The organism is Faecalicatena contorta (genome assembly GCF_003149105.1).
In the GTDB taxonomy this organism is placed as follows: Bacteria; Bacillota; Clostridia; order Lachnospirales; family Lachnospiraceae; genus Muricomes; species Muricomes contortus_C.
The window spans coordinates 534,377-715,941 of sequence record NZ_QGDS01000001.1 but is presented as its reverse complement, the minus strand read 5'-3'; the positions used below and the strand labels follow the sequence as shown (position 1 = coordinate 715,941).

The following is a 181,565-nucleotide window of genomic DNA, read 5'->3' as shown; positions in this document are numbered from 1 at the left end:
AAAAAGGTTTAACAAGAATCTCGCCATCTGAATTCATGATAGATGCGAAATGTGTTTGCTTGGCGATATCGATGCCAACATAGAACATAAAATCAACTCCTTTGTAATAAAATCACTGTGTTTATCCACCTAGTTTTATCATCATAAACTTGCGTGAAATGAAAGTTCAAAGACTTATCCAACTATAAATGATTTAGATAAAACTGTGGCAATACACTCCTTAAAATAGTCAAAGCTATAAGATAAAATAAAAAGTCCACAGTGTTACTATTGATTATAACAAAGTTAAAGCGAAAGGAGAGTATTGATGTATTTAGTTACAAATATATCATACAAGAAAAAATGAAAGCAATTGTTTATAAAGGAATTAACAACGTACAAGTTGCACAAATGAGCGATCCTAAATTGGAAAAGCACGATGATATTATTATAAAGGTTACTTCTACAGCCATCTGTGGATCTGATCTGCATCTGGTTCATGGATTTGTGCCTAATTTGGTTAAGGGGACGCCTCTTGGTCATGAAACTATGGGAATAGTATTAGAGGCTGGAAGCGACGTCACAAAGGTAAAGTCCGGCGACAGGGTCATTATTCCGTTTCCTGTTGCATGTGGGCATTGTGCCTTCTGTGAAAGCGGATTGTTCAGTCAATGTGATAATTCTAATGAACATGGCGAAGTTGGTGGTTTGTTTGGATATGGCGAAGATTTTGGAGGATATGCCGGTGGGCAGGCCGAATACCTTCGTGTTCCATACGCTAATGTGGGACCTGTTCAAGTTCCAGAGGAGCTTTCGGATGAACAGGCACTCTTTCTCACTGATATACTGCCTACTTCTTATTGGGGGGCTTCCATCAGCCAAATTAAGCCGGGAGATTCCGTTATTGTTTTGGGTTGTGGGCCTGTAGGCCTGCTTACACAAAAATGGGCAGCCTATATGGGGGCCGGCAGAATTTATGCTGTAGACTGTGTGGATTACCGATTACATCATGCTCAAAAGCATAATGGGGTGGAAACAATTCATCTTGAGGAGTGCGAGGATACCGGTGCTTATCTCAAGGAATTGACACATGGAGGTGCAGATTGTGTTATTGATTGTGTAGGCCTTGACGGTAAAATGTCCATCCTGGAAAAAATAGAATCAGCATTCAAGCTGCAAGGCGGCTCCAAGTCTGCTATTGAAATCGCATCCAAGTCGGTAAAAAAGGGTGGAAATGTAACACTGGTCGGCGTCTATGGCGGACCATACAATCATTTCCCTCTTGGTGAATTCCTCAGTAGAAATATCACGTTGAGAATGGGCCAGTGTCCTGCACAGCGATATGTAAATCCAATAATGGAATTAATTAAAGCTGGAAAATTTGATGCAACTGATATTATATCCCATACACTTCCATTGAGTGAAGGGAAGCACGCATATTCCATCTTTGACAAAAAGATTGATAATTGTATTAAGGTGATATTAAAGCCTTAGAAGAAAATAGAAGAACTAGGAACCCCATAATGAATATAAAAATGAAGGGAACCAGTAAATGAACGATATTGTAAACAGTCTATTTCATACACTGGAGTGGCATTTGCTGAATGATAAAGCTCCATCTGAATATTGCACCTCTATTGTGGATTCACCGGACATGGAGATATATCCATTCAATTTGATGAAGCGTATGCAGGCTACAGAACAGTCCCCACAGCATCATCTAGAAGGAAACGTGTGGAATCACACTTTGCTTGTAATAGACCAGGCAGCAAAAAGAAAGCAGGAAAGCACAAATCCCCGTGTTTTTATGTGGGCGGCTATGCTTCACGATCTGGGCAAGCCTGCTGTTACCAAAGTCCGGAAGGGCAAAATCACCGCATATAATCATGACAAAACAGGGGCGGTTTTGGCAGAAGAATTTCTTAGCGCACTGCATCAGGAACCGGCATTTGTAACAGCAGTGTGTAACTTGGTTCGTTACCATATGCATATCCTTTATGTGATAAAAGATTTGCCTTTTGCGGATATAAATGCAATGCTTGAATCTGTGGACATTTATGATATTGCCCTATTGGGATTGTGCGACCGTTTAGGGCGTACAGGCGCGGACAGAAAAGTAGAAGAAGACAATATCCGGTATTTCCTGCAACTATGTAAAAGACGAGGGGAAAGAAGAAAGGGAAAACAGTAATTTTACCGAAAACAGTTCGAATTTTAAATCTACATCATAACTCCTCTAAGAAGCCCTTGTAAACGGAGGAAAATATTGTTATAATACAGAAGTAATTTCATAATTGCAGGGGAACTAATTTAGTTGAGAAGGAAGTGCACAAAAGTGCCAGTTCTGACCCTTTGAACCTGTCGGTTAACACCGTGGTAGGGAGCAAATGGACAAAGTAGAATGAAGATGCTTGGGTTTTGCGGCCCGGGCATTTTTTTGTTCATGTACGGAAGATTCTCCAAATCCCTGTATCATCGTAATTGTAAAGGAGAAAAAACATGAGTGTAAAACAAGAAGCAGCAAAACTGAATACCAAAATGAGGAATACCGTTCCTCTCGTTCACAACATTACCAATTATGTGACGGTGAATGACTGTGCCAATGCGCTTCTGGCAATCGGAGCTTCACCGATTATGGCAGACGATATTCTTGAAGCAGCAGATATTACAGCCATTTCCTCGGCACTGGTTATTAATATCGGTACCTTAAACCAGAGAACTGTGGAGTCCATGGTTTCTGCTGGGAAGAAAGCAAATGAACTGGGAATTCCGGTGGTCTTTGATCCGGTAGGCGCAGGGGCATCAAAGCTCCGTAACGAGACAACTCAGAGAATTCTGGAACAGATAAGAATTACGATTCTAAGAGGGAATCTCTCGGAAGTATCCTATGTGGCAGGACTTTCGGCGTCTACAAAAGGAGTGGATACGTCGAAAGAGGACGAAGACAAGGATGCCCAGGCAGTTGCTATAGCAGCGGCGAAGAAGTTTTCTTGTACAGTGGCAATTACGGGGGCTGTGGATGTGATTACAGATGGAAAACGCGTGGTGAGGATTTCTAACGGGCATCCGATGCTCTCTAAGGTAACGGGAACCGGGTGCATGGCAAGTGCAATCACAGGTGGATATGCCGGACTTAGAGAAGATGCATTTACGGCGGCAGCAGCAGGCGTTATGTCTATGGGAATTGCAGGTGAAATTGCATTTGAGAAGGCGGGAGAGCTGGGAACTGGAAGCTTCCATATGGCACTTATTGATGCACTTTCTATGCTGAATGAACAAATAATAGAGGAGATGGGAAACGTTGAAGAAGAATGAGATTGATTATACACTGTACCTTTGCACGGACAGGGAACTGATGAGTACGGAAACGCTGGAAGAGGCAGTGGAGCGGGCGATTAAGGGCGGGTGCACCGTAATCCAGTTGAGGGAAAAGAATTGCACCTCACAGGAATTCTATGAGACTGCGAAAAGAATTCACGAAATCACAAAGAGATTCAATGTGCCCCTTATCATTAATGACCGCGTTGACATCGCTCTGGCTGTTGATGCAGACGGTGTACATGTGGGGCAGAGTGATTTGCCTGCGGCGGTTGTACGCAGCATCATCGGTGGAGATAAAATTGTCGGGGTATCCGCAACAAACCTTTCAGAAGCGAAACAGGCAGTGTTGGACGGAGCGGACTATCTGGGGGTAGGAGCGATGTATCAAACAGACACAAAGACAGATGCACAGACGGTTACGATGGAGGAGTTAAAAGGAATCCGCAGTGCGGTGGATGTGCCGATTGTAGTAATCGGAGGCATCAATCAGAAGACTTTGGACAACTTTAAGGGTATGGGCATTGATGGGCTGGCGGTTGTGTCAGCAGTTATTGCAGCAGATAACATTGAGCAGGCGGCGCAAGATATGGCGGCAGCGTTCAGGGAGTAAATATGAAAGCGTTTAAAGGAGCAATATTTGATCTGGATGGTACACTTTTGGATTCCATGGGAGTTTGGGAAACAATTGATATTGAGTTTTTGGGAAAAAGAGGCATTCCTCTTCCTAATGACTATCTGGAAATGATTACGCCTATGGGTTTTGAGGCAGCAGCAAGATACACAATTGAGCGTTTTGGTCTGAGAGAAGAGCCCCGGGAGCTTGTGCAGGAGTGGTACTCCATGGCAAAGGATGCATATGCAAATACGGTCACATTGAAGCCAAATGTCAGGGAGTATCTGAAGATGCTGAAAGAGAATGGTATACGAATTGCGGCGGCTACTTCGTCGGATCCTCAACTGTTTGGTCCGGCACTTTTAAATAATGGAATTCTTTCGTACTTTGAGCATATTATAACAGTTCATGATGTCACACGTGGAAAAGGATATCCGGATATCTATGAAGCAGCGGCAGAACGGATAAATACAAAGCCGGCGGATACAGTAGTGTTTGAGGATATTCTAAAAGGCATTGAAGGGGCAAAGGCCGGAGGTTTTCTTGCGGTGGGAGTATATGACAGGTACTCGGAGTATGAAAAGGATGCAATGGTTGAGCTGGCTGATTATTATATTCATGATTTTGGAGAACTGATGGAAGGAGAACATAGAATAAGATGAAAACTGTATTGACAATTGCAGGAAGTGATTCCAGCGGAGGTGCCGGCATTCAGGCAGATATTAAAACAATTACGGCACACGGGTTGTATGCAACGAGTGCAATAACGGCCCTGACGGCACAGAATACAACAGGAGTTTATGGCATCATGGAAGTGACACCGGAATTTCTGGAAAATCAGCTGGATTGTATTTTTAAGGATATCTATCCCGATGCTGTGAAGATTGGGATGGTGTCTTCGGCGGCATTGATTGAAGTAATTGCTGACAAATTGAAAGTATATAAGGCCAGGCATATTGTGGTGGATCCTGTAATGGTATCCACAAGCGGAAGCCGTCTTTTGGCGGAAGACGCTTCAGAGACATTAATCAGGAACCTTATCCCCCTTGCTCAGGTTATTACACCGAATATTCCGGAGGCGGAAGCGCTCTGCGGGGCGGATATAAAAAGTGTCGGTGATATGGAGCGTGCGGCTGTGAAAATTGCCGGATTTACGAAAGGTGCGGTTCTAATTAAGGGCGGACATAACTTGAATGACGCAAATGACCTGCTGTATGAAGCCGGGACCCTTGAATGGCTGAATGGAGACCGCATTGACAATCCAAACACACATGGGACAGGCTGCACTCTTTCGTCTGCCATTGCATGCGGCCTTGCGAAAGGCAGCACCCTTCCGGAAAGCGTGAAGGCTGCAAAATCATATATATCAGGAGCGCTGCGTGCAAATTTGAATCTGGGCCACGGGAGCGGGCCTCTTAATCACATGTTTGATATCTAAATTATAAAGAGGAAATGTAAAGTGAAAGAAAAAGGAACATCAACAATAGGGAATGGATTGATTTGGTTTGGGGCTGCGGTATCAATCGCCGAAATATTGACAGGCACATATATAGCCCCTCTTGGTATGAGAAAAGGAATTACGGCGATTTTACTGGGGCACCTTATAGGGTGTGTGGTATTTTGCCTTGCCGGCCTCATTGGCGGGCAGACTAGAAAAAGTGCAATGGAAACTGTAAAAATGTCATTTGGTGCAAAAGGCGCGCAGCTGTTTGTAGTGTTGAATATTCTTCAGCTGGTAGGCTGGACTGCCATCATGATTATGAATGGGGCCAAGGCAACTGCTGTGATTACAGGGAAGTTGTGGGGGATTGATCAGATTTGGATATGGTGCCTGGCAATTGGAGCACTTATTATTGCATGGATTGTCATAGGGATTAAAAACATTAATGGATTGAACTATGTCGTCATGGGGGCCTTGTTTATTTTGACAATCGTTCTGAGTATGGTTGTATTTAAAGGTACACCAACGGCTATTATGGAAGAAAGCATAAGTTTTGGTGCAGCTGTTGAGCTGAGTGCGGCAATGCCGCTGTCCTGGCTTCCGCTCATCTCAGATTATACAAGAGAGGCAGAAAAACCAGGGCAGGCTACGGTAGTCAGTGCTATTGTCTATTTTCTGGGAAGCTGCTGGATGTATATCATTGGAATGGGGGCTGCCATTTTTACGGGAGAAACAGACATTTCTAAAATCATGCTGCAGGCAGGGCTGGGAATTGCAGGAGTTGTGATTTTGATTGGTTCAACAGTGACAACCACATTTTTAGATGCATTTTCCGCAGGCGTAAGTGCCGGAAGCATCTCCCGGAAGCTGAAAGAGAAGCCAGTTGCTATAGTTGTATCTGTGGCAGGTATTTTATTAGCTATTTTTACCCCGGTTCAGAGGTTTGAAAGCTTCCTTTATCTGATTGGATCGGTTTTTGCTCCAATGATTGCCATTCAGATTGCAGACTATTTTATTTTGAAACGGAAAAACAACACTGGAAGTGCTGACTGGGTAAATTTGATTTTGTGGGGAGTTGGATTTTTAGGTTACAGAATGTCCATGAAAATTGATACTCCGGCAGGACATACATTGCCCATTATGCTGTTGATTATTATATTATGTATGATTGTACGGAAGACTGGTTTAGTGCGGGAAAGAGAATAAAAATAGAATATCCCCAAAATTCGTATTTTAAACTTTCATAGATGTCGCTATTTCTTGAATTATGTCGCATACTGTGTTAAGATAATCACAATTAAAGATATAATTATATCTTATTTAATGAACGAAAGAATGAAAAAAATACGAGGGGGATTTTTTTTATGAAAAACATGCGGATTACCCTGAAACTATTGTTGATAAGTATTCCCGCGTTAATTGCTCTTATAGCAGTTTCCGTGGTGTTTACTTTCAACATTAATTCCGTCAATAGTAATACAAGGAATACACTATACGATGAGCTCTTCGTTCCTACGGCAGAGCTCATCAATGCGGACAGGGATTTTTATCAGGCTTATGTGGCGGAGGATGAGTTTATTCTTCTTCGGACACAAGGTAATGCAATACCAGCAGATAAGAAAGAAAGCCTTACTGCTGATTTTACCGAGAATGCGGAGCAGGTGCGGACACGTTTTGAAGATGCGTATGTCCATATCCAGGATAACCGGGATTTATATGAAAATTTTCGGCATCCGTCAGAAGGCGTTACACTCAAAGAGCTTTATGAGCAGTTTAAAGCCAGTTATGACGAATGGAAGGGGAGCTATGACCCAGCCGCCGGAACCGGGGATTACGGGGCTCACCTGGCTGCTTTTAGCTCAGCCAGGGAAAACATTAATCTTATGACCGAGATTCTTGAGGCATATGCAGAACACAGTACCTCTGAGATTCAAGGGCAGATTAAAAGTACTACTGTTACATCACTTATCGTTGTGGGAATTATTGTTGTAGTGCTGGCGGCACTGTCAATCCGTGTTCTTTTTTATTTAAAAAAGAACATACAGTACATAACTGGCATCAGCAGACGTATTGCACAAGGGGAACTGGCGCTTACAATTAATGAAAATACTTTTACCAGAGATGAAGTCGGACAATTGTCTCAGGCAATGGGGCAGATTTTAACCAGGCTCGGTGAGTATTACAACTATATCAGTGAAATAACCTCAGTGCTGGAAACTATGAAGCAGGGAGATATGAGGGTACACTTGTCCCAGACATATGAGGGTGAGTTTGCTTCTATAAAAACGGCACTGCTTGGAATTTCCTCGTCTCTCAACCAGACATTAAGTTTAATTAATACTTCCGCTGAACAGGTCAGCACCGGTGCTTCTCAGGTTGCCAGTGGAGCCCAGGCACTTGCGGCAGGATCTACAGAGCAGGCCGCCTCGATTGAGGATTTGAATGCTTTTGTTGTAAGAATCTCAGAACAGTCTGCGGAAAATTCCGAGCATGTAAAAGAGGCATTTCACTATGTGGACGAGGCTGCCTCAGGCTTACATACCGGAAATGAGCATATGAGTGACCTTACTCAGGCAATGACAGACATTAGCTCTGCTTCGGGCCAGATCGCCAATATCACGAAGGTCATTGAAGATATTGCATTCCAGACCAATATTCTGGCACTCAATGCTGCGATCGAAGCAGCCCGGGCCGGAAATTCAGGAAAAGGTTTTGCAGTCGTGGCAGATGAGGTGCGCAGCCTTGCTGCAAAGTCTGCGGAAGCCGCCAAACAAACTGGAGAGTTGATTCAAAATTCTATTGCTGCTGTATCCAAAGGTACGCAAATTTCTGAGCAAACAGCGCAGATTTTACAAGATGTAGGGAAAAGTGCCTTCAAAGTAACAGAAAGTTTCACGAAAATTGAGGAGTCATCTGCCCAGCAGGCAGATGCAATTGAGCAGGTAATGTTTGGGCTTACACAAGTGTCCTCTGTAGTGCAGACAAATGCTGCGACTGCAGAAGAAAACTCTGCCACAAGTGAAGAAATGTCTGCACAAGCCGACGTGCTTCGTCAGGAAGTTGGAAAATTTAGGCTTTATGCTGAACATGAAGAAGATACTTTAACAGATTCTCTGTTTGATGAAACTGTTGAAGGGGACGACATTATACAAGAAACAGTATCTGACTTTGGAAAATATTAAGGGAGACTTGAAAATGAAAACAAAAGAGAAAAAGGTCATTTCTATAAAACTAAAGCTTATGATATTCACAATTGCACTGATTATTTCACTAATGATAACGAATCTGGCTGCCGGACTTCTAACAAGTTATCAGGGGATTTTGAAAAATATTCGAGATGACATTACCTCTATAGGTGAAGTTGCAGACATGGCCTTGTCTGCAAAGTTGGAGTCCCTGACGGGAGAAATACAGAGGGCGGTGGATACGGCGGATACGGTTGCTGCCACAGCTTCGGACTCTGAGCTTGGTGTTTTAGCGGAGACGAATGGATGGCGATATCTTGCTTTGGCAGATTCAGATGGAAAGATAATAAAAGGTCCCTCTGTTTTAAAAGGTAATATGGTTCCTTCTGAAGATCTTTTTCAGCGGGCTCTGCATGGAAAGACGGTGATGTCTTCCCCCTTCACAGATGAAACAGGAGAATTTGTAATAAATGTTTACATACCACGAGGCAGGGAAGTTTTGATTGCCGGTGTTGACGGCATGTACTTAAGCAATATGGTTGCGGATCTCCGTGTTGGAAAAACAGGAAATATTTTTATTGTAGACAAAACAGGAACGATGATTGCCAACATGCGCCCCAAACTTGTGGAGGAAGGGCATAACTTCATTAAAATGGCAAAAACGGATAAAAGTTATGCTTCTGCCGCAAAGGTTTTTTCAAAAATGATAGCCGGTAAGACGGGTGTTGGGTCTTACACCTATGGAGGTGTAGAACGGTTTTGCTATTACGCCCCTATTGAAGGAAGTGCAGACTGGTATTTCGGAGTGGTAGCGCCAATTAAAGAAATGACCACTTCGATTTATACGGTTGCCTTAGGCATGGTAATCGTTTCAATTATTATAGCCGTCATTGGCATTTTGATTTCCATCCGGTTTGCCAAAAAGATTGCAAATCCAATTATGCGGATTACAAAACGCATGAAATTGCTTTCAGAAGGAGACCTGACGGAGGAAGTTCCCCAAATCAAAAGCAGGGATGAGATTGGTGAACTTGCTTTGAGCATTGATAGTTCCATTTCCACCTTGTCCATCTACGTGGAGGATATTACCAGAAATATGGAGGAGATTGCTGCAGGAAATCTCCAAACAGGACCGGGTCAGGACTACATTGGAGATTTTAAGCGGATTGAAACTGCCATTTATGACTCTGTTGAAAATCTTTCCGAAACACTGGCTCTTATAAATACTGCTGCTGAGCAGGTCAGCGCTGGTTCTGAACAGGTTTCCAGCGGCGCACAGGCCTTGGCATCAGGCTCTACGGAGCAGGCAGCATCAGTGGAAGAGCTAAGTTCCTCTATTGCCCTCATTGCAGACCAGGCAGAAGAAAATTCTGCAAATGTCAAACAGGCCACAGAATATGTGGGCCAGGCGGGTGTTGGTTTGAATGACGGAAACGAGCATATGAAAAAGCTTACTGATGCTATGGCGGAGATTGACTCCTCGTCCAAGCAGATTACAGGCATAATCAAGGTTATTGAAGATATTGCTTTCCAAACCAATATTCTAGCTCTGAATGCTGCTGTTGAGGCAGCACGTGCAGGAGATGCCGGAAAGGGCTTTGCAGTAGTTGCCGATGAGGTACGGAATCTGGCTGCAAAATCGGCGGAAGCAGCAAAGCAGACCACAGCCCTGATTCAACACACGGTTTCTGCTGTAGCTGAAGGGGCACAGATAACAACCCAAACAGCTCAAATTCTACATGATGTAGGGGAGAAGGCGGTTCAGGCGACAGAAAGTATTGTAAAAATTGAACAGGCATCCATTGAGCAAACCAGTGCCATTGAGCAGATTAAGCAAGGTCTTAACCAGGTATCTGCAGTTGTACAGACAAATGCGGCTACCGCCGAAGAAAACTCTGCTACAAGTGAAGAAATGTCAGCACAAGCCGCTGTATTGCGCCAAGAAGTGGGAAAATTCAAGTTACATAATGGGTAAAATTGCGGGCTGTGATAATTCACAGCCCCCGTTTTCGTATATTTTAGAAAAAATCAGAACCCAACTGCGAAGCAATTTGCATAATTGTCATTTGCCTTATCCCAGTTCACTACGTGGAACCAATCATCAATATAATCGTTTCTCATATTATAATGTTTTAAATAATATGCATGTTCCCATACATCTATATTAAGTACAGGGCACATCCCCATGGGCAAAGGAGTATCTTGATTCGGTGTTGTAATGATTTTAAGCTGACCGTTTGCATTTACAATAAGCCAGGCATATCCGGAACCAAAAACGGAGAGCCCCGCCTCTTTAAATTCTTCTTTGAGTAAATCAAGACTGCCGTATTCATTTAAGATGGCTTCACCTAATTCTCCTGTAGGAGCCGGCGGCGCAGGATTTGCCAGATTATCAAAATAGAACTGGTGGTTAAAAACACCGCCTGCACTATTTTTAACTTCAGTTTGAATCTCTTGCGGAAGGCTGGGGATGTTTACAAGAAGCTCGGACAATGTCCAATCCTGAAATTCAGGATAGTTACTTAATGCCTTGTTCAGATCATCTATATAAGTCTGAAGATGTCTGTCATGATGTAATTTCATAGTTTTTTCATCAATATACGGCTCCATGGCATTATAAGCATAAGGCAGGGGCGTGTTAACAAATTTATAATGTTCGTACATGTTATATTCCCGTTTTTTATATTATATGTACTTAAAGAGCACTATGTGAAAAGTAATAAAATGATATAACCCTTTTACTTTATTATTGGGTATAAATATTTGGCTAAACTACTTAAAAAGAACAGATTTCTGCCGATAATATATAAATACGATGAATTATATCATCTGGATAAAAATCAGGAGGGCGGCGATGAGAATTAAAACTGGAAAGGTATGGTCCATAATGAGAAAAGGACTGAGAATGGGTGGTATCCTTCTGATGGTTCTTGCTGTTATGTTAAGCGTAAACATGATTACAGTACAGGCACAGGGAATTCATGTGGCAGACGATATAGATGATAATGCAATAGAGAGGGAAGCTGCCAAAGAGGCAGAAGAAATAAAGGAACTTCTCAAATCCGGGGCAGGTGCAGGAAGTACATCGGAATCGGGAGATGCCACACTTGGGACAGAAACATTAGCGCCTGTGACACCCTTGGGGGAAGAGCTGCAGGGGATGGCCGACGGGACGGTTGATGTCAACAATGTCTTGCTGAAAAGTAAGATGATGCAATTGGCTGCAGAAGCAACAGACAATACTTTAAATATTGGAGATGGCGACATTGTTCTGAAGGAAGGCGGGGCATATACGCAGACAAGTGGAGCAACAGTCGTGTATGAAGGAACTGCATCGGAACAAAAATTTACAATTTGGGGATTAACAGACAAAAATAATATTACGATAGAAGCGGGAGCAAGTCCTGAAATTACACTTGAAAAATTATCTAGTAATTTGTCTGGCAGTACTCTGGGGAAAAGTTCCATTCACATAAAGAGCGGTGCTATAGTGACTCTTGTTTTGCCCCCTGACAGTGGCGGAACAGGAACAGTTCTTGTCGGAAGTCAACTTATGCCGGGAATTATTCTGGAAGATGGCGCTACGCTCAAGATTGAGGGTAATGGCAGCATCCGAGTATATGGTGAGGGTAGTAAATATGCGATTGAAAGCAACCAGGATTCTGCGGGAGGTTCTCTTTTAATAGAGGGGAATGTAGATTTTCAGGCATACAGTAAGTGGACTGGCGGGGCAATTCGTGTGAAACCATCTTCTATAGCTACTATGAAACGGATTCTTCAGGGAACTCTTGCGTCAGTGCAAAATAACGATACTACTATACAGGCTGAGAACAGAGACGCAAGAAGTGAAAAATATAGTATGAAGCTGCCGAAGGATTATTTATCTTTTGCCACAGCCACAACAGCTGCAGGAGGAGACTATGTATCCTATATTGCAGATATGGCAGGGGAAGAAGTGAAGGATTCCATGCTATTGGCAAATGTTTCGAATAAGGGACTACATAGCTACAATCTGACGGGAGCAGGTAATACAATGACTTCCTTATCAGGCTTGATAAGCCAGAAAATAACCTATACTGTAACCTTTGATGCAAACGGAGGGCTTTTAAACGGGCAGCCAAAGATATTACAAGGCGATGTGGGATATGGCACAGTGATTACCAAGCCCTCACCAAATCCAAGTAGAAGCAATCATGAGTTTGCGGAATGGCACAAGGTAAAGGATTCCCTTGCCCTGGAAAATCAGTGGATATTTGGGAGCGGCGGCGACAGTGTAGTAAGAGATACGTTGATTTATGCTTCATGGAAACCAATTAAGTGCACGGTGATATACTATTCTGATAACAAAAAGCTTAAGACAGACGATACAAAGACGTTTGGTGATATAATCCAGGCAGGTGAAAAACCGAACCCGGAAAAAACAGGATTTGCACTTGTGGGCTGGCTTACAGAAGATGGTTCTGAATGGAAATTTGGAAGCGATGGGACAACAATTACAAAAGAGACCACTGTCTTGAGAGCAAAATGGCTTGCGGATTGTAAGGTGACTTTTAATGCAAATGCAGGTTCAGATGAAGTAACTAATATGCCTGCTCCGAATCCTTTGACAGTATCGGCTACTACAACAATCCCCATCTCACCGGAGGATAAACCACAACGAGAAAGGTATAAGTTTGTAGCCTGGTATACAGATGCGAAATGCACAAAGATTTGGAATCTGGGCGTGGATACAGTCACCAAGAGTATGACTTTGTATGCAGGATGGGGTGCTGATGAGACAAACGTGACCTTTCATGTAAATAGTCAGGCCGGAGAAAGCGTGAATCCTCCAACTGCCAAGGTAGAGTTTGGAAAAGGAATTCCAGTGCCAAATGCTGAGAAACCTGCACGGACAACCTTGGCTACAACGTATACGGTGGAGGGCTGGTATACGGATGAGAAGCTGACCAGTAAATGGGACTTTGATGAGGGCTTAAAAGATGCTGATGGAAAGTTTGATCTTTACGCGAAGTGGCACCAGGTAACATGCTATGCCATCTTCCAGGCAAATCACCCGGATGCGATTCCTCAGGAAGACCAGAATCTTTCTGCTACATATAATGAAAGCCTAGAGAACGCCCATATGGATTTGGATGACAAGCTTGCGGGAATGTTTAAGAGAACAGGTTACGAGGTGAAAAGCTGGACTACCAGCACCGGAAAGGCATGGGATATGTCCGCTCCGTTGACAGGAGATGTTGTGCTGAAAGCACAGTGGACGCCGGAACAATATACGATTAACTTTGAAGCACCGAACGAGGAGGGATGTCCTGCGGTGCCGTCCGGTGAAGGTGCCAAGCAGATAATCTATGGAAAAACCTTAAGCAGACCCAATTATCCGGCGAGCGGGCAGAAGTGGCTGGGACATACATTCCAGGGCTGGTATACCGAGGAAGACGGAGGAGGACATCAGTGGAAGTTTTCTGATGAACCAGGTGCGGACAAGGTAGAAGGTGCTATGACTCTTTATGCATATTGGACACTGGATGAGTATACAGTCAGCTTCCATACCTATCAGGGGGATGAGAATCCGCCGGAGGCTGAAACAGGGCTACATTATGGTGATCCAATACCAGAACCATCCGAGCCATCCAGAGACAGATATGAATTTTTAGGTTGGATGACAGAAGATGGTAGACTGTGGGATTTCAGCAGCGATACGGTGACCGGAGATATGAGCCTATATGCAGGATGGCAGGGAGAGCCGGTTGATGTGATTCTAAATGTAAAATACGAACCAGAGAATGAAGATCCTGGAAAAGTCCTTCAGGTAACACTGCATGATGTTCGCTACGGAGATTTCCTGACAAGGGAGCAGGTGGAAGACCAGAATACGCCTGAAACAAAGAAAAGGCCGGGATATACACTGAACGGCTGGTACACAGGAGACGGATATCAGGACGAACAGCTATGGAATTTTGCAGAAAATCAGGTTCTCCCTGAAGGGAATGAGCTTATGCTTTATGCGCACTGGACATGGGACGAATATACGGTTCAGTTTGTAACTTATAAAGGGGACAGCAGTGTTCCTTCTCAAAACGGTCTTCGTTACGGCAATCTGATAACCAGACCGGTGCCAGATCCGTCCAGAGCACACTATACCTTCGATGCATGGTATACTGACCCGGACATTACAGATGAGACAACTGCCTGGGATTTTGCAAAATCAACAGTAACAGGAGATATGAGTCTGTATGCGTCATGGATACCCGATGTTTATACACTTTCTTTTGAGACAAACGGTGGTTCCAGCTTAGAGCCAGTGGAAGTGACTTATGGTACATATGTTCCGGCTGATAACCTGAAAACTACCAGAGCAGGATATGTACTTACCGGATGGTACCGGGATGCAGAACTTACGCAGCCATTTTTACCTGCTTCTGAATATGTAGATAAGACGATGACAATTTATGCGAAGTGGGAGCTGCAAAAATATACGGTTCGTTATCATTACAGAGCATCCGAGGATAGTGACGAAGAAGAGGTTGTTACTTATAAGGAAGCCTATAAAGTAGGTGATTATCTGCCTAATCCAAATAAGAAGATACCTCATAAAACTCTGAGCAGCTGGTATAAAGATGACGCTTATCAGGATAAATGGGTATTTAAGCGGGACAAGGTTCAGGGAGATACAGATTTATATGCACACTGGTCAGATACAGAGTATACAGTACATTTTGAGACTTATGATGGCACAGAGATTAAAGATATAAAAATGCTGTGGGGTGAACAGCCGGAACAGCCGAAAGATCCCGTGAGAACAGGATATACGTTTACAGGCTGGTTTAAAGATGCAGACGGGAAAACCCCGTGGAGCTTCGAGGAAGATTTTGTTGACGGAGAGACAATAATTTATTCCGGATGGAAAGCGAACCTGTATACAGTCAGCTTTGATACTGCCGGTGGTTCTGCGGCCCCAGAATCCCAGACAGTGGCCTATGATTCTCTGATTGCAGAGCCAGCGGCGCCTACAAAGGATGGATATGTTTTTAAAGGATGGGCAGCAGAGGGAAAAACATGGGATTTCAAAAAAGATACGCTGAAAGGCGATCTTACCTTGACGGCTCAGTGGTCAGAACCGGAAAGCTCAGGAGGTAATCCGGGAGGCGGGGGGCAGAGCGGCAGCGGAAACGGCAATGTAGGAACGGCTTCAACAGGAACAGGCACACAGAATTCTGGTACAGGAGCTGCAGATACAGCAAACCAGGCACTCAAAGATGCTGCAAACGCTATAAAAGAAATTCTTACCGGAGATAAGGCGCCTTTGACATATTCTATTGCGGGAATCATATTGGCCGCAGTCGGTATCATTGGAGCACTATACAAAAAGATAAAATAAGAAAGGAACCAAAAACATGAGATATGAAGTGACAAAAGACCTAGAAACAGGAAATGCACTAATTGATTCCGAGCACAGAGAGTTGTTTAAAATGGTAAATAATTTGCAGGATGCCTGCACAAAAGGACAGGGGCGCAGCCAGGTAGAAACAGCTGCCAAATTTCTTGTAGATTATGTAAAAAAACATTTTGGCGATGAGCAGAATCTTCAGATAAGTGTGAAATACCCGGGATATCCGGCACACAAAAACTTTCACGAAAATTACATCTCACAGATATCGGCAGCGGCTGATACAATTCTTGTCAGAAATGCAGATATCGCATCTTTGGCAGAACTGAACAGAATGATTGGTTTATTGATTGCCCATATCCGTACAGAGGATAAAAAACTGGCAGCATTTATTGTGAGCCAAAAGAAATAGAGATAAGTAAAAGAGGAAAAGCTAATGAAATATGAATTAACAAAAGATCTGGAAACAGGAAACGCACTGATTGATTCCGAGCATAGAGAGCTGTTCCGTATGATTAATAATCTGCAGGAGGCTTGCGCAAAAGGACAGGGACGCAGCCAAGTTGAATCAACTGCCAAGTTCCTTGTTGATTATGTGAAAAAACATTTCCGGGATGAAGAAAACCTGCAAAAGAGTGTCGGTTATCCAGGCTATCAGGTGCACAGCAAGTTTCATGAGAACTACATAGCACAGATAGAAGCAGGTGCGAAAGGAATATTAGCCAGTAATGCGGACATTGCGTCTCTGGCAGAACTGAATAAGTTAATTGGCATACTGGTCGCCCACATTCGTACAGAAGATAGAAAGCTGGCAGCTTATGCCAGCAGCCATAAGAAATAAACTGAAAGAAAGCATTTAAACCCAAAAGTGGTTTAGGTGCTTTTTCAATTAGGTTCCGTGGTTAAGGTAATCTATTTATCAATGTTGAGGTATTAAAACAGGAATTAAAGCAGAATTAGATAGAATCATGAATATAATCTAATATAGACTTATACAAAAAATGCTGCCCAGGTTGGGCAGCATTTTGTAATAAACATTATAAACTTACTGTAATAACTGAAGAACTCCCTGAGGAATCTGGTTAGCCTGTGCAAGCATAGCCTGAGAAGCCTGTACAAGAATGTTATTCTTTGTGTAGCTCATCATTTCTTTAGCCATGTCAACGTCACGGATACGGCTTTCGGCAGCAGTCATGTTCTCTGTTGTTACACTCAAGTTGTTGATGGTGTGTTCCAGACGGTTCTGGATAGCGCCAAGATCACCACGTGTAGAAGATACAGAGTTGATTGCGTTCTTAATTGCATCTACAGCTGATTTTGCCCCCGCCTGTGTGCTGATATCAACAGTATTAAGACCTAACGCACGTGAACTCATATCTCCAATGCTAACTGAAAGTTGATTAAAGTCTTGAGCAGTATCACCAATCTGTAATGTAAGTGCACCACTTCCAGAAGCTTCTGTTATAGTAGTGGTTGCTCCATTAAGTGCTCCTAAAATATCAGTATCTGCGCCAGCAGCGACTGCGGATAATTGGATTTTTCCAAGCCCGGCAGAAGTTAAGTCGAGAGTATATACATCTCCATCTGCTGAAATATTAAGATCCTGACCAGACACAGTAGAACCAGCTGTTTTTGCTTTACCATCTTTAGTAACGCCTGATAAAACATCATCTAACTTTAAAACAAAATTTTCTTGTTTTGTTACAGTATTACCATCATCATCTGTAACATCATATTCACGTGTTATGATAATATCTCTATCAGTTGTAGCTTCTCCAGCCGTGAATGAGCCATCAGCAGCGATAGTTCCAGTTGCAATGGTGTAATTGCCGTTGCCACCATTAATTGCACCCCAAGAAGAAACGATAAATTTGTCGTCCGCTGCAGCTGTACCGCCAGTGAGCCCTGCTGTACCAAGAGACTTGCCTACTGCAATATCTGCACCACCCAATACTGAGCTACCGCCACCTAAAGAGCCATCTAAAAGGTTAATCCCATTGAAATTTGTTCCTTCTGAAATACGGTCAATCTCGGATTTCAGAGAGTTCAATTCTTTCTGAAGATTTGAACGGTCTGTAGCATTGTCATAAGTTCCGTTTGCAGACTGGTCAGCCAGCTCTACCATACGGTTCAGCATAGAGTGAACTTCTGTCAAAGCACCTTCTGCTGTCTGTACTAAAGAAATACCATCGTTAGCATTCTTCTGTGCTGTCTCAAGACCTGTGATCTGAGCACGCATTTTTTCAGAAATAGCAAGTCCCGCTGCGTCATCACCTGCACGGTTGATTCTATATCCGGAAGATAATTTTTCCAGGTTTTTGCCTACTGCATTGTTGTTTCCTGTTAAGTTGCGGTATGAATTTAAAGCCGCGATATTGTGTTGAATTCTCATATGTATTTCCTCCTTGAAATAATTCCCGGGCTTCCTTGCCCTTGGGTATTCTTCCCTGAGATGGCCTATCGTTGGGAAGAAAATGTAATAAAATAATAGTGACGCGTCAAACATGAATAAATAAGAAGCGCTCATTTATTATGCTCAATTACAATATCGTCAGATTAGAAAGAAACATAAGTAAAAAAATGAAAAACTTTTTAAAATTTTGGGGGATTATGGTATAAGAGATGCAATACGATTAAGTTTTTAAGAAAGGAAACGATAACTATAGTATAACCTTGAAGGAGGCGCCTTATGAATCGCGTAATAAATCAAAGAAATGTTTCCCTGCCCTCCTATGCGGGGAGTAACGACATATCTTGTGCCGAGAAGTCTTTACCGGAGGCGGGGGGCCATATAGAGGCCGGGGCAGTGTCCCGCGGGAGGGACCGGGTAGAGCTTGACTCCAGCCTGACTTCCTATTTTTCTGCTGAATCAGATACATCCCCTGCTTCTAAGTTCAAGTCGTCTTCCTCACCGTCCTATTCTGTGGCCGGATGTTATACAAGGCTGGCAACGGCTTCTACCAAAGCCAGGTATGGGATGTAATGGCAACGGCGCGGCGCAGCATTTCAGAATTACGGATGACTTCCTGTTTTGGAGAGGAAGAGGACCGTGCAAAAGCCAGGGCGGCGATTGCTTCTATGCAGAAACTACTGCAGAGAGGAAATAGGAAAATCCGGAGGTTGAATGAAGAAGAGATTGTAAAATTGCGCAGCAGACGGGCAGAAAAGGCAGAAGAGCGCAGAGAAGAGCTGGCTTTAAAAACAGAATTGAAGCGGATGAGGTCGAAACGTCTCAGTGCCGACTCCAGTATCCGGGCAGAAGGGGAGCTGGAGAATATGCATCATAATTTCCGGTTTCAGAAACATTATGATAATCATCCATACATTAGCGCAGGTTCTTCTGCTTTGAATCCGGCTGTGCCAAATATAGCTCTGCCTGCGGAAGTGCAGACGGGAGCAGGAGCGGGAACGGCTTCAGCAGATATTGATGCCAAAATAGATGCCGGTATTTCTACCGGCATCTGATGGTGCATATTTATTTTTATAATTTTCTCAAATATGTCATTAATACACTTGCAATATTCTGGCAGGAGGCCTGTGTGGTTACGCCGCCTATCTGATGCGCTACCATAGGCATTCCGTATACAACACAGGACTCTTTGTCCTGACCAATCGTATATGCTCCGCTTTTACGCATATGGAGCAGACCCTGTGCTCCGTCCTGTCCCATTCCGGTCAGTATAATGCCAACGGCTTTCTGTCCGGCTGTTTCGGCAACAGAATGGAAAAGTACATCCACAGAAGGACGGTGTCCATTTACTTTCTCCCCGGGATAGCACCGGATGCGGTATTGGTTACCGTCACGCACCACCTTCATTTGCAAATCACCTCCGGGAGCTACCAATGCAAGTCCTGGATGGATGATATCCCCATCTTTTGCTTCCCTTACTTCCATCTGACATAGCTTGTTCAGGCGGTCAGCGTACATTTTTGTGAATCCTTCCGGCATATGCTGGGTTATTAGGATACCTGGCAGGTTACCTGGGAGTTCTTTGAGGATTTGTACAGTTGCTTCTGTACCTCCTGTAGAAGCGCCGATGGCAATCAGCATGGAAGAGTAAGACAAAGGGGTTGCTGTATGCGAAGAAGAAGTTGTCTGGGGAGAGGGTACTTCCGGCTGGTGTACCGTAGCACGGGATGCAATGATAATCTTCGAAACAAGACTCTGTGCAAATACCTGGGCATTGTAGTTGCGGCTCATATCCGGTTTCTTAACAAAATCTACCGCACCATAGGAGAGCGCATCAAATACATCTACATTCAGCGAAGATGCCAGGATCACCGGAATAGGGTGCTTTGGAAGCAACTCCTTCAGAAACGATATTCCGTCCATTCTCGGCATTTCTACATCCAATGTGATGACATCCGGTTTTAACTGGGGAATTTTACGCAAAGCATCAAGCGGGTCAGTACTGTACCCAATAACCTGTATATTCGGATTGACTTTTGGAAGCTCCTGAGATAAAAACTTGTCAAAGACAAGAGAATCATCTATGACAAAAACCTTTATTATGTTGTTAGCAGCCATGATGAGCTCCTTTCCAATCAGTTTAATTGCCTGCCGTCTTATCATCTCTGATAAGTGACAGGCAATATGTATTTGTAAAGCATGTTATATTTTTTGAAATTTTTACGGGAGTAAGAAGCGTGAACGGGTAAACTAAGCCCTGATAATTGCTTCGCAATCCAGAAAAAGAACTACAGTGCCGTCTTCCAGGGAAAGCATGAAATTTGTAAGCTCCTGACGGTTCTCAATAGGAATAGGTGATGCAAGGCTGGTGTTGATATTCTGCACCTGTAAAACGGAATCTACCACAATTCCGATGCGGATGGAATCTATCTCCAGAATAATGATACAGGTAGAGGAAGTATATTCCATAAAAGGCTTACCAAGCCTAAGCCTCATATCCATAACCGGGATAATCTGTCCGCGGAGATTGATGACGCCGCGAATGTAATCCGGTACCATTGGAAGAGGACGGATCATATAATTTGTAATAATCTCAATTACGTTGTCTGTACTGACTCCGAAAACCAGATTGTCCGATGTGAAAGTAAGAAAACGGGCAGTTTCCTCCTGCACTTCTTCTATATTATTTACCACTGCTGTGTCTGACATAATCAAACCTCCAATCATTTTATCAAGTACGCCCCGGCACACTTTCTGCGGGGCGCGGGTCATGCTCTGCATGACCGTTGTCTAAAACATCTCCTGTGCTGCAGTATACATGTTGGCAACATCTAAAATGATGCTGATGTTACCATCGCCAAGAACAGTACAGCCGCTGATGCCGGAGCGCTTAATATTAAAGTTGTTAAGGTATGGAGGAAATGGCTTAACCACAACCTGCTGTTCCCCAATTAGCTGGTCTACGAAGATACAGTAGGATTTGTCACTTGCCTCTACCCACATAATAATACCTTCACTGATATCGGTGAACCCATCCTGCATCTGGAATAAATCACGGATGCGGACAATAGGGAAGAATTCATCCATACATTTTATAATCTCATGACCGGAAGCATCTAAAATAATGTCGTCATTTGTAGCTTTAAAGGACTGTCTGATATTGGCAATGGGAATTGTAAATATGTTTCCTCCTATGGAGATTTCCATACCATCCACAATTGCAAGTGTCAGCGGAAGCTTCAGGGTCGTACAGCTTCCTTTGCCCTTTTCACTGGTAATACTAATCACACCGCCGATTGCTTCCACATTCTTGCGGACAACATCCAGCCCTACTCCTCTGCCTGAGAACTCGGTGACTTCAGAGTTGGTGGAAAATCCTGGAAGCATAAGCAGAGAAAGAATTTCTTTTCTGGAATACTCCTCCTCTGGTTTTGTCAAAAGACCGGCGCGGCTTGCTTTTGCAAGGATGGCAGTCGCATCCATACCTTTGCCGTCGTCCTCTACTGAAATAATGACTTCACTTCCCGTATGCTTTGCGGTAAGTATAATCTCTGCCTGTGCATCCTTTCCGGCATCCAGTCTGTCCTGTACGTCATCTTCAATTCCGTGGTCCATAGAGTTGCGGACAATGTGCATAATCGGATCTGAAATGCTGTCCACAATGGTCTTATCTACTTCCGTATCTTCTCCGATGATCGTCAGACGGACATCTTTATTTAATGTCTTCTTCATATCCCGGACAATACGGTTCATTTTTTGGAATACACTGGAAACGGAAACGATTCTCAGCGACATTGCAATATCCTGCAGGTCATCGGTCAGCTTGCGGAGCTGGCGTGCTGATTTCAGGAAATTATCCAGCTTTATATTTTGCAGTTCAGGAGAGGCAATTACCATAGATTCGGTAATAACAATCTCACCAACGACTGCCATGAGCTTGTCCAGCTTGCTCAGGTTTACGCTGATTAAGCTTTGCTTTGCATGGGACGGAAGCGTGGCAGAAGGACCGGAAGGCTGGGTACCTGAAGCAGCGGCAGTCTGGGGGCCTTTTTCATGCTCCGTATCTGCCGGTGATGTCTCTGATTTCTGTACTTCAACTGCGTTCGGGATTAATTCATATGTATGGATGTTACTTGTATTCTTTAAAACCCGGATTGCACTTTCTGCATCCTCTTCGGAAGTAAATGCGAGTATAAAGCCATTTTCTGCAATGATGATCTTGGTTTGTGAATTTGTCTCCACGTCTTCCGGGAAAAATTGAAATGATAAATCCTTTTCTTCCAGTGCGGTTACCAGCATGAAAGAACGAAGATTCTCCATACCACAGTCAGGTTCAAAGAAAACCTGGAGCAGGTAAGGTGCATCTGTTTTGTACTGGGTACCCAGCGAAAGATTGCCCGCAGAAGCAGTGAGAGAAGATGCGGATACACTGGCTTCTCCTGCTTTTTGGATTCTTTTCAGGAAACCATTGATCTCGTTTATAAAGTATGTAATATCTGAATCGAGAGGTTGACTATTCTCTACACGGACGATATCGGCCCTGAGCCTGTCCATGGACTTAAACATTAGGTCAAAAAGATCACTTTTCTGCTCGTCGTCTAAAGTGTCCATTCCGTTTTCACGTATGTAAAAAAAGAGGTCTTCGATGTGATGAGCTACTTCCATTAAAGAGTGAAACTCCAACATGGCAGAAGAACCTTTGATTGTATGCATACTTCGAAAAATTTCATTTACGTCGTCTTCCGTAAAGCTGCCATCCTTTTCAGCATTAATAAGCCTTTCATCTAGTTGCTCTAAAAGAGAGTTTGTCTCAAATAGAAAAGTCTCGAGCAAGCTATCTGTAGTATTATCCATAATTTGCACCGCCTTATTTTATATTTGTTAAAAATATTGCAAACAGAAGGGAATGTGTGGTAATGTACTCTTAACATATTTTGGGACAAAAAATGAATCATTCATTATACACATACGCCCATTATAACATATATATCGACAAAAAAGACAGAAAAATAATTACGGTAGGTGAAAAAATGTCAAATATTTTAAAAGTCACAACTCCGATGACCGGATACGACAATTCAAACCAGGTAAGAGCAAATCCTGTAAAGACTACTGACCCGTCTATCCAGGGACAGGTGAATCCGGAAAGGGTTATGAAGCCGGATGCCAGGAGTGATTCTGCGCAAGGGCAGGATGTAGGCCTGAAGTTCCAGTATGAATCAAATTATGGCACTTTTATCCAGCAGATGAAGGAAAGTCCTGGGATGGCTGAGGAGTTTTCGAAGTTATTTATGAGAGGTATGGGTACACTGGCACAGTCAGGTATGGGGGAAGATTTTGCAAAGAATCTGGCTGAGTTTCTTCGTATGATAGAAGTGCGTCCTCAGGAGCTGCCAGGATTGCTGAAAGGACAGAATAATGCTGCCGTCCGTTTCAGCGGAGCTTTTTTTTCACTGTTCAGGCAAGTGATGAATTCAAACAGTCCTCTGGAGCTTAAGGCGGGAATCCTCGATTTTCTGAGGCGGTATACAGACATGGCAGAGACACCCCATCTTATGGAAAATATCCGTCAGACACTGAACCAGATAAAAGGACAGATGTATCCCGATGGAAGGGAACGGCTGGAACAACTGGAAGGACAAATTAATTATAATGCACCCGGCAAAGAGATGAGGGAGAATCTGGAGACAATCCGCGGACAGGTTCTGCCTTTTTTGAACCTCTACATATCAAGGAGCCATGAGAGAGGCAGTATGAGGGATTTGGCGGCACTTCTGGCGTCCTATGCCGCGCGCTGTGAGAATGGAATGCCGGACAGGGTTTTGGATTCCTTTGAACAACTGCTGCGGTATCCGGGGATGCAGAAGTATTTTCAGGGCTTTGAATCATCTGTCCTGTTTCAGGTGCTGGCGAATACTGAGTTTGAAAAGGTTTCAAAAGAGAATCAGTGGATGAATAAGTTTACCGAACTGGTCCGGGCCGGCATGGCAGGGGAAGCGGGGATTGAACAGAAAGCTGTGTTTCAGAATCTCATGCAGTCCATACTGCTTAATGAAAGTGTTTATATGCCGGTATTGCATATGATGCTTCCGCTGCAGGTGGGAGGACGCCTCATGTTTGCGGAAATGTGGGTGGACCCTGATGCACAGGGCCAGGGGGAACAGAAGGAACCAGGAAAAAGAGCGGTGCAGGGCCTCATTAAATTTGATATTGAAGATGTGGGCTTTTTTGATATGTACTTTGTTTATCAGGACGGAAACATCAGAATGCAGTTGAATTGTCCAGAAAAGCTGGAAGATAAGAGCCGTAAAATCACAGAAGATATCACGAAAATTATGACGGAAAATGGAATCAGGGCGGAGGAAATATTTGTAGAAACCGGTCAGGAATCCATAGCAATATCAGACGCATTTCCTAAAATATTTGAAAGGAAGAATTCAGTCAATGTCAGAATTTAAGGAATTACTTAATCAAAAGGCAGTTGCGTTGACTTATGATGAAAATAAGCAGGCATCTCCAGTTATTGTGGCATCCGGCATAGGGTATATGGCGGAAAAAATGATTGAGATTGCAAAGGAAAACGGGGTACCCGTTTACGAAGACAATTCTCTGGCAACGATGCTGACCCAATTGGAGCTGGGGGCTGAGATCCCGGAAGAGCTGTATCAGGCAATTGTAGACATTTATATTTACTTTTTAAATTATCTTCCCGGGGAGGAAAAGGAATAATACTTATATCCATAAAATTAGATACCTAAAAACATCTATTCCATACATGCTTTTCCATATGCTGGAATGTTAAATGTATTTTAAAAGATAGCAAAAGATGCTAAAAATGGCATATAATTTCAGATTTGGGCTTGATTACTAAAGTGATATGTAGTAAAATTTGTATGTGACGGAGTAATCATGTCATAAATTGGAAATACAGCAGGAAATGGTACGACATACAAAGGAGTACGGGCAAGTATGGGAAATGACTTTCAAGAGGTCTTAACCTCGGTTTTAGATGAAGGAAATGATATTATATATCTTTCCGGTCTAGAAGATTACAAGCTGTATTATCTGAATAAGAAGGCAATAAATGCTTTGGGGAACATTCCTAAAGAAGAATGGTTTGAAAAGCCCTGTTATCAAATACTTCAGGGTAACGAAAGTCCTTGTGATTTTTGTCCTCGCAATATGTTTGCAGAAGGCAGTTATGTATGGAAATACTTCAATAAGAAGATGGGAAAGCACCTTCTAAGTAAAGATCTGCTGGTGGAAAGTGATGGAAAAAGATTTCACCTGGGAATTTCCTCCGATATTACGGAAGAGGTGGAGCTGGAGAACAGGCTGAAAGCAGAACTTTCCGCTGAAAAAGCTTTGGTCAAATGCGCAGGCATTTTGAACCAATACGACAAGAAGGAAAAGTTTGACAGTATAGCGGAAGAATTCTTGTATGTGGTTGCGGGGTATTATAGGGCAGAAAGTGCATATACGCTGTGGTTTGACCTTGATAAGGAAATCGTGTCAGATGCATTCCGGTGGCGTATGCCGACAGAAAGGCCTATGGTAAACCTTCTGGAAGATATTTCTTTTGAGAAGGTTCGCGACTTTTTACACCGTTTGTCTACGGAAAAAGGCAAAGTTCTCGTCTCTCTGGAGGAAGTGGTGCCGGAGGATGGTGAAGAATACAAGGCGTTCCGTGAATTGGGAATCCTGAAGTTCATGATAGTTCCAGTGAAGTCAGAAGGGCAAATTATTGGGCTTTTGGGAGTGAGTAATCCACGGGAGAATCTTGACACAACAGTTTTCCTGAAATCTGCGGCAGTTTTTTTTACAAATGAGATGAGACACCGAATGCTTGCAGACCGAGTTGTTTATCTGAGTAATGTGGATGAACTCACGGAAGTCGGGAACCGCAGAAGTTATCTGGACAGGCTGGCACAGATGGGCAGGCATGAATTCTGCAGGTTTGGGGTTTTGGTGGCAGACATAGACAGGCTTCGTACTGTCAACAATGCATATGGGCGCCAATGGGGTGATTTCATGCTGATTCACACTGCGGAGGTATTAAAATCATTTTTTGGAGATGATGTTTACCGTATTGGAGAAGATGAATTCATGGCTTTTGGAAGAAATATGGATAAAGCTGCGTTCGAACACATTGTAAAAGAGCTTGCGGAACGGGCAAAATGGGATGACCAGTTTCAGGTGTCCGTGGGTTCAAGTTATTATGACGGAGAAAACGATATTGAATATCATATTTCCGTTGCCAATGAAAAGATGAGTCTTGCTAAGATGAACCATTACAATGAGAGACTGGAAACCGGCAAGCAGATTGAAACCAGGAGCAAATATCAGACAGTCCTTTCAGGAAAACTAAGAGAAGAGATTAGCGATAATCGGTTCCGGGTTTACCTGCAGCCTCAGATTAACCTGAAAACAGGAAAAATCGGAGGAGCAGAAGCACTGGTGAGATATATTGATGAAGAAGGAAGCATTGTACCTCCGATTGCTTTTATCGACAGGTATGAATCAGAAGGATTGATTCGTTACATCGATATGCATATGTTGGAGAGCGTGTGCCGTCTCATTAAGAAGTGGAAGTCATCAGGTATAGAATCTATGAACATTTCCGTGAACTTTTCCAGAGTTACCCTAACAGAAGAAGATATTGTGAAAAAGATGAGAATGATTTGTGACCGGTACAGGGTACCTCCCCATTTGATTACGATAGAGATTACTGAAAATATGGGGCTGCTTGAACGTCATGAATTGCGTGAATTGCTGGGAGAGCTTCAAAGAATGGGATTTTCCATATCATTGGATGATTTTGGCTCACGGTATTCTGATTTAGCGATTCTGTCAATTGCAGACTTTGATGAGATTAAGCTGGATAAAAGTCTGGTGGATAAGATAGAGAGCAAAGGAAAGTCCAGAACGATTACAGAATATATATTACATATGTGCAGGGATTTAAAGCTTACACATACAGTGGCAGAAGGAATTGAGACTGTACCCCAGAGAGAGATTCTCAAACGATACGGATGCGAACTTGGGCAGGGATACTTATTTGACAGGCCGATGCCGGTGGCTGATTTTGAGAAAAAATACATAGTGTGTTAATTTTTTTTGACTTATAATGTCGAAAAATATCAATAAATAGCAAGTTTTGTTTTAAAATAATTGTTGCAGAATCAGAGCAATAAAAGGAGGAACAACATGTCAGGTATCAATGGGTTTTGGGGTAATTCAATTTCTATGGTAGCGAAATCGCTGGATTATCTGTGGGAAAAGCAGGGGGCTATATCAAATAACCTTGCCAATGTGGACACACCGGGGTATAAGTCCAAGTATGTGACTTTTGAGGAGAATTACCAGAGCAGGCTGAAGGCGGCAATGGAGACAGGGAACCGGACCCAGATTCAAAAAGCAATTTCAGGGGCGCAGACCTCTGTTCAGGAATCCCAAAGTGAGTCTGCCAGATTAGACGGTAATAATGTGAATGCAGATGTGCAGTTAATTGAGATGAGCAGAACAGCGCTGCAGTATCAATATGGATTGAGCTCAGTAAATAGTGACATTGCTAGACTTAGAACTGCAATTAAGGGTCAGTAGGAGGCAGAAGATGGAGACAGGATTTATCACACCAATACAATTATGGGGGAGTCTTGCAGAAACAGGAAAGACTGCTCAGACAGAAAATAGCAGCGCTGGAATTTTTAAAGGTATTTTTGAAAATGCAGTGAAGGATGTTACCGATACACAAAAGGAACTGGAACAACAGCAGTATCTGTTGTCAACTGGACAGATTGATGATGTACATACTGTGACTATTGCAGCATCGGAGGCACAGTTGTCTGTAGACATGTTGGTTCAGCTAAGAAATAAGGCGGTTGAGTCTTATAATGAATTGATGAGGATCAGTTTATAAGTAATAAAAAGATAAAGGATGTTGGCTGAAAACATGGAAAAATTAAAACTAAAAATAGAAGATGTAAAACAATTTTTAGGCAAATACAGTACAAAGACGAAAGTTTTGGTTGCAGGAGGAGCGGTTGCACTCATAGCTGCTGCAGTAATTATAGCGTTGATTTTGAATCATAAGGAATACACAACGCTATTTTCCGGAGTGACCAAGGAGGAAGCGACTCAGATTGTGGGCAAGCTGCAGGAGTCAGGGGTGGAATATCAGTATAATGATAACGGAAATATTCTTGTTCCTGAAGATATAGCAGACCAGACCAGAGCTGACCTGGCATATGAAGGATATCCTAAAAGTGGTTTTACATATGATGTTTTTACAGAAAATGCGGGCGGAATGACCACTGATACAGAGAAGCAGACATATAAGCTTTATGATTTGCAGAATCGTATTGGTGCTACTATCCGTCTTTTTGACGGCGTAAAAGATGCTAAAGTAACAATAGCCTTGGCTGATGAAGAGAAGTATGTCCTGTCAGATCCAGAGAATAAATCGGTAACAAGTGCTTCTGCTGTTGTTACGATGGAAAATGGTGACTCTCCTTCAGAAAAGCAGGCTTTAGCAATACAGCGCCTGGTTGCCAGGAGCGTGCCGGATATGCAGATGGAAAACGTATCTGTGTTTGACGGAAACGGACTGGAGGTTTCAGTAAATCCGGATGAAGCAGGAACGTCGGGAGATGCAGGGGAAGAGATTGCCAAGTTGATTGAGACCCAGATTTCCAAAAAGGTTATCAATGTCCTGGAGCCGTTTTTTGGAAATAATAATATACGGGTTTCAGCCCGGGGGAAAGTCAATATGGAGAAGGTTGTCCGTGAGACAACGACTTATAATACTCCGGAGAAGATTGATGAGAAGGATAAGACAGGAATTGTATCTAATGAAAGTACTGATAGGACGGTAACGGACGGCAGCGGCACTGCCGGCGGTGTAGCCGGTACAGAGACCAATGCCGACGAAACAGAGTACAATGCAGATACAGCGGCGGCCGATGGCACGGTAGTGAGTGAAAGTGCAACAAGAGATTATCTTGTAAACCAGGTAAAGGAACAAGGAGCATTAGATCCTGGAGTGTTGGAGGATTTAACGGTATCTGTGGCAATTAACAGTGATTCACTCAGCAATATCAGTATGAACCAGCTTCTGGACCTTGTCGGAAATGCAACAGGCATTGCAGCAGCAGACCGAAAGGAAAAAATTACAATTGTAAACTCGCCTTTCTATGAGCCTAAAGACGGGGAAACTAAGGAGGCGGCAGCTATAAATATTGCAGGCACAGTAAAAGAGTATCTTCCAATTATTATAGCAGCGGCAGTCATAGCTCTTCTTGTTATTCTGCTGATTGTAATTCTGCTTAGAAGAAGGCGGAAGAAACAAGCAGTTGAAGTCGAGGAAGAGGAAGAATTTGAAGAGTTCCTGATTCCCGAAGAAACTATGAAGCCGGAAATTTTGCAGCTGCAGAATGAAAAGAGCAGGGAATTGAGAGAAAATGTAAGAGAATTTGCAGAAACTAATCCTGAGATTTCTGCACAAATGATTAGGACCTGGCTGAATGGAGGAAACCAAGATGGAAGCAAGTCGGCTGAGTAACGCCCCGAAAATAACACCCGGGCAGAAAGCAGCTGCGGTCATAGCAGCCCTGGGGGCAGATAAAGCGTCCAAAGTATATAAATATCTGACAGAAGAAGAGGTGGAGCTGCTCACTTTAGAAGTGGCAAAGCTGGGCCATTTGGAGTCAGAACAGACAGAGTTAATTTTAGATGATTTCTATAAGACCTGCCTGACCCAGAAAGTGGTAACGGACGGAGGGCTTGAGTATGCAAGAGCTGTACTTGAAAAAACATACGGAGAGCCTGTGGCAAATGAACTTCTCAAGAAAGTAACAAAATATATGAAGAACCGTTCGTTTGATTTTATATCGAAGACGGACACAAAAAATTTGTTTTCGGTTCTTCAGCATGAACGGCCTCAGACAATTGCACTGGTGTTGTCCTACCTGGATTCCGCTCAGGCAGCAGGGGTAATAGCAGAGCTGCCGGAGAACATGAGGCTGAAAGTAGTAGAGAGCATTGCCAGAATGGAAAGCGCTTCACCTGATGCAATTAAGATTGTAGAGACTCAATTATCCAAGAAATTTGATAATATTCTTACAACGGACTTTACAAGTATTGGCGGCGTAGATTATATTGCGGATGTCATGAACCGTATGGATAGAAGTAATGAAAAATATATCTTTGATGAAATGGGAAAAGACGATCCGGAATTGGCAGAGACAATCCGAAAGAAGATGTTTGTGTTCGAGGATATTATGGGCATGAACGATCGTGCAATCCAGCGTTTCATGCGCGAATGCGATATGAAGGATATTGTATACTCTTTAAAGAATGCAAGCGAAGAAATGCTCAGACTGTTTTTCACCAATATGTCAAGCCGTATGGCAGATACGGTCCAATCCGATTTGGAAGTTACAGTCAATGTGCGTCTGCGTGATGTAGAAGAGGCACAGCAGCGAATCGTTGAAATCATCAGAAAGCTTGATGAGGAAGGCGAGATTGTAATAGGCAAAGGTGGAAAGGATGAAATCATTGTATAGGGTATTGAAGAATCAGCCGGATGATGTACTGGGGTTGGAAAAGAATATACTCTATCCGGAATTTGCCGTAGAGACTAAAAAAGAAGAAAAGGTAATTCCTGAGGTAGAAGAGAAAGAGGAAGAGGCAGCGGAAGAAGAACAAGTATCAGCAGCAGATATTCTGGCGGATATATATGCGGAGGGAAAGCTTATTTTAGATGCGGCCAAGCGGGAGGCCGAGGATGTCAGGACAGAGGCCTACCAGATAGGATTTACTGCCGGAAGTGAGGCGGGGTATAAGGAAGGGCGAGAGCAGGCTCTGAACGAGTACGATCTCCGGTTTGAAGCAGAATTTAAGAATCTCCAGAAGCGGCTTGCAGATTACATAAAAGAAGTGGAGATTACAAAAGAAAGATTGCTGGAGCAGCATATTGAGGATTTGAAAAACATATCACTGGCAATCGGTGAAAAAATTGTACAAACCAGTTTGAGATCCAGCAGTGAAGTTGTAGAGCGTATGATTTTATCTGCTACAGGCCGGCTCAAAAAGTCGGCATGGGCCAAGATTTATATTGGTAAAGGTCAGGAAACCATGGATGTCAGAGGAGATGTTCAGTTTTTGCAGGAGCTTTCCAAACTGTCGGATAATGTAAAGATTATCATGCTGGAGGAGGAAGATACAGGAACCTGTATTGTAGAGCTGCCTGATGAAATTATTGATATGAGTGTTGGAACACAACTTGAAAATATAAAAGAGATATTAAATAATGCACGCCTGTAAGTATAGGGCGGCAGACGAAGAAGACAGGGGGGAGACAGATGCTTAACGATTTGCCAGGCCTGATTATGAAATCTGAAACAATCAGCCATATCGGGAAAATTGAAAATATTACTGGAATGGCAATGGAAGCATCTGGCGGAGGCGCTAATATTGGAGATATTGTTCTGATATATAATGATGAACAAAAAAAGCAGATACCGGCCGAGGTGGTTGGGTTCCGGGATGATAAAGTACAGTTGATGGCATATGAGAATATGCATGGAATCGGCACAGAGAGCTTCGTCAGGAACACAAAAAAGAGACTGAAAATTCTAGTAGGTGAATTTCTAAGGGGGAGAATAATAGATGCCCTGGGAAATCCCCTGGATGACAAGGGAGAATTTACATCTGACCGTTATTATTATGTAGAGAATCCAAAGATTAACCCCCTTGCAAGACCTCCAATTACAGAAGACCTCAGTTTCGGCATTAAGGCTATCGATGGATTGAACACCATAGGAAAAGGACAGCGTATCGGGATTTTCGCCGGCAGCGGTGTGGGCAAAAGTACACTGTTGGGTATGATAGCCAGAAATGTAAAAACAGATATCAATGTGATTGCATTGGTAGGAGAGCGGGGGCGTGAAGTACGTGAGTTCGTGGAAAAGGACCTGGGTCCGGAAGGAATGAAGCGTTCTATCCTGGTCGTTGCAACTTCTGACCAGCCCGCCATGCTCAGAATGAAATGTCCTATGGTAGCCACTACCATTGCAGAATATTTTAAAGACCAGGGAAAAGATGTGCTTCTTATGATGGACTCCCTGACACGTTTTGCGATGGCGCAAAGGGAGATTGGACTTGCTACCGGAGAACCTCCCGTTGCCCGAGGATATACTCCTTCTATTTATGCAGAGTTCCCTAAGCTTCTGGAGCGGAGCGGAAAGTTTGAAAAAGGTTCTATTACAGGGGTTTATACAGTGCTTGTAGAGGGCGATGATACAAATGAACCTGTAGCCGATACGGTCCGGGGAATTCTGGACGGACATATCGTACTCAGCAGAAAGCTGGCAAATGCAAACCATTTTCCGGCAATTGATATCAGCTCCAGTATTTCAAGGCTGATGAACAATATTGTGACGCAAGAACACAAGGAACTGGCATCAAAGCTCAGAGATATACTAAGTTTGTACGAGCAGAATGAGGATCTGATATCTATTGGTGCTTACAAATCAGGAACAAACCCTAAATTGGATGATGCAATTTCAAGAATCAACAGAGTCAATGCTTTTTTGAGGCAGGAAGTAGAAAAAAGCTACAGCAAGGAAGAAGTTTTACGTATGATGGAGGACATTCTGAAGTAACAGGAGGATGAAAGGTGAAACGATTTTCATTTACATTAGATAAGGTTCTGAGCTACAAGGCTCAAATTGAGAAAAATTTGAGAAATGAACATGCACAAATTGTACAGGCTGTCATTCAGAAAGAGGAGCAGATTGAGGACCTGGAACAAAAACACAAAGTATGTTCGGTGGAATATAACCATGTAAAGCTTCAGGGGGCTCCAGTGAATAAGCTGAGAACAATAGAGAATTATCTTCAGTCCTTGATAGACAAGATAAGGACAGAAAAACAAAATTTGGTATGCCTTAAAGATACTGAGGAAAAAAAGCGGCAGGAAGTGATTGCTGCGAAACAGGACACGGCCTCCATTGACATGCTGAAGGCAAAAAGAAAGCAGGAATATGACAAAGAAGTTCTAAAAGAAGATGAAAGGCTGATTGAGGAATTCGTTTCCAATACGATGTCAGGAAGGGCGGCAGCAGGAGAGTAAGGCTGCATATATGTGCAGATTACTATAAATTATTTTAAGAGGAAAGGAGGAGGAGAATGAATCAGATTGTAGAGACTTTATCCCAAACAGGAAACTGGAGTGCTCCGGATGTAAGTGCAAAAAAGAATACAGACAGCCCTCGAAAACAGTTTAAAGATATTTTAGACGGGCAAAGAGAGCAGACCATGCCGGAGAAATCCAAAGAGCAGAAGACAGCAGACGTTCCGGTGACGGGTATGGAAACCGTATATCCGCAGATGCAGGTTGTATTTCCCTGGACTCAGTTTCAGGAAGCTGTAAAGGTACAGGATGCAGCAGGCGTACCGTCTGTACTGCAAAGTGAAGGAGACTTTCTCACTGTGGGACAGGGCGCAGCGCAACAGACAGCAATATCCCAGGAAGAAGGCCAACTGCCCATACGGGAAAATATTGTAGAAGGCAAAGGAAATCTGCTTGATACAAAACAACCGGTAGTACAGACACCTACAGCAGATAATACAAAAGCTATCTTGTCATTGGGACATGAAATCCAGACGGAAAATTCTCTGGGTCCAGCTCTGGCAGCAGAGGGGAAAAATACAGAAGCAGCATCAGTTTTTACGGCACAAAAAAGCAGTACACAGGAAGATACAAAGGAGCTGTACAAGATATCTGCAGAGGATAGTAACAAGGGAATACAACAGTTTGCTGCAAATTCAAGGAGCAGCACCGGATACACCCATGAAGTTACCGGGCAGAAAGAAGTTGTTACATACCGTCAGGAAAGTACACAGCCGGATATGCAGGCACTGAAAGATACGATTGTAAAACATATCAGTGAAGGAAAACGGGAATTTCAAGTCCAGTTGAAACCGGCAAATCTGGGAACTCTGTTGGTGAATGCATCCTATGAGAATGGAAAAACAGTAATTTCGATTGTCTGCATGGAGGCGAAGACTATGCATGTAATGATGCAGAATGCAGGAGAACTGGGAAGCTTGATTCAGTCAAGACTTGGCAGCCCCACAGATGTAATTGTGGATGTACCTCATGCCGACTATCTGGATCAGCATAATGAGCAGGAAAGCAGTCAGGAACATGCAAGGAGCCAACAGCAGGAGAATCAAAAAGAAGAAGTTCATGAAGGCGCAGATCAGTTCCTTCAGCAGTTAAGATTAGGTTTAGTATAACAAAAGAAAGGAAGAACAGCATATGAGCGAAATCCAGGGATTAGGTGCTTATAATTATGCCTCGTCTGTAGCCGGTGCATCTGGAACAAGCAGTGCGACGGGAATGAGCGTCAGCGATTTTTATAAGCTGCTTGCGGCGCAAATGCGGTATCAGGATGCGGATAATCCGATGAATACAAGTGAAATGATGTCACAGATGGTACAGACGCAGATGATAGAAGCTATCACAAATATGTCCACAATTAACACGATTACCTATGCATCTTCTATGATAGGAAAAGAAGTAACGATGGCTGAGATTGACAGCAGCGGGAAATTTACAGGAGCGAAGACCAGCGGAACTATTACCGGAATATTGATGGGGGAAAACCCGATTCTTTTTATGGGAGACAAGTCCTATCATATGGCACAGATTATGACAGTAGGAAAGGTTCCGGAGGCAGATGAATCCGGTGATAACGGAAGCGGGGAGGCAGAAAATGGCGGAAATACAGGCACTGACTAGTATTCAGCAATTAAAGCTGAAACATGGGACAGTATCCGCCCCGGAATCCGGGAAGTCATTTTCTGCGGTGTTTCAGGAAACGGCGTCCGCTTCGGGGGTCAGATTTTCGAAACATGCATCAGCCAGAATAAGTGAGCGGGGGGTAAATCTGACAGATTCCCTTGTGCAGGATCTGAACCAGGCGGTGGAAAAGGCAAAAGAAAAAGGGGCAAAGGATGTTGTTATCATCGGAGCCCAAAATGCATTTATTGTGAATATTCCCAATAACCTTGTGGTTACTACGATGAATTCGCAGGAGATGAAAGAAAGTATTTTTACGAATATAGACAGTGCCGTTTTAATATAGCCGGACCATATATGGAGGCTGTGCGTATGCGCGACTGGTATACGCGGACTATGGCAGAAGAAAAAAGGAAGAAGGTACAAAAATATGGTTAAATCAATGTATGCAGCTATTTCTGGGCTGCGTTCACATCAAAGTAAGATGGACGTTATCAGTAACAATATTGCAAACGTAAACACATGGGGATATAAAGGCAGATCGGCAAACTTTCAGGATGCCATGTATCAGAACCTGACAAACAGTACAGGGGGCAATACCAATGCCGGGGGAACCGGCGGTACAAACAGTTCACAGCTCGGTTATGGTGTGAACATGGGCTCTATTTCAACAAACTTTACATCAGGAAGCTGGGGATTTACTGGTGATCCATTAAACTGTATGATTGATGGGACAGGCTTTTTCATCGTAGGCGGGATGATTGGCGGTCCTGGGATTCCGGCAGATGAGATTGCAGAAAATAACATGAGTCTTTCCAGAGTGGGGATTTTTAAGGTAGATAACAATGGATATCTGGTGGATAACTCCGGTAATTATATCTACGGTTTCACACCGGATGCTACTACAGGTGTGATGGATACAACTACCCTTCGTCCTATCCAGGTACCGGTTGATCTGGGCACGGGTGAGCGTTATAATGTAGCGACCTATAAGATTGGGATGGACGGTATTGTCAAAGGTGTTACAACAGGTAATGAGGAAATCACCATCGGCCAGATAGCGGTAGCTTCTGTGGAAAACCCGAACGGTCTGGAGCAGACAGCAGGATATTTATATAACATTGGTGATAATGCCGGACGTGTTGTGGGTATACAGACTGTGGGTACAACTACAGGTGCTATTTTAAGCAACTATCTGGAAATGTCCAATGTGGACATGGCAACAGAAATGGCCAACATGATTACGACTCAGAGAGGGTATCAGGCGAATACGAAGATTATCACGGTTACAGATGAGATGCTGGAACAGTTAATTGCCATGAAGCGTTAGGAGTAAGATTATGGTGCAGGGGAAGAATCCCCTGCACATAAGAGAGGAGGCGGGAGCTGTCGTGATAGAGCTGACCAAATTAAACGGCGAACCTATTTTAATCAATCCGGCTCAAATGGAATACATAGAGTTGATACCAGAATCAAAGATTATTATGATGAATGGGAAATACCATATTGTGAATGAAAATAAGGACGAAATTATTGCACGTATTATCAGGTTTAACCAGGCTATTTATTACATGCATAACAGGGAGGTTTAATCATGGATTTTACTACAATTATAGGGCTTATTGGAGGGTTTGCATTTATCGTATATGGGATTGGCCTGGGTAATATGGCCAACTTCGCAGATATGGCCAGCGTCCTCATTGTTGTCGGGGGAACAGCATGTTCCGTTATCGCAAGCTTCCCCTTCAGTATGTTGAAAAATGTGGGGAAACATATGGTCAAGCTGGTGTCTAACAAGCAGTTTCATCCGGAGCCTGTGATTGAGAGTATTGTAGAGTTTGCCCAGATTGCCAGAAGAAATGGTCTGTTGGCCTTGGAAGAAAAGGCGAATGGGTTAACAGATCCTTTTTTCAAGCAGGGGATTCTGCTCGTAGTGGATGCCATGGAGGCGGACAAGGTCAGGGAGTTGTTGGAAATGGAAGTGGACAGCATGTCGGCCAGACATGAAGAGGAAGTCGCAATCTATGATAAGGCGTCACAGTTTGCCCCGGCATTTGGTATGATTGGTACTCTTGTAGGCTTGATTAACATGTTGAAAAACATGGATTTGTCTTCAGGATCATCAGAGTCCCTAGGACTTAATATGTCAATTGCCCTGATTACCACATTTTATGGATGTATTTTGGCTAATGTTATCTTCATGCCTATTGCAAAAAAACTAAGGATACGAAATGAGGAAGAAGTACTCTATAAACAAATAATTATAGAGGGCGTCATGAGTATTCAGGCAGGAGAAAACCCAAAGGTTGTGAGGGAAAAACTGGCATCACTGCTCCAGCAGAAAAGACAGTTGAAGCTGTTGGCAGGCGAAGATGGAGACAGTGGGAACAAAAAAGAGAAAAAACCAAAGAATAAAAAGAAGTAATATGATATGCTCCGAGGTGAGTACGCCGGGGTATACCTGAATTAAAAATTACCAGAGAGGAGAGTAACGTGAAGCGAAGGGAAAAGAAGCAGGAAGAGGGCGGAAGTTGGATGGATACATACGGTGACATGGTAACGCTGCTGCTTTGTTTTTTTGTGTTGCTCTATGCCATATCCTCTGTGGACCAGGTAAAGTGGAAGAATCTGGTCAGAAGTTTAAACCCGGATGCACAAGAAGAGGTATCCCAGATTGTTACGGATAATATAGAGACCGGAGGAGCGAATGATGTACCGGGGGAAAATACGTTGGATTCGGACGAGAAATTCAAAGAACTGTATGAAAGCCTCCTTCAAATACGGAATTCCTCGGGAGAATCTATGGATATTCAGATTGCACAGGGAGAGGGATATCAGTTCATAACTTTTAGGGACCGGGTATTCTTTGACGGTGACAGTTATGTGTTGAGAGAGGATGGAAAGAAGGTACTGGAATCATTTTCAGCCGCAATTGCCCCGGCAGCGGACTCAATCAAGGAAATACAGGTGCTGGGACATACCACTCAGGCAGACCCTCAGATTCCCAATGAGGTGGTAAGTGACAGGGTATTGTCTTCCAACCGTTCAGCGGTGGTAGTGGCCTATATACAACAGAAAAATGTCATAGAGCCCAAAAAGCTGGTCAGTGCCGGGTACGGTCAGTTTCGCCCGATTGACACTTTTGAGACGGAAGAAGGCCGAGTACAGAACCGGAGAGTTGAGATTTTAATTACACAGTCAGGTGCTGTGGAGCAAAGCCTGGATGAGTATTATGAACAGGTATACAAACAAAGCGAAGAGTAACGTGTTGCGGATACATTATAAAACTACAGGAGTAAGAGTATGGCAGAAGTATTATCCCAAAGTCAGATAGACGCATTGTTGAATTCTATGATGAGTAGTGATGCAGACAATGCTTCTGAACCACAAAAGGAGCCAGAGAAGACTTGGAAAAAGTATGATTTTTCGAGTCCTAAAAAGTTTACAAAAGATAAGTTAAAATTAATCAAAGGTATTTATGATAATTACACGCGGCTTGCGTCTTCAAGAGTAAATGGAATCCTGAGGGCAAACTGTGAGATGGAGGTCATAACTGTGGAGGAACAGCGTTATCACGAGTTCAATAACGCTCTGACTGATAATGATGTAATGACATTGATGCCTTTGAACCTTCCGGATGACTCAAAAGCCCCCCCTGTTTTGGTTCATGTGAGCCAAAAGCTGATGATTAATATGATCGACAGGATGTTAGGCGGAAGAGGGGATGATGATATAATAGATTCTTCTTACAGCTATACGGAAATTGAAATTGCCCTGTACGAAAAGATGATGCAATATCTTCTTGGAGTGACTAAGGATGCATGGAACAATTACATCAAGGTCGGCATGGGAGAGCTAAGCTTAGAGACAAATCCCGGACTGTACCAGGAAATCAGCCTGGAGGAGCCGGTGGCAATCATTCTGATTAATGTAAAGATGGGTGAAATAGAGGGAAAAATTACAATTTGTATCCCGGGAAACCTGTTAACAAATATATTCTCAATTATTGATAAGCGGAAGCATGTGGCAGGACTTTATGATGAAGGTATTGCCAACGCTCAGGAAATCATTATGGGAAGGCTAAAGAAAAGTTCGCTGGAAATGCGTGCCGAGCTTAGTGAAGCGAAACTGAGCTTACAGGATGTATGCAGCCTCAAGGTAGGGGATGTCATAGATATGAATAAAGGAAAAGATATGGATATTACATTATATGTGGAGGAGCATCCATGGTTTAAGGGAACGCTTGGGGCACATAAGAAGAATGCTGCAGTCAGAATAGAAGAGCGGCTTAATATGGCAGTACCAGCAGAATAATTTCTGTTGTGTAAATAAAATCATCAAAGAAAGAGGTAAAAACAAATGGCAAAGATTATGGTAGTAGATGATGCGGCGTTCATGCGCATGATGGTGAAGGATACCCTGTCAAAAGGAGGATATACGGATGTATGTGAGGCCAGTGACGGTGTGGAAGCGCTGCAGATGTATAAGGATGTTAAGCCGGAACTTGTACTGATGGATATCACAATGCCTAATATGGATGGGTTGGAATGCCTGAAAGCGATTAAGGCACATGATGCAAATGCTACAGTAGTTATGTGTTCCGCAATGGGGCAGGAGACTATGGTTATTGAAGCTATCAAATCAGGGGCAAAGGATTTTATTGTAAAGCCTTTTAAACCAACCCGTATCCTGGATACAGTATCAAAAATAATTGATCAATAATTAAGGGGGGAACGGTATGTCTTTTTTAAGTTCTCTGAATATTAGTGCGACTGGCATGACAGCACAGCGGCTGCGTCTGGATGTCGCAGCGGAAAATATTGCCAATATTGAAACGACCAGAACCGAGGATGGGACTCCATACCGCAGAAAACTGGTGGTTTTAGAATCGAAAGATGATTTCCGTACGGTGCTGAACAAGGCAATGGGCAAAACAACTTCAAATGGCGGAGTTGAGGCCACTGCAATTGTGGATGATGCTACAGAGCTAAAAGCAGTGTACAACCCGGAACATCCGGATGCCGACGACCAGGGGTATGTCAGGATGCCCAATGTGGATGTCGTACAAGAAACAACAGATGCAATGGCGGCTACACGTTCATATGAAGCGAACATTACTGCGTTTAATGCTGTAAAGCAGATGGCACAGAAGGCGTTAGAAATAGGAAAATAAAGAGTGGCTTGGCATTGCCGGAAAGAGAGTTAACGAATGGACAATAAGAAATTAAGTTCAATGGAAATAGACGCCATAGGAGAAATACTAAATATTAGTCTCGGCGCTTCAGCGACGGCTATTTCTACAATGCTGGATGCACGGGTAGATATTACAACTCCGGTTGTTAAGATCCAGAAGGAGGAAGAATTTGAGTTCAATCATCTGGAGCCGGCCGTTGGGGTAGAAATCGTTTACATAGAGGGTCTTACAGGAAGTAATATCATGCTTCTGAAACGCAATGATGTGCGGGTCATCGTTGAAATGCTGATGGGCATGGAGATACCGGAAGAAGACTTTGAACTAGATGAAATGAATATAAGCGCTATCTGTGAGGTTATGAACCAGATGATGGGAGCCTCTGCAACCGCACTTTCAGAATTGCTGGGAAGAACAGTAAATATTTCGACTCCGCAATCTTTTGAGGTTGCAAGTGCAAACCAGTTTAAAGAGAAGTATTTTAAAGACGAGGGAGTAATGGCTGTAATTGGATTCACAATCCAAATTGCAGATAAACTGAAAAGTGAGTTTATGAACCTTATGCCCATAGGACTTGCACATGAATTAGTTGCCGGGTTCTTTGCTGATGGAGTGCCTGATATAGTAGAAGAGCCGCAGAAAACTGTTCCTGTGGTTACGTCGATTCAGGAGCAGGTACAGGTGGATGCACCTCAGCCAGAAGAGCTTACCGGACAGGTACAGACAGATGCACCAGGAGTTCAGCCTGGAAATGGACAGACACAGGCAGATGTATCCGGGATTCAGCCTGGAAACGTACAGGTACAGGCAGATGTATCTGGGATTCAGCCTGGAAACGTACAGGTACAGACAGACACATCTCAGTTGCAGCCCGGAAACGGACAGATACAGACAGATGCATTCCAGTCGCAGTTGATGGGGGGGCAGCCTCAAAGTGCACCAGTTCAGGTACCAGGCATGGCAGCACAGATGCCGCCAGTAAATCAGCAGAATTCTGAGGCTATTACAGGCATGATGGATTTAATGCGCCAGCAAATGCAGCAGATGCAGCAAATGCAGGCTCAGATTCAGCAGATGCAGCAGGGACGTGCTCCGAAAAAGATAGGGGTTAATCCTGCACCGCGGCCGAACTTAGCGACAAACGCAGACAGTCAGCCCAGTCAGGAGGAACAGGATGCAAATATGGAATTAATTATGGGAGTACCCCTTGATGTTTCCGTAGAGATTGGACGGACAAGAAAACTGGTGAAGGACATTTTGGATCTGAATAAAGGCTCACTGGTAGTTCTTGATAAACTTGCAGGGGAACAAGTGGATTTGTTTGTAAACGGGCAGTGCATCGCAAAAGGGGATGTAGTAGTAGTCGATGATAATTTTGGTATCCGTATCACAGAGATTCTGAAAGAAGAGATTGCATTGCTTGAATAGGGGAGTATACATATGTTTGATGGAATAACTACGGCACTGGGCTCTCTACTGATTATCGGTGTAATTCTCTACCTGGCGTATGTCTCTTCAAAGCATATCGGCAGAACAGGAAAAATTAGCGGAAGAACACAGTATATGAAGATGGTGTCCCAGCTTCCGGTCGGGCAGTATGGGACTCTTGCCATTGTTCAGACGGGAAAGAGTTACCTTTTATTGGGGATGACCTCCTCTCAGATTACTGTGCTGGATAAGTTTGATGAATTAGAAGAACTGGATGACAGCATAGGAGATGCTTTGGAAATCCCGAATTTTAAACAGCAGTTGGAAAGACTGACAAAAAGAAAGAAGTAAATACATGGATACAAATTCTTTAATTAACATAAATGGGGATCAAGTCCCTTCCCTGGAAATAATTGTCATGATGACAGTTTTAATGCTTCTTCCGTCTATTGTTGTCATGATGACTTCCTTTGTCAGAATTATCATTATTCTTTCTTTCACGAGGAATGCACTGGGAATACAACAGACACCGCCCAACATGGTGCTGACGGGGATTGCGTTATTTCTGACATTATTTATCATGAATCCGGTAATTCAGGATATCAATACGGATGCATACCAGCCGTATAAAACTGGTGAGATTACACAGCAGGAAGCACTGAATAGAGCTGCGGTTCCTATGAAGGAATTTATGCTAAAGCAGACAGAAAACAGCAGCCTGAATATGTATATAGATATGGCGGGGATTGAGGAGACAATGGAAGCTCCCGATTTGCCTCTGACTGTTATTATTCCGTCTTTTATGACCAGTGAACTGAAACGGGGATTTATGGCCGGATTATTATTGTTTATTCCATTTCTCCTGATTGATATTATTGTATCTAGTACATTGATGTCTATGGGAATGATTATGCTGCCCCCTGCAACCATCGCATTACCGTTCAAATTGTTATTATTTGTCACACTGAACGGATGGGAGCTGCTATTTTCTACTATAGTAAAAAGCTTTAATTACTGACAGGAGGAAGAAGGATGCTGACAACCGGAGAAATTATGGACCTGATGTATCAGCTGTTTGTTATGGCTGTGAAACTTGGGGGGCCGATATTAATTATCAGTATGGTAGTGGGAATTGTCATTTCTATTCTTCAGGCCGCGACACAGATTCACGAGCAGACTCTGACATTTGTGCCGAAATTGATTGTAATAGGCGTGCTGCTTGTTGTGATGGGCGACAGTATGTTAAAGTCGCTGCAGGAATTTACTCAGCAGATATTTCTTCTGATAGCAGGTTAGGAGGAGTAACATGTCTTTGACAGGCACACCGGAGTTTGTGTTATTTACATTGATTCTAATGAGAATGTCTGGTTTTGTTTTCTTGAACCCTGTTCTTGGCAGAAGAACTATACCGGCAGTATTTAAGACCGGATTGGTATTTGTACTTGCCATTGGAATATACCCCTCTGCTCAGGTGCCGGACGTAGATGTCACATCGGCAATTGTGTATGGTGTACTCCTGTTAAAGGAATTTGCATTGGGATACCTTGTGGGATTCGTGATGCAGCTTTTCGACATGGTGGTTACTTATGCGGGATCAGTGATAGATTTTCAGATGGGATTGTCTATGTCTACTGTGTATGATGCACAGAACGGCACACAGGTAGCTATGACCGGAAATATACTGCAGATATATTATCTTTTACTGTTTTTTGCAGTCGACGGGCATCTGGCACTAATTAAGATATTAGCTGAATCAGGAAATGTTGTGCCCTATGCCGGTGTTGTGCTGGGAACGGATGCAGCGCAGTCCATGCTGAATATATTTATACAATGTATCGTTTTGGCAGTAAAATTGTCATTTCCGATTATAGCATTTGAATTTTTGATGGAAATTGCAACGGGGCTTTTGATGCGGATTATCCCGCAGATTAACCTTTTTGTAGTAAGCATTCAACTTAGGGTAATATTGGGGATTATTATGATGGTTTTCATGATATCACCGGCAGGAGATTTCCTGAGCAGACTTATTACAGATATGATGCAGACAATACAGGATATATTGAGGCTTGCAGGGTAATTAAGGGAGGGATATTGTTTGGCCGCAGATTCAAAAACCGAAAAAGCCACCCCGAAAAAAAGGCGTGATGAAAGAAAAGAGGGAAATATTTTTCAGAGCACGGATGTTGTTAACATTGTGTTTGTCTTTGTCTCTTTTTATGCGTTAAAGCAGCTTGCTCCTTATATTTTGGGTACGATTACACAATTCATGAAACGGTTTCTGGAATTAGCCGGGAGCGTAAATGAATTAAACCAAAATAATGTAGGGGAATATGGAAGAGAATTTATGCTGGCATCCGCAAAGACAATATTACCCTTTGCGTTTATCTGTATGACGGTGGGAGTGATTATGCATGGGATTCAGACCCGCTTTCTTTTCACCGCAAAGAATTTTTACCCGAAATTCAACCGGATAAGCCCTATGCAGGGGATAAAAAAACTTTTTTCACTAAAAAATGCAACAGAACTTATAAAAAATATTTTAAAAGTAATTGTACTTATTGTAATTCTTTACAATCTGCTAAAAGCAGATGCAGAAACAGTAATGCGTACCATGGATATGTCTGTTTCAGGTTCAATCGCGCATATGTTTGACTTGATGATGACGATGATTATCAGGGTTTCTATGGTATTTACAGTAATTGCCCTTTTTGACTATCTGTTCCAGAGATGGGACTATGAGCGTAAAATTCGCATGTCGAAGCAGGAAGTAAAAGAGGAATTTAAACAGACGGAAGGAAATCCGGAAATTAAAGGGCGGATTCGTGATTTACAGAGGCAGCGGGCCAGAATGAGAATGATGCAGGCGGTTCCGGCGGCGGATGTTATTATCCGTAACCCTACGCACTTTGCAGTTGCACTCTCTTATGATACAGATAAGAACAACGCACCTATTGTGGTTGCGAAGGGGCAGGACGAGCTTGCCCTTAGGATTGTCAGAATCGGAGAGGAACACAATGTTGCGGTCATAGAGGATAAACCTCTTGCCAGGGGTCTGTATGCACAGACAGAGGTAAACCATGAGATACCGATGGAATACTATGGTGCAGTAGCAGAGGTTCTGGTATTTGTATATAAGATGAACAAGAAGATGAGGTAAAGCATGAAGCGGTTGTTAAATAACTCAGTGGCTCTTTTCGTAATAGTCATTGTTTTGCTCTTGATTATTCCCATGCCTCCATTTATTTTGGATGTCATGATTATTATAAACATATCTATATCCATGATTATTCTTTTAATCAGTATGAATATAAAAGAACCCCTGGAGTTTTCCATATTCCCGTCACTTTTGCTGATAACAACCCTTTTCAGGCTGGGAATCAATGTTTCTTCAACCAGAAATATTTTATCCAACCAGGGTCAGGCAGGACGGGTCATCCATTCATTTGGTGACTTTGTACTAAAAGGGAATATTATTGTTGGATTTATTATTTTCTTTATTATTGTATTAGTTCAGTTTATCGTTATTACGAAGGGTGCGGAACGTGTGGCAGAGGTTGCTGCCAGATTTACATTGGACGCTATGCCCGGTAAGCAGATGGCAATTGATGCGGATTTAAGTTCCGGACTGATCAGTGAGCAGGATGCCCGGATACGAAGAAGCAAAATACAGCGAGAAGCCGACTTTTACGGTGCCATGGATGGTGCCACAAAAATAGTCAAGGGTGATGCAATTATGTCTATCATCATCACCATAATCAACCTGATTGGCGGCTTCGCTATGGGTATATTACTTTCAGGAATGGAGCTTTCACAGGCCCTTTCAGTCTATTCCATTGCAACGGTAGGTGATGGTCTGGTTTCTCAGATTCCGGCGCTCTTGATATCCACCTCCACCGGTATGATTGTAACAAGAGCTGTCTCAGAAGGCAGTCTGAATGAAGATGTGTCACAGCAGTTTCTTGCCCAGCCCAGGGCGATTATGATAACAGGCGGTGTTCTTCTGGTTCTGATGCTTGTACCGGGGATGCCTAAGATTCAGATGGGAATTCTGGGGGGCTTCCTTATTATTGGTGGTTACAGGCTTAGCAGGAAGATAGAAGAAAATGTGGTTCTCCAGGAACAGGCCGCAGAGCAGGCGGCGGAAATGTCCAGTGCGCCTGTGACAGAAGAAGAGTATTATAAAGACATCAATAATATCTATTCCCTGATTGAGGTAGAACCGATTGAGATGGAATTTGGATATAGCCTGATCTCCCTGGTGGATGAATCAAGCGGAGGTAAGATGATTAACCGTATTGTGATTTTCCGCAGACAATACGCACAGGACATGGGATTTGTGATTCCTTCGGTCAGACTGCGGGATAGTTCCAGTCTGAATACAAACCAGTATCTCATTAAAATAAGAGGGGAAGAAGTTGCCAAAGGAGAAATCCTGGTAGATCACTATCTGGCACTGGAGCCATCTACTCCTTCCGGACAGATTGATGGTATAGAGACAATTGAGCCTGCATATGGAATTCCAAGTAAGTGGATATTGCCTGAAAATAAGGAGATGGCAGAGATTTACGGTTATACGGTCATTGATCCCCTGTCGGTTATGATTACCCACCTTTCAGAGACAATTAAACAGCATGCCTATGAACTACTGAACAGGCAGGAAGTGAACCAACTGCTTGAAAATCTGAAGAAATCAGCGCCGGACCTTGTAGAGGAAGTGGTGCCCAACCTAATGTCCTATGGTAATTTCCAGAAAATATTAGTTAATCTGTTAAAAGAGGGAATCCCAATCAAGGCGATGGAGACAATTTTGGAAACCATTGCAAATACCAGTGTTCCCGGAGAAGATATCACAAAGGTGACAGAGAGAATCCGAATAGCGCTCAAAAGAACGATTACCAGAAGGTTCTGTGTGGGCGGACAGATGAGAGTAGTGACCCTGGATGCAGAACTGGAAAAGACGCTTGTCCAGTGTCTGGCTAAGGGTGAGCAAGGTGTCTATCTGGCGGTAAGCCCGGATGTCATGCAGAGTGTGCTGACCCAAGTAGGTGAGGAAGTCAAAAAGTTTCAGGAAATATCCCAGGAGATTATCATTCTCACAAGCCAGGTAATCCGTGTATATTTGTACCAGATGCTTGAGCAGTTCTATCCGTCGGTACATGTGCTGGCATTTAATGAGATAGCTGATAATGTGCAGATTCAGGCAATTGGGAATATCAAACAGGAATAAGGCGATAAAAAGGGGACAGGCATGGGAGAAACAAAAGAACAAAGCAAAGTGCTGACCGACTATACAAATGAAGAGCTTCTCACACTTTATCAAAAAACAGGCGAACTTGAGATTAAGAAGGAATTGGCGCTTCGATACCTCTATATTGTGAAAAGCATTGCCATACAGATGAGAGATGTTTATGTTGGATTTACGCAGATGGAAGATATTGTGAACGAAGGTGTTCTGATGCTGATGACTGCCATTGATAAATTTGATGCGGATAAAAACGCCAAATTTGAAACTTATGCATCAAGACGAATCCGTGGAATGATTATTGACATTGCCAGAAAGCAGGACTGGGTTCCGCGTACAGTCCGGAAAAACCTGAGGGATATCAATGAAGTATCTTCAAAGTTCTATTCGGAACATGGGAGACCCCCTTCAGTGGAAGATCTGGCAGAACGCATGGAAATGGAACCTCAGAAAATCAGAAGTGTAATGGGAAAGGCAAGTTTGTCTTCGGTTTTGTCTTTGGATATGATTCTGGAAGAGACGAGTGAGCGGTACAGGGCAGTCCAAATACCTTCTGACAAAAAAGATGAGCAGCCGGAAGAGCGGTTCATGGAACAAGAGTTCAGGAACACTCTTGCGGAAGCAATACGCTCCCTGAAAGAAAAAGAACAAATGGTGATTTCTTTATATTACGTAGAAGAATTAAATATGAAGCAGATTGCGTCGATAATAAATGTAAGCGAACCAAGAGTATCCCAGATACATGCAAGCGCAGTCGGGAAACTTAGAGAATACATAGAAAAAAGCAATGGAAGTGAAAAAAAGGAGGAATCGTATGTTTCAGGGATTTTATAATCTGACATCCGGTATGCTGACACAGACAAGAAACCTGAATGTCATCAGTAATAATATGACAAATGTTTCTACAAGCGGTTATAAAAGTGAGAAGTTTGTGTCAAAAACATTCCAGGAGGAGCTTATTTACAGAAGCGGGAATAAGGACAAGAGCAATCCTGTGCCTATAGGATATATGAACCGTATTGTGACTGCAGACCGCAATTACACAGATTATACGAAGGCTGGATATAAAAGTACAACCAGCAGCCTGGATTTTGCACTGGACTCTGATGGGTTTTTCAGTGTACAGGGAGCTGATGGTACGGTATATACAAGAAATGGTTCCTTTTCTCTTGATGATGCCGGTTATCTTTGCCTGCAGGGTGTAGGAAGGGTACTTGGTGTAAATGGGCCTATTTATCTGGGCACTGACAAAGTTGTTGCTGATTCCACAGGAAACATCTATACTGAAAATGGAAATACTTATCTGGGCAGACTCTCGGTTGTAGATTTCCAGAATAAGGATGAGCAGCTGACAAGAGGAGCAGACGGTACATTTACGGCTAATGCACAGGGAAATGCTGTCAATGGGGCAGTTATCCATAAGGCGCTGGAATATTCAAATGTAGACACTGTAAAAGAGATGACAGAGATGATGAGCAGCCAGAGGATATTGCAGAGCAATGCACAGGTTCTAAAAATGTACGACCAGTTGACAGGAAAAATCGTGTCACAATTAGGTCCGTTATAGGAGGAATAGAATGGATACTTCATTTTACACAGCGGCGCGGGGCGCCAGGACTCAGCAGGAAAAAATGAATGTGATATCCAATAATATCGCAAACGTAAATACAATAGGGTATAAATCAAAGAGCCCTGTCTTTTTGGAGCTGATGCATTATAATATGCGTGCAGAAGAGGGGGAAAACACACAGCTGACAGCTGGTGCAGGTGCGGTGGTGAACCACACGAACACAAATTTTGCCGGGGCCGGCTTTCAGCCCGGAAGCGGAGACTATGATTTTGCAATATCCGGGGAAGGGTTTTTCATGCTGAGAGACCCTGCCGGCGGGGATGCATTTTATACAAGGAACGGACAGTTTTCACTTTCCAGGAGGCAGGATGGGTTTTATTTGGTTTCCGACTCAGGAAAGCTGGTACTGGATGCCAACCGGAATCCAATCCGGTTTGTGAATGGTCAAATACAGGGGACTCCCGGAATCTATACATTTCAAAATACGGATGGTATGGTAAGTACTGGAACGAATGAATTTCAGCCTTTGGCAAAGAACGGAGCGGCTGTCTTGAGTACCGGTGCCCGCCTTACCGAGGGATATCTGGAAATGTCCAATGTAGACATGGCAGATGAAATGTCAAACACCATTGAGGCATCCAGGGCATACTCCCTGGTACTGAAGATGATTCAGACATCGGATGAAGTAGAACAGACTGTAAATGGCTTGAGAGCATAAATATAGGGGGAGGATGCACAGACAAAATGGAAATTAAAAATTATGATGATATAGGGGATCTTGCACTTGATGTAATCCGGGAGGTAGGAAGCATTGGAACCGGGAATGCGGCAACAGCCGTTTCAGAACTTTTGTCGGCAAATGTCAGAATTAAACTTCCTGATGTTAAGATTGCAGGGTTCAATGAATCAATGACAATGCTGGGCAACCCGGAGGAGCCTGTAGCAGCTATACTTGTGCAGATGTCCGGGGATATGAATGGGATCATGCTGTTTCTGCTGAGAATGGATTTTATCAATGCAGTGCTGGGAACGATGCTGGGGGAGACGGTTTCAGATTATACGGAACTTGATGAGTTGGAGATTTCTGCGCTTACCGAAGTGGGAAATATCATAATATCCTCTTATGTGAATGCTTTGTCAGGCCTGGCAGGGCTGGACATCGATTTGTCTGTGCCGGCGATTTCGATTAATATGCTGGGAGGAATTCTCAGTGTTCCTATGATAGAACTTGGATACGAAACAAATAAGATTATGATTATATCAGGAAAGTTTATTCTGAATCAGCAGCAGCTAGACAGCAGCCTGCTGATGCTGCCGGATATCCGCTCCCTGAATAAGTTGATTACAAAGTTGGTGGCAGGACATGAATAAAGAGGTAACAGTTGGAATTGCAGATATGAAGATTGTGCGGCAGGAGGGGACATTGATTACTTATGCCCTGGGTTCCTGCATCGGAATCAGTTTTTATGATCCTATGATTAAGCTTACCGCCCTTCTGCATATTATGCTGCCTAAGTGCTCCAATCCGTCAGACACTCAGATTTTTAAGTTTGCGGATACGGGGATTCAGGAGACACTCCGCAGGATGTCTGTATTTGGAGGAGTGAAAAGCCGGTACATATGTAAAATAGCCGGGGGGGCTAGAATGTTTGAAGTACTGGGAAGCAGTTCCCTGGCAAATATTGGAGAGAAAAATATTGAAAGCGTAAGAAATATCCTGCTAAAGGAGCAGATTAGCCTGACCCGCCAGGATGTGGGCAGTAATTATGCGAGAACCATGCGCGTTGCTGCGGAAACAGGAACAGTGAGTATACATACTTATGGAAAACAAGATATTATAATGTGAACGCAGTACAAGTAATGAAACATGATAAAAAGGAAAGCGAGGAGCATGCAAATGGCAAAGACAGAAATTCTGCTGGAATCAGGCACAAATGAAATTGAGATTATGGAATTCACAATACACAATGAGTTGTATGGAATCAATGTGGCAAAAGTAAGAGAGATTATGATGTCTGACAAGGTAAAGCCAATACCTCATTCACATGAAGCAGTGGAAGGTATATTTAAACCAAGGGATACCATGCTTACGGTGGTGGATCTTCCATACTATCTGACAGGTCAGGAGACTCAGCCGGGGGTAAAGGACTTATTTATGATAACAAATTTCAATAAGATGCACATCGCTTTCCGTGTCCACACTGTGGAAGGAATTCAGAGAATATCCTGGACAGACATTAAGAAACCGGACAAAACACTGAGCAAAGGTGGCGAAGAAGGACTTGCAACAGGCATTGCACAGTGTGGGAAAGATTTGGTTACAATACTGGACTTTGAGAAGATTGTGGCAGACATCGCCCCTGAAACCGGAATACAGATGGATGAAGTAAAAGGGTATACAGGAACTGACAGAAGCAAGTATTCCATCCTTTTGGCTGAAGACTCTATCTTGCTTACCAGAATGATTGAATCTTCCCTGAATAAGGCAGGGTACAGGAACATTGTAAAATGTAATAATGGAAAAGAGGCATGGGACTATCTGGAATCTATCAAAGATGGCAGTTTGGAAGAAAAAATTGATTTGATTATCACTGATATTGAAATGCCCCAGATGGACGGCCACAGGCTGACAAAGCTGGTGAAGTCGGATGAGGCATTAAAACGGCTGCCCCTTATTATTTTCTCTTCTTTGATTTCTCCTGAAATGGAGTTGAAAGGAAAGGAACTAGGCGCTGATGAACAACTGTCAAAACCAGATATCGGGCATCTTGTAGATGTAATAGATGGCCTTTTGCGGAGAGGGAAAGTATAAATGGATAGATGTGTAGTTAGAAGAGCTATCAAGGAGACACGTACAGGAAAAGTGATAGGCTATGAATTATTGTTTCAAGGAAGCCAGGACACTCTTTTTGCTCAGCCTGAAACGTCTGCTGCAGATATGATTTCAAATTTCCTAATGAGTAACAGTAATAAATTTGTGAGTGATAAGATAATGTTTATTACGTTCACATCTTCACTCTTATTTAGAAATACTCCGAAAATGTTTGAGCCGGACAAAGTGATTATACAGATTGATGATAACCTGGTTGTAAACCCTCTGGCAAAACCAGTTATCCGGAAATACCGCCGGGCAGGCTACCAATTTGCGGTAAATGATTTTCAATTTTCTCTAAGATATCTTGAGATGCTGGATGATGTAAGCTATATACGTTTCGATATGCGGAGGAAGGAACTTTATGAGGATAAAAAGGAACGCAGTACCTTAAAAAATATCATAAGTATGGCCAAAGGCATTGATAAGAAATGTATTGCCACAAATATTGATTCCAAAGAAATCTATGATTATGCCGTTGATTTAGGTGTGGATTATCTGGAGGGAGATTACATAGCGCGTACACTTGTCACAAAAGTAGATCGGGTGACATATATGAAAGGGAACTTTTTCCAGCTCCTCGTTGAGGTATCCAAACCGGAGCCTGATATTGCTGAGATCGAACGGATTATCAGCCGGGATGCAGGATTAACGTTCACTCTTTTAAAACTGGTTAACTCTGCGTATTTTGCCCTCAGAAGAAGGACATCTTCTATACGGCAGGCATTGGTTACACTGGGAATCGGACAGCTCAGGCAATGGGTATATATGCTGAGTTTCAGACAGGATGCAGGAGATCCGGCTGCAGAGGAGCTTCTGAAAATTTCATTTTTAAGAGCAAAGTTTGCATTTGAACTTGTAAATTATGTAAAGAACTGTCCGATTACAAATAATGAAGCCTATATGATGGGAATGTTTTCTACAATGGAATATATGGTGGATGCTACAATGGAAGAGATTTTGGAAAGAATTCCATTGAATCCGGCTGCAAAAGCCGCTCTTATAAGTGGGGAAGGAGCCGCAGGAAGTGTCTACAAGCTGATTCTGGCATATGAGAAGGCCGACTGGAAAGAAAGCAAATCTCTATCCGAGGAACTGGGGGTTCCCACCTATCTCCTTGCACAGATTTATATTGATTGTGTGGAAAATGTAAATTCAATCTGGAATACTCTGACAACAGAATATGTAAGAAAAGGGGAAAAGCCTCTATTTTCTGAAAGAACTGACAGTATAGAGCATTTGGAAGATGTATTAAGGTAGAGAAGATATACTTATTGAACTATGGATGATCAATAAGGCATGATAATGTGGAGGTATTAAAGTGGCAGTAACAATTGTATTGACAAATCAAAAGGGCGGTGTCGGAAAGACAACTTCTTCTGCGGCCCTTGCAGTAGGTCTGCATCAGTCAGGTCATAAGGTCTTAGCTGTGGATTTGGATTCTCAGGGGAATCTGGGTTTTAGCCTTGGACTGGATATTGAAAAAGGACACACGGTATATGAGGTGTTGAAAGGAGAAATATCAGTCAAAGATGCAATCCGTCACACGGAAGATTATGTGGACATCCTTGCTTCAAATATTCTGTTAAGCGAAGCAGAATTACTTCTTACAGACAGTGACAGACAGTTTCAGCTCAAGAATATACTTCATGAGGTCAGCGATGATTATGACTATATTGTTATTGATACTCCTCCTGCATTAAACATATTAACTGTAAATGGATACACAGCAGCAGATTATCTCGTCATACCGATGGCGGCTGAGATATTGAGCCTTGTAGGACTTATCCAGCTTAAAGAAACCATTGAAGGGGTACAGGCGACTATGAATCCAAGATTGAATGTGCTGGGTATTCTTATGACGAAATATAATAGAAGAACGAAACTGTCAAAAGAAGTGTTGGAGATGGCTCAGACTGTGGCGTCCCAAATTGGAACGAAAGTCTTTGAGGCAAAGATTCGTAATGGAGTTGCTGCTGCTGAGGCACCGGCACATGGTCTAAGCATTTTTGATTATGCTCCAAGAGCAAATCCTACTATAGACTACCGGGAATTTGTAAAGGAAGCAGTTCGGAATATGAGTAAAGGTGCGTAGGAGGGAGCTACAAAGATGGCGAAAAGAACAAATAAGACGAATCATGTACTGAACCTGTTGTCAGGCAGCGAAGATAAGAAAGAAAGTAAAAAGGTGCAGGACACAAGCCCTCTCCCTCCGGTAGATCCCGAAAGTTCAGTCTCTGTGATTGATTCGGTGGATGAAGAGGCAAAATTAGCTGATACAATAAGAAAGTCTTTGGAAACAGAGATGGAAGAGGAAAAGGCAGAAGAGCCCAGGCCAGAACTGGAAGAGGCAGAAGCCATCCAGCCGGAACTGGAAGAGGAAAAGGTAGAAGACACTCAGCCGGAACTGGAAGAGGAAAAGGTAGAAGACACTCAGCCGGAACTGGAAGAGGAAAAGGTAGAAGAGTCCAAGCCAGAACTGGAAGAGGAAAAGGTAGAAGACACTCAGCCAGAATTGGAAGAGGAAACGGCGGACGAATCCACGCTGGAGCAGAAAGAGGAAAAAACAGGGGAATCTCAACCTGAATCTATACAGAAAGATGTACAAAAGACTCAGAAAGAGTGTGATGACGAGGAATTTGACAAAGGGTTTGTGTTTGTAAATGTCATGGAGAGGCTCGTTGAGGAAAAGGTAGTCAATTATATGAAACAATTTGGGGTATGTACTTGCTCACACTGCAAAGCAGATGTAATGGCACTTGCGCTGACAAAGCTTCCGTCGAAGTATGTGGTGGTAAATAAGGCGACCGTTTCTCCCCTTATCAACTTTTATGCTAATAAATACGCAGGCCAGATTACCGTTGAAATTACAAAAGCCTGTATCCGGGTGAATGAAACTCCGCACCATAACAGAGATTAAAAGAGGACACTTAATTTTTCCCGCAGATGCGCCGATAATCAGGTATGAGCAAATAAAGAATTTTTTATAGAATAAGGAGTGGATACTATGGCATCGATTAATGGATTAAGTGGTACTACATCATCCGGAATGAACTCGGCAAACTCAATTAAGGGATACGGCGGATTAGCCAGCGGGCTTGACCGGGATGAGCTGATTAAGAATATGACATATGCTACAAGGAGCAAGATTGCGGCGCAGAAGCAGAAATTGCAGACTTTCCAGTGGCAGCAGAGCTCAATACAGAATATTACAAATAAGCTGTATGAGTTCTCTAACAAATACATGTCTTACTCATCCCCGTCAAATCTCAGTTCAAGTAAGTTGTTTTCTAGGAATCTGATAACAGCACTTGGAGAGAATAGTAAATATTTGTCCGTAAGCGGAAGCGGAGTTTCGGCAGATACTATTTCAGTTCTGGGAGTGAAGAGCCTTGCAAAAAATGCACAGATATCATCTGTTACTTCAGCTTCTGACCAAACATTAAGTACAGGCAGTATTGCAAAAGGCTTAAATGAAATGGTGGATGTAGATGCTGTGTCCGGTGAATCTTTGTTCCTCACCTATGGCACAAAGAGCTATACCGTGACATTGAGTAGCAGTTATGATTACAGTAGTGTGGATAAGACAGTAGAGTCTATGAACAAGATATTGTCAAATGTATCAATTGGGTCAGGCAGGACACTGGCTGATGTTATGCAAGTGGAGAAAGATAGTGTTAACGGACATGTAAAATTTGTCAATGTAGACAATGAAAATACAGGGAACTCATTGCAGGTTTCTGGGAGCACAGGTGATCTTCTTGCGGACCTTGGATTTGAAGACGCGTTTACATCAAATACGGCGATTACAAAAGAGGGTCGGACCGCAGGAAAAGAGGCACAGCTTACAGCAAACGTTTCAACCAGAGCGGCGTTAAGCGGGAAGGAAATCAGTTTTGCCTATAATGGAACTGTAAAGTGGATTAAGCTGGAAAATTATGCTGAGGGTTCTACGCTGACGAATGTCCAGAGTGATATTCAGAAGAAGCTGGATGAGGCATTCGGGAAGAATCGGATAAAGGTGGAGTTTGACCCAGTGGGTGAGACTTCATCCACGGCATCTTTAAAATTTACCACTACAATACCAGGTGGAGGTTTGGATGACAGCTCTACGTTGGCTATTACTGCGGCAGACAGGGGAATCCTGGGAAATGACAGTATATTTGGTATTAAGAGCGGAGAATCTAACCGTGTAAATCTTTCGTCTAAAATTGCAGATTCCGGACTGATGAGCGGTAAAGGATTTACTCCCACTTCTACAGACATGATAATAAGAAATAACGGTGTAGAGGTAGACTTAAGCACATTGAAGGATTCAAAAGGCAACGAATTGTCATGGGATAGTTCTATCAGTGATATTATCAATGCTATTAACAATACAAAAGAGCTTGGAATCACGGTTTCTTACCAGTCAAATTCGGATAAGTTTGTGATACAGTCCACAGAACAGGGAGCAAGCGGCACGATTGAATTATCAGGTGAGCTGGCTGACGTACTATTTGGAGCGGAGATTGCGGGTAAAGAAGTAAAAGGGCAGGATGCAGTGATTCGTGTAAAATATGCCGGTTCCGATATGGAGACGGAAGTTACACGGGGAAGCAATACAATGTCAATTGACGGCATGAATATTACTGTAAAGAATACTTTTGGATATGACGGCACAGGCAATTATATAGCAGGAACTGAAGCAGTCACATTTGATGCCAAGGTGGATGTGGATGCTACCGCCACCGTTGTGAAGGAAATGATAGATGCTTACAATGAAGTAGTTGCTCTGATTCACGGTGAAGTAAATCAGAAGCCGGACAGGGCCTACAATCCTCTTACCGACGAGCAGAAGGAGGAGATGTCTGAAAGCCAGATTGAGAAATGGGAAACAGAGGCTAAGAAGGGACTTCTCTTTAATGATACAGATATGAGGGGATTGGCTGACGGACTTCGTTTTATCATACCAAACAGCCTCAGGGCCGAATTTGAAAAGATGGGAATTACGGTGTCCACAAACTATGCGGATAATGGTAAGCTCGTGTTTAATGAGACGGAGTTTAAAGCTGCTTTGGGGAAAGATCCGGATGCAGTGAAAAATGCATTTACTGCCGCTGCATCAAAGAATGAAGATGGAACAACGAATTCTGGAGGTCTGATGACATCCATGAAGACGGTTATGGACCGCTATGCATCTATGACAGGCTCTACGAAGGGAATATTAGTAGAACGCGCCGGTTCCTCTTATGCCCCCACATCAGTGCTGCAAAACGGCATACAGAAGCAGATAGATGATATCAATGATTATATTGACAGATTGAAAGATAAGCTGGCAATGGAACAAGACAGATATGTTTCACAGTTTACTGCATTAGAGACGCTGATATCTCAGATGAATTCTCAGAGCAGCTATTTGATGTCTATGTTTAGTTCATAAAAAGAAGGTAGGATAAAACATGAACGGGAATGGATACCAACAATATAAAGAGCAGTCAGTTATGACTATGACACAGGGAGAACTGCTTCTTTTGCTTTATGACGAGCTGCTGAAACGGTTAAAACGTGCAGAGATTGCATTAGGAATAGAGAATTATGAGCTGTTTGAGCAATCTGTAGGGCGCTCTGTAGAGATTGTAAATTATCTGAAGGGTACGCTGAATCATAATTATTCAATCAGTATGGAATTGGGAAATATGTATGACTTCTTTATTTATGAGCTGAGCAGACTGCAGGCAGGAAGAAAAAAGGAAACCATACAGGAGCTGCAGCCATTGGTGAAAGATCTGCGGGATGCATTTGCGGCGGCGGAGAAGGCAGTATGAGAGAAGGGTATATGAAGGAGCTGCTGTCTGCTGTCCTGACGGAGATGCAGAAAAAGTACCGTTATATGAATGAAGTGCAGCGGCTTACAAAGGAGCTTGGCGAAGGTCTCTCCAGTGACGATAAACTGGTGACTCGTATGGTGCTTGAGATGAGAGGAAAGGAGCTGGAGAAAATCAGCAATTGTGATGCAGGTATCCAGCGACTTCTTTCCAATACGGATGAGGACGTACAGGAGAGAGTGTGTGCAGTTCTGGGAGGAGATGCACCTGCGGATGTTCCGGATGAGGATGAGAATGCGGTGTGGAAGCAAATTGCAGACACAATACAGGCAACGAAACGTATCTGGGGACAGACTGTTGAGATTGACAGAATATTAAGCAGCCGTCTTGCAGGCGGCGACTCTTATTACCGTAAATGATAAAACCTTCGGAATTACAGACCCGCCGTAATTTCGAAGGCTTTTTACTTTATAGGAAAATACATCATTTTATGGTTTTGACAATACCCATATAGGACCGCCATTTTTTGCATATGCACTGAGCTGACTAATCAGGGTTTCGGCGGGCCAGTGCATACCGGAGCGTTCCTCGCTTGCCGGGTCTGCAACTAATATGGCACCATTTTCGTCATATCCGTATGCTACAATAAAATGTCCCGAGTCGGAAAAATCCCCCGGCCCCATAAGGAGCACCAGAAGTTTGTCAAATGACAGGGCAGACCGGAACGCATCGGGAGTAAGCTGGGAAAGTTTTTCCACACGCAGCCCATAGCTTGCAGCACCGTTTGGAATTAGAGCATGTACAGAACCATTATTGGGGGAATAACATCCGTTTGCAGCCGACCACTGGGCTGCATCAACAGGAGTGATTACCGTATCTGAGAGTGAACTGACAGCCATGGCAAGGGCCACAGGTCCGCAGCCGTGGGTGGACATAGGGTCTATCCCTCCGTACAGGTAGCTGCTCCAGGCAGGATCATGCTGGCTGTATCTGGTAATGGAGATTGTATGACCTTTGGGTTCATCGTCTTTTTTTACAGTTACGGCAGACACATCTTCCTGCCGGGAAAGTTTTACGGAATTTGTCAAGACTTCCGGTTCTTTAGACTGAACATGCCGGGTGACCGGTGAGGACAAGACAAATACGCTGAGAAATGTGATAAAAAATACAGTAAAAATCCGCTTTAAAAGTTTCATAGTATCCTCCTTCCTTTAATATTATCGGACCGGGAAGAGAAAAGATAAGCACACAGAAATGGAAGAAAAGGTCGTATCATGAAAGAAATCGAGTTTAGGAACGTCACAAAAATATTTAAGGAAGATATTATAGGTCTTGAAAACGTCTCTTTTGAAATAGAAAAGGGAGAGTTTGTTTTCGTAGTGGGCCGCAGTGGCTCTGGAAAGAGTACTCTGCTGAAACTTCTAAGCAGCCAGATTGCTCCAACCTCAGGCGATATCTGGGTGGGGGGAATTGATACGGGGAAGCTCTCTAATCATAAGCTTCCTTATTTCAGGAGACAGATTGGTATTATGGAGATGGATTTGGGTCTTTTAAATGATAGGTCTGCATTTGATAACGTCAGTCTTGCCATGTATGCGACAGAACAGCCTTACCGTCTGATTAAAAAAAGAGTCGGTCAGGCACTGAGTACAGTAGGAATTTCTCACCGTGCGTCGGCATTTCCACATGAATTATCTGTAGGAGAGGCGGCAAGGGTCAAGTTGGCAAGAGCACTTGTCATGAACCCTAAAGTCATGGTTGTAGATGAACCCACTGCAAACCTGGATCCTGATGCTTCCTGGGATTTGATGTGCCTGCTGGATGACCTGAACCGTCTGGGTGTGACGATGATTGTCGCCAGTCATTCCAGAGAACTTGTGACAATTCTGAAAAAGCGTGTGATTACTCTGGTGTCTGGGGTGAAAGTGCTGGATGAAAAGCATGGCATTTATAATTCAAAAGCCATGGATATATTTGAGGAGAAAAGAGTGCTGAATGAGCGAAAAAAGAATCAGAAGTTATGAAGTGAAATGTTTAATAGAGATGCTTAGTGCACTTGTCAGCCAGAATGAAATCCCTAGATGGGCCAGACAGCCAAACTGGGGAAGTCTTTATAAATTAGCAGATTATCACGGAGTTGCAAATGTAGTTTATTACGGTGTTCTGGGCTTTGAAAGCAAGGCGCTGGAACCGTGGAAAAAGAAATTTGAAGAGCGTTATCACCAGGCGGTACTTTGGGAAGAACGCTTTACTTCTATTGTGCCTCATATTTTGAAGGTTTTGGAGCAGCATAAAGTACATAGTATTGTGCTCCATGAGTATCGAATGCGCCATTTTTATCCTCAGTTAGATATGAGGGCAACCAAATATGTGAGAATCCTTGTAGAAAAGGGAAAAGATGATATTGTCGGAAAAGCGATGGAATCTTTGGATTTTGAAAAGCAGGAATCCAGAATAGAAGGAGAGACAAGATATTACAAAATACCGGGAATCCTTGTTATCTTTCAAAGTACTTTGGATTTTACAAATAAGAAAATTAAGAAATATTTTTCTCTTCCGGTAAAAGACTACAGGCGGGAGACGAATTATCGCTATATTCATGGATTTGAGCCGGAGGAATTTTATGTTTATGTAATAGGCTGTGCTGCCGAAAGTTATGCCAGAGGAAATTTGGACATTCAGTTCATTTTGGATATGTGGTTTTATTATATTAGTGTATACAAAAGTCTGGACTGGACGGTCGTTTATAAGGAATTGTCCTATCTTGACCTGGGCAGTTTTCCGGATTATATTATTAAACTGGCCGCCTTTTGGTTTGGGGGAATGCTGTTTCCCCAGGAGGATATTCTCTTTGATTCCATGGAACGTTATATTTTGTCAAAAGGAGTCCAATGCCGGAAAGAAAGTGAAAAGTTATTACCTCTTGTGAGGGAAGTAGCAGACTTTTATAAAAAGGATCTGCAGCGTAAGAGGAGACAGCAGATGATGGAGTGGGTTTTCCCACAGATGGAATATATGAGTACGATGTTTCCGGTTCTTTTAAAACGGTCCTGGCTTCTTCCTATGTGCTGGGTTCTGCGGATTTTACGTATGTCAGGACAGCAGGTAAATCTGTGGGTTTTGCAGAAAAACCAGGATATACAGAGGGCCTGGCATGGATTTTATGATCCCAAAAAGGAACGGGTGCGCAGGTGGTATAAGCCCAAAGCAGAAAAAGTACAGAACTGGTGCATCCGGGTAAAGAAAAATATAGGTAAGTGGTATGAAAAAAAGATTAAGGTTATAACACGGATGAAAATAAATTTAAAACGCAAAGGTATAGGTGTTGTAAATATCTGGGGAAACCTTAAAAAGCTGTTCAGGAAAAAATAGAGAAACAAAGACTTAACATTGTCTGACTAGTGACGATATTAAGTAATAAGAGAGTAAACCTATATTGCTGTCATTTAGAAGGAGGCATGAAAGATGGGTATTTCTATTGATAGTGTAAGACACCGCTATATAAAACAGACTGCATCGAATATTGCAGATAATAAAAATGTTTCGATCAGCGGAAAAAGCAAACACTTTGATGAAATTTTAATTACATCCAACAGCCGGCAGGTTGAGGAGAAGAAAATGACGGAGGACCTGACAAAACGTGTTTTATCAGAAGTCAGCCGCCCTACACCGGAAGTGAAGGTAGAGGAACTAAAGCAAAGTATAGCAGAAGGAACATATCAGGTTGATATAGATAAGCTGGTAGGCAGGATATTACTGCAGAAAGGGGAACAGACGGATGAATGAGTTCCAGGAAGTAATTCAAAAGCTGATCCTCCTGTTTCAGGAGTTAACTTCTCTTGAGAGTAAGATGTTAAGTGCAGCCAGGGAACAGCAGATTGCAGTGCTTGAAAGCCACATGATAAAGGAACAGGCTTCTATTATGCAGTTAAGAGGTCTGGAGAAAGAAAAAGACAGAATACAGGCAGAGGCCGGGTATGCAGGGATGAGTTTTCATGAAATACTGGAGGTGCTGGGCGAGGAGGAGAAGACACGTTTTCTCCCTCTGTTTGATGAAATGAGCAGAACAATGCAGATGTTTCAGGAAGTTCATGAGGATTTGACTGTGATTATGGAAGTGAATCTGCGCCAGATCAACAAAAAGATTGATGATGCAAAAGGCCAGACTTATACGGAAGGCAGAGCAGATTCTGCCGGACTGAAAAATATGACTAACAGAAGAGTTTGAATTAAGAGAGGAGGAATACAATGATTCGTTCTACATTTGCCGGATTTACAATGGCGCAGCATGCACTGAGTGCAAGTCAGAGAGCAATTGACGTAGCGGGCCAGAACCTTTCTAATGTGAATACGGCAGGCTATACAAGACAAAGACTGGATCTTGCAAGCATCAATCCCGTAGGAGCGAGCTATGGAAGTTCAACGTTTGACAATAAAGTGGGGCAAGGGGTTATGATAACCGGAATCAGCCAGATAAGAGACCCGTATCTGGATATACAATATAGAAATCAGATTGCAAAGGTGGGAACTGCCGACGCAACGGACAAGATTCTGGAGAAGATTGGAAACATTTTTGATGAGACAGATACGTCCGCCATCCGGAGTGCCCTGAATGATGTGATTTCGCAGCTTAAAAATATGGCAATCCCGTCAGAATCCGGGGAACGCAGTTCTGATGCATTGGTTCGTTCTGCTTGTACCGTTCTTTTGAATGCAATACATCAGAATGCAACATCGGTTTCCAGTGTGATAAGTGATACGGTTGACGAGCTTCAGAACTCAGATATCAAGAATATAAATTCCTGTATCCAGCAGATTGTAGAACTGAATAAGACGATTAAGAATACTCAAGTGATGGGGAATCCTGCTTTGGAGCTTTTAGACCAGAGAAACCAGCTTTTAGATGACCTTGCTACATACCTCCCTATCCAGGTTACATATGAAACTCAGGGGTCAGGCAGCAGTGCCGTAGACACCCTTAAGGTTACATTTAAAGATAAGAATGGAAATGTCCATAATCTGATTTCTGATGACAAAGGCGGGGAATTTCAGCTTGGAACAACAGGAGGGGGAATACCCATTTCCCTGACGATTAAAGATGCTGTAACACCTGAGGATCCGCTTGATCCTGCGAATGTCAATAATATTGATATTGCCGATTTGATGCAGAATGGTGTTCTCAAGGGCAAAATAGACATGCTCAACAAATCTGAGGTATTTGACGGCACTGATATCAAAGGGATTGGATATTATAGTTCCATGTTCGATAAGTTTGTGGATACCTTCGCTACTTTGATGAATACGCTGAATGCTACAGATGATGGGGCCGGCGGCACAATTCCTCAGGATTTGTTTTCGACAACCGATGGTTCCACCACGTTTACTGCTGAAAATATCAAGATTTCTGATGGATGGATGAATGGCACCGTAAACCTGACCAGAACACAAACTCCGGGTGCAGGAGGGACAGATAATACTTCAGCTTACAGTAATATATTAAAGATGGTAGATGAATTAAGTAACAAAGAGCATGATTTTGTTGTATTCAAGGGCACGTTAATGTCCGGGTATGACAATATCCAGAATACCCAGGCTATTGAACGTAAGGCGTCTTCTTCTATTTTATCGAATCATCTTACTGTGCTGAATCAGATATCTGACTCCAAGGATGCGATATCCGGTGTCAATCTGGATGAAGAAGTAATGGATATGATGCGGTACCAGCAGTCTTATAATGCGGCATCAAGACTGATGACTACTTTAGATCAGCTATTGGACAAATTAATTAATGAAACCGGCGTTGTCGGCAGGTAGGAGATGTAAATATGCGGATTACAACAAATATGATTCGAAGAAATTATCAGAATAATTTGAATTCCACTATGAGCGGCCTGGAACAGGCACGCAGGCAGGTGGAGACCGGCCGCCGTTTTGCTCATTCCTATGAGGATCCATCCGCTGCAGCCAGAGGCTCAGTGCTGGAGACACGGTATGCCAGAAATGCAGATTATACCAATACAGTGAAGACGGTACAAAAATGGCAGGATACACAGGAGGACTCGATTACCCAGTTGAGTTCTATGGCAAAAGAAATCGATAAGAACTATTCAACGGCAGCTATGAGTGATTCTACCGGGGATACCGGAAGAAGTGCATATGCACAGAATTTAAGATCATTACAGCAATCTATGATTATTACTCTGAATGCGAAATATGGGAATACTTACGTAATGGCAGGAAATGATGGTTCAAACGCACCTTTCGAATTGTCGAAAGACGGGAAGGTTCTGTATAGAGGCCTGGATGTAAATGACCCTGCCAATGAGGCCGTAATGAAGGAGCTGTCACAGGAGAGTTCCTATGTGGATTTGGGATACGGGTTTACATTTTCCGGCGGAGAGGTTGTTCCTTCCAGTGCTTTCGATGCAGCTTTTCCTGGAATTAATGCAGTAGGATATGGTCAGACGGCTGACGGAACAAGTAAGAATATCATTGTTTTGGCAGGACAGATGGCAGATTTGCTTGAGAAAGATCATTTTGATTCGGAAGCTTATGAGAAACTGTGGACCCAGTTTAATAAAGGCAGTGATGACATGAGGAACCAATTGACGGGACTCGGAACGAAAACCCAGCTCCTTGAATCCACACTGACCAGACTGGAAAACGAGCAATTAAACATTACAGAACAATACAAGAATGACGTGAATATTGATGAAGCAGAGGCTATTACGAATTTTTCGTGGGCACAGTATGTGTACAATGTAGCACTGAAAATAGGAACAAGTATTTTTTCCCAATCTCTTTTGGATTTTATGAAGTAACACGATAATTATAAAAAAGAAAAGGTGAGCAGTAATGGAACAACTACTTAAAATCACAAGCGTACCTATTGAGTATGAGCTGAAAGTAAATAATGCCCGTCTGGAACGCAAAGGCGGTATTGCAAGACTGGAAATCAGCCGTGATGAAGGAGGACTGAGAATTAAGAGCAGCCCCATCCGTCTCAGGCTGGATACATATGAGGCCAGGAATTCTGTAGTTCCTACTACAAAGAATGCAATTCATCAGGCAGCACAGAAGGGAACACAGGCTACGTATGAGGCGACGGCTCAATTTGCCAAGGAGGGGCAGCTTTTATTGAAAGCAAAAATAGGACAGGGGGCAGAAGCCCTGCAATCCATATTTGATCAGAGAAATGCTCCGGCCACTGGTGAATTTGAGTTGGGATTTATACCCAAGACAGGAGCAAATATTGAATGGGACCCTCCATCTATATCGATTAACTATCAGATGGACAGATTAAATTTTGATGCAAAAATAGACTGGGGAAAGGTAGAATTTATACCTGGAAGCATTGAGCTGTCAGTTTTACAGTATCCGGATGTGTCTATTGAATATGTAGGCAGTCCTATCTATGTACCCCCGAGTGCCGGCGAGAGATTTACAGGAGAGAACATTGACGTTATGGCATAAGAAGGTTAGAACCGGAGGAAATTATGAAAAAAGAAGTGATAAATTCCAGTCTGTTTATGGAAGAGGAATTAATCCATTTTCAGGAAGGGCTGTTTGGGTTTGAGGAATATAAGACATTCCTTCCTCTTCCTGTTGAGGAGGATAATGATGCCGTCCTCTGCCTTCAAAGTACTGAGAATACTGAGTTGTCATTTATTATCATGAATCCCTTTTACTTGAAGGAAGATTATCGTCCTGAATTGTCTTTGGCAGACTATAAAAATCTGGGGACTGAGGATGCCGGAGTGCTCTCATTTTATGTAATCTGTGTTATTGGGACATTATCGGAACAAAGCACAGTGAATTTGAAATGCCCCATTGTAGTCAATACAGAGAGCAGACAGGCAGCGCAGGTAATACTTGCATCTGAGGAATACCGAATGCGTCATGCTCTGAGCGAATTCCAGAAGAAAGGGGATTAAGATATGCTTGTACTGCAGCGCAAAAAGGGAGAAACACTTTTAATAGGAGACAATATCCGGATTTCTGTTATGGAAGTTGGAGCGGATGCAGTGAAACTTGCCATTGAAGCCCCAAAAGAAGTCAGGATATTGCGGGGAGAACTGGAAGAGGCCATAATGGTTAATCAGGAGTCGGTTATGGATAAAGCGAAAATTGCTGATATAAAACATATCATACATAGGGATATTCGTTGATTAGCAATACAGAATGTGGTATAATAGCTTAAAACTAAAATATGGCAAAGGAGTGTAAGTTTATGGAATTAAAATTTTATAGCTGTGAGATTTGCGGAAAAATAATTGCTATGGTAAAAGATACTGGAGTACCGACAATATGCTGCGGACAACCTATGAAAGAGATTGTACCTGGAAGTGTAGATGCAGCGGCAGAGAAACATGTTCCTGTAGTCAGTGTAGAAGGAAATATAGTTACTGTAGAAGTAGGTTCCGTGCCGCATCCTATGGCAGAAGAGCATTATATCGAATGGATTGTTCTCAGTACGAAAGAAGGAATGCAGCGTAAAGAATTGAATCCTGGGGATGAACCCAAGGCAGAATTTGCTCTTACAGATGGAGATGAAGTTATCGGTGCACTTGCATACTGCAACCTACATAGCCTGTGGAAGTCCAAATAAGGAATGTTAAAAAAGGTTGACAATTAAATATGATAAAAATCCTCCTTTATGATGTGAAACATAGCTTTTCAAGCGTGTTAAAAAACAAAGGGGGATTTTTTGAGCATACATATACGATAAAAAAGCGGAGAAAAATCTCAGTTTATTTATCCGCTTCTAAGGGGGATATTAATGATTGTCATACAAGAACAGGAATTTAAGCAATTTGCCAACTATATCAGAATGAATTACGGAATTCATTTTAAGGATGAGAAAAAAACCCTGATTGAGGGAAGGCTTGGCAGTTTACTTACAAGTATGAATATGAGCAGCCTGGCAGAATATCTGGATTATGTAAAAGCGGATAAAACCGGCAAGGCAGCATCTGTGATGCTGGATAAGATTACAACAAATTATACCTTTTTCATGAGAGAGCCGGAGCATTTTAATTACTTTAAAAGTACAGTCCTGCCATATCTGGCAAATACGGTGAGAAACAAGGATTTGCGAATCTGGAGCGCTGCTTGTTCTACCGGAGAAGAACCCTATACCCTTGCGATGCTGATAGATGAATACTTTGGACCCAATAAAGCCGGGTGGGACACAAAAATATTGGCTACAGATATTTCCCAGGGAGTTCTCTCTACTGCAAAGGCGGGCGTCTATTCTAATGAAAAGATAGCGGATCTTCCTCAGAGCTGGCAGAAGAAATATTTCAAAGCATATGACAGCCAGCAGAGTGTTGTTTCTGACAAGATAAAAAAAGAGGTGATTTTTGGGAATATTAACTTGATGGACACTGTTTTGCCATTTAAAAAGAAAATGGATGTTATATTCTGCCGTAACGTTATGATTTATTTTGATGGTCCTACTAAGGAGCGCCTGATTCAAAGATTATATGATATTACCGAACCAGGTGGGTTCTTGTTTATTGGCCATTCAGAGGGACTGAATCGTGAGACTACACGTTACAGATATATCAGGCCGGCCATTTACAGAAAAGAATAAGGGAGAAAGTACACTATGAAAAAAAAGATGAAGCAATCCACTCTTATGTATATTTTGAATTCGGTATCCCTGGCATTGTTAATTTGTATTGCAGTTTGCTTTTTCTTCTTATACCGCATGAACATAACTATTTCCGAAGCAAATAAGGAGCGGTTTGATTTGACGGAGAACGCCAGTCTTTTTATGAGCGGTTCCGCTTATCTGACAGCTGAAGTACGTGCATATGCAGTGACTGGAGAACAGGTACATGCTGATAATTATGAGAATGAATTGAATAACTTGAAAAGGCGTGACACTGGGCTGGATAATATGAAAAAAATCGGCATTACAGGGGCGGAGCAGCAGAAGATTGATGAAATGTCAGGAATTTCCGCAAATCTTGTGCCGCTGGAACAAGACGCTATAAAAAATGCCTCGGAAAACCGCACCAAGCAGGCTGTGGAATATGTGTACGGTGATGAGTATAATACGTCTATTTTAAAAATCGATGAGTTAAAGTCAGAATTTTTAAAGATGCTGGATGAGCGTACAGAGAGTGCAATTACCGAGCTTAATGCAAGGAATTTGATTTTTCAGACAATTATATTTTGTGTAATTGTGGCAGTGGCTATATTACAGACGGGTATTGTGCTGATTACACGCAAAAAGGTATTTTTCCCGATTGCTGCAGTTGAGCGGGAGATGAGAGAGATTTCACAGGGAAACCTGTCCTCTGATTTCTCTCTGGAAGCAGATACGTCTGAAATTGGGATGCTGGCACATTCTATCCATAGTACCCGCAGCACCCTTCAGAAATATATCGGCGATATTTCCAACAAGCTTACGCAAATGTCAGACGGGAATCTGAATCTGAAGAATGATATTGAGTACATCGGGGAGTTTTATCCGATTCAGAAGGCACTTGAGGTTATTCTTCATTCACTGAATCATACATTGAGGCAGATAAATGTTGCTGCTGAACAAGTGAGTACCGGCGCGTCTCAGGTGTCCAGCGGGGCTCAGGCTCTGGCAGCAGGCTCTACAGAGCAGGCATCATCTATTGATGAGCTTACTCTTTCGGTAGAAAGAGTTGCGGGACAGGCGGAGGAGAATGCTTCTAATGTTCAGGAAGCGACCCGGTATGTGGAAGAGGTTGGGATTGAGATTCACACCGGAAATGACTACATGAAGAACCTTACAGAAGCCATGGCAGAAATTGATGCTGCTTCAAATCAAATTGTTCATATTACAAAAGTAATTGAGGATATTGCATTTCAGACGAATATTCTTTCATTAAATGCAAGTATTGAGGCCGCCCGTGCGGGAGAGGCTGGAAAAGGCTTTGCGGTTGTAGCTGATGAAGTCCGCAATCTTGCCGGAAAGTCTGCAGAGGCTGCAAAACAGACCTCGGAACTGATTCAGAATTCTGTTGCAACTGTGTCTAAGGGAACGGCTATCACAGCGCAGACAGCACAAATCTTGCAGGAAGTCGGGGCAAATATGAAAAAGGTGTCGGAAAGCTTTGCAAATATAGAGCAGGCATCTTCAGAGCAGTCCACAGCAATTGAGGAGATTCAGTTTGGCCTGATACAGGTAGCTGCGGTTGTGCAGACAAATGCAGCTACTGCGGAGGAAAATTCGGCCACAAGTGAAGAAATGTCTGCGCAGGCAGATATACTGCGGGAAGAAGTAAGCAAGTTTACATTATACTCAGAGTAAAATACAACAGCAGGCAGGAGGAGATTATGGCAAAGAACATTATAATAGGAATGGAAACTTTTCATGTTATGTTGTTTTCTACAATTGTTATAATCTCCTGTATTTTGATTGTTTCGTTGTTTTTACTGGCAGATAGAACGAAAAGAATACATACTCTGACTTATGAGCGTAATAAATATTATCAGACGCTTCTGTCTATAGGGGATGGGGTTATGGTGATTGGCAGCGGCAGGGATATTGAGTTTATGAATCCTGTGGCGTGCAGACTGACGGGATGGACGCTGGAAGAAGCGGAAGGAATGAATTATAAGGAAGTTTTTATTTTATCTCATGAGGAGGAAGGCCGTACCGTTACGGATACCATTGAAAAAATATTTGCAACGGGAAAGGCAAGGGAAACGGGGGATCATGTTGTTTTGATTTCCAAAGATGGTGAAAAGTATCATCTGGAAGATAACGGAGCAGCCATTTTGGACGACACAGGGCAAGTAGGCGGTGTTGTACTCGTTTTCAGGGATGTCACGGAAAAAAAGAAACGTCAGAGGGAAATTGAATATATCAGTTCTCATGATTCCCTGACTGGTCTTTATAACAGATGCTTTTTCGAGGAAAAAATGTACCACATGGATACAAAGGAGCATCTGCCGATTTCAATTCTTATGGGGGATGTGAACAGTTTAAAGCTGGCCAATGACATTTTCGGACATGCTTCAGGTGATATGCTCCTGAAAAAGGCTTCTGAGGCTATGCAGAAGGTAAGCCGTGACGGTGATATTATTGCACGGTGGGGCGGGGATGAATTTGTACTGTTTCTGCCAAAAACAGATGAGGAAGAAGCAGAACAGATTGCAAAGAGAATTAAAAGCGAACTGTCCACACAAAAGATTCATTCTGTCCGGTGCAGTATTTCCATAGGGCATGCAACAAAAACAGAGAGTGATGGAGATATCGTTGAAGTACTGCGCAATGCGGAAGTGAAAATGTATAATATAAAGTCTGTGGAACGAGGTGACACCCAGAGCCTTGAATTAAAAATGATGCTTGATGCACTGTTTGCAAAAAGTGACTGGGAAAAACAGCATGCTGTAAGGGTAAGGGATATGTGCGGGAGGCTTGGGCAGGTTATGAAGATGTCCCAGTCCGATATAAGCAAGCTGAAGAGTGCGGCATACCTGCATGACATTGGAAAAGCAGTGGTAGGATCTGATGTTCTGCAAAATGACGGCACTTTTAATACTGTGGAAATTAGTGATGTGAAACTGCATCCGGCCGTAGGATACAGGATACTAAGTTATTTTGATACTACAGTAGGGCTGGCAGGAATTGTCCTGGCCCATCATGAAAGGTGGGATGGCTCAGGCTATCCGAAAGGGCTTTGTAAAGAGGAGATTCCATTGAAAGCACGTATAATAACTGTGCTAGAAGCTTATGACCGCATGACGAATACCATAGATGATTCGAGAGCAAAAAGCCACAAAGAGGCATTGGAAGAAATACGGAGCTGTGCAGGAACTCAATTCGATCCTTACATTGCAGAAATATTTATAAATATGTTCCAGGAAGACGAGAGCCAGGAATAAGAGAATGAAATTCTCCGGCAGACAATGAAACAAAGCCATTGTTTGTTCCGGGGTATTTTTATATAACAGGGAATTCTCCTGTAATCAGTTTGTAACTGCTTGTACTTTTTAAGGTGCCGTGATATAATCCTTCACAAAGAATCTGGGAAATATTCATTTTCCATTTCTAAGCGACAATTCAGTCGAAAATTTCAACTATTATTTTCAATGAAAACAACAACAGAATAGGAGGAACTATGAAAAGGTGTAAAAAAGCATTTATACTATTGACAGCATCGTTATTTTTGGCTGTCTGTGTCCCTGTGGAGAGTAAGGCAGAGGAGGAGCAGGATAAGGCTTGCGTAGAGCAGGAAAATCAGATTGAGATGAGTTTGGAAGAGATGTTTACAGATACAGTCTGTACCTTCGAGACAGTTATAGAAATGCTGTACAAGGAAAAAGGAACGGTGGAAGCACTTCAAAATTTGGAGAAAAGAGTGCAAAAGGATTTTTATGATAAGATTGGACAGGACAATCAATATAAATTCACTTTATTTTATAAATATACCCTGCTTTCAGCTGGTATAAATGGCAAGGAAGAATGGAATACAGCGGAAGAACTGGATGAAGCCTTAAAATGTTACGAGATGCTGGCGGTGTGGCATGGCGAGAAGAACGTGACGGAAAAAGAACAAGTGGAAGACCAGTTTCGGGTATGGGAAGAAGATAATCCTGACAAGGGATTTCAGTTTTATGTAGAATACCTGCAAACCATGGCAGAGTTTGATGTGAAGGAGTTTCTGAGCCTGCTGGACGGGATAGAGGGCGCCTCAAACGAAGGGGATAGGACAAGGGCATCAGAAGAAGTGAAAAAATATATTTATAATCTTTATGGATTTGAAATTGTAACAGGGGAAAATACAGAAGAGAAAGAAATCATAAATGAGGAAAGAAGTGTAAAAGAGGAAGAAGTTACAGAAAATGCCCGGGAAGAACCTGGGAAAAACATACCTGGAATCATGACGATGGCTGCAGCAGAGGTCCAGGCTGTTTACAAACCCTACTGTCAGGCCTATGGCTGGGAGGATTGGGTGAGCAGTGGTGCAGAAGCAGGCTCCCCAGGTGAGAGAAAACGTATTGAAGCACTACAGATAAAAGTAACAGGCGGCAAAGACATTGGAATTACTTACCAGGCATATGTACAGGGGAAAGGCTGGATAAACTGGGCGAATGACGGCGGGACATCAGGTACAGCAGGTCAGGGGTTACGGCTGGAAGCATTCCGCGCAAAATTAACAGGAGCAAACACAGCAGGTTATGACGTGTATTACAGGGCATATTGTGAAGGCTATGGATGGCTAGGGTGGGCTAAGAACGGACAGACAGCGGGAACTGTACACCTGTCGAAAACAATGTATTCGTTTCAGGTTGTAGTTGTTCCTGCCGGTTTACCGGCTCCGGGGCCTACTTCCAATCCTTTGCAGACGGATGCTGTGGCACGGGTGGGAAGCACCTATTATACTACATTTGATGGGGCGTTTTCTGCTGTGCCGGATGGGGGTACCATGTATGTAATCCGAAATTGTACTGCGGGACATAACGTCACAACAAAATCCTTCACTATATATCCGGAAGAGCAGAATGTTGTTATAACTGCTAATTCGAATTTGGGAGAAGAACCGGCAGGAATCATAGCAGCTCCTCAGAGCACGCCGGAAGATAAGACTGGCACGTGGACTCTGTCGGGCATGGACGGCTATACTCTCACCATTGATGGAAACGGAAAATGTTCTTCGGGGATTCTTGCCTCTTCCTGTAAAATAACCATGAACTTAAAAACCGGAGTGCGGCTGAGAAATGGCATAACAAATGGTATATGGAATGGATGGGGGACTACGAACGTATACGATGACGTTATAATTTATGGTAACCGCCATGCGGGAATAACAACATGGGGCGGGACGGTAAATATATATGGCGGGGATATTCATAGTAATTCCATTACAGGGGTGAGAGGACGCATCATCCATATGTCAGGCGGGAAGGTGCACCATAACGGCTACGTAGGAATAGAGGCACAGGGGGCGGTTAGTAACACCGCAATTACCATTACAGGCGGTTCCATTTACAGCAACGCAGTGGACGGTGTGACAGCATATGCAGCAAACGGAGTATGCACAACCAATATTTCCGGGGGAGAAATCTATTCAAACAATTCTGCAGGAGTAAGGTCTGCGGCCCCGTCCGGAACACTAATCCTTTCTAATCATCCTCGCATCTTTAAAAATGAAATAGGGATCGTTACTGAGGCAGCTACCACCTTATCAGGAGGAATGGTTTATGAAAACCGGGCCGGCGGTATTCGCACGTCAAAATCATTCACCATATCAGGAGGAGCCATACATTCTAATAAAACCGGAGAAAATGGAGGCGGAATATACAATTCGGGAATTCTTACAGTATCAGGAGGGGAGGTTTATTCCAATAGCGCAGTTTTTGGCGGAGGTATTTACAATTTAGGTACATTGAGTGTTACCGGAGGAAGTATTTCCAGAAACAGCAGCACGTTAGGAAGAGGTGTGTATCAAGGCGGAATAATGAATATGAGTGGCGGGGCATGTATTGACGGCAGTAACGATATTTATCTGCCGGAAACCCGCAATATGGTTACAGTGACTGGTGCCCTCACATCTGGCAGGACAGCTGCACTTATAACTCCCTCCAGTTACATATTAGGACGTACGTGCGTAAGGGCAGCTTATAAGGGCGCAAAAGGCAGTGAGGTTTATCAGAAGTTTGCGTTAACACCCAATTCCCCTTATTTGCTGCGCCCCGGAGATTACCAGTCGGAAGGAGGGGTTACAGCGGATACGGATGCTGTAATCAGCCGGGATTATCCCATATATTATAAAAAGAACTATAACGATGATACGATTCAGGTCCCCAAAGATTCAAATAAGTTTTGGTATGAAAGTGCAAGGATATCTGGTCAAATCCCATCTTTTGGTTCTATAGAATTTAAAGGATGGGCTGAGAACCCAGATGCTAAAGAAGCAAAGTACCAGCCTGGAGATACAATCCATGCTGCTAATAATAAGGGAACAACTCTTTATGCAGTCTGGAAAACAGAAATAAGGGTAGCCTATATAGGAAATGATGCAGATTCAGGACATCCCAGATCAGAATATGTAACCCTAAAGCAATGCAGGGAAAATAATGGATATGAAATAAAGAAAAATACAGGATATACTAATTTTTCAAGAAAGGGATATGCCTTTGCCGGGTGGGGAAACAATAAATCGAAAACAAATATAAAAGATGTAAGATACCCGGAAAATCAGAAAAACAAAATTACTTTTGAAGAATTATATCAGACGGCGAAAGAACAGCAAAAGAATACTGCCGGTGGATCTGCCATTCCTGAGGCAGAGCTGTACAGTATATGGGATGAAGCTCCCAAGATTTCGGCAGATGATAATTTGGAATTTTATGAGGGTACAGAAGTTACAAAAAAGATACTTTTGTCTAATATAAAGGCTTTTGATAAAGAGGATGGTGATATCACAAGGAATGTTCGCATCATCCGTATAAAATATGCTGACGGCAGACGTATGGACGGTGAGAGACGAAAGGGAACTGTTGATATCTGGGAAAGGGATATGCCAGAAGAATACAAGTTGGATACCTGGTTCCTGCAGTTAGATAAAGAAGAGTCTCCCGCTGTACATAAAATTACGTATGCAGTTACGGACAGTGCAGGCACTGAAACTATATTAGAGTGGGAAGTGAAAATAAAGTATAATGAGTTCCCTGTTATAGAGGCTGCAGACTGGTACTTTACTTTGGAGGAGGCGCAAGATGGTGTTATTACAGAGGACGTACTTGTAAAAAGTGCTTTGGAGAACGGCAGGTTAAAAGTAGAAGACCAGGAAGATGACGTATTGTATCCGGGAACTATCCTGCAGAAGGTGAAACTGGCAGACTTCCATCCCGGGGAGTTCACAGAGTTCAAGGAGTCAGGATATATCGTACTCACTTACTCGGTACAGGACAGCATGGGTCCAGAGGGCGAAGGGAAAGAAACTTTATTCCAGGTTACTGTGCACGTAGTTGAGGACGGAGAAATTATAAAACCGGAGCCTGCAAAGTATGTCCGCTTCATCAATAAAGAAAATTATGAAAAAAATGTGGGTATAGAAACGGAGGATTTAGAGAGCGCTGAAAAGGAAAGGTTGAATCAAAACGGCGGATTAAATATTGATTCCAAGTGGTATCAAAATTCCATTTATAGATCTCTCATTTCATCTATGTGGAGTGAAGAGAAGACACCGGATAAGGTATGGCATTTTTCCTGTGAAGATGTACAGAAGGTAAAGGAATATATAAATATTTATGGAATAGGAAACAGTCAGGAGGAAAGTGCATTGGACAAATTTTTAGAAAAGTTTCCATTTTTTATGCAAAAATGAAAATATTCTGTTAAAATGTATATAACGAGAGAATAAGTGCGGATTATGTATTGAAAGATGTAAAGATGTAAATATTAAAAACAGTGCGAGGTCGGGAGGAGAGAGTATGTTAGAGAAGGTCGATCTTACAAAATCAATGGATAAGACGGAGTATAAGGCAAAAATGCCGGGACTCAAAGCAAGGCTTGGAGAATTGCAGCGGCAGTGTAAGTCACAGAATATACCGGTAATTATTGTATTTGAGGGCTTTGGAGCATCGGGAAAAGGATTACAGATAGGAAAGGTTATTCAAAGTCTGGATCCCAGAGGTTTCCAGGTACATGCTGTCAAAGGAGAAACAGAAGAAGAACAGATGCACCCTTTTTTATGGCGGTTTTGGAACAAAACTCCGGAGCGGGGCAGAATTGCGGTTTTTGACGGAAGCTGGTACAGACGGGTACTGATTGACCGCTTCGACAAGAAAACCAGGAAAAAAGAAATAACAGAGGCTTATCAATCCATCTGTTCTTTTGAGAAGCAGTTGACGGACGACGGATGTGTTATGATAAAGCTTCTGCTTGATATTGACCAGGAAGAGCAGAAAAAGAGGTTCGAAAAATTAAAAGCTTCAAAAGAAACTGCATGGCGTGTTACAAAGGGAGATTTGGAGCGTAATGCCAGGTATGAGGAATATGCTCAGATGATAGAAGAAATGCTGCAGATAACGGATACAGATTATGCACCGTGGACCATTATCCCGGCTATGGACCGACGTTTTGCTACTGCCAAGATTTACACAGTTGTGATCAAGGCATTGGAAGAACGGCTGGAGCAGTTAAAAAAAGAGAAGGCAAAGGAAAAAGCTGCGGAAGCGATTGCAGAGATGTCAGCGGGTGAATCCTCTGCTTTGGAGCCGAATAAGCAGGAAACGACAGGGGAAGGGCTGCAGGAGTCTGTACTTGACAAGATGGATCTGACTTTGAGTCTGAGCAGGGAGGAATATGAAAAACAGCTAAAGAAGCTGCAAAAAAGAATAAAAGTGCTGCATGGTGAAGTCTATAGAAGACGGATTCCGGTAGTACTTTGTTTTGAGGGATGGGATGCCGGGGGAAAAGGCGGTGCAATTAAGCGGCTGACAGAGAAGATGGATCCAAGGGGCTTTGTTGTGAATCCCACCGCATCACCCAATGACATTGAAAAGGCCCACCACTATCTCTGGCGGTTTTGGCGGGCAATGCCCAAGGACGGACATGTTGCCATATTTGACAGAACATGGTACGGGCGTGTAATGGTAGAGCGCATTGAAGGGTTTTGTACAAGACAGGAATGGCAGAGAGCATACAAGGAAATCAATGATATGGAAAAGGACCTTTCAGATGAAGGCGCTGTTGTGCTGAAATTTTGGATGCAGATAGACCAGGAGGAACAAGAACGGCGTTTCACCGCACGTCAGGAAAATCCGGAAAAACAGTGGAAGATTACGGAGGAGGACTGGAGAAACAGAGAAAAATGGGATCAATATAAGGAAGCTGTAGATGAGATGTTAATCCGGACTTCAACGGAATATGCTCCATGGATTGTCGTAGAGGGCAATGATAAATATTATGCACGTATTAAAGTGATTCAATCTGTTGTGCAGGCCATAGAAGAACATATTGGCGGGAAGGCAGCAGGCAGTGAAAAGGCACGCAGGAGTGCAATAAAAAGGAAATAGCCCGGGGACACAGAATATAATATATATCAGGATGCATTTATCGTATATATCAGGATTCATTTTGAGGGAGAGCTTATGACAATCAGGGAACAGCTTGAAGAGCGGGAATTGGAATATTTAAGTCCTCATGCCATGTTGAGCAGGAATTCAAAAGGCAGAGAAAGGGTAGAAGTGCAGTGTGATATACGTCCCGTATTTCAGCGGGACCGGGACCGTATTTTGCACTGCAAGGCTTTCCGGCGCCTCAAGCAAAAAACTCAGGTATTTTTACTCCCTAAAGGAGACCATTACAGAACAAGGCTTACCCACACCCTCGAGGTGTCTCAGAACGCGAGGACTATAGCGAAAGCTCTCAGGCTCAATGAAGATTTAGTAGAAGCCATTGCTCTGGGGCACGACCTGGGGCATACACCTTTTGGACATGCGGGAGAACGTGCGCTGAACAAAGTATATCGTTTTTCCCACAATGAGCAGAGTATACGGGTTGTTGAATGTATAGAAAAGCAGGGAATGGGACTTAATCTCACATGGGAGGTGCGGGATGGTATACTGAACCATCAGACATCGGGCAATCCCCATACGCTGGAAGGACAGGTACTGAGGCTTTCTGATAAGATTGCGTATATCAATCATGATATTGATGATGCAATCCGGGGAGGCATACTTGTGGAGAAGGATATTCCGCCCAAATACCGCAAGGTCCTGGGAAGCACCAGCAGAGAACGCTTAAATACAATGGTCCATGATGTCATTACACACAGTATGGACAGACCTGCTATTATTATGTCTGATGAAGTTCGTGATGCTATGATAGGGCTTCGGAAATTTATGTTTGAAAATGTGTACATGAACCCCGGTGCAAAAGGGGAAGAAGATAAAGCCGTCCATTTAATTGAGCAATTATATGATTATTATATCAGGCATTTGGGACAGCTTCCCGGGCAGTATCTGGACTCCATGGATAAAATGGGAACCTGCAGGGAACAGGCAGTCTGCGATTACATAGCGGGTATGACGGACAACTATGCTGTTAAAAAGTATGAAGAATTTTTCGTTCCGGAAGCGTGGAAAAATTAAATTACTTTATTTAAAGGAAATTAGAATGTTTTGTCGAATATATATAGTGTGGCATTAATATGTGGAGGCTTATATGTATTACCCAGAGGAACTGATAGAAGAAGTAAGAGCAAAAAGTGACATTGTAGATGTGATTTCCGGCTATGTGCGGCTGCAAAAGAAGGGCAGCTCCCACTTTGGACTCTGCCCGTTTCATAATGAAAAGTCCCCTTCCTTTTCTGTGAGCAGAGGCAAGCAAATGTACTATTGCTTCGGCTGCGGTGCAGGGGGCAATGTATTTACATTTTTGATGGAGTATGAAAACTTTTCTTTTGTGGAAGCTGTAAAGGTTCTTGCCGACAGAGCGGGAGTGGATCTTCCTGAGATGGAATTTTCAAAGGAGGCAAAGGAAAAAGCAGACTTACGCAGCGTACTTTTAGAAATCAATAAGGCTGCCGCCCAGTATTTTTATGTACAGCTCAAATCAGAGCAGGGAAAGGCTGCATATACATATCTAAAAAATCGAAAACTTTCTGATGACATGATAAAAGCTTTCGGAATCGGATATTCCAACAAATACAATAATGATTTGTTCCAATATCTGAGAAACAAAGGCTACAGCGAAGATTTAATACGTCAGGCAGGTCTCGTAAATACAGATGAAAAGAACGGTATCTATGATAAGTTCTGGAATAGGGTAATGTTTCCGATTATGGATGTGAATAACCGGGTCATTGGGTTCGGAGGGCGTGTCATGGGGGACGGGAAACCAAAATACCTAAATTCCCCGGAAACTGCTGTTTTTGATAAAAGCCGTAATTTGTATGGTTTAAACCGGGCACGTACTTCGCGGAAGCCTTATTTTTTACTGTGCGAAGGTTATATGGATGTGATATCACTGCATCAGGCCGGCTTTACCAACGCAGTAGCATCCCTGGGAACGGCACTGACAGCGGGACATGCTTCGCTGATGAAACGTTATGTACAGGAGGTGTATTTGACCTACGACAGTGATGATGCGGGAACGCGGGCTGCGCTCAGAGCAGTTCCAATTCTCAAAGAGGCCGGAATTTCTGCAAAAGTGATTCGTATGGACCCTTATAAGGATCCAGATGAGTTTATACAGAATCTGGGGGCGGAAGAATTTGAAAAGAGAATCGGAAAGGCAAGAAATGGATTCCTTTTTAGCCTTGAGATTCTTTCCAAGGATTATGACATGGACTCTCCTGAGGGAAAGACTGCCTTTTTTCAGGAAACTGCCAGAAGACTTACCGGGTTTGAGGATGAATTGGAGAGAAATAACTATATTGAAGCAGCAGCAAGGGAATACCGGGTCAGTGAGGAGAGCCTCAAAAAGTTAGTCATAAAAACAGCAATCAGTGAAGGAATGGCAAAACCAGCTGCACGCCCTAAAACGGCAGCAGGCAGGGAAAAGCCAAAGGAGGATGGGATTCTTGTATCCCAGAAGGTTCTGCTGACGTGGATGATTGAAGAGGAGAGACTTCTGGGCCTCATACAAAAGTACATCAGTCCTGAGGATTTTACAAAAAAACTGTACAAAACCGTAGCTGAACTGCTTTACGGACAGTATGCTTCAGGAGAACTGAATCCGGCGAAGATACTGAATCATTTTACAGAAGAGGAAGAACACCGGGAGGCCGCTTCTTTATTCCATACAAAAATCAAAGAGCTTTCTACCAAAGAGGAACAGGAACAGGCCTTGAAGGAAACGATATTCCGTGTCAAGGCAAACAGCATTGATTACCAAATGATGCATCTGGAACCTACTGATTTTGGGGGCCTGCAAAGACTGATGGGAGAGAAGCGTATGCTGGATGATATAAAGAACCTGCATATTTCTATTGAATAAGGATAAAATAAAACAAGATAGCCCTGTACTGTGTGCAGGCAAAGGAAGGATGGACACATGGAAGAAAACATACAGAAATTTGACGAGAGGCTAAAAGAACTTGTTACATTGGGAAAGAAAAAGAAGAGTATTTTGGAGCTTCAGGAAATCAATGACTTTTTCAATGACATGGAATTAGACGCGGAACAGATGGAAAAGGTGTTTGACCATCTGGAGTCAAATAATATAGACGTGCTTCGCATCAGCGGTGATGAGGATGATGTGGATGTGGAAGTCATTATTTCTGATGAAGACGAAGTGGATATGGAGAATATTGATCTGACTGTGCCGGATGGAGTCAGTATCGAAGATCCAGTGCGTATGTACCTGAAAGAAATTGGTAAGGTTCCTCTTCTGAGTGCGGAAAGAGAGATTGAACTGGCACAGCGGATGGAAAACGGTGATGAGGATGCGAAGAAGGAGCTGGCAGAAGCCAACCTGCGCCTTGTGGTAAGTATTGCAAAGCGTTATGTAGGCCGTGGAATGCTGTTTCTGGACCTGATTCAGGAGGGGAATCTGGGACTAATTAAAGCGGTAGAAAAGTTTGATTACCACAAAGGATATAAGTTCAGTACGTATGCAACCTGGTGGATTCGTCAGGCTATAACAAGAGCCATTGCAGATCAGGCCAGAACAATCCGTATACCGGTGCACATGGTAGAGACGATTAACAAGCTGATCCGTGTGTCCAGACAGCTTTTGCAGGAGTTAGGACGGGAACCCACGCCGGAAGAGATTGCGAAAGAACTGGACATGCCTGTAGACCGTGTGCGTGAAATTCTCAAGATTTCCCAGGAACCGGTTTCTTTGGAGACTCCCATTGGTGAGGAGGAAGACAGCCATCTGGGGGACTTTATACAGGACGATAATGTACCCGTTCCGGCGGAAGCAGCAGCACAGACATTGCTGAAAGAACAGCTTGACGAGGTGCTGGATACGCTGACAGAAAGAGAACAGAAGGTGCTGCGCCTGCGTTTCGGTATGAATGACGGAAGGGCAAGAACTCTGGAAGAGGTTGGCAAGGAATTTGATGTCACCCGTGAACGTATCCGTCAGATTGAAGCCAAGGCACTCAGAAAACTGCGTCACCCAAGCCGCAGCCGTAAGCTGAGAGATTATCTGGACTAGGTAGAGTGAGATGGAACTGACAAAAAGAATGCAGGCAGTCGCCAATATGGTGAGCGCCGGATATAAAATGGCGGATATAGGCACAGACCATGCCTATATCCCCATATACCTTATGGAAGAAGGACGGATTCCTCAGGCTGTTGCAATGGATATTAATGAAGGGCCGCTGATGCGTGCCCAAGAGCATGTTTTGGAAAGCGGGCTGTCAGATAAGATTGAACTGCGGCTTTCCAATGGATTTGCAGAGCTTTCCTCCGGGGAGGCTGATTCGGCAGTTATTGCCGGGATGGGCGGCACGCTCATTATAAAAATTTTGAAAAAAGACTGGAATGTGACAGTGAGCCTGAAAGAATGTATTTTGCAGCCGCAGTCTGAAATTGCAAAAGTCAGGGCCTTTCTTTTACAGGAAGGTTTTTTGTTTATAGAGGAGGATATGGTCTTTGATGAAGGGAAGTTTTATCCTATGATGAAGGTAAAGCCCCCCCGGTCAAAGATACATAATACAAAAATAAGAACCCCCGAGGAAATAGGGGATTCCGTACAGTCCTCGGAAGACATTTGGACAGAAACAGAAATACAATATGGAAAATACCTGCTCCGGGGGAAAAATCCTGTGCTGAAGCAATTTTTGGAGAGAGAAAAGGCATTGAAAACAGGGATACTGGAAAGTTTAAGGATGCAGGACAGTATTCATGCAAAGCGGCGCATGAAAGAATTGGAGCAGGAATTGGCGGATACGGAAAAGGGGTTGGAATATTATGCTTTGTAAGGAAATTATAAAAGTAATAGAGGCAGCTTATCCAAAGTCGGCGGCATTGGATTTTGATAATGTGGGCCTGCTGGCAGGCAGAAGTGAGAAAGAGGTTGGCTGTGTATATCTGGCGCTGGACGTCACAAAAGAGGTGATTCTCCAGGCGGAGGCAGCAGGCGCAGATATGCTGATTACCCATCATCCGCTGATTTTTTCTCCCCTGAAAAGTATAACGGATGAAGATTTTGTGGGCAGGAGAATTGTAAAGCTGATTCAAAGCGATATTTCTTATTATGCAATGCATACAAACTATGATGTCCTCGGCATGGCAGCACTTTCCGGAAGAATCCTTGAGCTGGAAGAAGCGGAAGTTCTGGATCCCACTTTAGAAGAAGATGGAGTTTGCCAGGGAATTGGACGTGCAGGGACCCTGAAAGGGGACATGACTCTTGAGGAATGTTGTGTGTATGTGAAGAATAAACTAAAATTAGATTCAGTGAAAGTATTTGGCAGTCCGGATAAAAGGGTCTGCAGACTGGCTGTTTCCCCTGGCTCCGGGAAGAGTGCCATAGCTCCGGCACTGAGAAAAGGGGCAGATGTGCTGGTCACAGGAGATATTGGACATCACGATGGGCTGGATGCGGTGGAACAGGGTCTTTCAGTAATTGATGCAGGACATTATGGAACAGAATATATTTTCATGGAAGATATGAAAGAATTCCTGCAGAAAAAGCTTCCGGGCCTGCGTGTAGTAATGGCTCCGGTTTTGCATCCATTTCAAATAGTTTAAGAAAGGAAAAGTAACAGTTCAGTTACAAGGAAAGTTTATGAAAACAAGAACTTGCACAGTGCAGATTGGGAATGAAACAAAAGAATATGCGGCCGGGGTTACTTATCAGAAGATAGCAGAAGATTTTCAGGAAAAATATGCACATCAGATTGTGCTGGTTTTTGTGAATCAATTTCACTTACAGGAATTGGATAAAACGCTGGAAACAGACTGCGAAATACAATTTATTACGACCGGAGATGCAATTGGATATGAGACTTATAAGCGGAGTCTCTGTTTTATGCTTGTGAAAGCAGTACATGATGTAGGTGGACATGACAAAGTAGAGAGAGTCAGAATTCACTTTTCCCTGAGCAAAGGTTATTATTGTACGGTGGAAGGAGATGTGAAACTGAACCAGGATTTTCTGGAATTGGTAGACGCACGTATGAGAAAACTGTCAGAGGAAAGAATCCCCATTCAAAAACGCTCTATTCATACAAGTGAGGCGGTAGAGCTTTTCAGAAAGCACCGCATGTATGACAAGGAGCGGCTCTTTGAATACAGGCGTGTATCTAAAGTTAATATATACAGCATGAATGAATTTGAGGATTATTATTACGGGTATATGGTGCCGGATGCCGGATATCTGAAATATTATTCCCTTCACTTATATGACGGAGGATTTATTATTCAAATGCCTACTCTGAAAGCACCTGAGACGGTGGGCCCCTTTGAACCAAGACCGAAACTCTTCCAGGTATTGAAAAAGTCGATTCAGTGGGGAGATTTACAGGGGATTGACACCGTTGGTGCCCTGAATGATATGGTGACCAGACAGAATATGAGTGAAGTAGTACTGGTGCAGGAAGCATATCAGGAACGGCAGATTAGTGAGATAGCAAAACAAATCGCAGAAAAACCAGATATAAAATTTGTGCTTGTTGCAGGTCCGTCATCTTCAGGAAAGACCACATTTTCCCATCGTTTATCTGTCCAGCTCAGAGTAAATGGTATGAGTCCCCATCCCATAGCAGTGGATAATTATTTCGTGGAAAGAGAGCTGACTCCAAGAGATGAAAACGGAAACTACAACTTTGAATGCCTGGAGGCAATTGATGTCCATAAGTTTAATGAAGATATGCAGGACCTTCTGACCGGAAAAGAAGTTCATCTGCCTATATTTAATTTTAAGACAGGAAAAAGGGAGTATGATGCAAATCCCAAGAAGCTGGGCGAGCAGGATATTCTCGTGATTGAGGGAATTCACTGCCTGAATCCTGGATTGACGGAATCTTTGGATTCTGACAGCCAGTTTAAAATTTATATCAGCGCCCTGACTCAGCTTAATATTGACGAGCATAACCGGATTCCATCTACAGACGGAAGGCTGATACGCCGTATTGTGAGGGATGCAAGAACACGGGGAACCTCGGCACGGAATACCATTGCCATGTGGCCTTCTGTCAGAAGAGGGGAGGAGCAGAACATCTTTCCTTATCAGGAGGAAGCTGATGTAATGTTTAATTCTTCACTGCTCTATGAACTGGCAGTATTAAAGCAATATGTAGAGCCCCTTCTGTTTGGAATGGGAAAAGACTGTCCTGAGTATGTAGAAGCAAAGCGGCTGCTGAAATTTTTTGATTATTTTGTGGGGATTGGAAGCGAGCCGGTGCCTACCAATTCACTATTAAGGGAATTTATCGGAGGCGGATGCTTTAATGTGTAGTAGAAAGTATGGATAAAGAGATATGTTACAGTTCAAAGGACAATGGAAACAACCATGCTGCTAAGTTCGAAAGAACCTCACTAAGCCAGCAGGTTGTGCTTTGCAGCATAAGGCTTTAAAATACAAAGCCTTATGCTGCATAAGCAGAGTGTTTATTTTGACTTTACTTCTCTCCAAAGACGGTTATATAATGCATCGTTATCATCTCCCAGGAACTGGAATGTCTCACAGTTAATCAGCTCTTCCGGGCCGGGGAATGTAATTTGACTGTTTCGCAGCCGCTCATCTTCTATGAGCTTTCTTCCCTCAGAATTAGGAATTGAATAGGTGGTATAATCATAATTCATTTTTGCAATATCCGGGCGGCAGAGGAAGTTGATAAATGCTTCCGCATTTTCCTTATGCTCCGCATTTTTGGGAATAGCCCATGAATCAATCCAGAGATTGGAACCTTCTTTTGGAATGACATATTCCAGGTCTGAATTTTCTGTCTGTGTATAAAGTGCTTCTCCGGAATAAATTACACCAAGTGCTGCTTCGCCTCCTATCATTTTGTCACGTACCTGATCAATGACATAAGCCTGTACAAGAGGCTTTTGTTTTATGAGCATCTGTTTCGCAGCTTCCAATTCATCCAAATCAGTAGAGTTCAAAGAGTATCCCAAATACTTAAGTGTAATACCGAAAGCATCGCGGACACTGTCCTGCATCAGAATATTGCCTGCATACTTTTCATCCCACAGAATACTCCAGCTGTCTACCGGTTCGTCCACCATCGTTTTATTGTACAAAATTCCCACGGTACCGAACAAGTAGGGGACGGAATATTTGTTTTCGGGATCAAACTGCCGAGCCTGATTCAGATAGGTACTATCAATGTATTTGATATTTGGGATATTATCAAAGTTAATTTCTGCCAGCAAATCATTTTCAATCATACGCTGTATCATATAGTCCGACGGACAGACCACGTCATATGCAATAGCCCCCGACTGAATTTTCGGATACATAATCTCGTTTGTCTCATACTCCTCATAAACGACATGAATGCCTGTTTCTTCTTCAAACACAGTGAGCACTTCCGGATTTATATATTCGCCCCAGTTATAGACAATGACCTGGTTGTTTCCTGCTGTGCTGCTTTGAGAGCCATAGAAGAAACCTCCTGCAATAATGACAACCACAATTGCGGCTGGAACCAGCTTCCGGACAATAAACCGGGAAACCTTATGCTTCCTTCTGATTTCCAGACGTTTGGCAGAGAGGGCTTCTTTCTTTTCCGGCGCCGCGTTTACCAGCATGAGCAATACCAGCATTGTAATAAACATGATGGTGGAAAGGGCATACATTTCCGGACGGATTCCCTTTCGTACTTCGCTGTATATCTTGGTAGAAAGTGTATCCACTCCCGGCCCCTTTGTAAAGTGTGTAATGACAAAATCGTCCAGAGACATGGTGAAAGCAAGTAAAAATCCTGAAAAGACACCTGGAAGGATATCCGGGAACACAACCTTAAAAAAGGCGTAGACTGGTGAGGCACCTAAATCCAGCGCAGCTTCGAAGGTACTTTTACTTGTCTGCTTGAGTTTGGGCAGGACACTTAAAATAACGTAGGGAATGTTAAAGGTAATGTGTGCCAATAAAATTGTTTTAAATCCCAGAGAAAACTGAAATGCAATAAATAAGAGCATCAGGGATATCCCTGTGACGATATCCGCATTCAGCATGGGAATATTAGTAACGCCCAGAGTGAAGGTGCGGAACCTTGGCTTCATTGCCTGGATACCGATAGCAGCAGCTGTTCCAATAATTGTTGCAATTAAAGCGGAAACCAGAGCAATAATCAGTGTAGTGTAAAGTGCATTCATGATATACTGGTCCTGGAAAAGGGTGATATACCACTTCCCTGTAAAGCCGCCCCATTTTGCGCGGGTCTTGGAGCTGTTAAAGGATAAAACGACCAAAGTGACAATGGGGGCATAAAGCAGAATAAATATCAATGTCAGATAAAAACGTTTTGCAGTGTTCTTAATCAAAATGCAGTTCCCTCCCCATCTTTATCGTATTTTGCAATCAATGCCATACTTGCAATAATAAATATCATGAGAACAAGAGAAAGACCGGAACCCACATTCCAGTTACTTCCTTGTTTAAATTCCTGCTCAATGACATTTCCAATTAAAAGTATTTTACTTCCACCCAGCAAATCTGAGATTACAAAGGTGGTCAGAGAAGGCACAAATACCATCGTAATTCCGCTGATGATTCCCGGAATGCTGAGAGGCATGATGATTCTCAGGAAAGTCTGTAAAGTGCTGGCTCCTAAATCACGGGCGGCAAAGATAACATCTTTGTCAATCTTAGAAAGCACGTTATAAATAGGCAGCACCATAAAAGGCAGAAAGTTATATACCATGCCTAGAATAATCGCATAAGGCGTATTTATCAGAGTCTGTGCCGGTAGGTGGAAAAATCCAAGAATCAGATTAATCACTCCATTTTTCTCCAGAAGGTTCTGCCATGCCAGTGTGCGCAGAAGAGAATTCATCCACATAGGCAGAATAAAAATCAGCACAATAAAACTGCTCTGGTTTACATTTTTTTCGGAAAGAATCATAGCCAGAGGATATGCAAGTACGAGGCAGATCAGGGTACTGATAAAAGAGAGCAGAAGAGCCAGCCCCAGAGCTTTTAAATTCTCAGGAGTTGTAATCTGTGCAAGATTCTGCAATGTGAAATTTCTTTCTTTGTTTGTCAATCCATAGTAGACAATCATGAGAAGGGGAATGATAATAAAGGACGCTGCCCAGAACAAATAAGGGCCGGTTAATAATTTTCTACTCTTCAACTCCGGCGGCCTCCTCGTCTTCAGATTCCGGTTTTTGCATAATCTGAATGTCAAAGGGATCTACTTTAATTCCAACTTCGGTTCCTACAGGAAACATATCGGTACTGTGTACCAGAAGTTCATAGTTGTTTGCCAGAACCTCCATTTCATAGTGAACTCCTTTGAAAATCAGGTGGGTAACCACACCCTCAATAATTCCTTCTTCCGGCTTTACCAGATCAATGTCTTCGGGACGGATGACTGCATCTACCGGTTTGTTTTTTCCGAATCCTATATCTACACACTGCCATACTGCCCCCAGCATTTTTACCACTTTATCCTCGACCATAGTAGCCGGAAGAATATTGCTGTCACCGATGAAATCTGCAACAAAGGCGTTCTGCGGTTCATTATAGATGTCTTCCGGGGTCCCAATCTGCTGGATATATCCCTGATTCATGACCACTATCGTGTCAGACATCGTCAGGGCCTCCTCCTGGTCATGGGTGACATAGACGAAAGTAATACCCAGTTCATTTTTTAAACGTATCAGTTCATACTGCATGTCCTGGCGCAGTTTCAAATCCAGGGCGCCAAGGGGCTCGTCCAAAAGGAGAACCTTTGGCTCATTGACAATGGCGCGGGCGATAGCGATACGCTGCTGCTGACCGCCGCTTAAAGAATCTGGAGTGCGGTTTTCATAGCCTTCCAGATTCACGAGTTTTAAAGCATACCGGATCTTATCCTGGATGTAGCCTTTTGTTTTCCCTTTGATTTTTAAGCCAAAAGCAATATTATCTGCGATAGACATATGGGAAAAGAGGGCATATTTCTGAAATACGGTGTTTAACTGTCTGCGGTTCGGCGGCAGGCTGTTGATATTTCTGCCGTCAAAAATAATATCTCCGGAATCCGGAAGCTCAAAGCCGCCCAAAATTCTAAGAAGAGTAGTCTTTCCGCAGCCGCTTGGCCCCAGAAGTGTAAGAAATTCATTTTCACGGATATAGAGATTCAGCTGATCCAAAACTACATTTTCATCAAATGATTTTGTGATGTTTACAATATCAATTAACTTATTGGACATTCTTTTCCTCCGTATAAAAAGCTTTTACATTATCCAGACGGCTGGTCATGTTTTCCAGAAGCAGATCTACCAGTGTGAGGGCCGTCATAGATTCTACCACAACGACTGCACGGGGTACAATGATAGGATCATGGCGTCCGTGAATGGAGAGTTCTACTTCCTCACCAGATTCTGTTACCGTATTCTGCATCTGGGCAATGGAAGAGGTAGGTTTCACAGAAGCGCGGAGTAAAAGGGTGGAGCCGTCACTCATCCCCCCCAGTATACCGCCGGAGTGGTTTGTCTTTTTTGTTATCTTGCCGTCTGCAATGCAGAAAGGATCATTGTTCTTACTGCCGGTGGATGTGACAACACTGGTACCATCCCCGATTTCCACAGCTTTTACAGCGCCTACAGACATAACAGCTTTTGCAAGGTTTGCATCCAGTTTATCAAATACAGGCTCTCCAAGCCCCACAGGGAGACCGGTTACCACACATTCTATCGTACCGCCGGAGGAGTCCAGACTTTTGATTAAGGTATCCAGATAAGAAGCTGCTTTTGCAGCCGCCTCATTGTTGGGCATATACAGACTGTTTTCTGTAATTTGTGAAAAATGGTAATCTTCCGGAGAAATGACTACCGGCCCTACAGACTTTGTGTATGCCGTAAGTTTAATTCCCATTTCCTTTAACAATAAGGAAGCAATAGCTCCCGCTGCCACACGCCCGATAGTCTCCCGGCCAGAAGAACGGCCGCCTCCGCGGTAGTCACGGATACCGTATTTTTCTGTAAAAGTAAAGTCTGCATGTCCGGGGCGGTAAGTATTTACCAGATTTCCATAATCCTTGGGACGCTGGTCCAGATTGCGGACTATAAGAGAAATTGGTGCTCCTGTAGTCTTCCCTTCAAATACACCAGATAAAATCTCTACCTGATCCGTTTCTTTTCTCATTGTTGTATATCTGCTCTGACCCGGCTTTCTCCGGTTAAAAAAAATCTGTATATCATCTTCACAGAGAGAAAGACCAGCTGGACAGCCGTCCACAACAGCACCTATAGCTAAACCATGGGATTCCCCCCATGTTGTTACACGAAATAATTTACCAAATGTTGAGCCGCTCATAGAAATACTCCTTTCTTTTTACACATAGACTTATTATATAAGAAGTTATATAAAGGTGCAATCATTAATTTACCGTTACAGTTCAGCCATGCAAATGTCCAGGGATAGCTGTAGGAGAAAGCTTGCTTGTGTATGCAGTTATCCCTGGACATTTATTTGGCGCTCTGCCAAAGCGAGATGGAACGAAGCGCATGTCGTTGGTTAGCAACCGTAATGTGGTTGCTTAGCAAGGACGGTACCCTTGGGGCAAAATCGAGCTTATGGTTGAACTGTAACAATTTCTTAAAATTCATGCATTTCACTGTACATTTTTCTTATTTCGTAATATAATGTGGGCTAGATATTGAGAAAAAAAGAGGGAGTAACACTAAATGAGCGAAAGGAACATAAAAGAGCCAGACGATTTTAACTCAAAAGAGAAAGAAATGGATGAAGATTACTATCTGGATGATATAGATGAAGCTGCTGAAGATAATTACCTTGATGATGATGTAATAGATGAGCGGGATGAAGAGTACTTTCTTGATGACCCAATAGATGAGCAGGACGAAGAGAACTTCCTTGATGACATAATAGATGAGCAGGACGAAGATTATTTCCTTGATGATGACGATGAGGAAGAGACGGAAGTACAGCCGGAGGATGTGGTCAAAGACGGAGCTGAAGCAGAAAAAGAGGCTTTGTCTGCAGTAGATGAAGGAGAATCCCGCCTGGATGATACCTTTGGAGAAGATTTTGAAGTTGTTTTTGAGGATGAGGATGACCTTGAAGCCGCTTTTGAGGAGGATGAACCAAGGAAGAAAAATAAGAAAACCAGGCATAAGCGAGGCAGAAATATGAAAAAACTCTGGATTATCCTTGGATGCACTGTGGCTGTTCTTCTCCTCGCATATATCGGGGTCTCCGTATTTTTTAATAGCCACTTTTTACTAAATACGAAGATAAACGGTCACGACTTTTCAGGTAAAACAGCCGCCGATGTGGAGGCATTTTTGAAGGACCAGGTAAAAGGTTATAAGCTGACTGTTTTGGAAAAAGATGATAAATCTGATACAATTGAGGGCAGCGATATATCCCTGGCATACAAAGAAAATGACAGCATAGTGAAGGCGCTTGGGAAACAGAATGGGTTTTTATGGCCGGCATCCTTTTTTTCTGAAAATTCGTCGGACGTAACCATTGAGGTATCTTACGACCAGTCTGCGCTGGACAGTAAGATTCAGAGCCTTCAGGCGGTTACTGCAGAGCAGATAGCTGCAAAGTCAGCATATCCTAAGTTTAACGGAGAAAAATACGTAATTGAGCCGGAAGTGATTGGCACAGCGGTGGATATGGATGCATTGAACGAGAAGGTACATCAGTACATTTCGGAGTTTAAAACAAAACTGGACATGGAAAAAGAAAAGTGCTATGCACTGCCTAAGTATACTTCTGAATCTGAGGAAGTAAAAAAGGCATGCGATATCATGAACAACTACAGTAAAGCCAGTATTACATATACAATGAAGGAGACGGAAGTTGTGGATAAGGCACTGATTTCTACATGGCTTTCTGTAGATGACAGTATGAATGTAATATTTAAGGAAGATGCAGTCAAAGCATGGCTTACAGAATTTGGGGATAAATATGATACGGTAGGAACAGCGAGAACGATTACTACACCTACAGGAAAGGTGGCGGAAGTTTCCGGCGGCACCTATGGGTGGTCTATTGATGAGGATGCCGAATTTGTAGCACTGACAGACAGTATTAAAAACGGAGAGACAGTGTCAAAGGAACCGGCTTACTATCAGACAGCGGCGGCACACGCGGCGGCGGATTGGGGCAATACTTATGCTGAGGTGGATTTATCCGCCCAGTATATGTGGTATATTGTAGATGGTGCGGTTGTACTGGAATCCGATGTAGTTACCGGAGAGCCTATTCCAGAAAAGATAACTCCCCCGGGTGTATTCAGTGTTTTGGAAAGCCAGAGGGATAAGACACTTGTAGGAGAGATTGACCCTGCGACAGGAAAGCCGGAATATGAGACACCCGTTACCTTTTGGATGCGGATTACTTGGACCGGAATTGGCTTCCATGATGCTATATGGCAAAGTGCATTTGGAGGTTCCTTAAATCAAATTCCTAATGTAGGTTCTCACGGCTGTATCAATATGCCTTATGATAAGGCAGAAGCTTTATTTAACATGCTGGCGGTAGGGACCCCGGTCGTTGTGCATTATTAATTACAGTTCAGCTATGAGAAATCAAACTTATGGCTGAACTGAAACTAAGATTAAGAGGTGGTTATGTACGAATTACTGAAGCGGGACGGTCTTGCAAAGCGGGGCCGTCTTCATACGGTACATGGAGTCATTGAGACTCCTGTTTTTATGAATGTAGGAACTGCGGCGGCTATCAAAGGAGCAGTATCCACAGATGATTTGAATACAATTAAGACACAGGTAGAACTGTCTAATACTTATCATCTTCACGTGCGGCCGGGAGACGGAGTTGTAAAAAAACTGGGCGGTCTTCACAAATTTATGAAGTGGGACAAGCCAATACTGACAGATTCAGGCGGGTTTCAGGTGTTTTCCCTTTCAGATTTAAGAAAGATAAAGGAGGAGGGAGTCCATTTCCATTCCCATGTGGACGGGCGGAAGATTTTTATGGGTCCGGAGGAGAGTATGCAGATTCAATCTAATTTGGCATCCACTATCGCCATGGCCTTTGACGAATGCCCTTCCAGCGTGGCAGACAGGGAATATATGAGAGATTCCGTAGCCAGGACAACCAGGTGGCTTAAACGCTGCCAGACAGAGATGGAACGTCTGAACGCGCTGCCAGATACCATTAATAAAGAGCAGATGCTTTTTGGAATCAATCAGGGCGGAGTATACGAAGATATCCGCGTTGAACATGCAAAGCAGATTGCAGAGCTTGACATGGAGGGTTATGCCATCGGCGGACTTGCGGTGGGGGAGAGCCATGAAGAAATGTACCGGATTTTGGATGCGGTAGTACCTCATCTTCCTGTTGAAAAGCCGACTTACCTGATGGGGGTAGGGACCCCTGCCAATATACTGGAAGGTGTGGATCGGGGAGTGGACTTTTTTGATTGTGTATATCCTACAAGAAATGGAAGACACGGGCATGTGTATACAAATCATGGGAAGCTAAATCTTTTCAATGCCAGGTATGAGCTGGATGGCCAGCCCATAGAAGAAGGGTGCCAGTGTCCTGCATGCAGAAGCTACAGCCGGGCTTATATCCGGCATCTTCTGAAAGCAAAAGAGATGCTGGGAATGCGTCTTTGTGTTCTCCATAACCTTTATTTCTATAACACCATGATGGAAGAAATACGTGCTGCAATCGAAGCAGGAGAATATAAATCTTATAAGAAGAGAAAACTGGACGGTATGGCCGGACTGTAAGTAAAGTTAGCTGCATCTCAGTCATAGGCCGGATTTTGAAAGTTACCTTAATTTCCCTAAAATATGAAAAGATACTTGAAGAATTGTCCGATTTTGTGTATAGTTAATCTATCTACGTAAAAGATAAGCCTCGGCGTATTGCAGAGGTGTACTTGAATGTAAAGAGTAAAAAGTAGGAGGAAATAAAATGAATGGTTTATTAGCTTCAGGCGGATTTGCAGGAACAGGCGGTATTATCATAATTTATGTTGTAATTATTGGCGGTATGTGGTTTTTGCTGATGCGTCCTCAGAAGAAAGAGCAAAAGAGAGTCCAGGCAATGCTTTCTACAATGGAAGTAGGCGATACCGCTCTGACAACAAGCGGTTTTTATGGAGTTATCATTGACATTACAGACACTGATGTAATCGTAGAGTTTGGAAATAATAAGAATTGCAGAATTCCAATGCAAAAATCCGCAATTGCGCAGATAGAAAAGCCAAACGCGGAGTAGAGGGAAGTTGCCGATAGCAAAAGGGTATCCGTTAAGTCATTTTATGACTTTCGGGATACCTTTTTTTCATATAATAGGAAACCCTCTGGGGGATCACACTGCGGTGTAAGCGGCAGATGTCGCTATGCGGCCACCGCAGGCGCAAGAGTTTGCTTCACAAACCCTTTATTCTAAAGGGAAAAATCTTTTGAATTCTCCATTCACGCTTTTACGAATTAAAGGGTTGAAACGTGGCAGAAAATACGGTATTATAAAAGTTAGCATTTTTAATTCTATTATTCTTGGAAGGAAGTAATCCATATGAAACTAAATATTGGAGTAATTAAAGGGGACGGTATTGGTCCGGAGATTGTAACGGAAGCGATGAAAGTTCTCGATAAAACAAGTGAAGTATTTGGACATCAGTGCTGCTATACACAGCTTCTGATGGGAGGAGCTTCGATTGATGTGAACGGGGTGCCTCTTACAGACGAGACAATCCGGCTTGCAAAAGCCAGTGATGCAGTATTGATGGGTTCTATCGGAGGGGATGCCCGGGTCTCACCCTGGTATCAGCTTGAGCCTTCAAAGAGGCCGGAGGCCGGATTGTTAAAGATTCGAAAGGAACTGAACCTGTTTGCGAATTTACGCCCGGCAATTCTATATAGTGAATTAAAGGATGCGTGCCCTCTGAAAGAGGAAATCATAGCAGACGGTTTTGATATGATGATTATGCGGGAGCTGACAGGAGGACTCTACTTCGGGGAGAGGAAGACGATTGAAGTGGATGGCGTAATGACAGCTTACGATGAACTTACATACAATGAAAACGAAATCCGCCGTATTGCGAAAAGAGGATTTGATATTGCCATGAAGCGCCGGAAAAAGGTGACGAGTGTTGACAAGGCCAATGTACTGGATTCCTCCAGGCTTTGGCGGAAAGTTGTTGAAGAAGTGGCAGCGGATTACCCGGAGGTTGTGCTGGAGCATATGCTGGTTGATAACTGTGCAATGCAGTTGGTGAAGGATCCGGCCCAGTTTGATGTAATTCTGACAGAAAACATGTTTGGCGATATCTTATCAGATGAGGCCAGCATGGTGACAGGATCTATCGGAATGCTTGCTTCTGCAAGCTTGAATGACACAAAGTTTGGCCTTTACGAGCCAAGCGGCGGTTCCGCACCGGACATTGCCGGAAAAGGGATTGCAAATCCCATTGCTACCATTTTGTCGGCGGCAATGATGCTCCGTTTTTCATTTGATTTAGACAAGGAAGCAGAAGCAATTGAACGTGCTGTATCTCAGGTACTAAAAGAAGGATACCGGACAATTGATATCATGTCCGAAGGAAGCATACAAATTGGAACAAGTGAGATGGGAGATAAGGTTTGCTCTCACATCCACGCATAGAGAGAATACGCTCTTAGGGATGCAAAACCAGAAATGGTATAAAAGAAATCCTTAAGGCATAAAAAAAGGAGGTTCTTAATGATGAGAAGTGATAGAGTGACAAAAGGAGCGCAGCAGGCACCCCACCGTTCCCTGTTTAACGCATTGGGAATGACACAGGAAGAACTGGACAGACCGCTTGTAGGTGTTGTCAGTTCCTATAATGAAATTGTGCCTGGGCATATCAATTTAGATAAAATTACAGAAGCTGTAAAAATGGGTGTTGCTATGGCAGGAGGAACTCCTGTTATGGTTCCTGCAATTGCTGTTTGTGATGGAATTGCAATGGGCCATGTGGGAATGAAGTATTCCCTGGTGACGAGAGATTTGGTTGCAGATTCTACAGAGGCCCTTGCCATGGCACATCAGTTCGATGCACTGGTTATGATTCCTAACTGTGACAAGAATGTGCCCGGGCTATTAATGGCGGCTGCCAGGATTAATGTGCCTACAATTTTTGTCAGCGGAGGTCCGATGCTTGCCGGACGAGTAAAAGGCGGGAAAACGAGCCTTTCCAGTATGTTTGAGGCGGTAGGCTCTTATGCGGCGGGTACGATTTCGGAAGAAGATTTATATGAATTTGAAAATAAGGCATGTCCAACCTGCGGTTCTTGCTCTGGAATGTATACTGCCAACAGTATGAACTGTCTCACAGAAGCACTGGGCATGGGACTCAAAGGCAATGGTACAATTCCAGCGGTTTATTCTGCAAGAATACAGCTTGCAAAACATGCAGGCATGCAGGTTATGGAGCTGGTTAGAAATAATATCCGGCCAAGAGACATTATGACCAAAGAAGCTATTTTAAATGCGCTGACGGTGGATATGGCTCTGGGCTGTTCCACAAACAGCATGCTGCACATTCCTGCAATCGCTCATGAGATTGGAATGGACTTTGAAATTGATTTTGCGAACCCGATCAGCGAGAAGACTCCCAACCTGTGTCATCTGGCTCCGGCAGGCCACACCTACATTGAGGATTTGAATGAGGCCGGAGGTGTATATGCAGTCATGAATGAGCTGAGTAAAAAAGGACTGCTCCACACAGAATGTATGACAGTTACCGGAAAAACAATAGGTGAGAATATTGAAGGCTGTATCAATACCAATCCGGAAGTTATCCGTCCAATTGAGAATCCTTACAGTGAGACAGGAGGTATTGCCGTACTGAAAGGAAATCTTGCTCCTGACGGCAGTGTTGTAAAGCGTTCTGCAGTAGTTCCTGAAATGCTGGTACATGAAGGTCCTGCAAGAATTTTTGAAAGTGATGAGGCAGCTACAGAGGCAATCAAGACAGGGAAAATTAACCCCGGGGATGTAATTGTCATCCGCTATGAAGGCCCAAAAGGGGGTCCCGGCATGCGGGAAATGCTGAATCCTACCTCTGCAATTGCAGGGTATGGTCTTGGTGAATCTGTGGCATTGATTACAGACGGACGTTTCAGCGGTGCATCCAGGGGTGCATCCATTGGGCATGTTTCTCCGGAGGCTGCGGTAGGCGGCCCTATAGCACTGGTAGAAGAAGGGGATATCATCAAAATTAATATACCGGAATTAAAGCTGGATGTAGATCTTTCTGAGGAAGAGCTCGAGGCAAGAAGAGAAAAATGGCAGCCAAGAGAGCCTGAGATTACAACTGGATATCTGGCAAGATATGCATCTATGGTTACGTCAGGGAACAGAGGTGCTATACTGGAAGTTCCAAAGAAGAATTAGGAGGTTTTTATTATGCATATATCTGGAGCAGAGATTGTCATTGAGTGTCTGAAAGAGCAGGGGGTGGATACAGTTTTCGGCTTTCCAGGCGGTGCAATTCTAAATGTATATGATGCTTTATATAAACACAGTGATGAAATCAGGCATATCCTGACCTCCCACGAACAGGGGGCGGCCCATGCGGCAGACGGGTATGCAAGAGCAACGGGCAAGGTGGGCGTCTGTTTTGCTACCAGCGGTCCGGGAGCAACGAATCTGGTGACTGGAATTGCTACGGCATACATGGATTCTATCCCTGTTGTGGCAATTACCTGTAATGTAGCGGCTCCCCTGCTGGGAAAGGACAGTTTCCAGGAAATAGATATTGCAGGAATTACAATGCCTATCACGAAACACAACTATATTGTAAAGAATGCCGCAGATTTGGCAGAAACAATCCGGGGAGCGTTCCGCATTGCACAGACGGGCCGCCCGGGTCCAGTTCTGATTGATATACCCAAGGATATAACGGCAGAAAAAACAGAATATAAGCCTGTAAAAATAGAGCCTGTAGTGGCGGATGTTTCAAGCATCTCGGAAAGAGATGTAAACACAGCAGTATCTATGATAAGCAAGGCCAAACGTCCATACATTTTCGTGGGAGGCGGTGCTGTCCTCTCAGGTGCCAGCGATGAACTGATGGAGTTTGTGAATAAGGTGGATGCACCTGTTACAGACACTTTGATGGGAAAAGGAGCATTTCCAGGTACGGATAAAAGATATACCGGAATGCTGGGAATGCATGGAACCAAAACGTCCAATTTTGGAGTCAGTGAGTGTGACCTTCTGATTGTCATTGGGGCGCGGTTCAGTGACCGGGTAACCGGAAATACAAAACGATTTGCAAAGCATGCAAAAATACTGCAATTTGATGTTGATGAAGCAGAGATGAATAAAAATGTAATTATTACGGAAGGAATTGCTGGTGACATCAAGGAGGTACTTAAAAGAGTCAATGAAAAGCTGGAGCAGCAGTCTCATTTGGAATGGATGGGGCAAATTTTAGAATACAAGGAAAAGTATCCGCTGCGTTATCATATGGATGTATTAGCCGGTCCCTTTGTTGTGGAAGAAATTTACAGACAGACAAATGGTGATGCACTTATTGTCACAGAGGTAGGCCAGCATCAAATGTGGGCGGCGCAGTTTTACCGGTATACAAAACCACGTACATTCCTTACATCGGGGGGCTTAGGTACGATGGGGTATGGCCTGGGAGCGGCTCTTGGCGCGAAGACAGGGTGTCCTGAAAAACTGGTAGTAAATATTGCAGGGGATGGCTGTTTCCGCATGAATATGAATGAGATTGCAACAGCCGTCAGACACCAGATACCAGTCATCCAGGTAGTCATCAATAATCATGTGCTTGGAATGGTGCGCCAATGGCAGAATTTGTTCTACGAAAAAAGGTATTCCGCAACCATATTAGATGATGCTGTTGATTTTGTAAAATTGGCAGAAGCTATGGGAGCAGTGGGAATCCGTGCTACTACCCGGGAGGAATTCAGAGATGCATTTGCAAGTGCCCTTAAACTGAATAAACCGGTAGTCATTGACTGTCAAATCGACAGTGATGAGAAGGTATGGCCTATGGTAGCGCCGGGGGCGGCAATCAGTGAAGTGTTTGATGAAAGTGACATGGAGAAAAAGTCCAGGAGGAATAAAGATGAGTAGAGTGTACAATTTTTCAGCAGGTCCGGCAGTGCTGCCGGAGGAAGTGCTGAAATCAGCAGCAGAAGAAATGTTGGATTATAACGGGTCCGGAATGTCAGTCATGGAAATGAGCCACCGGGGGAAAGTTTTTCAGGAAATTATTGATACAGCGGAAGCTGATTTGCGTGAACTGATGAATATTCCCGATAACTATAAGGTCTTATTTTTACAGGGAGGGGCTTCCCAGCAATTTGCAATGATTCCCATGAATCTGATGAAAAATAAGGTTGCGGATTACATTGTCACAGGGCAGTGGGCAAAAAAGGCAGCTGCTGAAGCCGCAAAATACGGGAAAGTAAATAAGATTGCTTCCTCAGAAGATAAGACATTTTCCTATATTCCGGACTGCTCGGACCTCACGATTTCCGAAGACGCGGACTATGTTTATATTTGTGAAAACAACACAATTTACGGCACAAAGTTTAAAGCGCTGCCAAACACGAAAGGGAAAATCCTAGTGGCGGATGTATCGTCCTGTTTTTTATCAGAACCTGTTGATGTGAGCAAGTATGGTGTGATTTATGGAGGGGTACAGAAAAACATAGGACCTGCAGGAGTTGTTATCGTTATCATCCGTGAGGATTTAATTACAGAGGACGTCCTGCCTGGTACACCGACCATGCTTATGTACAAGACACATGCAGATGAAAACTCTCTTTATAATACACCGCCTTCTTATGGAATCTATATATGCGGTAAGGTGTTCAAGTGGCTGAAAAATATGGGCGGCCTGGAGGCTGTGAAGGCCCGCAACGAAAACAAAGCAAAGCTTTTGTATGATTTTCTGGATCAGAGTAAGTTGTTTAAAGGAACAGTTGAGCCTAAAGACCGCTCTCTTATGAATGTACCATTTATCACGGGAAATGCGGAACTGGATGAGAAGTTTGTGAAGGAGGCAAAAGCAGCCAGACTTGAGAACCTGAAAGGGCATAGAAGTGTAGGCGGCATGCGCGCAAGCATTTATAATGCTATGCCTTATGAAGGTGTGGAGGCACTTGTTGCATTCATGAAGAAGTTTGAAGAGGAGAACTTGTAAAATGTATAAATATAATTGCCTGAATCCAATTGCCCAGATAGGATTGGAAAAATTTGACGAGAACTTTGTAAAGACAGAAAATATCGGGGAGGCGGATGCAATTCTGGTAAGAAGTGCCGGGATGCACGACATGGAATTTAGCAGTAATCTGAAAGTGATTGCCCGTGCAGGTGCAGGAGTCAATAATATCCCCCTGGAGAAATGTGCTGAACAGGGAATTGTGGTATTTAACACACCAGGAGCAAATGCCAATGGTGTAAAAGAACTTGTTATTGCAGGAATGCTTCTTGCGGCCCGGGATATTATCGGCGGAATTAACTGGGTGCAGGAAAACGAGGAAGACGGGGATATTGCAAAAATAACGGAGAAAAAGAAAAAGGTTTTTGCGGGCACAGAACTGGAAGGCAAAAAGCTTGGAGTAATTGGCCTGGGGGCTATCGGTGTTATGGTGGCAAATACTGCAACACATCTGGGGATGGAGGTATATGGATATGACCCTTATGTTTCTGTAGACTCAGCATGGAGACTTTCAGGATGTATCCATCATGCAAAAACAGTGGATGAAATTTATAAAGAATGTGATTACATTACTATCCATGTTCCAGCGCTGGAGGACACAAAGGGGATGATTAACAGGGACAGCATCAGCCTGATGAAAAAGAATGTAGTCATTCTGAATTTTGCGAGAGACCTTCTGGTAAACGGGGAAGATATGGTAGATGCACTTGTATCCGGAAGAGTAAAATGCTATGTCACAGATTTTCCAACCCATGAGATTGCCGGAGTTAAGGGAGCAATTGTGATTCCTCATCTTGGAGCATCCACAGAAGAATCGGAAGATAATTGCGCAAAAATGGCTGTCAGGGAAGCTGTTGATTACCTGAAAAACGGGAATATCACAAATTCCGTAAACTACCCCGACTGTGATATGGGCGTAAAGGGAGAAGGTGCCAGAATCACAATCCTGCACCGCAACATTCCGAATATGCTGGGGCAGTTTACTGCTTTTTTTGCAAAGGCGGGTATGAACATTTCTCTTATGGCAAACAAGAGCAAGAAAGAATATGCTTATACCATGATTGATGTGGAAGGAGCAGCCGAAGGAGCAGAGGATGCGATTGCCCAAATAGAAGGTGTACTTAAAGTAAGAATTATCCTGTAGGACCTATATAAAGATTCAAAAAGCGAAACAGATGGATTAGTATTTGTTTCGCTTTTTTATATAATGGGAAACTGTGTTTTCCCATTATATAAAAAAACGACCGGGGATCGCGCTGAGATGGCAAAGAAGATGTTGCTATCCCAACCAGGCGGAGAAGAATCTTGCAGGCAAGATGTTTTCTTAAATTAACGTATTGACAGAAAGTGTATAATTGTATACAATTATACACGGATACAAAGCACGAAACTGTATATGCGGTTATCTTATACTTATTGAACTATTAACGTTCAATAAGGTGTGCTTTCATACAGGAGGTAAAGAAAAAATGGAAAACAGAAAAGTCTTTTTAAACAAGCATACAAACTTATTAGAGCTGGAAGAGCATATGTATCAGCTTGTGGATGTGGATGCACCCAATGTATTTAGAAACTTATTCCGCTACGACGAGATCCCTAAAATTGCTTTTAATGACAGGATTGTGCCTCATAATATGCCGGATGAAATTTGGATTACAGATACAACGTTCCGCGACGGGCAGCAGTCACGTGCTCCATACACAACGGAGCAGATCGTAACAATATATGATTATTTACATAGATTAGGCGGACCTCAGGGGAAAGTCAGACAAAGTGAATTTTTCTTATACAGCAAAAAGGACAGAGATGCTGTTTATAAATGTCTGGAGAGAGGTTATGAGTTTCCCGAGGTTACAAGCTGGATACGGGCAAATAAAAAAGACTTTGAAATGGTGAAGGAAATTGGCTTGAAAGAGACGGGTATTCTTGTGAGCTGCTCTGATTACCATATTTTTTACAAACTGAAAATGACAAGAAAAGAGGCGTTAAACCATTACTTGTCTGTTATAAGAGAGTGTTTGGATACTGGTGTGAGACCGAGATGCCATTTAGAGGATATTACAAGATCAGACATATATGGATTTGTGATTCCGTTCTGTTTGGAATTGATGAAGCTGATGGAAGAGTATCAGATTCCGGTGAAAATCCGTGTCTGTGATACAATGGGGTATGGAGTGAATTTCCCCGGGGCAGTGATTCCAAGGTCGATTCCGGGCATTATCTATGGCCTCATGACACATGCAGGGGTTCCCAGTGAGCTGATGGAATTCCACGGGCATAATGATTTCTATAAAGCAGTAAACAATTCCACTACAGCATGGCTGTATGGTGCTTCCGGTGTAAACTGTTCTTTGTTTGGAATTGGAGAGCGTACCGGTAATACACCTTTGGAAGCTATGGTATTTGAATATGCACAGCTTCGCGGTACCTTAGACGGAATGGATACAACTGTAATCACAGAACTTGCAGAATACTATGAAAATGAAATCGGCTACCATATTCCTTCCAGAACACCTTTTGTAGGAAGAAACTTTAATGTGACCAGGGCAGGTATTCACGCAGATGGCATGTTGAAAAATGAAGAGATCTATAATATATTTGATACAGATAAATTCCTGAACCGCCCGGCACTTGTTTCTGTGTCTAATACATCCGGAGTTGCAGGAATTGCTTACTGGATTAATGCATACTACAAGCTGGCGGCGGAAAAGCAGGTAGATAAAAACTCCCGGCTTGTACAGGAGATTAAAAACTGGGTGGATAAAGAATATGAGGATGGCCGCGTTACAGTTTTGACAGATAGCGAATTAATTGTTAAAATAGAAAGCGTATGCAGTGAACTGGATATCACTCTTTGATTTTGGAGGAAATTAAGATAACATGGAAGAATATCAGGACCATTCTCTGAGCGGCCGCGTTTTTCAAAAAATCCGGGAAAATATTTTAAACGGAAAATATAAAGAACACGACGAATTAAGAGAAAACACAATTGGAAAGGAACTGGGAGTGAGCCGTACCCCTGTGCGGGAAGCGCTCAGGCAGTTGGAGTTGGAAGGGCTGGTTTCGATTGTCCCCAACAAAGGTGCCTATGTGACAGGCATTTCTTCAAAGGACGTGGATGACATCTATATCATCCGCTCTATGCTGGAAGGTCTGTGCGCCAGGTGGGCCACAGAAAATATCACAGCGGCACAGTTGGATGAACTGGATGAAATCATACTGCTTTCTGAATTTCACATAAAGAAAGAAGGAGGTGTCAGCGCGGATCAGGTTACCGAGCTGGATGGAAAGTTTCATTCAATTTTGTACGAAGCTTCGAACAGTAAGATTCTCGGACATGTACTGACAGACTTCCATAAATATGTCCAGATGGCGCGGAAGACTTCTGTAGTTTCAGAGGAACGTGCCAGAAAATCCATACGTGAACACAAGCAGATATTACGTGCGATTCGGGAAAAAGATGCGGATCTTGCAGAGCAGCTCGCCAATGAGCATATTATGCAAGTCATACAAAACCTAAAAAAACAAGGATATGAGCAGACTGGAGGAGAACATGGAAAAGATTAAGATGAGTACCCCTATTGTTGAGATGGACGGAGATGAGATGACAAGAATTCTCTGGAAGATGATTAAAGATCATCTTCTTGAGCCGCATATTGAATTGAATACGGAATATTATGATTTGGGGCTGGAGAAGAGAAACGAGACCGATGACCAGATTACAGTTGATTCCGCCAATGCCACAAAGAAATATAAAGTGGCAGTTAAATGTGCAACTATCACACCTAACGCAGCCCGCATGGACGAATATGACTTGAAACAAATGTGGAAAAGCCCTAACGGAACCATTCGTGCAATTTTAGATGGAACAGTTTTCCGTGCGCCTATTGTTGTAAAAGGCATTGAGCCATGTGTGAAAAACTGGAAGAAGCCAATTACGATTGCAAGACATGCATATGGTGATGTATATAAAGGTGCCGAGATGAAAATACCGGGGCCGGGAAAGGTGGAACTTGTTTACACTGCGGAAGATGGAACACAGACAAAAGAGCTGGTGCATAACTTTACAGGAGAAGGAATTGTACAGGGAATGCATAATGTAAGCCAGTCTATTGAAAGCTTTGCAAGAAGCTGTTTTAATTATGCACTGGATATAAAACAGGACCTGTGGTTTGCCACAAAAGATACAATCTCCAAAAAGTATGACCATACATTTAAAGACATTTTCCAGGATATCTATGATGCAGAATATGATGGGAAGTTTAAAGAGGCAGGAATCGAGTATTTCTATACTTTGATTGATGATGCGGTTGCACGTGTTATGAAGTCAGAGGGCGGATATATCTGGGCATGTAAAAACTATGACGGAGATGTTATGAGTGATATGGTATCTTCTGCATTTGGTTCCCTTGCAATGATGACTTCAGTACTGGTATCTCCGGATGGATATTATGAGTATGAGGCAGCACATGGCACTGTTCAGCGTCATTATTATAACCACTTAAAGGGACAGGAGACTTCCACAAACTCTGTGGCAACGATTTTTGCATGGAGCGGAGCGTTGAGGAAACGTGGCGAACTTGATGGAAATGAAGCTCTCATGGAATTTGCGGACAGACTCGAAAAAGCTACCCTGGATACCATTGAATCAGGAAGCATGACAAAAGACCTGGCATTGATTACAACGATTCCTAATCCAACAGTTCTTTCCAGCGAAGGATTTATCAAAGCGGTTGCGGAGAGATTATAAGCAGAACATTTACTAAGAAATATATTTATAAATATAATAATAAGGAGACATCCATGTCACTAAGGTGGGAAAGAACCCCACCCAAGTCGACAGGATGTACTTTGTAACTAGGACTTGAGAAGACCAAGTCCTAGTTACATAAGTAAAGAGAGCGGGGCTGCCGCCTAACAATTAAAGTAGTTGTTAGGCGGCAGCCCCGCTGATTTGCTGAATTCAATCTGCTGACTATGCCAGTTCCCCCCAGATTTCGTAGAGGCTTTCCAGCTCTTTTGTGTTTTCTGCTTTTTCTAAAGCCAGTTCCTGACATTTCACAGAATTGGAGTAGACATCCTCACGGGTCATAAGTTCATCAATTTCTGTATTTCTATCCTCCAAAAGAGTAATGCGTTCCTCGGTTTTCTTTAATTCATTCTGGCGTTTGCGTTCTTTTGCCTGTAATTCTTTTTGCTGCTGCCAGCTTAATTTTCCCTCAGATACAGTTTCTGTCTGCCAGGTGTCCCCAGTTTTTTGAGAAGGAGATCCGGTTGGGGCAGAAGCGTAAACTGCGGTCAGTTCTTCTTTTTTTTCCAGATAATAATCATAGTTGCCTATATAATTTACAAAAGTCTGATTGACAAGCTCCAAAATCCGGGTGGCTGTCTGATTAATGAAGTAACGGTCATGAGACACATAAAGAACAGTGCCGGTATAGTCATTCAGAGCCCTTTCCAGGATTTCCTTGGAGGTGATATCCAGGTGGTTTGTAGGCTCATCCAGAATCAAAAAATTTGCCTCGGAAAGCATAAGTTTTGCAAGAGATACCCTGCCCTTTTCGCCGCCGCTTAAGTCTGCAATCCGTTTGTATACATCCTCGCCGGTAAACTGGAATGCAGCCAGTGTACTTCGTATCTGGGTGTTCGTCAGCGAGGGATAGTCGCCAGAAATTTCATCAAATATATTTTTATGGTCATGCAGAACATGATGTTCCTGGTCATAATAGCCGATTTTTACCTTTGAGCCAAGTGTGAAAGCACCTGTGTCCGGCAGATGGACCTGATTCAAAATTTTCAGCAGAGTTGTTTTTCCCGTTCCGTTGTCACCGATTACAGCCACATGCTCACCGCGTTTAATTTCAAAGCTGACATTCTGGAACAGAGTCTGACTGTCAAAACTTTTTGAAAGCTCCTCAACACTCAATACGTCGTTGCCGCTGATACAGGACGGCTCCAGGGAAAAGTGGATTTCTCGCGCTGCTTCCTGGGGCTTTTCTACCAATGTCATCTTATTCAGCATTTTCTCGCGGCTCTCTGCACGCCGGATAGACTTTTCCCGGTTGAACTGGCGCAGTTTTTCAATGACCGCTTCCTGATGCTTGATTTCCTTCTGCTGATTCAGATATTCTTTCATCATCGCATCCCGGCGCTGTTGTTTTTTATCGGCATAGGCCTTATAGTTGCCTGCATACATATGCACTGCGCCATTTTCTATCTCGATTACTTTGCTCACTACCCGGTTCAGGAAAAACCTGTCATGGGATACGATGAGCACGGCACCCGGATAGTTCATCAGATAAGTTTCCAGCCATGTGATGGAATTCAAATCAAGGTGGTTTGTAGGCTCATCTAAAAGCAGTATATCGGGTTTTGTGAGAAGCAGCTTGCCAAGAGAAACTCTTGTTTTTTGACCTCCGGACAAGGTATCTGTCTGTTTATTAAATTCCTCCTCCTGGAATCCAAGCCCTTTCAGAACCCCGACCAGCTCACTTTCATAAGCATAGCCGTTTTGCGCCTCGAACTGTGACACCAGGCGGTGGTAAGTATCCAGTCTGTTTTGAAGAACCTCTCCCTCCAAAGATTTCAATTCTTTTTCAATGGTTCGAATCTGCTGCTCCAGCGCGATAATACCGGCTTTTGCAGTTTTCACCTCTTCGTAGATAGAACGTTTATCTTCCAAATTCTGCTGCTGGGCAAGATAGCCCAGAGTTTTGCCCTTCGTCAGTACAATTTCACCGCTGTCCGAAGGCTCTTCCTTTACAATCATTTTTAATATTGTAGACTTTCCGGCGCCGTTCACACCGACCAGTGCGGCTTTCTCCCTGTCTTCTATATGAAAAGAGCCGTCCCGTACAATAAGTTGTTCACCGAAAGATTTATTAAGATTATGACATGCAAGTATCATACGATCCTCCTGTTATCCTAAGTACCTAAAAATTTACATACTTATTTCATTATAACGAAAATAAGATAAAATACAACCGGAAAATTTGTTGCAGTTCAGCCATAAGCTTGATTACGCATTACTCCAATAACATCATTGAAAATTTGCATGGCTGAACTGTAAGTAAAATTTGACTTTATGGGCACTATTCTATATAATGGGGAGTAGACTAAGTTTGGAGGACAAAAGCAGTGGAAGATAGAGAAATATCACGTGCGGTAATCGGGAGGCTTCCAAGGTATTATAGATATTTGGGAGAATTGCTGGACGAAGGAGTAGAACGCATCTCGTCAAGTGATCTGAGTAAGAAGATGCATGTTACAGCGTCTCAGATTCGTCAGGATTTAAATAACTTTGGTGGCTTTGGACAGCAAGGATATGGATATAATGTAAAATATCTGCATACAGAGATTGGGAAGATTTTAGGATTAAGCCATACACATAATATTATCATTATAGGGGCAGGAAATCTTGGACAAGCTCTTGCTAACTATGGAGGATTTGAAAAGAGCGGTTTTATATTGAAAGGAATTTTTGATGTGAATCCAAGGCTGGAGGGTGTTACCATACGCGGGATACCCATCAGGAGAATGGATGAGCTGAGATCATTCATCAGGCATCATGAGATAGAGATTGCCGCCCTGACGATTCCAAAGTCAAAGGCAGTAGAAGTAGCCGACATACTGGTGGAAGGCGGTATTCAGGGAATTTGGAATTTTGCGCATACGGATTTGATTTTGCCGGAGAATGTAATCGTAGAGAGTGTGCATTTGGCTGATAGTTTATTGAAGCTCTCTTATAATATCAGCAGTTATAACCATGAAAGTGAAAAATAACTGACAACCAGGACGTGTATAAGGGCAACTCTGCCTTTCTACACGTCATTTCAATGTTTGTATCTGTTCAGAACCATGAACAGTTACCAATATTTTTGCTTAGGAGGATGAAGACATGAGATATCTGCCTACGGGAGAATGGATGCAAAAAGCTGACGAGTATACAATCAAAGAGATTGGTATCCCGTCTATGGTGTTGATGGAGCGGGCAGCACTCGGGACCGTTGACGTTATGGAGAAGGAAAGGATAAATTTAAGCAGAACACTTGTGGTCTGTGGTTCGGGAAATAACGGAGGCGATGGGTTTGCCATTGCCCGTCTTCTGAAGGAAAAAGGATATGAAGTGACTGCAGCATTTATCGGCAGGGAGGCTTCTATGAGCCCGGACTGCAGACATCAGTTGAAAATCGCTGAAAAATGCGGTGTGTCCATAGTAACATCAATAAATAAGCAGGAATATACTAGTGTAGTGGATGCAGTTTTTGGAGTTGGGCTGAACCGGGATATTACAGGGGCTTACCAGGAAACTATTGAAAAGATGAACAGCCTGCCCGGACAGAAAATAGCAGTAGATATTCCTTCAGGAATTTGTTCCGCCACCGGGAAAGTATTAGGAGTCTCCTTTTCAGCTGACCTGACAGTGACTTTTGGATGTGAGAAGCTGGGGTGTATTCTGTATCCCGGACATATGTATGCAGGAAAACGAATTACTATAGATATCGGTATCAGCAGAAAACCTTTCCGAAAGGAACCTTCCGTCTGCTATACTTTTGATAAACAAGATCTGCCGGAACTGATTCCGGCAAGAAAGCCGAATTCCCACAAAGGTACTTATGGAAAAGTGCTGATGATTACCGGAAGTAAGGGAATGTCAGGTGCCGCCTACCTGAGTGCAAAAGCAGCATATATCACAGGGGCAGGACTTATACAGATTTATACAGCGGAGGAAAACCGGGTTATTTTACAGCAGCTTTTACCGGAAGCTATTATTTGTACTTATACGGAATATGATGAGGAGACTTTGCACAAACTTCTTGAATGGGCAGATGTGGTGTGTATCGGGTGCGGTCTGGGCAGAAGCAATATTGCAGAAAGCCTTGTTGTGGAGGTGCTGAGAACAGTAAAGTTTCCCTGTGTAATCGATGCTGACGGACTGAATATACTAAGTACTCATCTGGAGCTCTTGGGAGGGCGGGAGCGTCCTTTTATCCTGACCCCTCATATGAAGGAAATGTCCGAACTCCTGGACTGCACGATACCGGAGCTTGTGGAAAAGCGTTTCGAAAAAGCAAGGGAATTTACGGATAGATATGGTGTTGTATGTACTATGAAGGATGCGCGCACCCTGGTAGCAAAATGGGATAGGCAGATATTTGTCAATACTGCCGGGAACAGCTCTATGGCAAAAGCAGGTTCAGGGGATGTACTCGCCGGTGTGATTGCAGGCCTGCTATCTCAGGGACTTATGCCTTACGAGGCAGCAGTATGCGGTGTGTATCTGCATGCATGCGGCGGAGACGAGGCCAGGGAGGTGAAAGGCTCCTACAGTACATTGGCAGAAGATTTGATTACAGGAGTTGGAACCTGTTTAAAAAAGACAGAGGAGAATATGGTAAGATGAAGCAATACAGCAGAGTTTATGCCAGGATAGACCTGGATGCAGTAGACCATAATATGGAACAGATAAAGGAACATATCGGAGATGGCGCGCAGATTATTGCTGTTCTTAAGATGGACGGATACGGGCATGGGGCTAGTCCGATTGCCAGAATATTTGAAGAAAAGGATTATATATGGGGATATGCCACTGCAAGTTTTGAGGAAGCAGTATCTCTCAGAAATGTGGGTATTAAAAAACCCATTCTAGTGTTAGGCTGCATTTTTCCAGAACAGTATGAAGAAATGCTGCGTCAGGAAATCCGCGCAACAGTCTATATGAAAGAGATGGCACAGGCAATGTCTGAGGCCGCAGTCCGGCTTGGCAGGACTGCATATTTTCACATGAAAGTGGATACGGGAATGGGAAGACTTGGTTTTTTACCCAATGCCGCAGGGGTACAGGATATCGTGGAAATCAGCAGGCTTGCGAATGTGAAGCTGGAAGGCGTATATACACATTTTGCAAAGGCTGATGAGAAGGAGAAAGAATATACAGTAGAGCAGCATGAAAAATTTGTCTGGATGGAAGAAGTCCTAAAAAATGAGGGGCTTAATATTACATATTATCACTGTGACAACAGTGCGGGAATTATTGATTTCCCGGATATGAAACATAATCTGGTGAGGGCAGGGATTTCCATATATGGAATGTATCCTTCGGATGAGGTGTGCAAAGATGCAGTGAATTTGAAACCTTCACTTGAGTTAATCAGCCATATCACTTTTGTGAAAGAGATTGAGGCGGGGACGCCCATCAGCTATGGCGGCACCTTCGTTGCGCAGGAAAAAATGAGGGTGGCAACGATACCTGTAGGTTATGGTGACGGTTATTCACGAAGGCTTTCTAACAAAGCTGATGTATTGATACATGGGAAGCGGGCCAGAATATTAGGGCGTGTCTGTATGGATCAGTTTATGGTTGATGTCACCCATATACCAGAAGCTAAATATATGGATCAGGTCGTACTTATCGGCTTTGATGGGGAGGAACACATTCCGGTGGAAGAGCTGAGCAGCTTATGCGGACGTTTTCATTATGAGTTTGTATGCTGCCTTGGAAGACGGATTCCCAGAGTTTATATAGAGAATGGAAAAGTTGTAGAACAGGTAGAGTATCTATCTTAGGAAATTATGCCTGCATACATCCGAAAAAAGCGGGAATACTCAAGTGTAGTAACAGAGTTGTTAAAGTTTAGAATCGGAGTGTGAGACAGTTTGGTAATTAAAAGAGGAGATATATACTATGCAGATTTGAGCCCAGTTGTTGGCTCAGAGCAGGGCGGTATCCGCCCGGTGCTGATTATTCAGAATGATGTGGGAAATAAGCACAGTCCTACAGTTATTTGTGCGGCTATTACATCACGGATGAATAAAGCAAAGCTTCCTACCCATATTGAAATCAGTGCCCAAAAATATAATATTATAAAAAATTCGGTGATACTGCTGGAGCAAATACGTACCATTGATAAACAGAGGCTGAAAGAATTTGTCTGCCATGTGGACAATTCGATGATGAAGAAAGTAAACGACGCCATTCGGATTAGCCTGGAACTTCCTACATAAGTATACTAATTTGCTGAATGAAGGCAAACTGTGAAGAAATAATTGAAATGTCGGGAAAAGAATGGTAAAATTGTATGGCAAGTTCATCTCAGATGAATAGAGTACGTTAAGAAAATACAAAGGGGATATTAGAGATGTCAGGACATTCTAAATTTGCAAATATTAAACATAAAAAAGAGAAAAATGATGCTGCAAAGGGCAAGATTTTCACGAAGATGGGACGTGAGCTTGCCGTTGCGGTAAAAGAGGGGGGAGGTCCGGACCCGAATAATAACAGCAGACTGCGTGATGTGATTGCAAAGGCTAAGTCCAACAATATGCCCAATGACACCATTGAAAGGAACATCAAAAAGGCAGCAGGCGAAGGTTCCGGGGATAACTACGAACATATTACATATGAAGGGTATGGACCAAACGGTACGGCAATTATTGTAAAGGCGCTGACAGACAATAAGAACCGTACCGCTTCCAATGTAAAAAATGCGTTCACGAAAGGGAGCGGAAATGTAGGAACTCCAGGATGTGTTTCCTTTATGTTTGATGAGAAAGGACAGATTCTGGTAGATAAGGAAGAGTGCAGTATGGATGCAGACGAGCTGATGATGCTGGCTTTGGACTCTGGTGCGGAAGACTTTGCAGACCATGAAGACAGCTATGAAATTCTTACGGCGCCGGAAGATTTCAGTACAGTCCGTCTCAATTTGGAGGAAGCAGGCATTACAATGGCGAATGCTGAAGTGACTATGATTCCTCAGACTTACGTGGAACTGACAAGTGAAGAAGATATCAAAAACATTCAGAAGACACTGGATTTACTGGATGAAGATGATGATGTACAGGATGTCTACCATAATTGGGACGAGTAGAGGAGATAATTATGAATGAGAAAAATTTACAGGCAGAGATGATTGCTCTGTTTACCGAAACTGCGGAATATGCAGGGAAGTTTCATAAAAAGAACTATGAACCTGATATGGAAACTCTGAAAAGCAAGCACAGCCGGCTTTTAGAGGACATAAAGGACGCAATCGAGGAGTCCGATGAAATTCTGGAGGAGGTTGCATCCTATATACCTGCTTATGTGGCAGAACAGCTTGCTGAAATATCTTCCAAGAGAAAGAGGGATTTGGCATGTTTGGACAATAACATGAATATGGTATCTTATTTTGTTCCTCTGATGGGAGAGATTATCAGTGTGAAGACGAGAACTTTTACAGAGAAAATTGTAGAACTTTGGAATAAAGAGATGCCGGACGGCAAGATTGGACATTCCACCCGTGAGCATATTCAGGGAGGATTTAAAAAGGGATTGTTCTGCTATATTACTACGGCAGTCTGCAGAAGTCTGGACAAACCGGATGATTGTTATGAGCTGACAATTCTTCGTGACTATAGAGACGAATATCTTCTGAATTCTGATGCAGGCACCGATATGGTAAAGGAATATTATAATATTGCTCCGACGATTGTAAAAAGAATAGACAGGGAAGAATGTTCATCGGATATATACGCCGGAATCTGGCAGGATTATTTAAGTCCGTGTATACGTTTGATTGAAGAAGAGAAAAAGGAAGAATGCAGGGAACTATACAAAGATATGGTCCGTAGCCTGGAAAAGAAATACTTATACTCATAAGGAAACATCCATGTTACTAAGGCATGAAAAGACCATGCCTAAGTCAACAGGATGTACTTTGCAACATAAGGCTTTAAAACACAAAGCCTAAGTTGCATAAGCAAGGAGGAACGAAAATGAGCGGTTACAATATTGAGACGAAGTGCATACAGTCCGGCTATGAGCCGGGAAACGGAGAGCCCAGGATCCTTCCGATTTATCAGAGTACTACTTTTCGATATACAAGCAGTGAACAAATGGGGCGTCTGTTTGACCTGGAGGAGGCCGGCTATTTTTATACCCGTCTGCAGAATCCCACAAATGATGCGGTTGCTGCAAAGATTTGTGACTTGGAAGGCGGAGCGGCTGCGATGCTTACTTCTTCCGGACAAGCTGCAAATTTCTATGCGATTATGAATATTGTGGAAGCAGGTGACCATATTGTTTGTGCCTCCGCGCTTTATGGCGGTACATACAATTTATATGCCCACACAATTAAAAAAATGGGTGTAGATGCTACATTTGTTGACCCTGGCTGTACACCGGAGGAACTGGATGCTGTTTTTCAGGAGAATACAAAAGTAGTTTTCGGAGAGACAATTGCGAATCCGGCTCTGGTTGTCCTGGATCTTGAGAAGTTTGCCAAGGCTGCACATGCACATGGCGTACCGTTTATAGTGGACAATACCTTTGCGACACCAATTAATTGCCGTCCTTTTGAGTGGGGGGCAGATATTGTGACTCATTCCACTACAAAATATATGGACGGACATGCAGCCTGTGTAGGCGGAGCAATTGTGGACAGTGGTAATTTTGACTGGGAAGCTTATGCGGATAAATTTCCCGGACTGACTACACCGGATGAGACTTATCATGGGATTGTATATACCCAGAAGTTTGGGAAGGGTGCATACATCACGAAGGCCACGGCACAGCTTATGAGAGATTTGGGTTCCATACAGTCTCCTCAGAATGCTTTTCTTTTAAATATAGGTCTTGAAACCCTGCATTTGCGTGTTCCCCGTCATTGCGAGAACGTGCTTGCTGTTGCACAGTATTTGCAGAGTCATGAAAAAGTGGCATGGGTATCCTGCCCGTCTCTTCCAGGAGACAGGTATTACGATTTGGCGCAGAAATATATGCCTAAAGGGACCTGCGGTGTTTTGACCTTTGGTTTAAAAGAAGGAAGGGACGCGGCAGTTGAAATGATGGATAAACTGAAGCTGGTGGCAATTGTGACACATGTTGCAGATGCCCGCAGCTGTGTGCTTCATCCTGCAAGCCACACACACCGTCAGATGAATGATCAGGAGTTGGCCGAAGCTGGAGTTCAGCCAGATTTAATCAGATTGAGTGTGGGAATTGAAAATGTAGAAGATATTATTGCGGATATCAGGCAGGCGCTGCTATAAAATAGATGGTATGGATGTATACAATTTGCATTCATACCATTTTTGCTTTCGTTGTTCCGGTTGGAGAGGTATAATTCCGGCTTTTCTTTCAAACACTATGTAAAAATAGTGACATTTAATAGGAAGCATCCATATCACTAAGGAGACAACCATGCTGCTAAGTTCGAGAAAACCTCACTAAGCCAGCAGGTTGTGCTTTACTACTAAGTTCGAAAAGACCTTACTAAGTAGTATAAGCAAGTCGACAGGATGTACTTTGTTACTAAGACTTGAAAAGACCAAGTCCTAGTAACATAAGCAGAAAGGCAGGATAAATATGGAACATAATATGGATAACAATAAGGAAGAAGAGATTCAGGAAAAGCAGGCGGCGGAAAATGAAGAAATAAAAGATACGGGAACCTTGCGGCTTGGGAAAGAAGGAAACAAACATAACATTCAGCTTATCACAATTATTGGGGAGATAGAAGGACATGAGGCTGCTTCCAGTAATACAAAAGCTACTAAATATGAACATTTGATTCCCCGCCTGGCGGAGGCTGAAGACAATGATGAGGTGGAGGGAATTTTAATCTTGCTGAATACACTCGGGGGAGATGTAGAGGCTGGTCTTGCTATTGCCGAAATGATAGCATCACTGAGTAAACCTACAGTTTCACTTGTATTAGGCGGGAGTCATTCCATAGGAGGCCCTCTTGCCGTTTCGGCAGATTATTCATTTATCGTTCCCAGCGGCACAATGATTGTTCATCCGGTGCGCAGTGCAGGGATGTTTATTGGGGTAATCCAAAGCTACCGCAATATGGAGAAGACCCAGGACAGAATTACGAAGTTTATAGCAGATCATTCTGACATTACCCAGGAACGTCTGGAGAAGCTGATGCTGGATTCCACCCAGCTTGTGAAAGATGTAGGTACCCTTTTAGAGGGAGAGGAGGCTGTCAGGGAAGGGATTATAAATGAGGTGGGCGGTATCAGCCAGGCCCTTCGCAAGCTGCATGAGATGATAGACATGGAGCGTGGGAGATAGCTATAGCTCGTTATAGTTCAGCCAAATAAATATTCAGGGATAGCTGCATACAAAAGCAAGCTTGCTCCTGCATCCATTCCTGAATATTTACATTGCTGAACTGTAATAAAAAATTAATAATGACAGGTTTTTCAAAGAATGGTATACTAAAATAAGTATGTGTAAATACCAAGGGGGAAGTATTATGGCTGAAAAGTCAACAAAGAAGAAAAAAAGTACAAGGGGCAGACCAAAGAAACCTGCCGAAAACACTGCTTTGAGGGAAGAAATCCTGATACTTGCAGTATTGGCAGTATGTATCCTGCTGGTAATCAGCAATTTTGGTCTGGGAGGAATTGCGGGGGAGGCAGTTTCATCCGTTATGTTTGGATTATTTGGATTGGTGGCATATATTTTGCCCTTTATCCTATTTGGTGTGATTGCCTTTCTTATTTCTAATAAGGGCAATACACACGCGTACATAAAATCAGGAGCAGTCTTCGTTTTAACTTTGCTCCTTACAGCATTTTTACAATTGGTTATGAAACCATACGATTCCGGGGCCGGTCTATTGTCTTATTATGAATTTGCGAGCCAGCACAGAAATGCCGGAGGTCTTATGGGCGGCTCTATTGTAATGCTTTTGTGCCCGTTGATTGGAAGGGTAGGAACCTATGTGGTCATCGTGATTCTGATGATTATCTGCGGGATCCTGGTTACAGAGAAATCCCTTCTCTCCCCATTAGGCCATAAAAGTAAGGCAGCTTATGAGGATGCGAAAAAAAGAAAAGAAGCATTAGCACAGAGACGTGCCGACAGACAGGTTGAAAAAGAAAGCAAAAGAGCGGATGTCAAAGCGAGAAGGCTGGACAAGAAGGTATCAGGTGTTTCTTTTGCCACCACCCTGACTGGGAAAGAGGCAAATAAGACACCGGGCAGAAAGTCACCTGACTTGAAAGAATTAACGGTATCCGGTGAAGAGATACAGCCGTCTCCTATACCGTCTCCTTTCGAAGATTTGGTGATTAACAGGGCGGAACCTGTGCGGGATGCTGTTGAAGAAATTATACCGGAAGAGATGACAGGAAGAGCTGATGAATCTGTAAAACGATCCAAGACAAAGGAAAGTGCCCAGGTAATTGCAGCAGAAACTGCATCTGTAGAAGAGTCCGTAAAGATTCAGGAAGAGCAGCCTGTCAGGATATATAAGATGCCTCCTATGTCTTTGTTAAACAGGGGCAAAAAAACAGGCGGAGATTCGGATGCGCAGCTTCGCGCCACGGCTCTGAAGCTGGAGCAGACGCTTCAGAATTTTGGGGTACAGGTACATGTAACCAATGCAAGCTGCGGCCCTTCTGTAACCCGGTATGAGATTCAGCCGGAACAGGGCGTAAAAGTGAGCAGAATTGTAGGATTGGCGGATGACATTAAACTGAATCTGGCTGTGACTGATTTGAGGATTGAAGCGCCTATTCCGGGAAAAGCCGCTGTAGGAATTGAGGTTCCAAATAATGAAAATACTGCGGTGATGCTCAGAGACCTTTTGGAAGCCGGAGAATTTAAAAACAGTAAGTCAGGTATAGCCTTTGCGGTAGGAAAGGATATTTCCGGGAAAGTCGTGGTGGCTGATATTGCCAAGATGCCTCATCTTCTTGTTGCGGGAGCTACGGGCTCAGGGAAGTCTGTCTGCATTAATACACTGATTATGAGCATTCTATACAAGGCTTCCCCGGAAGATGTGAAGCTGATTATGGTGGACCCTAAGGTGGTAGAGCTCAGTGTTTACAATGGAATTCCTCACCTTCTGATTCCCGTGGTTACGGACCCAAAGAAAGCGGCGGGAGCATTAAACTGGGCTGTAGCAGAAATGGAAAAGCGATACAAACTGTTTGCAGAATATAATGTAAGGGATTTAAAAGGATTCAATGAAAAGGTGGGCCGGCTTGGGGCGGGAGAGGATATTCCTAAAAGAATGCCTCAGATTGTAATTATTGTGGACGAGCTGGCAGATCTGATGATGGTGGCACCCGGAGAGGTGGAAGGAGCAATCTGCCGTCTGGCACAGTTGGCGAGAGCTGCAGGGCTGCATCTGATACTGGCGACCCAGAGGCCGTCTGTAAATGTTATAACAGGTCTGATTAAAGCAAATATGCCTTCGAGAATTGCATTTTCCGTATCTTCAGGGGTAGACTCACGCACCATTATTGATATGAATGGAGCGGAAAAGCTTCTTGGTAAAGGTGATATGCTGTTCTATCCTACAGGATATCCAAAACCCGTAAGAGTGCAGGGCTCTTTCGTTTCAGATAAAGAGGTCCAGCAGGTGGTGGATTATTTAATCAAACACAACGGGGATGCTTCTTACAGTGAGGAAGTGGAGGAGCATGTCAGCTCTAATATTGGAGGAGGTGCATTTGGCGCATCCCAGGAGGCTTCAGGGGAAGGAGATTCCAGAGATGCCTACTTCATAGAAGCCGGAAAATTAATTATTGATAAAGAAAAGGCATCTATCGGTATGCTGCAGCGTATGTTTAAAATTGGGTTTAACAGAGCTGCCCGTATCATGGACCAGCTTGCACAATCAGGTGTGGTAGGTCCTGAAGAAGGCACGAAACCCAGAAAAATCTTGATGTCAGAGGAAGAATTTGAACAGTATCTAAAAGAGAACATGTAATAAGAAAGGAAACATTCATGTCACTAAGGTGAGAAAGAACCTCACCCAAGTCGACAGGATGTACTTTGTAACTAGGACTTGAAAAGACCAAGTCCTAGTAACATAGTAGGAAACATCCATGTCACTAAGCCAGGAAAGAACCCTGCCTAAGTCGACAGGATGTACTTTGTAACTAGGACTTGAAAGGACCAAGTCCAAGTAACATAAGCAGGAGGAGAAGGGATGAAAACGGATATTCAGATTGCTCAGGAAGCAAAAATGCTGCCTGTGAAAGATGTGGCGGCCAGTATTGGAATTATGGAAGATGATCTTGAGTTCTACGGAAAGTATAAGGCAAAATTATCTGAAGACTTATGGGATAAGGTAAAGGACCGTGAGGATGGGAAACTGGTTCTTGTAACTGCGATTAATCCTACACCGGCAGGTGAGGGAAAGACTACGACTACGGTAGGGCTTGGCCAGGCGATGGCGAAACTGAATAAGAAAGCCCTGATTGCCCTGAGGGAACCTTCTCTGGGCCCTTGCTTCGGCATCAAAGGCGGAGCAGCAGGCGGCGGGTATGCCCAGGTTGTTCCTATGGAAGATTTAAACCTGCATTTCACAGGGGATTTCCACGCAATCACTTCTGCAAACAATCTGCTTTCTGCTCTGTTAGATAATCATATACAGCAGGGAAATTCACTCAGGATTGATCCTCGTCAGGTGGTTTGGAAAAGATGTCTGGACATGAATGACAGGGCGCTGCGGAATATTGTGGTGGGACTGGGCAACAAAATGGATGGTATGGTGCGGGAGGATCATTTTGTGATTACCGTAGCATCCGAAATTATGGCTATCCTGTGTCTGGCGGATGATCTTGCTGATTTGAAGCAGCGCCTTGGCAAGATTATTGTTGCCTATAATTTTGAAGGTGATCCGGTGACTGCCGGGGACTTACAAGCTACCGGGGCCATGACCGCACTTTTGAAGGATGCCCTTAAACCCAATATCATACAGACCCTTGAGCATACACCCGCTCTTATACATGGAGGACCGTTTGCTAATATTGCTCATGGCTGCAACAGTGTACGTGCTACCAAAATGGCATTGAAAATCAGTGACATTACTATTACCGAAGCCGGCTTTGGTGCTGATTTAGGTGCGGAGAAATTTTTGGATATTAAATGCCGCAAGGCGGGACTCAAACCGGACGCTGTAGTTTTAGTTGCAACCGTGCGTGCTTTGAAGTATAATGGTGGAGCTGCAAAGGGAAATTTAGGTGAAGAGAATCTGCAGGCACTTGAAAAAGGCATTGTAAATCTGGAAAAACATATAGAAAATATTCAAAAATATGATGTGCCGGTAGTTGTTACATTGAATTCATTTGTAACGGATACTGCCGCTGAACATGAATTTGTCCGCAGGTTCTGTGAAGAGCGGGGGTGCGAATTTGCGCTTTCAGAAGTCTGGGAAAAAGGCGGAGAAGGCGGTATCAAACTGGCGGAAAAGGTTCTTGAGACTTTAGAAAAGAAGGAGAGCCATTTTCATCCTCTGTATAAGGATGAGCTGTCCTTAAAAGAAAAAATAGAAACTATAGCGAAGGAAATCTATGGTGCCCGCGGTGTTGTATATGAACCGGCTGCTGAAAAACAGCTTACAAAGATAGAACAGATGGGCTTAGGCTCTTTCCCTGTCTGTATGGCGAAGAATCAATACTCTCTGTCAGATGATGCTGGCAAACTAGGACGTCCTGAGAATTTTGATATTCATATCAGGGAGGTCTACGCCAGCGCGGGTGCAGGATTTGTAGTGGCTTTGACCGGAGCTATTATGACGATGCCGGGACTTCCCAAAATACCGGCAGCGAATCATATTGATGTGACAGAAGATGGTAAGATAACAGGATTGTTTTAAGGAAAGAGGATGGGGATGGTACAGATAATTGATGGGAAATTGATTTCCAAGCAGATAAAGGATGAATTAAAGGAAGAAGTCGGGAAGATAAGGGCGGCAGGAGAACAGATTTGTCTGGCTGTCGTACAAGTGGGGGAGGACCCGGCATCTACGGTATATGTAAACAACAAAAAGAAGGCTTGCGCTTACATTGGGATTGAATCCAAAGCGTTTGAACTGCCGGAGGCGACTACGGAGGAGGAACTTGTGAACCTGGTAGAGCAGCTCAATGCAGATTCGGGCGTCAATGGGATTCTTGTGCAGCTTCCTCTGCCCTCACATATAGATGAAGATAAAATTATACGCACAATTTCCCCTGACAAGGATGTGGATGGATTTCATCCAAGCAGCGTCGGCCGCCTCTGGATAGGCGAAAAAGGGTTTGTATCTTGTACGCCCGCCGGTATTATCCAGCTTTTGAAGCGTTCAGGAATTGAGATTGAAGGAAAAGAATGTGTTGTAATTGGAAGAAGTAATATTGTGGGTAAGCCTATGGCTGCATTGTTGCTTAGGGAAAACGGAACAGTGACCGTGGCACATTCGAGAACAAAAGATTTGAAGAAGGTTGCGAAAAGAGCGGATATTTTAATTGTTGCGATTGGAAAAAAACAGTTTATTGATTCTGAATATGTAAAAGAAGGAGCTGTTGTTATTGATGTAGGAATGCACCGTGATGAGAACCGTAAACTCTGCGGGGATGTAAATTACATGGATGTAGCAGATAAAGTATCTGCAATTACTCCCGTTCCCGGGGGTGTTGGACCAATGACAATAGCCATGCTGATGAATAACTGCGTGGAAACTGTGCGTAAATAGGAGGAAGTAAGATGAGGTGTACACATTGTGGTGCCATGATTCCGGACGATATGCTATACTGTCCGGAATGCGAAATGGAAGTTCAGATTGTACCGGATTATAATCCTCTGGAAGATGTCCTCGCGCGGGAAGTGAAGGGCTCTATCGAAGACGCCACAAGACAAATCAGGACAGATGACATAAGAAGAATCCGCCGGGGAGAATCACAGGAGTACAGCAATTCTACCAGAGTTCTCAGCCAGGGTGAAATGGATGAAATACGGACGAGAAGAAACGCCTCTATGCGGCAGGGACAGCAGCCAAGGAGGACTTCTTCAGGGTCTGCGCGTCAGACAGGCAGGATGTCTACCGGGTCTGTGCATCAGACAGGCAGGATGTCTACAGGTTCTGTACGTCAGAATACAGGGTCCGTACGTCAGAGCAGGTCAGAGGCGGAAGAGAAGAGAAGGCAGCAAATAGCCCGTAAGAAGCGGCTGGCAAAAAAACGGCGTAAGAGGGCGCTTATCATTCTCTTGGTTTTTGTAATTCTGGCAGGTGTGTTCGGGTTTGTTCTTTATCAGAATTCATACGAAGGACAAATGGGGAAGGGAAATCAAGCCCTGCAATCCGGAGAATATACGGCAGCGGAAAACCATTTTAACAATGCGATTTCTAAAAATGGCAAGAAAGCGGAAGCATATACCGGTCTTTCGAAGATATATATACAGCAGGAGGACCTGGATAAGGCGGAAGCAGTATTTCTTACTGCAATCAGCTCACAGCCTTCCAATGTGGAGCTGTACAAAGCTGCGATTCATTTTTATGAGGATACAAAGCAGCTTATCAAAGTGTCTGAACTTCTGGATGATTGTGAGGACGACGATGTTTTACTGGGCGTACAGTCTTATATATCTAAAGCACCTGAATTCAGTCTGGAGGAAGGTACATATTCTGAGGTGCAGGAGGTATCTTTAAATTCCTCCGGTCAAACGGTTTATTACACTACAGACGGTTCTGAGCCTGATACATCTTCTACTGAGTATACAGAACCAATTCTTCTAAAAGAAGGGGAGACAACCATCAAGGCGGTTTCCATCAATAAAAAGAAGATTCCAAGCCTTACCGTCTCTAAAGTTTATACAATAGATATTCCGGTCGCAGATGCACCGGCGGTCACTCCTTCAACGGGACAGTATGATACGGCAACGCAGATTACAATTAATATCCCGGAAGGGTATAAGGCGTACTATACAATAGATGGTACAAATCCTACCGATGCATCAACTCTGTATGAAGGTCCCATCGACATGCCTCCGGGGCAGACCATGTTCAGCGCGGTACTTGTGAACAAGCAGGGTAAATATACACAGGTGACGAAGCGGAATTATGTACTGGAATTGGCGGATTAGTTTTTCAATATATGAATAGCGGACAGCATATCTTCATGTAAGATTGTATGGAATTTTATACAAGGTTTTGCGGGGTTTCCATAGCGCATCGGTTGCGTTAAAAGTTTAACAGTGATATAATGGACTTGTTAAAAAGATAACAAGATTATAAAGGAGATGTAATTAGGATGAGCAGATTTACATTACCAAGAGACATTTATCACGGAAAAGGATGTATGGAAGAACTAAAGAACCTGAAAGGGAAAAGGGCAATTCTTGTAGTTGGCGGAGGCTCCATGAAACGCCAGGGATTTCTTGACAGGGCAGTAGGATATCTGAAAGAAGCTGGAATGGAAGTAGAGCTTTTTGAAGGAGTAGAGCCGGATCCATCTGTTGAGACAGTTATGAAAGGGGCAGAAGCTATGCGTGCTTTTGAACCTGACTGGATTGTTTCTATAGGCGGAGGTTCCCCTATTGATGCTGCTAAAGCGATGTGGGCTTTTTATGAATATCCGGATGTAACATTTGAAGACCTATGCATCCCGTTTAATTTCCCGGAATTAAGGCAAAAAGCAAAATTTGCTGCAATTCCATCTACATCGGGCACAGCTACTGAAGTTACCGCATTTTCAGTTATTACTGATTATAAAACAGGTGTGAAATATCCGTTAGCTGATTTTAATATTACACCTGATGTAGCTATTGTAGACTCAGAGCTGGTAGAAGCACTTCCTGAAAAACAGGTTGCCTATACAGGAATGGATGCCCTGACCCATGCGGTTGAAGCATATGTATCTACCTTAAATTGTGCTTTCACAGACCCGCTGGCAATTCAGGCAATTGAAATGGTATTTGATTACCTGCCGGAATCCTACAAAGGAAACAAAAATGCCAGAGAGCAGATGCATACTGCACAGTGTTTGGCAGGAATGGCATTTTCCAATGCACTGCTGGGGATTGTACATTCTATGGCACATAAGACAGGCGCTGCATTCTCCACAGGACACATCACACATGGATGTGCAAATGCAATGTATCTGCCATATGTAATCAGGTATAATGCGAAAGACCCTGTAGCTGCAAAACGTTACGCTGAGATCGCACGCCGTACTGGACTTGCGGGAGCTTCCGAGAAAGCCCTGATTAATAGTCTTTGTGAGAAGATTGATGCTTTCAATGTAGAACTCAACATTCCTAAGACGTTGAAAGAATTCGGAATTATTGAAGAGGAATTTAAAGAGAAGATTGCAAATATTGCTGAGCTGGCTGTAGGTGATGCCTGCACAGGTTCCAATCCAAGAAGTATCACTCCGGCAGAGATGGAAAAACTGTTCTGTTGTATTTATTATGGAACAGAAGTAGATTTTTAGCAGGAAAGCTTCATTTACATACAAGAGGGGACAGGCACATAGACGTGACTGTCCCTGTTTGCGCCCAGGTATTCTGCTTAAAAGAATGCTTGCCAATCCAATGTTTATGTCGTATTATAAGAAAAGGGTAATCTTTTTCAAGGAGGAATAAAATGTATAAGATAGTAAAAGCAGAAAAACTGGCTGATATAATTTATCTTATGGATGTGCATGCACCACGTGTTGCCAGCCATTGTGAACCAGGACAGTTTGTAATTGTAAAGATGGATGATAAGGGAGAAAGAGTTCCCCTTACAATCTGTGATTATGACAGAGAAGCGGGAACAATTACGATTGTATTCCAGGCTATGGGAGCTTCTACAACGAGAATGGCAGAGTTAAAAGAAGGGGACAGTTTCAGGGATTTTGTAGGGCCGTTAGGATGTCCTTCTGAATTTGTCCATGAAGATATTGAGGAACTGAAGAAGAAAAAGATGTTATTTGTAGCCGGCGGAGTTGGTGCCGCACCGGTATATCCACAGGTGAAGTGGCTGCATGAGCATGGAATTGAAGCAGATGTTATCGTTGGTTCTAAGACAAAAGATCTTCTTATTTTGGAAAAGGAGCTGGAGTCTGTTTCAGGTAATCTGTATATTACTACAGACGATGGTTCTTATGGACGTTCCGGTATGGTTACTACTGTAATAGAAGATCTCGTTAAAAATGAAGGAAAGCACTATGATGTGTGTGTGGCTATCGGACCGATGATTATGATGAAATTTGTGTGCCTGCTCACAAAGAAACTGGAGCTTCCTACGATTGTCAGTATGAATCCGATTATGGTTGATGGAACTGGAATGTGCGGGGCATGCCGTCTCCAGGTGGGTGATGAAGTGAAGTTTGCCTGCGTGGATGGGCCTGAGTTTGATGGACATCTTGTGGACTTTGATCAGGCTATGACAAGAAGCCGTATGTACAAAACCGAAGAAGGCCGTAAAACTTTGAAATTACAAGAAGGAGACACTCATCATGGTGGCTGCGGAGTCTGTGGAGGTGACAACTAATGGCGGATGTATTAAAACAAGTCCCTGTAAGAGAACAGGACCCAGAAGTAAGAGCAAAAAACTTTGAAGAAGTTTGTCTGGGATACAACCAGGAAGAAGCAATGGATGAGGCAACACGTTGTCTCGAATGTAAAAATGCAAAATGTATCGCCGGATGTCCGGTAGCAATTAATATTCCTGATTTTATAAGAGAAGTTAAAAAGGGTAATATTGAAGAAGCTTATAAGGTAATTAGCAGGTCATCTGCACTTCCATCTGTCTGTGGACGTGTCTGCCCACAAGAATCACAGTGTGAGGAAAGATGTATCCGCGGAATCAAAGGTGAACCGGTATCTATCGGAAAGCTGGAGCGTTTTGTGGGAGATTATGCTCTGGAGCATGATATCAAGCCGGAAGGGGCAAAGGAAAAGAAAAACCATAAGGTGGCAGTAATCGGTTCAGGACCGGCAGGAATTACTTGTGCGGGAGATTTGGCGAAAATGGGATATGACGTAACTGTTTTCGAGGCACTTCACGAATTGGGCGGTGTATTAGTATATGGAATTCCTGAATTCCGTCTTCCAAAACATAAAGTCGTGGCAAAAGAGATTGGAAAAGTAAAAGAATTAGGCGTTAAATTTGAAACCAATGTTGTCATTGGTAAATCTGTTACTATTGACCAGCTGATTGAAGAAGAGGGCTTTGAAGCTGTATTTATTGGTTCTGGAGCAGGTCTTCCTATGTTTATGGGAATTCCGGGAGAAAATGCAAACGGCGTATTCTCTGCAAATGAATACCTGACAAGAAGCAACCTGATGAAAGCTTTTGATTCTTCTTATGACACCCCACTTGCTGCAGGTAAGAAGGTTGCAGTTGTAGGCGGCGGAAACGTAGCTATGGATGCAGCAAGGACTGCCTTGAGACTTGGAGCTGAGGTACATATTGTGTACAGAAGAAGTGAAGAAGAGCTTCCGGCAAGAGTTGAAGAAGTGCATCATGCAAAAGAAGAAGGAATCATTTTTAATCTTCTTACGAATCCAAAAGAAATTCTTGTGGATGAGAACGGCAGTGTCAAGGGAATGAGAGTGGTTAAAATGGAATTGGGTGAGCCGGATGCATCGGGAAGAAGACGTCCTATAGAAATTCCGGATTCCGAATATGAGATTGAAGTAGATACAGTTATCATGTCTCTGGGAACTTCACCGAACCCATTGATTGCTTCTACAACAAAAGGATTAGATGTCAACAGAAGAAAATGTATCATTGCAGAGGAAGAAAATGGACAAACCTCAAAAGCAGCTGTATTTGCAGGCGGGGATGCTGTGACAGGAGCAGCAACCGTAATTCTTGCCATGGGTGCAGGAAAAGCAGGCGCAAAGGGCATTGATGAATATCTGAGCAACAAGTAATCATAACAAATAACCATTTCTCCATATCTGGTAAGCAACGGACTTTTTCCTTTGCGGCAGGTATGGAGAAATTGTTTTATCCTGGGAGGAAATTTTAATGACAAGAAAAGAGCAGGCTTTGGAATACCATAAAAAGGGGTATAACTGCTGTCAGGCCGTAGCATGTACTTTTTGCCTGGATTTTGGTGTCTCCGAAGAAGAAATGTTTAAGATTTCAGAAGGATTCGGATTTGGAATGGGCATGATGGAAGTGTGTGGTGCTGTAACTGGAATGTTTATGGCTATTGGACTTGATAACAGTGTAGGAAATTTAGAAAAGGGAACGTCTACGAAGGCAGATACCTATAAAAAAGTAAAAGCTTATGCCCAAAAGTTTAAAGATAAGAATCAATCTATCCTATGCAGGGAATTAAAAGGAATCGGTGCAGACCGTCCTCTGTGCAGTTGCGACCAGTGTATAGAAGATGCAGTAGTATTGGTAGAGGATTACCTTAGGGATAAGGGGATAAAAGAGAGCTGTTAGAGGAAACGAAAATGAAGATTACACTTTTAACTGTAGGGAAAATAAAAGAAACATATTTAAAGAGTGCCATTGAGGAATACCGCAAACGGCTGAGTAAATATTGTAAACTTGAGATCATTGAAGTTGCAGATGAAAAAACTCCCGACCAGGCCAGCGAGACAGTGGAAAATAGTATCAGGGAAAAAGAAGGAGAGCGCCTTCTGAAACATATCCGTGACGACGCATTTGTAATTACACTGGAAATACAGGGAAGTCAGCTCACATCTGAAGAGCTGGCTGGGAAGGTGGAAAAACTTGCTGTATCCGGCACCAGCCATATTATATTCGTAATCGGTGGCTCTATAGGACTTGGCAGAGAAGTTATGAAACGTTCTGATTATGCTTTGAGTTTTTCGCGTATGACATTTCCGCATCAGTTAATGAGAGTTATTTTGCTGGAACAGATATATAGAAGTTACAGGATTATACAGGGAGAACCATATCATAAGTAACGGAGGTTTAAAAAATAATGAAAAAGAAAATTACTATACTGCTTACCGTCTTAGTATTGATTTTAATATATAATATGCCTCCAATACTTGTTTCATCAGGAGGAATATCAATAGGAAAAAAGATTCCTGACAAAGTACCGGTTTCAGGCGAAGAAATATTAGAGGCATATACTGCTACAACGGCATTCTCTCATGAGAACCACTGGAAGCATTTTTATTTTATAAACACGAAGCTTTTTGACACTGTTCACATAAAGGAACCTTATTTAGGGGATTCTAATATAGAAGAAAAACTATGTCCATTTCTATACCGTATAAAAAGTAATCCGGAAAAGAACACAGATATGTATAAATTCATACGAAATGGTAAAGAATTTTTGTTTCACTTTACTATAGCAGCTTAATATACTCATGGAAAAACCATATTACAAGTAACGGGGGGGGGAGAAAACTGCTGATTAGGAATTTTTTGCGAACTCAAGAAAACGGAATATAGTAAAAGAAAGGGATAGCTAGCCGCACAGCCTGCCATCCTTTTTTAATTGGTTCTTTTTCCCTGGTGGCATATATTTAATTAAATCATGTAAATTAAAATTCAAAGCACAGATGTGCCAGTTATATCATTGATAATAAGTATTTCATGATAAAATGAAGGGAAAAAGGGAAATATAAATTACAAAAGAAATTTGGGTGTATTAGATAATTGGGGTGTAAAAAAATGAGGAATAAAAAAATATTAAAGAAAAAGTCTATAGGAATATTTCTATTATTATTAATAATAGGTTCATTTGTATTTAATGAGAGCGATATTAAAAAGGATAAAATTGAAAACAGCGGTTCTAATGAAACGATAAGTACCGATTTTGTGCACTCAGCAAATAGCACAGAGGTACAAAATAATAATGGTTCAATAGAGTATAATGGCGCAACATATAAAATTATAGAAGTAGATGGTGGTGATTTATCCGGAGAAAGACAACCTAACGTTGCAGTGGACGTTGGCTATGGAAATAGAACGTATTGGGCGTTTACAAATGAATATGGACAACTGACTAATGTAATTGCAGATAAGATTATTTTGCAAGATGAATCAACGGAACCTGTTAATTCAGGCGGAAGATATTATGATGATGAAGCAAAAGTGCCTGGAACGGAGCGAAAAGACTTAGATGAAGGACATGTTATAGCAGATTCTCTTGGTGGAGTAGCGAATGCATATAACATCACTCCACAAAACAGTACATTGAATAGGCATGGAAATCAATCATATATGGAAAAAGTAATTAGAGATGCCAAAGGGTGTGACAAGTTTGTTGCTACAATCACATATCCTGATATAACAACTCAAATTCCATCTAAATATAAATATGAGTATGTACTAAATGGGAATAAAATTATCGATGAATTTGAAAATGTAAATCCCGATGAAGCTAAACGCGTTATTTCACTGGAAGAAAATGAAAATGTGGCGGGTACAGATGTATACTGTGAAGGCAAAATGATATACAAGAATAGAGGACTGTCGATTGAATTCTTTTGGGTTCAAATCAACAGTCCTTATTTTAATACTTGAATATCTTTTATATCAATTAATAGGTTAAGTCCTCACATACGGATTTCAGATTCAGGAAGTTTGTGAGGTAATCTCTTGTTCCTGTCTTCGCGTCTGTGCCGGACATATTAAATCCGCCAAATGGATGCTGAAGTACAACTGCGCCTGTAGATTTTCTGTTAAAATACAGGTTTCCTACATGGAATTCTGTTTTTGCCTTCTGAATATTGCCCCGGTCTTCTGTGTATACGGAACCTGTCAGGCCATACTCTGTATCGTTTGCAATATCGAGTGCCTCCTCAAAAGACTCTGCTTTAATAATTGCCAGTACAGGCCCGAAAATTTCTTCGTTTGCAATTCTGGCATCTCTTGTAATATCACGGACAACTGTTGGCTCAATATAGAAACCTTCCGTGTCATCATAATTTCCACCTAATACAATGTTGCCTTCTTTTCTCGCAATTTCAATATATCCGGCAATGTTGTCAAATGCCGCCTTGTTGATAACAGGACCAACAGCAAGATTGTCACGTCCGCTTCCCTGCTGTTTCTTTAGTTCATCTGTATATGTAACAACTTCGTCCACAAGTCTGTCATATACATCGCTCAGGACAATTGCTCTGGAACATGCAGAACATTTCTGCCCCTGGAAAGAAAATGCAGAGTTTGCAATTCCTGCAGCGGCTCTTTTTAAATCTGCTGTAGAATCCACAATAATTGCATTTTTGCCGCCCATCTCAGCAACAACACGTTTGATCCATTTTTGTCCTTCAGATACTTCTGCCGCCATTTTGTTAATACGCAGACCGACCTCCTTGGAGCCTGTAAAGTTTACAAATCTGGTCAAAGGATGTTTTACAATAAAATCTCCGATTACAGAACCTGAGCCAGGGATGAAGTTTACGACACCAGCAGGAAATCCTGCTTTTTCACACAGTTCTACGAATTTATAAGCAACAATTGGTGTATCAGAGGAAGGCTTGCATACGATAGTATTTCCTGTGATTACCGCTGCCACCGCCATACCTGCCAGCAGTGACAGAGGGAAATTCCACGGAGGAACCGCCACACCTACACCGATGGGAGTATAAATACATTTCGTTGCTTCTTCAGAATATACAAGCTCAAGTCCCTTATCCAGTTCCCGCATATGGAGAATGTATGAATTAAAAAAATCGAGAGCCTCACATAATTCCCCGTCTGCTTCGCCCCAATTCTTTCCATTCTCTTCTACATTCCATGCATCCAGTACAAAACGGTTCTTGTCCATTAAATCCACAAGCCTTCTGACACAGCAGATTCTTTCTTCAACAGAGGTTTTGCTCCATGTCTTAAATGCTTCATGAGCAGCACGTATTGCCTCATCCACCAGTTCCTGGCTGCAGGAGCTTACCTTCCCGGCCACTTCCTTGGTTGATGGTGCAATAGATGTAATTTTTTCTTCTGTCATAATTCTCTTACCACCTATAATAAGCGGATATTCCTGGCCTTTTTCTGCATCAACCTGTGCAAATGCCTGTAACATTGCTTCTCTATTTGATGGAATTGTAAAATCTAATTCTGATGCATTTTTAAAACCTTTTAACATGCTGCTTTACCTCCTGAGTATTCAATTTTATACATATTTTATCATTGCTATTTTATCGCGTCAATGCTTTATCAGTTATATAATAGGAAGTAATGGAGAATCCTATTAACTGACAGGGATAATGAGACGTTTTTAACAGGATAATGAGATGTTTCCAGATTGACATGAAAGTCAAAATGTGGTAGACTTTTTAGGAAAAGTCGATTTTTTAACAATTTATATATGGAACCTATTTTGCAACTTTCAGGACAAGGTCAAAACGCCCTGAAACACAGGAAAACAGGCTGTTTTTACCTGGAATCAATCATTTCGGAAAACAGCGTTTGTACACATGAGACGGTGGTACATTAAAGAAAAGGAGTGCATATATGAACAACAAAAGCAAAGAAAAAATTGTAGTAATAGGTGCAGGTAATGTAGGGGAAGCAATTGCTTATACTCTCATGGCAAAAATCCAAGCAAATGACATTGTTCTGGTGGATGTAAATCAGGACAAGGCGAAGGGAGCAGCCATTGACATTGCCCAAGCAACCAGTTTCCATAAGCAAATCCAGGTAAGGCAAGGCGGATATGAGGAGTGTGCAGATGCACGGATAATCATTATTACCGCAGGAATTGCAAGAAAGCCGGGACAGACACGTCTGGAATTGGCGAAAACCAATGTTTCCATTATCAGAAGTATTACAGAAAGTATCATGAAATATGCGGAAAATCCACTGATTATTGTGGTTTCTAACCCAGCAGATGTGATGACAACAGCAGTGAAAGAATTTTCAGGACTTCCCTCTCATAGAGTAATCGGAAGCGGAACTTCTCTTGATACTGCAAGATTCCGTCATAATATCAGTACAGAGCTGGGTGTAAATGTGAAAGATGTTCAGGCATACATTGTGGGAGAGCATGGGGACAGCCAGGTTGCTGTATGGAGTTCAGCTACAATAGGAGGTCTTCCTCTGAAAGAATATGAAGAGCAAACAGGGATTTCCCTTGACAAGGCAGAGATTGCAGAGCACACAAAGAACGGCGGTGCGGAAGTAATAGGACTAAAAGGCGCTACTTTCTATGGAGTTGCAATGTCAGTTTCTACAATTGTGGAAACGATTATAAATGATGATAAAGCAGTACTTCCTGCGGCACATGTCCTGGACGAGAGTTTTGGCGAATGGGCAGGAGTTGCAGCTTCCCTTCCATGCCGTATTGGCTGGGATGGTATTGAGAAGGCTTTTAATGTTCCGATGAATCAAGAAGAGACAGAGGCTATGAATCATTCAGTGGAACTTTTAAAGGAGTTTTGGGCACAGGTAAAAGAGCAATAAGAAAAAGGAGAATGAGAGTCATGGACATGAAAGAATTTGCATTAAAACAGCATGAAGAGTGGGCAGGTAAGATTGAAGTAATTAGCAGAACAAAACTTGAAACACCAGAAGAATTGTCCGTTGCATATACTCCAGGAGTTGCAGAGCCTTGTTTGAAAATCTCAGAAGATGTAGATTTATCTTATAAATATACACGCCGTGCGAATATGGTGGCAGTTATTACAGACGGAACTGCTGTATTAGGTTTGGGTGATATCGGGCCGGAAGCAGGAATGCCTGTTATGGAAGGAAAATGCGTACTGTTTAAAACATTTGGTGATGTGGATGCATTCCCTTTGTGTGTACGCACTAAAGATGTAGATGAAATTGTAAAGATAGTCAGCCTCTTAGCAGGAAGCTTCGGAGGGGTAAACCTGGAAGATATCTCTGCACCAAGATGCTTTGAAATAGAAAGAAGATTAAAAGAATGCTGTGATATCCCGATTTTCCATGATGACCAGCATGGTACAGCCGTTGTAACAGCGGCAGCTCTTATCAATGCCCTGAAACTGGTTGGGAAAAACCTGGATGAAATTAAAGTGGTTACCTCCGGTGCAGGTGCAGCCGGAATTGCTATTATAAAGCTTTTGGTAAGCTTAGGGCTGAAAAATGTTATTATGTGTGACCGCCAGGGAGCTATCTATAAAGGTCGGGAAAACTTAAATTCAGAAAAAATGGAGATGGCAGAGATCTGCAATCAAAACATGGAAAAAGGAACAATGGCAGAAGTGTTAAAAGGCGCAGACGTATTTATCGGTGTATCTGCTCCTGGTACTGTCACAGAGGAAATGGTAAGGAGCATGGCTGATAAGCCGATTCTGTTCCCAATGGCAAACCCTGTTCCAGAAATTATGCCGGATTTAGCCAGAAATGCAGGAGCTGCTGTAATAGGTACTGGAAGAAGTGATTTCCCGAATCAGATTAACAATGTACTGGCATTCCCGGGCATTTTCCGTGGTGCACTGGATGTACGTGCAAAAGACATCAATGATGAAATGAAAGTGGCTGCAGCTTATGCGATTGCAGGATTGGTAGAAGAAGATAAGCTGTGTCCAGATTATATTATTCCGAATCCGTTTGACAAACGAGTTGCAAAGGCAGTTGCAGAAGCGGTTGCGGAAGCAGCAAGAAAAACAGGTGTAGCAAGAATCTAAGAAGATCAGGCTTGTGTATACTTATAAAGAAGGGCATAGTTTCTCTTATTTGGGAGACTGTGTCCTTAAATATTACAGAAGATAACTAAAAATTCTTAGGGGAGGGCTGCAGGTAGTGTGTGTAGATATGAATGAAATAAAAAGGTGTGATTGGGCAGTGAAAAGTGAGCTGGAGCAGGAATATCATGATAAAGTATGGGGTATTCCTGTGCATGATGACAGAAAGCTGTTCAAAATGTTAATATTAGAAGGAAAGCAGGCCGGACTTAGCTGGTCAACGATTCTAAAAAAGATGGATACATTGTGTGAGGCATTTGATGATTTTGATCCTGCAATTCTTATTACATATGATGATGCAAAGATTGAATCACTTTTGCAAAACAACGGGATTATTAAAAACAGGCTCAAGGTAAATGCTGTTGTCAACAATGCAAAAGCGTATTTCAAGCTCTGCGAGGAGTTTGGCTCTCTGGACAACTACGTATGGAAATTTGTAGATAACAAGCCAATTGTGAATGCGTGGACTAAAATAGAGGATGTTCCTGCAAATACATCCATTTCGGATGTTATAAGCAAGGATTTGAAAAAACGTGGTTTTAAATTTGTGGGTACAACAATTATTTATTCCTTTATGCAGGCAGTAGGCATGGTGAATGACCATCTGGTATCTTGTGCTTTCTATAAACAGCATTAATGCATATGTATGATACAATCTCCAGACTGAAGAGTCTCTCTGCGAGAAGTAAATGAGTTGGAGCAACTTAAGAATAAGACAAAAATGCTGCACATATACTACAAATAAAGGGCGTATGCGTGGCATTTCTATATGGGCAAAGAAAAGGAAAATGAAAGATTAAAGGAAAGGCTTGCATCTGCTGCAAGTATGCCTAAGGATGTTGTCCTGGGCGCAGCCGTCGTAACGATTATCGGAGCGGGGGAAGTCTGTATTGAAAATTACCGGGGCATCATAGAATACACCGATATATTGATTCGTGTACAGACGAAAGGATATCAGATTAAACTGCAGGGAAAGCATTTGCAGATAGAATATTATACCAATGATGAAATGAAGATAACAGGCAGGATAGTATCACTAGAATATTGTAAGTGAGGTAAGGAAACTGTGATTCAGTCAATTATTCGGTATATGCATGGTTATGTGAAAATCCGCGTGGAGGGCTACTCCCCGGAACGGTTTCTGAACTTGTGCAGCTATCATCAAATTTATATATGGGGACTTACACCTTGCGGTAATGCATATGAGATGTATATGAGCCTGAAAGGATTTCGAAAACTGAGGCCGATTGTCAGGAAGACACATACAAGAATTGTGCTTATCTTGAGAGTTGGCCTTCCTTTTTTTGTATATAAATACAGAAAAAGGAAGCTCTTTTTTCTGAGTCTTCTTCTCTGTTTGGGGCTGCTTTATCTATATTCCAGCTTTATCTGGGATATCCATTTTGAAGGCAATGAGAAATGGACCAACGAGACACTTCTGGAGTTTCTGGAAACGAAAGAGGTTTCACCCCATATGTTAAAAAGTAAGGTGGACTGTGCACAGATTGTAAAAGACATCCGAAAGGAGTATGATGATATTGTCTGGGTGTCTGCCTCCATAGACGGAAGCAGGCTCCGCATTCAGATAAAGGAAAATGAAGATACCTTCCGGGAGAAGGAAGATACTGGCGGAAATCAGGAAGAGACAAAACAGCCCACAGATTTGATTGCTGCCAAAGACGGAGTCATCACCAGTATTATTACCAGATCTGGTGTTCCCCAGGTCCATGTAGGCGATACAGTGTCTAAAGGAGATGTTCTGGTATCAGGCAGGGTTGAAGTAGTCAGTGACAGTCTGGAAGTGGTTGGTTATCAGTACCAGAAATCAGATGCAGATATATTTGCAGATACCCAAATGCATTATGAGGACACAATTAGTACAAAATATAAAAAGAAATATTATGAAAAGTCCCAAAAAAACCTATATTATGTTAAAATAGGGTCCTGGCTTTTATCTGCGGGGACTTTGAAAAACACCTATAAAGAGTGGGAACTGCATACCAGTGAGCACCAGTTGAAGCTGGGCGAAAGTTTTTATCTTCCTATATCTTATGGAAGGAAAGTTGTGAAATCTTACGATTCAAAGGAGAAGACACATACAAAAGAGGAACTCCAGAAGGAATTGAGCGAAAACTTCGAGCAATTTTCCAAAAAGTTACAGGAAAAAGGTATTCAAATTAAGGAAAATAGTGTTAAAATACACATAGACCAAAATGCAGCTACTGCTGTGGGGGAACTTTTTCTAAACGAGAGTATAACTGAGGAAGCTAATACAGAAATCATTGAAATTGAAAGGAACGAACAGGATGAGTCTGTCAGAACTGATGATTGATATACCGGCCGGGCATGAGAAGAATGTCTTCGGCCAGTTTGATGCATATGCAAAAAAGTTAGAACGCACCTTCCACGTCACACTGATTGCAAGAGATGGGGAAACAAAGATTTTAGGAGAAGGCTCCGCTGCCGAAAAGGTGAAGAGGGTTTTGGAACAGCTTACCGAGCTTTCACGCCGCGGAAATGGGATTACGGAGCAGAATGTGGATTATGCGATTTCTCTTGTGCTTGAGGACCAGGAGGCGGGACTTATAGAAATTGACCGGGATCTGATTTGCCATACGCTTCAGGGAAAACCGATTAAACCAAAGACTTTGGGGCAGAAGCGCTATGTGGATGCCATACGAAGCGGGATGGTTACGTTTGGACTGGGTCCGGCCGGAACCGGAAAGACCTATCTGGCAATGGCAATGGCAATTACGGCCTTCAAGCGGAATGAGGTCAGCCGCATTATTCTGACCCGGCCTGCCATTGAAGCCGGGGAGAAGTTAGGGTTCCTTCCGGGAGACCTGCAGAGTAAAATTGATCCTTATCTGCGGCCTTTGTATGATGCACTATACCAGATTATGGGGGCAGAAAGTTTTTTGAAGAATTCTGAAAAGGGATTGATTGAAGTGGCTCCTCTTGCCTATATGAGAGGCCGTACCCTGGACAATGCCTTTATCATACTGGATGAGGCCCAGAATACAACTCCTGCACAAATGAAGATGTTTTTGACCCGTATTGGATTTGGCTCAAAAGTAGTCATTACAGGAGATTCCACTCAGAAAGACCTGCCGCCCGGTGCTGCATCGGGACTGGACGTAGCGGTGAACGTGGTAAAAAACATTGAGGATATCAGCCTCTGTACACTAACAAGCAAGGACGTTGTGCGGCATCCGCTTGTGCAGAAAATTGTAAAAGCCTACGAGGATTATGAGAAAAAAGGAACGGGGCCGGAAAATAAATCAGGCTATAAACCGAGAAAGAACAATAAGAGGAGAAGATCATGAGTCTATACATGGAAGAAGAAGGGGATGTAACCTTACCCTTTGATACCGAAGAGACAGCAGAACTTGTTATCACGGCTGCTCTTGAATATGAGGGCTGTCCTTATGAGGCAGAAATTAACCTGCTGCTCACCACAGATGAGGATATCCAGGAAATGAACCATATGTTCCGCCAAATTGATAAAGTAACGGATGTGCTTTCTTTTCCCATGCTGGAATATGAGACCCCCGGAGATTTTTCTCCGCTGGAGGAGAATCCCCAAGGTGCCTTTAATCCTGAATCAGGGGAACTTATGTTGGGGGATATTGTTATTTCCAAGGATAAGGTTCTTTCCCAGGCAGAGGCCTATGGACACGCTCCGAGGCGGGAATATGCTTTTCTTATTGCACATAGTATGCTGCATTTATTTGGATATGACCATATGGAGGAGGAACAGCGCCTTACTATGGAAAAAAAGCAGAACGATATTTTAGAAAACATTCAGATATTGCGGTAACTGAATAGACGGAGGAGACATATGGCCGAGTCACATAAGCAAAAAAGAAGAAAAGATGATTTTCTGGTGCAGGGGGCAATTTTGGCAATTGCCGGTGTGATTACGAAAATCATCGGGGTTGTATACAGAATCCCACTGACAAATATTTTAGGGGATGAAGGGAATGGGTTTTACGGATATGCTTTTGAAGTTTATGCCCTGGCATTGATTCTTTCTTCCCTGAGTCTACCTACTGCCGTATCTAAACTGGTTTCGGCTAGAATGGCAATGAAGCAGCGCCGGAACGCTTTTAGGGTATTTCTTTGCTCTTTGGTGTTTTCAGTGGTAATCGGTGCTTTTTTTGCACTTATTATTTTTTTCGGGGCAGATCTAATTTCGGTTCATATAATGGAATCGCCACTAAGTGCTTATGCACTGAAGGTTTTGGCTCCTGGGCTCTTTATTGTTTCTATTCTTGGTGTACTGCGGGGGTATTTTCAGGGGCTGGGCACGATGGTTCCTACTGCAGTATCCCAGGTTATTGAACAGATTATTAATGCAGTGGTCAGCCTGCTCGGAGCGGGCATACTTTTTAAAATCGGGATGAAGGCTGCTGAAAAGCAGAATAATGAATTACTAGGTCCCGCTTACGGAGCAGCGGGGGCAACTCTTGGTACAATTATGGGAGCACTCTTTGGGCTTTTCTTTCTGGTCTTTGCTTTTTACGTGTACCGGGGGGTTATACACCGGCAGATTCGTACGGACAAGACAAGGCGCCAGGAAGACTACAGCCGGATACTCAAGATTTTGATACTGACTATTATTCCTGTGATTTTTAGTACTGCGATTTATAATATCAATCAATTACTGGATATGACCATCTTCAATAAAATTATGGCGGCTCAGGGATTTGCCGAGGAAAAATATATGGCGCTCCTGGGAATTTATTCCGGCAAGTATAATACACTTATAAATGTTCCTCTTGCAATGGCAAACGGGCTTGCGGCTTCTGTCATTCCAAGTATGACTAATGCAGTGGCAACGAACAACAGGCCGCAGGTTTACGAAAAAATCAGCCAGTCCCTTCGGTTCACTATGCTGATTGCGATTCCCTGCTTTGTAGGCTTTGTGGTACTTGCTTCCCCTCTTATGGTGCTTTTATTTAATGACCCCAGCCGTACTCCAGCTGCCATGCTGGCCCTTGGATCAATTACCCTAGTGCTGTACTGCCTGTCTACTGTTTCCAATTCAATTCTTCAGGGGTTGGACAGGATGTCAACACCTGCAAAAAATGCAGCCATTTCGCTGGTAATACATATCGTAGCCTTATTGATTATGCTGATTGTTTTTAAGTGGAATATTTATGCCCTGGTGGGAAGTAATATTGTGTTCGCACTGTGTATGTGCTTTTTGAATATGCGGGCGATCCATAAAGCAAGCGGCTACAGGCAGGAGGTAGAAAAGACTTTTGTGAAACCATTGCTGGCGGCAGTTATTATGGGAGTTGTCACCTATGCGGTGCATCTGGTACTGGATATTTTAATCGGCGGACGCTTTTTTGCTACAATGGTTGCCATATTAGTTGCAGTTATTGTCTATGGAGTAAGCGTATTGAAACTGGGAGTGCTTTCCATAGAAGATATCCGTGATTTACCTCGGGGAGCAAAAATACTGCGGTTATGCAGGAAGCTGCACCTGCTTCCAAGACAGTAATAGCCCATTCTATGGACAAATTTTTATAAAATGGTATAAAGCCGGTAAAAAAGCCAATACTGTATGAAAAAAGGAGTTGATCCTTATGAAGACGAAATACTGGGTTGGCCTTTTTGCAGGTGTTTTTCTGCTGGTTTCCATATTAGGTATTGGATATCAGCTGAGTTACCGGTATATGTTGGACAGGCAGGAGGCAAAAGCAGAACCAGAACAGACAACCGAAAGTATAACAACAAAAGGAAGTGCAACAAAAAATGAAGGGTATTATATCTGTGAGCTTCATGGATATGTTATCGTTTATTTATATGATAAAACAACGATTTATGAAGTCACCAATATCCCGGTGGCAAACCTGCCTGAGGATGTGCGGCAGGAAGTCGAAGATGGGAAATACATTGAGACAGAGGCAAAGGTATACGGATTTTTAGAGAATTATTCCAGTTAGGGAGAGAAAAATGAACGAACAAAAGATTAAGAGAATTAATGAATTGTACAGAAAATCAAAAGCTGAGGGGTTGACAGAATCTGAAAAGAAGGAGCAGAAGGTACTGCGTCAGGAATACATTGATTCTTTCAGGCGTAATCTGCGGGGGCAGCTTGACAGAATTGATATTCAGGAGAAGGACGGAACAATTGTAAACCTTGGTGAAAAATATGGAAACAAAGAAGGACATTAGATTAAAGATGAGAAGAGACAGGGCTGCGCTCACGCCTGAAGTGAGGCAGACCTGGAGTAATACTATTTTTAAGAAGGTAATCAGCCATCCGCTGTACAGACATGCCGGGGAAATTTATTGTTATGTTTCCTTTGGAGAAGAAGTATCTACCGGGGGGCTGATTTCTTATTCCCTGAAAATGGGAAAAAAGGTAGCAGTTCCTAAGATCATTGTGAATAATGGGACAAAAATGAAAATGGAGTTTTACTACATAGATAGTATGGAAGAACTGCAGGAAGGATATTATGGAATTATGGAGCCGCCTGCAAAGATAAAAGCTTGCGGAAAAGATGTTTTGGTTATCATGCCAGGGGTTGCATTTGATATACAGTGCAACAGGATTGGGTACGGGAAGGGATTTTATGACTCTTATTTAAGTGTACATCCTGATTACCGGAGAATTGCCCTTGCCTATGGGATGCAGTGCCTGAAATCTATTCCGGCTGGCGGACATGATATACGACCGGAAATTATAATAACAGAAGAGGAGAATTATATATGCTGACAAGACTTCCGGGTGACCCGGTTATTTTACTGAGCGTAATCAACACCAGGCTCAGGGACTATTATAAAACATTGGACGAACTGTGTGAGGATATGGAAATATCCCAAGAAGAGCTGACAGAGAAGCTGAAAACAATAGATTATGAATATAATGCTGCAAGAAACCAGTTTATATAAATTTGCTGATACAGCTTTCCTTAATTACAAATTTCAGGATTTTCCGTCGTATTTTTGTGTTTACTTAGCTCATCCCGAAAGTTATCTATGTAAGCAGCACCAAATTTGTGCATCATTTCCATAATTGGTACAATCTGCCTCCCTATTTCTGTAATTTCATATTCTACTTTAGGAGGAACGGTAGGGTATACGCGCCGGGTAATCAAGTGGTCCTCCTCCAGACTACGCAGTTGTTTTGTAAGCATTTTCTGAGTAACATCAGGCATGCGTTTTGAAATTTCATTATAGCGCAAGACTCTATCACTTAAAAACCATAAAATCATAATCTTCCATTTTCCGGAAAGCAGTTTATATGCCAAAACCATGGGACATAAATCGTCCTGTCTGCAAGTTTCTCTCATAAAGCAATTCTCGTGTTGGTTTGTATTTGTTTCCATGAGTATTTCTATACCTTTCTAATTTTCCAATAATTGGATATGCCATCGTAGTAGTCTGTCTAGTATGCGTAAACGTATGATTTCCAGTGTAAAGGGTATCCTAAAGGATACTTAAGAACTTTAAAGTACCTACTTGTAAATATAAAAAACATCCTTTAATATAAATGGGTGGTGACTTTGATTATTATATAAGAAATAGGGGGTTTTTGCAACACTTAATCGTTAAAAAACTAACGACGTTTCGTGTTGAAACCTATTTGATTTGCCATTATTTTTAATGGATGAGAGAAAATTCTAATATCAATTTAAGGTAAGCCAAGGAGAAAATACAATGAAGAGAGTAGTGATTATAGGGGCGGGCTATGCCGGCATCCTTACGGCAAAAAAAATTGCTAAAAAAATTAAAAAGCAGAAAAAACAGGGAGAGGTTGAAATTACGATCATTGATAAAAAGCCCTTCCATACAATGCTGACAGAGCTGCATGAAGTTGCTGCAGGAAGAGTAGACGAGGACAGCATTAAAATTAGTTTAAGCAAGGTGTTTGCAGGCAGAAAAGTAAATGTGAAGCTGGACACTGTAACAGAAGTAGATTTTGAAGCGAAGGTAGTAAAAGGCGAAGAAGCATCTTATGAATATGATTATCTGGTAATAGCATCCGGTTCCAAACCTACATTTTATGGTGTTCCAGGTGTAGAGGAATATACCTTCAAGCTTTGGTCTTATGAAGATGCTATTTTGCTGAAGGACCATATTTTAAATACATTCCGCAAAGCGGCTGTTGAAAAAAATGCCGAAGAACGGAAAAGAATGCTCACATTTTATGTAATAGGTGCAGGTTTTACCGGAGTGGAAATGATTGGTGAACTTGCAGAATATGTGCCAATTCTCTGCGAAAAGTTTGAAATTGACAGAAGTGAAGTGACCATGGTAAATGTGGATGGTTTGAGCAGACCGATTCCAAACCTTCCAGAAAAATTATCCGCAAAAGTTGCGAAAAGATTGAATAAAATGGGTGTACAGCTTTATATGAATGCCAGCGTAACCCATGTTACAGAGAATTCTATTACGTTAAAGTGTAATGGAAAAGAGGAAACAAGAAGCATAGGAACGGTAATCTGGGGTGCAGGAATCCAGAGCAGTGACATTGCGGCAGCTGCAGCCGATGCTTTAGAAAAACAAAGAGGCGGACGCATTCCGGTGGATAAGTATCTTCGTTCTACAAAGGATGAGTCTGTATATGTCATTGGAGATAATATGTACTATGTTCCTGAGGGAGCGGAAGTATCTGTTCCTCAGATGGTAGAAAACTGTGAGCAGAGTGCTGATGTTGCGGCTCATAATATTATCAGTGTTTTAACTGGAAAAGGTGAGATGGAAGAGTATAAACCTGCTTTCCATGGGGTAATGGTTTGTATCGGAGGCCGTTATGGAACAGCCCATGTGGGACTTCCGGGACATTTTTTCAGTCTGCCCTCCTTCCTTGCTATGTTTGCTAAGCACTTTATCAATATTATTTACTTCATTCAGGTACTGGGCTGGAATAAAATATTCAGCTACATAAAGCATGAATTTTTTACTGTACGCGATTGCAGAAGCTTTGTTGGCGGACATTTTTCTAACAGAACCCCCAGCTTCCTTCTCGTTCCACTGCGTTTCTGGCTGGGTGCAGTGTGGTTATTTGAAGGAATTATGAAGATTGTGGAAGGGTGGCTCAGTGAGCCGAAGCTGCAGGGATTTTTTGGCGGCGCTCAAGCATGGTATGACAGTATACTGAATGCTGGCGGCGGCGCAGCGGATGCGGTAAGCACAGCAACTACGGCGGCATCGAATGCAGCAGCGGCGGCAGATGCGGTGAGTTCAGCTACAGGTGCGGCAGGAGCAGCGGCAGATACGGCAGCTTCCGTGGGACACGTGATTTTTAATTGGAATATTTTAGGGCTTTTCAAAATGGTATTTGTCAGCGGAGCGGACCTTGCATCTTCAACTTTGAGCGATCTTGCTTTCAGGCTGGATGTTCCCCTTATGAACTGGTTTGTAGATAAAGCGATTCTTCCTCATGACGGGGTACAGATAGCAATGCAGGTTTTCATCGTTATTGCGGAAATTTTAATCGGGCTTGCGCTGATGGGAGGACTCTTTACTTCTCCGGCAGCGGCGGTATCCCTGGTTTTGCAGTTCATGTTCGTATGCACCACAGGATTATATCTGGGAACCTTCTGGATGATTTTTGCGGGTATTGCGGTATTGATAGGAGCAGGAAGAACAATTGGTCTTGATTACTATGCGATGCCGGCTTTAAAGAAATGGTGGAGAAAGCTGCCTCTGATCCGGAAACTGTATCTGTATCAGGACTAGAAAAGATATGAGGGATGCAATGGAGAAATTAACATACGAGGAGTCCTATGAGCTTGTAAAGGAAGAAATTCGAAAGGCTCTTACAAGTTCTCCCCGCATAATCAACGAATATTTAACTCATTTATCCGTATCACAGGGGAAAATGATTCGTGCAGTCTCCGTACTGATTTGTGCACAGGACAGTGAAGGAAAGATAAATCCCGATGCAGTATACGGGGCGGCGGCAATTGAAATCATTCATCTGGCATCTCTGGTTCATGATGATGTCATTGATAATGCGGATTTGAGAAGAGGAAAAGAAACCCTTCAGAAAAAATATGGGAAGCGGACTGCGGTTATTTGCGGAGATTATCTTTTGAGTCTTGCTCTGAAAATGGCTGCAGCCATCCCAAACCGGAAAGAGTATGCGGATATAGATTTGCCTGATTATATAAGCAGGCTATGTCTGGGAGAACTGTTACAGCATATAAACAATAAAAATTTAAATCTGACAGTTTTTGAATATATTAAAATCATATCGGGAAAGACAGCAGCTCTTTTTGAGGCATCTTTCCTGACAGGAGCTATTTTAGGTGGCTATTCTCCCGCAGAGGTTAAGAAATACAGAAAGATTGGAAATTATGCGGGTTTGATTTTTCAGCTGCAGGATGACTGTCTGGACTTTGATAAAACAATAGAACAGGCCAAAAAGCCGGTTCAGTCGGATTATGAGCAAGGGGTCATCACCCTTCCTTTGATTCATGCTTTAGAGCGGCTGCCAGATTTTAAAAAGAAAGCAATTGACGATGGTATAGCAAGAGCAGATATCAATCAGGCAGTAGAAAAAGCCGGAGGCCTGGATTACACGAAGCAGGTTATCGGCCGGTATTATAAAAAAGCGGAGCGCTATATAAACAAGCTGGATGTGACAGAAGAAAAACGGGATAGAGTGGCCGCAATCGTAAAGAAGGCAACCGGAATGAAAGTGGAACTATAGGGGGAGGAACAGATAGATTGCTTGCAAAATTTTTTGATTATACAGAGATTAAAACGAAGATTACAAGTACGTTTACGTTTCTTCTGACCATAGGCTTTCTTTTATATCAGAGACAGGAGATATATTGGGGAAAGACACTGGTGTTTTTTGCAGGAATGTTTTTCTTCGACCTGACAACTACCGCGATTAACAATTATATTGACTCTAAAGATAACGGTCAGGTTCTTGCCTTTGGAAGAAAGCAGGCACTTTTGATTATTTACGTTTTGTTTGGAATCAGCACTGCTGCAGGCCTTTATCTTGCCTATTTAACTGATTTGGTAGTCTTGGTTACCGGGGGAATCTGTTTCCTTTTCGGGGTGTTTTACACATATGGTCCTCTGCCGATTTCCAGAATGCCACTTGGAGAAGTGATATCCGGATTCTTTTATGGAGTGATAATCCCGTTTATACTAATGTATATCAATTCACCCAAAGGAACTTTTTTGACCTACGGACTGAGTTGGGAAACTGTATCCTTGTCGGTACATGTCATTCCATTACTGACACTGATTCTTTTTTCCATTACGCCTTTTGCGGTAACAGCAAATATTATGCTGGCCAACAATATTTGTGATTTGGAAAAAGATATTGCGGTAAAGCGGCATACCCTGCCCTATTATATCGGGAAGAAAGCACTTCTTCTGTTTGCGGGGCTTTATTATTTGACGTATATTTCTATGATTTTGATGGTAATATTTGGGGTTCTTCCTCCGGTGGCTCTGCTTTCACTGTTTACCATCATACTGGTACAAAAAAATATCCGTGCCTTTTGGAAAAAGCAGGAAAAGAGTACCACGTTTAATCTCAGCATTATAAATTTTATTCTTATTATGGGTGGTAACACCCTGGCTATCTTTTTAGCCGTGATTCTTGACAGAATCTGATATCTTATTGAACATTAGCAGTTCAATAAGTATGATATGTTATTCGTCCGGAAAACCGGATTGAAATAAAGAAATAGCCGTATTAACGGCGTAAAATGGAGGTATTTTTATGAAAAAACTAGTAGCTTTATTACTCTGTGTAACTTTAGCAGCAGGAGCACTTACTGCATGTGGAGGTAAGAAAACAGAAGACACAAAGACAGACACTGCAAAGACGGAAGACACAAAGACGGAAGATACCAGTGCAGACGCTGCAAAGACTGGACTTTCAGTAACTACATCAATTGCAAAGTCAACACCGGCAGGTGAAGAAGACGGACTGGCACAGGTAGATTCTACAATCGTAGCTGTACTTGTTGATGGCGATGGTAAAATTCTGGATTGCAAAATCGATGCAGCTCAGACAAAAATTAACTTTTCAGCAGAAGGGAAGCTTTTGACTGATAAGGCAACCACATTTGAATCAAAACAAGAGCTGGGAACTGATTATGGTATGGGAAAAGCTTCTTCTATCGGTAAAGAATGGAACGAGCAGGCAGATGCTTTTGCTGAATATGTAGTAGGGAAAACAGTAGATGAAGTAAAAGGAATCGCTGTAAATGAAGAGGGATTGGCTACAGAAGAAGATTTGACAGCTTCCGTAACTATCCACGTTGGCGACTTTATTGCTGCAGTTGAGAAAGCCGTAGCAAATGCAAAGGATTTAGGGGCAGCAAGCACAGATAAACTTGGTTTAGGCGTTACTACTGAAATGTCAAAATCTACAGATGCAACTGCTGAGGAAGAAGGTCTGGCACAGGCATATTCTATGTATTCTGTTGTAACTACAGATGGAGATGGTAAAATTACGAGCTGCTACGTAGATGCATCTCAGGGTGAAGTGAACTTTGATACAAAAGGAGTTATTACTTCTGATTTGACAGCAGCAGTTGCAACAAAACAGGAACTGGGCGATGATTATGGTATGAAGAAGGCTTCCTCTATTGGAAAAGAGTGGTTTGAGCAGGCAGATGCTTTTTCTGGATATGTAACAGGGAAAACAGCTTCTGAGGTTAGCGGAATCGCTGTAAACGAAGAAGGTCTGGCTTCAGACGCCGATCTGATTTCCTCTGTAACTGTACATGTGTCACCATTTATAACCGTAGTTGAAAAGGCTGCAACGAACGCGAAATAGTAGTAAGTACGCAGGAAATGAATTTCGGGGGATGCATTATTTCCAAGAAAGCAGAGTGCCAGGGGACATGCTTGCATGTCCGTTTGGCGGCTGCCCGTGGGAAAATAGTGCATCCCGTTTCATATGATAAGGTTTTAGACTAACTTTTATTAGAGGTAGATGAGGCATGAAGATGGGAAGAAAAACAACAGCATTTTTATTGGGTGTTCTGATAGTATTGATGCTGCCGGCTTGTTCGGCAACTACTGAAAAACGCTATGAGGCCAGTTTCCTAGAGCTGTTTGATACGGCAAGTGTAATTGTGGGATATGCAAAAAGCGAGGATGAGTTTGCAAAATACAGCCAAAAGGTTTATGATGAGCTAGAAGTATATAATAAGCTTTTTGATATTTACAACGATTATGATGGTATCAATAATATCAAAACAATCAATGATAATGCAGGAATAAAGGCTGTGAAAGTGGATAAGAAAATCATAGACCTCCTTTCTTTTTCCAGAGAAATGTACGAAGAGACAGACGGAAAGGTAAATATCGCCTTCGGGGCGGTGCTTTCTCTATGGCATGATCACCGGACAGCAGGTTTAGATGACCCGGAGAAGGCAACCCTTCCGGCTTATGAAGAACTAGAGGCACGGAATCAGCATATCGATATAGAGCATATGGTTATTGACGAAGAGGCATCCACTGTTTATTTGCAGGACCCTGAAATGAGTCTGGATGTGGGGGCTATAGCGAAGGGCTATGCAGTAGAAAAAGTGGCACAGTTCATACAGAAAGAGGGCCTTAAGGATGGGATGGTGTCCGTAGGAGGTAATGTAAAAACATTTGGAAACAAATACGATGAGAAGGGTAAGAAAGTTCCCTGGACTGTGGGAATTCAAAATCCGGATTTGTCCAGTGACCAAAAGTCCCTTTATAATTTGGGTCTGTCAGGATATTCACTTGTAACCAGCGGTGTCTATGAGCGTTATTATACTGTGGACGGAAAGCAGTACCATCATATTATTGACCCGGAAACATTGATGCCGGCAGAATATTTTCTTTCTGTATCCATCATATGTGAAGACTCAGGCATGGCGGATGCCCTTTCTACGGCAGTGTTTAATATACCTTATGAGGAAGGAAGCAAGATGGTGGAAGGACTGGATGGAGTAGAAACACTGTGGGTATTTTCGGATCATACTATGAAATACAGCAGTGGCTTTGAAAAATGGTGTAATTATGATAAAGAAAAATGATTTGATACTTGCCGGAATAATTCTTATTCTTGCTCTTGCAGCCGTACTTTTTATTACCTTAACAAAGAAAGAGGGCGGTGAGGTTGTAGTGACCGTAGATGGAAAAGTGTATAAAACATTGCCCCTTGATAAGGATACGACTCTGTCTATTGAAGAGGAGTCCGGACATTACAATGTGCTGGAAATCAAAGATGGAGAGGTCAGGATGAGAGAAGCTAACTGCCCTGATAAGATTTGCGTGAAGCATAGAGCTATACATTACAACCGTGAATCCATTGTATGTCTTCCCAATAAAGTGACGGTAGAGATTCGCGGCGGGAAAGAAAATGACATCGATATTATGGCTAATTAATAAGGAGTACCCATGAAAACCAGAAATGTAGCAACCTATGGAATGCTGATTGCATTGGCATTTATTTTAAGTTACATAGAAAGCATCATACCAGTTCCCGTGCCGGTCCCGGGAATTAAGCTGGGACTTGCTAATTTAGTTGTAGTTACCGCTTTATTTTTAATGGGGCCAAAACAAGCATTTGTGCTGTCCATGGTCAGGATTGTTTTGGTGGGCCTTACCTTCGGAAATTTCTCCACAATGTTGTTTAGCTTTGGAGGCGGACTGCTTAGCTGGCTGCTCATGGCGGCTGCAAAAAAATGGAAAAAATTTTCTATAACGGGCGTGAGCATTCTGGGAGGAATCGGTCATAATACAGGGCAGATTCTGGTTGCTATGTGGGTAGTAAACAACAGTGTCATTGTATATTATCTTCCTTTTTTAATTATTTCAGGTCTTGTTACAGGTGCCGCAATTGGAATCGTAGGAGCATTGATTATAAACAATATAAAAAAGATTGATTTTACGAAGAATTAAACCTAAATTGCTTTGTCCTTGTAAAGGGTGGTTGTGGGCTCGGGTCATAAAGGCCTCATTAAAATAGAAGCTCCAACCGTCCTTTTTGCATGTCTATGGATAATATTGCAAATATAAACCTATAAAGCATATTGACAAAGAAGGCTATGATTAATATAATATATTAAACATATAAGCATAATGCGTTTTGAGGATTGTACAGAACATATCCAATGAATCAGAAAAGGAGATAGAATGGTTGTAGAAAACATAGAGCGTCTAAAAGAAATCTACAGGAACGAAATTAGTCATTTTCAAGAAATAGGACATCAATTTGTAAGCGGAAAAATAACAAGTGGTGAGTTTAAAGGTGTGTCAGGGGGAATGGGCGTATATGCCCAGAGGGGCGGAGAAAAATTTATGATTCGCCTTAGGATATTATCCGGCGTAATGCCGCTTGAAACGCTAGAATTGATCCGAGATTTTTGCAACGACTATTCCTTACCTAGTATCCACCTGACTACACGTCAGGCAGTGCAGTTACATAATTTGGCCTTCGATGATGTCATAGGAATCATGAGTAAAAGCTTAGAACATAATTTGTTCACACGTGGAGGCGGTGGAAATTATCCAAGAAATGTATCCCTATCTCCACTTTCGGGCGTAGAAGAGGAAGGGTTTGATGTGACCCCCTATGCCATTATGGTGAATGAATACTTTGTATCCAGAATGAGCAGCTATAAATTGCCTAGAAAGTTTAAAGTTGCATTTTCCAATAACTCAAAAGACACCGCCAACGCCACGATTGCTGATCTGGGGTTTTTAGCTGTCCATCGGGATGGGAAAGAATATTTTCAAATATATCTAGGCGGCAGTTTAGGAGCTAATGGGGATATTGCACTGCCTTATGAAGCATTGGCAGAACCAAAAGATATATTGTATCATGTAGAAGCTGCCCTTCGTTTGTTTGTGGCAGAAGGGGATTTTGAAAACAAAGCAAAAGCCCGTATGAGATTTATAGTAAAACGAATGGGTAAAGAACAATTCCTAAAGGCTTATAAAAAGGTTCTTGAAAAAGTAAAGGAGTCGGAGGTTTTAGAAACTGAATGTAAGGGAGACTCTCAGTTGAAGCTTAAGAAGCTGCCATATGAAAGGCTGGAAGGGAGAAATATCATCGCTCAGAAGCAAGAGGGGTATTTTTCTTTTGTAGTGCATCCTCAGGGCGGCTTACTGGATACAAGAATTTTAAATGATATTGTATCTTATCTGAAAAAGAGTCCTCAGGTTCAGGTGCGGCTATCCATGGAAGAAAGTATGTATATTCGAAACTTGACAGCAGGGCAAGTCAAAGATTTATTGGACATCACTAAAGAAATAAATCAAACGACCAGACTTCGTCAAAGCATCTGCTGTATTGGCGTTCCGACTTGTCAAATCGGAATTCAAAACAGCCAAAAGCTGCTAAACGAAATAATTTCTTATCTTGAAGATCAAAACCTTAAAGAAGACATCCTGCCAGCTCTTCATATATCCGGCTGTGTCAATTCATGCTCCAGGCACCAGGTAAATGAAATTGGATTTCAAGGGAAGAAAAAACGAGTCCAGGATGTGGCAGTAGATGTATATAGCCTATACATGGGAGGAAAAGTCGGGGAGGAACAGACTTGCCTGGCCAAAAACTATGGCGATTTGCCGGCTGACAGAATTCCAGCTTTTTTATATGAATTAGCTTTGGAATTAAAGGGCAGAGGATTGGAATTTAGAGAGTATCTGCTGCATCATGAGGAGCAGCTGATAAAAATTCTTGCAAAATATGTAATTTGAATTCACACTGAGAGATTGATGCAAAATACGTATCAATCTCTTTTTCATATAAGTAGAAGATTTCTCCAAATTTTCTATTCTTCGATGCTGTGTAAATCTTGTTTTCGTTGAAAAAACAAGATTTATGAAGTATAATGTATAAGCGTATTCAAAAGAAAGGACCATATATAATGATTGACAGAACAAAGAATGAAGAATTTGAAAAAATTCTGGAAATGATAGATATTACAAAACCTGCACCGGCTGAAGAACCCCAGAGACAATATTATTTTATTGCCAAAGCGAGAGAGTATGTGGCAGAGAAAGTCCGGGAGGCAGGGCGTCCTCTGACTTTTTGCGTTACCACTTTTGGCTGTCAGATGAATGCAAGAGATTCTGAAAAGCTGACCGGTATTTTAGAGCAGATTGGCTATCAGGAAGAAGCGGATGAGGAAAAAGCAGATTTTGTCATCTACAACACCTGCACAGTCCGGGAAAATGCGAATCAGAGAGTTTATGGAAGAATTGGACAACTGAACCGTGTGAAAAGGCAGAATCCCCACATGCTGGTAGGTCTCTGCGGCTGTATGATGCAGGAGACAGCGGTTGTGGAGAAGCTGAAAAAAAGTTACCGGTTTGTAGACTTGATTTTCGGAACCCATAATATTTATAAGTTTGCAGAGCTCATCGTAACCCGCATGGAATCTGAGCGTATGGTAATTGATATTTGGAAGGACACAGACAAAATTGTGGAGGACCTTCCCAGTGAAAGGAAATTTTCCTTTAAATCAGGAGTAAATATTATGTTTGGCTGCAATAATTTTTGCAGTTATTGTATTGTTCCTTATGTACGGGGAAGAGAGAGAAGCCGCAGCCCAAAGGATATCATCAGGGAGATTGAAGAACTGGTATCTGACGGTGTAGTGGAGATTATGCTGTTGGGGCAAAATGTAAACTCTTATGGGAAAACGTTGGATGTTCCTATGAGTTTTGCAGAACTTCTGCAGGAGATTGAGAAAATTGAAGGACTTGAGAGAATTCGTTTTATGACATCTCATCCAAAAGACTTGTCTGACGAGCTGATTGAAGTAATGGGGAACTCTAAAAAGATATGCAAACATCTGCACCTGCCTTTTCAGTCGGGCAGCACCCGTATTCTGGATCAGATGAACCGCAGATATACTAAGGAACATTACTTAGGGCTGGTGGATAAAATACGTGCAGCTGTACCAGATATTTCCCTGACTACAGATATTATCGTAGGATTTCCCGGGGAGACAGAAGAGGATTTCCTGGAAACTCTGGATGTGGTCAGGAAAGTGCGTTATGACAGCGCATTTACCTTCATTTATTCTAAGCGGACCGGAACTCCCGCAGCAGCGATGGAAGAACAAACTCCCGAAGCCGTGGTGAAGGACAGGTTTAACCGCCTTCTCTCAGAAGTACAGAAGATATCCAGTGAAGTATGCAGTGTTTACGCAAATACCGTCCAGGGTGTATTGGTGGAGGGGGTAAATGACCATGATGGTTCACTCATGACCGGAAGAATGAGCAACAATCTTCTGGTTCATTTTCCGGGAGATGAAAGCCTGATCGGAAAAATCATTGATGTAGAGTTAAAAGAATGCAAAGGCTTTTATTACATTGGAGAAATGGTTAAGAAATAAATTCCAATCATATTTCATATAAAAACGTCCAAACTATATATCAGTATATATAGGAGGGCGTTTTTCTGTGAAGAAATTGAGTGAATATTTATTTCTTTGGACACTGGGCGGTTCAATTTATTATACATTTGAGATGGTATTCAGAGGATTCTCTCACTGGTCTATGTTTGCTTTGGGCGGGGTGTGCATGGTGTTTTTTGCACAGCAGGGTCTCTGGATGAAATGGGCAGATCCACTATGGCTTCAGGTAATCCGCTGTGCATTGTTTGTGACTGCAGGAGAATTTATCACAGGAATCATTGTGAATAAATGGATGGGCTGGAATGTATGGGATTATTCGGACCAGGTCTTCCATCTTTTTGGACAGATTTGTGCACCCTTTGCAATTCTATTTTCTGGCATGTGTGCCCTGGGGATTTTCATGACCGGATATTTGTTGTACTGGCTGTATGGAGAGGTGAAGCCACAGTTCCATGTGCTGTAAGTCCGATCAGGCTCCTTTATTTTAGTCTTAAAAATGGACAGCTTTCTCTGAGAGAAGGAGAGCTGTCTTCCAGAAAAAATAAAAAGGTTGATAAAAGCCAATATTTACACTGCTTTTATCAACCTTTTTAGGATTAGATCAATATTTATACAAGAGCGCTTCCCCCGTCAACAATAATAAACTGTCCCTGTACATAACTGGAGGCATCACTGGAGAGGTAAAGAATTGTTCCGTTAAGCTCTCCGCGGCTGCCTGGACGCCCTGCGGGATTTGCATAATTATAGCTCTTTAAAAACTCTTCAGATTTGAATAAAGTCTGGCTTGTCATTTCACTTTCAAAGAGTGCCGGCCCAATGGCATTTACCGTAATACCGTATCTTGCGTAGGAAGCGGCCATACCTCTTGTCAGGCCCACAACTGCAGCCTTAGAAGAATTATAGGAATGCCTGATGAATACGTCCGATTTATCAGCTATAACTGCGTTAATAGATGCAATATTGACAATTTTTCCATATTCCCTGTCTTTCATGTGAGGAATCACATACTTGCTTGCTAAAAAAATACCTTTTACATTTGTGTCAAAGGACTTATCCCAGTCTTCCACTGTCATACTGTCTACGCCGCCCCTAACCGCAATTCCGGCATTATTCAGCAGAATATCAATGTGTCCTAAATCATTCAGAACTTTATCAATCGCTGCTTTTACACTTTCCTCATTTGTGACATCACAAGCTGCCACCACCGCTTTTCTGCCTGTTTTTTCAATTTCAGCCTTTACAGCGTCCAATTTTTCCACACGTCTTGCAAGTAATGCCACATCCGCCCCTGCATTCGCATAGGCAAGTGCCGCGTCTGCCCCCAAGCCTGAACTTGCACCCGTTATGACTGCTACTTTTCCTGTCAAATCAAAAAAATCATTCATTTTCCTACATCCTTTCTTTTTGCTTTTATAGTTGTTGTGTCCATTCTACACCTAACTTTATAAAACGTCTACAGTTGTCATCTTAAGGGCGGACAAATTTAAAAATCCCTTTCATAACTTTTTAAAAAATGATATACTATACCGTGACATCCTGTTATTAGACCCTAAAAGATATAGCGAGGAAACATCCATGTCACTAAGGAAACAATCATGCTGCTAAGTTCGAAAGAGCACACCATTGGTGAACTTTCACACTAAGTTCGAAAAGACCTCACCAAGTGTTCAATGTTTCACTAAGTAGTATAAGTAAGTCGGCAGGATGTACTTTTCGGCTAAGGCCTGAAAAGACCAAGCCTAAGATGCATAAGAAGAAAGGAAGAAAGACGTGGCAGAATTAACCCCCATGATGCAGCAATATATGGATACGAAATCTCAGTATCCGGACTGTATTTTATTTTATAGATTAGGCGACTTTTATGAAATGTTTTTTGAGGATGCGGTGACAGCCTCAAGAGAACTGGAAATTACACTGACAGGTAAGAGCTGCGGGCTTGAGGAGCGTGCCCCTATGTGCGGTGTCCCTTACCATGCGGTGGATAATTATTTAAACAAATTAGTGTCAAAAGGATATAAAGTTGCTATCTGTGAGCAGATGGAAGACCCAAAACAGACAAAAGGACTGGTGAAGCGGGACGTGGTACGTATTGTCACCCCGGGAACCAATCTGGCAGCACAGGCTTTGGATGAGACCAAGAACAATTATCTGATGTGTATTGTTTACATAGCAGACAGGTATGGGCTGTCTATTGCAGACGTAACTACCGGAGATTATTTTGTGACTGAATTGCCGGACAGTGCAAAACTGATAGATGAGCTTTATAAATTTATGCCGTCTGAGATTATTTGTAATGAATCCTTTTATATGAGCGGCATGGATTTGGATGATTTGAGGAACAGGCTGGGTATTGCTGTTTATTCACTGGATTCCTGGTATTTTGATGATGCAATCTGCAGGAAAAAATTGTTGGAGCATTTTCATGTTTCTTCCTTTGCCGGTCTGGGGCTGGGAGATTATGACTGCGGAATTATCAGCGCAGGTGCACTACTGCAGTATCTGTTAGAAACTCAGAAAAATAATCTTTCTCATCTGACCCACATTACCCCTTATGTCACAGGAAAATATATGATGCTGGACAGCTCCACCCGGAGAAACCTGGAGCTTACAGAAACTTTGAGGGAGAAGCAGAAGAGAGGTTCTCTGCTTTGGGTGTTGGATAAAACCAAAACTGCAATGGGAGCAAGAACTCTGCGAAAATATGTGGAGCAGCCTCTGATAGAAAAGGCAGAAATTCAAAAACGCCTGGATGCCGTGGAAGAGTTAAAGAATGAGGCAATCAGCCGGGAAGAAATCCGGGAATACATGGCTCCAATCTATGATATGGAACGTCTGATTACAAGAATTACCTATGGCTCGGCAAACCCGAGAGATTTGACAGCCTTCCGAAGTTCTCTTGAAATGCTTCCGCCAATCCATTATATTCTGGAAGAGATGAAATCGCCTCTGCTGGCTGGAATCCGTGAGGATATGGACACGCTGGAGGAGCTGTGTACCCTGATTAAAGAGGCAATCATAGACGATCCGCCTCTTGCCATGAAAGAAGGCGGAATTATCAGGGATGGGTATAATGAAGAAGCCGATGCCCTGCGCCATGCAAAATCAGACGGAAAGGACTGGCTGGCTAAATTAGAGGAAGAGGAACGGGAAAAGACAGGAATCAAGAACCTTAAGATAAAATATAACAAAGTATTTGGCTATTACCTGGAAGTCACCAACTCATACAAAAACATGGTTCCGGACTACTACTCCAGAAAACAGACGCTGGCAAATGCAGAGCGTTATATTACACCGGAATTAAAAGAGCTGGAGGATACAATTTTAGGTGCTGAGGATAAGCTGTATGCACTGGAGTACGAATTATACAGTGCAGTAAGAAATCGGATAGCCGGGGAAGTGGAGCGCATTCAAAAGACAGCCAAGGCCGTGGCTGAACTGGATGTATTTACATCTCTTGCTCTGGTGGCGGAACGCAGCAATTATGTCCGGCCAAACATCAATGAAAAGGGTATTATCCATATCAAAGACGGGCGCCATCCGGTAGTGGAGAGAATGATTCCCAATGATATGTTTATTTCAAACGATACATATTTAGATGATAAGAAGCAGCGGATTTCCATTATCACAGGACCGAATATGGCAGGAAAGTCTACTTATATGAGACAGGCTGCCCTGATTGTCCTGATGGCACAGCTTGGCTCTTTTGTCCCCGCATCCAGCGCCGATATCGGACTTGTGGACAGGATTTTTACCAGAGTCGGGGCATCAGATGACCTGGCATCTGGGCAGAGTACCTTTATGGTGGAAATGACAGAGGTTGCTAATATCCTGCGCAATGCTACAAGCCGAAGTCTTCTGATCCTGGATGAAATAGGCCGGGGAACCAGTACCTTTGACGGCCTCTCCATTGCCTGGGCAGTGGTGGAGTATATCTCAGACTCCCATCTGCTTGGAGCCAAAACCCTATTTGCAACCCACTATCATGAATTGACCGAACTGGAAGGCAAGATAGAAAACGTAAACAATTATTGCATCGCGGTCAAAGAAAAAGGGGAGGACATTGTATTCTTACGCAAGATAGTTAAGGGCGGTGCAGATAAGAGTTACGGAATCCAGGTGGCAAAGCTGGCCGGAGTTCCCGATACTGTAATTGACCGGGCAAAAGAGATTGTGGAAGAATTAAGTAACGAGGATATTACAACAAGAGTCAGTGAGATTGCCGCCAGAGAACATGAGACAAGAAGACGGGCAAAAACTAAAAAATATGATGAAGTTGACATTGCACAGATGTCACTGTTTGATACAGTCAAAGATGATGATGTTCTGGAAGAACTGAAAAATATCGATGTTGGGAACCTGACGCCCATTGATGCATTGAATATAGTATACAGACTACAGAACAAACTGAAAAACCGCTGGTAAAGAGGAGAGAGAAAAAAGGGGACAGTCCCTTTTGCTCTCCGTATTCAGAATATTCTGACTTATTGGCTCAAAAGGGTCAGACCCTAATGAAAAGGGACAGACCCCAATGAAAAGGGACAGACCCTTTTGATAAAGTTGCGCAAGCAGAGGAGAAAGTTATGCCGCATATTCAAGTGTTGGATCAGATTACAATTGATAAAATTGCAGCCGGAGAGGTTATTGAACGTCCGGCTTCTATTGTGAAGGAGCTGGCAGAAAATGCAATTGATGCAGGGGCTACTGCGGTAGTAGTGGAAATCCAGGATGGGGGAATTTCTTTCATCCGTATTACAGACAACGGAGATGGCATTTCAAGGCCGGATGTCCCCAATGCATTTCTCAGGCACTCTACCAGTAAAATCCGCAGTGTGGAGGATTTGCCGAACATTGCATCACTGGGATTCAGAGGGGAGGCTCTTTCCAGTATTGCCGCTGTTACAAAGACAGAGATGATTACAAAAACAAGGGAAGAGACTTTTGGGACCCGCTATGTCATAGAGGGAGGAATAGAACAGTTATTGGAAGATACAGGTGCTCCTGATGGAACCACCTTTCTCATCCGTCAGCTTTTCTATAATGTTCCTGCCAGGAGAAAATTTTTGAAAACACCAACAACAGAAGCAGGACACATACAGGACCTTTTGATGCGTCTGGCCCTTTCCCATCCTGAGATTTCATTCCAGTTTATTAATAACGGACAGGAGAAGTTAAGAACAGCGGGAAATGGAAAATTAAAAGATGTTATTTACAGTATTTATGGAAGAGAAGCTGCAGCAAATTTGATTGCTATGGATTATGAGAAGGACGGCCTTAGAATGACCGGGTATTTGGGACGGCCTGCTGTCAGCAGGGGAAACCGCAATTTTGAGAACTTTTTTGTAAATGGAAGGTATGTAAAAAGTGCTATGCTTTCTAAAGCAATCGAGGATGCTTACCGGGATTTTGTGATGCAGCATAAATTTCCATTTCTTGTATTACATTTCCATATAAGTGGAGAAGATATAGATGTGAATGTCCATCCAACCAAGATGGAGTTGCGCTTTCAAAACCAGCAGCAGGTTTACAGCACTGTATATGAAGGTGTGCATAGAACGCTGTTGGAGCCGGAGCTTATCCCAGTAGTGGAGGTTCCCGATCCCCCGAAACCAAAGGAAGAGACACCGGGCAGTCCTTTCCTTTTGAAGCCAAGGACAAAAGCAGCGGAGAGCACCCCACAGCCGGAAGAGAAAAAACTGGAAGAGGAAAAAACGGAAGAGAAAAAAGATGAAGAGTATTTCCTCAAAAAAATGAGGGAGAGGGTTTTATCCTATCATAACCGGGGTTCCTCTGCTGAAGTATCGGATACCGGGCAGGTATACCGGGCGGATGTGCAGAGGGAGAAAATTCAGAAGGCAGCGGAAAGCAGGCGTGCGGAGGAGAGCTCTCGGGCAGAAAAACCTGTAAGTACAGGGAAAGTCCTCCGGGAAACGGGAAATTATGACTTTGGGAATGCACAGACAAAGCAGATGGACTTCTTTGAGGAAAAGCTGCTGAAAAGGCCTGTGAAGGCAGATTACAAGCTTATTGGCCAGGTGTTTGATACGTACTGGCTTGTGGAATTTCATGACAGCCTCTACATCATTGACCAACACGCTGCCCATGAAAGGGTTTTATATGAAAGAACGCTAAGAGAGATGAAGGACCGGGAATTTACTTCTCAATATTTAAGCCCTCCTGTCATTTTAAGTCTGTCCATGCAGGAAGCGGAGCTTTTAAAGGAGCATATGGAACGGTTTCAGAAAATTGGTTTTGAGATAGAGCCTTTTGGCGGCGATGAATACGCAGTCCGTGCAGTACCGGATAATCTTTTCAGCATCGCAAAAAAGGAGCTGCTAATGGAAATGCTGGACGGGCTGGCTGACGGATTAACAACTTCCATGACTTCGGAGCTGATTGATGAAAAGGTGGCTTCCATGTCTTGTAAGGCTGCCGTTAAGGGCAACAACAGGCTTTCTGCCAAAGAGGTGGATACCTTGATTGGAGAGCTGCTTGTATTGGAAAACCCTTATCACTGTCCTCATGGCAGACCCACCATTATCTCCATGACAAAACGGGAATTGGAAAAAAAGTTTAAGAGGATTGTATAAATGAAAAAGCCATTGATTATTTTAACAGGGCCTACTGCTGCCGGAAAGACGCAGGCCTCTATCGGCCTTGCAAAGCTGGTGGGGGGCGAGATTATTTCTGCTGATTCCATGCAGATTTACAAGCACATGGACATTGGCTCTGACAAAATCGGTCCTGAGCAGATGGAAGGGGTTTGTCATCATCTCGTAGATGTTCTGGAGCCTGAGGAAGAATTTCATGTAGTACGCTTTCAGAAAATGGCAAAAGAGGCGATGCAGGGAATTTATGAAAGAGGGCGGATTCCCATTATTGTGGGAGGCACTGGGTTTTATATCCAGGCACTTCTTTATGATATTGATTTTACACACAATGAAAGTGATACGGAATACAGGGAAACTTTGGAGAGACTTGCACAGGAGAAAGGTGCGGCGTATCTTCATGAAATGTTGAAAGCGGTGGATATAAAATCAGCAGAAGCTATCCACGAAAATAACAGCAAACGTGTCATACGGGCATTGGAATTTTACAAACAGACAGGGAAAAAGATATCAGAGCATAACGAGCAGGAGAGCCAGAAGGAATCTCCTTACTGTTTTGCGTATTTTGTGCTGTGTGACGAAAGGGCCAATCTTTATGAGAAAATTGACCGCCGTGTGGACCAGATGATAGAAGAGGGACTTGTGGAAGAAGTACGCTGGCTGAAGAAACATGGCTGTACCCGGGATATGGTTTCGATGCAGGGCCTTGGATACAAAGAAATACTTGCATATTTAGACGGGGAAATCAGCCTGGAGGAAGCCGTCTATACGATAAAGCGGGATACCCGCCATTTTGCAAAGCGTCAGATTACATGGTTTAAGCGGGAGCGGGATGTCATTTGGCTGAATAAAAAGGAATTTGATTATGACGGGGCCAGACTGCTGAAAAAGATGCAGGAGGAACTGGAAAAGAGAGAAATACGTCACTGTTCACAGGCGGCCTGTAAACAGTAATACCGTTTGCCCATTAAATTCGCCTTCGGCGAGGGTCAGGCTCACGGGTCGTTTTACGTTGTTGGGCCTGACCTGTCAGCGTAGTGATAAGTCAGGAGTGAACGGTAATGAAATACTTCCATGAGGAGGAGAAAATGAGTTTTGAAATGAATCAGATGTATGAAAAATTAGGAATCGGAAAAGAAGTCTGCCTGTTCGGACAGAAAATAGAAGAGGAACTTACTCCCCGTTTTCGGGAATTTGAGAAAATTGCGGAATTTAACCAGCTAAAGGTGCTTCACGCCATGCAAGAAAACCGTGTCAGCGAAGCTTGTTTCCAATATGCCAGCGGCTATGGCTATAATGACCAGGGGCGGGATACCCTGGAGGCTGTCTATTCCAGTACCTTCCACACGGAAGCTGCTTTAGTGCGTCCCCAGATTACCTGCGGAACCCATGCTCTTGCCCTTGCACTGGCTGCAAACTTACGTCCCGGTGATGAGCTGATGTCTCCTGTAGGAAAACCTTATGATACACTGGAAGAGGTTATTGGCATCCGGGAATCCAAGGGATCTCTGGCCGAGTATGGCATTACATATCGGCAGGTGGAGCTTTTAGAGGACGGAGATTTTGATTATCCTGCTATCCGCAAGGCAATACATGACAGGACAAAGCTTGTCACAATTCAGCGTTCTAAAGGATACCAGACCCGTCCCAGCTACTCCGTGGGGAAAATAGGGGAACTGATTTCTTTTATCAAAGGGATAAAACCAGATATCATCTGCATGGTAGATAACTGTTACGGTGAATTTGTGGAAACAGCGGAGCCAAGTGATGTAGGTGCAGACCTGGTTGTAGGTTCATTGATTAAGAATCCGGGGGGCGGCCTGGCTCCCATTGGAGGTTATATCGCAGGGCGGGAGGACCTAATAGAAAACTGTGCCTACAGGCTGACGTCCCCCGGACTGGGGAAAGAAGTAGGAGCTTCGCTGGGAGTGATGCAGTCCTTTTACCAAGGTTTTTTTCTGTCTCCCACAGTTGTATGCAGTGCAGTAAAGGGCGCTGTATTTGCTGCTAATATTTATGAAAGATTAGGCTTTGGCGTGATTCCAAACGGTAAAGAAAGCCGCCACGATATTATCCAGGCTGTGGAGCTGGGAACTCCTGAGGGAGTGGTTGCATTTTGCAGGGGAATCCAGTCTGCCGCTCCGGTGGACAGTTATGTAAGCCCGGAACCCTGGGCTATGCCAGGTTATGACAGCGACGTTATTATGGCGGCGGGGGCTTTTGTGCAGGGGTCTTCTATTGAGCTGAGTGCAGATGGTCCCATAAAGCCGCCTTATGCCGTATATTTTCAGGGAGGGCTGACCTGGCCCCATGCCAAGCTGGGAATTCTGAAATCATTACAGAGCCTGATAGATGCCGGGGTTATTTCTCTGGAAGCAATAATCCGGCATTAGTCTGGGGAAATTTTACGAAGTGTTCGAATCGAGGAGGTGTGAAAATGAATAAAATTGCTGTAATCGGAGGCGGTGCATCCGGTTTGATGGCAGCTGTTGCGGCTGCACAGGAAGGAGTACAGGTGTGTATTTTTGAGCACAAGGACCGGGTTGGCAAAAAGCTTCTTTCTACCGGAAACGGAAGATGTAACTTTACAAATATGAATCAGGAACCAATTTTCTACCATTCCGAAAACACACTCTTTCCATGGGGGATTATTAAAAAGTTTGGTGTCCAGCAAACCGTTGCATTTTTTCTGAAGCTGGGGATATATTCCAAAAACAGAAATGGCTACTTGTATCCTCAGTCCGACCAGGCATCTGCTGTTTTGGATGTACTTCGCATGGAAGTAAAAAGACTTGGAATCCAGGTTAAAACAGATGCCAAATGTAAGGCTATCCGCTCCTCAGAGGGTGGGTTTGTGATTGATACAGAAGCAGGAGAGTTCTCCGCTGAAAAGGTTATCCTTGCGGCAGGTTCCAAGGCAGCTCCGGTTTCCGGCTCAGATGGCTCCGGCTATTTGCTGGCGCAAAAGCTGGGACACCGGATGATACCAGTCCTTCCCTCTCTTGTTCAGCTCAAATGTAAGGAAAACTTTTATAAAGGAATAGCAGGCATCCGGGTGGAAGGGCGTGTATCTCTTTACGTGGATGGGAAATGCCAGGCAAAAGATCAGGGTGAAATACAGCTTACAAACTATGGGATATCGGGAATTCCCGTATTTCAGATAAGCCGGTATGCAGCCATCGGGTTGTATGAGAATAGACAGGTCACTGCAGTCCTAAATTTTATGCCTGATTTTACAGAAGAACAGTTCCTTGCTTTCCTCAAAAACCGTGTAGAAACACGTCCCCGGAAAACAACAGAGGAGTTTTTGACAGGGCTGTTTCATAAAAAATTGTCTGATTTATGGGTTAAACTGGCTCATTTTGAAAGAACCAAAGTTATGGAAGACTATTCGGACGAAGAAATAGAGCGGCTGGCTCATCTTATACAGAACTTCTCCACTGAGATTACCGGAACCAATTCCTTTGAGCAGGCACAGGTGTGCAGGGGAGGAATCGATACAAAAGAAGTCTGCCCCGATACACTGGAGTCCCTTTTGGTCCCCGGACTTTATTTTGCAGGAGAGATTTTGGATGTGGACGGCATCTGCGGGGGTTATAACCTGCAGTGGGCATGGTCCAGCGGCTACACAGCCGGGAAGGAGGCTGCCGGTGCTTAGAATCAGTCAATTGATTTTATATCCCGGGCATAGCAATGAGGAACTCCGGGACAAGATTTGTAAATATCTGCATATAGACCCGGCTGATTTGCTGGATTATGAGATTCAAAAACAGTCCATCGATGCCCGGAAAAAGCCGGTTCTCTTTTTTTCTTACACTATAGATGTAAAAGTCAGACAGGAGAGTCAGGTACTTAGAAAACTAAAAGGGAAGGCACAGAAAGTTAATAATGTTTCCTATCAGCTTCCGGCACCAGGCAATACTGCTTTGCTGCACCGTCCGGTGATTGCGGGCAGTGGTCCGGCAGGTTTGTTTTGTGCCTACTTACTTGCAAAATCTGGGTACTGTCCGATAATTATGGAACGGGGCGGCCCTGTAGAAGAGCGTATCTTAGATGTGGAGAAGTTTTGGGAAGAGGGAAATTTGAACCTCTCTTCTAATGTGCAGTTCGGAGAAGGAGGAGCCGGAACCTTTTCAGACGGTAAATTAAATACACTTGTAAAAGATGCAAAGGGGCGGAACCGTTTTGTGTTGCAGACTTTTGTAGAACACGGTGCACCTCCAAGTATTTTATATGAGCAGAAGCCTCATATCGGGACGGATATCCTGATTGATGTGGTTCGCAATATGCGGCGGAGTATTCAGAATATGGGGGGGACATTTTGTTTTCATAGCCAGGTGACGGATATAGAGCTGGAAAATACCATGTCAGGAGGGAGCAGAAGTCTTGGGCGGGTTATTATCAATGACAGGGAAAAGATAGACACGGACTTATGTGTGTTTGCAATAGGCCACAGTGCAAGGGATACATTCCAAATGCTTTATGACAGAGAAATCCCCATAGAGTCAAAATCTTTTGCGGTGGGAGTCAGAATTGAGCATCCCCAGTCCATGATTACGCAGAACCAGTATGGCCAGAGGGAGTCATACGACGGGCTTCCTGTTGCATCCTATAAACTGACTGCCCGGTTAGAGAATGGACGGGGTGCGTATACGTTCTGCATGTGTCCGGGCGGATATGTGGTGAATGCCTCCTCCGAGGAAGAGAGACTTGCAGTTAATGGAATGAGTTATCATCAAAGAGACGGCGTGAATGCCAACAGTGCAGTCATTGTCACAGTGACGCCAAAAGATTACAAGGGCACGCATCCCCTTGCAGGAGTTGAGTTCCAGCGTATGCTGGAGGAGCAGGCATATGCAGAAGGGGGCGGAAAAGTACCGGTACAGTGCTTTGCGGATTTTCAGGAAAACCGGCCTACAAAGACGCTGAGAAATGTAATGCCTCAGATAAAAGGAGCATATGCCCTGGCAAATGTAAGGAATATTTTCCCCAAAGAGCTGGGAGATTCCCTGGAGGAGGCCATTCATTTGATGGAGCATAAGATTCATGGCTTTGCCAGAGAGGATGCTCTTTTGTCCGGGGTGGAAAGCCGTACCTCTTCCCCAGTAAGAATCATTAGAAATGAAGAATTTGAAAGTGAGGCATCCGGCATATATCCATGCGGAGAAGGTGCAGGGTATGCAGGCGGAATTACCTCAGCTGCCATGGATGGAATGAAAACCGCGGAAGCTATCATAAAAAAATATACTCCGTCATCTTACACAGTTTCATAGTATATATATGAGAGCAAGCTTTCTCCGGCATACATCATTGAAAATTTACAAGGCTGAACTGTTCATAAAAAATTAAGAATGCAGGACCTGTACATGAAATTTAATTTATGCTAAAATTAGCCGTGAGGGTTTGAGCCGCTGAGCGGATTAAGCCGTCGTGACATTTGCAGTTGGATATAATCCATATGAACAAAAATGCTACAATGAAAGAGATGTTGGAAGAAGAACGCCCTTATGAGAAATGTGCGAGATTCGGAGCGAGTAATTTAACGAATATTGAATTACTGGCTGTTTTGTTGCGTACAGGGACCAGGGGTGAGAATTCCCTGCAATTGGCCGAAAAACTTTTGCACCCGGTTTTCTCCCAGGAAGGCATTCTCAATATTCACAAATGGACTTTGGAGCAGCTGCTTCAGATTAAAGGAATCGGAATGGTCAAGGCGGTTCAGATTTTATGTTTATCGGAATTGTCAAAGAGACTTTCCAAAGCTTCTGCATATCAGGGGTTAAGTTTTACAACGCCTGCTTCCATTGCCAAATATTATATGGAAGATATGCGGCACAGCAGCCAGGAATCTATGAAGCTTTTGCTTCTCAATACAAAAACACGTTTAATTGGGGAAACTGATATTTCAAAGGGAACCATCAATTCTACGGTTATTTCACCTCGTGAGCTGTTTGTGGAAGCATTACAGAAGAATGCGGTATCCATTATACTGCTTCATAATCACCCAAGCGGTGATCCGGCTCCCAGCAGAGAGGATATTCTCATTACGAAGAGAATCCGCGATGCAGGGCAGTTAATCGGTGTGGAACTGTTGGACCACATCATTATTGGGAATAACTGTTATATCAGTATGCGGGAAAAGGGACTTATATAGGAGAAAATTCAGGTATGGCCAGAAATGTATACGGACTTGATTTAGGAACGTATGAGATAAAATTATATGACAAGAAAAAAGACCAGGTATGGAAGGCAAAAAATGTAATTGCAATGCAGGACAAAAAGTACATTTTTTCCATAGGCGACGAGGCTTATTCAATGTTTGAGAAGACACCGGTCAACATACAGGTTGTCTTTCCCATGCAGAACGGGGTAATTGCACATTTTGATGATATGCAGTATCTGCTGCAGAACCTGCTGAAAATGAAAAAACAGGTTTCCCGGGGGGCCGAATATGTAATTGCCGTTCCCACAGATGTGACAGAAGTGGAAAAGCGGGCATTTTATGATTTGGTATTTCATTCTACAGCGAAAGCAAAATCAGTCCGTATTGTAGAGCGGGGGATTGCAGATGCAGTAGGGATGGGAGTCGACATCTGGAATGAAAAAGGAATCTTCGTGGCCAATTTTGGGGGAGAGACCACTGAGTTGTCCGTGCTGGCATCAGGAGGGATGGTTTTAAACCGGCTTATAAAAATCGGAGGAGTCCATTTTGATACTGCAGTTGCAAACAGGGTCCGCCATAGCCGGGACTTTTTAATAGGCCGGGTTACGGCGGAGACACTTAGAAAGACATTTGGTGTATTTGAGCAGGATGCTGACACTTCCTTGAGTGTTGCGGGAAGGAATCTGATTACAGGTGTGCCTCAGCAGGACAGTATCCCCATTGGTATTGTGAGGGCAGCTATGAAGGAGCCTTTGGCAGAGTGTGTCCGTGCCATCAAATCTATGATAGACAGAACTCCTCCGGATGTACGCAGAGGGATTGAGCAAAGCGGAATCTTTTTAACAGGCGGGCTGGCGAATTTGAAGGGTCTGTCTACATATCTCGAAGAGAGCACCGGACTCAAGGTGACAACTGCACAGACGCCTGAACTTTGTGCAGTGACGGGATTGAAAAAGATTATATTAAATAAAGATTATAGGAAGCTGACATATTCTATGTTAGACGAAGATTACAGGTGGCTGAGATAATATGAAAAAGAAAAATCAAACCTCATCATCAAATAAATACTGGCTGGCAGGGCTTTCCCTGTTCTGCATTCTGCTGATGGTTCTGTCCGCGTTTTCTGATAAGGCAGCAGGTCCGTTTAAAGGCGTTGCAGGCGTGACTGTGATTCCTATGCAGAAGGGTATCAACCAGATTGGAATCTGGCTGGGAGATATCAGTGATAATTTTGATACACTTCAGGATATGAAAAAGGAAAATGACCGTCTCCAGAAGAAAGTAGATGAGCTTATAACAGAGAATAATAATTTGCAGGAAGAAAAATATGAATTGGAAAGACTGCAGGATTTATATAAATTGGACCAGAACTATGCAGACTATGAGAAGACAGGTGCTCATGTTATTGGAAAAGATTCCGGCAACTGGTTTAGTACCTTTACGATTGACAAGGGAAGCAAAGACGGCATAAAGGTGGATATGAATGTGATGGCTGGAAGCGGTCTGGTAGGAATTGTCACGAAAACAGGCCCTACATGGTCTACGGTACGCTCTATCATTGATGATTCCAGTAATGTCAGCGGTATGGTTCTGTCTACCTCTGATAAGTGTATGGTAAGGGGAGATTTGACTCTGATTAATGATGGGAAAATCCATTTTGAGCAGATGGAGAACAATGAGAATAAAGTTCAGGTAGGAGACCAGATTGTAACTTCTCATATCAGTGACAAATACTTACAGGGAATTTTGCTTGGTTATATTAGTGAGATTACTGTGGATTCTAATAACCTTACCCGTTCCGGTTATATTACTCCGGTGGTGGATTTTAAAAATCTTCAGGAGGTCCTTATCATTACGACTACCAAAGCGGACTTAACCGGTAAAGATTAGGGAGGAAATAGCAGATGAAAATGATGAAGGCTAAAAGAATTGTTGTGACAGCAGTTATTCTCATTGTATGTTATCTTTTGCAGTGTACCTTGTTTCCCCACCTGGCTTTAGCTTCTATTAAACCTAATCTTATGCTTATTATTACCGCAGCCTTTGGTTTTATGAGGAGCTCAAAAGAAGGAATGTTTGTGGGTTTTTTCTCCGGACTGCTGATGGATATACAGTTTGGAAATATTTTAGGGTTTTATGCCCTGATTTATTTGCTCATAGGCTTTATCAACGGGCTGTTCCAGCAGGTATATTATGATGAAGATATTAAACTGCCTCTGGCATTGATTGCAGCAAGTGAATTTCTCTATGGCCTGGTGATTTATCTTTTGATGTTTATGCTGCGCAGTGAGTTCCACTTTATATATTATCTCAGTCATAATATTATACCTGAGCTCATATATACTATTGTAGTTGCCCTGGGAATATACCCGTTGATTTTATATTTTAACCGTAAATTGGAAGCAGAAGAAAAAAGGAGTGCAAGTAAATTTGTTTGAGCGTATAAAAGATGCCATTTACCGAATTGTAAAATCGCGGCTGTTTGTTTTAATTCTGGCATTCTGCATCTTATTTGCAGTATTGATTAACCGCGTATTTTATTTGCAGATTGTGAAGGGACAGGATTATCTGGACAACTACAAGCTTCAGATTAGGAAGACCCGCGAAATAGCCGGAACCAGAGGCAATATTTATGACAGAAACGGAAAATTGCTGGCTTACAACGAGCTGGCGTATTCTGTAACTATAGAGGATAATATTGTAGCTAACACGAGAAAAGAAAAGAATGAGATTTTGAACGGAATTTTGGACAAGGTGATTGCCATAGTGGAAGCCAATGGGGATTCGGTCATCAGTGATTTCGGTATTGTACTGGATTCCGCCGGGAATTATGAGTTCTCCCAGACAAATAAGACATTGAGGCTGCGTTTTATTGCGGATGTGTACGGATTTAAAACAATCGATGAGCTTGATAAAAGCCAACAAAATGCATCGGCAGAGGACATCATCAATTATTTATGTACAGATGATGCATACGGTTATGGCCTGGACGTAAAAAAACTAGACAAGAATTACATTCTAAAAATGGTAAACTTACGTTATGCGGTTAATTTGAACAGTTTCCAGAAATACATCCCCACTACCCTGGCAAAGGATGTCAGCGATGAGACTGTGGCTGCAATTATGGAGAATTTGGACAAGCTGGACGGAGTAGATATTGCAGAGGATTCTATGAGGCGTTATGCGGACAGCAAATATTTTGCCTCTATTATTGGTTACACTGGGAAGATATCTCAGGAAGAATATGATGCCTTGGACAAAGACCAGAAAAAGACATATTCAAAAACTGATATCATCGGAAAGTCAGGTCTTGAGAAGACGATGGATGAGGTATTACAGGGGACAAAAGGGGAAACAGAGCTTTATGTGGATAGTGTTGGAAAGGTAACCGATACGGTCAGCAACAAGGAGCCTGAGGCTGGAAATGACGTTTATCTGACCATTGATAAAGAACTGCAGGAGCAGACGTATCAGTTGATTGAGGAAAAACTGGCAAGTATTGTTCTGAGCAAGCTTAGAAATGTGATGAATTATGATCCAAGCACAACTTCCGATTCTAAGGAGATTATTATTCCAGTGGATGATGCCTACAATGCGTTTATTGGAAATGAAATTATAGATGAGACACACTTCGGAGCAGATAGTGCCAAACCGGTGGAAAAGCAGGTATATGCCATTTTCCAGAATAATAAAGTTCAGGAGGTCCAGAGTATCATCAATGAGATGAAGAACAGCGGTGCTGCGGCTTACCGGGATTTACCCGATGATATGAAGGCTTATATGGATTATATCTCTATCAATGTTCTCCAGACAGATACGGGGATTCTGATGAAAAATGAGATAAATGCCAGTGACGATATCTATAAGCAATGGACAACGGACGAGACAATCAGCCTGAACCAGTACTTGAATTATGCAATTTCACAGAACTGGATAGACACTTCCAAACTGTCGGATTACGTGTCTGCAGAGAAATATTCGGATTCAGCAGAAATTTATCAGGGGATTTTATCATTTTTGGAAGATTATTTGAATTCAGATGTGAATTTCGACAAACTTCTCTACAAATATCTTATAAAATCAGGTAGTATCAGTGGCGGACAGATTTGCGCCATGGTATATGAGCAGGGTGTCCTGCCCATGGATGAGGAGACATATAATGGGCTGGTCAGCGGAGGTTTAGATTCTTATACATGGCTGTACCAGAAGATTCAGAATCTGGAGATCACACCCGGGCAGCTTGCATTAGAACCTTGTACAGGCTCTGCGGTAGTCAGTGATCCGGATACAGGGGAGGTGCTGGCATGTGTGTCTTATCCCGGATATGATAATAACCGGCTGGCCAACACAATGGACTCCCAATATTATAATCAGCTTGTAACCGGGCTTTCCCGCCCGTTTTACAATAACGCCACACAGGAGCGTACTGCACCAGGTTCTACCTACAAGATGCTGTCTTCTGTGGCAGGACTTACAGAGGGTATTATTGGAGGAGAGACTTACCTCACTTGTACCGGTGAATTTGATAAGGTGACTCCAAGTCCCAGGTGCTGGATTTATCCTGGTTACCATGGTTCTCTGAATGTGGTAGGTGCACTGGAGGTTTCATGCAACAATTTCTTTTATGAAGTGGGGTATGACCTGGGGATGGATTCAGAAGGAAATTATGACAGTGATAAAGGAGTGGAAGCATTGGCAAAGTATGCCGAGGAATTTGGCCTTGGTGAAAAGTCAGGCCTGGAAATTCCGGAGTCAGAACCCCAGATTTCCGATGAATATTCTGTACTTTCTGCAATTGGACAAGGTACAAATAATTATACGGTCAGCCAGCTCAACAGATATGTTGCGACAGTGGCAAATAAAGGAACAGTTTACAACCTGACCTTACTGGGGAAAACTACAGATGTAAACGGGAAGATTATTAAGCAGTATGAGCCGGTTGTTGCCCGCGAGATTACAGATGTGAGCAGCAACACATGGAACCTGGTACATCAGGGTATGGAGGCTGTGATTGGCTATAATTCAACCATCTTTTCCGGCCTGGAGATTTCCATGGCAGGAAAAACAGGTACAGCACAGCAGAGTGCTTTACATCCCGACCATGGTCTGTTTGTAGGATTTGCTCCGGCTGAATCACCGGAGATTGCGATTGCAGTGCGTATCGCAAATGGTTACAGTTCATCCTATGCTGCGGAAATAGGTAGAGATATTGTTAAGGCAAACTTTAAGCTTGCCGATAAGAACGAGTTAATCACTGGTTCTGCCGCAGAACTCGGAACTGCCATTACAGGGGACTGACCGATAGTGATTGGCGAGGTATTTTCGAGCCTAGCACGCAGGTCGTTCTTTGAGATTAGCGAGGCATTTCACGAGCTTAGCGAAAAGAACTTCATTGTTTCGCGGAAAAGCTTCATTTACATTACGCAAAAAGGATGTGGAAGATAACATGGACAAGCTGGTAACAATTAAAAGCTGCAAATACGGGATTGAGGTTCACCTAGATCCGGAGGTCCCATTTGATGTTCTGCTGGAAAGTGTAGCGTCTAAATTCAGAGATTCTGCAAAGTTCTTTGAGGGAGCTAAAATGGCAGTCACGTTTTTGGGCAGGCAGCTATCGAATGAACAGGAAAAGGAAATCCTGGAATTGATTTCTGAAATTACAGAGATTGATATTGTCTGCATTATTGACCGGGATGAAACCAATGAAATGATATACAAAAGTATTGTAGAGAATGCGCTCACCAATATTCAAAAAAAGGAAGGGCAGTTCTACAGGGGTACTTTAAGAAAAAGACAGGTGCTGGAATCCGACTCAAGCATCATCATACTTGGTGATGTGGAGCTGGGTGCTAAAGTAATTGCCAAAGGAAATGTTGTCATTGTTGGTTCTTTGTATGGCTCGGTCCATGCAGGAGCGGCGGGAAACAGAGATGCGTTTGTCACTGCTCTGTCCATGCAGCCTAAGCAACTTCGAATTGGCGATATTGAAGCAAAACGTCAGGTTATCTATCAGGAAAGCTCCGGTATCAAAGGCCCTAAGATAGCAGTAGTTGACGGACGCCGGATTTATGTGGATCCGCTCGTGGACTAAATATCTTTTTTACACAGCGCCGGCCTTTGGGGCTGCACTATGGAATATCTGGAATATGACAGAAATAAGAAGTTGTAGGAGGAAGAAAACATGGGAGAAGTCATTGTTATTACATCAGGAAAAGGCGGGGTCGGAAAGACGACTACGACGGCGAATATAGGAATCGGTTTATCACAGCTTGGAAAGAAAGTCATTGTCATAGACACGGATTTGGGACTTAGGAATCTGGATGTGGTTATGGGGCTGGAAAACAGGATTGTCTATAATCTGGTTGATGTAATAGAAGGAAGCTGCAGGCTGAAGCAGGCTTTGATCAGGGACAAGCGTTTCCCAGAATTATATCTGCTTCCGTCTGCCCAGACAAAGGACAAGACTGCGGTTTCACCAGAGCAAATGCGCAAACTGATTGCAGATTTGAAAGGTGAATTTGATTACATACTTCTGGACTGTCCCGCCGGTATTGAGCAAGGGTTTGAAAATGCCATAGCGGGGGCTGACAGGGCAATTATTGTTACTACACCGGAGGTATCAGCTATCCGGGATGCAGACCGTATCATTGGTCTTTTGGAAGTACATGGAATTAAAAAGAACGATTTGATTGTCAACCGTCTTCGAATAGATATGGTAAAGCGGGGAGATATGATGTCCGTGGAAGATGTAACAGAGATTTTAGCAGTTCACCTGCTGGGTGTGATTCCCGATGATGAGCATGTTGTTATTGCAACAAATCAGGGTGAACCAATTGTAAATGCAGATTGTATATCTGGACATGCTTATTCCAACATCTGCAAGCGTATCCTGGGAGAAGAAATTCCCATTATGGATTTTGGCAAAACGGAAGGAATTCTTGCAAAATTTTCCAGCCTGTTTAAAAGAAATTAGGAGGGAAATATTATGAGTGTACCATCTGTTCACGTTGCAAAAGAGAGACTGAAAACTCTGCTGTTGGCAGACAGAATGCAGTGCACACCCGAAACGGCGGAAAAATTTTCTTCAGATATCTACCATACGATATCAAAGTATATGGAGATTAAACCCGATGACTTTCACATTCAGATAACACGTACAGATATACATATTAAGATTACAGGAGAGGACTATTGAAACTTCATTTTCTGAATATTAGGCAAAGATATCATTTAAAAGATTATAAATTCGGCCTGGTTGCACTTGTGACTGCGATTTCTATTATTGGAATTTTTGTAGTGGGAAGTGCACAGGCCTCTGTGCAGGGAAAACAGATTGCAGGTGTTGTGTTTGGAGCCATCGCCATGCTTGTGATTTCCATGATCGATTACAAGTGGGTACTGAACTGGTATTGGCCTCTGTACGGAATTAATATTGTCTTGTTGCTGGCAGTTCTGTTTTTTGGTGAAAATATTAATGGAGCTACCAGATGGCTTGATCTTGGCTTTGTCCAGTTTCAGCCTTCTGATTTGACGAAGCTTATCACAATCCTGTTTTTTGCAAAATTTCTAATGGAGCGGGAACAGGAAGTGAACAATAAAAAAACGATTATACAGGCGGCTGCACTTATTTTGCCTTCACTGATTCTGATTTACAAGCAGCCGAACCTTTCTAATACAATTTGTCTGGCAGCATTGTTTTGTATCATGTTATATTTGGGCGGACTAAGCTATAAGTTTATAGGAACGGTGCTTGCGATTGTAATTCCTGTATCGGCACTGTTTTTGGCAGTGGTGGTCCAGCCAAACCAGCCTTTTTTGAAGGGGTATCAGCAAAAACGTATCCTGGCCTGGCTGGAACCTGAAAAGTATGCAACGGATGAGGCATACCAGCAGATTAATTCTGTGATGGCAATTGGCTCCGGAATGCTGACAGGAAAAGGCTATAACAATAATACAACAACCTCCGTAAAAAACGGAAATTTCATTTCAGAGCCTCAAACAGACTTTATTTTTGCAATTATTGGTGAAGAATTAGGATTTGTGGGTTGTTGTGTTGTTATAATTTTGCTATTATTAATAGTAATAGAGTGTATTTTAATTGGGGTTAAAGCTAAAGACACCGGAGGAAAGCTCATCTGCGGAGGAGTGGCCGCACTGATAGGAGTACAGACTTTTATCAATATCAGTGTGGCAACACAGATTTTTCCAAATACAGGGATTTCACTCCCCTTTGTAAGTTCCGGACTGACTTCCATTGTGTGCTTCTATATGGGGATTGGTTTTGTGCTGAATGTCGGCTTGCAGCCTAATAAATATCAGTAGAGGAGAATAGCATATATGAACATAGGACTAGTAGCACATGATGCAAAAAAGAAACTGATGCAGAATTTCTGTATTGCTTATAGGGGGATTCTCAGTAAGCATCATCTATTTGCCACAGAGACTACCGGAATTCTGGTAGAGAGCGTAACAAATTTAAGCATTCACAAATATCTTGCGGGACATTTGGGGGGACAGCAGCAGATTGGCTCCCAGATTGAGCACAATAACATGGATTTGTTGATATTTTTCCGTGACCCCCTGACTCCGCGTTCCCATGAACCGGATGTCAATGATATTGTAAAGCTGTGTGACATTTACAATATTCCCATGGCAACCAATATTGCAACAGCGGAAGCCTTGATTTTAGCACTGGATAGAGGAGATCTTGACTGGCGTGAAATGTATAAGTAAAAGAATCACTGCTGCCGCATGTGCGGCGCTGCTGCTGGGAGGGTGCGCTGCTCCGTCCTCTGCGGCAGCTCAATATGAGCAGCAGAATTATGATAAATCCCTATATAAAGGTAAAATGTTTGCAGCAGACTTATGTGTGACAGATACAGATGTGCCTTTGAATGGGTATGTAACCGATGACAGTCTTCATGCTGCGGGGCTCTTTGATTTGAAAAATGAGAAAGTTCTGTTTGCAGACAGGATACACGAAAAGCTGTTCCCGGCAAGCACAACAAAAATCATGACGGCGTATCTTGTATTAAAATATGGCAATTTGGATGATATGGTGACGGTGAGTCCGAATGCGACTCAGTTTTCCTACGATGAGCAGGTATGCGGCCTGGAGACGGGAGATACACTGAAACTTTATGATTTGCTCTGCGGTCTTGTTATTTATTCAGGTAATGACAGTGCAGTGGCAATTGCAGAGCATCTGGCCGGAAGTGTGGAAGCATTTGCCGGTATGATGAATGAAGCGGCAACTTCTCTGGGTGCGACAAATACTCATTTTGTCAATCCCCATGGACTGCATGATGATGAGCATTATACAACCGCATATGACTTATATCTGATGTTCAATGCATGTGCAAAGGACCAGCGCTTTATGGATATCATATCTATGAAATCCTACACGGGAACAATTACATCGGCGGACGGAACTGTCCGGACCAGGGAATGGTACCCTACAAACTATTATTCACAAGGTTTGGCAGATGCGCCCTCTGATGTAAATGTATTCGGCGGTAAAACCGGAACAACGGATGAAGCCGGTTCCTGTGTTATTTTATATAGCCAGGACCTGCAAAATAATCCTTACATATCTATTGTGATGGGTGCTGAGGATAAAGTGACCCTGTACAGCGATATGACTGCTATGCTGGGGGCTGGAATTTCCAGCACACCTGCAGGATAAAAAGGAGATATAAGCTTCTCCAGATAAATGAAAGGCGTAATATCCTGCCAAGAAGCGGCAGGACATTACGCCCCTCATTTTGTTAAGCGTCTTTTGTCCGCAAATTTACTCTGACATACTGTTAATTCTTCCAAACAGGCTGATTAGATAGAGGCCGCAAAGGCCGACAAGCGTATAAATAATTCTGGAAAGCCAGCTTAAATTTCCAAAGAGAAAGGCTACTAAATCGAATCGAAAAATGCCAACCAGAAGCCAGTTGACCGCTCCAATAATTATAATTGTCAGAGCAGTGTTATCAAACCACTTCATATTATTTCCTCCTTTTCAATATCAATGCTTTTATTATTGCCACAAAAACTGGAAATATACATTTAAAAATGTTATACTGTTAAAGTTATAAATGAAACATCCATGTCACTAAGGCATGAAAATAAGGAGGCGGATAGTTTGTCATCCAAAAGAAATAATTCTATTAGTATAAAAAAGTATAAAACAAAGCGTGAAATGAATATAGGTATTTTCATTTTTGCCATTGTATTCATTTATCTTATCGTAACAATTATTATGTATGCCACAACGAAAAAAGTATCGGTATATGAGGTTCGTGAAGGCAGCATTCTTAAAGATAATTCTTATAACGGGCTTGTTATCAGAGAAGAGACCGTAGTAAATGCAGAAGAGTCAGGATATATCAATTATTATCAAAATGAGAGCAGTAAAATAAAATCCGGCGCCAATGTATATGCAGTCTCCTCGCAGAAGTTATCCTATGATAATGAATCAGAGGAGAATCCGGTTGATTTAAGTACAGAAGAACAAAATGCACTGGTAGTTAAAACACAGAATTTTAATGAGAATTTTAATCCACAGAAGTTTTCATCCGTGTATTCTTTAAAAAATGAAATAACAAATACTTTTTTGCTTGCATCTAACCAGACTAAAACTGCCCAGATGGAAGCGGTAATTGCAAAGACCGGCGGGGATGTACAAGTCTATAAAACCCCCGTAGATGGCATTTTTGCATTAAGTCTTGATGGATATGAAGCCCTGACAGCAGAATCTTTCCAAAAAAAAGATTTTGATAAAGGGAAATACAAAAAATCCAGTATGGAAGATAATATGAGTATCAAAAAAGGTGAACCGGCTTACAAACTTGTGACAAATGAGAATTGGTCTGTTCTGCTGGAATTGGACGAGGATATGGCAAAGCAGTTATCTGACCTGAGCTATGTGAAAACCCGGATTGATAAAGACAGTGAATCAATATGGGCTGATTTTTCTATTTTAAAAAGAGGCGGGGAATATTACGGGAAGCTGGATTATGAGAACTCTATGGTCCGTTACGCAGATGAAAGATTTTTGAATGTGGAATTGATTTTGGAAGATGAGAGAGGCTTGAAGATTCCAAAGAGCAGTGTGACAGAAAAAGAATTTTACGAGGTGCCCCGGGAATATATGACTTCCGGTGGCAACAGTTCATCTTCGGGAGTTATGGTGCGGGGAAAAGGTGGTACGGCTGCATTTTCTTCTGTAAATATTTATAAGTTAACAGAGGACAACAAGGTATATTTAAGTCCCTCCCAGTTGAAAAAGGGTACAGTGCTTGTGAAGCCGGAGTCTTCTGAAACATTAACATTATCTGAGACAAAGACTTTGAAAGGTGTTTATAATATTAACAAAGGATATGCTGTGTTCAGGCAGGTTACGATTCTTGCCGAAAGCGATGAATACTATATTGTGCAGGAAGGGGAACCTTACGGCTTGTATAATTATGACCATATTGTGCAGGAAGGCGGTTCTGTCAAGGAAGATGAGGTTGTCTTCTGATCAGGGTACTTAGGCTTGATAAGAGATAAGACCAAGCTAAGGTGCATAAGCAACGAAACATCCATGTCACTAAGGCGTGAAAGGACCCCGCCTAAGTCGACAGGATGTACTTTGCAACTAAGGCTTGATAAGACCAAGCCTAAGGTGCATAAGCAAGGAAGGAGTAGAAGCGATGTTAAAAGAGCAGTTGGAAGAGGTGGAACAGAAGATACAATCTGCCTGTGAAAGGGCTGGCAGAAAGAGGGAAGAGGTGACGCTGATTGCAGTCAGTAAGACAAATCCCGTACCTGTTCTCGAAGAAGCCTATGGTCTTGGGGTCAGGGTCTTCGGAGAAAACAAAGTACAGGAGTTTACTGGTAAATATGAGGCACTTCCCAAAGATATCTGCTGGCACCTGATTGGACATCTCCAGACGAATAAAGTAAAGTATATCATTGATAAAGCTGCGTTAATTCATTCTGTAGACTCTTTAAAGCTGGCGGAGACGATTGAAAGGGAAGCTGCAAAGAAGAATTGCGTGGCGAAAATACTGGTGGAAGTGAATGTGGCGGAAGAGGAGAGTAAGTTTGGTCTTAAAGTTGATGAAGTCATTCCGTTTATTGAAAAGATATCTGTATTTGAGCATATTAAAGTGTGCGGTCTCATGACAATTGCTCCTTTTGTTGAAAATCCCGAAGATAATCGCCCGGTTTTCTCGAATTTACAGAAATTATCTGTTGACATTAAGGAGAAAAACATTGATAATATTAATGTGAGCATACTTTCAATGGGGATGACCAATGATTACGAGGTTGCAATTGAAGAAGGAGCAACAATGGTTCGTGTAGGGACAGGAATCTTTGGTGCCAGGAATTATGCCGTTTAAGGGGTAAGGCTCTGGAACAGAAAGGTGCTTTCAAAATATATTTATGCATCAGGAGAGCATAAGATAGGAGTGTAAACATGGGTGTGTTTGATAAATTTTTGGACATCATGAAATTGAACGACGACGAATACGATGACGACGATTTCTATGATGATGAATTTGATAACGACGAATTTGATGAAAAACCGCGTCGTTCTCTCTTTGGGAAGAAGAGTAGCAGAGAGGAATACGACGATTTTGATATTCAAGAAGAGAGAAAGCTTGCACCGGCAGGCAATAAGGTAACACCGATGCGCCAGCCCGCATCCAGAAGAAATGCCGGTATGGAAGTCTGTGTAGTGAAGCCTGCATCTGTAGACGATTCAAGGGAGATTACGGAAACACTGCTGGCAGGACGTACAGTCATTTTGAATTTGGAAGGTATGGATTTAGAGATAGCTCAGCGCATCATTGATTTTATTTCTGGTGCTACATTTGCAATTAACGGCAATCTTCAGAAGATATCCAACTACATCTTCCTTGTGACCCCGACGAACGTGGATATCTCCGGTGATTTGCAGGATTTGCTGGGAGGATCCATGGAAACAGCTAATGTAAGAGGCAGATATTAAGTTTGGTATGTTGAAGGACGAGCAATTATTAGAAAAGCGGCTGATAGAACTGTCAAAAACCGCATATCACCGTGATATTATTACATATTCAGATTTTTTAAATTTGAATGAATTGAATATTTTACATTCTTTGCCGAAAGATAAACTTTATACAAGTTATGTGACTTTTGGCGGATATGACCTAGCAGAGCGTCAGATGGCAGCATTTTTACCTGATGCTCTTTCTTTTAGTGGAATGGATATGGAAGGTCTTGGATTTCCCTTTTCAGCTGTCAGTATTGTGCCTCTCCATGAAAAGTATTCCCAGGCACTTACACACCGGGATTACCTGGGGGCAATCCTTAATTTGGGGATTGAACGCTCAAAGTCAGGAGATATCCTGATTGAGGGAAATAAAGCAGTTCTTTTCATTCATAACGGATTAAGTGATTTTCTGCAGGAAGAGTTAACCCGGGTGAAGCATACAAGCGTAAAGCTTTGTAAGGTGAATCTCAGTGATTACCAGTATTCTCCCCGTTTTGAAGAGGTGAAGGGAACGGTTGCGTCCGTAAGGTTGGACAGCCTTCTTTCTTTGGCGTTTTCCTCCTCCCGTACGAAACTGGGCGGATTGATTGAAGGGGCTAAAGTATTTGTTAATGGAAGGCTTATGACAACAAACTCTTATCAGGTGAAGGAAGAGGATATTATTTCTGTCAGAGGCATGGGGAAATTTAAGTACAAAGGAATATTATCACGCACAAAAAAGAATAGGATTTTTGTAATCATCCATAAATATATATGAGAAAAATGAATAGCATAAGAAGGAAAAAGTATGAAGGATAAAAATATGAAATCTACCCGTAGTTATTTATTGGCTGTTCTGGGGTGTGTTGTGCTGATAGCGCTGGACCAGTTCACAAAATGGCAGGCTGTCCTGCATTTGAAAAATCAGGCGTCTTTCGTTATATGGAAAGGTGTATTCAAACTGGAATATTTGGAGAACCGGGGTGCTGCCTTTGGTATTATGCAGGACAAACAGATTCTGTTTGCAGCGGGTGCTGTCCTGATTGTTTGTCTGATTGGCTTTCTGTACGGAAGAATGCCTCATACTCCCCGTTTTTATCTGCTCCGTATTTGTTCCGTCATGGTATGTGCGGGTGCTATAGGTAATCTGATTGACAGAATCCGTCAGAATTATGTGGTAGATTTTTTCTATTTTGAGCTGATAAATTTTCCGATTTTCAATGTAGCTGACTGCTATGTAGTTGTTTCCTGTATTTTATTTGGATTTGCAATTCTGTTTTATTATAAAGAGGACGAGCTGAACTGTTTCACGCTGAAGAAAGGATAGGAGCAGATGGAAGAATTATATTTTACAGCAGATGTACCAGGGCTGAGAATTGACAAATTTCTCTCCAATGCTGTTCCTGATATTTCCAGGTCCTATATCCAAAAGCTGATTGACGGTGGTTCAGTTACGGTGAATGGAAATAATATTAAGTCTAATTATAAAGCAAACAGTGGGGATCAGATTATAGTGTGTCTTCCTGAACCGGAACCTTTGGACATTCTGCCCGAGGATATCCCCCTTGATATTTTATATGAGGACAGTGATATTTTAGTTGTTAATAAGCCAAAAGGGATGGTGGTCCATCCGTCATCCGGTCATTACAGCGGGACTCTTGTTAATGCAGTTATGTTTCATTGCAGGGAGAACCTGTCCGGTATCAACGGGGTGTTAAGACCTGGAATTGTGCACCGGATAGATAAGGATACGACCGGATCTCTGCTTATCTGTAAAAATGATGCATCCCACCGGGAGCTGGCAGAACAATTGAAAAAGCATGATATCACCAGAAAATATCATGCAATTGTGCATGGGAATTTGAAACAGGATATGGGGACTATTGACGCCCCGATAGGGCGCCACCCTGCAGACAGAAAGAAAATGAGTGTACATGCCCCTCACGGGCGCAGTGCGGTTACACACTACAAAGTTCTGGAACGTTTCGGAGGTTTCACTTACGTTGAATGTGAGCTGGAAACAGGGCGTACGCATCAGATCAGAGTCCATATGGCAAGTATCCGTCATCCTATATTGGGGGATTCTGTCTATGGCCCGGCAAAATGCCCGTTTAAATTAGAGGGACAGACACTCCATGCAAAGGTTTTGGGTATCAGACATCCATCTACGGATGAGTATATGGAGTTTGATGCACCTCTTCCGGAATATTTTTCGAAACTGCTGAATAAGCTGAGATAATTCAGGATGCACTTTTTGCATGCCTTCATGAATCAAATCTTGTAAAGATATGCAGTATCTTGTATAATTAGTATAAAGGAATTACCCATAAGCAAAGGAGAGCGACCGATATGAAAACAAATACGATTATTACAATTGGCAGACAATTTGGAAGCGCAGGCCGTGAGATTGGTTACAAGGTGGCTGATTATTTTGGGATTAAGTTATATGACAGAGAGATGCTGGCAAGAGCGGCAAAGGAAAGCGGGATCTGCGAAGAGATTTTTGAGAGTCATGATGAAAAACCTACCAACAGCTTTTTGTATTCTTTGGTGATGGATACTTATTCTATGGGATATTCTGGCAGTGCATATGCAGATATGCCTATCAATCACAAAGTGTTCCTGGCACAATTCGATGCAATCAAGAAAATTGCGGATGAAGGGCCCTGTATTTTGGTCGGCCGGTGTGCAGATTATGCCCTGGAATCTTATGATAATGTAGTCAGCGTATTTATACATGCAGATTTGGATGCACGTATCCGCAGAATCGCACGTATATACGACATTACAGACGCTAAGGCAAAAGACATGATTATTAAGACGGATAAAAGGCGTTCCAGTTATTATAATTATTACAGCAATAAGAAATGGTCTTCTTCTGAAAGTTATGAACTATGCCTCAACAGCTCGAAATTAGGAGTTGAAGGAACAGCAAAAGTGATTGAACAGTATGTAACGCTAAAGGAAAGCATTGCAGAGGCGGACAGAAAACTTTAGGCTACTATTTATAAGATTTTATCTATAAGTAATATGTGTATACAGTGAGCGTAATCTTTGGAGAGCTTAGAAGGAGCTGTTGCAAATTGATTGATTTTTAGTCAAGGAGTGCAGCTCCTTATCTTTTAGAACAAAAAATGGATGGGTCCCACATTTGTGGGATAACTATCCATTTTTTACGTACTTAATAAGTCTTTATGGAATTACACTATTTCTATTTTTGTAAAAACGCTTTATATGCTTAAATACAAATATAGAAATTAAAATTTCTATCGGAAGAATAAGCAGTTCCTTAAGGATTCGAACCGGAAGTAAAACACTGTAGGATTGGACATATAACACAGAGAGCCAATATGTGTTTAGAAGCATATTAATACAGATTGAACTAAGTAAATTTGAAATAATAAGTTTTTTATAGGTTAACTTGCTTTTATAAAGAAAAAAACCATAGATAATCCCATAGAGCATACTACTGATTGTAAAGCCTGGGAAAAAAGGCCCGGATGGCTTTATTATAAAACGAAGAATATCCGAAAGTATTCCGAATAAAATGCCCGTTACAGGGCCATAGAGGTAACAAATGACCTGTTGTGGCAGAATGTAAAAACTAACCCGAATATAATTACCCACGGATATGGAAAAGTTGCCAAGTACTATGGATATGGCTAATAAAATACCTGTATTTGCTATACAATTGATGTGAGTCATTTCTTGACAAGATTGTCTGATTTTATTCATAGTGATATTCTCCTTGGTGAGGAAACAACCATGCAATAAGCATTATGGTTCCCGCAGCTTTACAACCTGGGCAGCCTGTCTGCGCCGGTTTTCATCGATAGCTGCATAATGTTTTTTGGTAGTATTTACATCTTTATGCCCTAAAACATCGGCTACAAGATAAATATCCCCCGTTTCCTTATATAAAGCGGTGCCATATGTACTGCGAAGCTTATGGGGGGTGATTTTCTTGTTTGGCGTGATTTGGCGTGCATATTTCTTTACCATATTTTCCACAGCCTGCACACCGATTCTGCGCCTCTGTGTGGAGAGAAAAAGTGCATTTTCATGGCCGGGCAGGGGAGCAGCAGCTTTTCTTGTGGTGTACATATACATTTTCAGGGCATTCTCAACTTCCTCCCCAAAGTAAACAACCATTTCATTTCCTCCCTTGCGGGTCACTTTAATTCCATTGTTTTTAAAATCTACGTCTGTCAAATCTAGACCTACACATTCTGAGACACGAATACCAGTTCCCAACAGCAGGGTTAAAATTGCAAGATCCCGGTTCTTTGTTTTTTCAAAATAAACTTTTCGCTGGCCACTGAGATCATCCCCTCCATGCTCTACATATTCTAAGAGTGATGCAACCTCATCCGTATCCAGCCGGATAATTGCTTTATCATGAAGCTTTGGCATATCGACCAGCAGGGTTGGGTTTTTCTGAATAACCTGACGTTTAAAGAAATAAGAATAAAAGCTTCTCAACGCCGACATCTTGCGTGCAAGTCCTTTTTCCGTATTCGTAACCTGTTTATCCTCAGGACCCTTATAAACCTTCAGGTATTCCTGGTATTCCTCGATATCCACCGGCTCTATACGCTCCAAATCCTTTACAGTAAACATATCCATAGTGTGATTCTTGTATACAGGGTTATTTTCCAACAAAAAATGAAAGAATACACGGATGTCATAAGCATAAGATATCCGTGTTCTTGAGGAAGTCTTTGGCTCTATGGCACGAAAATAATCACGTGCAAACTGTGGCATTGTCCCAAGAATTTCTCGGAGTCTCAAAGTATTGTCAATGTAAGCTTGTTCATGATATGTTTTTGCTTCCCGGTCAGACATTTTCAAATCCTCCTTTACGCCTTAGTGATATGGGTGTTTCTGTGTTAAGTAGTTTATGTAGTAATAAAGTATATCATATTTGGAATTTCATGTCTATATCTTTTGGAAAAATCAGTATTTGTCGTATAGATGAATTTCTTTACTACTTGAATCAATTATAGTTGTTTAAGTATAATGTATTGCTCTCACATTGTAAATGAGGCAGCATACAGAATTATCTCTCTGTATGCTGCCTCGGGGTGAGTTTTATATATCAATACATGTAGGGATGTTATATTGATACCTTTTGTCAGGGAGTTCAAATGATAAAATTATTCCCGGATAAATTGAGTATCATTATACGCAATCATTAAATGGCGTCCGGCCTGAATCTCATCTGAACTCAGCGAGTTTAATTCCTTTAATGCTTTTATATAGGCAGGTACGGAATCATAGTCTTCAGTTATATATGTCTCAGCAATGTTCCACAATGTGTCACCCGGCTGAATTATAACACTTTTGTAGTATTTAAAATTAACAGGCTCTGCTTCCCGGCTGTCGCGTGCTGAAGTCAGGAGATTTCCAAATAATGTACATGTAATAAAGATAACAAAAACTGTAACTATACCTATGGTAACCAGTCTGTGTAATTGACGTTCCTCTTTTAAAATATTTACTTTTGAATTAGTTCTTTCCCTTTTCATTTTGCCACCGCCCCTGTGATATTCATGTCTGGATTTTACTCGAACGCGCGTTCCTTATATTAGAAATTATATTACACGAACAGACGTTTGTCAATACTTTCCCGGCAACTTTTCGAACGTATTTTCGTAACAAGTGTTTGCTTTTTGAATTCATATATGATAATATATTTAAAGAAGTATAATCATCCGGACAGATGGATTGAGAAAAGGAGGGCTACATGTCACAGGGCAAGATCAGCAAGAAGCAGTTAGAGATATTAGAGTACATAAAGGCACAGATACTGGAGAGAGGATTTCCTCCTGCGGTACGTGAGATTTGTGAGGCGGTGAATCTGAAGTCTACTTCTTCTGTACACTCCCATCTGGAAACTCTTGAAAAGAATGGGTATATCAGAAGGGACCCTACTAAGCCAAGAGCGATAGAGATTTTGGACGATACATTTAACCTGACAAGGCGGGAAGTTGTGAATGTTCCTTTACTTGGAAGTGTTGCTGCCGGAGAACCTTTATTTGCACAGGAAAATATTGAAAACTACTTTCCTATTCCTATGGAATTTATGCCGAACAAGCAGACTTTTATGCTTAGGGTAAAGGGCGAAAGTATGATTAATGCGGGAATCCTCAACGGCGACATGGTTCTGGTAGAGAAGGTACAGACGGCTTCCGACGGGGAGATGATAGTTGCTCTTGTGGAGGACGGGGCTACGGTAAAGACATTTTACAAAGAGAAAGGCGTTTACCGCCTCCAGCCTGAAAATGATAATATGGACCCGATTATAGTGAAGGAAGTAACTATTCTTGGAAAAGTAATCGGCGTGTTCCGTTTTATTTGAAAGGCTAGCGGAAATTTAATCTATAAATAAATAAGAGAAATGCCAAATGTGCTTCATCTGGCATTTCTCTTATTTATATCGTCATTTCTCTTATCTTTTTTATTTGATTGACTGCATGTTCGCTGAGCGTGGGCGGCTCCGGATAAGGGCGTGCAAGATAGTATCCCTGTAGGTAGTCTATACCCAATTCAATTACTTTGCTCATCTCCTGCTCCGTTTCAATGCCCTCTGCTATCATTTTAATATTCCGTT

The 181,565-nt window shown here is 42.7% G+C and carries 170 protein-coding genes and 1 riboswitch (1 of these 171 cut by a window edge); of the genes, 151 read left to right on the top strand and 19 right to left on the bottom strand.

Annotation, left to right across the window (positions count from 1 at the left end; translation table 11 throughout):
• The first annotated feature begins 390 nt into the window (after nt 1-390).
• The 9 genes from A8805_RS03390 (at nt 391) to A8805_RS22435 (ending at nt 10,514) form a co-directional block, all read left to right on the top strand.
• Nucleotides 391-1,473: a zinc-dependent alcohol dehydrogenase gene (locus tag A8805_RS03390; RefSeq protein WP_330405715.1), complete on the top strand. Its 1,083-nt coding sequence runs from the start codon at nt 391-393 to the stop codon at nt 1,471-1,473.
• Nucleotides 1,474-1,531: 58 nt separating this feature from the next.
• Nucleotides 1,532-2,170, top strand: a complete 639-nt coding sequence (locus A8805_RS03385; protein ID WP_109708775.1) for an HDIG domain-containing metalloprotein — start codon at nt 1,532-1,534, stop codon at nt 2,168-2,170.
• Nucleotides 2,171-2,267: 97 nt separating this feature from the next.
• Nucleotides 2,268-2,379: riboswitch (TPP riboswitch) on the top strand.
• Between the two features lie 99 nt (nt 2,380-2,478).
• A complete protein-coding gene (gene thiM / locus A8805_RS03380) occupies nt 2,479-3,294 on the top strand; it encodes a hydroxyethylthiazole kinase (protein WP_109708774.1) in 816 nt (271 codons plus the stop codon).
• Nucleotides 3,281-3,910 carry a thiamine phosphate synthase gene (gene thiE, locus A8805_RS03375; protein ID WP_278321218.1) on the top strand — a complete coding sequence of 210 codons (630 nt, stop codon included), beginning with the start codon at nt 3,281-3,283 and terminating at the stop codon, nt 3,908-3,910. The genes thiM and thiE overlap by 14 nt, the downstream gene beginning before the upstream one ends.
• Before the next feature lie 2 nt (nt 3,911-3,912).
• Nucleotides 3,913-4,575 carry an HAD family hydrolase gene (locus A8805_RS03370; RefSeq protein WP_109708773.1) on the top strand — a complete coding sequence of 221 codons (663 nt, stop codon included), beginning with the start codon at nt 3,913-3,915 and terminating at the stop codon, nt 4,573-4,575.
• Nucleotides 4,572-5,351, top strand: coding sequence for a bifunctional hydroxymethylpyrimidine kinase/phosphomethylpyrimidine kinase (thiD, locus tag A8805_RS03365; RefSeq protein ID WP_109708772.1), 780 nt, complete (start codon nt 4,572-4,574; stop codon nt 5,349-5,351). The genes A8805_RS03370 and thiD overlap by 4 nt, the downstream gene beginning before the upstream one ends.
• Before the next feature lie 3 nt (nt 5,352-5,354).
• Nucleotides 5,355-6,560 carry a putative hydroxymethylpyrimidine transporter CytX gene (cytX, locus tag A8805_RS03360; RefSeq protein ID WP_420319463.1) on the top strand — a complete coding sequence of 402 codons (1,206 nt, stop codon included), beginning with the start codon at nt 5,355-5,357 and terminating at the stop codon, nt 6,558-6,560.
• Nucleotides 6,561-6,718: 158 nt separating this feature from the next.
• Complete coding sequence (locus A8805_RS21990; protein WP_181392719.1) at nt 6,719-8,536, top strand: HAMP domain-containing methyl-accepting chemotaxis protein; 1,818 nt, start codon at nt 6,719-6,721, stop codon at nt 8,534-8,536.
• Nucleotides 8,537-8,549: 13 nt separating this feature from the next.
• Nucleotides 8,550-10,514, top strand: coding sequence for a methyl-accepting chemotaxis protein (locus A8805_RS22435; protein ID WP_242992244.1), 1,965 nt, complete (start codon nt 8,550-8,552; stop codon nt 10,512-10,514).
• A gap of 53 nt (nt 10,515-10,567) precedes the next feature.
• On the opposite strand, the gene A8805_RS03345 is transcribed toward A8805_RS22435, so the two are convergent.
• A complete protein-coding gene (locus A8805_RS03345; RefSeq protein ID WP_109708770.1) occupies nt 10,568-11,203 on the bottom strand; it encodes a superoxide dismutase in 636 nt (211 codons plus the stop codon).
• Nucleotides 11,204-11,393: 190 nt separating this feature from the next.
• Here A8805_RS03345 and A8805_RS03340 point away from each other — a divergent pair, with 190 nt between their 5' ends.
• Genes A8805_RS03340 through A8805_RS03330 form a run of 3 tightly spaced genes read left to right on the top strand, consistent with a single transcriptional unit; the run spans nt 11,394 to nt 16,767 of the window.
• A complete protein-coding gene (locus A8805_RS03340; protein WP_181392718.1) occupies nt 11,394-15,917 on the top strand; it encodes an InlB B-repeat-containing protein in 4,524 nt (1,507 codons plus the stop codon).
• Nucleotides 15,918-15,933: 16 nt separating this feature from the next.
• Nucleotides 15,934-16,338: a bacteriohemerythrin gene (locus tag A8805_RS03335; protein ID WP_109708768.1), complete on the top strand. Its 405-nt coding sequence runs from the start codon at nt 15,934-15,936 to the stop codon at nt 16,336-16,338.
• A 24-nt stretch (nt 16,339-16,362) separates the two neighbouring features.
• The gene (locus A8805_RS03330) at nt 16,363-16,767 is read left to right on the top strand and encodes a bacteriohemerythrin (RefSeq protein WP_109708767.1); all 405 of its coding nucleotides are present in this window, start codon (nt 16,363-16,365) and stop codon (nt 16,765-16,767) included.
• A 204-nt stretch (nt 16,768-16,971) separates the two neighbouring features.
• On the opposite strand, the gene A8805_RS03325 is transcribed toward A8805_RS03330, so the two are convergent.
• Nucleotides 16,972-18,318 (bottom strand): flagellin, encoded by a 1,347-nt coding sequence (locus A8805_RS03325; protein ID WP_109708766.1) that lies wholly within the window; start codon nt 18,316-18,318, stop codon nt 16,972-16,974.
• A gap of 297 nt (nt 18,319-18,615) precedes the next feature.
• On the opposite strand from A8805_RS03325, the gene A8805_RS03320 reads away from it, so the two are divergent.
• Both A8805_RS03320 and A8805_RS03315 read left to right on the top strand, forming a co-directional pair.
• Nucleotides 18,616-18,909 carry a hypothetical protein gene (locus tag A8805_RS03320; protein WP_109708765.1) on the top strand — a complete coding sequence of 98 codons (294 nt, stop codon included), beginning with the start codon at nt 18,616-18,618 and terminating at the stop codon, nt 18,907-18,909.
• Nucleotides 18,858-19,391, top strand: a complete 534-nt coding sequence (locus A8805_RS03315; RefSeq protein WP_181392717.1) for a hypothetical protein — start codon at nt 18,858-18,860, stop codon at nt 19,389-19,391. Before A8805_RS03320 ends, A8805_RS03315 begins: the two co-directional genes overlap by 52 nt.
• A gap of 16 nt (nt 19,392-19,407) precedes the next feature.
• Here the strand turns inward: A8805_RS03315 and A8805_RS03310 are convergent, their stop codons facing one another.
• From A8805_RS03310 to A8805_RS03300, 3 genes are all read right to left on the bottom strand, one after another.
• A complete protein-coding gene (locus A8805_RS03310) occupies nt 19,408-20,454 on the bottom strand; it encodes a protein-glutamate methylesterase/protein-glutamine glutaminase (protein ID WP_109708763.1) in 1,047 nt (348 codons plus the stop codon).
• A gap of 132 nt (nt 20,455-20,586) precedes the next feature.
• Nucleotides 20,587-21,045 (bottom strand): chemotaxis protein CheW, encoded by a 459-nt coding sequence (locus A8805_RS03305; RefSeq protein WP_242992242.1) that lies wholly within the window; start codon nt 21,043-21,045, stop codon nt 20,587-20,589.
• Between the two features lie 81 nt (nt 21,046-21,126).
• Nucleotides 21,127-23,190 carry a chemotaxis protein CheA gene (locus A8805_RS03300; protein ID WP_109708762.1) on the bottom strand — a complete coding sequence of 688 codons (2,064 nt, stop codon included), beginning with the start codon at nt 23,188-23,190 and terminating at the stop codon, nt 21,127-21,129.
• Nucleotides 23,191-23,366: 176 nt separating this feature from the next.
• On the opposite strand from A8805_RS03300, the gene A8805_RS03295 reads away from it, so the two are divergent.
• From A8805_RS03295 to A8805_RS03105, 39 genes are all read left to right on the top strand, one after another.
• Nucleotides 23,367-24,794 carry a hypothetical protein gene (locus tag A8805_RS03295; RefSeq protein ID WP_146199422.1) on the top strand — a complete coding sequence of 476 codons (1,428 nt, stop codon included), beginning with the start codon at nt 23,367-23,369 and terminating at the stop codon, nt 24,792-24,794.
• Nucleotides 24,781-25,065: an EscU/YscU/HrcU family type III secretion system export apparatus switch protein gene (locus A8805_RS03290; protein ID WP_109708760.1), complete on the top strand. Its 285-nt coding sequence runs from the start codon at nt 24,781-24,783 to the stop codon at nt 25,063-25,065. Before A8805_RS03295 ends, A8805_RS03290 begins: the two co-directional genes overlap by 14 nt.
• 240 nt (nt 25,066-25,305) lie before the next feature.
• On the top strand, nt 25,306-27,447 hold the full coding sequence (locus tag A8805_RS03285; protein ID WP_109708759.1) for a GGDEF domain-containing phosphodiesterase: 2,142 nt from the start codon (nt 25,306-25,308) through the stop codon (nt 27,445-27,447).
• 96 nt (nt 27,448-27,543) lie between these two features.
• A complete protein-coding gene (gene flgB / locus A8805_RS03280) occupies nt 27,544-27,939 on the top strand; it encodes a flagellar basal body rod protein FlgB (protein WP_109708758.1) in 396 nt (131 codons plus the stop codon).
• Between the two features lie 10 nt (nt 27,940-27,949).
• Nucleotides 27,950-28,255, top strand: coding sequence for a flagellar hook-basal body complex protein FliE (fliE, locus tag A8805_RS03275; protein ID WP_109708757.1), 306 nt, complete (start codon nt 27,950-27,952; stop codon nt 28,253-28,255).
• 33 nt (nt 28,256-28,288) lie between these two features.
• Nucleotides 28,289-29,896 carry a flagellar basal-body MS-ring/collar protein FliF gene (gene fliF, locus A8805_RS03270; protein ID WP_109708817.1) on the top strand — a complete coding sequence of 536 codons (1,608 nt, stop codon included), beginning with the start codon at nt 28,289-28,291 and terminating at the stop codon, nt 29,894-29,896.
• A complete protein-coding gene (gene fliG / locus A8805_RS03265; protein ID WP_242992241.1) occupies nt 29,874-30,899 on the top strand; it encodes a flagellar motor switch protein FliG in 1,026 nt (341 codons plus the stop codon). Before fliF ends, fliG begins: the two co-directional genes overlap by 23 nt.
• Entirely contained in the window at nt 30,883-31,659 is a 777-nt protein-coding gene (locus A8805_RS03260; protein ID WP_109708755.1) for a hypothetical protein, read from the top strand. The genes fliG and A8805_RS03260 overlap by 17 nt, the downstream gene beginning before the upstream one ends.
• A gap of 38 nt (nt 31,660-31,697) precedes the next feature.
• Entirely contained in the window at nt 31,698-32,999 is a 1,302-nt protein-coding gene (fliI, locus tag A8805_RS03255) for a flagellar protein export ATPase FliI (protein ID WP_109708754.1), read from the top strand.
• 14 nt (nt 33,000-33,013) lie between these two features.
• Nucleotides 33,014-33,469 carry a flagellar export protein FliJ gene (gene fliJ / locus A8805_RS03250; RefSeq protein ID WP_109708753.1) on the top strand — a complete coding sequence of 152 codons (456 nt, stop codon included), beginning with the start codon at nt 33,014-33,016 and terminating at the stop codon, nt 33,467-33,469.
• A 56-nt stretch (nt 33,470-33,525) separates the two neighbouring features.
• The gene (locus A8805_RS03245; protein ID WP_109708752.1) at nt 33,526-34,638 is read left to right on the top strand and encodes a hypothetical protein; all 1,113 of its coding nucleotides are present in this window, start codon (nt 33,526-33,528) and stop codon (nt 34,636-34,638) included.
• 22 nt (nt 34,639-34,660) lie between these two features.
• Nucleotides 34,661-35,143, top strand: a complete 483-nt coding sequence (locus A8805_RS03240) for a flagellar hook assembly protein FlgD (RefSeq protein ID WP_109708751.1) — start codon at nt 34,661-34,663, stop codon at nt 35,141-35,143.
• Complete coding sequence (locus A8805_RS03235) at nt 35,118-35,489, top strand: TIGR02530 family flagellar biosynthesis protein (protein ID WP_109708750.1); 372 nt, start codon at nt 35,118-35,120, stop codon at nt 35,487-35,489. Before A8805_RS03240 ends, A8805_RS03235 begins: the two co-directional genes overlap by 26 nt.
• An 84-nt stretch (nt 35,490-35,573) precedes the next feature.
• Nucleotides 35,574-36,473, top strand: coding sequence for a flagellar hook-basal body protein (locus A8805_RS03230; protein WP_109708749.1), 900 nt, complete (start codon nt 35,574-35,576; stop codon nt 36,471-36,473).
• Between the two features lie 10 nt (nt 36,474-36,483).
• Complete coding sequence (locus A8805_RS22750) at nt 36,484-36,735, top strand: flagellar FlbD family protein (RefSeq protein ID WP_278321217.1); 252 nt, start codon at nt 36,484-36,486, stop codon at nt 36,733-36,735.
• Nucleotides 36,736-36,737: 2 nt separating this feature from the next.
• A complete protein-coding gene (locus tag A8805_RS03220; protein ID WP_109708748.1) occupies nt 36,738-37,568 on the top strand; it encodes a motility protein A in 831 nt (276 codons plus the stop codon).
• A 68-nt stretch (nt 37,569-37,636) separates the two neighbouring features.
• Nucleotides 37,637-38,407: an OmpA/MotB family protein gene (locus A8805_RS03215; protein WP_109708747.1), complete on the top strand. Its 771-nt coding sequence runs from the start codon at nt 37,637-37,639 to the stop codon at nt 38,405-38,407.
• 39 nt (nt 38,408-38,446) lie between these two features.
• On the top strand, nt 38,447-39,457 hold the full coding sequence (locus A8805_RS03210; protein ID WP_109708746.1) for a flagellar motor switch protein FliM: 1,011 nt from the start codon (nt 38,447-38,449) through the stop codon (nt 39,455-39,457).
• Between the two features lie 45 nt (nt 39,458-39,502).
• The gene (locus tag A8805_RS03205; protein ID WP_109708745.1) at nt 39,503-39,865 is read left to right on the top strand and encodes a response regulator; all 363 of its coding nucleotides are present in this window, start codon (nt 39,503-39,505) and stop codon (nt 39,863-39,865) included.
• Between the two features lie 16 nt (nt 39,866-39,881).
• Entirely contained in the window at nt 39,882-40,316 is a 435-nt protein-coding gene (gene flgC / locus A8805_RS03200; RefSeq protein ID WP_109708744.1) for a flagellar basal body rod protein FlgC, read from the top strand.
• Between the two features lie 36 nt (nt 40,317-40,352).
• The gene (fliN, locus tag A8805_RS03195; RefSeq protein WP_109708743.1) at nt 40,353-41,762 is read left to right on the top strand and encodes a flagellar motor switch protein FliN; all 1,410 of its coding nucleotides are present in this window, start codon (nt 40,353-40,355) and stop codon (nt 41,760-41,762) included.
• A 12-nt stretch (nt 41,763-41,774) separates the two neighbouring features.
• Entirely contained in the window at nt 41,775-42,113 is a 339-nt protein-coding gene (locus tag A8805_RS03190) for a FliO/MopB family protein (protein WP_109708742.1), read from the top strand.
• Between the two features lie 4 nt (nt 42,114-42,117).
• On the top strand, nt 42,118-42,780 hold the full coding sequence (gene fliP, locus A8805_RS03185) for a flagellar type III secretion system pore protein FliP (RefSeq protein WP_109708741.1): 663 nt from the start codon (nt 42,118-42,120) through the stop codon (nt 42,778-42,780).
• A gap of 17 nt (nt 42,781-42,797) precedes the next feature.
• On the top strand, nt 42,798-43,058 hold the full coding sequence (locus tag A8805_RS03180; protein ID WP_109708815.1) for a flagellar biosynthetic protein FliQ: 261 nt from the start codon (nt 42,798-42,800) through the stop codon (nt 43,056-43,058).
• Nucleotides 43,059-43,068: 10 nt separating this feature from the next.
• The gene (gene fliR / locus A8805_RS03175; protein ID WP_109708740.1) at nt 43,069-43,839 is read left to right on the top strand and encodes a flagellar biosynthetic protein FliR; all 771 of its coding nucleotides are present in this window, start codon (nt 43,069-43,071) and stop codon (nt 43,837-43,839) included.
• 18 nt (nt 43,840-43,857) lie between these two features.
• Nucleotides 43,858-44,919, top strand: a complete 1,062-nt coding sequence (gene flhB / locus A8805_RS03170) for a flagellar biosynthesis protein FlhB (protein WP_109708739.1) — start codon at nt 43,858-43,860, stop codon at nt 44,917-44,919.
• 3 nt (nt 44,920-44,922) lie between these two features.
• Nucleotides 44,923-46,989, top strand: coding sequence for a flagellar biosynthesis protein FlhA (gene flhA / locus A8805_RS03165; protein WP_109708738.1), 2,067 nt, complete (start codon nt 44,923-44,925; stop codon nt 46,987-46,989).
• A 21-nt stretch (nt 46,990-47,010) separates the two neighbouring features.
• The gene (locus A8805_RS03160) at nt 47,011-47,838 is read left to right on the top strand and encodes a sigma-70 family RNA polymerase sigma factor (RefSeq protein WP_109708737.1); all 828 of its coding nucleotides are present in this window, start codon (nt 47,011-47,013) and stop codon (nt 47,836-47,838) included.
• Nucleotides 47,819-48,571 (top strand): flagellar hook-basal body protein, encoded by a 753-nt coding sequence (locus tag A8805_RS03155; protein ID WP_109708736.1) that lies wholly within the window; start codon nt 47,819-47,821, stop codon nt 48,569-48,571. The genes A8805_RS03160 and A8805_RS03155 overlap by 20 nt, the downstream gene beginning before the upstream one ends.
• A 10-nt stretch (nt 48,572-48,581) precedes the next feature.
• On the top strand, nt 48,582-49,292 hold the full coding sequence (locus tag A8805_RS03150; RefSeq protein WP_109708735.1) for a flagellar hook-basal body protein: 711 nt from the start codon (nt 48,582-48,584) through the stop codon (nt 49,290-49,292).
• A 26-nt stretch (nt 49,293-49,318) separates the two neighbouring features.
• Entirely contained in the window at nt 49,319-49,945 is a 627-nt protein-coding gene (locus tag A8805_RS03145) for a chemotaxis protein CheC (RefSeq protein ID WP_109708734.1), read from the top strand.
• A complete protein-coding gene (locus A8805_RS03140; RefSeq protein WP_109708733.1) occupies nt 49,938-50,420 on the top strand; it encodes a chemotaxis protein CheD in 483 nt (160 codons plus the stop codon). Before A8805_RS03145 ends, A8805_RS03140 begins: the two co-directional genes overlap by 8 nt.
• Nucleotides 50,421-50,471: 51 nt before the next feature.
• The gene (locus A8805_RS03135; protein ID WP_109708732.1) at nt 50,472-51,386 is read left to right on the top strand and encodes a chemotaxis protein; all 915 of its coding nucleotides are present in this window, start codon (nt 50,472-50,474) and stop codon (nt 51,384-51,386) included.
• Nucleotides 51,387-52,706, top strand: coding sequence for an EAL and HDOD domain-containing protein (locus A8805_RS03130; RefSeq protein ID WP_109708731.1), 1,320 nt, complete (start codon nt 51,387-51,389; stop codon nt 52,704-52,706).
• Nucleotides 52,707-52,767: 61 nt separating this feature from the next.
• Nucleotides 52,768-53,541, top strand: coding sequence for a ParA family protein (locus A8805_RS03125; RefSeq protein WP_109708730.1), 774 nt, complete (start codon nt 52,768-52,770; stop codon nt 53,539-53,541).
• Between the two features lie 15 nt (nt 53,542-53,556).
• Entirely contained in the window at nt 53,557-54,366 is an 810-nt protein-coding gene (locus tag A8805_RS03120) for a late competence development ComFB family protein (protein WP_109708729.1), read from the top strand.
• An 87-nt stretch (nt 54,367-54,453) separates the two neighbouring features.
• Nucleotides 54,454-56,868, top strand: coding sequence for a flagellar filament capping protein FliD (gene fliD, locus A8805_RS03115; protein WP_109708728.1), 2,415 nt, complete (start codon nt 54,454-54,456; stop codon nt 56,866-56,868).
• A 19-nt stretch (nt 56,869-56,887) separates the two neighbouring features.
• The gene (gene fliS, locus A8805_RS03110; RefSeq protein ID WP_109708727.1) at nt 56,888-57,253 is read left to right on the top strand and encodes a flagellar export chaperone FliS; all 366 of its coding nucleotides are present in this window, start codon (nt 56,888-56,890) and stop codon (nt 57,251-57,253) included.
• Nucleotides 57,250-57,672, top strand: coding sequence for a hypothetical protein (locus A8805_RS03105; protein ID WP_109708726.1), 423 nt, complete (start codon nt 57,250-57,252; stop codon nt 57,670-57,672). The genes fliS and A8805_RS03105 overlap by 4 nt, the downstream gene beginning before the upstream one ends.
• Before the next feature lie 69 nt (nt 57,673-57,741).
• On the opposite strand, the gene A8805_RS03100 is transcribed toward A8805_RS03105, so the two are convergent.
• A complete protein-coding gene (locus A8805_RS03100) occupies nt 57,742-58,449 on the bottom strand; it encodes a C39 family peptidase (protein ID WP_109708725.1) in 708 nt (235 codons plus the stop codon).
• 78 nt (nt 58,450-58,527) lie between these two features.
• On the opposite strand from A8805_RS03100, the gene A8805_RS03095 reads away from it, so the two are divergent.
• The 21 genes from A8805_RS03095 to A8805_RS02995 all read left to right on the top strand — a co-directional run bounded on the left by A8805_RS03095 (nt 58,528) and on the right by A8805_RS02995 (nt 83,609).
• Nucleotides 58,528-59,277 (top strand): cell division ATP-binding protein FtsE, encoded by a 750-nt coding sequence (locus A8805_RS03095; RefSeq protein ID WP_109708724.1) that lies wholly within the window; start codon nt 58,528-58,530, stop codon nt 59,275-59,277.
• Nucleotides 59,249-60,625: a nucleotidyltransferase family protein gene (locus tag A8805_RS03090; protein WP_109708723.1), complete on the top strand. Its 1,377-nt coding sequence runs from the start codon at nt 59,249-59,251 to the stop codon at nt 60,623-60,625. Before A8805_RS03095 ends, A8805_RS03090 begins: the two co-directional genes overlap by 29 nt.
• 93 nt (nt 60,626-60,718) lie before the next feature.
• On the top strand, nt 60,719-61,039 hold the full coding sequence (locus A8805_RS03085; protein ID WP_109708722.1) for a flagellar biosynthesis anti-sigma factor FlgM: 321 nt from the start codon (nt 60,719-60,721) through the stop codon (nt 61,037-61,039).
• Complete coding sequence (locus tag A8805_RS03080; protein WP_109708721.1) at nt 61,032-61,481, top strand: hypothetical protein; 450 nt, start codon at nt 61,032-61,034, stop codon at nt 61,479-61,481. The genes A8805_RS03085 and A8805_RS03080 overlap by 8 nt, the downstream gene beginning before the upstream one ends.
• Before the next feature lie 20 nt (nt 61,482-61,501).
• Nucleotides 61,502-63,067, top strand: a complete 1,566-nt coding sequence (gene flgK, locus A8805_RS03075; protein WP_109708720.1) for a flagellar hook-associated protein FlgK — start codon at nt 61,502-61,504, stop codon at nt 63,065-63,067.
• An 11-nt stretch (nt 63,068-63,078) separates the two neighbouring features.
• The gene (locus A8805_RS03070) at nt 63,079-64,074 is read left to right on the top strand and encodes a hypothetical protein (RefSeq protein WP_109708719.1); all 996 of its coding nucleotides are present in this window, start codon (nt 63,079-63,081) and stop codon (nt 64,072-64,074) included.
• 34 nt (nt 64,075-64,108) lie between these two features.
• Complete coding sequence (locus A8805_RS03065; protein WP_109708718.1) at nt 64,109-64,726, top strand: DUF6470 family protein; 618 nt, start codon at nt 64,109-64,111, stop codon at nt 64,724-64,726.
• Nucleotides 64,727-64,749: 23 nt separating this feature from the next.
• Nucleotides 64,750-65,187 (top strand): flagellar assembly protein FliW, encoded by a 438-nt coding sequence (gene fliW, locus A8805_RS03060; RefSeq protein WP_109708717.1) that lies wholly within the window; start codon nt 64,750-64,752, stop codon nt 65,185-65,187.
• 3 nt (nt 65,188-65,190) lie between these two features.
• Entirely contained in the window at nt 65,191-65,421 is a 231-nt protein-coding gene (locus A8805_RS03055; protein WP_109708716.1) for a carbon storage regulator, read from the top strand.
• Between the two features lie 62 nt (nt 65,422-65,483).
• Nucleotides 65,484-65,861: a desulfoferrodoxin family protein gene (locus A8805_RS03050; RefSeq protein ID WP_109708715.1), complete on the top strand. Its 378-nt coding sequence runs from the start codon at nt 65,484-65,486 to the stop codon at nt 65,859-65,861.
• A 171-nt stretch (nt 65,862-66,032) separates the two neighbouring features.
• Nucleotides 66,033-66,848, top strand: coding sequence for a CheR family methyltransferase (locus A8805_RS03045; protein WP_109708714.1), 816 nt, complete (start codon nt 66,033-66,035; stop codon nt 66,846-66,848).
• A 15-nt stretch (nt 66,849-66,863) separates the two neighbouring features.
• Nucleotides 66,864-68,546, top strand: coding sequence for a methyl-accepting chemotaxis protein (locus A8805_RS03040; RefSeq protein ID WP_109708713.1), 1,683 nt, complete (start codon nt 66,864-66,866; stop codon nt 68,544-68,546).
• A 26-nt stretch (nt 68,547-68,572) separates the two neighbouring features.
• Nucleotides 68,573-70,126: a diguanylate cyclase gene (locus A8805_RS03035; RefSeq protein ID WP_109708712.1), complete on the top strand. Its 1,554-nt coding sequence runs from the start codon at nt 68,573-68,575 to the stop codon at nt 70,124-70,126.
• A gap of 236 nt (nt 70,127-70,362) precedes the next feature.
• Complete coding sequence (locus tag A8805_RS03030; RefSeq protein WP_109708711.1) at nt 70,363-74,574, top strand: hypothetical protein; 4,212 nt, start codon at nt 70,363-70,365, stop codon at nt 74,572-74,574.
• Nucleotides 74,575-74,680: 106 nt separating this feature from the next.
• Entirely contained in the window at nt 74,681-76,267 is a 1,587-nt protein-coding gene (pap, locus tag A8805_RS03025) for a polyphosphate:AMP phosphotransferase (RefSeq protein ID WP_109708710.1), read from the top strand.
• A gap of 75 nt (nt 76,268-76,342) precedes the next feature.
• Nucleotides 76,343-77,344: a deoxyguanosinetriphosphate triphosphohydrolase gene (locus A8805_RS03020; RefSeq protein WP_109708709.1), complete on the top strand. Its 1,002-nt coding sequence runs from the start codon at nt 76,343-76,345 to the stop codon at nt 77,342-77,344.
• A 73-nt stretch (nt 77,345-77,417) separates the two neighbouring features.
• Nucleotides 77,418-79,193, top strand: a complete 1,776-nt coding sequence (dnaG, locus tag A8805_RS03015) for a DNA primase (protein WP_109708708.1) — start codon at nt 77,418-77,420, stop codon at nt 79,191-79,193.
• Between the two features lie 57 nt (nt 79,194-79,250).
• The gene (rpoD, locus tag A8805_RS03010; protein WP_109708707.1) at nt 79,251-80,360 is read left to right on the top strand and encodes an RNA polymerase sigma factor RpoD; all 1,110 of its coding nucleotides are present in this window, start codon (nt 79,251-79,253) and stop codon (nt 80,358-80,360) included.
• 10 nt (nt 80,361-80,370) lie between these two features.
• Entirely contained in the window at nt 80,371-81,129 is a 759-nt protein-coding gene (locus A8805_RS03005) for a class I SAM-dependent methyltransferase (RefSeq protein ID WP_109708706.1), read from the top strand.
• A complete protein-coding gene (locus A8805_RS03000; RefSeq protein WP_109708705.1) occupies nt 81,119-81,901 on the top strand; it encodes a Nif3-like dinuclear metal center hexameric protein in 783 nt (260 codons plus the stop codon). Before A8805_RS03005 ends, A8805_RS03000 begins: the two co-directional genes overlap by 11 nt.
• A gap of 37 nt (nt 81,902-81,938) precedes the next feature.
• Nucleotides 81,939-83,609, top strand: a complete 1,671-nt coding sequence (locus A8805_RS02995) for a nucleoside kinase (RefSeq protein WP_109708704.1) — start codon at nt 81,939-81,941, stop codon at nt 83,607-83,609.
• A gap of 152 nt (nt 83,610-83,761) precedes the next feature.
• Here the strand turns inward: A8805_RS02995 and A8805_RS02990 are convergent, their stop codons facing one another.
• The 4 genes from A8805_RS02990 to aroC are packed head-to-tail and all read right to left on the bottom strand — an operon-like array spanning nt 83,762 to nt 88,625.
• Nucleotides 83,762-85,645 (bottom strand): extracellular solute-binding protein, encoded by a 1,884-nt coding sequence (locus tag A8805_RS02990; protein WP_109708703.1) that lies wholly within the window; start codon nt 85,643-85,645, stop codon nt 83,762-83,764.
• Entirely contained in the window at nt 85,642-86,457 is an 816-nt protein-coding gene (locus tag A8805_RS02985; RefSeq protein WP_109708702.1) for an ABC transporter permease, read from the bottom strand. The genes A8805_RS02990 and A8805_RS02985 overlap by 4 nt, the downstream gene beginning before the upstream one ends.
• Entirely contained in the window at nt 86,447-87,520 is a 1,074-nt protein-coding gene (locus A8805_RS02980; RefSeq protein ID WP_109708701.1) for an ABC transporter ATP-binding protein, read from the bottom strand. Before A8805_RS02980 ends, A8805_RS02985 begins: the two co-directional genes overlap by 11 nt.
• Complete coding sequence (aroC, locus tag A8805_RS02975) at nt 87,510-88,625, bottom strand: chorismate synthase (RefSeq protein WP_109708700.1); 1,116 nt, start codon at nt 88,623-88,625, stop codon at nt 87,510-87,512. The genes A8805_RS02980 and aroC overlap by 11 nt, the downstream gene beginning before the upstream one ends.
• Before the next feature lie 371 nt (nt 88,626-88,996).
• On the opposite strand from aroC, the gene A8805_RS02970 reads away from it, so the two are divergent.
• The 11 genes from A8805_RS02970 (at nt 88,997) to A8805_RS02920 (ending at nt 103,237) form a co-directional block, all read left to right on the top strand.
• Nucleotides 88,997-90,853, top strand: coding sequence for a L,D-transpeptidase family protein (locus tag A8805_RS02970; RefSeq protein WP_330405711.1), 1,857 nt, complete (start codon nt 88,997-88,999; stop codon nt 90,851-90,853).
• Nucleotides 90,854-90,916: 63 nt separating this feature from the next.
• Nucleotides 90,917-92,044, top strand: coding sequence for a tRNA guanosine(34) transglycosylase Tgt (tgt, locus tag A8805_RS02965; RefSeq protein ID WP_109708699.1), 1,128 nt, complete (start codon nt 90,917-90,919; stop codon nt 92,042-92,044).
• Nucleotides 92,045-92,231: 187 nt separating this feature from the next.
• A complete protein-coding gene (yajC, locus tag A8805_RS02960) occupies nt 92,232-92,537 on the top strand; it encodes a preprotein translocase subunit YajC (protein ID WP_109708698.1) in 306 nt (101 codons plus the stop codon).
• A gap of 300 nt (nt 92,538-92,837) precedes the next feature.
• Nucleotides 92,838-93,926, top strand: coding sequence for a 3-isopropylmalate dehydrogenase (gene leuB / locus A8805_RS02955; RefSeq protein ID WP_109708697.1), 1,089 nt, complete (start codon nt 92,838-92,840; stop codon nt 93,924-93,926).
• Nucleotides 93,927-94,007: 81 nt separating this feature from the next.
• A complete protein-coding gene (ilvD, locus tag A8805_RS02950; RefSeq protein ID WP_109708813.1) occupies nt 94,008-95,681 on the top strand; it encodes a dihydroxy-acid dehydratase in 1,674 nt (557 codons plus the stop codon).
• 12 nt (nt 95,682-95,693) lie between these two features.
• A complete protein-coding gene (ilvB, locus tag A8805_RS02945) occupies nt 95,694-97,394 on the top strand; it encodes a biosynthetic-type acetolactate synthase large subunit (protein ID WP_109708696.1) in 1,701 nt (566 codons plus the stop codon).
• A complete protein-coding gene (gene serC, locus A8805_RS02940; RefSeq protein WP_109708695.1) occupies nt 97,387-98,469 on the top strand; it encodes a 3-phosphoserine/phosphohydroxythreonine transaminase in 1,083 nt (360 codons plus the stop codon). Before ilvB ends, serC begins: the two co-directional genes overlap by 8 nt.
• A gap of 1 nt (nt 98,470) precedes the next feature.
• Complete coding sequence (locus tag A8805_RS02935) at nt 98,471-99,631, top strand: phosphoglycerate dehydrogenase (RefSeq protein WP_109708694.1); 1,161 nt, start codon at nt 98,471-98,473, stop codon at nt 99,629-99,631.
• 325 nt (nt 99,632-99,956) lie between these two features.
• Nucleotides 99,957-101,345, top strand: a complete 1,389-nt coding sequence (locus tag A8805_RS02930) for a 2-isopropylmalate synthase (protein WP_109708693.1) — start codon at nt 99,957-99,959, stop codon at nt 101,343-101,345.
• Between the two features lie 22 nt (nt 101,346-101,367).
• On the top strand, nt 101,368-102,054 hold the full coding sequence (locus A8805_RS02925; RefSeq protein ID WP_109708692.1) for a GntR family transcriptional regulator: 687 nt from the start codon (nt 101,368-101,370) through the stop codon (nt 102,052-102,054).
• Nucleotides 102,041-103,237: an NADP-dependent isocitrate dehydrogenase gene (locus tag A8805_RS02920; protein WP_109708691.1), complete on the top strand. Its 1,197-nt coding sequence runs from the start codon at nt 102,041-102,043 to the stop codon at nt 103,235-103,237. The genes A8805_RS02925 and A8805_RS02920 overlap by 14 nt, the downstream gene beginning before the upstream one ends.
• Before the next feature lie 225 nt (nt 103,238-103,462).
• On the opposite strand, the gene A8805_RS02915 is transcribed toward A8805_RS02920, so the two are convergent.
• Nucleotides 103,463-105,394, bottom strand: coding sequence for an ABC-F family ATP-binding cassette domain-containing protein (locus tag A8805_RS02915; RefSeq protein ID WP_109708690.1), 1,932 nt, complete (start codon nt 105,392-105,394; stop codon nt 103,463-103,465).
• 230 nt (nt 105,395-105,624) lie between these two features.
• Here A8805_RS02915 and A8805_RS02910 point away from each other — a divergent pair, with 230 nt between their 5' ends.
• From A8805_RS02910 to A8805_RS02820, 19 genes are all read left to right on the top strand, one after another.
• A complete protein-coding gene (locus A8805_RS02910; RefSeq protein ID WP_109708689.1) occupies nt 105,625-106,269 on the top strand; it encodes a redox-sensing transcriptional repressor Rex in 645 nt (214 codons plus the stop codon).
• A gap of 115 nt (nt 106,270-106,384) precedes the next feature.
• Entirely contained in the window at nt 106,385-107,890 is a 1,506-nt protein-coding gene (locus A8805_RS02905) for an NAD(P)H-hydrate dehydratase (RefSeq protein WP_109708688.1), read from the top strand.
• Complete coding sequence (gene alr, locus A8805_RS02900) at nt 107,887-109,053, top strand: alanine racemase (RefSeq protein WP_109708687.1); 1,167 nt, start codon at nt 107,887-107,889, stop codon at nt 109,051-109,053. Before A8805_RS02905 ends, alr begins: the two co-directional genes overlap by 4 nt.
• 90 nt (nt 109,054-109,143) lie before the next feature.
• A complete protein-coding gene (locus A8805_RS02895) occupies nt 109,144-109,491 on the top strand; it encodes a type II toxin-antitoxin system PemK/MazF family toxin (RefSeq protein ID WP_109708686.1) in 348 nt (115 codons plus the stop codon).
• Between the two features lie 134 nt (nt 109,492-109,625).
• The gene (locus tag A8805_RS02890) at nt 109,626-110,357 is read left to right on the top strand and encodes a YebC/PmpR family DNA-binding transcriptional regulator (RefSeq protein WP_109708685.1); all 732 of its coding nucleotides are present in this window, start codon (nt 109,626-109,628) and stop codon (nt 110,355-110,357) included.
• An 11-nt stretch (nt 110,358-110,368) separates the two neighbouring features.
• On the top strand, nt 110,369-111,127 hold the full coding sequence (locus A8805_RS02885; protein ID WP_109708684.1) for a CFI-box-CTERM domain-containing protein: 759 nt from the start codon (nt 110,369-110,371) through the stop codon (nt 111,125-111,127).
• Between the two features lie 116 nt (nt 111,128-111,243).
• Nucleotides 111,244-112,518 carry an O-acetylhomoserine aminocarboxypropyltransferase/cysteine synthase family protein gene (locus tag A8805_RS02880; protein ID WP_109708683.1) on the top strand — a complete coding sequence of 425 codons (1,275 nt, stop codon included), beginning with the start codon at nt 111,244-111,246 and terminating at the stop codon, nt 112,516-112,518.
• Nucleotides 112,519-112,834: 316 nt separating this feature from the next.
• Entirely contained in the window at nt 112,835-113,548 is a 714-nt protein-coding gene (locus A8805_RS02875) for a ClpP family protease (protein WP_330405709.1), read from the top strand.
• A gap of 184 nt (nt 113,549-113,732) precedes the next feature.
• On the top strand, nt 113,733-116,201 hold the full coding sequence (locus A8805_RS02870) for a DNA translocase FtsK (RefSeq protein WP_109708682.1): 2,469 nt from the start codon (nt 113,733-113,735) through the stop codon (nt 116,199-116,201).
• A 222-nt stretch (nt 116,202-116,423) separates the two neighbouring features.
• On the top strand, nt 116,424-118,094 hold the full coding sequence (locus tag A8805_RS02865; protein WP_109708681.1) for a formate--tetrahydrofolate ligase: 1,671 nt from the start codon (nt 116,424-116,426) through the stop codon (nt 118,092-118,094).
• 15 nt (nt 118,095-118,109) lie between these two features.
• A complete protein-coding gene (folD, locus tag A8805_RS02860) occupies nt 118,110-118,949 on the top strand; it encodes a bifunctional methylenetetrahydrofolate dehydrogenase/methenyltetrahydrofolate cyclohydrolase FolD (protein WP_109708680.1) in 840 nt (279 codons plus the stop codon).
• Between the two features lie 11 nt (nt 118,950-118,960).
• Nucleotides 118,961-120,337 (top strand): chitobiase/beta-hexosaminidase C-terminal domain-containing protein, encoded by a 1,377-nt coding sequence (locus A8805_RS02855; protein WP_109708679.1) that lies wholly within the window; start codon nt 118,961-118,963, stop codon nt 120,335-120,337.
• 167 nt (nt 120,338-120,504) lie between these two features.
• Nucleotides 120,505-121,686: an iron-containing alcohol dehydrogenase gene (locus A8805_RS02850; RefSeq protein ID WP_109708678.1), complete on the top strand. Its 1,182-nt coding sequence runs from the start codon at nt 120,505-120,507 to the stop codon at nt 121,684-121,686.
• Between the two features lie 152 nt (nt 121,687-121,838).
• Nucleotides 121,839-122,729 carry a sulfide/dihydroorotate dehydrogenase-like FAD/NAD-binding protein gene (locus tag A8805_RS02845; protein WP_109708677.1) on the top strand — a complete coding sequence of 297 codons (891 nt, stop codon included), beginning with the start codon at nt 121,839-121,841 and terminating at the stop codon, nt 122,727-122,729.
• Nucleotides 122,729-124,117, top strand: a complete 1,389-nt coding sequence (gene gltA, locus A8805_RS02840) for an NADPH-dependent glutamate synthase (protein WP_109708676.1) — start codon at nt 122,729-122,731, stop codon at nt 124,115-124,117. Before A8805_RS02845 ends, gltA begins: the two co-directional genes overlap by 1 nt.
• Nucleotides 124,118-124,214: 97 nt before the next feature.
• Nucleotides 124,215-124,640, top strand: coding sequence for a C-GCAxxG-C-C family protein (locus A8805_RS02835; protein ID WP_109708675.1), 426 nt, complete (start codon nt 124,215-124,217; stop codon nt 124,638-124,640).
• Nucleotides 124,641-124,651: 11 nt separating this feature from the next.
• Nucleotides 124,652-125,131 (top strand): 23S rRNA (pseudouridine(1915)-N(3))-methyltransferase RlmH, encoded by a 480-nt coding sequence (gene rlmH / locus A8805_RS02830; RefSeq protein WP_109708674.1) that lies wholly within the window; start codon nt 124,652-124,654, stop codon nt 125,129-125,131.
• Between the two features lie 17 nt (nt 125,132-125,148).
• Complete coding sequence (locus A8805_RS02825; protein ID WP_109708673.1) at nt 125,149-125,535, top strand: hypothetical protein; 387 nt, start codon at nt 125,149-125,151, stop codon at nt 125,533-125,535.
• A gap of 314 nt (nt 125,536-125,849) precedes the next feature.
• On the top strand, nt 125,850-126,704 hold the full coding sequence (locus A8805_RS02820; RefSeq protein WP_109708672.1) for a DNA/RNA non-specific endonuclease: 855 nt from the start codon (nt 125,850-125,852) through the stop codon (nt 126,702-126,704).
• 16 nt (nt 126,705-126,720) lie between these two features.
• Here A8805_RS02820 and A8805_RS02815 read toward each other — a convergent pair whose 3' ends face one another.
• Nucleotides 126,721-128,271 (bottom strand): L-glutamate gamma-semialdehyde dehydrogenase, encoded by a 1,551-nt coding sequence (locus A8805_RS02815; RefSeq protein WP_109708671.1) that lies wholly within the window; start codon nt 128,269-128,271, stop codon nt 126,721-126,723.
• Nucleotides 128,272-128,639: 368 nt separating this feature from the next.
• On the opposite strand from A8805_RS02815, the gene A8805_RS02810 reads away from it, so the two are divergent.
• From A8805_RS02810 to A8805_RS02755, 12 genes are all read left to right on the top strand, one after another.
• Nucleotides 128,640-129,587 carry an L-lactate dehydrogenase gene (locus A8805_RS02810; RefSeq protein WP_109708670.1) on the top strand — a complete coding sequence of 316 codons (948 nt, stop codon included), beginning with the start codon at nt 128,640-128,642 and terminating at the stop codon, nt 129,585-129,587.
• A 20-nt stretch (nt 129,588-129,607) separates the two neighbouring features.
• Complete coding sequence (locus tag A8805_RS02805; protein WP_109708669.1) at nt 129,608-130,780, top strand: NAD(P)-dependent malic enzyme; 1,173 nt, start codon at nt 129,608-129,610, stop codon at nt 130,778-130,780.
• A 127-nt stretch (nt 130,781-130,907) separates the two neighbouring features.
• Complete coding sequence (locus tag A8805_RS02800) at nt 130,908-131,474, top strand: DNA-3-methyladenine glycosylase I (protein WP_109708811.1); 567 nt, start codon at nt 130,908-130,910, stop codon at nt 131,472-131,474.
• 132 nt (nt 131,475-131,606) lie between these two features.
• Nucleotides 131,607-131,891: a YabP/YqfC family sporulation protein gene (locus A8805_RS02795; RefSeq protein WP_109708668.1), complete on the top strand. Its 285-nt coding sequence runs from the start codon at nt 131,607-131,609 to the stop codon at nt 131,889-131,891.
• A gap of 12 nt (nt 131,892-131,903) precedes the next feature.
• Complete coding sequence (locus A8805_RS02790) at nt 131,904-133,169, top strand: sporulation protein YqfD (protein ID WP_181392716.1); 1,266 nt, start codon at nt 131,904-131,906, stop codon at nt 133,167-133,169.
• The gene (locus A8805_RS02785; protein ID WP_109708667.1) at nt 133,144-134,163 is read left to right on the top strand and encodes a PhoH family protein; all 1,020 of its coding nucleotides are present in this window, start codon (nt 133,144-133,146) and stop codon (nt 134,161-134,163) included. The genes A8805_RS02790 and A8805_RS02785 overlap by 26 nt, the downstream gene beginning before the upstream one ends.
• Entirely contained in the window at nt 134,160-134,657 is a 498-nt protein-coding gene (ybeY, locus tag A8805_RS02780; protein WP_109708666.1) for an rRNA maturation RNase YbeY, read from the top strand. The genes A8805_RS02785 and ybeY overlap by 4 nt, the downstream gene beginning before the upstream one ends.
• Before the next feature lie 21 nt (nt 134,658-134,678).
• Nucleotides 134,679-136,349: a putative polysaccharide biosynthesis protein gene (locus tag A8805_RS02775; RefSeq protein ID WP_109708665.1), complete on the top strand. Its 1,671-nt coding sequence runs from the start codon at nt 134,679-134,681 to the stop codon at nt 136,347-136,349.
• Nucleotides 136,350-136,434: 85 nt separating this feature from the next.
• Complete coding sequence (locus tag A8805_RS02770) at nt 136,435-136,794, top strand: hypothetical protein (protein WP_109708664.1); 360 nt, start codon at nt 136,435-136,437, stop codon at nt 136,792-136,794.
• A gap of 10 nt (nt 136,795-136,804) precedes the next feature.
• Nucleotides 136,805-137,026 (top strand): DUF896 domain-containing protein, encoded by a 222-nt coding sequence (locus A8805_RS02765; protein ID WP_109708663.1) that lies wholly within the window; start codon nt 136,805-136,807, stop codon nt 137,024-137,026.
• A gap of 7 nt (nt 137,027-137,033) precedes the next feature.
• The gene (locus A8805_RS02760; protein ID WP_207657667.1) at nt 137,034-137,570 is read left to right on the top strand and encodes a 5-formyltetrahydrofolate cyclo-ligase; all 537 of its coding nucleotides are present in this window, start codon (nt 137,034-137,036) and stop codon (nt 137,568-137,570) included.
• Nucleotides 137,564-137,746 carry a DUF4250 domain-containing protein gene (locus A8805_RS02755; RefSeq protein WP_109708661.1) on the top strand — a complete coding sequence of 61 codons (183 nt, stop codon included), beginning with the start codon at nt 137,564-137,566 and terminating at the stop codon, nt 137,744-137,746. Before A8805_RS02760 ends, A8805_RS02755 begins: the two co-directional genes overlap by 7 nt.
• Before the next feature lie 20 nt (nt 137,747-137,766).
• On the opposite strand, the gene A8805_RS02750 is transcribed toward A8805_RS02755, so the two are convergent.
• Nucleotides 137,767-138,147 carry a winged helix-turn-helix transcriptional regulator gene (locus A8805_RS02750; protein WP_242992238.1) on the bottom strand — a complete coding sequence of 127 codons (381 nt, stop codon included), beginning with the start codon at nt 138,145-138,147 and terminating at the stop codon, nt 137,767-137,769.
• A 367-nt stretch (nt 138,148-138,514) separates the two neighbouring features.
• Between A8805_RS02750 and A8805_RS02745 the strand changes: the two genes are divergently transcribed.
• The 10 genes from A8805_RS02745 to A8805_RS02700 all read left to right on the top strand — a co-directional run bounded on the left by A8805_RS02745 (nt 138,515) and on the right by A8805_RS02700 (nt 149,656).
• A complete protein-coding gene (locus A8805_RS02745) occupies nt 138,515-140,539 on the top strand; it encodes an NAD(P)/FAD-dependent oxidoreductase (protein WP_109708659.1) in 2,025 nt (674 codons plus the stop codon).
• Between the two features lie 19 nt (nt 140,540-140,558).
• On the top strand, nt 140,559-141,515 hold the full coding sequence (locus A8805_RS02740; RefSeq protein ID WP_242992237.1) for a polyprenyl synthetase family protein: 957 nt from the start codon (nt 140,559-140,561) through the stop codon (nt 141,513-141,515).
• A gap of 17 nt (nt 141,516-141,532) precedes the next feature.
• The gene (locus A8805_RS02735; protein WP_109708657.1) at nt 141,533-142,441 is read left to right on the top strand and encodes a UbiA family prenyltransferase; all 909 of its coding nucleotides are present in this window, start codon (nt 141,533-141,535) and stop codon (nt 142,439-142,441) included.
• 109 nt (nt 142,442-142,550) lie between these two features.
• Entirely contained in the window at nt 142,551-143,615 is a 1,065-nt protein-coding gene (locus A8805_RS02730) for a hypothetical protein (protein WP_109708656.1), read from the top strand.
• Nucleotides 143,616-143,787: 172 nt separating this feature from the next.
• A complete protein-coding gene (locus A8805_RS02725) occupies nt 143,788-144,855 on the top strand; it encodes an FAD:protein FMN transferase (protein ID WP_242992235.1) in 1,068 nt (355 codons plus the stop codon).
• Nucleotides 144,839-145,207, top strand: a complete 369-nt coding sequence (locus A8805_RS02720) for a NusG domain II-containing protein (protein ID WP_242992233.1) — start codon at nt 144,839-144,841, stop codon at nt 145,205-145,207. The genes A8805_RS02725 and A8805_RS02720 overlap by 17 nt, the downstream gene beginning before the upstream one ends.
• A gap of 12 nt (nt 145,208-145,219) precedes the next feature.
• Nucleotides 145,220-145,723, top strand: coding sequence for a Gx transporter family protein (locus A8805_RS02715; protein ID WP_109708654.1), 504 nt, complete (start codon nt 145,220-145,222; stop codon nt 145,721-145,723).
• Nucleotides 145,724-145,957: 234 nt separating this feature from the next.
• Nucleotides 145,958-147,526: a nitrite/sulfite reductase gene (locus A8805_RS02710; RefSeq protein ID WP_109708653.1), complete on the top strand. Its 1,569-nt coding sequence runs from the start codon at nt 145,958-145,960 to the stop codon at nt 147,524-147,526.
• A gap of 215 nt (nt 147,527-147,741) precedes the next feature.
• Nucleotides 147,742-149,172, top strand: coding sequence for a tRNA (N6-isopentenyl adenosine(37)-C2)-methylthiotransferase MiaB (gene miaB / locus A8805_RS02705; RefSeq protein WP_420319462.1), 1,431 nt, complete (start codon nt 147,742-147,744; stop codon nt 149,170-149,172).
• A gap of 67 nt (nt 149,173-149,239) precedes the next feature.
• The gene (locus A8805_RS02700) at nt 149,240-149,656 is read left to right on the top strand and encodes a putative ABC transporter permease (protein ID WP_109708652.1); all 417 of its coding nucleotides are present in this window, start codon (nt 149,240-149,242) and stop codon (nt 149,654-149,656) included.
• Between the two features lie 145 nt (nt 149,657-149,801).
• On the opposite strand, the gene A8805_RS02695 is transcribed toward A8805_RS02700, so the two are convergent.
• The gene (locus A8805_RS02695; RefSeq protein WP_109708651.1) at nt 149,802-150,578 is read right to left on the bottom strand and encodes an SDR family NAD(P)-dependent oxidoreductase; all 777 of its coding nucleotides are present in this window, start codon (nt 150,576-150,578) and stop codon (nt 149,802-149,804) included.
• Nucleotides 150,579-150,963: 385 nt separating this feature from the next.
• Here A8805_RS02695 and mutS point away from each other — a divergent pair, with 385 nt between their 5' ends.
• From mutS to A8805_RS02610, 17 genes are all read left to right on the top strand, one after another.
• Nucleotides 150,964-153,615: a DNA mismatch repair protein MutS gene (gene mutS / locus A8805_RS02690; RefSeq protein ID WP_330405701.1), complete on the top strand. Its 2,652-nt coding sequence runs from the start codon at nt 150,964-150,966 to the stop codon at nt 153,613-153,615.
• A gap of 158 nt (nt 153,616-153,773) precedes the next feature.
• Nucleotides 153,774-155,780, top strand: a complete 2,007-nt coding sequence (mutL, locus tag A8805_RS02685) for a DNA mismatch repair endonuclease MutL (RefSeq protein ID WP_109708650.1) — start codon at nt 153,774-153,776, stop codon at nt 155,778-155,780.
• A complete protein-coding gene (gene miaA, locus A8805_RS02680) occupies nt 155,781-156,752 on the top strand; it encodes a tRNA (adenosine(37)-N6)-dimethylallyltransferase MiaA (RefSeq protein WP_109708649.1) in 972 nt (323 codons plus the stop codon).
• 134 nt (nt 156,753-156,886) lie between these two features.
• Entirely contained in the window at nt 156,887-158,191 is a 1,305-nt protein-coding gene (locus A8805_RS02675) for an aminotransferase class I/II-fold pyridoxal phosphate-dependent enzyme (protein WP_109708806.1), read from the top strand.
• A gap of 44 nt (nt 158,192-158,235) precedes the next feature.
• Nucleotides 158,236-159,456 (top strand): NAD(P)/FAD-dependent oxidoreductase, encoded by a 1,221-nt coding sequence (locus A8805_RS02670; RefSeq protein ID WP_109708648.1) that lies wholly within the window; start codon nt 158,236-158,238, stop codon nt 159,454-159,456.
• Nucleotides 159,449-161,071: an NAD(P)/FAD-dependent oxidoreductase gene (locus tag A8805_RS02665; RefSeq protein ID WP_109708647.1), complete on the top strand. Its 1,623-nt coding sequence runs from the start codon at nt 159,449-159,451 to the stop codon at nt 161,069-161,071. The genes A8805_RS02670 and A8805_RS02665 overlap by 8 nt, the downstream gene beginning before the upstream one ends.
• Before the next feature lie 185 nt (nt 161,072-161,256).
• Nucleotides 161,257-161,952: a RadC family protein gene (gene radC, locus A8805_RS02660; protein ID WP_109708646.1), complete on the top strand. Its 696-nt coding sequence runs from the start codon at nt 161,257-161,259 to the stop codon at nt 161,950-161,952.
• A 14-nt stretch (nt 161,953-161,966) separates the two neighbouring features.
• Nucleotides 161,967-162,989: a rod shape-determining protein gene (locus tag A8805_RS02655; protein ID WP_109708645.1), complete on the top strand. Its 1,023-nt coding sequence runs from the start codon at nt 161,967-161,969 to the stop codon at nt 162,987-162,989.
• A gap of 1 nt (nt 162,990) precedes the next feature.
• A complete protein-coding gene (gene mreC, locus A8805_RS02650) occupies nt 162,991-163,851 on the top strand; it encodes a rod shape-determining protein MreC (protein ID WP_109708644.1) in 861 nt (286 codons plus the stop codon).
• A 14-nt stretch (nt 163,852-163,865) separates the two neighbouring features.
• Nucleotides 163,866-164,399, top strand: a complete 534-nt coding sequence (gene mreD, locus A8805_RS02645; protein ID WP_109708643.1) for a rod shape-determining protein MreD — start codon at nt 163,866-163,868, stop codon at nt 164,397-164,399.
• Entirely contained in the window at nt 164,392-167,259 is a 2,868-nt protein-coding gene (locus tag A8805_RS02640; protein WP_109708642.1) for a penicillin-binding transpeptidase domain-containing protein, read from the top strand. Before mreD ends, A8805_RS02640 begins: the two co-directional genes overlap by 8 nt.
• Nucleotides 167,260-167,407: 148 nt before the next feature.
• Nucleotides 167,408-168,052: a septum site-determining protein MinC gene (gene minC, locus A8805_RS02635; protein ID WP_109708805.1), complete on the top strand. Its 645-nt coding sequence runs from the start codon at nt 167,408-167,410 to the stop codon at nt 168,050-168,052.
• Between the two features lie 90 nt (nt 168,053-168,142).
• A complete protein-coding gene (gene minD / locus A8805_RS02630) occupies nt 168,143-168,934 on the top strand; it encodes a septum site-determining protein MinD (protein ID WP_109708641.1) in 792 nt (263 codons plus the stop codon).
• 12 nt (nt 168,935-168,946) lie between these two features.
• Entirely contained in the window at nt 168,947-169,156 is a 210-nt protein-coding gene (locus A8805_RS02625) for a cell division topological specificity factor MinE (protein ID WP_109708640.1), read from the top strand.
• Complete coding sequence (locus A8805_RS02620; RefSeq protein WP_330405698.1) at nt 169,153-170,283, top strand: FtsW/RodA/SpoVE family cell cycle protein; 1,131 nt, start codon at nt 169,153-169,155, stop codon at nt 170,281-170,283. Before A8805_RS02625 ends, A8805_RS02620 begins: the two co-directional genes overlap by 4 nt.
• 15 nt (nt 170,284-170,298) lie before the next feature.
• Nucleotides 170,299-170,694, top strand: a complete 396-nt coding sequence (locus tag A8805_RS02615) for a methylglyoxal synthase (RefSeq protein WP_109708639.1) — start codon at nt 170,299-170,301, stop codon at nt 170,692-170,694.
• Complete coding sequence (locus A8805_RS02610) at nt 170,678-171,646, top strand: D-alanyl-D-alanine carboxypeptidase family protein (protein WP_330405697.1); 969 nt, start codon at nt 170,678-170,680, stop codon at nt 171,644-171,646. Before A8805_RS02615 ends, A8805_RS02610 begins: the two co-directional genes overlap by 17 nt.
• A gap of 105 nt (nt 171,647-171,751) precedes the next feature.
• Here the strand turns inward: A8805_RS02610 and A8805_RS02605 are convergent, their stop codons facing one another.
• Nucleotides 171,752-171,955 (bottom strand): DUF378 domain-containing protein, encoded by a 204-nt coding sequence (locus tag A8805_RS02605; protein WP_109708638.1) that lies wholly within the window; start codon nt 171,953-171,955, stop codon nt 171,752-171,754.
• Between the two features lie 138 nt (nt 171,956-172,093).
• Between A8805_RS02605 and A8805_RS02600 the strand changes: the two genes are divergently transcribed.
• The 7 genes from A8805_RS02600 (at nt 172,094) to A8805_RS02570 (ending at nt 177,949) form a co-directional block, all read left to right on the top strand.
• Nucleotides 172,094-173,473 (top strand): HlyD family efflux transporter periplasmic adaptor subunit, encoded by a 1,380-nt coding sequence (locus tag A8805_RS02600; RefSeq protein ID WP_181392715.1) that lies wholly within the window; start codon nt 172,094-172,096, stop codon nt 173,471-173,473.
• A 172-nt stretch (nt 173,474-173,645) separates the two neighbouring features.
• A complete protein-coding gene (locus A8805_RS02595; RefSeq protein WP_109708636.1) occupies nt 173,646-174,338 on the top strand; it encodes a YggS family pyridoxal phosphate-dependent enzyme in 693 nt (230 codons plus the stop codon).
• Between the two features lie 77 nt (nt 174,339-174,415).
• A complete protein-coding gene (locus A8805_RS02590; RefSeq protein ID WP_109708635.1) occupies nt 174,416-174,949 on the top strand; it encodes a cell division protein SepF in 534 nt (177 codons plus the stop codon).
• A gap of 7 nt (nt 174,950-174,956) precedes the next feature.
• Nucleotides 174,957-175,730 carry a YlmH/Sll1252 family protein gene (locus tag A8805_RS02585; RefSeq protein WP_109708634.1) on the top strand — a complete coding sequence of 258 codons (774 nt, stop codon included), beginning with the start codon at nt 174,957-174,959 and terminating at the stop codon, nt 175,728-175,730.
• 30 nt (nt 175,731-175,760) lie between these two features.
• Nucleotides 175,761-176,279 carry a signal peptidase II gene (gene lspA / locus A8805_RS02580; RefSeq protein WP_109708633.1) on the top strand — a complete coding sequence of 173 codons (519 nt, stop codon included), beginning with the start codon at nt 175,761-175,763 and terminating at the stop codon, nt 176,277-176,279.
• A gap of 6 nt (nt 176,280-176,285) precedes the next feature.
• Nucleotides 176,286-177,191 carry an RluA family pseudouridine synthase gene (locus A8805_RS02575; protein ID WP_109708632.1) on the top strand — a complete coding sequence of 302 codons (906 nt, stop codon included), beginning with the start codon at nt 176,286-176,288 and terminating at the stop codon, nt 177,189-177,191.
• A gap of 110 nt (nt 177,192-177,301) precedes the next feature.
• On the top strand, nt 177,302-177,949 hold the full coding sequence (locus A8805_RS02570) for an AAA family ATPase (RefSeq protein ID WP_109708631.1): 648 nt from the start codon (nt 177,302-177,304) through the stop codon (nt 177,947-177,949).
• Nucleotides 177,950-178,144: 195 nt separating this feature from the next.
• Here A8805_RS02570 and A8805_RS02565 read toward each other — a convergent pair whose 3' ends face one another.
• From A8805_RS02565 to A8805_RS02555, 3 genes are all read right to left on the bottom strand, one after another.
• Entirely contained in the window at nt 178,145-178,687 is a 543-nt protein-coding gene (locus A8805_RS02565; RefSeq protein WP_109708630.1) for a folate family ECF transporter S component, read from the bottom strand.
• Between the two features lie 42 nt (nt 178,688-178,729).
• Nucleotides 178,730-179,797, bottom strand: a complete 1,068-nt coding sequence (locus A8805_RS02560) for a tyrosine-type recombinase/integrase (protein WP_109708629.1) — start codon at nt 179,795-179,797, stop codon at nt 178,730-178,732.
• 311 nt (nt 179,798-180,108) lie between these two features.
• On the bottom strand, nt 180,109-180,480 hold the full coding sequence (locus A8805_RS02555) for a LysM peptidoglycan-binding domain-containing protein (RefSeq protein WP_109708628.1): 372 nt from the start codon (nt 180,478-180,480) through the stop codon (nt 180,109-180,111).
• A 218-nt stretch (nt 180,481-180,698) separates the two neighbouring features.
• On the opposite strand from A8805_RS02555, the gene lexA reads away from it, so the two are divergent.
• Nucleotides 180,699-181,313 carry a transcriptional repressor LexA gene (lexA, locus tag A8805_RS02550; protein WP_109708627.1) on the top strand — a complete coding sequence of 205 codons (615 nt, stop codon included), beginning with the start codon at nt 180,699-180,701 and terminating at the stop codon, nt 181,311-181,313.
• A 73-nt stretch (nt 181,314-181,386) separates the two neighbouring features.
• On the opposite strand, the gene A8805_RS02545 is transcribed toward lexA, so the two are convergent.
• On the bottom strand, nt 181,387-181,565 hold the end of the coding sequence (locus A8805_RS02545; RefSeq protein WP_109708626.1) for an EAL domain-containing protein. 2,809 nt of this gene lie beyond the right edge of the window; only the last 179 of its 2,988 coding nucleotides appear in the window; its start codon lies beyond the right edge, outside the window — the gene reads right to left on this strand; its stop codon occupies nt 181,387-181,389.

Excerpts from the sequence above, each read along its gene's own strand:
- rpoD (WP_109708707.1), top strand. The coding sequence starts at position 79,251 with ATGGAAGAAAACATACAGAAATTTGACGAGAGGCTAAAAGAACTTGTT.
- A8805_RS02740 (WP_242992237.1), top strand. The coding sequence starts at position 140,559 with ATGGAGAAATTAACATACGAGGAGTCCTATGAGCTTGTAAAGGAAGAA.
- A8805_RS03090 (WP_109708723.1), top strand. The coding sequence starts at position 59,249 with ATGAGCGAAAAAAGAATCAGAAGTTATGAAGTGAAATGTTTAATAGAG.
- A8805_RS03150 (WP_109708735.1), top strand. The coding sequence starts at position 48,582 with ATGGATACTTCATTTTACACAGCGGCGCGGGGCGCCAGGACTCAGCAG.
- A8805_RS02755 (WP_109708661.1), top strand. The coding sequence starts at position 137,564 with ATGCTGACAAGACTTCCGGGTGACCCGGTTATTTTACTGAGCGTAATC.
- A8805_RS02590 (WP_109708635.1), top strand. The coding sequence starts at position 174,416 with ATGGGTGTGTTTGATAAATTTTTGGACATCATGAAATTGAACGACGAC.
- A8805_RS02730 (WP_109708656.1), top strand. The coding sequence starts at position 142,551 with ATGAAAAAACTAGTAGCTTTATTACTCTGTGTAACTTTAGCAGCAGGA.
- A8805_RS03290 (WP_109708760.1), top strand. The coding sequence starts at position 24,781 with ATGTCAGAATTTAAGGAATTACTTAATCAAAAGGCAGTTGCGTTGACT.
- A8805_RS03235 (WP_109708750.1), top strand. The coding sequence starts at position 35,118 with ATGGCGGAAATACAGGCACTGACTAGTATTCAGCAATTAAAGCTGAAA.
- A8805_RS03335 (WP_109708768.1), top strand. The coding sequence starts at position 15,934 with ATGAGATATGAAGTGACAAAAGACCTAGAAACAGGAAATGCACTAATT.
- flhA (WP_109708738.1), top strand. The coding sequence starts at position 44,923 with ATGAAGCGGTTGTTAAATAACTCAGTGGCTCTTTTCGTAATAGTCATT.
- miaB (WP_420319462.1), top strand. The coding sequence starts at position 147,742 with ATGATAGATATTACAAAACCTGCACCGGCTGAAGAACCCCAGAGACAA.
- A8805_RS03305 (WP_242992242.1), bottom strand. The coding sequence starts at position 21,045 with ATGTCAGACACAGCAGTGGTAAATAATATAGAAGAAGTGCAGGAGGAA.
- A8805_RS02625 (WP_109708640.1), top strand. The coding sequence starts at position 168,947 with ATGAGTGTACCATCTGTTCACGTTGCAAAAGAGAGACTGAAAACTCTG.
- A8805_RS02795 (WP_109708668.1), top strand. The coding sequence starts at position 131,607 with ATGGGCAAAGAAAAGGAAAATGAAAGATTAAAGGAAAGGCTTGCATCT.
- A8805_RS03020 (WP_109708709.1), top strand. The coding sequence starts at position 76,343 with ATGACAATCAGGGAACAGCTTGAAGAGCGGGAATTGGAATATTTAAGT.
- A8805_RS02805 (WP_109708669.1), top strand. The coding sequence starts at position 129,608 with ATGGACATGAAAGAATTTGCATTAAAACAGCATGAAGAGTGGGCAGGT.
- A8805_RS03105 (WP_109708726.1), top strand. The coding sequence starts at position 57,250 with ATGAGAGAAGGGTATATGAAGGAGCTGCTGTCTGCTGTCCTGACGGAG.
- A8805_RS02785 (WP_109708667.1), top strand. The coding sequence starts at position 133,144 with ATGAGTCTGTCAGAACTGATGATTGATATACCGGCCGGGCATGAGAAG.
- A8805_RS02810 (WP_109708670.1), top strand. The coding sequence starts at position 128,640 with ATGAACAACAAAAGCAAAGAAAAAATTGTAGTAATAGGTGCAGGTAAT.
- A8805_RS02885 (WP_109708684.1), top strand. The coding sequence starts at position 110,369 with ATGAATGAGAAAAATTTACAGGCAGAGATGATTGCTCTGTTTACCGAA.
- A8805_RS03065 (WP_109708718.1), top strand. The coding sequence starts at position 64,109 with ATGGAACAACTACTTAAAATCACAAGCGTACCTATTGAGTATGAGCTG.
- minD (WP_109708641.1), top strand. The coding sequence starts at position 168,143 with ATGGGAGAAGTCATTGTTATTACATCAGGAAAAGGCGGGGTCGGAAAG.
- fliI (WP_109708754.1), top strand. The coding sequence starts at position 31,698 with ATGCTTAACGATTTGCCAGGCCTGATTATGAAATCTGAAACAATCAGC.
- mreC (WP_109708644.1), top strand. The coding sequence starts at position 162,991 with ATGAAAAAGAAAAATCAAACCTCATCATCAAATAAATACTGGCTGGCA.
- A8805_RS03120 (WP_109708729.1), top strand. The coding sequence starts at position 53,557 with ATGGCGAAAAGAACAAATAAGACGAATCATGTACTGAACCTGTTGTCA.
- yajC (WP_109708698.1), top strand. The coding sequence starts at position 92,232 with ATGAATGGTTTATTAGCTTCAGGCGGATTTGCAGGAACAGGCGGTATT.
- A8805_RS03045 (WP_109708714.1), top strand. The coding sequence starts at position 66,033 with ATGATTGTCATACAAGAACAGGAATTTAAGCAATTTGCCAACTATATC.
- A8805_RS03030 (WP_109708711.1), top strand. The coding sequence starts at position 70,363 with ATGAAAAGGTGTAAAAAAGCATTTATACTATTGACAGCATCGTTATTT.
- A8805_RS02905 (WP_109708688.1), top strand. The coding sequence starts at position 106,385 with ATGAGATATCTGCCTACGGGAGAATGGATGCAAAAAGCTGACGAGTAT.
- mutL (WP_109708650.1), top strand. The coding sequence starts at position 153,774 with ATGCCGCATATTCAAGTGTTGGATCAGATTACAATTGATAAAATTGCA.
- A8805_RS03210 (WP_109708746.1), top strand. The coding sequence starts at position 38,447 with ATGGCAGAAGTATTATCCCAAAGTCAGATAGACGCATTGTTGAATTCT.
- A8805_RS03145 (WP_109708734.1), top strand. The coding sequence starts at position 49,319 with ATGGAAATTAAAAATTATGATGATATAGGGGATCTTGCACTTGATGTA.
- alr (WP_109708687.1), top strand. The coding sequence starts at position 107,887 with ATGAAGCAATACAGCAGAGTTTATGCCAGGATAGACCTGGATGCAGTA.
- A8805_RS02575 (WP_109708632.1), top strand. The coding sequence starts at position 176,286 with ATGGAAGAATTATATTTTACAGCAGATGTACCAGGGCTGAGAATTGAC.
- A8805_RS03160 (WP_109708737.1), top strand. The coding sequence starts at position 47,011 with ATGGGAGAAACAAAAGAACAAAGCAAAGTGCTGACCGACTATACAAAT.
- A8805_RS03295 (WP_146199422.1), top strand. The coding sequence starts at position 23,367 with ATGTCAAATATTTTAAAAGTCACAACTCCGATGACCGGATACGACAAT.
- A8805_RS03070 (WP_109708719.1), top strand. The coding sequence starts at position 63,079 with ATGCGGATTACAACAAATATGATTCGAAGAAATTATCAGAATAATTTG.
- A8805_RS03325 (WP_109708766.1), bottom strand. The coding sequence starts at position 18,318 with ATGAGAATTCAACACAATATCGCGGCTTTAAATTCATACCGCAACTTA.
- A8805_RS03220 (WP_109708748.1), top strand. The coding sequence starts at position 36,738 with ATGGATTTTACTACAATTATAGGGCTTATTGGAGGGTTTGCATTTATC.
- A8805_RS02750 (WP_242992238.1), bottom strand. The coding sequence starts at position 138,147 with ATGAGAGAAACTTGCAGACAGGACGATTTATGTCCCATGGTTTTGGCA.
- A8805_RS03340 (WP_181392718.1), top strand. The coding sequence starts at position 11,394 with ATGAGAATTAAAACTGGAAAGGTATGGTCCATAATGAGAAAAGGACTG.
- A8805_RS03055 (WP_109708716.1), top strand. The coding sequence starts at position 65,191 with ATGCTTGTACTGCAGCGCAAAAAGGGAGAAACACTTTTAATAGGAGAC.
- miaA (WP_109708649.1), top strand. The coding sequence starts at position 155,781 with ATGAAAAAGCCATTGATTATTTTAACAGGGCCTACTGCTGCCGGAAAG.
- A8805_RS03130 (WP_109708731.1), top strand. The coding sequence starts at position 51,387 with ATGGATAGATGTGTAGTTAGAAGAGCTATCAAGGAGACACGTACAGGA.
- A8805_RS03315 (WP_181392717.1), top strand. The coding sequence starts at position 18,858 with ATGTTATACAAGGCTGGCAACGGCTTCTACCAAAGCCAGGTATGGGAT.
- mreD (WP_109708643.1), top strand. The coding sequence starts at position 163,866 with ATGAAAATGATGAAGGCTAAAAGAATTGTTGTGACAGCAGTTATTCTC.
- A8805_RS02850 (WP_109708678.1), top strand. The coding sequence starts at position 120,505 with ATGAGCAGATTTACATTACCAAGAGACATTTATCACGGAAAAGGATGT.
- A8805_RS03040 (WP_109708713.1), top strand. The coding sequence starts at position 66,864 with ATGAAAAAAAAGATGAAGCAATCCACTCTTATGTATATTTTGAATTCG.
- A8805_RS02980 (WP_109708701.1), bottom strand. The coding sequence starts at position 87,520 with ATGTCCAATAAGTTAATTGATATTGTAAACATCACAAAATCATTTGAT.
- A8805_RS03095 (WP_109708724.1), top strand. The coding sequence starts at position 58,528 with ATGAAAGAAATCGAGTTTAGGAACGTCACAAAAATATTTAAGGAAGAT.
- fliN (WP_109708743.1), top strand. The coding sequence starts at position 40,353 with ATGGACAATAAGAAATTAAGTTCAATGGAAATAGACGCCATAGGAGAA.
- A8805_RS02615 (WP_109708639.1), top strand. The coding sequence starts at position 170,299 with ATGAACATAGGACTAGTAGCACATGATGCAAAAAAGAAACTGATGCAG.
- A8805_RS03320 (WP_109708765.1), top strand. The coding sequence starts at position 18,616 with ATGAATCGCGTAATAAATCAAAGAAATGTTTCCCTGCCCTCCTATGCG.
- A8805_RS02720 (WP_242992233.1), top strand. The coding sequence starts at position 144,839 with ATGATAAAGAAAAATGATTTGATACTTGCCGGAATAATTCTTATTCTT.
- A8805_RS02710 (WP_109708653.1), top strand. The coding sequence starts at position 145,958 with ATGGTTGTAGAAAACATAGAGCGTCTAAAAGAAATCTACAGGAACGAA.
- dnaG (WP_109708708.1), top strand. The coding sequence starts at position 77,418 with ATGTATTACCCAGAGGAACTGATAGAAGAAGTAAGAGCAAAAAGTGAC.
- A8805_RS03300 (WP_109708762.1), bottom strand. The coding sequence starts at position 23,190 with ATGGATAATACTACAGATAGCTTGCTCGAGACTTTTCTATTTGAGACA.
- A8805_RS02675 (WP_109708806.1), top strand. The coding sequence starts at position 156,887 with ATGAGTTTTGAAATGAATCAGATGTATGAAAAATTAGGAATCGGAAAA.
- fliF (WP_109708817.1), top strand. The coding sequence starts at position 28,289 with ATGGAAAAATTAAAACTAAAAATAGAAGATGTAAAACAATTTTTAGGC.
- A8805_RS02995 (WP_109708704.1), top strand. The coding sequence starts at position 81,939 with ATGAAAACAAGAACTTGCACAGTGCAGATTGGGAATGAAACAAAAGAA.
- lexA (WP_109708627.1), top strand. The coding sequence starts at position 180,699 with ATGTCACAGGGCAAGATCAGCAAGAAGCAGTTAGAGATATTAGAGTAC.
- aroC (WP_109708700.1), bottom strand. The coding sequence starts at position 88,625 with ATGAGCGGCTCAACATTTGGTAAATTATTTCGTGTAACAACATGGGGG.
- A8805_RS03310 (WP_109708763.1), bottom strand. The coding sequence starts at position 20,454 with ATGGCTGCTAACAACATAATAAAGGTTTTTGTCATAGATGATTCTCTT.
- fliP (WP_109708741.1), top strand. The coding sequence starts at position 42,118 with ATGGATACAAATTCTTTAATTAACATAAATGGGGATCAAGTCCCTTCC.
- A8805_RS02845 (WP_109708677.1), top strand. The coding sequence starts at position 121,839 with ATGTATAAGATAGTAAAAGCAGAAAAACTGGCTGATATAATTTATCTT.
- A8805_RS02565 (WP_109708630.1), bottom strand. The coding sequence starts at position 178,687 with ATGAATAAAATCAGACAATCTTGTCAAGAAATGACTCACATCAATTGT.
- thiD (WP_109708772.1), top strand. The coding sequence starts at position 4,572 with ATGAAAACTGTATTGACAATTGCAGGAAGTGATTCCAGCGGAGGTGCC.
- A8805_RS02930 (WP_109708693.1), top strand. The coding sequence starts at position 99,957 with ATGGAAAACAGAAAAGTCTTTTTAAACAAGCATACAAACTTATTAGAG.
- A8805_RS03260 (WP_109708755.1), top strand. The coding sequence starts at position 30,883 with ATGAAATCATTGTATAGGGTATTGAAGAATCAGCCGGATGATGTACTG.
- A8805_RS02875 (WP_330405709.1), top strand. The coding sequence starts at position 112,835 with ATGGAACATAATATGGATAACAATAAGGAAGAAGAGATTCAGGAAAAG.
- A8805_RS03035 (WP_109708712.1), top strand. The coding sequence starts at position 68,573 with ATGGCAAAGAACATTATAATAGGAATGGAAACTTTTCATGTTATGTTG.
- flgK (WP_109708720.1), top strand. The coding sequence starts at position 61,502 with ATGATTCGTTCTACATTTGCCGGATTTACAATGGCGCAGCATGCACTG.
- A8805_RS02800 (WP_109708811.1), top strand. The coding sequence starts at position 130,908 with ATGAATGAAATAAAAAGGTGTGATTGGGCAGTGAAAAGTGAGCTGGAG.
- A8805_RS03245 (WP_109708752.1), top strand. The coding sequence starts at position 33,526 with ATGAATCAGATTGTAGAGACTTTATCCCAAACAGGAAACTGGAGTGCT.
- A8805_RS02695 (WP_109708651.1), bottom strand. The coding sequence starts at position 150,578 with ATGAATGATTTTTTTGATTTGACAGGAAAAGTAGCAGTCATAACGGGT.
- A8805_RS02835 (WP_109708675.1), top strand. The coding sequence starts at position 124,215 with ATGACAAGAAAAGAGCAGGCTTTGGAATACCATAAAAAGGGGTATAAC.
- minC (WP_109708805.1), top strand. The coding sequence starts at position 167,408 with ATGGACAAGCTGGTAACAATTAAAAGCTGCAAATACGGGATTGAGGTT.
- fliD (WP_109708728.1), top strand. The coding sequence starts at position 54,454 with ATGGCATCGATTAATGGATTAAGTGGTACTACATCATCCGGAATGAAC.
- A8805_RS02935 (WP_109708694.1), top strand. The coding sequence starts at position 98,471 with ATGTATAAATATAATTGCCTGAATCCAATTGCCCAGATAGGATTGGAA.
- fliW (WP_109708717.1), top strand. The coding sequence starts at position 64,750 with ATGAAAAAAGAAGTGATAAATTCCAGTCTGTTTATGGAAGAGGAATTA.
- A8805_RS22435 (WP_242992244.1), top strand. The coding sequence starts at position 8,550 with ATGAAAACAAAAGAGAAAAAGGTCATTTCTATAAAACTAAAGCTTATG.
- flgC (WP_109708744.1), top strand. The coding sequence starts at position 39,882 with ATGTCTTTTTTAAGTTCTCTGAATATTAGTGCGACTGGCATGACAGCA.
- A8805_RS21990 (WP_181392719.1), top strand. The coding sequence starts at position 6,719 with ATGAAAAACATGCGGATTACCCTGAAACTATTGTTGATAAGTATTCCC.
- A8805_RS02855 (WP_109708679.1), top strand. The coding sequence starts at position 118,961 with ATGAGGTGTACACATTGTGGTGCCATGATTCCGGACGATATGCTATAC.
- A8805_RS02925 (WP_109708692.1), top strand. The coding sequence starts at position 101,368 with ATGGAAGAATATCAGGACCATTCTCTGAGCGGCCGCGTTTTTCAAAAA.
- A8805_RS02970 (WP_330405711.1), top strand. The coding sequence starts at position 88,997 with ATGAGCGAAAGGAACATAAAAGAGCCAGACGATTTTAACTCAAAAGAG.
- tgt (WP_109708699.1), top strand. The coding sequence starts at position 90,917 with ATGTACGAATTACTGAAGCGGGACGGTCTTGCAAAGCGGGGCCGTCTT.
- A8805_RS22750 (WP_278321217.1), top strand. The coding sequence starts at position 36,484 with ATGGTGCAGGGGAAGAATCCCCTGCACATAAGAGAGGAGGCGGGAGCT.
- ybeY (WP_109708666.1), top strand. The coding sequence starts at position 134,160 with ATGAGTCTATACATGGAAGAAGAAGGGGATGTAACCTTACCCTTTGAT.
- A8805_RS03240 (WP_109708751.1), top strand. The coding sequence starts at position 34,661 with ATGAGCGAAATCCAGGGATTAGGTGCTTATAATTATGCCTCGTCTGTA.
- A8805_RS02725 (WP_242992235.1), top strand. The coding sequence starts at position 143,788 with ATGGGAAGAAAAACAACAGCATTTTTATTGGGTGTTCTGATAGTATTG.
- A8805_RS03080 (WP_109708721.1), top strand. The coding sequence starts at position 61,032 with ATGAATGAGTTCCAGGAAGTAATTCAAAAGCTGATCCTCCTGTTTCAG.
- A8805_RS03285 (WP_109708759.1), top strand. The coding sequence starts at position 25,306 with ATGGGAAATGACTTTCAAGAGGTCTTAACCTCGGTTTTAGATGAAGGA.
- fliR (WP_109708740.1), top strand. The coding sequence starts at position 43,069 with ATGTCTTTGACAGGCACACCGGAGTTTGTGTTATTTACATTGATTCTA.
- A8805_RS03140 (WP_109708733.1), top strand. The coding sequence starts at position 49,938 with ATGAATAAAGAGGTAACAGTTGGAATTGCAGATATGAAGATTGTGCGG.
- radC (WP_109708646.1), top strand. The coding sequence starts at position 161,257 with ATGAACAAAAATGCTACAATGAAAGAGATGTTGGAAGAAGAACGCCCT.
- A8805_RS02555 (WP_109708628.1), bottom strand. The coding sequence starts at position 180,480 with ATGAAAAGGGAAAGAACTAATTCAAAAGTAAATATTTTAAAAGAGGAA.
- lspA (WP_109708633.1), top strand. The coding sequence starts at position 175,761 with ATGAAGGATAAAAATATGAAATCTACCCGTAGTTATTTATTGGCTGTT.
- A8805_RS02585 (WP_109708634.1), top strand. The coding sequence starts at position 174,957 with ATGTTGAAGGACGAGCAATTATTAGAAAAGCGGCTGATAGAACTGTCA.
- A8805_RS03370 (WP_109708773.1), top strand. The coding sequence starts at position 3,913 with ATGAAAGCGTTTAAAGGAGCAATATTTGATCTGGATGGTACACTTTTG.
- A8805_RS02715 (WP_109708654.1), top strand. The coding sequence starts at position 145,220 with ATGAAAACCAGAAATGTAGCAACCTATGGAATGCTGATTGCATTGGCA.
- A8805_RS02890 (WP_109708685.1), top strand. The coding sequence starts at position 109,626 with ATGTCAGGACATTCTAAATTTGCAAATATTAAACATAAAAAAGAGAAA.
- A8805_RS02655 (WP_109708645.1), top strand. The coding sequence starts at position 161,967 with ATGGCCAGAAATGTATACGGACTTGATTTAGGAACGTATGAGATAAAA.
- serC (WP_109708695.1), top strand. The coding sequence starts at position 97,387 with ATGAGTAGAGTGTACAATTTTTCAGCAGGTCCGGCAGTGCTGCCGGAG.
- A8805_RS03155 (WP_109708736.1), top strand. The coding sequence starts at position 47,819 with ATGTTTCAGGGATTTTATAATCTGACATCCGGTATGCTGACACAGACA.
- A8805_RS03100 (WP_109708725.1), bottom strand. The coding sequence starts at position 58,449 with ATGAAACTTTTAAAGCGGATTTTTACTGTATTTTTTATCACATTTCTC.
- A8805_RS02760 (WP_207657667.1), top strand. The coding sequence starts at position 137,034 with ATGAGAAGAGACAGGGCTGCGCTCACGCCTGAAGTGAGGCAGACCTGG.
- pap (WP_109708710.1), top strand. The coding sequence starts at position 74,681 with ATGTTAGAGAAGGTCGATCTTACAAAATCAATGGATAAGACGGAGTAT.
- flgB (WP_109708758.1), top strand. The coding sequence starts at position 27,544 with ATGTCAGGTATCAATGGGTTTTGGGGTAATTCAATTTCTATGGTAGCG.
- A8805_RS03230 (WP_109708749.1), top strand. The coding sequence starts at position 35,574 with ATGGTTAAATCAATGTATGCAGCTATTTCTGGGCTGCGTTCACATCAA.
- A8805_RS02770 (WP_109708664.1), top strand. The coding sequence starts at position 136,435 with ATGAAGACGAAATACTGGGTTGGCCTTTTTGCAGGTGTTTTTCTGCTG.
- rlmH (WP_109708674.1), top strand. The coding sequence starts at position 124,652 with ATGAAGATTACACTTTTAACTGTAGGGAAAATAAAAGAAACATATTTA.
- A8805_RS02765 (WP_109708663.1), top strand. The coding sequence starts at position 136,805 with ATGAACGAACAAAAGATTAAGAGAATTAATGAATTGTACAGAAAATCA.
- gltA (WP_109708676.1), top strand. The coding sequence starts at position 122,729 with ATGGCGGATGTATTAAAACAAGTCCCTGTAAGAGAACAGGACCCAGAA.
- A8805_RS02825 (WP_109708673.1), top strand. The coding sequence starts at position 125,149 with ATGAAAAAGAAAATTACTATACTGCTTACCGTCTTAGTATTGATTTTA.
- A8805_RS03050 (WP_109708715.1), top strand. The coding sequence starts at position 65,484 with ATGGAATTAAAATTTTATAGCTGTGAGATTTGCGGAAAAATAATTGCT.
- A8805_RS02560 (WP_109708629.1), bottom strand. The coding sequence starts at position 179,797 with ATGTCTGACCGGGAAGCAAAAACATATCATGAACAAGCTTACATTGAC.
- A8805_RS03205 (WP_109708745.1), top strand. The coding sequence starts at position 39,503 with ATGGCAAAGATTATGGTAGTAGATGATGCGGCGTTCATGCGCATGATG.
- A8805_RS03345 (WP_109708770.1), bottom strand. The coding sequence starts at position 11,203 with ATGTACGAACATTATAAATTTGTTAACACGCCCCTGCCTTATGCTTAT.
- A8805_RS02775 (WP_109708665.1), top strand. The coding sequence starts at position 134,679 with ATGGCCGAGTCACATAAGCAAAAAAGAAGAAAAGATGATTTTCTGGTG.
- A8805_RS02920 (WP_109708691.1), top strand. The coding sequence starts at position 102,041 with ATGGAAAAGATTAAGATGAGTACCCCTATTGTTGAGATGGACGGAGAT.
- A8805_RS03005 (WP_109708706.1), top strand. The coding sequence starts at position 80,371 with ATGGAACTGACAAAAAGAATGCAGGCAGTCGCCAATATGGTGAGCGCC.
- A8805_RS03330 (WP_109708767.1), top strand. The coding sequence starts at position 16,363 with ATGAAATATGAATTAACAAAAGATCTGGAAACAGGAAACGCACTGATT.
- A8805_RS02880 (WP_109708683.1), top strand. The coding sequence starts at position 111,244 with ATGAGCGGTTACAATATTGAGACGAAGTGCATACAGTCCGGCTATGAG.
- A8805_RS03135 (WP_109708732.1), top strand. The coding sequence starts at position 50,472 with ATGGCAAAGACAGAAATTCTGCTGGAATCAGGCACAAATGAAATTGAG.
- A8805_RS02570 (WP_109708631.1), top strand. The coding sequence starts at position 177,302 with ATGAAAACAAATACGATTATTACAATTGGCAGACAATTTGGAAGCGCA.
- A8805_RS03190 (WP_109708742.1), top strand. The coding sequence starts at position 41,775 with ATGTTTGATGGAATAACTACGGCACTGGGCTCTCTACTGATTATCGGT.
- A8805_RS03385 (WP_109708775.1), top strand. The coding sequence starts at position 1,532 with ATGAACGATATTGTAAACAGTCTATTTCATACACTGGAGTGGCATTTG.
- ilvB (WP_109708696.1), top strand. The coding sequence starts at position 95,694 with ATGCATATATCTGGAGCAGAGATTGTCATTGAGTGTCTGAAAGAGCAG.
- A8805_RS02745 (WP_109708659.1), top strand. The coding sequence starts at position 138,515 with ATGAAGAGAGTAGTGATTATAGGGGCGGGCTATGCCGGCATCCTTACG.
- leuB (WP_109708697.1), top strand. The coding sequence starts at position 92,838 with ATGAAACTAAATATTGGAGTAATTAAAGGGGACGGTATTGGTCCGGAG.
- A8805_RS02870 (WP_109708682.1), top strand. The coding sequence starts at position 113,733 with ATGGCTGAAAAGTCAACAAAGAAGAAAAAAAGTACAAGGGGCAGACCA.
- ilvD (WP_109708813.1), top strand. The coding sequence starts at position 94,008 with ATGAGAAGTGATAGAGTGACAAAAGGAGCGCAGCAGGCACCCCACCGT.
- A8805_RS02670 (WP_109708648.1), top strand. The coding sequence starts at position 158,236 with ATGAATAAAATTGCTGTAATCGGAGGCGGTGCATCCGGTTTGATGGCA.
- A8805_RS02595 (WP_109708636.1), top strand. The coding sequence starts at position 173,646 with ATGTTAAAAGAGCAGTTGGAAGAGGTGGAACAGAAGATACAATCTGCC.
- A8805_RS02605 (WP_109708638.1), bottom strand. The coding sequence starts at position 171,955 with ATGAAGTGGTTTGATAACACTGCTCTGACAATTATAATTATTGGAGCG.
- A8805_RS02865 (WP_109708681.1), top strand. The coding sequence starts at position 116,424 with ATGAAAACGGATATTCAGATTGCTCAGGAAGCAAAAATGCTGCCTGTG.
- fliS (WP_109708727.1), top strand. The coding sequence starts at position 56,888 with ATGAACGGGAATGGATACCAACAATATAAAGAGCAGTCAGTTATGACT.
- A8805_RS03085 (WP_109708722.1), top strand. The coding sequence starts at position 60,719 with ATGGGTATTTCTATTGATAGTGTAAGACACCGCTATATAAAACAGACT.
- A8805_RS02815 (WP_109708671.1), bottom strand. The coding sequence starts at position 128,271 with ATGTTAAAAGGTTTTAAAAATGCATCAGAATTAGATTTTACAATTCCA.
- folD (WP_109708680.1), top strand. The coding sequence starts at position 118,110 with ATGGTACAGATAATTGATGGGAAATTGATTTCCAAGCAGATAAAGGAT.
- fliG (WP_242992241.1), top strand. The coding sequence starts at position 29,874 with ATGGAAGCAAGTCGGCTGAGTAACGCCCCGAAAATAACACCCGGGCAG.
- fliE (WP_109708757.1), top strand. The coding sequence starts at position 27,950 with ATGGAGACAGGATTTATCACACCAATACAATTATGGGGGAGTCTTGCA.
- A8805_RS02820 (WP_109708672.1), top strand. The coding sequence starts at position 125,850 with ATGAGGAATAAAAAAATATTAAAGAAAAAGTCTATAGGAATATTTCTA.
- A8805_RS02915 (WP_109708690.1), bottom strand. The coding sequence starts at position 105,394 with ATGATACTTGCATGTCATAATCTTAATAAATCTTTCGGTGAACAACTT.
- thiM (WP_109708774.1), top strand. The coding sequence starts at position 2,479 with ATGAGTGTAAAACAAGAAGCAGCAAAACTGAATACCAAAATGAGGAAT.
- A8805_RS03390 (WP_330405715.1), top strand. The coding sequence starts at position 391 with ATGAGCGATCCTAAATTGGAAAAGCACGATGATATTATTATAAAGGTT.
- A8805_RS03000 (WP_109708705.1), top strand. The coding sequence starts at position 81,119 with ATGCTTTGTAAGGAAATTATAAAAGTAATAGAGGCAGCTTATCCAAAG.